At 68.7% G+C, this 225,702-nt stretch carries 211 protein-coding genes, 2 tRNA genes and 2 pseudogenes (1 of these 215 only partly in view); 102 read left to right on the top strand and 113 right to left on the bottom strand.

Annotated features, from left to right (window positions below; all coding sequences use genetic code 11):
* Positions 1 to 775 (top strand): 2-oxo acid dehydrogenase subunit E2 (locus tag CAL24_RS21445; protein ID WP_141218103.1); only part of this gene is annotated, 775 nt, incomplete at its 5' end.
* Positions 776 to 782: 7 nt separating this feature from the next.
* Positions 783 to 2,180 (top strand): dihydrolipoyl dehydrogenase, encoded by a 1,398-nt coding sequence (gene lpdA / locus CAL24_RS21450; protein WP_094807883.1) that lies wholly within the window; start codon positions 783 to 785, stop codon positions 2,178 to 2,180.
* A 33-nt stretch (positions 2,181 to 2,213) separates the two neighbouring features.
* Here the strand turns inward: lpdA and CAL24_RS21455 are convergent, their stop codons facing one another.
* Complete coding sequence (locus CAL24_RS21455; protein WP_028355310.1) at positions 2,214 to 3,095, bottom strand: LysR family transcriptional regulator; 882 nt, start codon at positions 3,093 to 3,095, stop codon at positions 2,214 to 2,216.
* Between the two features lie 109 nt (positions 3,096 to 3,204).
* Here CAL24_RS21455 and CAL24_RS21460 point away from each other — a divergent pair, with 109 nt between their 5' ends.
* The 3 genes from CAL24_RS21460 to CAL24_RS21470 all read left to right on the top strand — a co-directional run bounded on the left by CAL24_RS21460 (position 3,205) and on the right by CAL24_RS21470 (position 6,315).
* Positions 3,205 to 4,383: an MFS transporter gene (locus CAL24_RS21460; RefSeq protein WP_094807884.1), complete on the top strand. Its 1,179-nt coding sequence runs from the start codon at positions 3,205 to 3,207 to the stop codon at positions 4,381 to 4,383.
* A 218-nt stretch (positions 4,384 to 4,601) separates the two neighbouring features.
* The gene (locus CAL24_RS21465) at positions 4,602 to 5,435 is read left to right on the top strand and encodes an aldo/keto reductase (protein WP_094807885.1); all 834 of its coding nucleotides are present in this window, start codon (positions 4,602 to 4,604) and stop codon (positions 5,433 to 5,435) included.
* A gap of 70 nt (positions 5,436 to 5,505) precedes the next feature.
* On the top strand, positions 5,506 to 6,315 hold the full coding sequence (locus CAL24_RS21470; RefSeq protein ID WP_028355307.1) for an SDR family oxidoreductase: 810 nt from the start codon (positions 5,506 to 5,508) through the stop codon (positions 6,313 to 6,315).
* A 142-nt stretch (positions 6,316 to 6,457) separates the two neighbouring features.
* Here CAL24_RS21470 and ilvD read toward each other — a convergent pair whose 3' ends face one another.
* Both ilvD and CAL24_RS21480 read right to left on the bottom strand, forming a co-directional pair.
* On the bottom strand, positions 6,458 to 8,317 hold the full coding sequence (gene ilvD / locus CAL24_RS21475) for a dihydroxy-acid dehydratase (RefSeq protein ID WP_028355306.1): 1,860 nt from the start codon (positions 8,315 to 8,317) through the stop codon (positions 6,458 to 6,460).
* An 86-nt stretch (positions 8,318 to 8,403) separates the two neighbouring features.
* Entirely contained in the window at positions 8,404 to 9,297 is an 894-nt protein-coding gene (locus tag CAL24_RS21480; RefSeq protein WP_094807886.1) for a LysR family transcriptional regulator, read from the bottom strand.
* Positions 9,298 to 9,421: 124 nt separating this feature from the next.
* Between CAL24_RS21480 and CAL24_RS21485 the strand changes: the two genes are divergently transcribed.
* Together CAL24_RS21485 and CAL24_RS21490 are read left to right on the top strand one after the other, a co-directional pair.
* On the top strand, positions 9,422 to 9,970 hold the full coding sequence (locus tag CAL24_RS21485) for a GNAT family N-acetyltransferase (protein WP_028355304.1): 549 nt from the start codon (positions 9,422 to 9,424) through the stop codon (positions 9,968 to 9,970).
* 9 nt (positions 9,971 to 9,979) lie between these two features.
* The gene (locus tag CAL24_RS21490) at positions 9,980 to 11,167 is read left to right on the top strand and encodes an MFS transporter (protein ID WP_094807887.1); all 1,188 of its coding nucleotides are present in this window, start codon (positions 9,980 to 9,982) and stop codon (positions 11,165 to 11,167) included.
* A 28-nt stretch (positions 11,168 to 11,195) separates the two neighbouring features.
* Here CAL24_RS21490 and CAL24_RS24470 read toward each other — a convergent pair whose 3' ends face one another.
* On the bottom strand, positions 11,196 to 18,458 hold the full coding sequence (locus CAL24_RS24470; protein ID WP_094807888.1) for an autotransporter outer membrane beta-barrel domain-containing protein: 7,263 nt from the start codon (positions 18,456 to 18,458) through the stop codon (positions 11,196 to 11,198).
* Between the two features lie 150 nt (positions 18,459 to 18,608).
* Positions 18,609 to 19,310, bottom strand: a complete 702-nt coding sequence (gene queC, locus CAL24_RS21500; protein ID WP_028355302.1) for a 7-cyano-7-deazaguanine synthase QueC — start codon at positions 19,308 to 19,310, stop codon at positions 18,609 to 18,611.
* Between the two features lie 164 nt (positions 19,311 to 19,474).
* On the opposite strand from queC, the gene ppc reads away from it, so the two are divergent.
* The 4 genes from ppc (at position 19,475) to CAL24_RS21520 (ending at position 26,009) form a co-directional block, all read left to right on the top strand.
* Positions 19,475 to 22,330, top strand: a complete 2,856-nt coding sequence (gene ppc, locus CAL24_RS21505; protein WP_028355301.1) for a phosphoenolpyruvate carboxylase — start codon at positions 19,475 to 19,477, stop codon at positions 22,328 to 22,330.
* 554 nt (positions 22,331 to 22,884) lie between these two features.
* On the top strand, positions 22,885 to 23,817 hold the full coding sequence (locus CAL24_RS21510; protein WP_094807889.1) for a 3-hydroxyacyl-CoA dehydrogenase family protein: 933 nt from the start codon (positions 22,885 to 22,887) through the stop codon (positions 23,815 to 23,817).
* Between the two features lie 109 nt (positions 23,818 to 23,926).
* The gene (locus CAL24_RS21515; protein ID WP_028355299.1) at positions 23,927 to 25,264 is read left to right on the top strand and encodes a short-chain fatty acid transporter; all 1,338 of its coding nucleotides are present in this window, start codon (positions 23,927 to 23,929) and stop codon (positions 25,262 to 25,264) included.
* Positions 25,265 to 25,283: 19 nt separating this feature from the next.
* Complete coding sequence (locus CAL24_RS21520) at positions 25,284 to 26,009, top strand: SDR family NAD(P)-dependent oxidoreductase (protein WP_028355298.1); 726 nt, start codon at positions 25,284 to 25,286, stop codon at positions 26,007 to 26,009.
* Between the two features lie 39 nt (positions 26,010 to 26,048).
* Here the strand turns inward: CAL24_RS21520 and CAL24_RS21525 are convergent, their stop codons facing one another.
* Positions 26,049 to 26,831 (bottom strand): IclR family transcriptional regulator, encoded by a 783-nt coding sequence (locus CAL24_RS21525; protein ID WP_038853814.1) that lies wholly within the window; start codon positions 26,829 to 26,831, stop codon positions 26,049 to 26,051.
* 150 nt (positions 26,832 to 26,981) lie between these two features.
* Between CAL24_RS21525 and CAL24_RS21530 the strand changes: the two genes are divergently transcribed.
* From CAL24_RS21530 to CAL24_RS21570, 9 genes are all read left to right on the top strand, one after another.
* Positions 26,982 to 27,671 carry a 3-oxoacid CoA-transferase subunit A gene (locus CAL24_RS21530; protein WP_028355296.1) on the top strand — a complete coding sequence of 230 codons (690 nt, stop codon included), beginning with the start codon at positions 26,982 to 26,984 and terminating at the stop codon, positions 27,669 to 27,671.
* Positions 27,668 to 28,312, top strand: a complete 645-nt coding sequence (locus CAL24_RS21535) for a 3-oxoacid CoA-transferase subunit B (protein ID WP_028355295.1) — start codon at positions 27,668 to 27,670, stop codon at positions 28,310 to 28,312. Before CAL24_RS21530 ends, CAL24_RS21535 begins: the two co-directional genes overlap by 4 nt.
* Before the next feature lie 26 nt (positions 28,313 to 28,338).
* A complete protein-coding gene (gene catC, locus CAL24_RS21540; protein WP_028355294.1) occupies positions 28,339 to 28,614 on the top strand; it encodes a muconolactone Delta-isomerase in 276 nt (91 codons plus the stop codon).
* A gap of 25 nt (positions 28,615 to 28,639) precedes the next feature.
* On the top strand, positions 28,640 to 28,936 hold the full coding sequence (locus CAL24_RS21545) for a YciI family protein (protein WP_028355293.1): 297 nt from the start codon (positions 28,640 to 28,642) through the stop codon (positions 28,934 to 28,936).
* Positions 28,937 to 28,946: 10 nt separating this feature from the next.
* On the top strand, positions 28,947 to 29,726 hold the full coding sequence (gene pcaD / locus CAL24_RS21550; protein ID WP_028355292.1) for a 3-oxoadipate enol-lactonase: 780 nt from the start codon (positions 28,947 to 28,949) through the stop codon (positions 29,724 to 29,726).
* Between the two features lie 4 nt (positions 29,727 to 29,730).
* Positions 29,731 to 30,771, top strand: a complete 1,041-nt coding sequence (locus tag CAL24_RS21555) for a cyclase family protein (protein WP_028355291.1) — start codon at positions 29,731 to 29,733, stop codon at positions 30,769 to 30,771.
* 98 nt (positions 30,772 to 30,869) lie between these two features.
* Positions 30,870 to 31,820, top strand: coding sequence for an IS481 family transposase (locus CAL24_RS21560; protein ID WP_094805434.1), 951 nt, complete (start codon positions 30,870 to 30,872; stop codon positions 31,818 to 31,820).
* A 360-nt stretch (positions 31,821 to 32,180) separates the two neighbouring features.
* Positions 32,181 to 32,513: an FxLYD domain-containing protein gene (locus CAL24_RS21565; protein WP_028355290.1), complete on the top strand. Its 333-nt coding sequence runs from the start codon at positions 32,181 to 32,183 to the stop codon at positions 32,511 to 32,513.
* Between the two features lie 95 nt (positions 32,514 to 32,608).
* Entirely contained in the window at positions 32,609 to 33,256 is a 648-nt protein-coding gene (locus tag CAL24_RS21570; protein WP_028355289.1) for a carbonic anhydrase, read from the top strand.
* A 39-nt stretch (positions 33,257 to 33,295) separates the two neighbouring features.
* On the opposite strand, the gene CAL24_RS21575 is transcribed toward CAL24_RS21570, so the two are convergent.
* On the bottom strand, positions 33,296 to 34,711 hold the full coding sequence (locus CAL24_RS21575; RefSeq protein WP_028355288.1) for an amidase: 1,416 nt from the start codon (positions 34,709 to 34,711) through the stop codon (positions 33,296 to 33,298).
* Positions 34,712 to 34,729: 18 nt separating this feature from the next.
* Positions 34,730 to 35,959, bottom strand: coding sequence for an amino acid ABC transporter substrate-binding protein (locus CAL24_RS21580; RefSeq protein ID WP_028355287.1), 1,230 nt, complete (start codon positions 35,957 to 35,959; stop codon positions 34,730 to 34,732).
* A gap of 164 nt (positions 35,960 to 36,123) precedes the next feature.
* Between CAL24_RS21580 and CAL24_RS21585 the strand changes: the two genes are divergently transcribed.
* From CAL24_RS21585 to CAL24_RS21605, 5 genes are all read left to right on the top strand, one after another.
* Positions 36,124 to 37,008, top strand: coding sequence for a LysR family transcriptional regulator (locus CAL24_RS21585; RefSeq protein WP_094808107.1), 885 nt, complete (start codon positions 36,124 to 36,126; stop codon positions 37,006 to 37,008).
* Between the two features lie 89 nt (positions 37,009 to 37,097).
* A complete protein-coding gene (locus tag CAL24_RS21590) occupies positions 37,098 to 38,090 on the top strand; it encodes a branched-chain amino acid ABC transporter permease (protein ID WP_028355285.1) in 993 nt (330 codons plus the stop codon).
* Between the two features lie 28 nt (positions 38,091 to 38,118).
* Positions 38,119 to 39,000: a branched-chain amino acid ABC transporter permease gene (locus CAL24_RS21595; RefSeq protein WP_028355284.1), complete on the top strand. Its 882-nt coding sequence runs from the start codon at positions 38,119 to 38,121 to the stop codon at positions 38,998 to 39,000.
* Positions 39,001 to 39,015: 15 nt separating this feature from the next.
* Entirely contained in the window at positions 39,016 to 39,723 is a 708-nt protein-coding gene (locus tag CAL24_RS21600) for an ABC transporter ATP-binding protein (RefSeq protein ID WP_028355283.1), read from the top strand.
* 2 nt (positions 39,724 to 39,725) lie between these two features.
* The gene (locus CAL24_RS21605; protein ID WP_028355282.1) at positions 39,726 to 40,469 is read left to right on the top strand and encodes a branched-chain amino acid ABC transporter ATP-binding protein; all 744 of its coding nucleotides are present in this window, start codon (positions 39,726 to 39,728) and stop codon (positions 40,467 to 40,469) included.
* A gap of 24 nt (positions 40,470 to 40,493) precedes the next feature.
* Here the strand turns inward: CAL24_RS21605 and CAL24_RS21610 are convergent, their stop codons facing one another.
* Positions 40,494 to 41,186, bottom strand: a complete 693-nt coding sequence (locus CAL24_RS21610) for a GntR family transcriptional regulator (protein ID WP_028355281.1) — start codon at positions 41,184 to 41,186, stop codon at positions 40,494 to 40,496.
* Between the two features lie 192 nt (positions 41,187 to 41,378).
* Between CAL24_RS21610 and CAL24_RS21615 the strand changes: the two genes are divergently transcribed.
* The 12 genes from CAL24_RS21615 (at position 41,379) to CAL24_RS21670 (ending at position 53,205) form a co-directional block, all read left to right on the top strand.
* Entirely contained in the window at positions 41,379 to 42,170 is a 792-nt protein-coding gene (locus CAL24_RS21615) for an SDR family NAD(P)-dependent oxidoreductase (protein WP_094807890.1), read from the top strand.
* Between the two features lie 49 nt (positions 42,171 to 42,219).
* On the top strand, positions 42,220 to 43,434 hold the full coding sequence (locus CAL24_RS21620) for an ABC transporter substrate-binding protein (RefSeq protein ID WP_028355279.1): 1,215 nt from the start codon (positions 42,220 to 42,222) through the stop codon (positions 43,432 to 43,434).
* A 13-nt stretch (positions 43,435 to 43,447) separates the two neighbouring features.
* The gene (locus CAL24_RS21625; protein ID WP_094807891.1) at positions 43,448 to 44,350 is read left to right on the top strand and encodes a branched-chain amino acid ABC transporter permease; all 903 of its coding nucleotides are present in this window, start codon (positions 43,448 to 43,450) and stop codon (positions 44,348 to 44,350) included.
* Positions 44,347 to 45,270 (top strand): branched-chain amino acid ABC transporter permease, encoded by a 924-nt coding sequence (locus CAL24_RS21630; protein WP_094807892.1) that lies wholly within the window; start codon positions 44,347 to 44,349, stop codon positions 45,268 to 45,270. The genes CAL24_RS21625 and CAL24_RS21630 overlap by 4 nt, the downstream gene beginning before the upstream one ends.
* Positions 45,267 to 46,034, top strand: a complete 768-nt coding sequence (locus CAL24_RS21635; RefSeq protein ID WP_094807893.1) for an ABC transporter ATP-binding protein — start codon at positions 45,267 to 45,269, stop codon at positions 46,032 to 46,034. Before CAL24_RS21630 ends, CAL24_RS21635 begins: the two co-directional genes overlap by 4 nt.
* The gene (locus tag CAL24_RS21640; protein ID WP_094807894.1) at positions 46,027 to 46,746 is read left to right on the top strand and encodes an ABC transporter ATP-binding protein; all 720 of its coding nucleotides are present in this window, start codon (positions 46,027 to 46,029) and stop codon (positions 46,744 to 46,746) included. The genes CAL24_RS21635 and CAL24_RS21640 overlap by 8 nt, the downstream gene beginning before the upstream one ends.
* A 66-nt stretch (positions 46,747 to 46,812) precedes the next feature.
* A complete protein-coding gene (locus CAL24_RS21645) occupies positions 46,813 to 47,568 on the top strand; it encodes an SDR family NAD(P)-dependent oxidoreductase (RefSeq protein WP_094807895.1) in 756 nt (251 codons plus the stop codon).
* A gap of 31 nt (positions 47,569 to 47,599) precedes the next feature.
* A complete protein-coding gene (locus CAL24_RS21650) occupies positions 47,600 to 48,328 on the top strand; it encodes an SDR family NAD(P)-dependent oxidoreductase (protein WP_094807896.1) in 729 nt (242 codons plus the stop codon).
* Positions 48,329 to 48,333: 5 nt separating this feature from the next.
* Positions 48,334 to 50,067 carry an FAD-dependent oxidoreductase gene (locus CAL24_RS21655; RefSeq protein WP_094807897.1) on the top strand — a complete coding sequence of 578 codons (1,734 nt, stop codon included), beginning with the start codon at positions 48,334 to 48,336 and terminating at the stop codon, positions 50,065 to 50,067.
* A complete protein-coding gene (locus CAL24_RS21660) occupies positions 50,064 to 50,681 on the top strand; it encodes a glutathione S-transferase (RefSeq protein ID WP_028355272.1) in 618 nt (205 codons plus the stop codon). The genes CAL24_RS21655 and CAL24_RS21660 overlap by 4 nt, the downstream gene beginning before the upstream one ends.
* 231 nt (positions 50,682 to 50,912) lie before the next feature.
* On the top strand, positions 50,913 to 52,661 hold the full coding sequence (locus CAL24_RS21665) for a nitrite/sulfite reductase (protein WP_028355271.1): 1,749 nt from the start codon (positions 50,913 to 50,915) through the stop codon (positions 52,659 to 52,661).
* Entirely contained in the window at positions 52,654 to 53,205 is a 552-nt protein-coding gene (locus CAL24_RS21670) for a DUF934 domain-containing protein (RefSeq protein WP_028355270.1), read from the top strand. The genes CAL24_RS21665 and CAL24_RS21670 overlap by 8 nt, the downstream gene beginning before the upstream one ends.
* 212 nt (positions 53,206 to 53,417) lie before the next feature.
* On the opposite strand, the gene CAL24_RS21675 is transcribed toward CAL24_RS21670, so the two are convergent.
* From CAL24_RS21675 to hemA, 5 genes are all read right to left on the bottom strand, one after another.
* Positions 53,418 to 53,987 carry a UbiX family flavin prenyltransferase gene (locus CAL24_RS21675; RefSeq protein WP_028355269.1) on the bottom strand — a complete coding sequence of 190 codons (570 nt, stop codon included), beginning with the start codon at positions 53,985 to 53,987 and terminating at the stop codon, positions 53,418 to 53,420.
* Positions 53,984 to 54,313 (bottom strand): Grx4 family monothiol glutaredoxin, encoded by a 330-nt coding sequence (gene grxD / locus CAL24_RS21680; protein ID WP_028355268.1) that lies wholly within the window; start codon positions 54,311 to 54,313, stop codon positions 53,984 to 53,986. The genes CAL24_RS21675 and grxD overlap by 4 nt, the downstream gene beginning before the upstream one ends.
* Before the next feature lie 36 nt (positions 54,314 to 54,349).
* Positions 54,350 to 55,159: a peptide chain release factor N(5)-glutamine methyltransferase gene (gene prmC / locus CAL24_RS21685; RefSeq protein ID WP_038853810.1), complete on the bottom strand. Its 810-nt coding sequence runs from the start codon at positions 55,157 to 55,159 to the stop codon at positions 54,350 to 54,352.
* 13 nt (positions 55,160 to 55,172) lie between these two features.
* The gene (prfA, locus tag CAL24_RS21690; RefSeq protein WP_094807898.1) at positions 55,173 to 56,255 is read right to left on the bottom strand and encodes a peptide chain release factor 1; all 1,083 of its coding nucleotides are present in this window, start codon (positions 56,253 to 56,255) and stop codon (positions 55,173 to 55,175) included.
* 93 nt (positions 56,256 to 56,348) lie between these two features.
* Positions 56,349 to 57,623 (bottom strand): glutamyl-tRNA reductase, encoded by a 1,275-nt coding sequence (hemA, locus tag CAL24_RS21695; RefSeq protein WP_028355265.1) that lies wholly within the window; start codon positions 57,621 to 57,623, stop codon positions 56,349 to 56,351.
* Positions 57,624 to 57,788: 165 nt separating this feature from the next.
* On the opposite strand from hemA, the gene CAL24_RS21700 reads away from it, so the two are divergent.
* Positions 57,789 to 57,864: transfer RNA gene (locus tag CAL24_RS21700), tRNA-Phe, on the top strand.
* Positions 57,865 to 58,029: 165 nt separating this feature from the next.
* On the opposite strand, the gene CAL24_RS21705 is transcribed toward CAL24_RS21700, so the two are convergent.
* Genes CAL24_RS21705 through CAL24_RS21730 form a run of 6 tightly spaced genes read right to left on the bottom strand, consistent with a single transcriptional unit; the run spans position 58,030 to position 65,866 of the window.
* Positions 58,030 to 59,463 carry an amidase gene (locus CAL24_RS21705; RefSeq protein ID WP_094807899.1) on the bottom strand — a complete coding sequence of 478 codons (1,434 nt, stop codon included), beginning with the start codon at positions 59,461 to 59,463 and terminating at the stop codon, positions 58,030 to 58,032.
* Positions 59,453 to 61,087: an ABC transporter ATP-binding protein gene (locus CAL24_RS21710; protein WP_094807900.1), complete on the bottom strand. Its 1,635-nt coding sequence runs from the start codon at positions 61,085 to 61,087 to the stop codon at positions 59,453 to 59,455. Before CAL24_RS21710 ends, CAL24_RS21705 begins: the two co-directional genes overlap by 11 nt.
* Positions 61,084 to 61,926, bottom strand: a complete 843-nt coding sequence (locus tag CAL24_RS21715; RefSeq protein WP_094807901.1) for an ABC transporter permease — start codon at positions 61,924 to 61,926, stop codon at positions 61,084 to 61,086. The genes CAL24_RS21710 and CAL24_RS21715 overlap by 4 nt, the downstream gene beginning before the upstream one ends.
* Complete coding sequence (locus tag CAL24_RS21720; RefSeq protein WP_170947145.1) at positions 61,923 to 62,900, bottom strand: ABC transporter permease; 978 nt, start codon at positions 62,898 to 62,900, stop codon at positions 61,923 to 61,925. The genes CAL24_RS21715 and CAL24_RS21720 overlap by 4 nt, the downstream gene beginning before the upstream one ends.
* Complete coding sequence (locus tag CAL24_RS21725) at positions 62,897 to 64,507, bottom strand: ABC transporter substrate-binding protein (RefSeq protein WP_094807902.1); 1,611 nt, start codon at positions 64,505 to 64,507, stop codon at positions 62,897 to 62,899. Before CAL24_RS21725 ends, CAL24_RS21720 begins: the two co-directional genes overlap by 4 nt.
* A 36-nt stretch (positions 64,508 to 64,543) precedes the next feature.
* On the bottom strand, positions 64,544 to 65,866 hold the full coding sequence (locus CAL24_RS21730; RefSeq protein ID WP_094807903.1) for an ArgE/DapE family deacylase: 1,323 nt from the start codon (positions 65,864 to 65,866) through the stop codon (positions 64,544 to 64,546).
* A gap of 216 nt (positions 65,867 to 66,082) precedes the next feature.
* On the opposite strand from CAL24_RS21730, the gene CAL24_RS21735 reads away from it, so the two are divergent.
* Entirely contained in the window at positions 66,083 to 66,844 is a 762-nt protein-coding gene (locus CAL24_RS21735; protein WP_028355259.1) for an IclR family transcriptional regulator, read from the top strand.
* A 219-nt stretch (positions 66,845 to 67,063) separates the two neighbouring features.
* Here CAL24_RS21735 and CAL24_RS21740 read toward each other — a convergent pair whose 3' ends face one another.
* The 3 genes from CAL24_RS21740 to CAL24_RS24080 form a co-directional block, all read right to left on the bottom strand.
* The gene (locus CAL24_RS21740; protein ID WP_094807904.1) at positions 67,064 to 67,561 is read right to left on the bottom strand and encodes a copper chaperone PCu(A)C; all 498 of its coding nucleotides are present in this window, start codon (positions 67,559 to 67,561) and stop codon (positions 67,064 to 67,066) included.
* A 48-nt stretch (positions 67,562 to 67,609) separates the two neighbouring features.
* Positions 67,610 to 68,071, bottom strand: coding sequence for an SCO family protein (locus CAL24_RS21745; protein WP_349290571.1), 462 nt, complete (start codon positions 68,069 to 68,071; stop codon positions 67,610 to 67,612).
* 387 nt (positions 68,072 to 68,458) lie between these two features.
* Positions 68,459 to 68,830: a DUF2946 family protein gene (locus CAL24_RS24080; protein ID WP_051439511.1), complete on the bottom strand. Its 372-nt coding sequence runs from the start codon at positions 68,828 to 68,830 to the stop codon at positions 68,459 to 68,461.
* Between the two features lie 178 nt (positions 68,831 to 69,008).
* On the opposite strand from CAL24_RS24080, the gene CAL24_RS21750 reads away from it, so the two are divergent.
* Positions 69,009 to 71,414, top strand: coding sequence for a glucose/quinate/shikimate family membrane-bound PQQ-dependent dehydrogenase (locus tag CAL24_RS21750; RefSeq protein ID WP_094807906.1), 2,406 nt, complete (start codon positions 69,009 to 69,011; stop codon positions 71,412 to 71,414).
* Positions 71,415 to 71,475: 61 nt separating this feature from the next.
* Here the strand turns inward: CAL24_RS21750 and CAL24_RS21755 are convergent, their stop codons facing one another.
* Entirely contained in the window at positions 71,476 to 72,381 is a 906-nt protein-coding gene (locus tag CAL24_RS21755; protein WP_028355254.1) for a LysR family transcriptional regulator, read from the bottom strand.
* A gap of 106 nt (positions 72,382 to 72,487) precedes the next feature.
* Between CAL24_RS21755 and CAL24_RS21760 the strand changes: the two genes are divergently transcribed.
* The 10 genes from CAL24_RS21760 to CAL24_RS21805 all read left to right on the top strand — a co-directional run bounded on the left by CAL24_RS21760 (position 72,488) and on the right by CAL24_RS21805 (position 85,096).
* Positions 72,488 to 73,279 (top strand): enoyl-CoA hydratase-related protein, encoded by a 792-nt coding sequence (locus tag CAL24_RS21760; RefSeq protein WP_094807907.1) that lies wholly within the window; start codon positions 72,488 to 72,490, stop codon positions 73,277 to 73,279.
* Between the two features lie 31 nt (positions 73,280 to 73,310).
* On the top strand, positions 73,311 to 74,522 hold the full coding sequence (locus CAL24_RS21765; protein WP_094807908.1) for a thiolase family protein: 1,212 nt from the start codon (positions 73,311 to 73,313) through the stop codon (positions 74,520 to 74,522).
* Between the two features lie 11 nt (positions 74,523 to 74,533).
* Positions 74,534 to 74,956, top strand: coding sequence for a Zn-ribbon domain-containing OB-fold protein (locus CAL24_RS21770; RefSeq protein WP_028355252.1), 423 nt, complete (start codon positions 74,534 to 74,536; stop codon positions 74,954 to 74,956).
* A 4-nt stretch (positions 74,957 to 74,960) separates the two neighbouring features.
* Positions 74,961 to 76,178, top strand: a complete 1,218-nt coding sequence (locus CAL24_RS21775; RefSeq protein WP_249278612.1) for an acyl-CoA dehydrogenase — start codon at positions 74,961 to 74,963, stop codon at positions 76,176 to 76,178.
* A gap of 116 nt (positions 76,179 to 76,294) precedes the next feature.
* Complete coding sequence (locus CAL24_RS21780; RefSeq protein WP_094807910.1) at positions 76,295 to 78,409, top strand: acetate--CoA ligase family protein; 2,115 nt, start codon at positions 76,295 to 76,297, stop codon at positions 78,407 to 78,409.
* A 63-nt stretch (positions 78,410 to 78,472) separates the two neighbouring features.
* Positions 78,473 to 79,477: a Bug family tripartite tricarboxylate transporter substrate binding protein gene (locus CAL24_RS21785; protein WP_094807911.1), complete on the top strand. Its 1,005-nt coding sequence runs from the start codon at positions 78,473 to 78,475 to the stop codon at positions 79,475 to 79,477.
* A gap of 98 nt (positions 79,478 to 79,575) precedes the next feature.
* Positions 79,576 to 80,292: a hypothetical protein gene (locus tag CAL24_RS21790; RefSeq protein ID WP_141218104.1), complete on the top strand. Its 717-nt coding sequence runs from the start codon at positions 79,576 to 79,578 to the stop codon at positions 80,290 to 80,292.
* A gap of 219 nt (positions 80,293 to 80,511) precedes the next feature.
* On the top strand, positions 80,512 to 81,714 hold the full coding sequence (macA, locus tag CAL24_RS21795) for a macrolide transporter subunit MacA (RefSeq protein ID WP_094807913.1): 1,203 nt from the start codon (positions 80,512 to 80,514) through the stop codon (positions 81,712 to 81,714).
* Between the two features lie 11 nt (positions 81,715 to 81,725).
* The gene (locus CAL24_RS21800) at positions 81,726 to 83,714 is read left to right on the top strand and encodes a MacB family efflux pump subunit (RefSeq protein WP_028355246.1); all 1,989 of its coding nucleotides are present in this window, start codon (positions 81,726 to 81,728) and stop codon (positions 83,712 to 83,714) included.
* A 14-nt stretch (positions 83,715 to 83,728) separates the two neighbouring features.
* Positions 83,729 to 85,096, top strand: coding sequence for an efflux transporter outer membrane subunit (locus tag CAL24_RS21805; RefSeq protein WP_249278613.1), 1,368 nt, complete (start codon positions 83,729 to 83,731; stop codon positions 85,094 to 85,096).
* A 617-nt stretch (positions 85,097 to 85,713) separates the two neighbouring features.
* On the opposite strand, the gene CAL24_RS21810 is transcribed toward CAL24_RS21805, so the two are convergent.
* The 17 genes from CAL24_RS21810 to CAL24_RS21890 form a co-directional block, all read right to left on the bottom strand.
* Complete coding sequence (locus tag CAL24_RS21810; RefSeq protein WP_094807915.1) at positions 85,714 to 87,030, bottom strand: NAD(P)/FAD-dependent oxidoreductase; 1,317 nt, start codon at positions 87,028 to 87,030, stop codon at positions 85,714 to 85,716.
* A gap of 27 nt (positions 87,031 to 87,057) precedes the next feature.
* A complete protein-coding gene (locus CAL24_RS21815) occupies positions 87,058 to 87,849 on the bottom strand; it encodes an ABC transporter ATP-binding protein (protein WP_028355147.1) in 792 nt (263 codons plus the stop codon).
* Positions 87,837 to 88,607, bottom strand: a complete 771-nt coding sequence (locus tag CAL24_RS21820) for an ABC transporter permease (protein WP_028355148.1) — start codon at positions 88,605 to 88,607, stop codon at positions 87,837 to 87,839. The genes CAL24_RS21815 and CAL24_RS21820 overlap by 13 nt, the downstream gene beginning before the upstream one ends.
* A 57-nt stretch (positions 88,608 to 88,664) precedes the next feature.
* Entirely contained in the window at positions 88,665 to 89,666 is a 1,002-nt protein-coding gene (locus CAL24_RS21825; protein ID WP_094807916.1) for an ABC transporter substrate-binding protein, read from the bottom strand.
* A 22-nt stretch (positions 89,667 to 89,688) separates the two neighbouring features.
* Entirely contained in the window at positions 89,689 to 90,660 is a 972-nt protein-coding gene (locus CAL24_RS21830; protein WP_028355150.1) for a LysR family transcriptional regulator, read from the bottom strand.
* A gap of 140 nt (positions 90,661 to 90,800) precedes the next feature.
* Entirely contained in the window at positions 90,801 to 91,754 is a 954-nt protein-coding gene (locus CAL24_RS21835) for a tripartite tricarboxylate transporter substrate binding protein (RefSeq protein WP_028355151.1), read from the bottom strand.
* A gap of 42 nt (positions 91,755 to 91,796) precedes the next feature.
* The gene (locus CAL24_RS21840; RefSeq protein ID WP_028355152.1) at positions 91,797 to 92,438 is read right to left on the bottom strand and encodes a 3-oxoacid CoA-transferase subunit B; all 642 of its coding nucleotides are present in this window, start codon (positions 92,436 to 92,438) and stop codon (positions 91,797 to 91,799) included.
* Positions 92,431 to 93,099: a 3-oxoacid CoA-transferase subunit A gene (locus CAL24_RS21845; RefSeq protein WP_094807917.1), complete on the bottom strand. Its 669-nt coding sequence runs from the start codon at positions 93,097 to 93,099 to the stop codon at positions 92,431 to 92,433. The genes CAL24_RS21840 and CAL24_RS21845 overlap by 8 nt, the downstream gene beginning before the upstream one ends.
* 44 nt (positions 93,100 to 93,143) lie before the next feature.
* Positions 93,144 to 94,127: an acyl-CoA dehydrogenase family protein gene (locus tag CAL24_RS21850; RefSeq protein WP_094807918.1), complete on the bottom strand. Its 984-nt coding sequence runs from the start codon at positions 94,125 to 94,127 to the stop codon at positions 93,144 to 93,146.
* A gap of 19 nt (positions 94,128 to 94,146) precedes the next feature.
* On the bottom strand, positions 94,147 to 95,304 hold the full coding sequence (locus CAL24_RS21855; protein WP_170947147.1) for an acyl-CoA dehydrogenase family protein: 1,158 nt from the start codon (positions 95,302 to 95,304) through the stop codon (positions 94,147 to 94,149).
* Positions 95,305 to 95,306: 2 nt separating this feature from the next.
* On the bottom strand, positions 95,307 to 96,083 hold the full coding sequence (locus CAL24_RS21860) for an SDR family NAD(P)-dependent oxidoreductase (RefSeq protein WP_028355156.1): 777 nt from the start codon (positions 96,081 to 96,083) through the stop codon (positions 95,307 to 95,309).
* Positions 96,084 to 96,100: 17 nt separating this feature from the next.
* Complete coding sequence (locus CAL24_RS21865; protein WP_028355157.1) at positions 96,101 to 97,258, bottom strand: thiolase; 1,158 nt, start codon at positions 97,256 to 97,258, stop codon at positions 96,101 to 96,103.
* Positions 97,255 to 97,659, bottom strand: a complete 405-nt coding sequence (locus tag CAL24_RS21870) for a Zn-ribbon domain-containing OB-fold protein (protein ID WP_028355158.1) — start codon at positions 97,657 to 97,659, stop codon at positions 97,255 to 97,257. The genes CAL24_RS21865 and CAL24_RS21870 overlap by 4 nt, the downstream gene beginning before the upstream one ends.
* Positions 97,656 to 98,453 carry an enoyl-CoA hydratase/isomerase family protein gene (locus tag CAL24_RS21875; RefSeq protein WP_094807919.1) on the bottom strand — a complete coding sequence of 266 codons (798 nt, stop codon included), beginning with the start codon at positions 98,451 to 98,453 and terminating at the stop codon, positions 97,656 to 97,658. The genes CAL24_RS21870 and CAL24_RS21875 overlap by 4 nt, the downstream gene beginning before the upstream one ends.
* Before the next feature lie 436 nt (positions 98,454 to 98,889).
* Positions 98,890 to 99,354 carry a MaoC family dehydratase gene (locus CAL24_RS21880; protein WP_094807920.1) on the bottom strand — a complete coding sequence of 155 codons (465 nt, stop codon included), beginning with the start codon at positions 99,352 to 99,354 and terminating at the stop codon, positions 98,890 to 98,892.
* A gap of 5 nt (positions 99,355 to 99,359) precedes the next feature.
* Entirely contained in the window at positions 99,360 to 100,331 is a 972-nt protein-coding gene (locus CAL24_RS21885; protein WP_094807921.1) for a Bug family tripartite tricarboxylate transporter substrate binding protein, read from the bottom strand.
* Positions 100,332 to 100,392: 61 nt separating this feature from the next.
* Positions 100,393 to 101,616: a CaiB/BaiF CoA transferase family protein gene (locus CAL24_RS21890; RefSeq protein WP_094807922.1), complete on the bottom strand. Its 1,224-nt coding sequence runs from the start codon at positions 101,614 to 101,616 to the stop codon at positions 100,393 to 100,395.
* A 229-nt stretch (positions 101,617 to 101,845) separates the two neighbouring features.
* On the opposite strand from CAL24_RS21890, the gene CAL24_RS21895 reads away from it, so the two are divergent.
* Positions 101,846 to 102,640, top strand: a complete 795-nt coding sequence (locus CAL24_RS21895; protein ID WP_028355163.1) for a crotonase/enoyl-CoA hydratase family protein — start codon at positions 101,846 to 101,848, stop codon at positions 102,638 to 102,640.
* Between the two features lie 61 nt (positions 102,641 to 102,701).
* Positions 102,702 to 103,601 carry a LysR family transcriptional regulator gene (locus CAL24_RS21900; RefSeq protein WP_419670661.1) on the top strand — a complete coding sequence of 300 codons (900 nt, stop codon included), beginning with the start codon at positions 102,702 to 102,704 and terminating at the stop codon, positions 103,599 to 103,601.
* Between the two features lie 14 nt (positions 103,602 to 103,615).
* Here the strand turns inward: CAL24_RS21900 and CAL24_RS21905 are convergent, their stop codons facing one another.
* Positions 103,616 to 104,623 carry a pyridoxamine 5'-phosphate oxidase family protein gene (locus CAL24_RS21905; protein WP_094807923.1) on the bottom strand — a complete coding sequence of 336 codons (1,008 nt, stop codon included), beginning with the start codon at positions 104,621 to 104,623 and terminating at the stop codon, positions 103,616 to 103,618.
* Positions 104,624 to 104,722: 99 nt separating this feature from the next.
* On the bottom strand, positions 104,723 to 105,937 hold the full coding sequence (locus CAL24_RS21910; RefSeq protein ID WP_028355166.1) for a winged helix-turn-helix domain-containing protein: 1,215 nt from the start codon (positions 105,935 to 105,937) through the stop codon (positions 104,723 to 104,725).
* Between the two features lie 119 nt (positions 105,938 to 106,056).
* Here CAL24_RS21910 and CAL24_RS21915 point away from each other — a divergent pair, with 119 nt between their 5' ends.
* The 5 genes and pseudogenes from CAL24_RS21915 to CAL24_RS21935 all read left to right on the top strand — a co-directional run bounded on the left by CAL24_RS21915 (position 106,057) and on the right by CAL24_RS21935 (position 109,653).
* Positions 106,057 to 106,887 carry an isocitrate lyase/PEP mutase family protein gene (locus CAL24_RS21915; RefSeq protein ID WP_028355167.1) on the top strand — a complete coding sequence of 277 codons (831 nt, stop codon included), beginning with the start codon at positions 106,057 to 106,059 and terminating at the stop codon, positions 106,885 to 106,887.
* Positions 106,888 to 107,046: 159 nt separating this feature from the next.
* Positions 107,047 to 107,541, top strand: a pseudogene (locus tag CAL24_RS21920) (methylated-DNA--[protein]-cysteine S-methyltransferase); the annotation flags it as partial.
* On the top strand, positions 107,541 to 108,143 hold the full coding sequence (locus CAL24_RS21925; RefSeq protein WP_094807924.1) for a DNA-3-methyladenine glycosylase I: 603 nt from the start codon (positions 107,541 to 107,543) through the stop codon (positions 108,141 to 108,143). The pseudogene CAL24_RS21920 and the gene CAL24_RS21925, both read left to right, overlap by 1 nt.
* A 113-nt stretch (positions 108,144 to 108,256) precedes the next feature.
* A complete protein-coding gene (locus tag CAL24_RS21930; RefSeq protein WP_028355170.1) occupies positions 108,257 to 109,066 on the top strand; it encodes an META and DUF4377 domain-containing protein in 810 nt (269 codons plus the stop codon).
* Between the two features lie 146 nt (positions 109,067 to 109,212).
* Entirely contained in the window at positions 109,213 to 109,653 is a 441-nt protein-coding gene (locus CAL24_RS21935) for a CopD family copper resistance protein (RefSeq protein ID WP_028355171.1), read from the top strand.
* Between the two features lie 15 nt (positions 109,654 to 109,668).
* On the opposite strand, the gene CAL24_RS21940 is transcribed toward CAL24_RS21935, so the two are convergent.
* The 3 genes from CAL24_RS21940 to CAL24_RS21950 are packed head-to-tail and all read right to left on the bottom strand — an operon-like array spanning position 109,669 to position 112,003.
* Positions 109,669 to 110,490 (bottom strand): extracellular solute-binding protein, encoded by an 822-nt coding sequence (locus CAL24_RS21940; protein ID WP_094807925.1) that lies wholly within the window; start codon positions 110,488 to 110,490, stop codon positions 109,669 to 109,671.
* Positions 110,487 to 111,263, bottom strand: coding sequence for an ABC transporter ATP-binding protein (locus CAL24_RS21945; RefSeq protein WP_094807926.1), 777 nt, complete (start codon positions 111,261 to 111,263; stop codon positions 110,487 to 110,489). Before CAL24_RS21945 ends, CAL24_RS21940 begins: the two co-directional genes overlap by 4 nt.
* Positions 111,260 to 112,003 carry an ABC transporter permease gene (locus CAL24_RS21950; protein WP_028355174.1) on the bottom strand — a complete coding sequence of 248 codons (744 nt, stop codon included), beginning with the start codon at positions 112,001 to 112,003 and terminating at the stop codon, positions 111,260 to 111,262. The genes CAL24_RS21945 and CAL24_RS21950 overlap by 4 nt, the downstream gene beginning before the upstream one ends.
* A gap of 119 nt (positions 112,004 to 112,122) precedes the next feature.
* Here CAL24_RS21950 and CAL24_RS21955 point away from each other — a divergent pair, with 119 nt between their 5' ends.
* Positions 112,123 to 113,247 (top strand): substrate-binding domain-containing protein, encoded by a 1,125-nt coding sequence (locus CAL24_RS21955; protein ID WP_094807928.1) that lies wholly within the window; start codon positions 112,123 to 112,125, stop codon positions 113,245 to 113,247.
* Positions 113,248 to 113,340: 93 nt separating this feature from the next.
* Here CAL24_RS21955 and CAL24_RS21960 read toward each other — a convergent pair whose 3' ends face one another.
* From CAL24_RS21960 to apbC, 12 genes are all read right to left on the bottom strand, one after another.
* Complete coding sequence (locus tag CAL24_RS21960) at positions 113,341 to 114,210, bottom strand: formate dehydrogenase accessory sulfurtransferase FdhD (protein ID WP_094807929.1); 870 nt, start codon at positions 114,208 to 114,210, stop codon at positions 113,341 to 113,343.
* A complete protein-coding gene (locus CAL24_RS21965; RefSeq protein ID WP_094807930.1) occupies positions 114,207 to 114,593 on the bottom strand; it encodes a hypothetical protein in 387 nt (128 codons plus the stop codon). The genes CAL24_RS21960 and CAL24_RS21965 overlap by 4 nt, the downstream gene beginning before the upstream one ends.
* A gap of 22 nt (positions 114,594 to 114,615) precedes the next feature.
* Positions 114,616 to 115,782 carry a formate dehydrogenase subunit gamma gene (locus CAL24_RS21970; protein WP_094807931.1) on the bottom strand — a complete coding sequence of 389 codons (1,167 nt, stop codon included), beginning with the start codon at positions 115,780 to 115,782 and terminating at the stop codon, positions 114,616 to 114,618.
* Between the two features lie 12 nt (positions 115,783 to 115,794).
* On the bottom strand, positions 115,795 to 116,022 hold the full coding sequence (locus CAL24_RS21975) for a hypothetical protein (protein ID WP_028355179.1): 228 nt from the start codon (positions 116,020 to 116,022) through the stop codon (positions 115,795 to 115,797).
* A complete protein-coding gene (gene fdh3B / locus CAL24_RS21980) occupies positions 116,019 to 116,663 on the bottom strand; it encodes a formate dehydrogenase FDH3 subunit beta (RefSeq protein WP_028355180.1) in 645 nt (214 codons plus the stop codon). The genes CAL24_RS21975 and fdh3B overlap by 4 nt, the downstream gene beginning before the upstream one ends.
* A gap of 30 nt (positions 116,664 to 116,693) precedes the next feature.
* Entirely contained in the window at positions 116,694 to 119,660 is a 2,967-nt protein-coding gene (locus CAL24_RS21985) for a formate dehydrogenase subunit alpha (RefSeq protein WP_028355181.1), read from the bottom strand.
* Positions 119,661 to 119,673: 13 nt separating this feature from the next.
* A complete protein-coding gene (locus CAL24_RS21990; RefSeq protein WP_028355182.1) occupies positions 119,674 to 119,880 on the bottom strand; it encodes a hypothetical protein in 207 nt (68 codons plus the stop codon).
* Between the two features lie 127 nt (positions 119,881 to 120,007).
* A complete protein-coding gene (locus tag CAL24_RS21995) occupies positions 120,008 to 120,622 on the bottom strand; it encodes a TorD/DmsD family molecular chaperone (RefSeq protein WP_094807932.1) in 615 nt (204 codons plus the stop codon).
* Positions 120,619 to 122,715, bottom strand: a complete 2,097-nt coding sequence (locus CAL24_RS22000) for a 4Fe-4S binding protein (protein ID WP_094807933.1) — start codon at positions 122,713 to 122,715, stop codon at positions 120,619 to 120,621. The genes CAL24_RS21995 and CAL24_RS22000 overlap by 4 nt, the downstream gene beginning before the upstream one ends.
* A 20-nt stretch (positions 122,716 to 122,735) precedes the next feature.
* Positions 122,736 to 123,326, bottom strand: a complete 591-nt coding sequence (locus tag CAL24_RS22005; protein ID WP_170947148.1) for a DUF3306 domain-containing protein — start codon at positions 123,324 to 123,326, stop codon at positions 122,736 to 122,738.
* Complete coding sequence (locus tag CAL24_RS22010; protein ID WP_094807934.1) at positions 123,323 to 123,880, bottom strand: DUF3305 domain-containing protein; 558 nt, start codon at positions 123,878 to 123,880, stop codon at positions 123,323 to 123,325. The genes CAL24_RS22005 and CAL24_RS22010 overlap by 4 nt, the downstream gene beginning before the upstream one ends.
* Before the next feature lie 4 nt (positions 123,881 to 123,884).
* The gene (gene apbC, locus CAL24_RS22015; protein WP_094807935.1) at positions 123,885 to 124,973 is read right to left on the bottom strand and encodes an iron-sulfur cluster carrier protein ApbC; all 1,089 of its coding nucleotides are present in this window, start codon (positions 124,971 to 124,973) and stop codon (positions 123,885 to 123,887) included.
* 188 nt (positions 124,974 to 125,161) lie between these two features.
* On the opposite strand from apbC, the gene mobA reads away from it, so the two are divergent.
* From mobA to ampC, 6 genes are all read left to right on the top strand, one after another.
* On the top strand, positions 125,162 to 125,755 hold the full coding sequence (gene mobA, locus CAL24_RS22020) for a molybdenum cofactor guanylyltransferase MobA (RefSeq protein ID WP_028355188.1): 594 nt from the start codon (positions 125,162 to 125,164) through the stop codon (positions 125,753 to 125,755).
* Positions 125,752 to 127,044, top strand: coding sequence for a molybdopterin molybdotransferase MoeA (gene moeA / locus CAL24_RS22025; protein WP_094807936.1), 1,293 nt, complete (start codon positions 125,752 to 125,754; stop codon positions 127,042 to 127,044). The genes mobA and moeA overlap by 4 nt, the downstream gene beginning before the upstream one ends.
* A 22-nt stretch (positions 127,045 to 127,066) precedes the next feature.
* Positions 127,067 to 127,606: a molybdopterin-guanine dinucleotide biosynthesis protein B gene (gene mobB, locus CAL24_RS22030; RefSeq protein WP_028355190.1), complete on the top strand. Its 540-nt coding sequence runs from the start codon at positions 127,067 to 127,069 to the stop codon at positions 127,604 to 127,606.
* Between the two features lie 171 nt (positions 127,607 to 127,777).
* Positions 127,778 to 128,539, top strand: a complete 762-nt coding sequence (nudC, locus tag CAL24_RS22035; RefSeq protein WP_170947149.1) for an NAD(+) diphosphatase — start codon at positions 127,778 to 127,780, stop codon at positions 128,537 to 128,539.
* 45 nt (positions 128,540 to 128,584) lie between these two features.
* The gene (locus CAL24_RS22040) at positions 128,585 to 130,483 is read left to right on the top strand and encodes an LTA synthase family protein (protein ID WP_094807937.1); all 1,899 of its coding nucleotides are present in this window, start codon (positions 128,585 to 128,587) and stop codon (positions 130,481 to 130,483) included.
* 65 nt (positions 130,484 to 130,548) lie between these two features.
* Positions 130,549 to 131,706 carry a class C beta-lactamase gene (gene ampC, locus CAL24_RS22045; RefSeq protein WP_094807938.1) on the top strand — a complete coding sequence of 386 codons (1,158 nt, stop codon included), beginning with the start codon at positions 130,549 to 130,551 and terminating at the stop codon, positions 131,704 to 131,706.
* 10 nt (positions 131,707 to 131,716) lie between these two features.
* Here ampC and CAL24_RS22050 read toward each other — a convergent pair whose 3' ends face one another.
* Positions 131,717 to 132,643 carry a LysR family transcriptional regulator gene (locus CAL24_RS22050; RefSeq protein WP_094807939.1) on the bottom strand — a complete coding sequence of 309 codons (927 nt, stop codon included), beginning with the start codon at positions 132,641 to 132,643 and terminating at the stop codon, positions 131,717 to 131,719.
* 153 nt (positions 132,644 to 132,796) lie between these two features.
* On the opposite strand from CAL24_RS22050, the gene CAL24_RS22055 reads away from it, so the two are divergent.
* The gene (locus tag CAL24_RS22055; protein ID WP_081760456.1) at positions 132,797 to 133,819 is read left to right on the top strand and encodes a Bug family tripartite tricarboxylate transporter substrate binding protein; all 1,023 of its coding nucleotides are present in this window, start codon (positions 132,797 to 132,799) and stop codon (positions 133,817 to 133,819) included.
* A 58-nt stretch (positions 133,820 to 133,877) separates the two neighbouring features.
* Positions 133,878 to 135,482, top strand: coding sequence for a gamma-glutamyltransferase family protein (locus CAL24_RS22060; RefSeq protein WP_094807940.1), 1,605 nt, complete (start codon positions 133,878 to 133,880; stop codon positions 135,480 to 135,482).
* Between the two features lie 112 nt (positions 135,483 to 135,594).
* On the opposite strand, the gene CAL24_RS22065 is transcribed toward CAL24_RS22060, so the two are convergent.
* The 3 genes from CAL24_RS22065 to CAL24_RS22075 all read right to left on the bottom strand — a co-directional run bounded on the left by CAL24_RS22065 (position 135,595) and on the right by CAL24_RS22075 (position 137,929).
* Positions 135,595 to 135,671 (bottom strand) — tRNA-Pro (locus CAL24_RS22065).
* Positions 135,672 to 135,676: 5 nt separating this feature from the next.
* On the bottom strand, positions 135,677 to 136,642 hold the full coding sequence (ispB, locus tag CAL24_RS22070; protein ID WP_028355196.1) for an octaprenyl diphosphate synthase: 966 nt from the start codon (positions 136,640 to 136,642) through the stop codon (positions 135,677 to 135,679).
* Positions 136,643 to 136,771: 129 nt separating this feature from the next.
* The gene (locus tag CAL24_RS22075) at positions 136,772 to 137,929 is read right to left on the bottom strand and encodes a fumarylacetoacetate hydrolase family protein (RefSeq protein WP_094807941.1); all 1,158 of its coding nucleotides are present in this window, start codon (positions 137,927 to 137,929) and stop codon (positions 136,772 to 136,774) included.
* 115 nt (positions 137,930 to 138,044) lie between these two features.
* On the opposite strand from CAL24_RS22075, the gene CAL24_RS22080 reads away from it, so the two are divergent.
* The 5 genes from CAL24_RS22080 (at position 138,045) to proB (ending at position 142,016) form a co-directional block, all read left to right on the top strand.
* Positions 138,045 to 138,815 (top strand): IclR family transcriptional regulator, encoded by a 771-nt coding sequence (locus CAL24_RS22080; RefSeq protein ID WP_094807942.1) that lies wholly within the window; start codon positions 138,045 to 138,047, stop codon positions 138,813 to 138,815.
* 167 nt (positions 138,816 to 138,982) lie between these two features.
* Positions 138,983 to 139,294, top strand: coding sequence for a 50S ribosomal protein L21 (gene rplU / locus CAL24_RS22085; RefSeq protein ID WP_012251502.1), 312 nt, complete (start codon positions 138,983 to 138,985; stop codon positions 139,292 to 139,294).
* A 37-nt stretch (positions 139,295 to 139,331) separates the two neighbouring features.
* A complete protein-coding gene (rpmA, locus tag CAL24_RS22090) occupies positions 139,332 to 139,592 on the top strand; it encodes a 50S ribosomal protein L27 (protein ID WP_028355199.1) in 261 nt (86 codons plus the stop codon).
* Positions 139,593 to 139,670: 78 nt separating this feature from the next.
* A complete protein-coding gene (gene obgE, locus CAL24_RS22095; RefSeq protein WP_028355200.1) occupies positions 139,671 to 140,807 on the top strand; it encodes a GTPase ObgE in 1,137 nt (378 codons plus the stop codon).
* 72 nt (positions 140,808 to 140,879) lie between these two features.
* Complete coding sequence (gene proB / locus CAL24_RS22100; RefSeq protein ID WP_028355201.1) at positions 140,880 to 142,016, top strand: glutamate 5-kinase; 1,137 nt, start codon at positions 140,880 to 140,882, stop codon at positions 142,014 to 142,016.
* Here proB and CAL24_RS24185 read toward each other — a convergent pair.
* A complete protein-coding gene (locus tag CAL24_RS24185) occupies positions 142,013 to 142,756 on the bottom strand; it encodes a response regulator transcription factor (RefSeq protein ID WP_094807943.1) in 744 nt (247 codons plus the stop codon). The two genes, proB and CAL24_RS24185, sit on opposite strands and share 4 nt — an antisense overlap.
* A 76-nt stretch (positions 142,757 to 142,832) precedes the next feature.
* On the opposite strand from CAL24_RS24185, the gene CAL24_RS22110 reads away from it, so the two are divergent.
* The gene (locus CAL24_RS22110) at positions 142,833 to 143,282 is read left to right on the top strand and encodes a helix-turn-helix domain-containing protein (protein WP_170947151.1); all 450 of its coding nucleotides are present in this window, start codon (positions 142,833 to 142,835) and stop codon (positions 143,280 to 143,282) included.
* Between the two features lie 114 nt (positions 143,283 to 143,396).
* On the opposite strand, the gene CAL24_RS22115 is transcribed toward CAL24_RS22110, so the two are convergent.
* A complete protein-coding gene (locus CAL24_RS22115; protein ID WP_028355203.1) occupies positions 143,397 to 143,990 on the bottom strand; it encodes a SecDF P1 head subdomain-containing protein in 594 nt (197 codons plus the stop codon).
* 326 nt (positions 143,991 to 144,316) lie between these two features.
* On the opposite strand from CAL24_RS22115, the gene thiC reads away from it, so the two are divergent.
* Positions 144,317 to 146,230: a phosphomethylpyrimidine synthase ThiC gene (gene thiC / locus CAL24_RS22120; protein WP_094807945.1), complete on the top strand. Its 1,914-nt coding sequence runs from the start codon at positions 144,317 to 144,319 to the stop codon at positions 146,228 to 146,230.
* 753 nt (positions 146,231 to 146,983) lie between these two features.
* Here thiC and CAL24_RS22125 read toward each other — a convergent pair.
* The 8 genes from CAL24_RS22125 to gpmA form a co-directional block, all read right to left on the bottom strand.
* Positions 146,984 to 148,414 (bottom strand): aldehyde dehydrogenase family protein, encoded by a 1,431-nt coding sequence (locus CAL24_RS22125; RefSeq protein ID WP_028355205.1) that lies wholly within the window; start codon positions 148,412 to 148,414, stop codon positions 146,984 to 146,986.
* A 41-nt stretch (positions 148,415 to 148,455) separates the two neighbouring features.
* The gene (locus tag CAL24_RS22130; RefSeq protein ID WP_094807946.1) at positions 148,456 to 149,868 is read right to left on the bottom strand and encodes an FAD-binding oxidoreductase; all 1,413 of its coding nucleotides are present in this window, start codon (positions 149,866 to 149,868) and stop codon (positions 148,456 to 148,458) included.
* Positions 149,865 to 150,587 carry a FadR/GntR family transcriptional regulator gene (locus CAL24_RS22135; RefSeq protein ID WP_028355207.1) on the bottom strand — a complete coding sequence of 241 codons (723 nt, stop codon included), beginning with the start codon at positions 150,585 to 150,587 and terminating at the stop codon, positions 149,865 to 149,867. The genes CAL24_RS22130 and CAL24_RS22135 overlap by 4 nt, the downstream gene beginning before the upstream one ends.
* Before the next feature lie 99 nt (positions 150,588 to 150,686).
* On the bottom strand, positions 150,687 to 151,322 hold the full coding sequence (locus CAL24_RS22140; protein ID WP_028355208.1) for a cysteine hydrolase family protein: 636 nt from the start codon (positions 151,320 to 151,322) through the stop codon (positions 150,687 to 150,689).
* Between the two features lie 92 nt (positions 151,323 to 151,414).
* A complete protein-coding gene (locus tag CAL24_RS22145) occupies positions 151,415 to 152,185 on the bottom strand; it encodes a HesA/MoeB/ThiF family protein (protein WP_028355209.1) in 771 nt (256 codons plus the stop codon).
* Positions 152,182 to 153,624 (bottom strand): S41 family peptidase, encoded by a 1,443-nt coding sequence (locus CAL24_RS22150; RefSeq protein ID WP_028355210.1) that lies wholly within the window; start codon positions 153,622 to 153,624, stop codon positions 152,182 to 152,184. Before CAL24_RS22150 ends, CAL24_RS22145 begins: the two co-directional genes overlap by 4 nt.
* A gap of 26 nt (positions 153,625 to 153,650) precedes the next feature.
* Positions 153,651 to 155,216, bottom strand: a complete 1,566-nt coding sequence (locus tag CAL24_RS22155; protein WP_094807947.1) for a peptidoglycan DD-metalloendopeptidase family protein — start codon at positions 155,214 to 155,216, stop codon at positions 153,651 to 153,653.
* Between the two features lie 3 nt (positions 155,217 to 155,219).
* The gene (gene gpmA / locus CAL24_RS22160) at positions 155,220 to 155,972 is read right to left on the bottom strand and encodes a 2,3-diphosphoglycerate-dependent phosphoglycerate mutase (protein ID WP_028355212.1); all 753 of its coding nucleotides are present in this window, start codon (positions 155,970 to 155,972) and stop codon (positions 155,220 to 155,222) included.
* A gap of 183 nt (positions 155,973 to 156,155) precedes the next feature.
* On the opposite strand from gpmA, the gene CAL24_RS22165 reads away from it, so the two are divergent.
* The 5 genes from CAL24_RS22165 to CAL24_RS22185 all read left to right on the top strand — a co-directional run bounded on the left by CAL24_RS22165 (position 156,156) and on the right by CAL24_RS22185 (position 159,553).
* Positions 156,156 to 156,578: a rhodanese-like domain-containing protein gene (locus tag CAL24_RS22165; RefSeq protein ID WP_028355213.1), complete on the top strand. Its 423-nt coding sequence runs from the start codon at positions 156,156 to 156,158 to the stop codon at positions 156,576 to 156,578.
* 14 nt (positions 156,579 to 156,592) lie between these two features.
* Complete coding sequence (gene grxC, locus CAL24_RS22170) at positions 156,593 to 156,850, top strand: glutaredoxin 3 (RefSeq protein WP_028355214.1); 258 nt, start codon at positions 156,593 to 156,595, stop codon at positions 156,848 to 156,850.
* A 49-nt stretch (positions 156,851 to 156,899) separates the two neighbouring features.
* Positions 156,900 to 157,430, top strand: a complete 531-nt coding sequence (gene secB, locus CAL24_RS22175) for a protein-export chaperone SecB (protein ID WP_028355215.1) — start codon at positions 156,900 to 156,902, stop codon at positions 157,428 to 157,430.
* Between the two features lie 16 nt (positions 157,431 to 157,446).
* Positions 157,447 to 158,490, top strand: coding sequence for an NAD(P)H-dependent glycerol-3-phosphate dehydrogenase (locus tag CAL24_RS22180; RefSeq protein ID WP_028355216.1), 1,044 nt, complete (start codon positions 157,447 to 157,449; stop codon positions 158,488 to 158,490).
* 64 nt (positions 158,491 to 158,554) lie between these two features.
* Positions 158,555 to 159,553, top strand: coding sequence for a Bug family tripartite tricarboxylate transporter substrate binding protein (locus tag CAL24_RS22185; protein ID WP_094807948.1), 999 nt, complete (start codon positions 158,555 to 158,557; stop codon positions 159,551 to 159,553).
* Here the strand turns inward: CAL24_RS22185 and CAL24_RS22190 are convergent.
* From CAL24_RS22190 to CAL24_RS22210, 5 genes are all read right to left on the bottom strand, one after another.
* On the bottom strand, positions 159,480 to 160,217 hold the full coding sequence (locus tag CAL24_RS22190) for a DUF2242 domain-containing protein (protein WP_249278615.1): 738 nt from the start codon (positions 160,215 to 160,217) through the stop codon (positions 159,480 to 159,482). The genes CAL24_RS22185 and CAL24_RS22190 overlap by 74 nt on opposite strands.
* Positions 160,218 to 160,443: 226 nt before the next feature.
* Positions 160,444 to 161,193 (bottom strand): SDR family NAD(P)-dependent oxidoreductase, encoded by a 750-nt coding sequence (locus CAL24_RS22195; RefSeq protein WP_094807949.1) that lies wholly within the window; start codon positions 161,191 to 161,193, stop codon positions 160,444 to 160,446.
* A 44-nt stretch (positions 161,194 to 161,237) separates the two neighbouring features.
* The gene (locus tag CAL24_RS22200) at positions 161,238 to 162,155 is read right to left on the bottom strand and encodes an MBL fold metallo-hydrolase (protein WP_094807950.1); all 918 of its coding nucleotides are present in this window, start codon (positions 162,153 to 162,155) and stop codon (positions 161,238 to 161,240) included.
* Between the two features lie 71 nt (positions 162,156 to 162,226).
* Entirely contained in the window at positions 162,227 to 163,060 is an 834-nt protein-coding gene (locus CAL24_RS22205; RefSeq protein WP_094807951.1) for an alpha/beta fold hydrolase, read from the bottom strand.
* A 187-nt stretch (positions 163,061 to 163,247) separates the two neighbouring features.
* Positions 163,248 to 163,886: a helix-turn-helix domain-containing protein gene (locus CAL24_RS22210; protein WP_094807952.1), complete on the bottom strand. Its 639-nt coding sequence runs from the start codon at positions 163,884 to 163,886 to the stop codon at positions 163,248 to 163,250.
* Positions 163,887 to 164,183: 297 nt separating this feature from the next.
* Between CAL24_RS22210 and CAL24_RS22215 the strand changes: the two genes are divergently transcribed.
* Complete coding sequence (locus CAL24_RS22215) at positions 164,184 to 165,077, top strand: DMT family transporter (RefSeq protein ID WP_094807953.1); 894 nt, start codon at positions 164,184 to 164,186, stop codon at positions 165,075 to 165,077.
* 34 nt (positions 165,078 to 165,111) lie between these two features.
* Here the strand turns inward: CAL24_RS22215 and CAL24_RS22220 are convergent, their stop codons facing one another.
* The 4 genes from CAL24_RS22220 to CAL24_RS22235 all read right to left on the bottom strand — a co-directional run bounded on the left by CAL24_RS22220 (position 165,112) and on the right by CAL24_RS22235 (position 168,112).
* Complete coding sequence (locus tag CAL24_RS22220) at positions 165,112 to 166,467, bottom strand: PQQ-dependent sugar dehydrogenase (RefSeq protein ID WP_094807954.1); 1,356 nt, start codon at positions 166,465 to 166,467, stop codon at positions 165,112 to 165,114.
* Positions 166,464 to 166,892: a DUF2231 domain-containing protein gene (locus tag CAL24_RS22225; protein ID WP_094808114.1), complete on the bottom strand. Its 429-nt coding sequence runs from the start codon at positions 166,890 to 166,892 to the stop codon at positions 166,464 to 166,466. Before CAL24_RS22225 ends, CAL24_RS22220 begins: the two co-directional genes overlap by 4 nt.
* A 121-nt stretch (positions 166,893 to 167,013) precedes the next feature.
* A complete protein-coding gene (locus tag CAL24_RS22230; RefSeq protein WP_094808115.1) occupies positions 167,014 to 167,265 on the bottom strand; it encodes a hypothetical protein in 252 nt (83 codons plus the stop codon).
* Positions 167,266 to 167,323: 58 nt separating this feature from the next.
* The gene (locus tag CAL24_RS22235) at positions 167,324 to 168,112 is read right to left on the bottom strand and encodes a hypothetical protein (protein WP_094807955.1); all 789 of its coding nucleotides are present in this window, start codon (positions 168,110 to 168,112) and stop codon (positions 167,324 to 167,326) included.
* A 149-nt stretch (positions 168,113 to 168,261) separates the two neighbouring features.
* Between CAL24_RS22235 and CAL24_RS22240 the strand changes: the two genes are divergently transcribed.
* Positions 168,262 to 168,816: a GNAT family N-acetyltransferase gene (locus CAL24_RS22240; RefSeq protein WP_094807956.1), complete on the top strand. Its 555-nt coding sequence runs from the start codon at positions 168,262 to 168,264 to the stop codon at positions 168,814 to 168,816.
* A 1,017-nt stretch (positions 168,817 to 169,833) separates the two neighbouring features.
* A pseudogene (locus CAL24_RS22245) lies at positions 169,834 to 170,450 on the top strand (tyrosine-type recombinase/integrase).
* Positions 170,451 to 170,603: 153 nt separating this feature from the next.
* On the opposite strand, the gene CAL24_RS22250 reads toward CAL24_RS22245, so the two are convergent.
* Positions 170,604 to 171,050, bottom strand: a complete 447-nt coding sequence (locus tag CAL24_RS22250; protein WP_094807957.1) for a carboxymuconolactone decarboxylase family protein — start codon at positions 171,048 to 171,050, stop codon at positions 170,604 to 170,606.
* Positions 171,051 to 171,207: 157 nt separating this feature from the next.
* Between CAL24_RS22250 and CAL24_RS22255 the strand changes: the two genes are divergently transcribed.
* A complete protein-coding gene (locus CAL24_RS22255; RefSeq protein ID WP_094807958.1) occupies positions 171,208 to 172,626 on the top strand; it encodes a PLP-dependent aminotransferase family protein in 1,419 nt (472 codons plus the stop codon).
* 846 nt (positions 172,627 to 173,472) lie between these two features.
* Here the strand turns inward: CAL24_RS22255 and CAL24_RS24090 are convergent.
* The 4 genes from CAL24_RS24090 to CAL24_RS22270 form a co-directional block, all read right to left on the bottom strand.
* Entirely contained in the window at positions 173,473 to 174,033 is a 561-nt protein-coding gene (locus CAL24_RS24090) for a hypothetical protein (RefSeq protein ID WP_141218105.1), read from the bottom strand.
* A gap of 103 nt (positions 174,034 to 174,136) precedes the next feature.
* Complete coding sequence (locus CAL24_RS22260) at positions 174,137 to 175,408, bottom strand: IS256 family transposase (RefSeq protein ID WP_141218112.1); 1,272 nt, start codon at positions 175,406 to 175,408, stop codon at positions 174,137 to 174,139.
* Between the two features lie 472 nt (positions 175,409 to 175,880).
* Positions 175,881 to 177,587, bottom strand: a complete 1,707-nt coding sequence (locus CAL24_RS22265; RefSeq protein WP_141218107.1) for a mechanosensitive ion channel family protein — start codon at positions 177,585 to 177,587, stop codon at positions 175,881 to 175,883.
* Positions 177,588 to 177,645: 58 nt separating this feature from the next.
* Positions 177,646 to 178,461: a FadR/GntR family transcriptional regulator gene (locus tag CAL24_RS22270; RefSeq protein WP_028355233.1), complete on the bottom strand. Its 816-nt coding sequence runs from the start codon at positions 178,459 to 178,461 to the stop codon at positions 177,646 to 177,648.
* 224 nt (positions 178,462 to 178,685) lie between these two features.
* Between CAL24_RS22270 and CAL24_RS22275 the strand changes: the two genes are divergently transcribed.
* The 7 genes from CAL24_RS22275 (at position 178,686) to CAL24_RS22305 (ending at position 186,044) form a co-directional block, all read left to right on the top strand.
* A complete protein-coding gene (locus tag CAL24_RS22275) occupies positions 178,686 to 179,885 on the top strand; it encodes an ABC transporter substrate-binding protein (protein WP_028355234.1) in 1,200 nt (399 codons plus the stop codon).
* 62 nt (positions 179,886 to 179,947) lie between these two features.
* Positions 179,948 to 180,805, top strand: coding sequence for a branched-chain amino acid ABC transporter permease (locus CAL24_RS22280; protein WP_094807960.1), 858 nt, complete (start codon positions 179,948 to 179,950; stop codon positions 180,803 to 180,805).
* Positions 180,802 to 181,785, top strand: coding sequence for a branched-chain amino acid ABC transporter permease (locus CAL24_RS22285; RefSeq protein ID WP_051439502.1), 984 nt, complete (start codon positions 180,802 to 180,804; stop codon positions 181,783 to 181,785). The genes CAL24_RS22280 and CAL24_RS22285 overlap by 4 nt, the downstream gene beginning before the upstream one ends.
* Positions 181,782 to 182,558, top strand: a complete 777-nt coding sequence (locus tag CAL24_RS22290) for an ABC transporter ATP-binding protein (RefSeq protein ID WP_094807961.1) — start codon at positions 181,782 to 181,784, stop codon at positions 182,556 to 182,558. Before CAL24_RS22285 ends, CAL24_RS22290 begins: the two co-directional genes overlap by 4 nt.
* Positions 182,555 to 183,253: an ABC transporter ATP-binding protein gene (locus CAL24_RS22295; protein ID WP_094807962.1), complete on the top strand. Its 699-nt coding sequence runs from the start codon at positions 182,555 to 182,557 to the stop codon at positions 183,251 to 183,253. Before CAL24_RS22290 ends, CAL24_RS22295 begins: the two co-directional genes overlap by 4 nt.
* A gap of 34 nt (positions 183,254 to 183,287) precedes the next feature.
* Positions 183,288 to 184,535, top strand: a complete 1,248-nt coding sequence (locus CAL24_RS22300; RefSeq protein WP_094807963.1) for a Zn-dependent hydrolase — start codon at positions 183,288 to 183,290, stop codon at positions 184,533 to 184,535.
* Between the two features lie 21 nt (positions 184,536 to 184,556).
* Positions 184,557 to 186,044 (top strand): M81 family metallopeptidase, encoded by a 1,488-nt coding sequence (locus tag CAL24_RS22305; RefSeq protein WP_028355239.1) that lies wholly within the window; start codon positions 184,557 to 184,559, stop codon positions 186,042 to 186,044.
* Between the two features lie 12 nt (positions 186,045 to 186,056).
* On the opposite strand, the gene CAL24_RS22310 is transcribed toward CAL24_RS22305, so the two are convergent.
* Positions 186,057 to 186,527 (bottom strand): tRNA (cytidine(34)-2'-O)-methyltransferase, encoded by a 471-nt coding sequence (locus CAL24_RS22310; protein ID WP_094807964.1) that lies wholly within the window; start codon positions 186,525 to 186,527, stop codon positions 186,057 to 186,059.
* A gap of 46 nt (positions 186,528 to 186,573) precedes the next feature.
* A complete protein-coding gene (locus tag CAL24_RS22315; protein ID WP_094807965.1) occupies positions 186,574 to 187,326 on the bottom strand; it encodes a phosphoribosyltransferase family protein in 753 nt (250 codons plus the stop codon).
* 76 nt (positions 187,327 to 187,402) lie between these two features.
* On the opposite strand from CAL24_RS22315, the gene CAL24_RS22320 reads away from it, so the two are divergent.
* Positions 187,403 to 188,332 carry a methyltransferase domain-containing protein gene (locus CAL24_RS22320; RefSeq protein WP_094807966.1) on the top strand — a complete coding sequence of 310 codons (930 nt, stop codon included), beginning with the start codon at positions 187,403 to 187,405 and terminating at the stop codon, positions 188,330 to 188,332.
* A gap of 3 nt (positions 188,333 to 188,335) precedes the next feature.
* Here the strand turns inward: CAL24_RS22320 and CAL24_RS22325 are convergent, their stop codons facing one another.
* The 10 genes from CAL24_RS22325 to CAL24_RS22370 all read right to left on the bottom strand — a co-directional run bounded on the left by CAL24_RS22325 (position 188,336) and on the right by CAL24_RS22370 (position 200,575).
* On the bottom strand, positions 188,336 to 189,580 hold the full coding sequence (locus CAL24_RS22325) for a YbdK family carboxylate-amine ligase (RefSeq protein ID WP_028355243.1): 1,245 nt from the start codon (positions 189,578 to 189,580) through the stop codon (positions 188,336 to 188,338).
* Between the two features lie 359 nt (positions 189,581 to 189,939).
* On the bottom strand, positions 189,940 to 191,607 hold the full coding sequence (locus CAL24_RS22330; RefSeq protein ID WP_094808117.1) for a TRAP transporter large permease: 1,668 nt from the start codon (positions 191,605 to 191,607) through the stop codon (positions 189,940 to 189,942).
* A gap of 5 nt (positions 191,608 to 191,612) precedes the next feature.
* Complete coding sequence (locus CAL24_RS22335) at positions 191,613 to 192,236, bottom strand: TRAP transporter small permease subunit (RefSeq protein ID WP_094806985.1); 624 nt, start codon at positions 192,234 to 192,236, stop codon at positions 191,613 to 191,615.
* 173 nt (positions 192,237 to 192,409) lie between these two features.
* A complete protein-coding gene (locus CAL24_RS22340; RefSeq protein WP_028354338.1) occupies positions 192,410 to 193,183 on the bottom strand; it encodes an ABC transporter permease in 774 nt (257 codons plus the stop codon).
* Positions 193,180 to 193,968, bottom strand: a complete 789-nt coding sequence (locus CAL24_RS22345; RefSeq protein WP_028354339.1) for an ABC transporter ATP-binding protein — start codon at positions 193,966 to 193,968, stop codon at positions 193,180 to 193,182. Before CAL24_RS22345 ends, CAL24_RS22340 begins: the two co-directional genes overlap by 4 nt.
* Positions 193,965 to 194,990, bottom strand: a complete 1,026-nt coding sequence (locus tag CAL24_RS22350) for an ABC transporter substrate-binding protein (protein WP_051439405.1) — start codon at positions 194,988 to 194,990, stop codon at positions 193,965 to 193,967. Before CAL24_RS22350 ends, CAL24_RS22345 begins: the two co-directional genes overlap by 4 nt.
* Positions 194,991 to 195,031: 41 nt before the next feature.
* The gene (locus tag CAL24_RS22355) at positions 195,032 to 196,234 is read right to left on the bottom strand and encodes a xanthine dehydrogenase family Fe-S subunit (RefSeq protein WP_094807967.1); all 1,203 of its coding nucleotides are present in this window, start codon (positions 196,232 to 196,234) and stop codon (positions 195,032 to 195,034) included.
* A gap of 9 nt (positions 196,235 to 196,243) precedes the next feature.
* Positions 196,244 to 197,074 carry an FAD binding domain-containing protein gene (locus CAL24_RS22360; protein WP_094807968.1) on the bottom strand — a complete coding sequence of 277 codons (831 nt, stop codon included), beginning with the start codon at positions 197,072 to 197,074 and terminating at the stop codon, positions 196,244 to 196,246.
* Positions 197,071 to 199,449, bottom strand: coding sequence for a xanthine dehydrogenase family protein molybdopterin-binding subunit (locus CAL24_RS22365; protein ID WP_094807969.1), 2,379 nt, complete (start codon positions 199,447 to 199,449; stop codon positions 197,071 to 197,073). The genes CAL24_RS22360 and CAL24_RS22365 overlap by 4 nt, the downstream gene beginning before the upstream one ends.
* A 19-nt stretch (positions 199,450 to 199,468) precedes the next feature.
* Positions 199,469 to 200,575: a TRAP transporter substrate-binding protein gene (locus CAL24_RS22370; RefSeq protein WP_028354344.1), complete on the bottom strand. Its 1,107-nt coding sequence runs from the start codon at positions 200,573 to 200,575 to the stop codon at positions 199,469 to 199,471.
* Between the two features lie 84 nt (positions 200,576 to 200,659).
* Here CAL24_RS22370 and CAL24_RS24100 point away from each other — a divergent pair, with 84 nt between their 5' ends.
* The 5 genes from CAL24_RS24100 (at position 200,660) to CAL24_RS22390 (ending at position 204,523) form a co-directional block, all read left to right on the top strand.
* Positions 200,660 to 200,989, top strand: a complete 330-nt coding sequence (locus tag CAL24_RS24100) for a hypothetical protein (RefSeq protein ID WP_141218108.1) — start codon at positions 200,660 to 200,662, stop codon at positions 200,987 to 200,989.
* A gap of 65 nt (positions 200,990 to 201,054) precedes the next feature.
* Entirely contained in the window at positions 201,055 to 201,369 is a 315-nt protein-coding gene (locus CAL24_RS22375; RefSeq protein WP_094807970.1) for a non-heme iron oxygenase ferredoxin subunit, read from the top strand.
* 27 nt (positions 201,370 to 201,396) lie between these two features.
* Positions 201,397 to 202,665 carry an NAD(P)/FAD-dependent oxidoreductase gene (locus tag CAL24_RS22380; RefSeq protein WP_094807971.1) on the top strand — a complete coding sequence of 423 codons (1,269 nt, stop codon included), beginning with the start codon at positions 201,397 to 201,399 and terminating at the stop codon, positions 202,663 to 202,665.
* 35 nt (positions 202,666 to 202,700) lie between these two features.
* Entirely contained in the window at positions 202,701 to 204,008 is a 1,308-nt protein-coding gene (locus CAL24_RS22385) for an aromatic ring-hydroxylating dioxygenase subunit alpha (protein WP_028354347.1), read from the top strand.
* The gene (locus CAL24_RS22390) at positions 204,005 to 204,523 is read left to right on the top strand and encodes an aromatic-ring-hydroxylating dioxygenase subunit beta (RefSeq protein WP_170947152.1); all 519 of its coding nucleotides are present in this window, start codon (positions 204,005 to 204,007) and stop codon (positions 204,521 to 204,523) included. Before CAL24_RS22385 ends, CAL24_RS22390 begins: the two co-directional genes overlap by 4 nt.
* 139 nt (positions 204,524 to 204,662) lie before the next feature.
* On the opposite strand, the gene CAL24_RS22395 is transcribed toward CAL24_RS22390, so the two are convergent.
* The 12 genes from CAL24_RS22395 to rsmB all read right to left on the bottom strand — a co-directional run bounded on the left by CAL24_RS22395 (position 204,663) and on the right by rsmB (position 217,704).
* On the bottom strand, positions 204,663 to 205,286 hold the full coding sequence (locus CAL24_RS22395; RefSeq protein WP_028354349.1) for an isochorismatase family protein: 624 nt from the start codon (positions 205,284 to 205,286) through the stop codon (positions 204,663 to 204,665).
* A 2-nt stretch (positions 205,287 to 205,288) separates the two neighbouring features.
* Entirely contained in the window at positions 205,289 to 206,332 is a 1,044-nt protein-coding gene (locus tag CAL24_RS22400; RefSeq protein WP_094807972.1) for a 2,5-dihydroxypyridine 5,6-dioxygenase, read from the bottom strand.
* 13 nt (positions 206,333 to 206,345) lie between these two features.
* Entirely contained in the window at positions 206,346 to 207,158 is an 813-nt protein-coding gene (locus CAL24_RS22405) for an alpha/beta fold hydrolase (protein WP_094807973.1), read from the bottom strand.
* A gap of 25 nt (positions 207,159 to 207,183) precedes the next feature.
* Entirely contained in the window at positions 207,184 to 207,936 is a 753-nt protein-coding gene (locus tag CAL24_RS22410; protein ID WP_028354352.1) for a maleate cis-trans isomerase family protein, read from the bottom strand.
* 25 nt (positions 207,937 to 207,961) lie between these two features.
* Positions 207,962 to 208,924 carry an amidohydrolase family protein gene (locus CAL24_RS22415; protein WP_094807974.1) on the bottom strand — a complete coding sequence of 321 codons (963 nt, stop codon included), beginning with the start codon at positions 208,922 to 208,924 and terminating at the stop codon, positions 207,962 to 207,964.
* 276 nt (positions 208,925 to 209,200) lie between these two features.
* Positions 209,201 to 209,734 carry a MarR family winged helix-turn-helix transcriptional regulator gene (locus CAL24_RS22420; protein WP_028354354.1) on the bottom strand — a complete coding sequence of 178 codons (534 nt, stop codon included), beginning with the start codon at positions 209,732 to 209,734 and terminating at the stop codon, positions 209,201 to 209,203.
* 68 nt (positions 209,735 to 209,802) lie between these two features.
* On the bottom strand, positions 209,803 to 211,272 hold the full coding sequence (locus CAL24_RS22425) for a TrkH family potassium uptake protein (protein WP_094807975.1): 1,470 nt from the start codon (positions 211,270 to 211,272) through the stop codon (positions 209,803 to 209,805).
* Positions 211,273 to 211,324: 52 nt separating this feature from the next.
* Positions 211,325 to 212,704, bottom strand: a complete 1,380-nt coding sequence (trkA, locus tag CAL24_RS22430; protein ID WP_028354356.1) for a Trk system potassium transporter TrkA — start codon at positions 212,702 to 212,704, stop codon at positions 211,325 to 211,327.
* Positions 212,701 to 213,393, bottom strand: coding sequence for a response regulator (locus CAL24_RS22435; RefSeq protein ID WP_028354357.1), 693 nt, complete (start codon positions 213,391 to 213,393; stop codon positions 212,701 to 212,703). The genes trkA and CAL24_RS22435 overlap by 4 nt, the downstream gene beginning before the upstream one ends.
* An 11-nt stretch (positions 213,394 to 213,404) precedes the next feature.
* Positions 213,405 to 215,723 (bottom strand): sensor histidine kinase, encoded by a 2,319-nt coding sequence (locus tag CAL24_RS22440; RefSeq protein WP_028354358.1) that lies wholly within the window; start codon positions 215,721 to 215,723, stop codon positions 213,405 to 213,407.
* Positions 215,720 to 216,307 carry a DUF4390 domain-containing protein gene (locus CAL24_RS22445; protein ID WP_028354359.1) on the bottom strand — a complete coding sequence of 196 codons (588 nt, stop codon included), beginning with the start codon at positions 216,305 to 216,307 and terminating at the stop codon, positions 215,720 to 215,722. The genes CAL24_RS22440 and CAL24_RS22445 overlap by 4 nt, the downstream gene beginning before the upstream one ends.
* Positions 216,308 to 216,345: 38 nt before the next feature.
* Positions 216,346 to 217,704, bottom strand: a complete 1,359-nt coding sequence (rsmB, locus tag CAL24_RS22450) for a 16S rRNA (cytosine(967)-C(5))-methyltransferase RsmB (protein WP_028354360.1) — start codon at positions 217,702 to 217,704, stop codon at positions 216,346 to 216,348.
* Between the two features lie 98 nt (positions 217,705 to 217,802).
* Here rsmB and CAL24_RS22455 point away from each other — a divergent pair, with 98 nt between their 5' ends.
* Positions 217,803 to 218,429, top strand: a complete 627-nt coding sequence (locus tag CAL24_RS22455; protein ID WP_028354361.1) for a LysE family translocator — start codon at positions 217,803 to 217,805, stop codon at positions 218,427 to 218,429.
* 116 nt (positions 218,430 to 218,545) lie between these two features.
* A complete protein-coding gene (gene rimO, locus CAL24_RS22460) occupies positions 218,546 to 219,862 on the top strand; it encodes a 30S ribosomal protein S12 methylthiotransferase RimO (protein ID WP_028354362.1) in 1,317 nt (438 codons plus the stop codon).
* A gap of 105 nt (positions 219,863 to 219,967) precedes the next feature.
* On the opposite strand, the gene CAL24_RS22465 is transcribed toward rimO, so the two are convergent.
* Positions 219,968 to 220,534 carry a ferritin-like domain-containing protein gene (locus CAL24_RS22465; protein WP_094807976.1) on the bottom strand — a complete coding sequence of 189 codons (567 nt, stop codon included), beginning with the start codon at positions 220,532 to 220,534 and terminating at the stop codon, positions 219,968 to 219,970.
* A 206-nt stretch (positions 220,535 to 220,740) separates the two neighbouring features.
* Here CAL24_RS22465 and CAL24_RS22470 point away from each other — a divergent pair, with 206 nt between their 5' ends.
* The 4 genes from CAL24_RS22470 to CAL24_RS22485 are packed head-to-tail and all read left to right on the top strand — an operon-like array spanning position 220,741 to position 223,228.
* The gene (locus CAL24_RS22470; protein ID WP_094807977.1) at positions 220,741 to 221,328 is read left to right on the top strand and encodes a TIGR00730 family Rossman fold protein; all 588 of its coding nucleotides are present in this window, start codon (positions 220,741 to 220,743) and stop codon (positions 221,326 to 221,328) included.
* 40 nt (positions 221,329 to 221,368) lie between these two features.
* On the top strand, positions 221,369 to 221,959 hold the full coding sequence (locus CAL24_RS22475) for a hypothetical protein (protein ID WP_094807978.1): 591 nt from the start codon (positions 221,369 to 221,371) through the stop codon (positions 221,957 to 221,959).
* The gene (locus tag CAL24_RS22480) at positions 221,956 to 222,591 is read left to right on the top strand and encodes an HAD hydrolase-like protein (protein ID WP_094807979.1); all 636 of its coding nucleotides are present in this window, start codon (positions 221,956 to 221,958) and stop codon (positions 222,589 to 222,591) included. The genes CAL24_RS22475 and CAL24_RS22480 overlap by 4 nt, the downstream gene beginning before the upstream one ends.
* A 10-nt stretch (positions 222,592 to 222,601) precedes the next feature.
* Positions 222,602 to 223,228 carry a pyridoxamine 5'-phosphate oxidase family protein gene (locus CAL24_RS22485; protein ID WP_028354367.1) on the top strand — a complete coding sequence of 209 codons (627 nt, stop codon included), beginning with the start codon at positions 222,602 to 222,604 and terminating at the stop codon, positions 223,226 to 223,228.
* Positions 223,229 to 223,848: 620 nt separating this feature from the next.
* Here CAL24_RS22485 and fmt read toward each other — a convergent pair.
* Positions 223,849 to 224,793, bottom strand: a complete 945-nt coding sequence (fmt, locus tag CAL24_RS22490) for a methionyl-tRNA formyltransferase (protein WP_094807980.1) — start codon at positions 224,791 to 224,793, stop codon at positions 223,849 to 223,851.
* Between the two features lie 5 nt (positions 224,794 to 224,798).
* Positions 224,799 to 225,311, bottom strand: coding sequence for a peptide deformylase (gene def, locus CAL24_RS22495; RefSeq protein WP_028354369.1), 513 nt, complete (start codon positions 225,309 to 225,311; stop codon positions 224,799 to 224,801).
* Between the two features lie 208 nt (positions 225,312 to 225,519).
* Here def and dprA point away from each other — a divergent pair, with 208 nt between their 5' ends.
* On the top strand, positions 225,520 to 225,702 hold the 5' end (the start) of the coding sequence (dprA, locus tag CAL24_RS22500) for a DNA-processing protein DprA (protein WP_094807981.1). 927 nt of this gene lie beyond the right edge of the window; the window shows 183 of its 1,110 coding nt (coding positions 1-183); its start codon is at positions 225,520 to 225,522; its stop codon lies beyond the right edge, outside the window.

Consider the following 225,702-nt stretch of genomic DNA (forward strand, 5'->3'; position numbering starts at 1 on the left):
CGGCCGCGTGGTGCGGCGCGACGTCGAGGCGGCCGCCCGGCGCGCGCCGGCCTCGGCCGCGCCTCCCCCGGCCGCCGCGCCAGCCGCGCGCCCCGACGAACAGCGCGTGCCGCATACCGGCATGCGCCGCGCCATCGCGCGCCGCCTCAGCGAAAGCAAACAGACAGTGCCGCACTTCTACCTGACGGTCGATTGCCGCGCCGACGCGCTGCTGGCCTTGCGCGCACAGGCGGGACAGGACGGCGGCCCGCGCCCCACCGTCAACGACTTCATCGTGCGCGCCGCCGCGCAGGCCCTGCGCGACGAACCCGGGCTGAACGTGTCGTGGCAGGACGATGCGCTGCTGCACCATGCCGGCGCCGACATCTCGGTCGCGGTCGCCACCGACGGCGGCCTGGTCACGCCCATCGTGCGCGATGCCGACGCCAAGCCGCTGGGCGCCATCGCCGCCGAGATCGCCGAGCTGGCCGCGCGCGCGCGCGCCAACCGCCTCAGGCCCGAGGAGTTCACCGGCGGCTCGCTCACGGTCAGCAACCTGGGCATGCACGGCATCGACCAGTTCGCCGCCATCATCAACCCGCCCCAGGCCGCCATCCTGGCGGTCGGCGCGGCCCGGCGCCGGCCGGTGGTGGACGAGGACGGCGAAATCCGCGCCGCCATGCTCATGACCGTCACGCTGTCGGCAGACCACCGCGCGGTCGACGGCGCCGTGGCGGCGCGCTGGCTGGCCGCCTTCCGCGCCCGGATCGAGCATCCCGTGCGCATCCTGCTGTGAGGCCGCGATGAGCCGACACGATTACGACATCGCCGTGGTGGGCGGCGGCCCGGGCGGCTACGTGGCCGCGCTGCGCGCCGCCCAGCTCGGCCTGCGCGCCGCGCTGGTCGAACGCGCCGAACTGGGCGGCATCTGCCTGAACTGGGGCTGCATCCCCACCAAGGCGCTGCTGCACAGCGCCGCCGTGCTGCGCGCCTGCCGCGCGGCGGCGGACTACGGCGTGGCTGGCGCCGCCGCGGCCCGCCCCGACCTGGCCGCCATGGTGGCGCGCTCGCGCAAAGTAGCCGGCCAGCTGGGGCGCGGCGTCGCGCACCTGCTCAAGAAGAATGGCGTCGCCGTGCACCGGGCGCGCGCGCGCCTGGACGGTCCCGGCCGGCTGGCGCTCGACGACGGCGCGACGCTGTCGGCCGCCCACATCGTGCTGGCCACCGGCGCCCGGCCCCGCGCCCTGCCCGCGCTGCCGGCCGGCGAACGCATCTGGACCTACCGCGAGGCGCTGGCGCCGGCGGCGCTGCCGGCATCCCTGCTGGTGGTGGGCGGCGGCGCCATCGGGGTCGAGTTCGCCAGCTTCTACCGCACGCTGGGCGCCGAAGTGACGCTGGCGGAAATGGCGCCGCAGATCCTGCCCCAGGAAGACGCCGAAATCGCCGGCCTGGCGCGCCAGGCGTTCGAGAAACAGGGCATCCGCGTGCTGACGGATTGCACCGTCGCGGCCTCCTGCCCCACCGCCGCCGGGGTGCGCGTGACGCTCGATCAGGGCGGCCGCCGCCGCGAGGTCGACGTCGAGCGCGTCATCGTCGCCGCCGGCATCGTCGGCAATGTCGAGGACCTGGGCCTGGAACAGACGCGCGTGCGCGTCGAGCGCACCCACATCGTCACCGACGGCCTGGGCCGCACCGCCGAACCCGGCGTGTACGCCATCGGCGACGTGGCCGGCGCGCCGTGGCTGGCGCACAAGGCCAGCCACGAAGGCCTGCTGTGCGTGGACGCCATTGCCGGCCAGCCGGTCCAGCCGCTCGACCCGCTGTGCATCCCGGCCTGCACCTACGCCCATCCGCAGGTGGCCAGCGTGGGCCTGAGCGAAGCGCGCGCGCGCGAGCAGGCCGGGGCCGCCGGCCGGCGGATCCGCGTCGGGCGCTTTCCCTACGCCGGCAACGGCAAGGCGCTCGCCATGGGCGAGGCGGAAGGGCTGGTCAAGACAGTGTTCGACGCCGATTCGGGCGAACTGCTGGGCGCGCACATCATCCATCCGGAAGCCGCCGAGCTGATCGCCGGCTACGGCGTGGCCGCCACGCTGGAAGCCACCGAGGCGGACTTGATGCACACGGTGTTCGCGCACCCGACCCTGGCGGAGGCCCTGCACGAATCGGTGCTGGCGGCCTACGGACGCGCCCTGCACATCTGAAGGTGAACGGCCGGCCGGGCAGCGGCCGGCCGTTCAGATCCGCTCGGCGAAGAAATCCAGGAAGCAGGCGATGCGCCGCGCCAACTGGGTATTGCGGTAGTAGACGGCGTGCATGGGCTGCAGGTAATCGGTGTAGGCGTGTTCCAGCACCTTCACCAGGCGCCCGCTGGCCAGGTCGTCGCGCACCATGAACTCCGACAGGCAGGCAATGCCCACGCCGCCCAGCGCCAGTTGCCGCTGGGTCTCGCCGCTGGACGCCGCCAGGGTCGGCGCGATCGCCAGCCCGGTCCCGCCCGCGTGGCGCAGGGGCCAGACGTTCAAGGTCTCGGGCTGCGTGAAGCCCAGCAGCTCGTGCCCGGCCAGCGCCTCGGGCGTGGCCGGCGCGCCCCGCCGCGCCACATAGGCCGGACTGGCCACCAGGAAACGCGGCGCCGGCCGCAACGGCCGGGCATGCAGGCTGGAATCCGACAGCGGGCCGGCGCGCAGCGCGATATCGGTGCGGTGCTCCAGCAGATCGACGATCCGGTCGTTGCTGGTGAGCTCCAGGGAAATCTCGGGATAGCGCGCGCGGAACTCGCCGACATGGGGCACCACGCAATGCAGCATCACCGGCGCCGAGGCGTCGATGCGCAGCTTGCCGGCCGGCTGCTGCAGGCGGATGCGCATGCATTCCTCGGCATCGTCGAGCTCGGCCACGATGCGCCGCGCCCGCTGCAGGAACAACTGCCCTTCATCGGTCAGTTCCATGCGCCGCGTGGTGCGGGTCAACAGCGTGACGCCCAATTGCGTTTCCAGGCGCGACAGGCCCCGGCTGACGCCCGAAGCGGTCTGCCCCAGGAACTCGGCGGCGGCGCTCATGCTGCCGGTGTCCACCACCGCCAGGAACACCCGCAAGGCTTCGGAACTGAGCGCCATCTTTGATCTCCCGTCACAAGTGAAGTGATTGTAGGCCTATTTTTCTCATAGATGGCGCGGCGCACAATGCCAAGCCTACGGGTAAACCCGAAAACCTCAGGAGAGACTCATGCCTATCGCACTATGGGCGCTGGCCGTCGGCGCCTTCGGCATCGGCACCACGGAATTCGTCATCATGGGCTTGCTGCCCGAAGTCGGCGCCGACCTGGGCGTCTCGCTGTCCAGCGCCGGGCTGCTGGTCACCGGCTACGCCTTGGGCGTGGTGGTGGGCGCGCCGCCGGTCGCCATCCTGACCGCACGCCTGCCGCGCAAGACGCTGCTGCTCGGCCTGATGCTGATCTTCACCGCGGGCAACCTGGCCTGTGCGCTGGCGCCCGACTATGCCACCCTGATGGCCGCGCGGGTGCTGACCTCGCTGGCGCACGGCGCGTTCTTCGGCGTGGGCTCGGTGGTCGCCACCAGCCTGGTCAGGCCCGACAAGCAGGCTTCGGCCATCGCGCTGATGTTCACCGGACTGACCCTGGCCAATGTGCTGGGCGTGCCGTTCGGCACCTGGCTCGGCCAGGCCTGGGGCTGGCGTTCGACGTTCTGGGCGGTCACCGCGGTGGGCGTGGTGGCCATGCTGGCGATCGCCACCTGGGTGCCGCGCAGCCGCGGCGACCAGGGCGGCGACCTGATGGGCGAATTGCGCGCCCTGGGCCGCCCGCAGGTGCTGCTGGGCTTCGCCATGACGGTGCTGGGCTTCGGCGGCGTGTTCACCGCCTTCACCTATATCGCGCCGCTGCTGACCGAGCTTACCGGCTTCGGCCCCGGCGCCGTGTCGCCCATCCTGCTGCTGTTCGGCGTGGGCCTGGTGGCCGGCAACACCTACGGCGGCAAGCTGGCCGACCGGCGCCTGATGCCCACGCTGGTCGGCAGCCTGGCCCTGCTGGCGGTGGTGCTGGCCGTCTTCAGCCTGACGGTATACGCCAAGGTCGCGGCGGTGATCACCGTGGCGCTGCTGGGCGCGGCCGCCTTCGCCACCGTGCCGCCCCTGCAGATGCGCGTGCTGGAGAAAGCCGGCGGCGCGCCGAACCTGGCGTCGGCCTTCAACATCGCCGCCTTCAACCTGGGCAATGCCGGCGGCGCCTGGCTGGGCGGCCTGACCATCGACCACGGCCCCGGCCTGGCCGCCACCCCGCTGGTCGCCGCCGCCGTGACCGCCAGCGGCCTGGCCATCGCCTTGTACAGCTGGAACCTGGACCGCCGCGGCCGCGCCGCGCCCGCCACCGAGTGCGCGCGGGCATGACACAGCGCGTCGGGAGGTGCAGGGAGGTGTCAGATACCTGAGGGCGTCTCTTGAGGTGTCAGACACCCCTGGGTGTCTGACACCTTCCCCTACACCTCCTATCTCCCTCATTACCAGGTGTCTATTACAAGGTGTCTGACACCCAGGGGGTGTCAGACACCTGCCACCGCCGCCCCCCTTATTCCTTCTTTCCCTCTTCACTTCTGGAACCTTCCGCAATGATCCCCACCAAACCCCTGGGCCGCGACGGCGCCACCATTCCCGCCCTGGGCCTGGGCGTGTTCCGCATGGCCTCCGAAGACACCGTCCGCATGGTCCGGACGGCCCTGCAGCTGGGCTACCGCCATATCGACACCGCGCAGATCTACGGCAACGAAGCCGAGGTCGGGCGCGGCCTGGCCGAATCCGGCGTGCCGCGCGACGAGGTGTTCGTCACCACCAAAGTCTGGGTCGACCACTATCGCGGCGCCGACTTCCGCCAGTCGGTGCAGGACAGCCTGGCCCGGCTGCGCACCGACTACGTCGACCTGCTGCTGCTGCACTGGCCCAGCGGCAAGGTGCCGCTGGCCGAGCAGATCGCCGCGCTGAACGAGGCCCATGCCGGCGGCCGGGCGCGCCATATCGGCGTCAGCAACTTCACCACCGCGCTGATGCGCGAGGCGGCCGCGCTGAGCGCCGCGCCGCTGGTCAACAACCAGGTCGAGTACCACCCCTACCTGGACCAGTCGGCCGTGCGCGCCGAGGCGCAGCGCCTGGGAATGAGCATCACCGCCTACTACGGCATGGCCGACGGCAAGGTGTTGCAGGACCCGGTCATCGGCGCCATCGCCCAGCGCCTGGGCAAGACCCCGGCGCAGGTCGCGCTGCGCTGGCTGGTGCAGCAGGACAATGTCATTGCCCTGAGCAAGACGCTGCGCGCCGAGCGGGCCGCCGACAATGCCCGCATTTTCGACTTCGAGCTCGACGCCGCCGACATGCGCGCGCTGGCCGGCCTGGCGCGTCCCGACGGCCGCCTGGTGTCGCCGGACGGGCTCGCGCCGCAGTGGGACTGAAGCCGCGCTCTCGGCGGGACGCGGCGCGGATGGAGTATCGTTGACCGCCATCGTCCCCTGGGAGCGCAAGATGAACCTGAAACTGAACGGCAAGATAACGGTCGTAACGGGCGGCAGCAAGGGCATCGGCCTTGCGGTGGCCAACGCGTTCGCCGCCGAAGGCGCATACGTGGCCATCGTCGCGCGCGATCCGCAAGGCCTGGAGCAGGCGCGCGCGCAGCTGCAGGCCAGCGGCCACAACGTGGCGGTGTACGCGGCCGACCTGTCCGACCCGCAGGCCGCCGCGCAGGTCATCGAGCGCATCGAGACCGATATCGGCCCGATCGACATCCTGGTCAACAGCGCCGGCGCCGCGCGCCGCCACGAGCCCGAAGACCTGGACGCCGCCAAGTGGCGCGCCGCCATGGACGCCAAGTTCTTCTCCTACATCCACGTGCAGGACGCCGTGCTGGCGCGCATGCGGGCGCGCGCCGCCAACCGCCCGGCGGGCGCGCTCAACGGCATCGTGGTGAACATCATCGGCAACGGCGGCAAGCGCCCCACCAGCACGCACCTGGCCGGCGGGTCGGCCAACGCGGCGCTGATGCTGTCCACCGTGGGCCTGGCGGCGCACTACGCCCGCTACGGCATCCGCATCAACGGCATCAACCCCGGCCCGGTCTTCACGCAGCGCGTCGAGCAGGTGCTGGAACTGGACGCCAAGCGCCGCGGCATCACGCGCGACGAGGCGCTGGCCGAAGGGCAGTCCAGCATACCGCTGGGCCGCTACGGCAAGGCCGAGGAAGTGGCCGACGTCGCGCTGTTCCTCGCCAGCCCGCGCTCGGCCTATGTGGTGGGGGCGATCATTCCGGTCGACGGCGGGGCGTCGTCGGTGATCTGAACCGCGGGCGGTGGGCCGGCGGCCAGGTGTCAGACACCCCTTGGGTGTCTGACACCTAAATGCCAAAGAGTGTCTGGCACCTAAATCGCTTCATGAAGGTGTCTGACACCCGCGGGTGTCAGACACCTTGTATCTTGAGCGCTTACCGCTTCAGTTGCGACACGTCGCGCACGGCGCCGCGGTCGGCCGAGGTGGCCAGCGCGGCGTAGGCCTGCAGCGCCTGCGAGACCACGCGCTGGCGGTCGACCGGCTGCCAGGCCCGGGCGCCGCGCGCTTCCATGGCGGCGCGCCGCTTGGCCAGTTCCTCGTCGGACACGGCCAGGTGGATGGTGCGATTGGGGATGTCGATCTCGATGCGATCGCCGTCCTCGACCAGGCCCACGTTGCCGCCCTCGGCCGCTTCGGGCGAGGCGTGGCCGATGACCAGGCCGGACGAGCCGCCCGAGAAGCGGCCGTCGGTGAACAGCGCGCAAGTCTTGCCCAGGCCCTTGGATTTCAGGTACGAGGTGGGATACAGCATTTCCTGCATGCCGGGCCCGCCCTTGGGGCCTTCGTAGCGGATCACCACCACGTCGCCCGGCGCGACCTTGTCGCCCAGGATGCCCTCGACGGCGTCGTCCTGGCTTTCGAACACGCGCGCGCGGCCGGTGAAGACCCACTGCGACTCATCCACGCCGGCGGTCTTGACGATGCAGCCCTTGGGCGCCAGGTTGCCGTACAGCACGGCCAGGCCGCCGTCCTGCGAATAAGCGTGCTGCTTGCTGCGGATGCAGCCGCCCTGGCGGTCCAGGTCGAGCGTCAGGAAGGTGGCGTCCTGGCTGAAGGCCACCGTGGTGGGGATGCCGCCGGGCGCGGCGCGGTAGAACTTCTGCGCCGCCTCGCCCGCGCCGCCGTTGATGTCCCACTGCGCAATGGCCTGACCCAGCGTGCCGCTGTGCACGTTGCCGCAGCTCAGGTCGAGCAGGTCGGCGCGCGCCAGTTCGCCCAGGATGCCGAGGATGCCGCCGGCGCGGTGCACATCTTCGATGTGGTACTTGTCGGTGGCCGGCGCGGCCTTGCACAGGCACGGCGTCTTGCGCGAAATGCGGTCGATGTCGGACATGGTGAAATCCACGCCCGCTTCCTGCGCGGCGGCCAGCAGGTGCAGCACCGTGTTGGTCGACCCGCCCATGGCCACGTCCAGCGTCATGGCGTTCTGAAACGCGCTCTTGGTGGCGATGCTGCGCGGCAGGACCGACGCGTCGTCCTGTTCGTAGTAGCGGCGGCACAGGTCCACGACCAGGCGGCCGGCCTGCTCGAACAGGCCCTTGCGCCAAGCGTGCGTGGCCACGATGGTGCCGTTGCCCGGCAGCGCCAGGCCGATCGCCTCGGTCAGGCAGTTCATCGAGTTGGCCGTGAACATGCCGGAACACGAGCCGCAGGTGGGACAGGCGCTGCGCTCGTACTGCTCGGCCTCGGCGTCGGTGATGTTGGGGTCGGCGGCCTTGATCATGGCGTCGATCAGGTCGATCTTGGCCAGCACCTTGCCGTCGGTGGGCGACTTGATCTTGCCGGCTTCCATGGGACCGCCGGACACGAACACCACGGGGATGTTCAGCCGCATGGCGGCCATCAGCATGCCCGGGGTGATCTTGTCGCAGTTCGAGATGCACACCATGGCGTCGGCGCAGTGCGCGTTGACCATGTACTCGACCGAATCGGCGATCAGTTCGCGCGACGGCAGCGAATACAGCATGCCGCCATGGCCCATGGCGATGCCGTCGTCGACGGCGATGGTGTTGAATTCCTTGGCCACGCCGCCGGCGGCTTCGATTTCCCTGGCCACCAGCGCGCCGAGGTCGCGCAGGTGCACGTGGCCCGGCACGAACTGCGTGAACGAGTTGACCACCGCGATGATGGGCTTGCCGAAATCGCCGTCCTGCATGCCGGTGGCGCGCCACAGGGCGCGGGCGCCGGCCATGTTGCGGCCGTGGGTGGACGTGCGGGAACGGTATTGCGGCATGGTCTTTCTCGGGCGGATGGGGTTCGCAAAGTGCTAAATAATACGCCGGATCGCCAGGGGCCGCCGGGCGCGCGCACCGGGCGTCGTCAGGCCGCGCCGCCGCCCAGGGCCAGCAGCGCCGCATGCAGCTGGCCCAATCCGCGATGCAGCGGCTTGTCGCCGCGCAGCACCACCGCCAGCGTGCGCGCCAGGCGCGGGGCCAGCGGCTTGACGCGCAGCCCCGGCCGGCCGCGGCCGGCCGGCACCGCCATGCGCGGCAGCACGGCGCAGCCCAGGCCCGCCGCCACGAGCTCCTTCATGGCTTCGGTGCTGCCCAGCTCCATGACGGGCCGGGCGCGCAGGCCGGCGGCCTCGAACCAGTCGTCGACCAGGCCGCGCGTGCGCGCGCCGGGCTCGAACAACACCAGCGGCCGCTCGGCCAGCGCGTGCGGCGTGACGCGTGCCGGCAGCTTGCCGCTGGCCGGGAAGATGGCGACGAACTCGTCGTCGAGCACCGGCGTCACCTGGAACATGCGGCCCGGCGCGGGCAGCGTGACCAGGCCGATATCCAGGGTATTGGCCTCGATGCCGCGCAGCACGTCGGCGGTGTTGCCGGTGCTGGCGACGATTTCCAGCGCCGGGAAACGCCGCCGCAGGTCGGCCAGCAGCGGCGGCAGCAGGTACGTGCAGGCCGTGGCGCCGGTGCCCAGCCGCACCCGCCCCACCACCTGCGCGCTGTGCGCCTGCATGCTGCGCTCGGCCTGCTCGACCGCCGCGTCGATGGCGCGCACATGGACCAGCAAGTCGGCGCCCGCGGCGGTGGCGGCGACCCGCCGCCCTACCCGTTCGGCCAGGCGCAGACCGTAGCGGCGCTCCAGCTGGCGCACCTGCAGGCTCACCGCCGGCTGGGTCAGCCCGTGCTTGTCGGCCGCGGCCGAGAAGCTGCCCAGTTCGATCACGTCCAGGAAAATGCGCAGGTGGTCGAGGTTGAGACCGCGCATGCCAGTGCCCCGTTTTCAAAGAATTGCTTATGCATTGCATAATAAACCAAAGCTTTATTAATGCATGGGCCGGGCGCACACTGCGGGTTTATCGTCAACGCCTTCCCGGCCGCCTCCCAGCCCCATGCCCGCTTCCGCTTCCCCGCTCGTCATACGCGACAGCGCCGCCGCCGATATCCCCGCCATCGCCGCCATCTACGCCCACCACGTGCAACACGGCACGGCGTCGTTCGAACTAGAGCCGCCCTCCAGCGACGAGATGCGGGCGCGGCGCGACGCGGTGCTGGCGCAGCGGCTGCCCTACCTGGTGGCCGAGCTCGACGGCGAGCTGGTCGGCTATGCCTACGCCACGCCGTACCGGCCGCGCCCGGCCTACCGCTACACGGTGGAAGACTCGGTCTATGTGAAGCCCGGCAAGGCCGGTCACGGCATCGGCGGCAGGCTGCTGGCGGCGCTGATCGAGCGCTGCGGCGCCGGCGGCTGGCGCCAGATGCTGGCGGTGGTGGGCGACAGCCGCAACGCGGCCTCGCTGGCCCTGCACGCCAGCCAGGGCTTCCATCCGGCCGGCACGCTGCGCTCGGTGGGCTACAAGTTCGGCGAATGGCGCGATACGGTGCTGATGCAGCGCGCGCTGGGCGACGGCGACCGCGGCACGCCCGCCGAACGCGCCTGAGAACCGCGCGTGCCCGCCGCCATTCCCGCCCGCGCGGTCATCTGCCTGGGCATCACCCAGCTGGTCGGCTGGGGGGTCTCGTTCTACCTGATCAGCAATTTCGGGCCGGCCATGCAGGCCGAACTGGGCTGGAGCGCCGCGCGCATCTATGGCGGCTTCTCGCTGGCCATCGTCATCATGGCGGTCGCCTCGCCGCTGGCCGGCCACGCCATCGACCGCTGGGGCGGACACCGCGTCATGCCGGCCGGCGCGCTGCTCACCGCGCTGGGGTGCGGCTTGCTGGCGGCGGCGCACGCCGCCGTGCCGTACTACGCCGCCTGGGTCGCGCTGGGCATCGGCATGCGGCTGTCGCTGTACGACGCGGCCTTCGCCACGCTGGCGCGCATTGGCGGCCCGCAGGCGCGGCGCGCCATGTCGCAGATCACCCTGTTCGGCGGCCTGGCTTCCACCGTCATGTGGCCGGTCGGACAGATGCTGGCGCAGGCGCTCGGCTGGCGCGGCGCCGTGCTGGCCTACGCGAGCCTGGCGCTGCTGACCCTGCCCCTGTACCTGGCGCTGCCGGCGGGCCGTTATCCGGCCGAGGCGGCGCATGCCGGCCGGCAGCCGGGCCTGGCCCGCAGCCCCGCCGACCAACGGCTGGCGCAAGCGCTCTACGCGCTGATCGCGATGCTCACCAATTTCCTGGCCGCGGCCAACGCCACGCACTTGATCGCCATGCTGACCGGCCTGGGACTGGCCGCCTCGGCGGCGGTCGGCATTTCCGCACTGTGGGGCATCGGCCAGGTCAGCGCGCGGCTGCTGGAATTGCTGTTCGGCGCGCGACTGCATCCGCTGGCCCTGAACCTGCTGACCGCGGCCGTGCTGCCGCTGTGCTTCCTGGCCGGCACGCTGGGCGGCCACCCGGTCGCGGCGGCGCTCTATGCCTGCCTGTACGGGGCCTGCAACGGCCTGCTGACCATCACCCGCGGCACCCTGCCGCTCGCCCTGTTCGACTACCGCGTCTACGGCGCGCTGGTGGGCCGCCTGCTGGTGCCGGGCTTCCTGTTGACGGCTGCGGGGCCGGTGGCGTACGCCGAGCTGATCGCCTGGGGCGGACCGCGCGCCGCGATGGTGGTGTCGATGGCCCTGGCGGCCACCATCCTGGCGGCGTCGGCGTGGCTGTCGCTGCGCTTCGGCCGCCAGGCCGCCGCACGCTGAGCCGCGCGGCGCACCGGCGCCAGCGCCGCTAGAACCGGTAGATCACCTTGAGCTGCCCGGCGTGGCTGGTCGTATGGCTGGACACTTCGCCGTCATACTGCAGCCGGAAATCCAGCCCCGAACGGTTGTTGACCTGCATGCCCACGCCGAAGCGACCGATCACATCGTCGCCGGGCAACGAGGCGCGGAAGCCGTCGCTGCCGGCCGGCGCGCCCTTGAAGCGCGCCTGGGCATCCCACGAGTCGTCGCTGAGGAACGACGCGCCGGCGTAAGCGTACGGACGCATGGTCGCGCCATCGGGCAGGTCCAGGCGCCCACCGACTTCCAGCGTCGGCGACAGGCCCACCACGAACTGGTCGCTGCTGTCCACGTCCAGGCTCAGCGGCCCGCCCGACTCGGTATAGCCGGGCATGCGCGCGTAGAGCGCATCCAGGTCCACATACGGCTTCAGGTAGAACTGCTCGGTGATGCCGATGTGGCGCGATACCCGCAGGCGCAGGCCGGCGCTGTAGACATCCGGGCTGCTGCTGGCCTGGCGGTCGTAGCCGTCGATGCCGAGGCTGCGGTCCAGGTCGTACGAACCGTAGCCGCCGCCGATGGCAGCCGAATAGACCCACGGCCCGGCCTGGTGCTTCAGCACCACGCCCGCATAACCGACGTCGCCGCTGCCGCCCGCGCGGCCGTTGTCGGCGCGCAGGCTGTTGTTCTGGTAGGCCGCCGAGCCGCCGATGAACCAGCCCGGGCGGAACTCGCGCTGCCCGCCGACTTGATAGGTGTTGCTGTCGAAGGAGTAGCCCGGCGTGCCCTGTACCGCGTCCTGGTCGGCGCTGCGGCGCGACGCCTGGCCCCAGAAGCAATCCTGCTCGCGCCCGTCAGTGCCGCTGTCCGGCATGGCCGGGCACGACATCATCGCGCCGGTGAAGCCCGCCATGCCGGCCAGCATCTGCGCGGCCGGCGCCAGGCTCACGCCGGGCGACAGGTCGGTCAGCCGGTCGCGGTACACGCCCGCCCCCTGGCCCGACGCGCTATTCAATACCGCGAACAACGGCGCCAGCTCGACAGTGCCGCCCTGGTCCCAGATCTCCTGCAAGTGCCCGGCGATGGCGCGCTGGTTGCGCGCCAGGCCCTGGCTAGCGGCGGCGAAGTCGGCCCCCTTCACGCTGACGCGCTGCTGGCTGCCCACCTGCCGCAAGTCGAAGTCGAAAATCGGCGTGTCGCGGGCCTGCAGCGCGCCGGTCGACGCGCCCCGCACCTCGAGCAGCGTCAGCTCGCGCCCCGGCAACAGGCTGGCGGCGCTCAGCGCCACCTGGCCGTCCAGTTCCGCATCGCCCTGCACCGCCATGCTGGCGGCGCGCATATTGGCGAAATCCACATCGGCGATCAGCACGCCCGAGCCGGCCTGCTTGTAGTTGCCCGCCACGGTCAGGCGGCCGAAACGGTCGGCCTGCGGGCTCACCACCAGTTGGCCGGCGTTCGTCACGCTGGCCTGGTAGACCGCCGCGCCCGACATCTTGCCGGCCGGCGCATTGTCGATGCCGCACGCGCCCGGCGTGCTGCAATACACGCTGCCCGACAGCAGGCCGCTGTTCTGGATCGCGATGCCGGCCGCGCCGTCATAACGGACCGCCGTGCCCGACATGCCGGACAGTTGGCCGGCGCTGCCGATGGTCAGCGAACTGCGCTCGGTCGAGTTGCTGGCGATCCAGGCGCCGGCCCCGCGGCCGGTGCCGCCGATGACCGAGCCGTCCACCGTCACGGCCACCGGCCCGCCTTGCCGGTCCGCGCCGGCACTCTGGGCGAATACCCCCGCGCTGCCGTCGCCGCTGGCGGTGACCGTGCCGCCGATGTTCACGGCCACCCGGCCGCCCCGGTTGTCGGCATTGTCGGTGGCGGCGCTGACACTGCCGGCAAAGCCGCCTTGCGCCGAACCGGCCAGCCCGCCGCCGCCGCCGATCGACTGGGCGACCACCCCGTGCGCATTGGCGCCATTGGTGAACACCTGGTTCTGCACCGCCACCGCGACGTCGCCGCCGCTGCCGCTCACGCGGGCGCCGCTGCCGGCCCATGACGCGCCGTCGACCGAAATCGCCTGCGCCAGGTCGCCGCCGATGCCGCCGCCGCCGCCGATCGATTGCGCCACCACGCCGTGGCTGCCCATGCCGTGGGTCGCGATCTCGCCGCCCGCCAGCGACACGGATACGGCGCCGCCGTCGCCCCAGGTCCCCGCGCCGCCGCCCAGGCTGACCTGGCCCGCGTCGGAAACATGGCTCACGCTGGCGATCCCGCCGCCCCCGCCGACCGACTGGGCGATCACGCCGACCGCGCCGCGCCCATACGTCACGATGCTGGCGCCGCTCTGCAGGGCCACGGCGCCGCCGTGGCCGCCCGTCAGTTCGCCATCGGCCCCCAGCGCGAGGACGCGCTCGATGGGCGGGACCGGTCCGGTGATGGGCGCGTCGCTGTCGGCCACGCTGCCCAGCATCCCGCCGCCGCCGCCGACCGACTGGGCCACCAGCGCGTGCGAGCCGTCGCCGGCGGTCTGGATCGCGCCGTTGACCGACACGTCGACGACGCCGCTATCGCCGCCCACGCCGTCATCCAGGCTGCCCAGCGAGGCGCGCACGCCCACTCCAGGCTCGCCTTCTTCATAGGTGAAATCGAGCACGCCGATCGGGTCGTTGACGCCGGCCATGCCGCCGCCGCCACCGATCGACTGCGCCGCGATGCCGTGCGAGAAAGCGCCCGCAGTGGCGATGCTGTAAGTACCCTGGACGTTGACGGCGCCGCCGTTGCCGCCGTCCCCGCCGGAACCGCCCAGCACCAGGCCGAGGTCGAGCTGGATGGACCGGACGGGGTCGGCATCGGGATCGCCCAGCGAACCCAGGCCGCCGCCGCCGCCCACTGACTGCGCCAGCAGGCCGGTCGCCATGTCGCCGCGGGTAAACAGGTTGGTGACCGCGCAGGCGCCGCCGGTGCAGACATCCACGCTGCCACCATTCCCCCCGTCGCCGCCGGCGCCGCCGACCGACAGGGTGAAATCGAGTGAGACGCCGAACGGCGTGCCGCCCGAGCCCATGGTCAGCCCGCCGGTGCCGCCGCCGCCCCCCACCGATTGCAGGACCACCGCGTGCGCGGCATCGCCGTATGTCTGGATCCAGTTGCTGCTGCGCGAGACGAAGGTCACGTTGCCGCCGTCGCCGCCATCGCCGCCGCCACCGCCGACACCGGCGCCGATGATGATATGCCCCTTGGTCGCCGGGGTGCCGGTGCCGCCCTGGCCGCCGCCGCCGCCGATGGATTGCGCCAGCACCCCATAGGCGCCGTAGCCCTGCGTGCCGATGTCGACGCTGTCGCCCAGCGACACCAGGGCCGCCCCGCCCTGGCCGCCGCCGCCGCCGTGGCCGCCCACCGCAATGTTCACATCCAGCCAGTTTTCATAAGTCGAGGACGTGCTGCCGCCGCCGATGCCGCCGCCCCCGCCGATCGATTGCACCACCAGGCCGTCGGCATAGTCGCCGGAGGTGTAGACCGACCCGTATTGATACAGGCTGGATGGGCCGCCGTGGCCGCCCAGCCCGCCGGTGCCGCCGACTTTCACGGCCAGCGTGCCGTTGGCGGTGAGCCAGTCGCCGTCGCGGATGGCCTTGATCGCGTTGAAGGTATTGTCCAGGATGTCGCCCTCGTCGGCGCCCAGCGAGCCGCCGACCCCGCCGCCGCCGCCGATCGATTGCGCCAGCACGCCATCGCTGTCGCGGCCGTCGGTGTAGACCAGCCCGCGGTTGTCCACGATGACTTCGGCGCCGTCGCCGCCCGCGCCGCCGGTCATGCCGACGCCGACATCGACGGCCACGCCGCCGTCCACCTCGCCCGTGACCTGGCCGTCCACGCCCAGGTAGACCCCGGTGCCCTGCCCGGTGCCGCCGCCGCCGCCCACGCTCTGCGCCACGATGCCGCGCGCGCCCGAACCGTTGGTGGCGATCTGCACGCTGCTGTCGGCGGTGACGACGACGTCGCCGCCATTGCCGCCCGCGCCGCCCTGCCCGCCGACGGTGACCAGCGCGCCGACGCTGAACGCGGCGCCGGTCTCGAAATCGAACGAATAGGCGTTGGCCGAGCCGCCGTCGCCGCCGCCGCCGCCGACCGACTGCGCCAGCACGCCGTTGGAATAATCCCCGCTGGTTTGCACCACCGTCTGACCGATGCCGTCCCAGTCGCCCAGGCTGACGCTCACCACATCGCCGTCGCCGCCGGCGCAACTGTCGTCGCCGCCATCGTGGCACTGGCCGCCCACCGCGACTTCATCCTGGATGTTGATGCTTTCCAGGCCGAACACGGCGGTCACCGAAAAAGCATGCGCGGAACCGCCGTCGCCGCCGCCGCCGCCGACCGATTGCGCCAGCACGCCGTTCGAGTACTGGCCCGCGGTGCTCAGGCCGGAGTCCCATACGTTGGCCGTGACGCGGCCGCCATCGCCGCCCTTGCCGCCCTGTCCGCCCACCACGACCAGGTTGTCCCACGCCACGGCGGTGCCGACCTCGGTGAAGATAATGCCGATGACCGCGCTGTGGTCCGACACATTGCCGCCGGCTCCCCCGCCGCCGCCGATGGATTGCGCCACCACCGCGGAAGCGTCTGCCACCTTGTAGGCATCGGGGTCGCCGCTGTCCGGGCCCAGTGTGTTGATGGATGAATTGCCGATCTGGGCCGCGACGGTGCCGCCATCGCCGCCGTTGCCGCCCATTCCGCCGACGCCCGTGACGAACTCGGCCATGACGGAAACCGTGCCGGAGGTCACGCCGCCGCCTGCGCCGCCGCCGCCGCCGATGGACTGCAGCATCACGCCGCGCGCCGCGTCGCCGGCAGTGTTCACCGCCAGGTTGTCCCAGGCGAAGGCGATGTCGCCGGCGTCGCCGCCATGGTCGCCGTCGCCGCCCACGATCACCGCGGTGAAATCGAAGAAGCCCGCGTGGGGCGCGCTGCCGCCGGCGCCGCCGCCGCCGCCGATCGACTGGGCGAGGATGCCGTGCGCATTCCTGCCCGAGGTCGTGATCGACGCCGGGTCCCTGCCGTAGAAACTGACATTGCCGCCGTCGCCGCCCGATTCTCCCGAGCCGCCCACGCCCACGGCGCCGCCCACGCCGATGGTCAGCGTATCGCCGCCGTTGCCGCCGCCGCCGCCCACGGATTGCGCGATCACCCCGTAGGAGAAATCGCCGGACGTCCAGATCGACCCGAGCTGCCCGATGGTGCCCGACTCGCCCCCGTCGAAGTGCACCGCGCCGCCGTCGCCGCCAGCCTCGCCGCTACCGCCGACGCCGATGATGCCGACCGTGCCGCTGGCATTGCCGCCGCCGCCCCCGATCGACTGCGCGCTGAGGCCCGGGGCGGCATCGCCCAGGGTGATGACGGAGCCGGCGTTCGACATGTAGACGGCGCTGCCGTGCGCCTCCCCGCTGGCCTCGCCCGGACTGCCGCCGACCGAGACCAGGCCGAGCGACACGCCGGCATTGCCGCCGCCGCCGCCGATCGATTGCGCGCTCATGCCAATGGAGCCGTAGCCGGTGGTCGTGACAGCGCCGGAATTGCTCACCACCACGGTCCCCGACTGGCCGCCCACGCCGCCGTCGCCGCCCACGCTGGCGATGATGCCGGTGCTGATGCCGCCCGCGCCGCCGCCGCCCGCGTTGGACTGGGCGTCGATGCCGAAGGCCCAGTTGCCGTCGGTGCGGATTTCGCCGGCGTTGTAGACGCCCACCTCGCCGGACCGCCCGCCGTCGCCGCCCTTGCCGCCGGAACCGCCCAGAATGGCGTAGAAATCGCCGCCCGTGCCGCCGCCGCCGCCCACCGACCAGGCCACGATGCCGGTGCCGTGGTCGCCGGCCGTCGTGATCGAGGCGCCCTGGCTGACGTTGACGGTCACATTGCCGGCGTCGCCGCCGAACCCCGCGCCGCCGGGCTTGCCCGCCAGCGCGAGGTCGTCCTGGCCATCGCCGCCGAAGCCGCCTTTCGATTGCGCCTGGATGCCGACCATGCCGTCGGCCGTGGTGCTCAGCACATACGGCGCCGCGCCCGGCGCCAGCGTCACGGTTACGTCGCCGGCATCGCCGCCGCTGCCGCCGCTGTGGTCCTTGGCCGGCGCGTGGCCGCCTTTGCCGCCCTCGGACACGGCCTGGACAATGGCGCCGCCGGCCCGCGCGACACCGATGGCGATATCGCTGGCCACGCCGACATCGACCCGGCCGCCGTCGCCGCCCGAGCCGCCGTTGTTCGAGTTGTCATCCGACCCGTAGCCCTCGGCGCCTTCGGACGTGGCCCGGATGCCGTAGATCGACACGTTGTCGCCGGTGGTGCCGTCCAGCATCAGCATGCCGGCCTGGTGCTCGACGCTCACCGCGCCGCCGTCGCCGGCCTTGCCGTTGCCGACGCCGCCGTCGCCGCCCTTCGACTTGGCGCGCAGCAGCGCCACCTGGACGCCGTCGCCGATGCTCAACTGCTCGCCGACGCTGCCGGCCAGCGCTGCGCCGGAAAAATAGAACGAGCCGCGGTTGACCACCCGCACTTCGCCGCCCTGGCCGCCGGTGCCGCCATACTGGTCGTCGAGCACCGACGAATTCTGGTCGCCGCCGTCGCCGCCCTCGCTGGCGGCATAGATGCCGTACATGTGATTGCGGATCTCGCCCGCCACGCGATAGCTGCTGGCGTCGTAGGTGCGCACCTCGACCCGGCTCCCCTGGCCGCCGTCGCCGCCATAGGTATTGTTGTTGTTATTGCCGCCGTCGTCGTCGGTGTCGTGCTTCTCGCCGTCGCCATGGCCGCCCAGGCTGGCGGCGAACAGCACGGCGTCGACCTGGCCCAGGCCATTGTGGTCGCCCACCACCAGGTCGACCCGGCCGGCGCTTTCCAGCCGCACCGTATTGCCGTGTCCGCCATCGCCTTCGTCATGGCCGTTGCCGCCCTCCGAGATGACATACATGGCGCCCGGCACCCCGGACAGCGCCGTGCCGCCGGCCACCGGGTCCAGGTTGAAGTTGGCGCCGTGGTCCAGCAACTCGAGCCTGGCGCCGTTCCTGCCGGAGCGGTCGCCATCGTGCGAGCCGTCGTCGCCCCGGTAGGCCAGGCCTTCTTCTTCGTCGAGCAGCGCGCCCGGGTCCAGCTCGACGCATATCGTGTCCGGGCTGCACACCATGTCGTCGGCGCGGGCCGTCAATGGGCCGAAGACCATGCTCAGGCTCATGGTCAACAGGGTCTCGCGCATCAGTTGATGGCGCTTGCGGGCGTGAACGTGCGGCATGTCGGTTTCCGGGCAGAGTGCATCCGCCGAAAACCTAACAAGGAACTACAGAACACAGCGCTTTTTTTCGACGAAACCGCCGATTGACTCGACGAATCCGCTCGCGCGATGCGCGCCGGGCGCGCCGCCCGGCCGTCGCCCGCCGGCCGGCTACCCCTGCCAGCGCAGCCAGCCGGACTTCCGCAACTCGCACGCCGGGCACGCGCCGCACCCGTAGCCCCAGTCGTGGCGCGCCCCGCGCTCGCCCAGATAGCAGGTATGGCTGTATTCGACGATCAGGTCCACCAGTTCCCGCCCGCCCAGCCGCTGCGCCAGTTCCCAGGTCTGCGCCTTGTCGATCCACATCAGCGGGGTCTCGATGGTGACGCGCGTCCCCAGCCCCAGGCCCAGGGCCACTTGCTGGGCCTTGATGGTGTCGTCGCGGCAGTCGGGATAGCCCGAGAAATCGGTTTCGCACATGCCGCCCACCAGCACGTCGAGCTGGCGCCGGTAGCCCAGCGCCGCCGCCAGGGTCAGGAACAGCAGATTGCGCCCCGGCACGAAGGTATTGGGCAGCCCGTTGGCCTGCATTTCGATGGCGCGCTCGGAGGTCATGGCGGTGTCGCCCACCTGGCCCAGCACGCGCAAGTCCAGCAGATGATCTTCGCCCAGCCGCGCGGCCCACTGCGGAAAGCGCGCGCGCAGCTCGCGCAGCACGTCCAGGCGCGCGTCCAGTTCGATGCGATGGCGCTGCCCGTAATCGAACGCCACGGTCTCGACATGGGCATAGCGGTCCAGCGCCCAGGCCAGGCAGGTGGTGGAATCCTGGCCGCCGGAAAACAGGACCAGCGCGCGACGTTGATGATTCTGCATGAGCACACTTGAACAAATTGCGAGGCAAGACGCCATGGCGGAACTGTACCGCAAGGCGGGCCGTAAGGATGGGTGCGTAAAATGGCCGCCGTTGCTTTATCCGCTGTTTTCCGTATCGTCCCAAAGCCTCCACGCAACCCTTTGCCTGACGGATCCCTCGCCCGATGAAAGCCATCCGCCCGCAGTCCGACACTGCCGAACCCTTGCGCAACGACATCCGGCTGCTGGGCCGGTTATTGGGCCAGGTCATCCAGGCCTGCGAAGGCGAGCGGGTATTCGACACCATCGAGACGCTGCGCCGCACCGCGGTGCGCTTCCGCCGCGAAGGCAATGAGGCCGACGGCAAGCTGCTGGAGCAGCGCGTCAAGCGCCTGCGCGGCAACGACCCGAACTCGGTGGCGCGCGCCTTCAGCTACTTCCTGCACCTGTCCAACATCGCCGAGGACCGCGACCAGAACCGCGCCCAGCGCCTGCGCGCCCTGACCGACGACACGCCGCCGCGCGGCAGCCTGCGCGAGGCCGTGGCCCTGCTGAAAGAGCAAGGCGTCAGCCCCGCCCGCATCCGCCGCCTGCTGGCCGAGGCCCGCGTCGTGCCGGTGCTGACGGCCCACCCCACCGAAGTGCAGCGCAAGAGCACGCTCGACGTGCACCGCGAAATCGCCGCGGCGCTGGTGCAGCGCGAAGGCCCCCTCACCGCCGAGGAAATCGCCGAGCTCGACCTGACCCTGTTGGGCCGCGTCGCCACCCTGTGGCAGACCCGCATGCTGCGCTATACGCGCCTGACCGTGGCCGACGAGATCGAGAACGCGCTGTCGTACTACCGCAGCACCTTCCTGAACGTCATCCCGCGCGTATACGCCGAGCTGTCGCGCCTGCTGGGCCGCGACTCGGCCAAGCCCTTCGCCGCCCCGCCCGCGCCGCTGGAGCCGTTCCTGCGCATGGGCAGCTGGATCGGCGGCGACCGCGACGGCAATCCCAACGTCGATGCCGGCACGCTGGAACTGGCGCTGTTGCGCCAGGCCACGGTGCTGTTCGAGTATTACCTGCAGGAAGTGCACGCGCTGGGCGCCGAGCTGTCGATCACCACGCTGCTGATCGACGCCGATCCGGCGCTGCACGCGCTGGCCGACGCCGGCGGCGACGACTCCCCCCACCGGCGCGACGAACCCTATCGCCGCGCGCTGGTCGGCATCTATGCAAGGCTGGCCGCCACGGCCCAGCAGCTCACCGGCCGCGACCTGGCGCGCCGCGTCACCCACCCGGCGCCGGCCTACGCGGCGCCGCGCGAACTGGCCGACGACCTGGCCGTCATCGCCGCCTCGCTGTCGGCACACCATGCCGCGCCGATCGCGCGGCTGCGCCTGGCGGGCCTGCAGCAGGCGGTGGAAGTGTTCGGCTTCCACCTGGCCACGGTCGACCTGCGGCAAAGTTCCGATGTGCACGAGCGGGTGCTGGACGAACTGTTCAAGCGCGCCGGCGCGCAGCATGACGGCAAGCCGGTGGACTATGCCCAGCTCGACGAGGCGGGCCGGGTGGCGCTGCTGCGCGCCGAGCTGGCGCTGGCGCGCCCGCTGGTCTCGCCCTGGATCGCCTACAGCGAGGAAACCACGCGCGAACTGGCGGTGCTGCGCGCCGCGGCGGCGGCGCGCGCCCGCTACGGCAAGCTGGCGGTGCAGCAGACCATCGTGTCGCACACCGAAACCCTGAGCGACCTGCTCGAGGTGCTGGTGCTGCAGAAGGAAACCGGCCTCATCGTCGACCCCGAGCCGGGCAGCGACCTCGCGGCCGGCGACGGCCTGATGGTGGTGCCGCTGTTCGAGACCATCCCCGACTTGCAGCGCGGCCCGGAGATCATGGCGGCCTGGCTCGATCTTCCCGAGGTGCGCCAGCGCGTCAAGCAGGCCCAGGACGGCACCCAGGAAGTGATGCTGGGCTATTCCGACAGCAACAAGGACGGCGGTTTTCTCACGTCGAACTGGTCGCTCTACCAGGCCGAGCGCGCGCTGGTCGATGTGTTCAGCGCGCGCGGCGTGCGCCTGCGCCTGTTCCACGGCCGCGGCGGTTCGGTCGGGCGCGGCGGCGGCTCGAGCTTCGACGCCATCCTGGCGCAGCCGCCGGGCACCGTGGCCGGCCAGTTGCGGCTGACCGAGCAGGGCGAGGTCATCCAGAGCAAGTACAAGGATGCCGAGGTGGGCCGCTGGCACCTGGAACTGCTGGTGGCCGCCACGCTGGAATCGTCCCTGGCGCCGCGCGCGGCCGCCACCAGCGCGGAAGACGCGCACATGGCGCATTACGGTCCGGCCATGTCGTTCATGTCCGACGCCGCGCAGCGCAGCTATCGCGGCCTGGTCTACGACACCCCGGGCTTTGCCGAATACTTCTTCGCCGCCACGCCCATCACCGAGATCGCCGGGCTCAATATCGGCTCGCGCCCGGCTTCGCGCAAGCAGGGCCAGCGCATCGACGACCTGCGCGCCATTCCCTGGGGGTTTTCGTGGGCGCAGTGCCGGCTGATGCTGACCGGCTGGTACGGGGTGGGGTCGGCCATCGAGGCCTACCTGGAAACCGGCGCCCCGGGCGCGCCGCGCTCGCGCCGCGCGCGGCTGGCGCAGTTGCGGGAGATGGCGCGCGAGTGGCCGGCGTTCCGCACGCTGTTGTCCAACATGGAGATGGTGCTGGCCAAGTCGGACCTGGCCATCGCGGCACGCTATGCCCAGCTGGTGCCGAACCGGGGCCTGCGCAACCGCATCTTCGGCCAGATCAGCGCCGAGCACGCCCGCACCGTCGCCATGCTGCGCCTGCTGACCCAGCGCGAGTTGCTGGCCGACAATCCGGCGCTGCTGGCGTCGCTGCGGGAACGCTTCGCTTATATCGACCCGCTGAACTACCTGCAGATCGAGCTGATCCGCCGCTGGCGCGCCGCCCAACGGGACGGCTCGGCCGAACCCGACAAGCGGGTGCGCAGCGCCATCCACCTGACCATCAACGGGATCGCGGCGGGATTGCGTAATTCCGGCTGAAGATGTTTTTGCGGGGTTGGGGCGTTTGGGTTCTTGAAGCGCCCGCTCGTGCCGGGGTGCGAAACCCCATGCTGCTGGTGTCCCGTGGGGCCAGGTAGGTGTCAGGGACCTGCCTGCATGGAGGTGTCAGACACCCCGTCCACACCGTCTCCTCGAGCACGATCGTGCGCAGGGGTGTCTGACACCTGCCCGCCTGCCGCGAGGCATGCGTTCGCTGTGAGTCCTGGGCGTGCCGGGGCGCGCGGGGCGGCCAGTTGGAGCGAGGGCAGCCCCCGCAGGGGGCCGAGGGCGCCTGGTGGCGCGCCCGAGCCGAGCGACGTGGCCGGCCCGCGCGCCCCGGCACGCCCAGGACTCCCCACGAAGACCGTCCCTCCCGCATCCCCCAATTTGGCGCTCCCCGGATTTTCTTAGTACTATCCCCAGATAATTCTATATACGCACAAATGTTCGTATATAGAACACAAAGATTCCCGGCCCGCGGGAAGGCATTCCAGGATGAGACGCGCTCCGTCACGCCCGACCGCCTTGCGCGAGCATCTCGAGAGCGTATCGACATGGATCTTCCTATCCAGAGCCTGGCCGTCATCGGCGCGGGCGCCATGGGCAGCGGCATCGCCGCCCTGTTTGCCGCCAAGGGGCTAGACGTAGTTCTCATCGACCCCGTGGCAGGCGCGCTGGAGCGCGCCGCCGGCGTCATCGACCGGCAGTTGGGGGTCTACGCCCCCGATGCCGTCGCCGAGACGCGCCGCCGCATCCGCATGGAAACCGGCCTGGAAGCCGCCTGCTCCTGCGACCTGGTCATCGAGGCCGCGCCCGAAAAACTGCAGCTCAAGCGCGACATCTTCGCCCGGCTGGACACCCTCTGCCAGCCCGGCGCCATCTTCGCCACCAACACCTCCGGCCTGTCCATCAACGCCATCGCCGAAGCCGTCACGCGGCGCGACCGCTTCGTCGGCACCCACTTCTTCACCCCCGCCGACGTCATCCCGCTGGTCGAGGTCGTGCGCAACGACGACACCTCGGCCGCGACCGTCGAGCGCGTGATGGCGGTGCTGCGCGGCGTCGGCAAGCGCCCCGTGCTGGTCAAGCGCGACATCCCCGGCTTCATCGCCAACCGCATCCAGCACGCCCTGGCGCGCGAGGCCATCTCGCTGCTCGAAAAAGGCATCGCCAGCGCCGAAGACATCGACGAAGTCGTCAAATGGAGCCTCGGCATCCGCCTGGCGCTGTCGGGCCCGCTGGAACAGCGCGACATGAACGGCATCGACGTGCACCACGCCATCGCCACCTATCTTTACGCCGACCTGGAAAACCGCACCACGCCCTCGCCCCTGCTGGCGGAAAAAGTGGCCAGCGGCCAGATCGGCGCCAAGAGCGGCCAGGGCTTCTACACCTGGCCCGCCGAACGCCGCGAGCAAGTCCTGCGCGACAAGAGCGCTGCGTTGGGCGAGCTGGTGGCGTGGCTCAACAGCCGCCAGGGCGGCTGACGCATTCCCCTTTACCCGAACCGGCGGCGCGCCCGCCCCGCAGCGCGTCCGCGGCTGCCCGGCACGGCGCAGCCTTGAACAAGACCCACCGTAGCGAGCTGGAAGCAGCATGAACAAATTAGCCTCTTTCTTCACCGAGCTGATGCGCAAGTATCTGCCCGACCCCTTCGTATTCGCCATCGCGCTGACGCTGCTGACCGTGCTCATGGCCATGGGCATCGAAGGCCAGGGCATCGGCCAGATCACGCGCGAATGGGGCAAGGGCTTCTGGAGCCTGCTGGCCTTCACCACCCAGATGGCGGTGATCCTGGCCATGGGCTATGTGCTGGCGACCGCGCCGCTCACCGACCGCCTGCTCAACCGCATCGTCAGCCACGTGCACCAGCCGCGCACGGCCATCATCGTGGCCACCCTGGTGGGCGGCATCGGCAGCTACCTGAACTGGGGCTTCGGCCTGGTGATCGGCGGCATCGTGGCCAAGAAGCTGGCGCTGAAGGTCAAGGGCGTGCACTACCCGCTGATCATCGCGGCGGCCTACAGCGGCTTCACCATGTACGGCCTGGGCCTGTCGGCCAGCATCCCGGTGCTGATCGCCACCCCGGGCCATCCCATGGCCGACCAGATGGGCGTCATTCCCTTGTCGGAAACGATCTTCTCGGTGCCGATGCTGGTGACCAGCCTGGTCATCATCGTGACGCTGCCGCTGCTCAATGCCTGGCTGCACCCGCGCGCGGGCGACAAGGTGGTGGAAGTGGATCCGGCCATCGACAAATCGACCGAGCCGTCCGCCGCCGGCGACCTGCTCGAACAGAACACGATCGCCTCGAAGCTGAACAACAGCCGCCTGCTGAGCCTGGTGATCGGCCTGCTGGGCATGGCCTACGTGGCCTTCCACTTCATGGACGGCGGCTCGCTGGACCTGAACCTGATCAACTTCATCATCCTGTTCCTCGGCATCCTGCTGCTGGGCACGCCGGCCGCCTACGTGGCCAAGCTGAACGACGGCATCAAGACCATCTCGGGCATCATCCTGCAATACCCGTTCTACGCCGGCATCATGGCCATCATGGCCGGCTCGGGGCTGGTGAACACCATCTCGCATGTGTTCGTGGACGTGGCCACGCCGGGCACCCTGCCGTTCTGGGGCCTCATCAGCTCGTTCTTCATCAACTTCTTCGCGCCCTCGGGCGGCGGCCACTGGGTCATCCAGGGTCCGTTCATGATCGACGCCGCCAAGGAAATCGGCAGCTCGATCAGCCAGACCTCGATGTCGGTCATGCTGGGCAATGCCTGGAACGACCTGGTGCAGCCATTCTGGATCCTGCCCGCGCTGGCGCTGTCGAAGCTGAAGCTGCGCGACGTGATGGGCTACACCGTCATCATGATGCTGTGGGTGGGCGTGATCCACATCGCCGCCGTGCTGGCATGGGGCATCCTGACCCACTGATCCGTAGGAGGCTATCCCTATGAAACCCCAGGCTTACCTGGTCACCGGCGGCAGCGCCGGCATCGGCGCCGCCATCGTGCGGGCGCTGCTCGACGCGGGGCACCGCGTGGTCAACATCGACTATCGTCTGCCCGACGACCCGCCGGCGGGGCTGGTGTCGATCCAGGCCGACCTGACCGACGAGGCGCAGACCAAGGCGGCGGCCGCCCAGGCCACCCGCGACCACGCCATCGTCGGGCTGGTGAACAACGCCGGCGCCACCCGGCCCGGCACCGCCGACACGGCCACGCTGGCCGACCTCGACTACGTGGTGGCGCTGCACCTGCGCACCGCCCTGATCCTGGTCCAGGCCGTGCTGCCCGACATGCGCGCCGCCGGTTTCGGCCGCATCGTCAACATGTCGTCGCGCGCCGCGCTGGGCAAGCCCGACCGCGTGGTCTATTCGGCCACCAAGGCCGGCCTGGTGGGGCTGACGCGCACGCTGGCGATGGAGCTGGGCGGCGACGGCATCACCGTCAACGCGATCGGCCCCGGGCCCATCGCCACCGACCTGTTCCGCAACAGCAATCCCGACGGCGCGCCGCAGACGCAGCGCATCATCAACAGCATCGTGGTCAAGCGGCTGGGCACGCCCGAGGACGTGGCGCGCGCCGCCATGTTCTTCCTGTCGCCCGACAATGGCTTCGTGACCGGCCAGATGCTGTACGTATGCGGCGGCACCACGCTGGGCGTGGCGCCGGTCTGAATGGACGGCCGCGCCACGCCTGCCCGCGCGCGCCGCGCCTCAGCGGCGCCGCAGCGCCTGGTCGATGTGCTCGGCCGCGCGGCGCAGCGGCGGCAGGAACGCGTCCAGCATGGCCTCGCGCGAGTAACGGTTGGCATGGCCGCTGACGTTCATGGCGCCGATCACGCGCCCGGCGCGGTCGACGATGGGCACGGCCACCGACTGCAGGCCCGGCTCGAGCTCCTGCACCACGCAGGCATAGCCGTCGGCCCGCACGCCGGCCAGGATGCGCTTGAGCTCGCCCAGGTCGGTGACCGTATGCGGGGTGTGCGCGCGGATGTCGCTGGCGGCCAGCAGGCGATCCTGCTCGGCCGGCGGCAGGCCCGCCAGCAGCACCCGCCCCATGGACGTCACCCAGGCCGGCAGGCGGCTGCCGACCGACAGGTTGATGCTCATCACCTTGTGCGTCGACAGCCGCAGGATATACACGATGTCGGTGCCGTCCAGCACCGACACCGAACACGATTCGCGCGTGGTCTCGGCCACCTCTTCCATGTACGGCAGGGCCAGGTCCCACAAGGGCGTGGCCGACAGGTACGAATACCCCAGCTCAAGAATGCGCGGGGTCAGCGCGAACTTGCGGTCCTCGACCGTCACGTAGCCCAGGTGCGCCAGGGTCAGCAGGATGCGGCGCGCGCCCGCGCGCGTCAGGCCGCAGGCGGCGGCCACTTCGGACAGCGTCATTTGCGGACGCTGCGGCCCGAACGCCCGGATGACCGACAGCCCACGCGCGAACGATTGCACGTAGCTGTCGCTGGGTTGCTGGGATTCTTGCGTATCCATATCCACCAAGGCGGCGCCGGCCGGCGCCCGGAGCGGCGCTGCGCGCATCCGCCTTGACACCCCCCGGCCACCATGAAACGATGTTCTTAAAAAGAACGAAAGTTCTAATAAAGAACAAATTATGACACGCCCTTTTTATCGTAGACACCCATGATCTCCAAGCTCGTTGCAAATGCGGCGGCCGCCCTGGCGGACGTACCCGACGGCGCGACCGTCATGATCGGCGGCTTCGGCACCGCCGGCCAGCCGATGGAACTGATCGACGCCCTGCTCGAACAGGGCGCCAAGGACCTCACCATCATCAACAACAATGCCGGCAACGGCACGACCGGGCTGGCCGCCCTGCTGGGCGCGGGCCGCGTGCGCAAGATCATCTGCTCGTTCCCGCGCCAAGTGGACTCGCAGATCTTCGACGGCCTGTACCGCAGCGGCAAGATCGAACTCGAACTGGTGCCGCAGGGCAACCTGGCCGAGCGCATCCGCGCCGCCGGGGCCGGCATCGGCGCCTTCTTCACGCCCACCGGCTACGGCACGCCGCTGGCCGAAGGCAAGGAAGTGCGCGAAATCAACGGCCGCCACTACGTGCTGGAATACCCGCTGCACGCCGACTACGCGCTGATCAAGGCGGAACGCGGCGACCGCTGGGGCAACCTGGTGTACCGCAAGACGGCGCGCAACTTCGGGCCCATCATGGCCAGCGCCGCGCGCGTCGCGGTGGCGCAGGTGCGCGAGGTCGTCGAACTGGGCCAACTGGACCCCGAGACCGTCGTCACCCCCGGCATCTTCGTCAAGCGCGTCGTGCAGATCGACGCCGCCCCGGCCGCCAAGGAGCAGCAATGAGCAGCAAATTGAACCGCGACCAGATCGCCGCCCGCGTCGCGCAAGACATCCCCGAGGGCGCCTACGTCAACCTGGGCATCGGCCTGCCCACGCTGGTGGCCAACCACCTGCCGGCCGGCCGCGAAGTCATCCTGCACACCGAGAACGGCATGCTGGGCATGGGCCCGGCGCCCGCCAAGGGCCAGGAAGACTATGACCTGATCAACGCCGGCAAGCAGCCGGTCACCGAGCTGCCCGGCTGCTCGTTCTTCCACCACGCCGATTCCTTCGCCATGATGCGCGGCGGCCACCTGGACATCTGCGTGCTGGGCGCCTTCCAGGTCTCGCAGAAGGGCGACCTGGCCAACTGGCACACCGGCGCGCCCGACGCCATTCCCGCCGTGGGCGGCGCCATGGACCTGGCCATCGGCGCCAAGGACGTCTTCGTGATGATGGAGCTGCTGACCCGCGACGGCCAGAGCAAGCTGGTGGCCGAATGCAGCTACCCGCTCACCGGGGTGCAGTGTGTATCGCGCGTGTACACCGACGTGGCCGTGTTCGACATCCGTCCCGACGGCGTGACCGTCACCGACGTGTTCGGCGACACCACCGCCGACGACCTGCTGCGCCTGACCGGCCTGCCGCTGAAGTTTTCCCGCTGAATACCGAATCAAGAACGGAGATCCCCATGCTTTTCATGGTCCAGATGCAAGTGAACCTGCCGCCCGACATGCCGGCCGAGCGCGCCGACAAGCTCAAGGCCGACGAGAAGGCCCTGGCGCAGCAGTTGCAGCGCGACGGCAAGTGGCCGCACCTGTGGCGCGTGGCCGGCCGCTACGCCAACGTCAGCATCTTCGACGTGGAGAACAACGACGAACTGCACCAGCTGCTGTCGTCGCTGCCGCTGTTCCCGTACATGGACATCCAGGTCACGGCGCTGGCGCGCCACCCGTCCGCCATCTGATCCCGCCCCCCGCCCGGAGCCCGCCATGCCCTACATCATCGAGACCTTCGACAAGCCCGGCCACCAGGCCGTGCGCCAGCAGCATCGCGCCACGCACCTGGAGTACCTGGACGCCAACAAGCACCTGCTGCTGGCGTGCGGCGCCAAACTGCAGGACGACGGCACGGATGCCGGCGGCGGGCTCTATGTGGTCGACCTCGACACCCGCGAGGCGGCCGAGGCCTTCATCGCCGCTGACCCGTTCCACCAGGCCGGCCTGTTCGAGCGCGTGACGATCACCCGCTGGCGCAAGGCCTACGTGGGCGGGCAGTGCCTGCTCTAGGAATTCATCCATGCCTTACGCTGATCTCGACCAGGTACGCCTTTACTACGTCATCGACGGCCCGGCCGACGCGCCGGTGCTGGTGCTGTCCAATTCGCTCGGCACCAGCGCCGACATGTGGGCGCGCCAGGTGCCGGAACTGTCGCGGCGCTTCCGCGTGCTGCGCTACGACACGCGCGGCCACGGCAAGTCGTCGGTGCCGGCGGGCGAATACAGCTTCGCCCAGCTGGCCGGCGACGTCGCCGGGCTGCTCGACCACCTGGATATCGCCGACGCGTATTTCTGCGGCCTGTCGATGGGCGGCCCCACCGGCCTGCAACTGGCCCTGGACCACCCGCAGCGGGTGCGCAAGCTGGTGCTGTGCAATACCGCGGCGCGCATCGGCAGCGTCGAAAGCTGGTCGGCCCGCATCGCCGCGGTGGCGCAGGACGGCCTGGCGAACATGGCCCCGGCCCTGGTCGAGCGCTGGCTGTCGCCGGCCTACCGCGCCGCCGAGCCGGGCCTGACCCAGGTGCTGGTGGACATGCTGCGCCGCACCTCCGATGCCGGCTACAGCAGCAATTGCGCGGCCCTGCGCGACGCCGACCTGCGCGGCCGGCTGGCCGAGATCAAAGTGCCCACCCTGGTCATCGCCGGCACGCAGGACCCGGCCGCCACGCCGCGGGACGGCCGCGAGCTGGCGGCCGGCATCGCCGGCGCGCGCTACCTGGAGCTGGACACCTCGCATATTTCCAACTGGGAACAACCGGAAGCCTACACCCGCGCGGTGGCCGACTTCCTTTCGGAGTAAGCCTATGCAACGCTGGAAGCAACGCCCGGAAGGGTCCAACTGGGGGGATTTCGGCCCCGACGACCAGCTCGGCCGGCTCAACCTGCTGACCGAGCAGCAAGTGCTCAAGGGCGCGCGCGAGATCCGCGCCGGCAAGAGTTTCTGCCTGTCGCTGCCGCTGGACCTGCCCGGCGGCAACGTGCTGAACCCGCGCCGCCACCCGCCCCAGCTCAGCCCGACCCGGCTGCAGGACACGCCCTACCTGAACTTCCCGCTGCGCAACCTCAACCCCGATGCCGTCGACGTGCTCAGCGACGACCAGGTGCTGCTGTCCATGCAGTACTCCACCCAGTGGGACTCGCTGGCGCATGTGGGCGCATTGTTCGACGCCGACGGCGACGGCCGCGCCGAGCTTTGCTACTACAACGGCTACCGGGCCGGCGTGGACGTGGTCGGGCCGGCCGACGGCGATCATGTCGGCTGCGGCTGCAACAGCGGCGGCCCGTCCGCCGCGCTGCGGCTGGGCGTGGAAAACCTGGCGCAGCATGGCATGCAGGGCCGCGGCGTGCTGGTCGACCTGGCGCGCCACTTCGGCACCGGCCGCACCCTGGTCGGCCACGCCGAGCTGATGCAGGCGCTGCAGGCGGCCGGCATCGCCATCGAGCCGGGCGACATGCTGGTGCTGCGCACCGGCTTCGCCGAGAAAATCGTCGAGATGGCGGGCCAGCCCGATCCGGAAGTCCTGCACGCCTACGGCGCGGCGCTGGACGGCACCGACGCGGCCCTGCTGCAGTGGATCACCGACAGCGGCATCGTGGCGATCTGCGCCGACAACTACGCCGTCGAGCACTACCCGGCGCGCGAACGCCAGGGCCCGCGCGCCATGCTGCCGCTGCACCACCACTGCCTGTTCAAGCTTGGGCTGCCGCTGGCCGAACTGTGGTACCTGAAGGACCTGGCCGACTGGCTGCACGCCAACGGCCGGCACCACTTCATGCTGACCGCCCCGCCCCTGCGCATGCCGCACGCCATCGGCTCGCCGGTCACCCCCATCGCGACGGTCTAGCTGTGAAGATTCAATAGGTTGTATGCATGGTTCATCCGAACCGGATCTGAGAAACTGGAAATCGCCAAACCCCCAGTTCACTCAAGGAGTCCGGCCGGATGAACACCCATAAGCATGCCCGACTGACGTTCATACGTCGACTTGAAATGGTCCAACAACTGACCGCCAAGCAATTAAGCGCTCCCGAGGCAGCCGTGGTCTATGGGGTGACTGCGCCCACGGTACGCAAGTGGCTGGGGCGGTTCCTGGCCCAAGGCCAGGCGGGCCTGGCCGACGCGTCCTCGCGCCCGGCGGTCTCGCCCCGAGCGATTGCCCCGGCCAAGGCGCTGGCCATCGTGGAGCTGCGCCGCAAGCGGCTGACCCAGGCGCGCATCGCACAGGCCCTGGGCGTGTCCGCCAGCACCGTCAGCCGGGTCCTGGCTCGGGCCGGGCTGTCGCGCCTGGCCGATCTGGAGCCTGCCGAGCCGGTGGTGCGCTACGAACACTCGGCCCCAGGCGAGTTGTTGCATATCGACATCAAGAAGCTGGGCCGCATCCAGCGCCCCGGCCATCGCGTCACGGGCGATCGGCGCGATACCGTCGAGGGAGCTGGCTGGGACTACGTCTTCGTGGCCATCGACGACCACGCTCGCGTGGCTTTTACCGATATCCATCCCGATGAACGTAGCCCCAGCGCATGCCAGTTCCTACGGGATGCCGCGTCTTATTACGCCGCCCTGGGCGTGACCATCAAGCGGCTGCTGACCGACAACGGCTCGGCCTTCCGTAGCCATGCCTTCGCCGCCTTGTGCCGCCAATTGGGCATCAAACACCGCTTCACGCGCCCTTATCGGCCCCAGACCAATGGCAAGGCCGAGCGGTTCATCCAGTCGGCATTGCGAGAGTGGGCCTATGCCTACACCTATCAAAACTCACAGCACCGAGCCCTGGCCATGAATTCCTGGTTACACCACTACAACTGGCATCGACCTCACCAGGGCATCGGACGCGCCACACCCATCTCCAGACTCAACCTGGTTGGATACAACGTCTTGACACTTCACACCTAGCCCTCGCGGGGCCAGGTGTCTGGCACCTCCAAAACACCACGGCCCGCTCAAGCACCCAGGTGTCTGACACCCCTGGCGATGCCCCCCCTGCCAGCAAGCACCGTCCCAGGGGGGTGTCAGACACCTCGCCAAAACACCACCTCGCCCACCCAAGCACCCAGGTGTCTGACACCCCCTGGCGATGCCCCCCCCTGCCAGCAAGCACCGTCCCAGGGGGGTGTCAGACACCTCGCCAAAACACCACCTCGCCCTCGCCCCTGCCGGCCCCCGCCTGCATCCAATTTCTGTTACCAACGGTGGTTGCGCGGCGCCCGGGCCGGCTTTATGTTGAACGCTCAGCCGCGCAACGCAGGAGCCGCCATGAAAACTCGTCTCGCCGGCCTGTTGCTGGCCCTCGGCTGCGCCGTGGCGGGGGCCCAGAGCCTGCCTTACGGCGTGTCGATCAACGACCTGGCCGCGTTCCGCCAGGCCGACGGCCTGTCGGTCATCACGGGCACGGTGCGCAACTATGGCAAGCGGCCCGTGCACGGGCTGTCGGTCACCTTCGTGCTGTACGACGCCGCCGGCCGCGAAGTGGGCCGCACCTCCGACCAGCGCGAGGCCCCGCTGGCGCCGGGCGAGACCTGGCTGGTGCGCGCCACCACCCCGCATGCGTTCACCCGCTTCACCGCCCTGGACATCAAGTCGCGGTAGCGCCCGCGCCCCGGCAGCAGGCCCCCAGCGGGCTGTCAGCACAGTGTGGGAAAATAGAGACCGTTGTGAACCATAACAACAAAAGGATATCCCCCATGTTCCCAAAACGACTTTCCGACGGCTACCAGGCATTCCTGGAGGGCCGCTTCCACAACGAACGCGCCCGCTACGAGCAACTGGGCGAAACCGGGCAAAGCCCGGAGATCCTGCTCATCGGCTGTTGCGATTCGCGCGTCTCGCCAGAGGTCATCTTCGACGCCGGCCCGGGCGAAATGTTCGTGATCCGCAACGTCGCCAACCTGGTGCCCCCCTATGAAGGCGAGGCCGAAGCCTCCTCGTACCACGGCACCAGCGCGGCCATCGAATTCGCCGTCAACGCGCTCGAGGTCAAGCACATCGTGGTGCTCGGCCACGCTTCGTGCGGCGGCGTGCGCGCGGTGTTCGACGACGCCGAGCCGCTGACCAAGATCGACTTCGTCGGCAAGTGGATGTCGCAGATCACCCCGGTATCCGAGAACCTGCCGCGCACCGGCGACCGCGCCACCGACATCCAGCGCCTGGAATGGGCGGTGGTGGGGCACAGCCTGGCCAACCTGATGACCTTCCCGTCGATCCGCGCCCGGGTCCAGCAGGGCAAGCTGGAACTGCACGGCGCCTACTTCGGCGTGGCCACGGGGTTGCTGTTCCTGCGCGACCCCGCCAGCGGCGAATTCTCGCCCTGCCAGGCGCAGCCGGCGGCCTGACGCCCCGGGGCAGGCCTCGTTCGGTCTGCCCGGCGGGCCTTACAACCCGGCAGCCGCCAGGTCCGGCGTGCGCCGGTGCCAATCGGTGGCGCGCTGGAACGCCGTGCCGATGCGGCCGAGGGTCGCCTCGTCGAACGGCTTGCCCAGCAGCTGGATGCCCAGCGGCAGCCCTTGCGCGGAAAACCCGGCCGGCAGCGCCAGCCCCGCCGCGCCCAGGAAATTGCCCGGCCGGCTGAACGCGGCCAGGGGCGTCTGCGCTTCGTCGACCTCGGCCAGCGGGCAGGCGGCGAACGGCTGCGCGGGGGTCAGCAGCGCGTCGATGCCGCGCATCCAGTCGCGCCATTGCCGGCATGCCTGGGCATGCCACTGCATGGCCTCGATGTAGTCGGCCGCCGACAGCGCCTTGCCACCCAGCACCCGCGCGCGCACGAATTCGCCCAGCGGCAGGCCGGCATCCTCGATGTAGCCGCGATGCCGGGCGTAGGCCTCGGCGGCAATGATGCGGCCATTGGCCAGCATCATGGCATGGAAATCGAACGGCAGCTCGCGCTCCTGCACGTGCGCGCCCAGCGCCTGCAGGACTGCGCGCGCCTGCTGCAGGGACCGCTCCATGTCCGCGTCCACTGCCACCGGATACTGCCGCGGCGCCATCACGGCGATGTGCACGCCGGCCAGCGGCGCATCATCCTCGTCCGGCGCGGCGTAGTCCAGGCGCGGCGCCGCCAGCGTGGCCGCGTCGTGGGGGTCTGGGCCGGCCAGCGCCTGGGCCAGCAGCATGGCGTCGTGCGCATCGCGCGTCATGGGCCCGATCGAATCCAGGGTATGCGACAGCGGCACCGCGCCGTGCAGGCTGATCAGCCCGCGGGTGGTCTTCAGGCCGGTGATGCCGTTCAGCGCCGCCGGAATGCGCACCGACCCGCCCGTGTCCGACCCCAGCGCCGCCGGCGCCAGGCCGGCGGCCACCGCCACGCCCGAGCCGCTCGACGAACCGCCGGGAATGCGGTGGCAGGCCAGGTCCCACGGGTTGCGGGGCGTGCCCATGACCGGGTTGGTGCCCCAGCCGCCGAAGGCGAACTCGACCATGTGCGTCTTGCCCAGGATCACCATGCCGGCATCCAGCAGCCGCCGCACCGCCGTGGCGGTGAAGCTGCTGCGGCGCTGCCGCCAGGCCTGTGAGCCGGCCGTGGTGACCTGGCCCCGCACCTCGCACAAATCCTTGACGGCGATCGGCAGGCCGTCGAGCGGCCCCAGCACATAGCCCGCCGCGCGCCGCGCGTCGGCGGCGGCCGCCAGTTGCAGCGCGCCTTCGGCGTCCACCTGCACATAGGCGTGCAGGGCCGGGTTGGCGCGCTCGATGCGGGCCAGGTAGTGGCGCGCCAGCTCGACCGCGCTGTAGCGCCCGGCGGCCAGGCCGGCCGCCAGTTCGGACAATGTCGAAAAAGCCAGGTCAGCCATGCCGATGCGTCTCCAGGATCAGCGCTTGTCCCACGCGGGGATGGGATACACGGGTTTCTGTACGGCCACGTCCTGCGGCCAGACCGGCGCCATGCCCTTGCCCGGCAGCACCTGCACCACCGGGAACGGCATCTTGAGCTGGCGCCCGGTATCGTCGATGGCGTACGGCCCGGCCATCACGGTGACCTTGTCCGACAGGTCGAGCGAGGCCTGCTTCAGCGCGGCCGCGTCGGTGCCGCCGGCCTTCTCGATGATCTCCTCGGTCAGCGCCGCCGCGCCATAGGCCAGCGCGGTCTGGAAGTCGGGCGGGAACTCGGCCTTGGGATACAGGCGGTCGTAAGCCTTGGCGAATTCCTCGCGCGACAGGCCGGCCGTGACCTTCCAGTTGATCGCCGGATGGTAGTTGGTATGGCTGAAGATATAGTGCGCGTCGGCGCCGATGGCCTGGAACTGCGGCGTGGACGCGTACACCATGAAGATGAACGGGAAGTTGATGTCCAACTGCTTGAGCTGGCGCGTCATGCTGATCAGGTCGCCTTCATACGGCGTGGGGAACAGCGCCTCCGCGCCCGAGGCCTTGGCTTTCTGCAGCAACGTGCTGAAGTCCTTCTGCCCCTTCGGGTACTTCTCGTACATCACCACTTCGATGCCGTTCTTGGCGGCCTGGTCCTTGCCGCTCTGCGCCAGCCCGGCCGGGTACGGCTCGTCCGAATACAGGATGGCGGCCTTCTTCACGCCCAGGTTGCCGGCCAGCGCCATCGAGGCGCTGAGCATGGCCGACACCGGCATCTGGGTGCCGGACACCATGTACTTGAAGCCCTGCTTGTACAGGTCGTCGCTGGCCGCCGACCACACCATCATGTACTTGCCCAGGCGCTCGGTCACGGTGGCGGCCGCGGCCGTCAGGGTCGAGCCGAAGGGAGCGAAGACCAGATCGACTTTTTCGTCCACAATCAGGCGCTCGTAGACCCGCGTGACCATCTGCTTGTCGCTGCGGTCGTCCAGCTTGACCAGTTCCACCGGATACTTCTTGCCCTTGATCTCTATGCCGCCGCGCCGGTTGACGTCGTCGACCCACACTTCCACGCCGCGCACGCCCGACTGCGAGGCCAGCGCGAAGCTGCCGGTGGACGACACGGTCATGCCGATGCGTATTTTGTCCGACGTCTGCGCCAACCCGGCCGCCGGCACCAGGGCGGCGGCCAGCGCAAGCGCCGGCAGCCGCGACCACCACGATTTTCCGCACATGAGACTTCTCCTGTCATGGGTATGAGAGAGACAACATGGAAGCCGACCCGGCATGGCAAGCGCGCAGAAACTGAGCAATACTTGCGCAACGGGCAAGATAGCGTATAACAAATAGGCATGGAGCGCACGCCTTGAACAACAAACTGAGTTACCGGCAAACCGAAATGCTCTGGGCCATCGTCATGGCCGGCTCCATCAGCGGCGCCGCCCGGCTGCTGGCGATCAGCCAGCCGGCCGTCAGCCGCATGCTGGCCCAGACCGAAAAGCAGCTGGGCCTGACCCTGTTCGAGCGGGCGCGCGGGCGCCTGCAGCCCACCACCCAGGTGCACAGCCTGTTCGAGGAAATCGAGAAGACCCAGCGCATGATGCAGCGCGTCAACGACCTGGCCGACGCCCTGGCCGGCCACGGCGCCGGCGTGCTGCGGCTGGCGTCCATTCCCAGCCTGGCGCAGTACCTGGTGCCGCGCGCGGTGGCGCGCTTCCAGCGCCGCCACCCCGACATCCTGCTGCGCATGAACGCCGCCGCGCTGCCGCCGCTGATCGCCGACGTCCTGCAGGGCGAGGCCGAGCTCGGCCTGGTGGTGATGCAGACCGATCACCCGTTCCTGAAGGCCCACCCCCTGCACACCGGCCGCATGGTGGCCGCCATCCCGCGCGACCACCCGCTGGCGCAGCGCCCGCGGGTCGCGCTGGCCGACCTGTCGCCGCACCCCCACATCGTGGTCGGCACGCGCATGCCGTACGGCATGCTGGTGCAATCCGCCTTCGAGCAGGCCGGCCTGCCGTGCCGGATGTGCGCCGACGTGCCCTGGAGCAACCTGGCCTGCGCGCTGGTCAACGCCGGCGTGGGCATCGCCATCGTCGACGAGTTCACCGTCATGAGCAACCAGTGGCCGGGGCTGGTCATCGTGCCGCTGGCCGAGGAGATCCCCCTGCACATCAGCGCCGTCCACGCCACCAACCGGCCGCTGTCGAAACTGGGCGCGCAGTTCCTGGACGACCTGCGCACGGTGCTGCAAGAGGCCTTTTCCGACCAAAACCAGGGTTAACACTTAACCTGTAGTTATGGTTTTGTGGGCGCAAACTGTTCATAATTTCCGGCAAGCCCCCAACCGCAGCCCGGCCCGGAGGATCTCCCATGAACAGCCCCGCCGCCCCCACGGCGCAAACGGCCTCGCATCGCGCCCAGGACCGGCGCGCCGAACGCCTGCGCACCCGCATCGCGGCCGGCGTCTTCATCGCGCTGGGCGCGGCGCTGGCGGCCGTGCCGCTGGCCACCGGCAACCTGTCGCTGGCGTTCTACCTGATGCTGTGGGTGACGCTGGCCAGCGCCATGAATATCTGCGTGGGCTTCACCGGCTACCTGCCGTTCGGCTACGTGGTGTTCTACGGGGTCGGCGCCTATGCCACCGGCATCTGCTACAAGGTGCTGGGCTGGCCCATCGTGCCGGCGCTGGCGGCCGCCGGCGCCGCCGGCCTGGCGGTATCCCTGCTGTTCGCCCCCACGCTGCGGCTGCGCGGCGTGTACTTCGGCATCGTCAGCCTGGCGCTGGCCACCATCATGCGGCTCTTGATCGCCAACCTGCCCGACGACCTCACCGGCGGCAGCATGGGGCTGATCCTGTCCAGCGCCAACAGCCCTGTGCACAGCTACTACGCCATGCTGGCGGTCATGGCCGCGACCCTGGCGACGGTGACCTGGCTGTCGGCCTCGTCGCTGGGCAAGGCGCTCAAGGCCATCCGCGACGATGACGCGGCGGCGGCCTGCGTCGGCATCCACGTGCCCAACACCCGCCTGAAAGCGTGGATGCTGGCCGCGCTGTTCCCGGCGCTGGCCGGCGGCATCGAGGCCTGGTACACCAACGTGGTGGACCCCGAATACGCCTTCCACGTGCTGGTCACGGCCAAGAGCATCATCTATGCCATGGCGGGCGGTTTCGGCACCATCCTCGGGCCGGTGGTGGGCACCCTGGCCCTGGTCGGCGTCGACCACCTGATCTGGCAGCGCTTCCCGCTCCTGAACCTGCTGTTGCTGGGGCTGGTCATCGTGCTGCTGATGCTGTTCCTGCCGCGCGGCATCGTCGGCGGCCTGCTGAAACGCAAGCCGCAATGGCGCCGCTACATCGCCTGAACCACCGCCCCGACCAGGAAGCCAACGCATGACCGCACTCGTCATCCAAGGCCTCGTCAACGGCCTCATCCTTGGCACCCTCTACGGCCTGATCGGCGTGGGCCTGAACGTCATCTTCGGCGTGCTGCGCGTGGTCAATTTCGCGCACGGCGAGTTCCTGGTGCTGGGCGCGTATTTCGCCTATTACCTGCTCGAAAACGCCGGGGTCAATCCGCTCCTGGCGCTGCCGCTGGGCTTCGCCGTCTTTTTCGCGGCCGGCTACCTGCTGTACTTCGTGCTGATCCCGCGCCTGCGCGGCGCCGACGACCCGGAGATCAGCTCGCTGCTGCTGATGTTCGGCGTGTCCATCATGCTCAGCGCCCTGATGCTGCTGGCGTTCGACGCCGACGCGCGCTCGCTGCCCTACCAGATCGAGCCGGTGTTCCTGAAATTCGGCCCGGTGCTCGTCCCCACGGCGCGCCTGGTGGCCCTGGCCGTCGCGCTGGCCGTCATCGGCGCGCTGGCGTGGTTCCTGTACCGCACCACGCCGGGCAAGGCGCTGCGCGCCATCATCATGAACCGCGACGCGGTGCGCATCGTCGGCATCGACGCCGAGCGGCTGTCGGCGGTGGCCTTCGCGCTGGGCATCGGCCTAGCCGCAGTCAGCGGCGTGCTGATCGCCATGGTGTTCCCGGCCTTCTCGCCCTTCATGGGCAACGACTACACCCTGATCGGCTTCATCGTGATCGTGCTGGGCGGCCTGGGCCATCCGGTGGGCGCGCTGGTGGGCGCCCTGCTGTACGGCGTCACCGAGCAGGTCTCGGTGGTGTTCTTCAACCCGTCCATCGCCACCATCTGCGGCTTCGCGCTGATGGTCGGCATGATCTTCGCCCGCCCCACCGGCCTGTTCGGCCATCGCATGCTGCGCTGAAGCGAGGAACCCGCCGTGCTCACCGTCACCCAACTCAAGAAGCGCTTCGGCGGCCTGGTCGCGCTGCAGGGCGTGGACCTGCACGTGCCGCCGCGCTCGATCCTGGGCATCATCGGCATGAACGGCTCGGGCAAGACCACGCTGCTGAACTGCATCAACGGCATTTACCGCCCGGACGCCGGCAGCATCGCGCTGGGCGGCCAGGACATCACCGGCAAGCCCACGCACGAGGTCGCCCGCCTGGGCATCGGCCGCACCTTCCAGGTGCCGCGCGTGTTCGCCCACCTGAGCCTGCTCGACAACCTCGACGTGGCGCAGCAGCAGACCGGCCGCGGCGCCGACGAGCGCTATGCGCAGTCGGAGTACTGGCTGCGCAAGGTCGAGTTGCACCGCCTGCGCCACAACCACGCCGAGGAACTGTCGGGCGGCCAGCAGAAGCTGCTGGAGCTGGCCCGCATCATGGCGGCGCGGCCGCGCCTGGTGCTGCTGGACGAGCCGTTCGCCGGCGTCAACCCGTCGCTGGCGCAGCTGCTGATCGGCGTGATCCGCGAACTGCCTGCCGAGCACGATTGCGCGGTGGTGCTGGTGTCGCACGACCTGACCTCCATCTACCAGCTCTCGCACCACATCATCGTCATGAACGAAGGCGCCATCCTCAGCGAGGGCAATGCCGAGCACGTGCGCGCCGACCCGCGCGTGATCGAGGCCTACCTGGGAGCCTGACCATGGCCGACGCGCCCGCCCTGTCGCTGGAACACGCCACGGTCGCCTATCACGGCGACATCACCATCCTGAACGACGTCAGCGTGCAGGCGCGCGCCGGCCAGGTCACCGGCATCATCGGCCCGAACGGCGCCGGCAAATCCACGGTGCTCAAGACCCTGTTCGGCTTCCTGCCGCTGCGCGCCGGCCGCATCACGCTGCACGGCCAGGACATCAGCCGCCAGCCCTCGCACCAGCGCGCCGCCAGCGGCGTGGCCTTCGTGCCGCAGCACCGCAGCCTGTTCGGCGAATTGTCGGTCGAGGACAATCTGCTGCTGGGCTGCTGGCCGTTCCGCGGCGACAAGGCGCGCGTGCGGCGCCGCATCGACGCCGTCTACCAGCGTTTCCCGGTGCTGGCCGCCAAGCGCCGCGACCCCGCCGCCAGCATGAGCGGCGGCCAGCAACGCTTCGTGGAGTTCGGCCGCGCCCTGCTCATCGAGCCCTCGGTGATTCTGCTCGACGAGCCCACCGCCATGCTGGCGCCCAAGATATCCAAGGAAATCTACGCGCTGATCCGCGGCTTCGCCGACGAAGGCATGACGGTGGTGCTGGTGGACCAGAACGTGCGGCGCTGCGCCGAAATCGCCGACCGCATGGTCATCCTGGAACTGGGCCGCAACAAGGCCGAGGGCACGCGCGAACAGTTCGGCCACGACGGCGGGCTGCGCGACATGGTGGCGTCCTGGATGGACTACCAGATCGACTAGGGCCCGCGCGGCCCGGGCGCCGCCCTAGACCCGCTCGCCCTGCGCGCCGTAGCCGCGCGCCAGGCGTTCATAGTTGTTCTTCAGGATGATGCCGGCGTAGTAGACATGCTCGCGCATCAGGGCTTCGGCGCGCGCGCCGTCGCGCGCGATGATGGCGGTGACGATGCGGTGGTGATCATCGTGCGAGCGCAGGATGATGCCGTGGTCTTCCCACAGGATGATGCGGTCCGAGGCATACGGGATGGCCTGGGCCTGCGCCGCGAAACGCCGCAGCCACGGGTTGCCCGCCGCTTCCAGGATGGTGTTGTGCAGCGTGATGTTCACCTGCTGGTAGGGCAGGTGGTCCTCCGGCAGCAGCACGCCTTTGCCCAGGATGCGGTCGCCCTCGTCCAGGCAGTTCTTCAGCACCGCCACCGCGTCGTTGCTCAGGCCGGCATGGGCGGCGCGCCGGCACGCCAGGCCTTCCAGCGTGGCGCGCACTTCGTAGGCGGCCACGATCTCGTCCAGGTCGTAGGCGCGCACGGTATAGCCGCGCTTGGGCATGTGCTCCAGCAGGCCTTCGCTGCCCAGGGTGGCCAGCGCCGCCCGCACCGGCGTGCGCGACACGCCCAGCATCTCGGCCAGGGGGATTTCCTCCAGCCGCGCGCCGGGGCTGAACTTGCCGTGCAGGACCCAGTCGCGCAGGGTTTCGGTGACGTGTTGGGAAAGGGTATCCATGCCGTTATTGTATACACGAAGAATACATGCTCCGTCGGCTTGCCGCCGATCCGGCCAGAATCCTGGGTAAACCGCGTAGAACCAGGGTTAGTCCCTATACTCGGCAAATAGTCATGTATACATAATCGTCCAAACTTTAGCTTTCTCCATGCTGCAAAAGATGGCCTGACGGCCACTATCCGGGGGAATTCGATGGCCAATGTATCCACGTCCGCCAGCGGCGCCAGCGCGCCCCTGGCATTGGTAACGGGAGCCGGCGGGGGCATCGGGGCAGCGGTCTGCCGCGCGCTCGCCGCGGCCGGCCAGCGCGTGGTGGCGGCCGACCTGGACGCCGGGCGCGCCCGGCGCGTGGCCGACGAACTGGGCCGGCCGCACCTGGCCCACGCCTTCGATGTCAGCGACGAACAGGCGGTGGAGAGCGCCTTCGAGGACATCGAACAACAGCACGGCCCGATCGGCACCCTGGTGTGCGCCGCCGGGCTGCTGCTGTTCCAGCCCGACGGCGAACGGCCGCTGATCAAGAACACCTCGCTGGAGCTGTGGGAACGCAGCTTCGCCGTCAACGCGCGCGGCGTGTTCCTGTGCGGGCGCGCCTACCTGCGCCGGCGCGAGCAGCAGCCGGTGCGGCACGGCCGCGTCATTACCTTCAGTTCGGTGGCCGCGCAACTGGGCGGCTACCGTTCCAGCGCCTCGTACATCGCCGCCAAATCGGCGGTGCTCGGCCTGACCAAGGCCATGGCGCGCGAAGCCGCGCCGCTGGGCATTACCGTCAACGGCGTCGCACCCGGCCTGATCGACACCGACATGCTGCGCGCCACGGTCACCAGCAGCGGCGCGCTGGCGGCCGCGGCGCAGGCCATCCCGCTGGGGCGCATCGGCACGGCGGAGGAAGTGGCCGACGCCGTGCGCTACCTGGCCTCGGAAGCCGCGGGCTACATCACCGGCAGCATCATCGACGTCAACGGCGGCTATCGCATGCAGTAGGCGGGCTCGCCGCGCCGTCGCGCACCCACAAGAGCAACAGGAGACAAGCATGAAATCGCACAGTCGTCTTGCGACGGCGGCCGCCCTGGCGGCGCTGGCCGTCGCCTCATCGGCCTGGGCCCAGGCCGAGCCCGGCATCACCGACAAGAGCATCAGGATCGGGCTGTTCTCGCCGCTGTCGGGCAGTGGCATGGCCTACGGCTTCGACGTGGTCAACGCGGCGCGCATGTGGTACGACAAGGTCAACCAGGAAGGCGGCGTGCACGGCCGCAAGATCGAGCTGGTGATCGAGGACGACCGCTGCAACGCCAACGACCTGGTCGCCGCCGTGAAGAAGCTGACCGAGCAGGACCGCGTATTCATGCTCAACGGCGGTTCGTGCTCGGCGGCGGTGGTGGCCGCGCGCGAGTATGTCGAGCGCAGCAAGATCCCGCTGGTCATGCTCAACGCCTCCGGCGACGGCGCGCTATACCCGCCCTCGCCTTACATCTACGGCGCGTTCTCCATCTCGCAGCACGCGGTGGGCGGCTCCATGGTGCAGTTCGCGGCGGAACATCTCAAGGCGGCCAAGATCGGCTACATCAACCACGACGACGCCTACGGCGGCTGGAACCTGGAAGCGGCGCAGGCCCAGGCCAGGCACCTGGGCAACGTGGCGCTGCAAGTCCAGTCGGTCAACCCGTCCATCACCGACGTCACCGCGCCGATGCTGAAGATCCGCGCCGCCAATCCGGACGTGCTGCTGCTGACCACCTATGCACGGCCGGCCGCGCTCATCATCAAGAAGGCGCACCAGCTGGGCTGGACCAAGCCCATCGTGCTGGCGGTCAACGGCACGGCGGACCTGAAGCAGCTGGTCGAGAACGTCGGCGACCCGGCCGCCTTCAAGAACGTGTACATCCAGGACGTGCTGGCCGACCTGCCGGGCGGCCCCAAGGTGGCATGGGTGTACGAACTGTACAAGAAGGCCTACCCCGACCTGGCGGCCAAGCCGGGCCATCCGCAGAGCTACATGCCCTACGGCATCCCGTCGGCCATGGCGGTGGTGAATGCGCTCGAGGCGGCCGGCCCGCAGCCCACCCGCGAGAAGGTCCTGAAAGCGCTCGAAACCATGAAGTTCGATTCCGGCGTGATGGCCGGCCCCATCGCCTTCGGCCCCAATGACCGCGCCGCGCAGGAATCGGCCATCTACATCAAGTTCGACGGCAAGGCCATGACCCTGGTGCCCGGCGCCTACGCCAGCGTGTGGCAGTACCAGCCCTAGGACCCGCGCACCCATGAGCTACGGCGACATCTGGCTGTTCCTGCAACAGGGCGTGCTGTCGGGCCTGGTCACCGGCAGCGTGTACGCGCTGCTGGCGATCGCGGTGGTGATCATCTTCAAGACCACCGACGTGCCCAACTTCGCGCAGGGCGAGATCTTCATGCTGGGCGGCTACATCGCCCTGTTCCTGATGCTGGTGGCCGGCTGGCGCTACGCGGCCGCCATCGTCGTGACGCTGGCGGCGGTGGCCGCGCTGTCCGGCCTGTTCCAGCGCGTGGTGATGGAGCGCGTCATCGCCTCGAAGGGCGTCGGCGTACAGCTGGTGATCGCCACGCTGGGCCTGGCCTATGCGCTCAAGGGGCTGGTGCGGCAAAGCGGGCTGGGCGACACGCCGCGCTCGCTGCCGTCGCTGCTGCCCGGCGACCCGGTCATCATCGGCGACGCCGTGCTCACCACGCTGGACCTGGCCATCTTCGCCACGGCGGTGCTGGTCATGCTGCTGCTGTTCGCCATGTTCGCCTACACGCGCGCCGGCAAGGCCATGCGCGCGGTCGGCATGAACCCCAAGGCGGCGCGGCTGGTCGGCGTCAACCTGCCGCGCATCCGCATGATGGTGTGGGCCCTGTCCGGCCTGATCTCGGCGGTCGCGGCCCTGCTCATCACGCGCAAGATCCTCATCACGCCGGACATCGGCCACATCGCCATCCTGGCCTACGCGGCCGCCATCGTCGGCGGCATCAACAGCGTGCCGGGCGCGGTGCTGGGCGGCTTCGTGATCGGCATCGCCGAGAACCTGGTCGGCCTGTTCGTCTCCACCAACGCCATCGTGGTCGCGCCCTTCGTCGCCATCATGGTGGTGCTGCTGCTGCGCCCGCAGGGCCTGCTGGGCGGCAAACTGCAGGTGAAGAAAGTATGAGCGCCCATTTCGACCGCATCCTGCTGGCGCTGGCCGCCCTGCTGCTGGCCGCCCTGCCGTTCGTGGCGAGCGGCTACGTGCTGTACCTGGTGAACCTGCTGATGGTGTTCATGGTGCTGGCGCTGGGCCTGCACCTGGTGATCGGCGAAACCGGCCAGTTCGCCCTGTCGCACGCCGCCTTCTACGGCGTCGGCATCTACACGGCCGGGCTCATCAACAACCTGTGGCATCCGCCCTTCCCGATCTCGATCGCCGCCGGCGGCCTGCTGGCCGCCGCGCTCGGCTTCGTGATCGGCGCGCTGGCGCTGCGCATGCGCGACATCTACCTGGCGCTGTCGACCTTCGCCTTCGGCGAGGCGATGCAATGGGTGTTCCTGAACTGGCAGGCCGTGACCAATGGCTCGAACGGCCTGCGCCTGGCGCCGGCCAGCCTGTTCGGCTACGAGCTGGTGTCCGATACGCATGCCTACCCGTTCGTCGTGATCCTGGCGGCGCTGCTGTTGTGGGTCACGGTGGCGCTGTGCCGCTCGCAGCTGGGCTCGGCCTTCCGCGCCGTGCGCGAAAGCGAAGTGGCGGCGCAGGCCATGGGCGTGAACGTCAACGCCGTCAAGCGCACCGCCTTCACCCTGTCGGCCGCGTATGCCGGCGTCGCCGGCGGCATGTACACCCTGTTCGCCTCGTATATCCACCCCGAAAGCCTGGGCTTCCAGACCACCATCCTGGTGCTGACCATGGTGGTGGTCGGCGGCATCGGCTCGGTGCGCGGCGCCATCGCCGGGGCCATCGGCTTCGGGCTGATCTCGGAGCTGCTGCGGCAGGCGCTGTCGTTCCAGGAGATCTTCTACGGCCTGATCCTGATGGGCTTCATGATGTTCGCGCCGCGCGGCCTGTTCGCCGGCCGCGCCAGGAGGCCCGCATGAACGCCGCCCCCGCCTGCCTGAGCGTGGAAGGCCTGACCGTCAAGTTCGGCGGCCTGACCGCCATCAACGCCTTGTCGATGGAAGTCGAGCGCGGCCGCATCCACGCGCTGATCGGCCCGAACGGCGCCGGCAAGTCCACCACCTTCAATTGCATTTCGCGCTACTACCGCCCGTCCGCCGGCCGCATCGTCTACGAGGGCCAGGACATCACCCGCCAGCCGCCCCACCGGATGGCGGCGCTGGGCATCGCCCGCACCTTCCAGAACCTGGAGCTGTTCGGCGCCCTGAGCGCGCGCGAGAACGTGCTGCTGGGCACCTACACCCATGCCGCGGCCCACCGCGCCGCGCGGCTCTGCCCGGCCCCGGCGGCGGCGCGCGAGTTCGCCGACCACCTGCTCGAACGGGTCGGCCTGGCCGCCTATCGGGACACGCCGGCCGCCGGCCTGGATTTCGGACGGCAGAAGATGCTGGAGCTGGCCCGCGCGCTGGCCATCTGGCCGCGCCTGCTGCTGCTGGACGAACCCGCCGCCGGGCTGCGCAACCGCGAGATCGAGACGCTCGACCGCCTGCTCACCGAGCTGTGCGAACGCGACGGCATCACCGTGCTGCTGGTCGAGCACGTGATGCAGCTGGTCATGTCCATCTCGGACCGCATCACCGTCATGTCGTTCGGCCAGAAGATCGCCGAAGGCAGCCCGGCGCAAGTGCGCGACGATCCGCGCGTCATCGAGGCCTACCTGGGCAAGGGAGCGGCCCATGGCTGAAGCCTTGCTGGAACTGAGCGGCGTGTCGGCCGCCTACGGCAACATCCAGGCGCTGCACGAGGTATCGCTGCGCGTCCCGCAGGGCGCCATCGTCGCGCTGCTGGGCGCCAACGGCGCCGGCAAATCGACCACCCTCAATGTCGTCTCGCGGCTGGTCAATGCCAGCACCGGCACGGTGCGCTTCGACGGCGAGCCGATCCAGCGGCTGCCGGCCGATGCCGTCGTGCGGCGCGGCATCGTGCAGGTGCCGGAAGGACGCGAGATCTTCCGCGAAATGAGCGTGCGCGAGAACCTGGAGATGGGCGCCTACCTGCGCGCCGACCGGGCCGCCGCGCGCGCCGACATGGAGCGGATCTTCGACACCTTCGCGCGCCTGCGCGAGCGGCGCGACCAGAAAGCCGCCACGCTGTCCGGCGGCGAGCAGCAGATGCTGGCCATCGGCCGCGCCATGATGGCGCGCCCGCGCATGATCCTGCTGGACGAACCGTCGATGGGCCTGGCCCCGCTGGTGATCGAGCAGATCTTCGAGATCGTGCGGCGCCTGAACCGCGAGCAGGGCATGACCATCCTGCTGGTGGAACAGAACGTCAAGCTGGCGCTGGCCGTCTCCAGCTATGCCTACATCCTCGAGAACGGCGAGATCGCGCTGCAGGGCGAATCCGCCGCGCTGGCGCGCGACGCCAGCGTGCAGCGCGCGTACCTGGGCGGCTAGGGCCATGTCCACGACGTTCACGCCCCTGCTCCGGCGCCCGGCCGCCCGCACCACCCGGAGGCTGCCATGCCGCTCATGATGCAAGACAAGCTGGCCCTGGTCACCGGCGCGGCGCGCGGCCTGGGCGCCGCCATCGCGCAGGCGCTGGCGCGCGAAGGCGCGATCGTGCTGGCGGCCGACCGCGACGCCGCCGGCGCGGCCGCCTGCGCGCAGGCCCTCGCGCAGGCCGGCGGCCGGGCCCATGCGCTGGCCCTGGACGTGACCGACCGCGCGGCGGTGCTCGACTGCGCCTCCCAGGTGCGCGCCCGCCACGGCCCCATCGACGTGCTGGTCAACAATGCCGGCATCTCGGCGCGCGCCGCCTTCGACGACCCCGACGCGCCCGCCGTGTGGGACCGCGTGCTCGACGTCAACCTGCAAGGCGTCTTCAACGTCACCCACGCCTTCGTGCCGGCCCTCAAGGAAACCCGCGGCGCCATCGTCAACCTGAGCAGCATCGTGGCCTACGGCGCCGGCATTTCCACCGCGGGCTACGTGGTGTCCAAGGGCGGCGTGCGCTCGCTGACCCAAGTGCTGGCGCGCGACCTGGCCCCGCACGGCATCCGCGTCAATGCGGTGGCGCCCGGCCTGATGGAAACCGACATGACCGCCGGCCAGCGCGCCCAGGCCGGCGGCACCGACTGGTATATGCGGCGCGCGCCCATGGCCCGCGCCGGCCGGGCCGACGAGATCGCCGGCCCGGTGCTGTTCCTGGCCTCGGACCTGGCCAGCTACGTGACCGGCGCGGTATTGCCGGTGGATGGCGGGTTCCTGGCCGTGTAGAGCGCGGCCGCCGCCCCGACAAGGAGACGAGATGGACACAGCAATCGCGCTGGTCACCGGCGGCGCCAGCGGCATGGGGCTGGCGATCGCCGAACGCCTGGCGCGCGACGGCTTCCGCGTGGTGCTGGCCGACCGCAACGCCGAACTGGCGCCGCGCGCCGCCGAGGGCCTGCGCGCGCAGGGCCTGCGGGCCGAACACCGGGTGGTCGACCTGGCCGACGAGGACGCAGCGCGCGCCCTGGTGCGCGAGCTGCCGCCCCTGGCGGCCCTGATCAACAATGCCGGCGTGTTCGACGAGCGCGCGTTCTTCGACGTGACGGGCGCCGACTTCCGGCGCGCCTACGAGGTCAACCTGGTGGCGGCGGCCACCTTGACGCAGGAAGCGGCGCGCACCATGGCGCCCAGCGCCAAGGTCGTGAACATCGCGTCGCGCGCCTGCCTGGGCGCGCGCAACCACCCGCACTACGTGGCCTCCAAGGCGGCGCTGGTCGGCTATACGCGGGCCGCCGCCATGGAGCTCGCGCCGCGCGGCATCCTGGTCAACGCCATCGCGCCGGGCCTGATCGACACGCCGCTGCTGCGCGCCCTGACGCCGCAGCGGCTGGCCGCGCAACTGGCCCTGCAGCCCACCGGGCGCGCCGGCGCGCCGCGCGACGTGGCCAACGCCGTGTCGTTCCTGGCCGCGCCGCACATGGACTTCATCACCGGCCAGGTGCTGTTCGTGGACGGCGGCAAGTCGCTCGGCGGTTCAGGAGCCTGACGCCCATGGATACTCCGCGCTGGAACAGCGAAGTCGATGCCATCGTGGTCGGCTCGGGCGCCGCCGGCATGACCGCCGCCCTCACCGCCCATACGGAAGGCCTGCAGGTGCTGCTGGTGGAAAAGACCGGCCGCATCGGCGGCTCCACCGCCATCTCGGGCGGCGCGCTGTGGCTGCCCTTGAACGACCAGTCCGCCGCGGCCGGCCATCCCGACACCTACGAGCAAGTCTGGGCCTACCTGGAACAGACCGTGGGCGACGCGGCGCCGGCCGCGCTCAAGCGCGCCTACCTGGAAGCCGCGCCGCGCGTGCTGCGATACCTGGCCGGGCACGGCCTGCTGGAAGCGGTCGCCCGGCGCGCCTCGCCCGACTATTACCCGGACCGCCCCGGCGCCGCGCTGGGCGGGCGCTCGCTCGACCCGGCCGAGTTCGACGGCCGGCGGCTGGGCCGCCGCCGCTTCCGCGAATTGCGCGACCCGCTGCCGGAATTCCTGGTGCTGGACGGCATGATGGTGTCGGTGGCCGACGTGCGCCACCTGCTCAATGCCACGCGCAAGTTCGAGTCGTGGCGCCATGCCATGAAACTGGTCCTGCGCTACGGCGCCGACCGCCTGCGCGGCTACCATCGCGGCACGCGCCTGTTGCTGGGCAACGCGCTGGCCGGACAGCTGTTCCACGCACTGCTGCAGCGGCAGGTGCCCTATTGGCTCGACACGCCCGCCGTGGCACTGCACCGCGACGCCGACGGGCGCGCCACCGGGCTCACCGTACGGCGCGCCGGCCGGCCCTGGCACGTGCGCGCGCGACGCGGCATCGTGCTGGCCACCGGCGGCTTTCCCTGGGACCGGGCGCGCCGCGCCCAGGCCTATCCGCAGCCCACCGGCGCCTGGTCGATGGCGCCGCAAGGCAATACCGGCGACGGCATCCGCCTGGCGCTCGAGGCGGGCGCCACCCTCGGGCCGCGTCCGGCCAGCCCGGCCTTCTGGGCCCCGGTCTCCATCCTGGCCCGCCCGGACGGCAGCCAGGTGCGCTACCCGCACCTGGTATGGGACCGCGCCAAGCCGGGCCTGATCGCGGTCAACGGCGCCGGCCGCCGCTTCGTCAACGAATCGGCGTCGTACCATGAGTTCGTGCTGGCGATGTACCGCTCGCACCGCGACACGCCGTCGATCCCGGCCTTCCTCATCTGCGACCGGCAGTTCATCGATACCTGGGGCCTGGGGCTGGCGCTGCCGGGCGGACGCCCGCGCCGCCACCTGATCGAGTCCGGCTACCTGCACGAGGCCGCCACCCTGGCCGAACTGGCCGCGCGCCTGAAGCTGCCCGCCGACGCCTTGCAGGACACGGTGGCGCGCTACAACGCCCACGCCAGCCAGGGCATCGACCCGGACTTCGGCAAGGGCGGCACTGCCTACAACCGCTACCTGGGCGACCCCGACCACCGCCCCAACCCCTGCCTGGCGCCGCTGGGCGCCGGCCCCTATTACGCCGTGCAGGTGGTCGCGGGCGACATCGGCACGGCCTGGGGGCTGGCGACCGACGAGCACGCGCGCATCCTGGACCGGCACGGCGCGCCCATCGACGGCCTCTATGCGGCCGGCAACGACATGCACTCGGTCATGGGCGGCGCCTACCCCGGCCCTGGCATTACGCTGGGTCCGGCATTAACCTTCGGCTGGTTGGCCGCCCGGCACCTGGCCGGCGCGTCCCCAGCGACCCTACCCGAGGAGACCGCATGAAAATCTATTTCTCCCCCGCCTCGCCGTTCGTGCGCAAATGCATGGTGGTGGCGCACGAAACCGGCCAGGCCGGCCGGATCGAGAAACTGCCCAGCGCCGCCCACCCGGTCAACCGCGACCGCGTCATCATCGCCAGCAACCCGCTCGGCCAGGTGCCCACCCTGCTCACCGACGACGGCCAGGCGCTCTACGACAGCCGCGTCATCTGCGAATACCTGGACCACCTCGGCGGCGGCAAGCTGTTCCCGGCCGCCGGCCCGGCGCGCTGGCAGGCGCTGGCCGACCAGGCGCTGGCCGACGGCATCCTCGGCGCCGCGCTGCTGGCGCGCTACGAGACCACCGTGCGCCCCGAGCCGAACCGCTGGAGCGGCTGGATCGACGGCCAGATGGGCAAGGTGGCCGACGCGCTGGCGCAGTTCGAGCGCCGCGCCGCCGGCTTCGGCGACCGCCTCGACATCGGCACCATCACCCTGGGCTGCGCGCTCGGCTACCTGGATTTCCGCTACCCGGACTACGACTGGCGCGCCAGCCACCCCGCCTGCGCGGCCTGGTATGCCGGCTTCGGCGAGCGCCCCTCGATGCGCGCGACCGCCCCCGAGGCGCGCCCCGCATAGCGGCGTTCCGGGGCGGCCCGGGCCACCTCGGCGCACGTGCCGCGGGCTTCTATTCTTATTACCAGAATGACTTAGACAGCGCGCTCTAGCGGCTGTTACGGTTATGAGCATAGAACCCTGCGGCGCCGGGCGGCGGCGCGTTCGCGCGTCCGCCCCGCCCGTGCCGGCCTACTGCCCGCCGCAGGTTGTTCCCCAGCGCCCCACCGGGCGCCCCCACAAGGGCAACCTGCCATGTATGTGTACGATCCCGTCGATCAACAACTCGTCGAACAGCGCGTCGCGCAGTTCACCGACCAGACCCAGCGCTTCCTGAACGGCCAGCTCAGCGAAGACGATTTCCGCACCCTGCGCCTGCAGAACGGCCTGTACATCCAGCGCCACGCGCCCATGCTGCGCATCGCCATCCCCTACGGCCTGCTGGCCGCGCGGCAGCTGCGCACGCTGGCGCACATCGCGCGCACCTGGGACCGCGGCTACGGCCACTTCAGCACGCGCCAGAACATGCAGTTCAACTGGCCCAGGCTGGAAGACGTGCCGACCATCCTGGCCGAACTGGCCAAGGTGCAGATGCACTCCATCCAGACCAGCGGCAACTGCATCCGCAACACCACCTCCGACCACTTCGCCGGCATCGCGCCCGACGAACTGGTGAACCCGCTGGTGTGGTGCGAGATCATCCGCCAGTGGTCCACGCTGCACCCCGAATTCGCCTTCCTGCCGCGCAAGTTCAAGATCGCGGTCAGCGGCGCCGAAGAAGACCGCGCCGCCGTCGGCGTGCACGACATCGGCCTGCAGGCCGTCGAGCGCGACGGCGTGCTGGGCTTTCGCGTCTGGGTGGGCGGCGGCCTGGGCCGCACCCCCATGGTCGGGCACCTGATCAACCCGTTCGTCGAATGGCAGCACCTGCTCACCTACCTGCAGGCCGCGCTGCGGGTCTACAACATGCACGGCCGGCGCGACAACAAATTCAAGGCGCGCATCAAGATCCTGGTCAAGGACCTGACGCCGGAAGTCTACGCCCGGCAAGTCGACGAACAGTGGCAGCTGATCAAGGGCGGCCCGGACACGCTGACCCAGGAATACGTCGACACCATCGCCGGCCGCTTCACCTGGCCCGAATACGACGCGGCCGCCGCCGGCGAGCCCGACCCCACCGAGATGCACGCGGCGGCCCATCCCGCCTTCGCGCATTGGCTGCGCCGCAACGTGCATGCCCACAAAGTGCCCGGCTATGCCGCCGTCACCCTGTCGCTCAAGCCCACCGGCGTGCCGCCCGGCGACATCACGGCCGACCAGATGGAAGCCGTGGCCGACCTGTCCGAACGCTACGGCCATGGCGAAGTGCGCGTCTCGCACGAGCAGAACCTGGTGCTGGCCGACGTGCGCCGCGCGCAGCTGTTCGAGCTGTGGCAGGAACTGCGCGCGCTCAACATGGCCACGCCCAACATCGGCCTGCTGACCAACATCATCTCGTGCCCCGGCGGCGACTTCTGCGCCCTGGCCAACGCCGTCTCGATCCCGGTGGCCGAAGCCATCCAGCGCCGCTTCGACAACCTGGACTACCTGTTCGAAATCGGCGAGCTCGACCTCAACATCTCGGGCTGCATCAACGCCTGTGGCCACCACCACGTCGGCCATATCGGCATCCTCGGCGTCGACAAGAACGGCGAAGAGTGGTACCAGGTGACCATCGGCGGCCGCCAGAACGGCGCGGCCAAGCCGCTGCCCGACCTGCAATCGCTGCGCGGCGGCGGCGCCGCCATCGGCCGCATCATCGGCCCCTCGTTCGCGCGCGAGCAGGTGCCCGACGTGGTCGAGCAACTGGTGCGCACCTACCTGCGCCTGCGCGACAGCGATGCCGAGCGCTTCATCGACGTGGTCGACCGCGTCGGCATCGCCCCCTTCAAAGAAGACGTCTATTCCGACCCGGCGCTGGCCAAATCCGCCCCGGCGCCCGCCCGCGAGGTTGCCCATGCCTGATGCCATTGCCGCCGACGATGCCGTGCCGCACCTGATCCGCCACGGCCGCCTGCAAGACAACGACGCGCGCGTGTTCGCGCCCGAAGCCGACAGCGAACCCGGCGCGCAACTGCCGCCCGACGAACCGGGCTGGATCGTCCCCCTGCCGGTCTGGAACGCGGCGCGCGACACGCTGCGCCAGCGCCGGCATCCGGTGGCGGTGCTGCTGGCGCCGGCCACCAACCTGCAAGACCTGGTCGGCGAAGCGGGCCGGGTGCCCGAAGGCATCGCCTTCATCGCCATCGACTTCCCGCTCTACACCGACGGACGCGGCTACTCGCTGGCGCAACTGCTGCGCACGCGCCACGGCTGGCAAGGCGAGCTGCGTGCGCTGGGCGACGTCATGATCGACACCATCCACTACCAGGCGCGCGTCGGCTTCGACAGCTTCCTGGTCAAGCCGGGCCACGACCCGCACCAGGCCCTGGCGGCGTTCAAGACCTTCACGGTGCACTACCAGAAGACCTATCCCAAGCCCCGCCCGCCGGAACTGCTGGCCGCGTGACCTGTGCGGCGGACGAGGCGCGTGCGCCCGACGCAGGGCCGCACGCACCGCGATACCGAGGTGTCAGACACCCCATGGGGTGTCTGACACCTATGCAGTCGAAATAGCGGCCGCACACTCAGGTGTCTGAGAGATGTCAGGCACCCTACGGGCGCCTGGCGCCTGAAACCGTTGCGTGGAGGCCAGGAAAACCACCCGGCATGCGAACGCGCCTACATGCCTTCCCAATGCGGGCCGGGCACGTGGATATCGAACAATTCCAGCACGCGCGCGACGGTGTGGTCGACCATCTGCTCGATGGACTCGGGGCGGTGATAGAACGCCGGCAGCGGCGGGAAGATGATGCCGCCCATTTCCGTGACGGCGGTCATGTTGCGCAGGTGCGCCAGGTTGAACGGCGTTTCGCGCACCATCAGCACCAGGCGGCGCCGCTCTTTCAGGGTGACGTCGGCCGCGCGCGTGATGAGGTTGTCCGACAGCCCGTGCGCCACGGCGGCCAGCGTGCGCATCGAGCACGGCACGATCACCATGCCGGCGGTCTGGAAGGCGCCGCTGGCCAGCGTGGCCCCCACGTCGCGCACGCTGTGCACATGGTCGGCCAGGGCCTGGACTTCGTGGCGGCCGATGTCGAGCTCGTGCTTGATGTTGAGCACGCCCGAGGCGGACACCACCAGGTGCGACTCGACGTCGTCGACCCCGCGCAGCGCCTGCAGCAGGCGCACCGCGTACAGGGCGCCGGTGGCGCCCGTGATGCCGACGACCAGCCGCCGCGGGGACGTCATGCGGTCGTGGCGCCGGCGCCGTCCAGCAGCGTCTTCAGCTCGCCGCTCTCGTTCATCTCGGTCATGATGTCCGAACCGCCGATGAACTCGCCGCTGACGTACAGCTGTGGAATGGTCGGCCAGTTGGAATATTCCTTGATGCCCTGGCGCACTTCGTCGTCCTCGAGCACGTTCACGGTGACGAGTTTCTTCACGCCACAGTCTTTCAGGATCTGGATCGCGCGGCCCGAGAACCCGCATTGCGGAAACTGCGCGCTGCCCTTCATGAACAGCACGACGGGGTGCTGCGTGACGGTTTCGCGGATGAATTCTTGCACGTCGCTCATGGTGGTCTCACAAACAGGAAAAGCGGAATGAATCCATTATAGGGACCCGCCGGAAATCCGCTCGATTCCGGCCAGGTCGCGCCGGCTGGCCACCTGGCCGAAGCCGGCGGCAACCAGCAACTGCCGTACCGCGGCGGCCTGGTCCCAGCCGTGCTCCACCCACAGGGCGCCGCCGGGGCGCAGCCGGGCGGCCGCGCCGGCCACGATGGCGGCCAGGTCGCGCAGGCCGTCGGCGCCGTCGGTCAGGGCGCGGCGCGGCTCGAAGCGCAGGTCGCCGCGCCGCATGTGCTCGTCGTCGCGGGCAATGTACGGCGGGTTGGAAACGATCAGGTCGTAGCGGGCCCGCGCCGGCAGGGCGTCATACCAGCTGCCCTGCGCGAAATCGACCCGCGCGCCCAGGCGCGCGGCATTGCGCACCGCCACCTGCAGCGCCGCCGCGCTGGCGTCGGTGGCGGTCACCGACACCACTTGCGGCGCGCCCAGGGCGATCGACACGGCGATCACCCCGCTGCCCGTGCCCAGGTCGAGCACGGCGGCCTCGGGATGGCCGGCCAGCCACTGCAGCGCGGTCTCGACCAGCAGCTCGGTCTCGGGCCGCGGGATCAGCACGTCCGGCGTGACCGCGAAATCGTGTCCCATGAACTCGCGGTGGCCCACCAGGTACGCCATGGGCTCGCCGGCCAGGCGGCGCGTCACCAGGGCCTGGTACTGCTGCGCCTGCCAGGGCTCGATCGGGTCGGTGTCGTGCGCCAGCATCCAGGCGCGCGGCTTTTGCAACACATGTTCCAGCAGCATGCGCGCCTCCAGGCGCGGCAAGCGCGGGTCCTGCAGGAAGGTTTGCAGGATCGGGCGGTCCACGTCAGAGCTCGTCCCCCAGCGCCGCCAACTGCTCGGCCTGGTGTTCGGCGATCAGGGCGCCGGTCAGTTCTTCCAGATCGCCTTCCATGATCTGCTGCAGCTTGTACAGCGTCAGGTTGATGCGATGATCGGTGACGCGGCCCTGCGGGAAGTTATAGGTGCGGATGCGCTCGGACCGGTCGCCCGACCCCACCAGGCTCTTGCGCTCGGCGGCTTCCTTGTTCTGGCGCTCGCGCAGCTCGCGGTCCTTCAGGCGCGCGGCCAGCACCTGCATGGCCTTGTCCTTGTTGCGGTGCTGCGAGCGGTCGTCCTGGCATTCCACCACCAGCCCGGTCGGCAAGTGGGTGATGCGCACCGCCGAATCGGTCTTGTTGATGTGCTGGCCGCCGGCCCCGCTGGCGCGGAACGTATCGATGCGCAGGTCGGCCGGGTTGATGACGATCTCGCCCATCGCGTCGGCCTCGGGCATCACCGCCACCGTGCAGGCCGACGTATGGATGCGGCCCTGCGCCTCGGTGGCGGGCACCCGCTGCACGCGGTGCGCGCCCGACTCGAACTTCAGCCGGCCGTACGCGCCGTCGCCGTCGATGCGCGCGATCACTTCCTTGTAGCCGCCCAATTCGGACGGGCTTTCCGACATCAGCTCGACACGCCAGCCACGCTGTTCGGCGTAGCGCGAATACATGCGCAGCAGGTCGCCCGAGAACAGCGCGCTCTCGTCGCCGCCCGTGCCGGCGCGGATTTCCAGGAACAGGCTGCGCCCGTCGTTGGGATCGCGCGGCAGCAGCAGCACCTGCAGCTCCGCCTCGAGCTTTTCGAGGCGCTCGCGGCCGGACTTGAGCTCTTCCTCGGCCATCGCCTTCATGTCGGGGTCGGCCAGCATTTCCTGCGCGGTGGCCAGGTCCTCCTCGGTGCGGGCGAACTGGCCGTAGGCCTGCACCACCGGCTCCAGCTCGGCGCGCTCGCGCGACAGCTTGCGAAAGCGTTCCATATCGGCAGCGGTCTCGGGCTCGGCCAGCAGGGCATCGACCTCGATCAGGCGGTGGGACAGCTGTTCCAGCCGGCTGCGCATGGAAGATTTCATAGGGAATACCAGAAAGACGAATAGCGGATTAGCGGAAAGCGGGCGCCCGGAAAACGAACGCCCGCCAAGGCGGCGGGCATCGGGACAGCGGCGCTAACGGCGCGAATCGCGGCCGGGAAACAGGCGCGGCATCCAGGCGAGCAACTGCTTGCGCTCCTCGCCCTCGCTGCGGTTCAACGCCGCCAGCGGGCCGTGCAGGTACTTCTGGGTGAGCCCGTGGGCGAGCTGGTCCAGCACGGCCTCGGGCGACTCGCCGCGCGCCAGCAGGCGGCGGGCGCGTTCGAGCTCGGCGGCGCGCACGTCCTCGGCGGCCTGGTGCAAGTCGCGGATGACGGGCACCACCTCGCGCGATTGCATCCAGTGCATGAAGCCCTGGACGCGGGTTTCGATGATGGCCTCGGCCTGCACCACCGCCGCGCGGCGCGCGTCGGTACCGCTTTGCACCAAGCGGCCCAGGTCGTCCACCGAGTACAGGTAGACGTCGTCGAGGCGGCCGACCTCGGGCTCGATGTCGCGCGGCACGGCCAGGTCGATCATGACGATGGGCCGGTGGCGGCGCTGGCGGGTGGCGCGCTCGACCAGGCCCAGGCCCAATATGGGCAGCGAACTGGCCGTACAGGACACGATGACGTCGAATTCGGCCAGGCGCTCGGGCAGGTCGGCCAGCTTCATGGTGCCGGCCGAGAACCGCCCGGCCAGCAATTCCGCGCGTTCCGCGGTACGGTTGGCCACCACCATGCTGCGCGGGCGCTGCGCGGCGAAATGGGTGGCACAGAGCTCGATCATTTCGCCGGCGCCGATGAACAGCGTGCGGGCTTCTTCCAGGTTGCCGAACACCCGCTCGGCCAGCCGCACGGCCGCCGCCGCCATGGACACCGAATGGGCGCCGATGGCGGTCTGCGAGCGGACTTCCTTGGCCACCGAGAAAGTGCGCTGGAACAACTGGTGCAGCAGCGTGCCCAGCGAGCCGGCCTCGCCGGCGGCGCGCACCGCGTCCTTCATCTGGCCGAGGATCTGCGGCTCGCCCAGCACCATGGAGTCGAGCCCGCTGGCCACGCGGAACGCATGGCGCACGGCCTCGTCCTGCTGGTGGCGGTACAGGTGCGGGTTGAGCGCGCCGGCCTCGATGCGGTTGTGGTCGGCCAGCCAGGCCGGCAATTGCTCGGCCACCTGGGCCTCGGCGGCGCAATAGACTTCGGTGCGGTTACAGGTGGACAGGATGGCCGCTTCGCGCACCGCCCCGCCGAAAGCCGAGCGCAGGCCTTCGAGCGCCGGCCGCACCAGGTCGACCGGCATGGAAACGCGTTCGCGCACCGAGACGGGCGCGGACGTGTGATTCAGACCGAAAGCAAGAACAGCGACGGACATGGAACGCGGGACAATGGCCGCCGCCCCGGGGCGACGGCACATTTGTAACATTGGGTCGATCAAAATTATACCCCTCCGGGTTATCCCGGGGGTAACCGATCGGCCGGCCGGCGCTACCCGAGCCTGCACAGATCAAGAAAATTGTGTATAGTTGCGGACTTCGTTGGCCTGGTAGCTCAGTTGGTAGAGCAGCGGATTGAAAATCCGCGTGTCGGTGGTTCGATTCCGCCCCAGGCCACCACGAATTCGATGCCCAGCTCTTGTAGCTGGGCATTTTCTTTCTGTGTCAGGGAATTAACAGAGAGCCCCGTGACGGGGCTCATTTCAGGCAGCGCGGAGCCCCCTGTCTAAATGTGGGGAAGCTCGCGATCCTGAGCCGATATCGAAAGAATGGCATCTTCCAACATCAGAATGCCGGCTTACGTCCCCGCCAGGGCGCCGCGCGCTCGAGCTGAGCCGACACCTGCAGGATCACGTCTTCACGGCCGAAACGGCCCACCAATTGCGCGGCAACGGGAACGCCCCCGGACGTGGCAAACAAGGGCAGACTGGCGGCAGGCTGACCCGACGCATTGAAGACGGCCATGAAAGTGGCATAGCGCGATACCCGGTGGCGCAGCTCGAGAAACGCGCCACGCTGCATGGACAGTTCGCCCAGTTTCACCGGCAGCTCGGTCAGCGCCGGAGCCAGCACCAGGTCGAACTCCTGCATATAGGTTTCCATGGCACGGCCGATGGCATGCAGCCGGTTCACGCTGGCAATGTATTCGTCGGCACCGATGGTTTTGCCGAACTCGTAGCCCGATATCATCGCGGGTTCCAGATCGTCGGCCTGCAGCGACTTGCCGGCCAGCTTCAGTCGCGTATCCACCGACAGCACGATATTGCTGGCCAAGATGCACGCGTGCGCGCGCACGAATGCCTCGTAATCGATGGGCGGAGGCGCGGAATCGACGACGGTGTGCCCCAGGCCGCGCAACAATTCGGCCGCGCCCTCCACCGCCTGCAATGGCTCCGGAGCCACCGCGATGTCGTTCCAGGCCGACCGCCAGACAGCGATGCGAAATGGCTTGACGGGCGCTTCCGCGACAGCGTCCAGATACGAACCAGTCTGGGGCGGGCAGGCATAGGGAGCGCCGGGCTCATAGCCCGCGATGGCGTCCATGGCGGCGGCGGTATCGCGCACGCTCAGGCTCAGCACGCCATCGGTGGCCATGCCGCCCCAACCTTCGCCGCGCAACGGCCCCATCGGAACGCGGCCGCGCGAGGCCTTCAGGCCATACACGCCGCAGCACGCTGCCGGAATACGGATCGAACCGCCGCCATCGCTGCCATGCGCCAGCGGCACGATGCGCGCAGCCACGGCCGCCGCCGCGCCGCCGCTCGACCCTCCCGCGGAGCGGTCCAGGCCCCAGGGATTGCGGGTGGGTCCGCCGTTGCGCACCGCCTCGGTCGTGGCGCCCATGCAGAACTCCGGCACGGTAGAGCGCGCGAAAGCAATCAGGCCTGCCTGCTCGAAGCGGTTTGTCACGGTGCCGTTGCACTCGTAGGTAGTGTCATTGAGCAGGCGCGAGCCTAGGCTGGACGGAAAGCGCGTGGACGGCAGCCCCGAATCCTTCAGCAAGAACGGAATGCCGCGAAATGCGCCCCGCGGCTGCCAGTTGCGCGCCAATTCAAGCGAGGCTTCGTATTGCTCGTAGCACAGCGCATTGAGGGCGCTCCCCCTGCTGCGCCCCAGTTCCACGGCGCAGCGCATCAGGTCCTCGGTAGTGATATCGCCCGACTTGAGCAGGGCAGCCATACCCAGGCCGTCCAGGGATTCGTACTCATCATGTTGCATAAGCTATAGGTCCTTGCAAGGAGTCAGGTTGGGCGAGGTCCGGCTTGGACCATTGCCTGCCAGGAATGGAGTCGATCAGGCGTCGCGTGTACTCGTGCTGGGGGCGATAGAAAATGTCGGTCGCGCGCCCCAGCTCCACCAGTTCACCCTGGCGCATCACGGCAATGCGGTCGCAGATCTCGGCGGCGACTCGCAAATCGTGGGTAATGAACAGGACAGCCAGGTCAAACTGCCCGCTGACGGTCTTGAGCAGGTCGAGCACCTGTGCCTGAATGGACACGTCGAGCGCCGAGACGGCCTCGTCGGCCACCAGCAGACGCGGGCGCAAGGCCAGCGCGCGGGCAATACCCACGCGCTGACGCTGCCCCCCGGAAAACTGGTGCGGATAGCGATCGGCGGCATCCCCGCCCAGGCCCACGAGCTCAAGCAGCGCACGCGCATCGGCGCGGGCCTTGGTACGCGGCTCGCCGTAGGCAATAGGCCCCTGGGCTACCGCGTCAACGATGCGGTGGCGTGGATTCAGCGAGGCATAAGGGTCCTGGAACACCATCTGGATCTGGCGCCGATACTTGTGCCAATCGCGGGGCGACAGGCCCACGAGCTCGTGGCCATCCAGTTTTACGCTGCCGCCGTCGGGAGGGATCAGTCCGGTGAGCGCGCGCCCCAGGGTGGACTTGCCCGACCCCGATTCGCCCACCAGACCTACGGTTTCGCCTCGCTGAATAGCCAGCGAAATATTCTTCAACGCCTGAACTTGGCGCCCCCGATCGGTACGAAAAGTCTTGTGCAGGTTCTCGATCACCATCAGCGCCGAAGTGGGCGATGCCACCACCTTACCCTCGGGTTTGTGCGGCACGGCGGCAATCAACTGGCGCGTATAGGCCGCCTGCGGACGATTCAGGATGTCTGCCGCAGCGCCCTGCTCTACCACCTGGCCATGGCGCATTACCACGATGCGGTCGGCGATCTCGGCCACCACGCCGAAATCGTGAGTGATGAAAATCACCCCTATGCCCATGCGCGCCTGGATGTCCTTGATCATGGCCAGGATCTGGGCCTGAGTCGTGACATCGAGCGCCGTGGTAGGTTCGTCGGCAATGAGTATGTCGGGCTCCATCGCCAGCGCCATGGCAATCACCACGCGCTGGCGCTGGCCGCCCGACAGCTGGAAAGGGTAGGCGTCGATGAGCTTCTCGGGATCGGGCAGCATCACCTCTCGAAACAGCTGCAGCACCTTGGCGCGACGCGCCTCGACCGGCATATCGGTATGACGCTCGAGCACCTCGTCGACCTGGCGGCCGATGCGCATGATGGGGTTCAGGGCCGTCATCGGCTCCTGGAACACCATGCCGAACGACTTGCCGCGCAGGTCCTGCCAGTCCTTGGGCGCGAGCCCGGTCAGCTCCCGCCCGCGATAACGGATGCTGCCGCTCTTTACCCGCAGCTCGCCTGCTGGCAGCAACCCCATCAGCGCATGCGCCGTGACCGACTTGCCCGAACCCGACTCGCCGACGACGCAAAGAATTTCGTTCTGGTTGACGCTGTAGGTAACGCCTTTCACAACAGGTTGCTCATCCTGCACGACAGAAATAACCAAGTCGCGGACTTCCAGCAGTACGCTCATGAGCTTGCTCGCTTGCGCGCCAGTTTGGGGTTGAGCGCATCGTTGAGCGCTTCGCCCACCAGGTTGAGGGCCAGGACGGTCACCAGAATGGCAATGCCCGGGAACACGCTCATCCACCATGCGTCACGCAGCACGCTGCGCGATGCGCCAATGATGTATCCCCAGGTCATGGTGTTGGGATCGCCCAGCCCCAGGAAGCTCAGCGCCGACTCCAGCAAGATGGCGCTGGCCACCATAAGCGATCCTGACACAATCACCGGCGAAAGGCTGTTGGGCAGGATCTGCGTGAGTATGATGCGGGCGTTCGATTGGCCGCTCAGTATCGCGGCTTCGACAAACTCGCGGTGTTTCATGCTCATGAACTCGGCGCGCACCAGGCGCGCCAGCGGCGGCCACGAAACCAGCGCGATCGCCAGGATCACGGTGCCGATACTGGGGGTGAGAATGGCCACGAGCACCACTGCCAGAAAGAACCCCGGAATGGTCTGGAACAGCTCGATAAACCCGACGATGATCTGATCGACCTTGCCGCCGTAGAAGCCAGCGACCGACCCCACGGTAATGCCCAGCAGAATGGACACAGCAGTCGACACCAGGGCCAACACCAGGGTTACCCGCGCGCCATAGGCGATGCCGGTGGCAATATCCCGGCCCAAGGTGTCCGTGCCCAGCAGCGCATCGTCGGACAGCGGCGGCATGTAAGGCGCGTTGACGATGTCCCAAGGGCTGTCCGGAAAAATCCAATGAGCGAAAACGGCCAGCAGGGTCACGAGGACAAGAACGCTCAAGCCGATGAAACCGCCCTTGTTGTGACAGAATCCATGAAAGAAGCGCTTCATTTCAGTTCGATCCTGGGGTCGGCGATCGTATAGAGAATGTCGGTGAACAGGTTGACCACCACGACAACGACGGAGGCGACAAAGAAGACGCCGAGCAGCACGCTGTAATCGCGCTGCACCAGGGCATCGAACGCCAGCCGTCCGATCCCGGGCCAGGCGAACACCGTCTCCACCAGCAAAGACCCGCCGATGAGATGGCCAGCCTGGATGCCCGCATAGGTAATGATGGGCAGCAAGGCGTTGCGCAGTACGTGGCGCATGATCACCGTGCGTTCGGACAGCCCCTTGGCGACGGCGGTCTTGACGAAATCTAGCTGGCGGATCTCCAGCATGGAGGCGCGGGTGAGGCGCGCATAGACGGCCATATAGAACATGCCCAGCGTAAGGGCGGGTAGCATCAAATGGCGTGCAATATCAGCGAACCGCGCAAAGCCCGTGAGGTTTGCCCCCACACTTTCGTAGCCAAACGCGGGCAGCCATTGCAACTGCACCGAAAACACCAGCACCAGCATCAGCCCCACCCAGAAAATCGGCGTGGCGTAGGCGAGCATGGCCAGCGTGGTGATGATGGTGTCGCCCCATTTGCCCACCCGCAGCGCCGCCTGCACGCCCAACGCCACTCCCACGAGCAGTGCGAAGGCGAACGAGGTCAGGGTAAGCACCAGGGTGGCCGGCAATTGCTCCATGATGAGTGTCGCCACCGGCGCCTGCTGACGATGGGAATAACCCAGGTCGAAAGAAGCGATGTCTTTCAAGTAGGACACCAGTTGCACGGGCAAGGGCTTGTCCAGCCCGAAATCCTGGCGCAGCTTGGCGATGTACTCGGCGTCGGCCGCCCCCGACTGGCCCGCCAGGATCTCGGCCGGATCGCCGGGCGCCGCCCGGACCAGGAAGAAATTGAACATGGCGATCATCAAGAGCACCAAAATGCTCTTGAACACGCGCCTGCCCAGGAAGCCGGCCAGCTTGCTCATTCTTTCGACAACCAGGCGTCGCTATAGGTGTCCGCCGCGCCCAGGGCCGTGGTAATGGCGCCGTGTACGCGCTTGTTCAGGACGGTGCCGTACTTGGTGTCGATCAACCACACCAACGGCACGTCCTCGACGAGAATGCGCTGCACTTCCGAGTAATACTTCTGCCGGTCCGCATCGTCGCCCGCCTTGGCCGCCAGATCGAACAACTCGTCGACTTTCGGGTTGTTGTACTGAGAGGTGTTGCTGAACATCACCCCTTTGCGGATATTGCTTCCCATATAAGTTCGCGCCACGCCTATGGCGGGATCAGCGTACTGAAACACGCCATTGCCGGCCATATCGAAATCCCAGTTTCCCACGCGCGATACCCAACCACCCACATCGGTGCTTTCCAGATTGAGCGCGATGCCGACCTTGGACAAGTTCTGCTTGATGTACTCCGCCACGCGGCGGTGCATCTCGCCATACGGCGTCGGGATCATGCTGACCGACACGCGCACGCCGTCGGCGTTCGGCTTGAGGCCCATTTCGTCGAGCAGAGCCACCGCCTTCTCGGGGTCATAGTCGTACTTCTTGACGTTGGCGTCATAGAAGCGCGTGTTGTGGTGAATGGGCCCGCTTGCCACCACTCCCTGGCCGAACAGGATTTTGTCGGCGATGAACTGGCGATTGATCGCATACATCAGCGCCTGGCGAAAGCGCTTGTCATTGAAGGGTGGGCGCGTGTTGTTCAGTTCGATCCACTGCATTGTCGACCAGTACTCGTAGCCCTTGTTGGTGTGCTTCAAGTTGGGCAGCTTAGCCACGCGAGGCACATCCACCGGCTCGAGGTCATGCAGCCATGCCTGCATCACGGTGCCCTGCTCGATGGCCAACCGGCGCGAGGCGGCGTCGGGTATCATGCGATACGTAATGCCATCGAGGTAAGGCCGGCCCGGCTTCCAGTAGTTCTCGTTTTTCACGAGTTCTATGTAAGAGCCGCGCTCCCATTTCTTGAACTTGAACGGTCCGGTGCCGATGGGATGCGCATTGTTCGGATTCTGGGCGATGGGCGTGTCCACATCGTACAGATGCTTCGGCAAGATGGCGCCGCCGCCGATATCGAACGCATACAAAAAGGCCGCATACGGCTCTTTTAGCTTGAAGACTACGGTATCCGCGTCCGGCGCGGTGAGCGATTCGACGTTCTCCATCAGCCCACGGGTGCGCGGCGTCTTGGACAACACCTTTTCATACGAAAACACCACATCCGCCGACGAGAACGGTTTCCCGTCGTGCCAGGTCACACCAGGCTGCAGATGGAACGTGTACGTGAGCCTGTCGTCGGACACTTCCCACGACTTGGCGAGGCTGGGCAGCGGCTTGAGGTCGAACGAATAGGTCAGCAGGCTCTCGAAGATCTTGCCTCCCACCATCTGCGTGCCCGCCACTTGCTGCAGCGCCAGAATCAGGCTGGGCGGCTCGGGATGCAGAATCGCCGTGAGCACGCCGCCGTACTGCGGCGTTTCGGCAGCCTGCGCGGGCAGATTGGCGAACGTGGCGGTGGCGGCCGCCGCCGCGAGCGCGCATTTGACGATGGCCCTACGGGCCTGATTGACCAGTTGCATGATTACCCCCTCGACGATCTCGGATGTATGGCGGGCTCAGCCCAGTCTGGGCTGAACTCCGCACCAGTCGTTCAGAAACAACGCATACGTCTTGGCCACGCGCAACATGCTATGCACGCTGACACTCTCATTGAATCCGTGATAATTGCGCGACACCGGCCCATAGCAGGTGACGGGCACGTCCATCATCAAGCGGAAATGCCGCCCGTCGGTCGTGCCCGTGAGCGCCACCGGCCTGGGCGCCTCGCCGGTGACGCGCTGGTGCGCCTCGGCCAGCAGCCGCAGCGGCGGCACATCGAGGTCGTACTCGCAACCGGGAGCATGGAAGCCTTCATAGCGGATCCGGACCTGGGTATCGGGCTGGGCGAGCTCTTGCTCTACCCGGCGTATGCACGCCTCGATGCGTGCCTTGGCCGTTTCGATAGGCATGTCGGGATAACACGACAGGCGCAGGCCGAGGGTACATACGCTGGGTACCGAAGAATTCCAGTCGCCGGCATGAATCTGGCCGAGGTTGAAGTTGATGGGGTGCGCATGATCGCGGTACGCGGGATGGCGATTTTCGGGCAGGTTCCATTCATGCTCTATGCCCTTGATGGCATCGACGATGCGCAGGCCTATGTTCACCGGATTGATGCCCGTTGTCATCAGGGATGCATGGGCCGGCTTGCCGACGATCTCGACGTACAGCCAGAACACCCCCAGCTGGGCTGACATCAGGCCCTCTTGCGTAGGCTCGGGAATGAGAACTGCGTCGAATGAAGCGAGCCGCGCGGCCCCGATGGCGCTCTTGAGCGCCGACACGGTTGCCAAGGTGCCGTTGCCCGTGCTTTCTTCTTCGAGCACCCCGTTGAACCCCACCACTCCGGCTGGTTGCACGCCCAGCTCTTGCAGCGCCTTGAAAGCCGCCAACGCGCATACGATACCGGCTTTCATGTCGCCCGCGCCGCGGCCGTACAACCAGCCATCGTGCAAGCCGCCCTTGAAAGGCGATTCGCTCCAAAACTCTTCGGGCCCGGTCGGCACGACGTCCAGGTGACCATTGAACAGTACCGAACGACCGGTGACCTGTGCAGGCTCATGGCAAGCCAGCACATTGAAACGGCCGCCGTCGGGGCAGCAGGCGGGCGAATAAAGCGGCAGGTTTTCGATATCTTCGGTACGCAAGGCAATGCGTTTGCTCCGCAGACCCAGCTTGGCCAGTTCGGCCTCCAGGAACTCGGCCGCGGGAGTTTCCTGTCCCGGCAGGCTGCGGCATTGGACGAAGCGCGACAAAGTGTCGGTCAGGTAGTGCTCCAACCCGTCAACTGCGGCCTCAATGGCCTGGGCGGGTAATGTACGTGTTTGCACTTCGCTCATTTCGCACTCCGTCGGCCGTTGAGGCGGCCAGCCATGTCGCAATCTGCCAATGACTGCGTGGGTGGATTACCGGCCCAATCCCATAAGGATCAAATATTGACACTTAAAAGTCGATTAATGACATAATAGGGTCTTAGATAGATGCTGACAAGGCACGACAAGGCAGAGATTTCCCTAACATGGGGCATCCCTGCCAAACGCTATTGAGGTAAGCAAATGGTCCGTATGGACACCCGATTCAATCAATCCGTGGCCAAGGCGTTCGACATCATCGAAGCCTTCGCTGTGCGGCCCGGCCCGCTGAGCCTGAATGAACTGATGGAGATTTCCAATCTGGACCGCAACTCCACCCTGCGCATGCTGCATACGCTGACGGCGCTGGGCTATCTGGAGCGCGGCCCGAACCAGCGCGGCTATGTGCTCGGCAAGAAGTTCCTGCACCGCACCTTCGACTACCTGCGCAGCAACCCCCTGATCGAGCGCGCGAATCCGGTTCTGATCGAGCTGCAGCAAGAAGCCGAGGAAGGCGTGGACCTGAGCCTGCACGACGATCTGAACATCGTGTATGCGCTGCGCCGCCAGACACGGCGCCGCTATTATTTCGCCACCCTGGTGGGCCGCACCATGCCGGTGTACCGCACATGCTCGGGCCGGGCCATCATGGCGAGCCTGCCCGACGAACGCGTCGACGATATTCTTGCCCGATCCGACCTGGTAGCGGCCACGCCGCACACCATTGTGGAACCTAGTGAAATCCGCAAGAAAATCGCCCAGGCACGGCTCGACGGGTATGCCATGACCGTACAAGAATCCCTGCTGGGCGAGCTGGCCGTAGCCGCGGCCGTGATAGACCACACCGGGCTACCGACAGCCGCCATTCACATCTATGGCCAGCTGTCGCAATGGACGCCGGAAGATTTTGCCCAGCGCTTCGGGCCTTTGGTCATCAGTGCTGCGCAGGCGCTCAGTTCAAAATGAGCCGTCTTGGGGCCGCGTCCTGCATATTGACGCAGGTCTCGCACGGGGCAGCACACCACTCCAGGGTCATGGTGGCGGACTGCAGTAACTTGTCCGCATCGCGGATGGACCGCGATTTAAAGGATCGGTGGACGAAGCAGTTATTCGTGACCAAATAGGGGGAAGCGGCCCCCCACCATCGCCGGCTCCAGCGCGCCGCAGGAGCCGGCCTCGCACTCATCAGCTGGGTCCTTTCCCGTTTTCATGCCCAGGCATGCCATGACCAGGCTGCCCCGACGGCGCGCGGCTGGCCAGCGGCCGGACGGGCGCTTGCAGCCGCACGGTCTGGCGCTTGCCTCCGACGTCGAGAACCAGCGATATCGGGATCTGCTCGCCGACCCGGACCTGTTGCTTCAGCTCCAGCAACATCAGGTGGTAGCCGCCCGACTTGAGCTCCACATCCTGTCCGGCTGGCAGGTCCAGCCCATCGATCTGCCGCATTTTCATGACATCGCCCTGCAGGGCCATTTCGTGGATTTCGGTTGTGCCGGCGGCATCGGATTGCGCGGAAACCAGGCGTGCCGGTGTTTGCGCGCGCAGGGTCATGAAAGCGCCGGTAGCATGTTGGCCGGGCACCGTGGCGCGTACCCATGCATTTTCGACCGTAACTTGTGCGTGGGCAGCCATCGCGGCCAGCGTCAGCCCCAGGGCCATGGCGAACCTATTGGCGATTCTCATAAGAAGTTCTCCTTTCAAGGGTAAGAGTCGGGTCTGTTCCTGCAGGCATTACCCATGCAGGTCCATGATGGCCCCGATGTCATTGACGAAGTCGTCGATGGGCTGGTTATGGCGCAACGCCACCCTCAGCTTGCCTTCGGCGTCGTAGACGTAGCTCAGGGCCGTGTGATCCATGGTGTAGGACGAGCCCGTCGGGATCTTGCTGTAGTACACCTTGTATTCTTTGGCGGTCGCCCTGGTCTGGTCGGGCGACCCATACAGGCCGATGAAGCTCGGATCGAATGCCGTGACGTAGGCGGAAAGCACCTCGGGGGTGTCGCGTTCCGGGTCTACCGTGACGAACAGCACTTGCAGGTTCTTGCCTCTTTCGCCCAGCTTCTGCTTGACCTCGACCGCCCTGGTAAGTGCCGTAGGGCAGACATCGGGGCATTGGGTAAAGCCGAAGAAGACCATGACGACCTTGCCTTTGAAGTCCGCCAGGGTATGCGCCTGGCCGTCAGTGCCGTTCAAGGCAAAGCCCTTTCCCAATGCACTATCTGTAAGAGCCACGCCACGTAGATTCTCCAGTTTGTCTTCGCCGGAGCATCCAGCCAGTCCGGCGAGCGCTCCCAATGTCACTGCGGCCATGAAACCACGTCTGTTGAACATCTTTATTCCTTATCAGTCCCGCGCTCTCGCGCATATCCGCATTCGCACGCAGCCGCGTTCCGGCCGGCATTGCGACTCCTGGGTGTAGATCGATCCGGAGCAAACAGCGCCAGGTGGCCCGCCGTCAACGCGATGCGCGCAGACCGTCAACCAGCGGGCTGGCCATTACGCGGCAGCAAGTACAGGCGCAAAAAAACCTCGCGGAGCGATCCGGTGTTGGCTTGCACAGCGGCAAGCCATCCAGAACGATCAGGCGAGGTGCGAGGGCGGCGCCCTGGAGCCCAGCGGGGGGCCGAGCGGTGGCAATGGCGGCAATGCTTGCCGCACCGCGGGCGCGTCGACAGCGATGGACGTCAGAAGCGCGGGCCTGACTTCGGGGGGAAACTCGGGTATCGCGCCCTGCTTGGCAAATGCGCCAAATGGGCAATCCGGCCCAGCGGGCTCGGGCGACGAGTCTGCAGATTTGCCGGGCACTTCCAGGAACACGGACGCGACAGCCCCGGAACCCGAGCAGAATGCCAGGGCCACTTTGCCGGGCTGGTGCGCGGAGAGGCCAGGCATGTAGCCGGCCGGAATCGTGGCGCGGCAAAGCACCGCCATGATCGCCAGATAAACGATCATGCGCCAAGTAGATATTGGCAATTGGAGGAAGGAAGTCCGCCTGCGGTACATGCCGGCATTCTAGTACATGGGCGGCGCGCGGCGAGGCAGCGCCCGGCCCGATGACACTGCAAATCGTGTTCGGCGATGGTATTGTGGCAATCAGTAGGCTGCTGTACGTTGATTAAGGAGCACTTCCATGAATGCCAACGGTCAACGCAGGAGCGTGTCCCAGGTCATAGGCTGGGTGGTCCTGCTCCTCATTGCGCTCTATTCGCTGCTGGGAGGCGTCTGGCTGGCGGCGCTGGGGGGCTCGTGGTATTACGCCCTGCTGGGCATCGGGCTACTGGCCGGCGCGGCATATCTCTGGCGCCACCGCGAGCCGGGGCTGTGGCTTTACGCGCTGGCCCTGGCGGCCACGCTGGCCTGGGGGGTTTGGGAGGTCGGCGCCGATTTCTGGGCGCTGGCGCCGCGCTACGGCCTGCTGTTCCTGTTCGGCCTGTGGCTCTTGCTGCCGCCCGCCACGCGCGGCTTTGCCGCGCCGCGTCCCGCCAAGTTCGCCATGGGCGCCGCCATGGCGGGCATGCTGGCGGTGTTGGGCTACGGCATATTCAATGACCCGCAGGAAATCAATGGCACGCTGAGCCGCGCGCAGCCGGCCCAGGCGCAGCCCGTGCCCGGCGTGGCGGATGAGGACTGGCCGTCCTACGGGCGCACCGAAGGCGGCGTGCGCTATTCGCCGCTGGCGCAGATCAACGACGAGAACGTCAAGAACCTGCAGGTGGCCTGGACCTATCGCACGGGCGACTTCCGCACCGAGAACGACTCCGCCGAGACCACCAACGAGGTCACGCCCATCAAGGTCGGCGACAAGCTGTTCCTGTGCACGCCGCACCAGTTCCTCGACGCGCTCGACCCCGCCACCGGCAAGCGCCTGTGGCGCTACGATCCGCAGCTCAAGGCCGACAAGACCTTCCAGCACCTGACTTGCCGCGGCGTGTCCTATCACGACGCCGGCAACACCGCGCGGTTCCCGGCCAGCCTGGCCAAGGCGGGCGGCGCCGCGTCGACTGCGTGCCCGCGCAAGGTGCTGCTGCCCACCAACGATGGCCGCCTGGTCGCGGTGAATGCCGACAACGGCCAGAAATGCGGCGATTTTGGCGACAATGGCGAGATCGACCTGCAGAAAAGCATGCCGCACGCCTATCCCGGCGGCTACAACCCGACTTCGCCGCCAGTGGTGACGGCGACGACCATCGTCATCGGCGGCTCGGTGACGGACAATTTCTCCAACAAAGAGCCCTCCGGCGTGATTCGCGGCTACGACGTGCGCACCGGCGAACTGAAATGGGTGTTCGACACCGGGGCGGAAGATCCGAACGCCATGCCGGGCGAACACACCAAGTTCGTGCACAATTCGCCCAATGCCTGGGCGCCGCTGGCCTACGATGCGCAGGCCGACGTGGTCTATGTCCCGACCGGCGTGGGCACCCCCGACATCTGGGGCGGCGACCGCGACCCGCTGAAGGAGCGTTACGCCAACGCCATCCTGGCGCTGGACGCCACCACCGGGCGCCTGATCTGGCATTTCCAGACCACCCACCACGACCTGTGGGACATGGACGTGCCGGCGCAGCCCTCGCTGATGGACGTGAAGCTGGCGAACGGCCAGACCGTGCCGGCGATCTATGTGCTGACCAAGACCGGCAATGTGTTCGTGCTGGACCGCCGCAATGGCCAGCCCATCGTGCCGGTGACGGAGAAGGCCGTGCCGCAGAGCGTGGCGCGCGGCCCCCAGACCCGGGATGAACATTATTCCCCCACGCAGCCGTTCTCGGCGCTGAACCTGGCTCCCCAGGCGAAGCTCACCGACAAGGACATGTGGGGCGCCACGATGCTCGACCAGCTGATGTGCCGCGTGATATTCAAGCGCCTGAATTACGACGGCATCTACACGCCGCCGTCGGAGAACGGCACCCTGGTGTTCCCCGGCAACCTGGGCGTGTTCGAGTGGGGCGGCATGTCGGTGAACCGGGATCGCCAGGTGGCGCTGATGAACCCGATCGGCCTGCCGTTCGTATCCAAGCTGGTGCCCGAGGACGCCAACCGCCCCATCAAGGAAAAGGGCGCCGGCACCGAAAGCGGCGTTCAGCCCATGTACGGCACGCCATACGGCGTGGAGCTGAATCCGTTCCTGTCGCCGCTGGGTCTGCCGTGCAAGGCGCCCGCCTGGGGCTATGTCGCGGGCGTGGACCTGCAGAGCAACGAGGTGGTGTGGAAGAAGCGCATCGGCACCATCCGCGACAGCCTGCCGCACCTGTTCCAGCTGCCGCCGCTGAAGATCGGCGTGCCGGGCCTGGGCGGTCCCATCTCGACCGCCGGCAACCTGATGTTCGTGGCGGCCACGCAGGACAACTACCTGCGCGCGTTCGACGTCACCGATGGCGAGCTGCTGTGGGAGGGGCGGCTGCCAGCCGGCGGGCAGGCCACGCCGATGACCTATGCCGCCGACGGCAAGCAGTATGTGGTGGTCATGGCCGGCGGCCACGGCTCGTTCGGCACCAAGATGGGCGATTACCTGGTGGCGTATGCACTGCCGGATTGAAGGGCGGCGCGGCGAGTTTCGCTCAGCGAGCACCCAAGATATTGGCTCAAGTTAAGTTCCTCTACAACCGCTGGCAAAAATCCACCAGCCGTTCCCGGAACCACCGGTGCCCAGGGTCGCTGTCGGCGTTCCGGTGCCACGACAAGTAGACCGGGAACTGCGGCGTGCGCAGCGGCACCGCGTGCGACTTGAGCCGGAAGTGGTCGGCGTAGAGCAGGCCCATGCGGCGCGGCAGGGTGCAGACCAGGTCGCTGTTCTGCACCAGCACCGGCATCGACAGGAAATGCGGCACCGTAACGGCGATCTGGCGCGCCAGGCCGCGCTTGGCCAATGCCAGGTCGATCATCGGGCGCGAGTTGCCGTGGTGCGCCAGCACTACGTGCCGCAGCGACAGGAACACCTCCAGGCTGAGCCGCTCGGACACCTGCGGATGGTCGCGCCGCGTCAGCGTCAATAGCGATTCGGTCAGCACGCAGGTGTTGTGCACCGCCGGCTGCTGCAGCGGGAAATAGTTCAGCGCCAGGTCCACGGTGCCCTCGCGCAGTTCCCCCTGCAGCTGCAGGCCGGGCTCGGGCCGGATGGTGATGCGGATGCCCGGCGCGGCCGTGCCGAGCCAGTCGATGAAGCGCGGCAGCACCACGGTCTCGCCGTAGTCCTCCACCGCGACCACGAATTCGCGCTCGGCGTGCGCGAAATCGAAATCGTCGGCGCCGCGCAGGCCGCTTTCCAGCAGCGCCAGCGCCTGGCGCACCGGCTCGGCCAGGGCCTTGGCGCGGGCGGTCGGCGCCATGCCCTGCGCGCTGCGCTCGAACAAGGGGTCTTCCAGCCGCTCGCGCAGGCGCGCCAGCGCATTGCTGACGGTGGGCTGGGACAGGTGCAAACGGGCGGCGGCCTTGGAGATATTGCGCTCGGCAAAGATCGCATCGAAGACCAGCAGCAGGTTCAGGTCCAGCGTCCGCAGGTTCATACGCGCCCTTTATTTGGAATCTGAATTTTCAGTATTCCATATATAAAGTTGTCGAATGGCTCCCGAGCTTACAACAATGAGGCCCATCACAACACGGGAGACAAGCATGGATGGGCCGGCGCGCGATAACGACCTGGTGCTGCTGGACCGCCCGGACCAGGGCGTGGCGCGGCTTACCCTGAACCGGCCCGCGGCGCGCAATGCGCTCAACTCGGCCTTGCGCCAGGCGCTGCGCCAGGCGTTCGAGGCGCTGGAACAGGACGCCTCGGTGCGCTGCGTGGTGCTGCGCGGCAGCCACGGCTGCTTCGCGGCCGGCGCCGACCTCAAGGAAATCGCCGGCCTCGACGCCGGCGCGGTGGCGCGGCTGCCGGTGCTGGAGACTTGGCGGGTCATCGCCGGCTTCAGCAAGCCGCTGATCGCCGCCGTGGCCGGCCCCGCGCTGGGCGGGGGCTGCGAGCTGGCGCAGCATGCCGACATCATCCTGGCGGCGCGCAGCGCGCGCTTCGGCCAACCGGAGGTCAATGTGGGCATCATGCCCGGCGGCGGGGCCACGCAGCGCCTGGTGCGCGCGCTGGGATACTGGCGCGCGATGCGGCTGATGCTCGCCGGGGAGCCGATCTCGGCCGAGGAGGCGCTGGCCATCGGCCTGGCCAGCGAGGTGGTCGACGACGAACGCCTCGATGCGCGCGCCCTGGAGCTGGCGCGGCTGATCGCCTCGCGACCGCCGATCGCGGTGCGCCAGATCAAGCGGGTCGCCCTGGCCGGCGCCGACGCCAGCCTGGCCACCGGCCTGCAGCTGGAACGCCAGGCGTTCGAGCTGCTGTTCGACACGCAGGACCAGAAAGAAGGCATGCGCGCCTTCGCCGAACGCCGCCCGCCGGTTTTCGCCGGGCGCTGAAGATTCCCCCCACCACGCGAGGAAGTTCTCGATGTCCCAAGATGTAGCGATCATCGGCACCGGGCGCACGCCCTACAGCCGCGCCAAGCCGGGCGAAACCCTCTACACGGTCGACGAGTACATCGCCTGGGCGGCCGACCTGGCCCTGCAGCAGGCCGGCATGTCCAAGAATGATTTCGACGGCCAGGGGCTGGGCGTGGCGCACGCGGAGACGGCGCACACCGTCAACTGGTCGGCCGCGACGGCCGAGAACCTGGGCATCAGCCCGCAGATCCTGCTGCGCGCCGACCAGGGCGGCGCTTCCGCCACGGCCATGCTGATCCGCGCGGCGGCGTTGATCCGCGCGGGGGTGGTAGACCGCGTGCTGGTGGTCGGCGCCGACACGCCGCTGAACATTCCCTCGGCCGCGCCCGGCCTGCCCTTGTCGCCCGAGCGATCGCGCGGCGTGTACTGGGATTTCCAGGGACCGTTCGGCGTCATGGGCGCGACCGCGCAGTTCGCGCTGGTGTTGACGCGCTACATGCACCAGTTCCCGGGGCTGCGTTTCGAGACACTGGGCAAGATCGCGGCCAGCAACCGTTTCCATGCCTCGCTGCATCCCGGCGCGATCTATCGCACGCCTTTCACGGTCGAAGACTACCTGGCCTCGCGCGTGCTGTCGGACCCGATCCGGCTGCTGGACTGCGTGCCCATTGTCAACGGCGGGCTGGCCTATGTCGTGACCTCGGGCGAGACGGCGCGGCGCCTGTGCGACAAGCCGGTCTGGCTGCGCGGCTTCGGCGAAGCCAACAATTACTACCATGGCGCGCGCGCCTTGCCCGACATCACCACCACCGGCTTCGCGCAGTCCGGGCCGGCTGCGCTGAAGATGGCCGGCGTCTCGCATGCCGACATCGATTTCTTCCAGCCCTATGACGACTACCCCTTCATTTCGATGATGACCATCGAGGACTGGGGGTTCTGCAAGAAAGGCGAAGGCGGGCGCTTCATCGACGAGCACGACCTGCGCTTCGACGGCGACTTTCCCCTTTCCACCGACGGCGGCCAGCTCTCCGGCGGCCAGCCGGGCGGCGCCATCGGCGGTTTCATGCCGCTGATCGAGGCGGTGACGCAGCTGCGCGGCGAGGCCGGCGAGCGCCAGGTAAAGAACGCGCGCATCGGCGCGGCGTGCGGCTTCGGCGGCATTCCCTATGGCCGGCCGGGGCGCAGCTGCGTCGCCGTCGTGCTCGGCAACGACGATTGAGGGCCTTGACCATGACCGATTCCCCCCTGCACAAGCCGCTGCCCGCCATCACCGACCAGACGCGCCCGTTCTGGAGTGCCGCCCGCGAGGGCCGCCTGGTGCTGCAGAAATGCCAGCGCTGCGGCACGTTCAACTTCCACCCCAAGCCGTGGTGCATCGAGTGCGGCTCGCGCGAGCTGCGCTGGACCGAGGCGCGGCCGACCGGCACCGTGTATTCGCATACGGTGTCGCGCTCGGTAGCCATGAACTATCCGGGCTGGCAGCAGGACTTGCCGCTGATCCTGTGCCTGATCGACCTGGACGACGGCGCGCGCCTGTATGGCCACGTGACCGGTTGCGCTCCGGAGGACATCCGCATCGGCATGCGGGTCGGCGTGCATTTCGAGACCATCAGCGAAGACGCCGGCATTCCCAAGTTCCATCCCCTGGACTGACACCATGAGCCCGGAACCCGATCCGCAGACGCTGCGCAAGGCCGCCATGCGCGACGTGTCCTTCAATTGGGAGGATCCGCTGTGCCTGGATGAATTGCTGACCGGCGAGGAACGCATGATCCGCGACAGCGCGCGCGCCTATGCGCAGGAGCGCCTGATGCCGCGCATCCTGCTGGCGCACCGCCACGAAGACTTCGACGTCGCGGTAATGAAAGAAATGGCCGAACTCGGCCTGCTCGGCGCCACCATCGACGGCTACGGCTGCGCGGGCATCAGTTATGTGGGCTACGGCCTGATCGCGCGCGAGTTCGAGCGGGTCGACACGGCCTTCCGCTCGGCGCTGGGGGTGCAGAGCACCTTGTCGATGATGCCGATCTACCTGTTCGGCAGCCAGGCGCAGCGCGAGCGCTACCTGCCCGCGATGGCGCGCGCCGAGCTGCTGGGCTGCTTCGGCCTGACCGAGCCGGACCACGGCTCCGACCCTGGCTCCATGGCGGCGCGCGCGCGGCAGGTGGAAGGCGGCTGGCGCCTGTCGGGCACCAAGACCTGGATCACCCATGCGCCGATCGCGGACCTGATGGTGGTCTGGGCCAAGGACGATGCGGGCGAGGTGCGCGGCTTCATCCTGGAGCGCGGCATGCCGGGCCTGGAAACGGCCAAGATCGACGGCAAGTTCTCGGTGCGCGCCTCGCCGACCGGCCAGATCCTGATGGACGAGGTGTTCGTGCCCGAGTCGCAGCGCCTGCCCGCCGCCAGGGGCATCGGCGCGCCGTTCGCCTGCCTGAACAACGCCCGCTTCGGCATCTGCTGGGGCGCCATGGGCGCCGCCGAATTCTGCTGGCACGCCGCGCGCCAGTATGCCCTGGACCGCAAGCAGTTCGGCCGCCCCCTGGCCGCCAACCAGCTGATCCAGAAGAAGCTGGCCGACATGCAGACCGAGATCACCCTGGGCCTGCACGCCTGCCTGCAACTGAGCCGCCTGCGCGACGCCGGCCGGGCCAGCCCGGAAATGGTGTCGCTCATGAAACGCAATTGCGCCGGCAAGGCGCTGGAGATCGCCCGCATGGCGCGCGACATCCACGGCGGCAACGGCATTTCGGACGGCTTTCATGTCATCCGCCATGTGCTGAACCTGGAGACGGTCAACACGCTGGAGGGCACCCACGACATCCATGCGCTGGTGCTCGGCCGCGCCCAGACCGGCATTTCGGCTTTTGCATGACCCGCGCGCCGGCGGCGGCCGGCGCACGGCGGCGCCACCGCCGCGCGGCGCAGGACTGGCCACGGCAGCGGCTTTTTCGGTTTCACTTTGTGCGTTTCAGACCTCGAACCACGGATATGAACCTGACCGACTCCTCCCGCACCGACGCCATCCAGCGCATGATCCATCCCCGCGCGATCGCGGTCATCGGCGCCTCGGCCGACCTGTCCAAGGTCAATGGCCGTCCGCTCAAGCACCTGCTCGACAAGGGCTATACGGGCCGCATCCTGCCGGTCAATCCCAAGTATCGCGAGATCGCCGGGCTGGCCTGCTACCCGGACATCGCCAGCCTGCCCGACGGGGTCGACGTGGCGGTGGTGGCGGTGCCGGCCAGCGAAGTCATCGCCAGCGTCGAGGCGCTCGGCGCGCGCGGCGTGCCGGCCGCCGTGGTGTTCAGCTCCGGCTTCGGCGAGATGGGCGCCGCGGGGCGCGCGCTCGAACAGCGTCTGGCCGCCGCCGCGCAGCGCGCCGGGGTGCTGCTGTGCGGCCCGAACTGCCTGGGTTTCATCAATGCCTTCGAGAACGTCTACGCCACTTTCAGCCAGTATGCGGACGGCGAGACCGGCGCCGGCCCGATCGCCTTCGTGACCCAGTCGGGCGCGTTCGGCACGGCGATCGCCGCGCTGGTGCGCCAGCGCGGCCTGGGCCTGGGCTATTTCATCAATACCGGCAACGAGGCCGGCCTGGCGTTCACGGAGCTGATGCTGGCGGTCATCGAGGACCCGCGCATCCGCGTGGCGGCCGGCTACCTGGAAGGGCTGGCGGACGGCGACGGCCTGGTCCGGCTGGCGCGGCGCTGCCGCGAACTGGGCAAGCCGCTGGTGCTGACCAAGGTCGGGCGCATGGCCGCCGGCGCGCGCGCGGCCGCCTCGCACACGGGCGCGCTGGCGGTGCAGGACGCGGTCTTCGATGCAGTCATCCGCCAATATGGCGTGCTGCGCGCGCGCAACGAGGAGCAGATGCTGGACATGCTGGAAGCGCTGGCCCAGCCGCGCGCCTGCGCCGGTTTCGGCCTGGGCATCGCCACCCAGTCGGGCGGCGCCGGCGTCATGATGGCGGACCGCGCCGAAGAGGTCGGGCTGACGGTGCCCGCGCTGGAGGCCGCCACGCAGCGCCGGCTGGCCGAGTTCATGCCGGCCTTCGGCGCGGCCGGCAATCCGGTCGACGTGACCGGCCAGTTCGTCGCCCGCCCGGAGTTGCTGCGCGAATCCGTCATCGCCCTGCTCGACGATCCGCAAGTGCACGTGGCGATCGTCTGGCTGCAGCTGATGACGGCGCATGTGGACACGCTGGTCGCCATCTTCGCCGAGATCCAGGCGCGCACCGACAAGCCTTTCTTCGTGTGCTGGGTCGCCGCCCCGCCGGCGGCGCCGCAGCGCCTGCGCGAACTCGGCATCGCGGTCTACGGCGCCGGCGAGCGCGCGGTGGAAGCCGCCGCCGCCCTGGCCCGCTACCACGCCGGCCGTCCGGCGGCGGCGCAGCCGACCGCCGCCGCCGCGCCCTGCCCGCCGGGACTCGACCCGCGCCGGGACGGCATGGTGCCGAGCGTCCAGGCGACCGCCTGGCTGCAGGCGGCCGGCATCCCCATGGCGCCGGTCGCGCTGGCGCGCGATGGCGACGCAGCGGTCGCCGCCTGGCGCGGCTGCGGGCGCGCGGTCGCGCTCAAGATCGAATCGCCCGATATCGCGCACAAGACCGAGGTGGGCGGCGTGCTGCTCAAGCTGGACGACGCGGCGGCGGTGCGCGCGGGGGTGGCCACGCTGCTGGCCAACGCCGCGCGCCACGCTCCCGGCGCGCGCATCGCGGGCGTGCTGGTCCAGCCCATGGCCGAGGGCCATCTCGAACTGGTGGTGGGCGTCCAGCGCGACCCGGTGTTCGGCGCCATGGTCATGGTCGGCAGCGGCGGCGTGCTGGTCGAAGTGCTGAAGGACGTCGCCTTCCGGCGCGCGCCGTTCGACGTGGATACGGGCCTGGCCATGCTGGACGAGTTGCGCATGGGCGCGTTGCTGGATGGCGTGCGCGGCCAGCCGGCGGTGGATCGCCGGGCCGTGGCGCGATTGTTGTCGGACCTGTCGCGCTGGGCCGCGGCCACGCCGCGGCTTGCCGAGCTGGATCTCAATCCGGTGCGCGTCGGCCCCGCCGGGCCGGTGGCGGTCGATTGCGTGATGGTATTGCGCGACCCGCAGGCGTAGTCCCTTCCGGGCGCCGCCGTTGCGGCGGCGCCCTTCTTCCACAAGGCATGAAGGAGACACAAGATGCAGACCCATTCCCGCTTTTCCAGAGTACTGCGGCACTTGCTCGGCGCCGTCTTGCTGGGCGCCGGCCTGGGGACGGCGCAGGCCGCCTATCCCGACCGGACCATCACCTTGATCTCGCCGTTCAGCGCCGGCGGCGACGCCGACCTGGCGGCGCGCTCGTTCGCCGCCGCGGCGGCCAAGGTGCTGGGCCAACCCGTGGTCGTGCTGAACAAGACCGGCGCCAGCGGCGTGATCGGCTCGGCGCAGGCCATCGCCGCGCCGCCCGATGGCTATACCCTGCTGCTGGCCCGCACCGGCTCGCAGGCGATCATGCCGGCCATCATGCCGGGCACCACCAAGTACAAGTGGGACGACTACACGTTCATCGGCACGCTCGAACTCAACCCCTATGGCTGCGTGGTCAACGCCAAGTCGCCCTACCGGACCTTCGGCGACCTGGTGCAGGAAATCAAGAGCCGCGGCAAATCGCTGAACTACGGTACCGCGGGCGTGCTGACCACCAACGACATGGGCCCGCGGCAACTGTTCCGCCTGCTCAAGCTGACCGACCAGACGCCCACGCAGATTCCATACAAGGGCACCGGCGAAACGGTGACTTCGCTGCTGGCCGGCGAAACCGAGTTTTCCTGCGGCAGCCTGGGGCCGTTCCTGTCGCAGATCAAGGCCGGCGCGCTGCGCGCGCTGATCGTCACCACCGAACAGCGCATCGCCGAACTGCCGGACGTGCCCACCGCGCGGGAGCTGGGCTACGCCGAGATGGAAGCCGTGGTGGGCTGGAGCGCGATATTCGGGCCGCCCGGATTGCCGGAGGAGGTCACCGCCAAGCTGGTGGCGGCCATGCAGGCCATCGACAAGGACCCGAAGTGGCGCGCCATGACCGCGCAGACCGGCTCCATTCCGCATGTCATGTCGCCGCAGGAAACGCGCGAGTTCACCCGCAAGCAGTACGAGCTCTATCGGTCGCTGGGCGAGATGCTGAACATCATCGACGCGAAGAAGTAGCGCCGTCCCCTCTCTACCGGAGAGGCGGCGCGGACGGGGTCGCGGCCCTCATGGCACAATTCGCAACGACTGCGATATTCGCTGCCCCGTCCACCTACATGCTCCTGGTTCTAGCGCGCTTTCTTTTCGGCTTTGGCGTGACGCTGCTCGCCGCCGCCATCCTGCTGGCCGCCACGGCGGTTTGCCTGGCCTTCATTCGCCGCAACTTGCATGCCGAGGCCGATGCGCGCCGGCAGGATATTTCCAACGGCATCGCGGTACTCGTCACGGTCATGCTGATCCTGCTGGGCTGCTTCCTGGCGGGCCGTTTCCTGTACAGCCTGTTGGGAGGCGCGCTGGCCGGGGGCCTGCCGCACTGGCTGGCGGGCGGCGGCCGGGTCTCGGCGGCCGCCTTGCTGGGAGCGACCGCGGCGCTGGGGCTGCTGGCCTATGTGCCCCGCTTGTTGCGGCCCAGGCAGCCGCCGGATCCAGCCGCGAAACCGGCCGCCGCCGCGGCCGCCAGCCGGCCCGCCGCGAAAGCCCTCAAACCGGCCAAGGCGGCGCCGGGCGAACCCGCGTCGCGCCGCCTGGCGTGGCTGGGCTGGACCGGCCTGCTGTTGACGCTGATCGGCGCCACGCTGCTGGTATTCGCCTATATCGTGACGCCGCCCGACTTGCGGGCCCTGCTCATGCGCAGCATCGACACACTGCCCGGCCAGCAGGCCGAAATGATCGCGCACGCGCGGTTCATCTTCTATGTGGCGGGCGGCACGCTGCTGGCCGGCGCCCTGCTCTTGCTGGCCTGGCCGCTGGTGCGCCGGCCCGTGCCGGCCTGACCGAATGCGGCCGGTCCGGGCGTCCCCGCGCCGCGCCGCCGGCGCGGCCGCGCATCCGGCCAGCGTGTTTTAATGCCCCGGCCGGCTCCCATGGGCGGCATGCCATGGCGTCATGCATGATCGAGTACGATTGCGCGTTGGCATGAGCCGCCCGCGGCCCCGCCCGCCTGGCTCGGGCGCCGCCCGTCGTGCCGGCTCCAACCCTCCCCATCGCATCGCATGTCCGAACCGACCAGACAGCCCCCGGGCAAGAGCAGGAAAAAGCGCTATATCTGGATTGCCCTGGCCGTGGCGGCCATCTTGCTCCTCGGCAAGGTGCTGTTCTTCAGCGCGCCGCCCAAGCCCGATTTCGCCACCGCCGAAGCCAGGCTGGCCGACATGGAGGACAGCGTGCTCGCCTCCGGCACGCTGGAGGCGGTGCGCCAGGTCAGTGTCGGCGCCCAGGTGTCGGGCCAGCTGAAGTCGCTGAAGGTGCAACTGGGCGACGAAGTCCAGCAGGGCCAGCTGGTCGCCGAGATCGACGACATGACGCAGCAGAACGACCTGCGCAACGCCCAGGCCGCGCTGGCGACCCGCAAGGCGGAACGCCAGGCCAAGCTGGCCACGCTCAAGCAGGCCGAGCTGGCGTACGCGCGCCAGCGCCAGATGCTGTCGCGCGACGCCAGTTCGCGCGAGGACTTCGAACAGGCCGAGGCCAACCTGAAGGTGACGCGCGCCGAGATCGCCGCGCTGGACGCGCAGATCGCCCAGGCCGAGATCGAAGTCGACAAGGCGCGCGTCAATCTCGGCTACACCCGCATCTCGTCGCCGATGGACGGCAAGGTGGTGGCCATTGTCACCAAGGAAGGCCAGACGGTGAATTCGATCCAGACCGCGCCCACCATCATCAAGGTGGCGCAGGTCGACACCATGACGGTCAAGGCGCAGATCTCGGAGGCCGACGTGACGCGCGTGCGGCCAGGCCAGAAGGTGTATTTCACCATCCTGGGCGAACCCGACAAGCGCTATTACGGCACGCTGCGGGCGATCGAGCCGGCGCCCGACTCGATCCAGCGCGACGAGAGCACCAGCGCCCTGACCGGCGCCAGCTCGACCACCACCGGCACCAGCGCGGCGGTCTATTACAACGGCCTGTTCGAAGTGCCCAACCCGGACGAAACGCTGCGCATCTCCATGACCGCGCAGGTCTTCATCGTCCTCGGAGAAGCCAGGCAGACCCTGGTCATCCCGTCGTCGGCGCTCGGCAAGCGTGGCGAGGACGGCCGCTATACCGTGCGGGTGGTCGGCGCGGACAACCAGCCGGTCGAGCGCCAGATCAAGGTGGGCATGAACAACAACGTCACCGCCCAGGTCCTGGAAGGCCTGTCGGCCGGCGAGAAGGTGGTCTCCGCCGAGGCCGCCGCGCCCGCGGCGCCGCAATGACGGAGCAGGCCATGCCGGCGCCCGCGGACAGCCGACCGCTCATCAGCCTGGACGGCGTGTGGCGCGAGTTCGCCGCCGGCGACCAGACCGTGGCGGTGCTGCGCGACGTCAACCTGCGCATCGAGGCCGGCGAAATGGTGGCCATCGTGGGCGCATCGGGCTCGGGCAAGTCCACCCTGATGAATATCCTGGGCTGCCTGGACCGGCCCAGCCGGGGCGTGTACGAAGTAGACGGCCGCGCCACGGACTCGATGGACCCGGACGAGCTGGCCGAGCTGCGCCGCGAGCATTTCGGCTTCATCTTCCAGCGCTATCACCTGCTGGCCGACCTGACCGCGCAGGGCAATGTGGAAATGCCGGCGATCTATGCCGGCACCGCCCGCGGCGCGCGGCGCGCGCGGGCGCAGGCGCTGCTGCGCCGCCTGGGGCTGGACCACCGGCTGGACTACCGGCCCGGCCAGCTGTCGGGCGGCCAGCAGCAGCGCGTGAGCATTGCGCGCGCGCTGATGAACGGCGGGCGCATCATCCTGGCCGACGAGCCGACCGGCGCGCTGGACACCCAGACCGGCCAGGAGGTGCTGCGCATCCTGGAGGAGCTCAACGGCGCCGGCCATACCGTGGTGATCGTCACGCACGACATGAACGTGGCGCAGCACGCGCGCCGCATCATCGAGATCAGCGACGGCCGGATCGTGTCCGACCGCCGCCACGCCGAGGTGCCGCCGGCGCCCGCGGCGGCGCCCGGCGACCCGGTGCGCGCCGAGGCGCCGCGCGAACGCACGCGCCCGTGGCAGGCGCTGCTGGAACGGGCCAACGAATCGCTGCACATGGCGCTGCTGGCCATGAACGCGCACCGGCTGCGCACCTTCCTGACCATGCTGGGCATCGTGATCGGCATCGCCGCGGTGGTGTCGGTGGTGGCCCTGGGCGAGGGCTCGCGGCAGAAGATCCTGGCCGACATCAGCGAGATCGGCACCAATACGGTGGACATCTACCCGGGCAAGGACTTCGGCGACGAGAAAGCCGCCACCATCCGCACCCTGGTGCCGGCCGACGCGGACGCGCTGGCGCGCCAGACCTACGTCGACAGCGTCACTCCCGAAGCGTCGACCACGGCCTCGCTGCGCTATCGCAATGTGTCGGTGAACGGTTCGATCCAGGGGGTGGGCGAGCAGTTCTTCCGCGTGCGCGGGCTGAAGCTGGCGCAGGGCCAGTTCTTCGACGGCGAGGCGGTGACCCGGCGCGCCCAGGAGGTGGTGATCGACGAGAACACCCGCAAGGCGCTGTTCGGCAACCACACCGACCCGGTCGGCCAGGTGATTTTCCTGGGCACGGTGCCGGCGCGGGTCATTGGCGTGACGGTGCGCAAGGAAAGCATGTTCGGCGACGGCCAGACGCTCAATGTCTGGATCCCCTACACCACCGCGCTCAGCCGCGTGCTGGGCCAGCAGCACTTGCGCAGCATCACGGTGCGGGTCAGCGACGCCATGCCGACCAAGGCCGCCGAGCAGGCCATCACGCGCCTCATGCTGCAGCGCCACGGCACCAAGGATTTCTTCGTCTTCAACACCGACACCATCCGGCAGACCATCGAGCGCACCACCGCCACCATGACGCTACTGGTGTCGGCCATCGCCATCATTTCGCTGGTGGTGGGCGGCATCGGCGTGATGAACATCATGCTGGTGTCGGTCACCGAGCGCACCCGCGAGATCGGCGTGCGCATGGCGGTCGGCGCGCGCCGCAGCGACATCATGCAGCAGTTCCTGATCGAGGCGGTGCTGGTCTGCCTGATCGGCGGCATGCTGGGCATCCTGTTGTCGCTGGGCCTGGGCGTGCTGGTGGCGCAGGCGTCCGGCGGCAGCTTCCGCCTGATCTATTCCGGCGCCTCCATGGTGGCCGCCTTTGTCTGCTCCACGCTGATCGGCGTGGGCTTCGGTTACCTGCCGGCGCGCAATGCCGCCCGGCTCGACCCGGTCGAATCCCTGGCCAGAGAATGAACACCCCGTCCTCCATGCCCCGCCCCGTCCTCTGGTGCCTGCTGGCCGTGCCGCTGGCGCTGGCCGGCTGCGGCCTGATGCGCACTTCGTACGAACGCCCGGCGGTGCAGAGCCCGGCGGCCTGGACCTACGCCACGGCGCGCGACGCGGCGGCGGCCGGCGGCGTCTGGTGGCGCAACTTCGACGACCCCACGCTGACCCGCCTGATCGACCTGGCGCTCGAGCGCAACAATGATCTCGCCGCCGCCGCCCTGCGCGTGCGCCAGGCCCAGTTACGAGCCGGCCTGGCGCGTTCCGACCAGTTCCCCACCCTGGGCGGCAATGTAGACCTGAGCCGCCAGCGCGACATGCGCCGCGACCAGACCATCGTGCGCAGCAACAGCGCCAGCCTGTCGGTGAGCTACGAGCTGGACTTGTGGGACCGCCTGCAGGCGCAGCGCGACGCGGCGGAATGGGAGGCGGCCGCCACCGAGCAGGACCGCGCCAGCGCGGCGTTGTCGCTGGTCGGCACCACCGCCACCTTGTATTGGCGCATCGCCTTCATCAACCAGCGGCTGGCCAGCGCGACCCAGAGCATTGCCTATGCGCAGCGCACGCTCGAACTGGTGCAGGCGCAGTACGACGCGGGCGGCGCGTCGGCGCTCGAAGTGGCCGAGGCGCGCCAGAACCTGGCCAGCCAGCAGGCGGCCCGCACCGACATGGCCCAGCAGCGTGTGGAGAACCTCAATGCGCTGGCCATCCTGTTCGACGGCCCGCCCGACCGGATCATGGCCGATCCACCCCGCCTGCCGCCCACCACACTGCCCGCGGTGCCGGCCGGCGTGCCGGCCGACCTGCTGGCGCGCCGGCCCGACTTGCGCGCGGCCGAGCTGCGGCTGCGCGAGGCCCTGGCGCAGACCGATGCCACGCGCGCCAGTTTCTATCCGCCCCTGACGCTCACCGGCGCGCTGGGCGGCACCAGCACGGCGCTCGGCAACCTGCTGCAGAACCCGGTGGCGACGCTGGGGGCCGGGCTGACGCTGCCGTTCCTCAACTGGAACCAGATGCGGTTGAACATCCGCATCTCCGAAACCGAATACGCGCTGCGCGTGGTGCAGTTCCGCCAGGCGCTGTACCAGGCCATGGCCGACGTGGAAAACGCGCTGTCGGCGCGCACCCAGCTGGCCGCGCGGGCCGAACTGCTGGAGCAGTCGCTGGCCGCGGCGCGGCAGGCCGAGGACCTGTACGAGGTGCGCTACCGCAGCGGCGCGGTGTCGCTGCGCTTCTGGCTCGACGCCCAGGAAAAGCGCCGCGCCGCCGAGATCGAACTGGACCAGAACACCCTCGACCGGCTGGTCAACCAGGCGACCCTCTACCAGGCGCTGGGCGGCGACACCCGCTGAGCCGCCGCCGCTCCCTGGCCCCGTCCCCGGGGGGCCGCGCCGGATGCCGGCACAGGCGCGCCCAGCTATACCAGGCACCCAGGTGGCCGGCTGGCCAGGTGTCTGACACCCCATGCGACGCCCCAGGCACGCCACGAGCGCCGCAAGGGGTGTCAGACACCTATCGTGAAATGAAACGCGCCCTCGCAAAGCCCGACAGCCGCCCAGGTGTCTGACACCCCATGCGATGCCCCACGCACGCCACGAGCGCCGCGAGGAGTGTCAGACACCTATCATGAAATGAAACGCGCCCTCGCAAAGCCCGACAGCCGTCCAGGTGTCTGACACCCCATGCGACGACCCACGCACGCCGCGAGCGCCGCAAGGGGTGTCAGACACCTATCATGAAATGAAACGCGCCCTCGCAAAGCCCGACAGCCACCCAGGTGTCTGACACCCCATGCGACGACCCGGGCACGCCACGAACGCCGCAAGGGGTGTCAGACACCTATCATGAAATGAAACGCGCCCTCGCAAAGCCCGACAGCCACCCAGGTGTCTGACACCCCATGCGATGACCCAGGCACGCCACGAGTGCCGCGAGGGGTGTCAGACACCTCCCACGACGGCGCTCGCGCCTAGCGTTCCAGCCCCGCCTTGCGCGCCTGCAGGGCGATGGCGCCCAGCACGCCGAGGCGGCGCAGCGGGTCGGGCGGCAGCCAGTTCGGCTTCTCGAACGCGGCCAGGTCGTCCAGCATGGCGCTGCGCTGGCCGGCCACCAGTTCGCCCAGCAGCTTGCCGTAGATGGTGCCCTTGATCACGCCCGCGCCATTGCAGCCCACCGAGGCATACAGGCCCGGCCGCACCTGCCCGACGAACGAGGCGCCGTTGCGGGTCAGCGCGGTGGAACCGCTCCACACGTACTCGAAGTCGTAGGCCCCCAGGTCCGGATAGCGGCGCTCGAACGCGGCGCGCAGCATCTGCGCCACGCGCGGCATCGGCTGCTCGGCTTCGTACGAATAGGCGCTGCGCACCATGAAGCGCCCGCCGCGGATGCGCCGCAGCGTGGTGCCCAGCCGGTTGGCCGGGATGACGCCCCATTGGTCGCGCTCGCCCAGCCGCGCCTGGCGGGCCGGGTCCAGCACCGGCGTGACGCCGGCATAGGTATAGATGGTGATGAGCCGGCTGCGCAGGAAGCCGAGCCGCCGCGCGAAAGCGTTGTTGGCCAGGATGACGTTATCCGCCACGTATTCGCCGGCGCGCGTGCCGACGCGGTACGGCCCCGCGCCGGCGATCGACAGCACGGGATTATCCTCCATGAGCCAGACGTTCTCCGGCAGGGTATCGGCCAGGCCGCGGATCAGCGCGGCCGGCTGCACGAACACGTTGTTCATCGAGTGGTAGCCGAACCGGTAATAGCCGGTGCCCAGGGCAGCCCGCAGGGCGTCGCGGTCGAGCTCGGTGTAGTCGACGCCCCAGTCGCGGTATTGCGCCAGCGCCGCGCGCAGGTTGCGCTCGCCGCCCGGCGTGGCCGCCGCGTGATACTTGCCGGCGACATCCCAGCCGCAATCGAAGCCGCCCTGCTGCGACAACTGCGCCAGCCAGTCGAGGCCGGCCTGGAACATGGCGATCTGCTTGCGCGCGACCTGCAGCGGGCTGTGGTGCCCGCTCATGCGCGTGTTGTGCGGGAGGTTGATCAGAAAACCGGAATTGCGGCCGGCCGAGCCCTCGCCCGCGACGGTGGCGTCGACGACCAGCACGCGGTCCTGCGGGCGCAGCTCGGCGATGCGCCGCGCCGCCGCCAGGCCCGTATACCCGGCGCCGACGACCAGGTACTTGACGCGGCGCTCAGGCGGCGCCGCGCTGCGCGCCGCGCGCGGCGGCAGCATGGCGTTCCAGCCGGAACCGCTCTGGTAAGTGGGGTAAGTCCGCGATTGCCCTGTGGGGGAAGACATGATGGATGCGATGTGGCGTTGAACAAATCATTGGTCGGCGCGGGCTTGCAGGCTGCGCATGACTTCGCCCTGCACGGTGTCCCAGATCTGCGACTTCAGTTCGATGTAGCGCGGCGACAGCTGCACGCCGGCGTTGCGCGGATACGGCAGGTCGTTGGCCAGGTCGCAGGCCACGCGGCCTGGCCGCGCGCTCATGATGACCATGCGGGTCGACAGCAGCAGCGCCTCGTCGATGGAGTGCGTGATGAAGACGATGGTCTTGCCGCTCTGCTCGTAGATGCGGGTCAGTTCCTCCTGCAGCACCTGGCGCGTCATGGCGTCCAGCGCGGCGAAGGGCTCGTCCAGCAGGATGACGTCCGGGTCGTTGGCCAGCACGCGGGCGATCGACACGCGCTGGCGCATGCCGCCCGAAAGCGCCTTGGGATAGGCGTCCTCGAAGCCCTTCAAGCCGACCATCTCGATGAACTTCTGCGCCGTGGCGCGGCGCTCGGCGGCGCCGACGCCCTTCATCTTCAGGCCGAACGCCACGTTCTCGGCCACCGTCAGCCAGGGGAACAGCGCGTACTGCTGGAACACCATGCCGCAATGCGGATCGACGTCGCGCACCTCGCGCCCGTTGACGACGATGCGCCCGGCGCTGGGCCGCTCGAAGCCGGTAATCAGGTTGAGCAGCGTCGACTTGCCGCAGCCCGATGCGCCCAGCACCACCAGGAACTCGCCGCGCGGAATCTGCAGATCGACGCCGTCCAGCGCCTGGAAGGATCCGAAGGCCTTGGAAACGCCCTCGATGGAGATCATGGAGTCATTCATCGCGACCATGCCAGCACCCTGTTTTCAATGACCCGGAACACCACGTCGGTGACCAGCACCGTGACGCTGATCAGCGCCATGCCCAGCACGACCGTGTCGGTCTGGAAGAATTCCTTGCCGTTCATGATGAGGAAACCCAGGCCTTCCTTGGCAGCCACCAGCTCGGCCGAGATCACGCAGGTCCACGACAGCCCGAGAATCACCTTGAAGCCGCTGAAGATCTGCGGCAGGCTGGCCGGCAGGATCACCGAGCGCATGACCTGCGAACTGCTGGCGCCCAGGTTGCGGGCGGCGCGGATCAGCAGCGGATCGATGTTGCGGGTGGCCTCGATCACATACAACAGCGCCGGCGCGAAGGTGCCCATGAACACGATGCTGTACTTCTGCGTCTCGGTGATGCCGAACCACAGCAGCGACAGCGGGATCCAGCTCATGGAAGGCAGCGGCCGCAGGAAGGACAGGATCGGGTCGAAGGCCGCCCGCGCGCGCTGCGAGGTGCCCAGGAAGATGCCCAGCGGGATGGCCAGCGCGGTCGCGGCGGCGAAGCCCACCATCACGCGGCGGGCCGAGGCCAGGATGTGGCCGAACAGCGCGTCCTGGCCCCACATGGCGGCCATGCGCGCGAACACCGCCGACGGCGGCGGCAGGAACAGCGGGTCCACCCACTGCAGGCGGCAGACCATTTCCCAGAAGAGCAGCAGCACGATCACGGACACGCTGCTGATCAGCATCAGGTCCGGACGGCGCCGATGAGGTTGTGCATTCATGCTTGGATTCCAGACGAAAACACGGCGGGCGCGGGCCCGCCGTCGGTGCGGGCGGGCTTACAGGTAGGCGGGGTCGATCCACTCGCGCACGGGCGGCGCCTTGTCGATCTGGCCGTACTGCACCATCATCTCGGCCAGCTTCTGCAGCCCGTCGATGTACTTGCTGCCGGCGCCCAGCAACTGGCTCTGTTCGGCGGCGCTGTACCAGTCCGCCCCTTTCACCATCTCGAGCTGCTCGGCCGGCGTCAGCTTGGTCAACTCGACCAGCGCCGGCACGGCGCTGTCGGGCTGCGACTTGAGCTGTTCGTTGGCGCGGAAATACGCCTTCAGGAAGCGCCGGGCCGCCTCGGGATGCTCTTTCAGGAAGGCGCGGCGCGCCACCAGCACGTCCGGACCCGGCGTCACGCCGTAGGCCTTATAGAGCGCGAAGCCGGTATCGTCGGCCAGCACCTTCACGCCGGGCATGGCCTTGATGGCATTGAACTGGGGCGTCCAGGCCGCAGCGGCGTCGATCTGCCCCGACTGGAAGGCGGCCGGCATTTCCGGCGCCGGCACGTTCAGCACGGTGACGTCGCGGTCCGGCTGCAGGCCGGCCTGATCCAGCAGGTTCAGCACCAGCAGGTGCGCGCTGGAGGCGAAGGTGACGCCGATCTTCTTGCCCTTGAGGTCCGCCATCTGCTGCACGCCCTTGCGCACGATCAGGCCCTCGACCCGGCCGAAGTTCTCCGGCACGCCGATGATGGCGAAATGGCGCGAGCCGCGCGACATCACGGCCAGCGCGGCCGGCGCGGCGGTCACCGCCATGTCGATGTTGCCTGACAGCAGCGCGCTGACGCGCGCCGACGTGGTGCCGAACGACTCCCAGCCTACCTCCAGGCCCTGTTCCTTGAAGTAGCCCGCCTTGATGGCCAGCCAGGCGGGGTAATGGCCCAGCCAGGCCGAGCCGCCGTAGCGCACGGCCTGCGCGTCGGCGGCCAGGGCCCGGCCGGCCGCCGGCAGCGCCAATGCGGCGGCGCCCAGCGCCATGCCCTTGATGAGTTGTCTTCTGGTCGTGCCCATGCTCCTCTCCTTATCGTTGCTTTCAACAAAGCCGCATCTGCCGGCCCAGCCATGGCAGCCGGGCCGTCATCTGCGGGAATATCTCGGCCTGCAGGGCGCTGCGGCTGAACTGCCAGCACATCTCGGCCATTTCCTCGAATTCCTGGTGGCGCGACACCTGGTGCAGCGTGCGCGCCAGGCCGGGCCCGGGCAGCGGCAGCACCGCCACCTGGTCCAGCCACGCGCGCCCCTGCAGCAGGCACAGCGGCGTGGCCAGGGCCCAGCCCAGGTTGGCGGCGATCATCGCCATGACCACATCGCTGGTGTCGATCTCCAGGTACGGCGGCGCGCTGACGCCGCAGCGGCGCAGGTGGCGCTCGATCATGGCGCCGAAGTGCGAGCGGCCGCTGAAGCGGATCAGCGGCGCCGCCTGCGCCAGCTGGCGCAGGTCCATGGCCGCAAACGCGTCGGCGCGCGCCGCCGGCACCACCAGCACGAAGGGTTCGCTCAAGATGGGCCGGCGCGCCAGGCCGTCCACGTCTTCCAGCGCGTCGGTGGTGACGATGATGTCGACCTGACGGTTCAGCAGCGCCTGCGCATGGCCATAGGCCAGGCCGGACCACACCAGCACCTGGCTGGCGCTCTGGGTCAGCCGCTTGACGATGGCGGGCCCGGTGGTGGCGGCGAACGAATCGATCATGCCGATGCGGATCGCCGGCCGGTTCATGAGATCGGCCTCGCGCACCTGGGCGATCAGGCGGTCGACATCGTCGACGATCTGGCGGGAATGCCGCTGCAGCGCGACGCCCGCCGGCGTCAGCTTGTAGGGCCGGCAACTGCGGTCGAGCACCCGCATGCCGAGGATGTGCTCGATCTGCGTGACGGCTTGCGATACCGCCGACTGCGTCACATTCAGGGCGGTGGCGGCGGCCGACAGGCTGTCGGCCGCCGCCACCGCGGCGAATATGCGCAGCATGCGTATATCGAGGCTGGAATCGTTCTTCAGCGCGCCCATGTGGTCTCCTATCGGAAATACTAAGAAACCACGTGAATCTAGGCGAGAAATCGAGCTAAGTTAAGTGAATCTTATAGTGAATATAAATTGACGTTGGATATACGGAACGCAAGCCGGATCGCGCGCGCATGCGGCCGGAGCTACTGCACCGGCGGGATCTGCGCGTCGTGGACCACCTTTTCCCATTTGCGGATCTCGCTTTCCACGAAGCTGGAAAACTCGCGCGGCGTGCTGGACACCGATTCGACGCCCAGGGACGCCAGCCGCTCGCTGACATCCGGCAGGGCCGCGACGCGCGCGATTTCCTTGGCCCAGGCATCGGCAATGTCCCGCGGTATGCCGGCCGGCCCCATGAACCCGACCCACGAGGTCACGAAATACCCGGGGTACTTTTCGCCGATGGCGGGCACCTCCGGCAGGGATTTCAGCCGCTTGGCGCTGGCCACCGCGATGTACTTGAGCTTGCCGGCCTGCACTTGCGGGCCCATCAGGAAGACCGAATCGAATGTCAGGTCGACCTCGCCCGCCACGCCCGCCATGACCGACGGACCGCTGCCCTTGTAGGGCACGTGCACCATGTCGACGCCCGCGAGCGACTTGAACAGCTCGCCGCCCAGGTGGATGATCGTGCCGTTGCCCGACGACGAGTAGGTCAGCGAACCGGGCTGCCGCTTGAGCCGGTCGACCAGCTCGTCCAGGCTGTTCACCGGCGTGCGCGGGTTGGCCGTGATGGCGAGCGGGATCATGCCGGCCATGCTGAGATAGGTGAAATCCTTCAGCGTGTCGTACGGCAGCGACCGGTACAGCGGCGCATTGCTGGTGATGCTGGCGGTGGCCAGGACGACGGTATAGCCGTCCGGCTCGGCCTTGGCCGCCTGGTTCAGGCCGATGGTCGTGCCCGCGCCCGGGCGGTTCAGGACGACTACCGGCACACCCCAGTTCTGCGAGATCTTCTCGGCGTACAGGCGCGCGATCGGGTCGACCGCGCCGCCCGGCGGGTAGGGCACGATCAAGTTGATGGGCTTGCTGGGAAACGGCGCCGCGCTGAGCGCCGCGGAAAACAGGCACAAGGCCAGGCACAGGGTTCTGATCATGATGGTGTCTCCTTGGTTTTTATGAGGCCGCGCGGTGCGCCGCTACGGGAACCGCAGCGCGGCATCGGTCCTCTGCGCCAGCTCGTCGCGGCCGATGCCGGGCGCGCAATCGCGCACGATGAAGGCATCGCCGGCGCATTCGAATACGCCCAGCTCGGTATAGACGCGCGTCACGGTGTTGACCGCTGTCAGCGGAAACGTGCAGGACGTGACCAGCTTCGAGGCGCCGGCCTTGTCCTGGTGGCGCATCATGACCAGGACGTTGCGCGCGCCGACGGCCAGGTCCATCGCGCCCCCGACGCCGCCCCCGCCTTTCTGGCCCGGCACCTTCCAGTTGGCGATATCGCCATTGGGCGCCACTTGCAGCCCGCCCAGGATGGAGTAGTCCAGCCGCCCGCCGCGGATCAGCGCGAACGAATCCGCGTGGTGCACGATGGCGGCGCCCGGGATGAGGGTGGCGTGCTTCTTGGCGGCGTTCACCACGTCCGGATCCGCGCGTCCCGGCTCCGGCGCGGCGCCCAAGCCGATGATGCCGTTCTCGGAATGAAAGAAGACGGTCTTGTCGGCCGGAATGTGGTTCGCCACCAGCACGGGCAGGCCGATGCCCAGGTTGACCACCGACCATGGCGGCAGGTCCGCGGCCACCCGGCGCGCCAGTTCATCGTCCGACCAGCCCTTATTCATCGCCCGCCTCCACTATTCTGTCGACATACACGCCCGGCGTATGGACATCGTCGGGATCAATGGCGCCGACCGGCACCATCCGCTTGACCTGGGCAATCGTCGTGCGCGCCGCCATGGCCATGATGGGATTGAAATTGCGGCTGGCGAGCCGGTACCGCAGGTTGCCGTACGCGTCGGCCACATCCGCCTTGATGAAGGCGAAGTCCCCCGCCAGCGCTTCCTCGTACACGTAGCCCCGGCCGTTGACGATGCGGCATTCCTTGCCCCGCGCCAGCTCGGTGCCGTAGCCGGTCGGCGTGAAGAAGCCCGCCAGGCCCGCGCCCGCGGCGCGGATGCGCTCGGCCAGGGTGCCCTGCGGGACCAGCTCGACTTCTACCTGGCCGGCCTGGTGGGCGGCGAAGTAATGGTGCGAATCCGGCTGCGAAGGAAAAGACGCGATCAGCCGGGCGACCTGGCCATTCTTGAACAACCGCGACAACCCCAGCTCGCCCGTCCCCGCGTTGTTCGAGACGATGGTGAGATCCCTGGCCGCGGTGCGCGCCAGCGCGTGCAGGAGCCCGAACGGCAGCCCGATGTCTCCGAACCCGCTGACCAGGATGGTCGCGCCGCTCTTCACCACGCTCACCGCCTCGTCGGCGGATTCATAGGTCTTGTGCAACATGCTCCTCCCCCTGCTCCCAGTTGACATGGCCGGACAACCGGCGCTCACAGCGCGCGCACGAACTCGGCGGCGCCCGCGCGGCTGCCCAGCACGGCCGCGCCGACCACGCCGTGCCAATGCGCCTCGGACCCGTGTGCCAGCCGCCAGGCATGCAGGCGGCGGGTATAGAGCTGCAGGTCGTATTCCTCGGTGATGCCGATGGCGCCGTGCACCGCATGGGCGGTCGCCGCCACCAGGGCCGCGGCCTCGCTGGCGCGCGCCTTGGCGATGGCGGCCGGCAGCAGGCCGGGCTGCGCCGTGCCGGCGCGGAACGCGGCCGCCGTGGCAATGCGCGCGGCGGCGACGTGCTCGGCCATCACCGCCAACTGGTGCTGGACGGCCTGGAACTTGCCGATGGAACGCCCGAACTGGGTGCGATCGTTGCCGTACTGCAGGGTCAGTTCGAAACAGCGCGTCATTGCGCCCGCCAGCAGCGCGGCGTGCAGCGCCGCGCCCCAGGCGGCCAGCCGGCCGGCCGCGCCGAGCCGCCAGGCGGCTGGCCCGCGCGCGCCGGCGTCCCAGCGCAGGTCGGCGGTCGATTCGCCGTGCAGGCCGCAACTGCGGCGTTGCGCGGCGCCGGCGTCCAGCAGCCACAGCGCGTCGTCCAGTTCGGCTAGCACCAGGCCGGCGCGCATGCCGTATGGCACGCGCGGCGCGGCCAGCCCGCCGTCGGCGGTCTCGGCCAGGCTGGGCGCGAAAGTGGGCAGGCCGTCCGGCGCCGCCATGCCGGCCGGCAGCAAGGTGCGCAGCGCCATCGCCTGCCCCACGGGCAGCGGCACGGCATGGGCGCCCAGCGCCATGAAAAGCGGCAAGGCGTCGGCCAGGTCCGCGCCGGCGCCGCCGGCGTCTTCGGGCGCCATCAATTCCAGGAACCCGGACTGCCCGATCTCGCGCCACAGCGCATCGTGCGCGCCGCCGGCATCGATGGCGCGCACCACGGCCGGCCCGCACTGGCCTTCCAGGAGGTCTTCAAAAGCTTCGCTATACATTGCAGTCATGCTCCCGCCCTCAACGCAGGCCCAGGCCGCGGGCGATCATGCCGCGCAGGATCTCGCGCGTGCCGCCCCGCAGCGAGTAAGTGGGACACACCTGGTTCACGTAGGCGCAGGTACGCAACAGCTCGCCGTCGATATCGGCGCCCGGGTTCGCGCCCAGCGCGGCCTCGATGGCGGACGGTATCTCCTGCTCGAAGGTGGTGCCCAGGTCCTTGACCAGCGCGGCCTCGACCGCCGGGCTCTCGCCGGCGGCCAGCCGCGCCGTGACCGACAGCGACAGGTCGCGCAGCGCCGCCAGGTGGGTGGCGTAGCGGCCGATCGCCGGCGCCAGGGCGGTCTCGCCCCGGCCGCGCAGCCACTCGATCCAGCGGTCCAGCAGCACGATGCTGGAATAAATGCGCTCCGGCCCGCTGCGCTCGAAGGCCAGCTCGGCGGTGACCTGCTCCCAGCCGCTGCCTTCGCGGCCGATCAGCGCGTCGTCGGACAATTGCACATCGTCGAAGAACACTTCCGAGAAGTGCGCATCGCCGGCCAGGTCGGCGATGGGGCGCACCGTGACGCCCGGCAGCGACAGGTCGATGATGAACTGCGACAGCCCCTGGTTGCGGTCCTGCGGCGTGCCGGAAGTGCGCACCAGCGCGATCATGTACTGGCAATGCTGGGCATTGGTTGTCCAGATCTTGCGCCCCGCCAGCGTCCAGCCCCCATCGGCGCGGGGCGTGGCGCGCGTGCCCACGCTGGCCAGGTCCGAACCCGAGTTCGGTTCGCTCATGCCGATGCAGAAGAACGCCTCGCCGCGGCAGATGCGCGGCAGGTAGAAGCGGCGCTGCGCCTCGCTGCCGAACTTGCGGATCAACGGCCCGCTCTGGCGGTCGGCGATCCAGTGGGCCGAGACCGGCGCCCCGGCGCACAGCAGTTCCTCGATCAGCACGAAGCGCGAGAAAGCGTCCATCTCGGCGCCGCCGTAGGCGCGCGGCAGGGTGACGCCGACCCAGCCGCGCGCCGCCAGCTTGCGGCTGAAGCCGGCGTCGAAGCCCATCCAGGAACGGGCGCGCCGGTCGGCCGGCAGGGGCGGCATTTCGGCGTGGAGAAAAGCCCGCACGTCCTGACGGAACGCCTCCGCCGAAGGCGGCAGCGCGGCGAGCTCGAAGCGGTCGATCAAAGTAGTCACGATTACAGTCCGATGGTGTAGCCGCCATTGACCGACAGATGCTGTCCGGTCACGTAGGACGCCGCGTCCGAGAGCAGGAAGCAGACCGGGCGCGCCACCTCGTCGGCCTCGCCCCAGCGGCCCAGCGGGATCTGGCTCAGGTAGGTGTCGCGGAATTTCTCGCCGCGGATGGTCTCCGTCATGGGCGTCTCGACCACGCCGAAGCCCACGGTGTTGACCCGGATGCCGTAGCGGGCCCATTCGCGCGCCGCACACATGGTCAGGCCCAGCACGCCGGCCTTGGCCGCGCCGTAGTTGATCTGGCCGATGGTGCCGCGCCGGCCCGCGTCGGAAGAGATGTTGACGATCGAGCCCGCGCCGTCGCCGCCGGCCTTGGCGCGGCCGAGCAGGTGCCGGCCCAGCGCCTGCAGGAAGAAGAACGAGCCCGACAAATGCACGTCGATGACCTGCTGCCAGTCGGCGGCCGACATCTTGTCGATCATCGCCGTGCGGGTCACGCCGGCGTTATTGACCAGCGCGTTGACCCCGCCGAAGGCGGCCACGCCGGCGTCCACGGCCTGCTGCGCGAGGACGGGGTCGGCCACGTTGCCGGCCAGCGTCACGCAACGCTCGGCGCCCAGCGCGGCGCGCAGCCCGGCCAGCGCCTCGGCGTTCAGGTCGACCGCCACCACGCGGCCGCCCAGGTCGGCGATGGCGGTGGCCAGGGCCCGTCCGATGCCCTGCCCGGCCCCGGTCACGATGACTTGCCGGTTTTCCAGTGTGAGAAGCTTGTCCTGCATCTGCGTATGCTCCGTTGTCAGATCGTTTCTTCGGCGCCCAGCACCAGCGTGGCCTGGCTGGAGAACTCGCCGCCGTTGCCATGCGCCAGCGCGAGCCGGGCGCCCGCCACCTGCCGCTCGCCCGCCGTGCCGGCCAGCTGCTGGGCCGCTTCCACCATGGTGAACAGCCCGTACATGCCGGGATGCACGCACGACAGGCCGCCGCCGTTGGTGTTGACCGGCAGTTGCCCGCCCGGGGCGATGCGGCCGTCCTCGACGAAGGCGGCGCCTTCTCCCTTGGCGCAGAAGCCCAGGTCTTCCAGGAACAGGATGGTGTTGAGGGTGAAGGCGTCGTACAGCTCGACCACATCGAAGTCGGCTGGCCTCACGCCCGCCTGCGCCATGGCGCGCGGGCCGCTCAGCGACGCGGCGGTCACGGTCAGGTCGGGCATGTTGGTGATGTCCTTGTGCCAGGCCGCCGCCGCCCCGCCCAGCAGATAGGCCGGACGCGCCGCCAGGTCGCGGGCGCGCTCGGCGCGCACCATCACCACGGCGGCGGCGCCGTCGGTGACCAGGCAGCAGTCGCGCACCGAGAACGGGTCGCACACCAGGCGCGAGGCCAGGTAGTCGTCCATGGTCAGCGGGTCGCGCATGAAGGCGTCGGGATTCTTGCGGGCCCACTGCCGCGCCGCCAGAGCAACCGCGCCCAGCTGTTCTTTCTTCAACCCGTACTGGGCCGCGTAGCGCGAGGCCGCCAGCGCATAGGCGCCCAGCGGCCGCGCCAGCTTGTAGGGCCCTTCGTAGGGCGAGGGCCGCAACGAACTGACCAGCTTGCCGGCCGCGCTGCGCTGGTTGCTGCCGTAGGCGATCAGCGCCACATCGCACAGGCCCGCCTCGAGCGCCAGCGCCGCGTGGATGGCGTGGGTCAGGAACGACGAGCCGCCGGTGCGGTTGTTGTCGGTCAGGCGCGGCGCGATGCCCAGGTATTCGGTGAAGCTCAGGCCCGACAGATAATCGTCCGGCAGACCGATGAACAGCCCGTCGACGTCGGCCGGCGTCAGGCCCACCCCCGCCAGCGCCTGCACGCTGGCGCGCACCGCCAGGTCCAGCGAGGACAGGCCCGGCGCCTCGCCGATGCCGTAGGTGGCCGAACTGACGATCGCGGTCTTGCCGCGCGGAAAATGTTCCTGGCTCATGCCTGCTCCTGTTTGACCGGGTCGAACACCACCAGCGGCTGGCCGTCGGCGTCGCGGGCGATGCGCGCGCGCACCGCCATGCCGACGCGCACATCCTGCGGCGCGACGCCTTCCACGCGGCTCATCATGCGCGGCCCTTCTTCCAGCTCGACCAGGCAGACGTTGTACGGCTCGGCCGGCGGCCGCACGCGCATCACGGTGGTGGCATAGACGGTGCCGCGGCCCGACGCCGCCACCCATTCCAGGTCGAGCGCGCCGGTGCGCGGCGCCGCCACGCGGGGATAAAACACGTATTCGCCGCTGCTGCGCGAGCGCTGGATCATGAAGCGGCCCGCTGCCAGGTGGGCGAAGTACTCCTGCTGCGGCAGCGGGCCGGACGCGGAAGGCGGATGCTCGGTCATGGTTGCTCCTGTGGCCATTGGTACAAAGGGGGTTGCTTGTCGATGAAGCGGCGCGCCGCTTCCCGGTGGAAGGCGCTTTCGCGGCAGAGCGATTGCGCCATGGCTTCCTGCATGTAGACGGTGCGGCGATCGGACTCGAACGCGTGGTTCATCACCGACTTCATGATGCCCAGCGCCCCCGCGGGCGCCTGCTCGAAGCGCGCCGCCAGCGCAATGGCGGCGTCCAGCACCGGCTGCTGTTCGACCACTTCATGGGCAATGCCGAGCTGCAGCGCTTCGCGCGCGTCGACCACGCGGGCGGAGAAGGCCAGCGCCTTGGCGCGCGCCAGGCCCACCGCGCGCGGCAGCAAGTACATGCCGCCCAGGTCCGGCACGTAACCGATGCGGGCGAACACCGCGCAGAAAGTGGCGCGCGGCGAGGCCAGCACGAAGTCGGCCGCCAGCGCCAGCGACAGCCCGGCGCCGTAGGCCACTCCGTCCACGGCGGCGATGACGGGCTTTTCCAGGTCCACCAGCTCGTCGAACCAGCGCTGCATGCCGAGGATGCGACTGCGGCCCTCGAAGACATCGGTGCGGCCCTGCCCCGCCGCCATCGCGCGGATGTCGCCGCCGGCGCAGAAGTGCCCGCCGGCGCCGGTCAGCACCACCGCGCGCACCGATTCGTCGTCACGGATGGCCGGCAACGTCGCGGCGAATGCGCCGCGCAGCTCCAGGTCCAGCGCATTGCGCGCGGCCGGCCGGTTCATGGTCAACACCGCGCACGCGCCCACGCGGGAAAGTTCAAGTACGGACATGGGGTTTCTCAAATAGGCAGATCGGGTTCATCGGTGTCTGACACCCTGGCGAGACGGCCGGCAAATCGCCGCGCTGCCGCAAAGGGTGTCAGACACCTGGACATTGGAGGGCGCAGACACCCGTGCGTTTGCCAGGTGTCTGACACCCTGGCCAGACGGCCGGCAAATCGCCGCGCTGTCGCAAAGGGTGTCAGACACCTGAGCGATGGAGGGCGCAGACACCCGTACGTTTGCCAGGTGTCTGACACCCTGGCCAGACGGCCGGCCAATCGCCGCGCTGTCGCAAAGGGTGTCAGACACCTGAGCATTGGAGGGCGCAGACACCCGTGCGTTTGCCAGGTGTCTGACACCCTGGCCAGACGGCCGGCAAATCGCCGCGCTGCCGCAAAGGGTGTCAGACACCTGGACATTGGAGGGCGCAGACACCCCGGGGCCATCAATAACGCAGCTGCATCAGCCATTCCGCCACCATCGCGGGCCGTTCGGCCCCTTCGACGCGAACGTCCACGTGCCACATGCAGCGCGCCTCGTTGTCGCCCAGGTCGTCGACCCGGGCCAGCCGGAAGCTGCCCACCAGGGCCGAGCCGCTGGGCACCGGCGCCGGAAAACGCACCTTGTCGAAGCCGTAGTTCAGCGCCAGCTTGCGGCCCGGGAACTCGAACAACTGGTGATACCAGCCGGTGATCAGCGACAGCGTGAGCAGGCCGTGGGCAATGGTGGTGCCGAACGGCGACTCGGCCGCGGCGCGGGCGCGGTCCACGTGGATCCACTGCCGGTCATGCACCACCTCGGCGTAGGTATCGATGGCGGCCTGGTCGACCACGATGGGGCGCCCCACCACCGGCGGCCGGCCGACGAAAGCCTTGAGGGCCGCAATGGAATCGAAGCTGGTTCTTTCCATGGCCGTCAGTCCGCCTGCACGCCCAGCGACTTGGCCAGCGGCATCCATTGCTTGCGCTCGGCATCGATGAAGCCCGCGAACTCCTGTTGCGAGCCAGGCATAGGCTGGGCGCCGATGCGGCGCAGTTTCTCGACCAGCGCAGGCTGCTGCAGCGCCTGGTTGATGGCCTGGTTCATGGCCTCGATGGCCGGCTGCGGCGTGCTGGCGCGCGCCATCACGCCGAACCAGGCGGCGGCCTCCAGCCCGGGGAACCCCAGCTCGCGGGCGGTGGGTACGTCCGCCAGCTGCGGGAACCGCTGGTCGTCCAGGATGGCCAGCGGCACGATGCGCCCGGCCTGCGCCTGCGCCATGCACGAGGGCAGCGCGTCGAACATGATGTCGATGTTGCCGCCCATCAGGCTGGTGATGGCCGGCGCGCTGCCCTTGAACGGCACGTGGGTCACCTTGAAGCCCATCTGGCTGGCGGCGTGCTCGCCCGCCAGGTGGGTGATGTTGCCGCTGCTGGCCGAGCCCATGGTCAGCTTGCCGTCCTCCCGCTTGCCCAGCGCCACCAGCGCGGGCAGGTCGGCGGCGCCGAGGTCCTTGCGGGTCACCAGCAGCAGCGGCGCCTTGCCCATGCCCGCCACGGGAATGAAGTCCTTGGCCGGGTCATACGACATCTTCTTGTAGATCGCCTGGTTGATGACGATCGGCGCATTGGAGCCGACGAAGAACGTCGCGCCGTCGGGCTCGGCCTGCAGGACCGTCTCGGCCGCGATCATGCCGGCCGCGCCGCCCTTGTTCTCGATGACGATCGGCACGCCCAGGATGGCGGCGGCATCGTGGGCCACCAGGCGGGTGATCTGGTCGGCCGCGCCGCCGGCCGGGTAGGGCACGACGTAGCGGATGGAGGAAGGCTTGGCCTGCGCCAGCGCGCCGCCGCAGCAGGCGGCCAGGGCGAGCGCGGCGACACTACGGACAAATGAACGACGCGGCATGGTGTTGTCTCCTGTTGTTTTATGAAAGGAAAACGGCCCGGCGCGCGGCGGCGCCGCGCCGTCAGATCGCGCCGGCGGCGCGCAGCGCGGCGATCCGCTCCGGCGCGAGGCCAAGCTGCCCGGCCAGGACGCTGTCGGTGTGTTCGCCCAGCAGCGGGGCGGAGGCGCCGTACTGAATGGGGGTATCGGACATGCGTATAGGGTTGGCCACCGCCGGCGCCTGCACGCCCGCCCCATGCGGCAGCGCCAGGCGCATGCCGCGATGCCGCACCTGCGGATCCTCGAACACCTGCTGCATGTTGTAGATGGGCCCGCACGGCACGTTGGCGGCCTCCATCAGGGCGACCCACTCCTGCATGGTGCGCGCCAGCATCGCCTGCGCGATCTCGGGAATGAGCGTGTCGCGATTGCGGTTGCGCTGGCCGGGCGTGGCATAGCGCTCGTCCGCGGCCAGGTCGTCGCGCCCGATCACCTTGCAGAAAGCGCGGTACTGGCCGTCGTTGCCGACCGCCACGATGACGTCGCCCTCTTTGCAGCGGAAGACCTGGTACGGCACCATGTTCGAGTGCGCGTTGCCCATGCGGCGCGGCACCTTGCCCGACAGGAAATGGTTGATCGCCTGGTACGAGCTGATGCCGACCACGCAGTCGAGCAGCGACATGTCGATGTACTGCCCCTGCCCGCTCACATGGCGGTGTTCCAGCGCCGCCAGGATCGCGGTGGTGGCATACATGCCGGTCAGCAGGTCGCTGATGGCGATGCCGACCTTCATCGGCTCGTCGCCGGGCGCGCCTTCCGGCTGCCCGGTGATGCTCATCAGCCCGCCCATGCCCTGGAACACGAAGTCGTAGCCCGGCAGCGCGGCATACGGGCCGTCCTGGCCGAAGCCCGTGATCGAGCAATACACCAGGCGCGGGTTGACCGCCTTCAGGCTGGCGTAGTCCAGGCCGTAGCGCGCCAGGGTGCCGACCTTGTAGTTCTCGACCACAACGTCGGCCGTGGCGGCCAGTTCGCGGATCAGCGCCTGCCCCTCCGGGTGCGCCAGGTCGACGGTGATGGATTTCTTGCCGCGATTGGCCGCCAGGAAATAAGACGAGTCGGCGGTCTCGCGGCCGGCTTCGTCCTTCAGGAACGGCGGCCCCCAGGCGCGCGTATCGTCGCCCACGCGCGGACGCTCGACCTTGATCACCTCGGCGCCCAGGTCCGCCAGGTTCTGGGTCGCCCAGGGGCCTGCCAGGATGCGGGTCAGGTCCAGGACCTTGAGGTGTCCAAGCGCCGTGCTCATGTTTCTCGCTGCCTCCGTGATTCGTTCGGGCTCAGCTTAGGGTCGCGGCTTCCTCTGCGTCCAATATTATTTGTGTGAATTTTGATATACGTTGCGTATCAAATGGCGCGCCCCGTACACTCGCACATCGGATAGTGCGCGCTGGCCGGCGTGGCCAGGGCGTCATGCGGATATCAAGTCCGCCCAAACGATAGTCACGGCAGATACTGCCGACCCTGGAGGCTTTCCCATGAGCGATTTCCTTTCCTACACCCAGCAAGGCCACGTGGTGACGCTGACCATGAACCAGCCGGAGACGCGCAATCCGCTCACGGGCAATACGGCGGTGGACGAGTTCGTGGCCGCCATCGCCCGCATCGAGGCCGATCCCGGCGTGCGCGCCGTGATCCTCACCGGCGCCGATCCGGCCTTCTCGGCCGGCGGCGACATCCGGGCCATGCGGCGCCAGGCCGATCCGTCGGTCGGGCCCGCCCACATCCGCGAGGAATACCGCGCCGGCATCCAGCGGCTGCCGCTGGCGCTGTTCAACCTGGAAGTGCCGGTGATCGCCGCGGTCAATGGCCCGGCCATGGGCGCCGGGCTGGACCTGGCCTGCATGTGCGACCTGCGCATCGCGTCCGAGAAGGCCAAGTTCGCCGAAAGCTTCGTCAAGCTCGGCATCATTCCGGGCGATGGCGGCGCCTGGCTGTTGCCGCGCCTGCTGGGCATGGCGCGCGCCGCCGAGCTGGCCTTCACCGCCGAGGTGATCGACGCCCAGCGCGCGCTGGAATGGGGGCTGGTGTCGCGCGTGGTGCCGCACGACGAACTGATGGACGCGGCCCGCGCGCTGGCCGAGCGCATCGCCGTGCACCCGCCGCAGGCCATGCGCATGACCAAGCGGCTGATGCGCGAAGCCTTGCATACCCGGCTCGACACGCTGCTGGAGCTTTCGGCGGCCTACCAGGCGCTGGCGCACAAGACGCCCGAACACGCCGAAGCCGTGGCGGCGTTCCTGGAAAAGCGCGCGCCCCGCTTCGACCAATGAGGCCGACCTGATGGCAGAGCCGACCCAACCACCCGGCAAGGGCGACGCCGCGCCCGACCCGATGCTCGACCTGCGGCGGGTGCGCCAGTTCGTGGTGCTGGCCGAGACGCTGAATTTCCGGCGCGCCGCCGACCGGCTGCATATGACGCAGCCGCCGCTGACCGTGGCGATCCAGAAGCTGGAAGCGGATCTCGGCACGCGCCTGTTCGAGCGTGGCGGCGCGGGCGGCGTGTCCCTGACGCCCGCCGGCCAGGCGGCCCTGGCCGAAGCGCGGCGCCTGCTCTTTCACAATGTGCAGCTGCGGGCGGCCGCGCGCGCCGCCTCCACCGGCACGGGCGGCGCGCTGCGCGTGGGCTTCGTCGGCTCCACCACCAACGGCGTCCTGCAGCGCATCGTACGGCTGTTCCGGGCCGAGTATCCCGCCGTGGAACTGGTCCTGAAAGAAGGCACGTCGGTACGCATCGCCGAACGGGTCGACAGCGGCGACCTGGATGTCGGGCTGGTGCGCACGCCGCTGCTGGCGCCCTCGCGCGCGCGCCTGGCGCCGCTGCTGGCGGAGGGCTTCGTGGCGGCGCTGCCGCTGGGCAACCCGCTGGCGCACAAGCCGGAGATCAAGATGGAAGAGCTGGCGGCGGAATCGTTCGTCTTCTACTCGCGCGAAGACGCCGCCGGCCTGCACGCGACCGCCATGCTGGCCTGCCAGCGCGCCGGCTTCCTGCCGCGCGTGACCCAGGAAGCCACGCAGGTGCAGACCGTCCTGTCGCTGGTCGAAAGCGGCCTGGGCGTGGCGCTGGTGCCGGCCGTCATGCAATACAACCCCAGCCCGCGCGTGGCCTACCGGGCCATCGCCGACCTCTCGCCGGCCGCCGAGATCGGCCTGGCGCTGCTGTTGCCGGAACCGTCCAGCCCGGCGGCGCAGCGCTTTCGCGAAGTCGCGCTGCACTGCTTCGGCGACGACTGACGGCCGCGCCGGCCCTAGTACATGTTGCGCTTGTAATCCTGTTCCAGCCCCTGGCGCATCAGCCCGGGGATGGATACGGCGCCCCTGGCGAGCGCCGCCGCCAGGCCGCGCGTCTTGTTGAGCCGCACATGCGCGGCGAAGATCGCCGCCGGGTCGATGTCGGCCGGCGCCACCGGCGCGTCCCACGGCCGCGCGCGCGCCAGCGCCGCACTGTCGCGCAGTTCGATCGACGGCGAGGCCACGCGGGTCACCAGCTTCGGCACCTTGTCGTGCACCGCGAATTCCTCCCGCAGCGCCGCGTCGGCGCTGATCTGCGTCGCGCCATGCGCGAGCGCGACCCGGTTGCTGCCCGGCACCAGCAGCATGGCGGCCGCGCAGGGGCGCGCCAGCATGTTGCGCAGGCTGTCGGTGCGCCGGTTGCCCGGCCGCTCCGCGAAGCGGATGCCGCCATCGCAGGGCCGGACCAGCAGCCCGGCGGGATCGCCCTTGGGGCTCAGGTCGGTGCGCAGCGCGTCGTCCGCCGTGGCCAGCGCCATGAAGCGGCTCGCCGCCAGGAATGCGGCCGGGTCCGCTGCCGCCGCGGGCGCCGCGGCCGGCCGCCAGAAGTCCGAGCGCAGCAGGGCCTTGGCGCAATGCGCATAGCATTCGTTCACCGCGACGATGGCGTCGCCGGCCTCCACCGCCGTCACCCTGCCGTTCACGCGCAAGGTCTCGCCCAGGCCGGGAACCAGGAACAGCAGGCCGATGCCGCGGCCGGGCTGCGCGTGCGCCGGATCGTCCAGCGCCGCGCATGGCAGGCGCAGGCGCTGCGCGTCGAGCGCGGCCGCGAAGCCGGGCGGGCCGCCGGCCAGCGTGACCTCGACCAGCCGGGCATCGCTGGTGGCCACGCATGCCAGGGGCGACGCCTGCAGCCAGCGCCGGGCGTGCGCGTCCAGGTGGTCGATGACCTTCAGGTCAATGGCGGCGGGCCGCGCACCGATCCGGGCCTCCAGGGCCTCGATCGTGTGAATCGGGTTATCCAAGCACGCCTCCTCGATGCGGTTGTGGCGCGCTCAATAATAAATGAGAATTATTATTAATAATAGAGATACCGTGCCGCCCCGCCGGCGGCCGCCCGTCCCCTACAGCGCCGCGGCCAGCGCGGCCGCCAGGTCGCCGCGCTTTTCCACGCGCACCCCGCCCAGGCCCAGCCAGCCCGCCATGCGTTCGAGTTCGGCCGCCAGCTTCGCCGGGGTTGCCGCGCCCGCGCCCGGCTCGGCATGGCAGGCCTGCGCGATCAGCACCGAGCCCTTGCGGTCGGCCTTGAGGTCGACCCGCGCGGTCAGGGCGTCGCCTTCCAGGAAGGGCAGCACGTAGTAGCCATGCACGCGCTTGTGCGCCGGCGTGTAGATCTCGAGCCGGATACGCACGCCGAACAGGCGCTCGGCGCGTTCGCGGAACCAGATGAGGTTGTCGAACGGCGACAGCAGGGCCGTGGCCTCCATGCGGCGCGGCCGGCGCGCCGCCGGGTCGAGGTAGGCCGGCTCGCGCCAGCCGCGCACCGCGGCCGGCAACAGCTCGCCGGCCTCGACCAGCTCGCGCAGGCGCGCGCGGGTTTCGTCCACGCCCATGCGGAAATAATCGCGCAGGTCGCGCTCGGTGGCGATGCCCATGGCGCGGGCGGCGATGCGCAACAGCGCGCGTTGCGCGGCGGCGCGCGGCGGCGTCGGGACGTCGCGCACGGCCTTGGGCAGGACCCGGTCGGGCAAGTCGTAGACGCGCTCGAAGGTGCCGCGGCGCGTGGCGGCGGTCAGCTCGCCGGCCCAGAACAGGCACTCGAGCGCGCGCTTGGCCTCGCTCCAGCCCCACCAGCCGCCCTGCCCCTTGTGGCCCATCTCCAGTTCGGAGGCCGACAAGGGGCCGCGCCCGGCGATCTCGTCCAGGACATTATCGATAAACTCGCGCCGCTCCTGCAGAAAACGGGCGATGCCTTTCCAGGTGCCCAGGCCGGCCCGGGCATCCTGCATGCGCCAGCGCAGCAGCGGCTGGCTGGCCAGCGGCAGCAGCGAGGCCTCATGCGCCCAGTACTCGAACAGCGGCCGCTTGCGGCCCCAGGCCAGTTCTTCCAGCAGGCCTTGCGGATAGGCGCCCAGCCGCGAATAAGCCGGCAGGTAGTGGGTGCGGCAGACCACGTTGACCGAATCGATCTGGATCACGCCCAGCCGGCCCAGCAGCGCCGTCAACTGCCGGCGCCCCACCGGGCCGTCGCGCGGCCCGCCGAATCCCTGCGCCGCCAGCGCGATGCGCCGCGCCTGCCCGTCGGTCAGGGCGAGCGGTTCAGTCGCGGAGCTGCGCACGCTTGTCTCCTGGTGGTTCTTGATGGCGTCGATATTATTCGATCCGCGCCGAAGCATGCGCCCCGATGCCCCGCCGCGCAGTAGACTGTGTAGCCCCATCCTGCCCGGAGCAATGCGCCATGCCCTCGCCCACCGCCGACAAATGCGCCGCCTTCCACGCCCTGCACCAGCAAGGCTGCTTCATCCTGCCCAACCCCTGGGACACGGGCAGCGCCCGCTACCTGCAAAGCCTGGGGTTCAAGGCGCTGGCCACCACCAGTTCGGGCATGGCCTGGTCGCACGGCCTGCCCGACGGCAGCGCGCCGCTGGACCTGGTGCTCGCGCACTTGCGCGAGATCGTGGCGGCCACCGATCTGCCGGTCAACGCCGACTTCGAGAACGGCTACGCGGCCGACGCCGAAGGCGTGGGGCGCAACGTGCGCCTGGCCGTGGACACCGGCGTGGCCGGCCTGTCGATCGAGGACTCCACCGGCAACCCGGCCGAGCCGCTGTTTCCCATCGATGTCGCGGTCGCCCGCCTGAAGGCAGCGCGCGGCGCCATCGATGCCGCTGGCACGGGCACGCTGCTGGTGGGCCGCGCCGAAAACTTCATCGCCGGCCGCCCCGACCTGGACGACGCCATCGCCCGCTTGCGCGCCTATGCGCAGGCCGGCGCTGACTGCCTGTACGCGCCCGGCATCCGCACGCGCGAACAGATCGCCGCGGTAGTGGCGGCCGTGGCGCCCAAGCCGGTGAACCTGCTGGTCGGCACCACCAGCGAACTCAGCCTGGCCGACATCGCCGCCCTGGGGGTGCGCCGCATCAGCGTGGGCGGCGCGCTGGCCCGCGCAGCCTGGGCGGGATTCATCCAGACAGCCCAGGCCGTCGCGCAGGGGCGCTTCGATATCGCCTTCGCCAATGCGGCGTCCGGCGACGCGCTCAACGGGCTGTTCGGGCCGCCCCGCCAATGAGCTGGCCGGCGCGGCAATTCAGGGGCAAGAAGACGAGTGCGAAGCAGCCGGCGCAGACGTAGACTGCGCCTCATGAAGCCTCGCGCTCGACGCGGGCGCCGCGAGCGCCTGGCGATGACGGCGACAGGCACATTTGCCCTCGTGTGAAGGAGTCCGGACATGTCATACGCATACAAGACCGTGGCCACCCCGGTAGGCCAGTTGAAGCTGGTGGCCAGCGGCGCGAAGCTCGCCGCCATCCTGTGGGAAAACGACCGCCCCGACCGGGTGCGGCTCGGCCCCATGCAGGAAGAACCGCAGCGTCCCGTCCTGCTGGAAGCCGAGCGCCAGCTCGGCGAATACTTCGCGGGCACGCGCGACCGGTTCGAGCTGCCGCTGGAATTCGCCGGCACGGAATTCCAGAAGCAAGTGTGGTCGGCGCTGTTGACCATTCCCTATGGCGAGACGCGCAGCTACAGCGACATCGCGGCGCAGATCGGGCGCGCCAAGGCGGTGCGCGCGGTGGGCGCGGCCAATGGACGCAACCCGATTTCCATCGTGGCGCCCTGCCACCGCGTGGTCGGCGCCTCCGGCGACCTGACCGGCTTCGCCGGCGGGCTGCGCGCCAAGGCGCTGTTGCTGGCGCTGGAAAGCGGACAGGGGCAGCTGGCGGCATGACGGCGGACACCGGCGTCATCATCGGCGCGGACGGCCTGGCGCGGCCGCCCTGGGCCGCGCACGACCCGCTTTTGCGCCACTACTACGACACCGAATGGGGCATGCCGGTGCGCGACGAGCGCGGGTTGTTCGAACGGCTCAGCCTGGAATGTTTCCAGTCGGGGCTGTCGTGGGCCACCATCCTGCGCAAGCGCGAAGCCTTCCGCGCCGCCTTCCGGCAGTTCGACGTGGACACCGTGGCGGCATTCACCGAGCCGGATGTCCAACGGCTGCTGAGCGACCCGGGCATTGCGCGCAACCGCGCGAAAATCCTTGCCACCATCCACAACGCCGCGGCCACCATCGCGCTGCGGGCCGACGGCGGGCTGGCGCAGTTCATCTGGTCGTTCCAGCCCGCGCAGACGCCGGCGCCGCGCACCGTGCGCGACATTCCCACGGTGTCCGAGGCCTCGACCGCCCTGAGCCAGGCGTTGCGCCGGCGCGGCTTCAAGTTCGTCGGCCCGACCACCATGCACGCGCTCATGGAGGCCACCGGCATGATCGACACGCATTTGGTCGACAGCCACCGCCGCGGCAGCTCCGGGATCTGGCCGCGCTGATGCGGCGACCGGCCGTGCGCGCCACGGCCCTTTGCGTTTGTTTACATTGCGCCGGCCTGCCGGCGCGCCACAGCGGGGATAATGCAGGAGTCATCCAGCCAGGATCCGAAACCATGAAGCACTTCGTCTCCCGTCTCTTGTTGATCGGCGCGCTGGGCGCGCTGGCCGCCTGCACCATGAACGATCAATCATCCACTCACGCCGGCAAGCCGGCTACCGCCGCCGCCACCCTGTCGGCCTACCATTGGGACCTCGCCCAGGCGCAAGACGCCGGCGGCGCGGCGCAAAGCCGCTGGGTGCCGCCCCGGACGCTGCGCGGCGCGCCGCTGCGCCTGACCTTCGCCGACCAGCGCGTCTCGGTGGCGGGCCTGTGCAACCGGCTCGGCGGCAGCTACCAGACCGAGGGCGAGCGCCTGAAGATCTCCCAGATGGTGGGCACCATGATGGCCTGCGGCGACGCGGCCGTCATGCAGTACGAGCACGACGTGGCCCGCCGCCTGCCGCAGGCGACGACGTGGCGCATCGCCGACGGCGCGGACAACCCGACCCTGACGGTCGGCTTCGACGATGGCGCGCAATGGACCTTGACCGGCACGCCCACCGACGAAACCCGCTACGGCTCGGCCGGCCAGACCATGTTCCTGGAAGTGGCGCCGCAGCGGGTGGCCTGCTCGCATCCGCTGATCCCCAACATGCAGTGCCTGCAGGTGCGCGAAATCCAGTACGACGCCAACGGCATCAAGACTCGCCAGGGCGAATGGCAGGCCTTCTACAGCGAGATCGACGGCTATACCCATGAGCCCGGCGTGCGCAACGTGCTGCGCATCAAGCGCTACGAGCGCGCCAATGTGCCGGCCGACGCCTCGCGCTACGCCTACGTGCTGGACATGGTGGTCGAAAGCGAACAGACCGGCGCCCGCTGACGCCGCTGGCCGCGCCGGCCGCATGGGCGGCCGGCGCGGCGTCCCGCTTGTCCCGCCGTGCCGGGACGCGGGCCTTGATCCCTGTCAATGGCCCGCCTGCATCGTGATGCCAACATCCGAGAGAAAACAGTTCTCGTTACCGCATCATGAGCTATCCCGTTCTCCTGACCCTGCACCTGGTCGCCGCCATCGCGTTCGCCGGCACGGTGTTCTTCGAAGTCGTGATGCTGGAAGGCGTGCGCAGGCATGTGCCGCGCGAGGCGCTGCGCCTGGTGGAAAGCGCCATCGGCGCCCGCGCGCGGCGCGTCATCCCGTGGGTATTGCTGGCGCTGTACGCCGCGGGGGCCGGCCTGGCCTGGCAACACCGCGCCGCGCTGGCCCAGCCGCTGGCCAGCAGCTTCGGGCTGCTGCTCGGCGTCAAGATCCTGCTGGCGCTCAGCGTGTTCGGCCACTTTCTCACTGCCATGGCGCTGCAGCGCCGCGGGCGGCTCAACACCCGCAACTCGCGGCGCATCCATATCAGCGTGTTCTGCCACGTCGCGCTGATCGTGCTGCTGGCCAAGGCCATGCTCTACGTCGCCTGGTAGCAGGCGCGGCGCGCGCTACTGGCCCGCGTTGGGGAAGAACAGCTGCTGGCCGTTGACCTTGTAGCTGGCGATCGCGTCCTGCCCCGCCTTGGAAGTAACCCAGTCGACAAACTGCTGCGCCGGCTTGGCCTTGACATGCGGGTACTTGGCCGGGTTGACCACCATGACGCCGTACTGGTTGAACAGCCGCTTGTCGCCCTCCACCAGCACTTTCAGGCCGCCCGGGTTCTTGAAGCTGAGCCAGGTGCCGCGGTCCGACAAGACATAGGCGTCCATGGACGACGCCATGTTCAGGGCCGGCCCCATGCCGCAGCCGCAGGCCTTGTAGCCCTTGCCCTGGTCCTGGACGCCGGCCGCCTTCCAGAAGCGCAGCTCGGCCGCGTGGGTGCCGCTCTTGTCGCCGCGCGAGATGAACGGGCTGTCGGTTTCGGCCAGCTTGGCGAGCGCGCGCACGATGTCGTTGCCCTTGACGCCGGCCGGGTCGGCGGCCGGCCCGATCAGCACGAAATCGTTGTACATGACCGGATAACGCCGCGTGGCATAGCCCTCCGCCACGAACTTCTCCTCGGCCGCCTGGTCGTGCACGAACAGCACGTCGGCATCGCCGCGGCGCGCCATGTCGAGCGCCTGGCCGGTGCCCTGCGCCACCACCTTGATGTCGATGCCGCTGGCCTGCTTGAAGGCGGGCAGCAGGTGCGAGAACAGGCCCGACTGCTCGGTGGAGGTGGTCGAGGCCATGACGATGGTCTCGGCGCCCGCGGCCGGCGCGGCCAGCGCCGCCATCGCCAGCACGGCCGGCATGACGGCGCGCCGCCACAGCATGGGTAGGGTCTTCATGGTATGCGTTCTCCTTTGACGAACAGGCTCGCCGCCTCGGGCAGCGGGCCGTAGAAAAAATCGTCCACCGGCAGGTCGACCACGACGCGCCCCCGTTCCAGGTAAATGACGCGGCGCGCCAGCCGCTTGACCTGCCCCAGGTTGTGGCTGCTGAACACCATGGCGGGCGCGCGCTGCGCGCCCGGCCGGGCGAAGTCCTGCATCATCTGCTCGACCTCGCGCTTGGCGTGCGGATCCAGACTGGCGGTCGGTTCGTCCAGCAGCAGCACCTCGGGCGCCAGCGCCCAGGCCCGCGCCATGGCGAGCCGCTGCTGCTGGCCGCCCGACAACGCCTTGGCATTGCGCGCCGCCAGTCCGTCCATGTCGACCCGCGCCAGCGCCTGCAGCGCGCGGGCGCGCGCCTCGCGCCAGCGCATGCCGCGCAGCCACAATCCCAGCGCGACATTGTTCAGCACCGAGGTGCGCAGCATGTAAGGGTGCTGGAACAGCATGGCCTGGCGCCGGCGCGCCACGCAGCGGGCCTGGCCGCGCGTCGGCTGCAGCAGGCAGTGCAACACGCGCAGCAGCGTGCTCTTGCCGCTGCCGTTGGCGCCCACCAGGGCCACGCACTCGCCGGCGCGGATGGCCAGCGAGACGGCCCGCAATGCGGCCACGCCGCCATAATCGACATCGACCTCGCGCAGGTCGAACAGAATATCGGGCGCGGCGCCGGCCGCGCGACGCTCGGTCGCGCCGGCCACCACTGGCCCGCTGTCGCAGGCGGGCGCCTTCATGACACGGCTCCGGCGCCGCCATACAGGCCCGACAGCCCGGCATCGCGCCGTTCGCGCCAGCGCCGCACCAGCCCGGCCAGCGTGTTGAGCAGCAGCACCACCAGCAGCAACAGCAGGCCCAGCGCCAGGGCCAGGGGCAGGTCGCCCTTGCTGGTCTCCAGCGCGATGGCGGTAGTCATGACGCGCGTGTAGCCCTCGATATTGCCGCCCACCACCATGACGGCGCCGACTTCCGAGATGGCGCGGCCGAAGCCGGTAATGACGATGGTCAGCAGCGTGAAGCGTTCATCCCACAGCAACAGCAGGCTGCGCACCAGCGCGCGGGCGCGCAGCGAGCGCAGTTGTTCGCCATGGCGCCGGTCGGCGTCTTCGATGGTCTGGCGCACCAGCGCGGTGACCACCGGACAGACCAGCACCGCCTGGGCCAGCACCATGGCCTGGAACGAGAACAGCCAGCCCAGGAAGCCCAGCGGGCCGGAATGCGACAGCAGCAGGTAGACCGCCAGGCCCACCACCACCGAGGGCAGGGCCAGCGAAGTATTGAGCAGGGTGAGCACGATGCCGCGGCCCCGGAAACGGGCCACGGCCAGCCACGAGCCGGCCAGCATGCCGAGCGCGCAGGCCAGCGCGCAGGCGCAGGCGCTGACCGCCAGGGAACGCGCCACGATGGCAAGCAGGGCCGGGTCGGCGGTGGCGATCAGGCGCAGCGCTGTCGTCGCGCTTTCGGTCATTGTGTTCATGGCGTCTCTTCCTGGGCTGGGGGAGAGCGTAGCCCAGCAGTATCATGCAAACCATATGAACAGCATTTCATAGGCCGCGCGGCAGGCCGGGCGCGGCCATTTCGGGCATACTCGCTGGCGTGCATCGCATCGACCTTTCCTACCAGCTGGGCGGCACCGACGCCCCTCCGACCGTCATCGGCAACGCGCTGATGGACTTGCTGTTCGCCGTGCGCGAACAGGGCTCGATCTCGGCCGCCGCCAAGGCGCTCAACCTGTCGTACCGGCATGTCTGGGGCGAACTGAAGAAATGGGAGCAGGCCCTGGGCCGCACCCTGATCGTCTGGGACAAGGGCCAGCCCGCGCGCCTGAACGAGTTCGGCGAAAAGCTGCTGTGGGCCGAGCGCCACGCCCAGGCGCGGCTGGCCCCGCAGATCAACGCGCTGCGCGCCGAACTGGAGCGCGCCTTCGCGGTCGCCTTCGACGACGCCGCGCACGTGGTGTCGCTGTATGCCAGCCATGACGACGCGCTGGACGCCTTGCGCGGCCATGCGGTGGCCAGCGACAAGCTGCACCTGGACATCCGCTTCACCGGCAGCGTCGACGCGATCCGCGGGCTGAACGAAGGGCGCTGCGTGATGGCGGGCTTTCATACGCGCCGCGACCCCGTGCCGGGCTCGCTCACCGAACGCAGCTACAAGCCGCTGCTCAAGCCCGGCTTGCACAAGCTGATCGGCTTCGCGCAGCGCCAGCAGGGGCTGATCGTGGCGCGCGGCAACCCCAAGGGGCTGGCCGGCGTGCAGGACCTGCGCCGCCCCGGCGTGCGCTACGTGAACCGCGCGCTGGGTACCGGCACCCGGGTGCTGTTCGACGAACTGCTGGAGCAGGCCGGCCTGGCCGCCAGCGCCATCGACGGCTATGTCCGCACCGAACCCTCGCACGCCGCCGTGGCGCACGCCATCGCGGCCGGCAGCGCCGACGCCGGCCTGGGCATCGCCCCGGCCGCGCGCCACCATCACCTGGATTTCGTGCCGCTGGTGTCGGAAAACTACTTCCTGGTCTGCCTGAAGTCCTCGCTCGACCACCCTTCCACCCAGGCCTTGCTGGCCATCCTGCGCAGCGAGCGCTGGCAGGCCGCGCTGGCCGCCATGCCGGGCTACGCGCCGGCCCCCAACAGCGGCCAGGTGCTGTCGATGCGGCGCGTGCTGCCGTGGTGGAGCTTCCCCGCAAAAAAGCCGCGCCGCGGCCGATCCGGCTCGTCATAGCCAGGTGTCTGACACCCCATCGACTGGCTCGCGCGGGCGGCCACCGCCGCGCGGGGTGTCAGGCACCTCGCCGCATCCCCTCATTGCCGGAATTCAGGGCGCCGACGCCGGCGCCCGCGCGGCCGCCAGTTCGGGCTGCAGCACCAGCCGCTCGGGCGCGGTGTAGCACACGAAATGCCGGTTCACCGCCCGCCCGATGGCGCACAGCCCGAGGCCGCGCGCGATCTCATAGCCCATTTGCGTCATGCCGCTGCGCGACACCACGATGGGCACCCCCATCTGGGCCGACTTCATGATCATCTCGCTGGTGAGCCGCCCGGTGGTGTAGAAGATCTTGTCGGCGCCATCCTGGCCGGCCTCGGGCTGCATCCACATCCAGCCGGCCAGCGTGTCGATGGCGTTGTGGCGCCCCACGTCCTCCACGAACATCAGCATGTCCGCGCCGCGAAACAGCGCGCAGCCGTGCACCGAACCGGCCGACTTGTAGGTGGTTTCCTGCACGCGTATGGCATTCAGCAGGCCGTAGAGCTGCGCCTGCGTGACGCTGGCCTGCGGCGCCAGGCGGATGTGGTCCAGCTCTTCCATCAGGCCGCCGAACACGCTGCCCTGCCCGCAGCCGGTGGTGACCACGCGCTGGGCGGTGCGGGCCTCCAGATCGGCAATGCCGTGGCGGGTCTCGACCGCGGCGGCATTGACTTCCCAGTCGACCACGATCGACAGCACGTCGCTCACCTCGCCGATCAGGCGCTGATTGCGCAGATAGCCCAGCACCAGCAGTTCCGGCATGGCGCCCAGCGTCATCAGCGTGACCAGTTCGCGCCGGTCCACGTAGATGGTCAGCGGCCGCTCGGCCGGGATCGACACGGTCTCGGTGGCGCCGTGCTCATTGACGACGGTGACGGCGCGCGTCAGCGGCGCGCGGGCCTGGGTCAGGCGCGGCAGGGACAGGCCGGACGCGGTCACTTGGCGGGCTTGCCCTCGGCATCGGGCTGCGGCGAGCTGGGCGGCTGGCTGGCGGTTTCCGCCGGCGAGTGCGCGCCGGATCCCTCGCGCGCCTGTACCGGCGCCGGCGCATACACGAACGGACCGGGGTCCTTGCATTCGGGCGTGGCCACGGGCTGCCCGAGCGGCTTGCCCGCCATCTTGGCCTCCGCGAAATACTCGGCCGCGACCTTGTCCTGCGACTGGCACAGCTGGTAGGCCGCCACGCTGGCGCTCCAGGCCGCCTTGGCCTTGGCTTCGGCCGCCTTGGCCTGGGCTTCCGGACTGAGCGGCGGCAGGGTCGCGTAGGCGTTGGCGGCCAGGGCGGCCAGGGCGGCCAGCGACAGGGCAACGATGATCTTCATGGCGTGCTCCTTGAATGCCGGCTCAGACGCGGGCCGGCGTTGCCTTGCCGCGCCGCTTGGCGGCCCGGTCGGCGGTACGCTGGGCCGGCACCCGGCCCGCCTGGATATCCTCGTACCACACGTCGTGGTGCTCGCGCGCCCAAGTCTCGTCCACGTAGCCCGTCTTCATGGCGCGGTAGGCGCCCTGCATGCCGATGGTGCCGAGGTAGATGTGGCCCATGATCATGCACATCATCAGGATCACCGATACGGCGTGGATCATGTGCGCGATCTGCATATTGCCGCGCGTGTACAGCAGCGGGTCCGGGACCACGCGGTCCAGGAACAGGCCCGAGCCGACGGCGATCAGCCCCAGGAACAGCATCCCGACCCAGAACATCAGTTTCTCGCCGGCGTTGAAGCGGCCGGCCGGCACATGTTGGGCGCGCAACAGGCCGCCGCCCTTGCGCAGCCAGGCCAGGTCATAGCGGCGCAGCAAGTTGTCCTTGGCGAAGGTGATCAGCACAACGACCAGCGACACGGCGAAGACCGGCCCGACGAAGTTGTGCACGGTCTTCAGGACCCACGTCAGCCAGCCGAAAACCGGACCGCCCATCCAGGGCAGCAGGAAGAATTTGCCGAACGCCATCACGATGCCGGATATGGCCAGGATGACGAACGCCGTGGCATTGACCCAATGGGCGGCGCGCTCGAAGTAGGTGAAGCGCTCGATCTTGCGGCCGGTCTCCGCGCCGTGCACCTTGATGGGCCCCTTGGCCAGGTAGAACAGCGCAATGGCCACCAGCACGATCAGCAGCAGCCCCCCGCCGTACGGGATGAGCCAGTGGTTGCGCACCTGGCGCCAGGCTTCCCCGGCGGTGGTGTAGTCCGAGCCCGGATACTGCACGAAGCGCTGGATCAGCACGCCCGCCTCGGGCGCCTGGCTGGCCGGCAGGCTGCTGTAGCCCGGCTCGCCGGAATTGACCTGGCGCCACATGGGGGCATTGTTGCCGGGCTGCACCCGGGCGCGTTCGGCGTTGCTCTGCTCGGCGTAGCCAGGCAGCTCGTTGGCGTCGGGCTTGACTTCGAAGATGTTGGCGCTCTTGATGCCGCCCAGCCCGCCACCGGCCGGGGCGGCCGTATTCTGGGCCGCCGCCGGCGCCAGCAGCGCAGCGCTCATCAAGAGCATCGCGAACAATGACCGTACCATGGCAGCCTCCGGTCAGTTGACTTTGTTGTACTCGTTCTGGCCGCGCTGGGTGCGCACCTTGAGTTCGCTCAGCCAACTGTTCTTGTCGCCGGGCGTCCAGCCCGACGCGACGAAATGACTTCCCGTGCCGGCATAGGCCGGCTCGCCCGTGTAACTGCCGGTGTGAAGCTCCTGCGATTGCTCGGTACAGGCCGCCAGCCCCAGCGCCAGCGCCGCCATCAGCCAGGTGCGCGCGCTCATGATTTCCCCTTGGTGTCGGCGGCCGGCGCCTGCTGCTGCGGCGGCTGGCCGGCCTGCTGCGAGCCGTAGGCCGTGCCCCAGCCCCACACCTCGGCGCCCTTGCCGCGATGCAGGACGCGGGTCCGGAAGATGTCGGCGATCACATCGCCGTCGCCGCCCAGCAGCGCCTTGGTGGAACACATTTCCGCGCAGGCCGGCAGCTTGCCCTCGGCCAGGCGATTGCGGCCGTACTTCTCGAATTCGGCGGCGCTGCCGTGCTCTTCCGGGCCGCCGGCGCAGAAGGTGCATTTGTCCATCTTGCCGCGCACGCCGAACGTGCCTTCGGACGGGAACTGCGGCGCGCCGAAAGGACAGGCATACGAACAATAGCCGCAGCCGATACAGGTGTCCTTGTTGTGCAGCACCACGCCTTCTTCGGTGCGGTAGAAGCAGTTCACCGGGCAGACCGCCATGCACGGCGCGTCGCTGCAGTGCATACAGGCCACCGAGATGGATTTCTCGCCCGGCACGCCGTCGTTCAGCGTCACGACCCGGCGGCGGTTCACGCCCCACGGCACCTCGTGCTCGTTCTTGCAGGCGGTGACACAGCTATTGCATTCGATGCAGCGCTCTGCATCACAGACGAATTTCATTCTGGCCATGGCGCTCTCTCCTGGATCTGTTCACTCGGCCTAGGCCTTCGCGATATTGCAGATGGTGGTCTTGGTTTCCTGCATCATCGTCACCGAGTCGTAGCCGTATGTCGTGCCGGTGTTGACCGCCTCGCCGCGCACGATGGGCGCCGCGCCTTCCGGGTAGCTGGACAGCAGGTCGGCGCCCTGCCAGCGCCCCGCGAAGTGGAACGGCATGAAAGCCGTGTCGGGCCCGACCCGCTCGGTGACCAGCGCCTGCACGTTCAGCCGCGCGCCGGTGGGCGTGGACACCCACACCCGGTCGCCATTGCGGATGCCGCGGTCGGCCGCCGCCTTGGGGTTGAGCTCGACGAAGGCTTCCTGCTGCAGTTCCGCCAGCCACGGGTTGGAACGCGTTTCGTCGCCCCCGCCCTCGTATTCCACCAGCCGTCCCGACGTGAGGATGATGGGGAATTTTTCGTACAGCTTGTCCGCCACGTTTTTCTGCTGCAGCGATTTGTACAAGGTGGGCAGGCGCCAGAACGCCTTGAGATCGTCGTGCGACGGGTACTTGGCCACCAGGTCGGGACGCGTGCCGTAGATGGGCTCGCGGTGCTGCGGGATGGCATCGGGGAAGTTCCACACCACCGCGCGCGCCTTGGCGTTGCCGAACGGATAGCAGCCGTGGTTCTTCATGACCACGCGGATGATGCCGCCCGAGGAATCGGTTTTCCAGTTCTTGCCCTCGGCCGCCGCCTTCTCGGCGTCGGTCAGCTCGTTCCACCAGCCCAGCTTCTTCATCAGGACGTGATCGAACTCCGGATAGCCGGTGGTCAGGTCGGCGCCCTTCGAATGCGAACCGTCTTCGGCCAGCAGGTTGACGCCGTCGCGCTCCACGCCGAAGTTGGCACGGAAGTTGCCGCCGCCGTCCATGACGTGCAGGCTGGTGTTGTACAGATTGGCGGTGCCCGGGTGCTTCAGCTCGGGCGTGCCCCAGCAGGGCCACGGCAGGCCGAAGTAGTCGCCGGTGAGGTCATAGCCGGTCTCGGCGTCCTTGCCACCCTTGGCGCGCAGCGTCTTGACGTCGAACACATGCATGTTGCGCATGTGCGCCTTCAGGCGCTCGGGGCTCTGGCCGGTATAGCCGATGGTCCAGCAGGAACGGTTGACCTCGCGCAGCACGTCCTCGATGACGGGCTCGTCCATGCCCTTGACCTTCTGCAGCTTGTAGTTCTTGACGAACTCCTTGCCGAAGCCCAGCTTCTCGGCCAGCTGGTACATGATCATCTGGTCGCTGCGGCTTTCCCAGAGCGGCTCGATGACCTTCTCGCGCCATTGCAGCGAGCGGTTGGACGCCGTACAGGAGCCGCTCGTCTCGAACTGCGTGGCGGCCGGCAGCAGGTACACCGCGCGGTTGGGGTTGAGGTCTTCGGCCTTGCCCGGCATGGCGGCCATGGCGGCGGTGGCGGACGGGTACGGGTCGACCACCACCAGCAGGTCGAGCTTGTCCATGGCGCGCTTCATTTCCAGGCCGCGCGTCTGCGAGTTGGGCGCATGGCCCCAATAGAACACCGCCCGCAGGTTGGTGGGCTGGTCGATGACCGCGGGGTCTTCCAGCACGCCGTCGATCCAGCGCGACACCGTGATGCCGGGCTTGGTCATCAGGTCGGGCGACGCGTAGCGGCTCTTGATCCACTCGTAGTCCACGCCCCAGACCTTGGCGAAGTGCTTCCAGGAGCCTTCGGACAGGCCGTAGTAGCCCGGCAGCGAATCCGGGTTGGGGCCGATGTCGGTCGCGCCCTGCACGTTGTCGTGGCCGCGGAAAATGTTGGCCCCGCCGCCCGAGACGCCGATATTGCCCAGCGCCAGCTGCACGATGCAGGACGCGCGCACCATGGCGTTGCCGATCGAGTGCTGGGTCTGGCCCATGCACCACACCAGCGTGCCGGGCCGGTTCTCGTGCAGGGTCTTGGCGACGCCGTACATGGTGGCTTCGTCCACGCCGCAGGCTTCCTGCACCTTGTCCGGCGTCCACTTGGCCAGCACGTCGGCCTTGACCTGGTCCATGCCGTAGACGCGCGCGTCAATGTAGGCCTGGTCTTCCCAGCCGTTCTTGAAGATGTGGTACAGCAACCCGAACAGGAACGGGATGTCGGTGCCCGAACGGATGCGGATGTGCTGGTCGGCCTTGGCGGCGGTGCGGGTGAAGCGCGGGTCGACCACGATCATCTTGCAGCCGGTTTCCTTGGCATGCAGCATGTGCAGCATGGAAACCGGATGGGCCTCGGCGGCGTTCGACCCGATGTACAAGGCGACCTTGGCGTTCTGCATGTCGTTGTACGAGTTGGTCATGGCGCCGTAGCCCCACGTGTTCGCCACGCCCGCCACCGTGGTGGAATGGCAGATGCGCGCCTGGTGGTCGCAGTTGTTGCTGCCCCAGTAGCTGACGAACTTGCGCATCAGGTACGACTGCTCGTTGCCATGCTTGGACGACCCGATCCAGTAGACCGAGTCCGGCCCGCTTTCCTTGCGCAGCTTCATCAGGTGGGCGCTGATCTCGTCCAGCGCCGTGTCCCAGCTGATGCGCTGGTATTTTCCGTCGACCAGCTTCATCGGGTAGCGCAGGCGGTGCTCGCCGTGGCCGTGCTCGCGGATCGCGGCGCCCTTGGCGCAGTGCGCCCCCAGGTTGATGGGGGAGTCGAATACCGGTTCCTGCCGCACCCAGACGCCGTTCTCGACCACGGCGTCGATGGCACAGCCCACCGAACAGTGCGTACAGACGGTGCGGCGCACTTCGGTCTTGGTGTCGCCCACGGCGATCTTGCGTTCTTCGGCCGCTTCGGCGCGCTTGACCAGCGCCAGCGGCGCGGCCGCCAGGCCGGCGCCCACCCCGATGCCGGAACGGCGCAGGAAGGCGCGGCGGTCCATGGTGGGCAGCGCCTGCGTCAGGCCCCGCCGCAGGCTCTGCACGAAGTGCGACTCGGCCGCGCCGTCGCGCGCGGCGTCTGTTTTCTTGGTAAGCAGCATGGCTGGCTCCGGTTCAGACCAGCGTGGTCTTGTAGTACCGCTTGACGTGTTCGCTCAGGCGATAGCCACCGCCCTTGGCGGGCGCGGCCACCGGCGCCGCGGCTGGCTGCCCGGCCTGGCGCGCGGACGGCAGGACCGCCGCGCCGGCCGCCGCGGCAGCCGCCGTGGTAGTGCCGGCCAGGAACATCCGACGCGAAAGTTGGGGAGATTTCTGCGGCATGTGTCCGTCTCCTTGGAGGCAACCAGATATGAAATGCTTTGCATACTGTACCCCTACGCCCCGGTTCCGGCAATGTCCCCTAATTTGCCGCACTGCACCGTAGCGCGCCCGGGCGCTGCGGCGGGGCCTAAGGCAGCATGTCGAAGCCCTGCGCCTCGACACTGGCGAACGCGCGGGTGAAATCCGCGGCGCGCGCGTAGAACCGGGCGGCGGGATGGGCCGCGATGGTGTCGCACAGGGTCTCGACCCAGGGCTGGATATGCACGGCGAAGAACGTCCGCTGCGTGGCCAGGTCAGCCGGCGCGGCCCCTGCGCCGACGATCAGGCAGCGCATGACCTCGCACAGGTAGGCGATGTGGTCTTCGGTCTCCGGCATGGCCGGGTCGCGGGCCAGTCCCAGCCCGGCCAGGTCCTCGCGCAGCCGCGCCACCGGCTTTTCATTGAGGAAGCCGGCCAGGTAGTGCGAGCCGAACAGGTAGACCTCGGGCTTGCCCACCCCGCCGAACAAGGCGTCGTACTCCATCCGCACCGCCGCCGCGTCCAGCTCGCGCGCGCTGGCCGCCAGGGCGTTCCAGGCGGGCGCCAGCAAGCCGTCGGGCGCGGCGGGCGTGGCGCCCAGCTGCGCCAGCAAGTCGGCGGGCGGCGGCGCATAGAACAAGTGCGCCAGCACGCCGTACAGTTCGGCGCGCGCGGCGTCTTCGTCGAAACCAGGGGCAACTGCGGTCGGCACGGTAGCGGTCATAGGTCGGTGATGCGGACTTCGTCGGACGAGGAATAGAGGTCGATGACGCGGCAGTCGCCGCACATCTTCAGGCGTTCGAGCGCCGCGCCCTGGAACATGGCGTGGCCGCCAAGACGCTGCAGCATCGTCTGCACGCCCTTCTCGGTGCCGAACGCCTTGCCGCAGCGCACACAGTGGAAGGGCGCCGTTTCGTTCAGCACCACGGCTTCCTTGCGGCGCTCGGACAGCAGCAGGCGCGGCACCAGTTGAATGGCATCTTCCGGACAGGTTTTTTCGCACAAGCCGCACTGCACACAATTCTTTTCTATGAAGCGCAGCTGCGGAAGCGCGATGTTGTCTTGCAGCGCATTGGCCGGACAGGCGCTGACGCAGCTCATGCACAGCGTACAGGCGGCGTTGTCGACCACCACCGCGCCGAACGGCGCCCCCGCGCCGGGCGCGCCGCCCGGCAGCGCGATGGCTTCCGGCAGCGGCCCCGGCGCATGTGCGACCAGGTGGTCCAGCGCCAGCGTCAGCGTGGCGCGCTTCTCGGGCGCCGCCGCGAAACGCGCCGCCTGTCCGGGCACGCCCGGCTGCTGGGCGGCCACCTGCTGGAGCTGCGCGTCCAGGGCTTCGGCCGTGGTGGCGCGCAGCAGGTGCAAGTGGCGTCCTTCGTAGCCCAGGCCGTTCAGGATGGCCTGGGCGGTTTCCATCTGGGCCTCCAGGCCGTCCAGGTATTGCGGCGCTTCTTCGTCGGTGGCCAGCACCGCGACCTGCGCGGCGCCGAACGCCAGCGCGGCCAGCCAGAGATCCAGCCCCAGGCTGGCGGTGTGCCACAAGGCCACCGGGATCACGTTGGCGGGCACGCCGTGCGCCAGCTTGAGCTGCGCCGCGCGGCCCAGCGTCTCGACCAGCCGCTCGCCGCCCTGCTGGCTGTGCAGCAGCAGCACCGCGTCGCGCCCGCCCGCCTGGGCATAGGTGGACAGCAGGGTGCGCAGCTTCAGGGCCTGGTCGGGGTTACGCGGATAGGCGTAGCTCATCGCGCCGGTGGGACACACGGTGGTACAGGCGCCGCAGCCGGCGCACAGGTGCGGGTCCACCACGATCTGCTGGCGCCGCCGGTCGCCGCGGATGGCCTCGGCCGAGCAGATGTCGACACAGGCGTTGCACCCCACGGTTTCATTGCGGCTGTGCGCGCACAGCGACTGCTTGTAGTCGAAGAACTTGGGTTTCTCGAATTCGCCCACCAGTTCACGCAGCTTGAGCAGCGTGCCCGGATCCCGGCCGTCCCACGTGAAATAGCCCTGCGGCGGCTGGTGGTGGCGCAGTTGCGGCGTGGCGCCCAGGTCCAGCACCAGGTCGTACTGTTCGGTGAACTGGCGAGGCGGGCGCTGGAAGTCGATGGCGCCCGCCACCGTACAGGCTGTCACGCACGCGCGGTGCGACGCACAGCGCGCCAGGTCGACTTGATAATCGAAGCCGATGGCGCCCTCCGGGCAGGCGGCCACGCAGGCATTGCAGCGCGTGCAGAGGTCCAGGTCGATCGGGTTGTCCTGCGACCAGGTCAATTCGAATGCCCCCAGCCGGCCCTGCAGGCGCTCCAGCCGCCCCGCCAGCACGGGATAGCGGCGCGCCTGCGCGCCGCCGTCGCGGCCTTCGCCCTGCACCAACAGGGTGACCTGCAGCGCGTCGTCGAGCAGGCCAGCGGCCTGCTCGGCGCGGTCCAGCGGGCCGATGATCAACAGCCGGCCGGCGCTGCGGTAGGTCACGGTGGCGACCGGATCGGGCTCGGGCAGGTGCGCCGCGGCTAGCAGCGCGGCCAGCTTGGGCATGGCCCGCGCCGCATCGCGGCTCCAGCCGCCGGTCTCGCGGATGTTGACGAAGCGCACCGGCGCCACGGCGCCTTCGGTGGCCCGGCCCAGCTCGCCGAACAGGCGCTTCTCCTGGGTACAGGCGACCACCACCGGCTCGGCGCCGCGCACGGCGCGCTGGAAATCGCCCGCCTGGCCGCGGCACAACAGGGAATGCGGCGCCAAGGTCTCGCCCAGCGCACGCCCCAGTTCGTCGGGGGCCAGCGGCATGGTGCGGTTGCAGTCACAGATCAGGGTGGTCATGGGCACTCGCGTGGGCGGAATCAGTTGCGCCGGTCCGCCGGCGCGGCGGACGGCATGACGGGGTCGACAACGTCCGCCTCCGGCCCGGCCGGCCCCGCCCCGGGCAGGGGGGCCGGTCCGGCGGCGCCGGGCATGGCGGCGGGATCGCTGGCGGACGGTCCGGCCGCGCCCGGCGCGGCGGCGGCGGGCGGGTCGGCCTCGTCGTCGAACAGCGCCAGCGTCCGCGCGCTGACCAGGCGGCGCAGCAGCGGCGCGGGCAGCGGCTCGAGCTTGGAATAATCGTCTATATATGTATCCAGCCCGTCCATCACGTTGTAATGGGGGTCGGAGAACAGTTTCTTCAAGGCGGCGTTCTTGACCTCGGGGGCGACGCGCCGCGCCACGAAGGGGGCGAAATCGGATTCGGGCGTCAAGGCCCGGACGTCATCCAGGGTGGGCGGCGGCGGCTCGGCCGGCTCGGGCGCCTCGCCGGCAGGGGCCGGCACGGCGGCGTCCGCCGCCTCGGGCAAGGGCTGGTCGGGCAGCTCGTCGTCGCGCACGCCCGCTTCGCGGGCCTCGGCCTTGCGGCGCGACCAGCGTTGCAGGAACCCGGAACGCTCGTCGGCCGTCATGGCGCACCGCCGCCGAACTTCTTGAGCGTGGACACCGAGGCCGGGTTGCCGAAGCGGTCCTGCAGCGACTGGAAGCTGGCCGGACGCTTGCGCCGCTTGGGCTCGGGCACATAGTGCGCCGCGATGAAGGCATTCAGCCAATCGACCACGAACGGCGGCGCGGGCACCTGCTCGACCGTTTCCTGGGCGTCGAGCCAGCGGCCGGCGTCGTGGTAGCTGAGGGTGACGATCTCGGGGCGCGCCACCGGCTCGTCGCCGTCGTCGGGATCGTGCATGCGCCACAGCACGAACCAGCAGGGCGCCGGCGTCGTGGCGTTCAGCACGTAGCCCTCGGCGTCGTCCTTGAACAAGCGCACCACATGGCCGGGATGCAGCCAGCGCTCGTGCGAGTCGTCCTTGTAGAGCAGGCGCGGCTGCGCGCCGAAGGAGGGCTCGTCGACCACCACGTCGTCGAGCACCCAGCGCCATTCCTGCCAGCGGCTCATCGGCCCGGTGATGCGTTCCTTGCGCATCACCACGGCGACATCCAGGCTGGTGGGCGGGGCTTCCGTCATGGCTTTAGCGTTCGCGGCTGATGGCGATGGACGACAGCTTGGAGGAGTAGTCCTTGCCCATGTCCGCCACCGATATGGCGACTTGGCGCGCCACGGCCTTGTACAGGCCGGCCACTTCGCCGTCCGGGTCGGCCACCACCGAAGGCTGGCCGCTGTCGGCCTGCAGGCGGATGTTGATGTCCAGCGGCAAGGCGCCCAGGTAGGCCAGGTTGTAGTCAGCCGCCATTTTCCTGCCTCCGCCGGCGCCGAAGATATGTTCGGCGTGGCCGCACTGGCTGCAAACATGCACCGCCATGTTCTCGACCACGCCCAGGATCGGTACCCCGACCTTTTCGAACATTTTGACGCCCTTTCGCGCGTCCAGCAAGGCGATGTCCTGCGGGGTGGTGACGATGACGGCGCCGGTGACCGGCACTTTCTGGCTGAGCGTCAGGTGGATGTCGCCGGTGCCGGGCGGCATGTCGATCACCAGGTAGTCGAGGTCCTTCCAGTTGGTCTGGCGCAGCAGTTGCTCGAGCGCCTGCACGGCCGTGGGGCCACGCCAGATCATGGCCTCGTCGGCGTCGACCAGGAAGCCGATGGACATGACCTGCACGCCGTAGTTTTCGAGCGGCTCCATGGTCTTGCCGTCCTCGCTCTGCGGGCGCGCGTCGATGCCCATCATGAGCGACTGGCTGGGGCCGTAGATGTCGGCGTCCAGCAGCCCCACGCGCGCGCCTTCGGCGGCCAAGGCCAGCGCCAGGTTGACCGCGGTGGTGCTCTTGCCCACCCCGCCCTTGCCCGAGGCCACCGCGATCACGTTCTTGACGTTGGGCAGCAGCGCGATGCCGCGCTGCACCGCGTGCGCGGCGATGGCCGTGCGCAGGTTGACCGAGACGTTGCCCACGCCGGGCACGCCGCGGGCGGCGGCGATCAGGGCGTTGCGCAGCGCCGGGACCTGGCTTTTGGCCGGGTAGCCCAGTTCGACATCGAAGGCGACGTCGGCGCCGTCGATCTGGAGGTTCTTGACCGCCTTCGGGCCGGCCAGCGGCTTGCCCGTGTTGGGGTCGATGACGGCCTGCAAGGCCTGCAATAGCGTATCGGAAGCGACCATGGGGTCTTTATATTGAGAGTCGGCGAATGGAATGACGGCCGCCCGCGGCGGCCTCTTCGGATGATGTTAGCACCGCCCTTTGCGATGCCGCATGCGCCGGCGCAGGCCGGCGCGGCCGGGGCGCGGGGCTGGTCTATACTGGCCGCCGTACCGCGATGCTGGAACGCGGCCTCACACTATCGAGTCTCATGATCGATACCACCGACATCACGGGCCTGATACTCGCGGGCGGGCGCGGCAGCCGCATGGGCGGCGTCGACAAGGGCCTGCAGAACTACCTGGGCATGCCGATGGCCCTGCACGCGCTGCTGCGGCTGGCGCCGCAGGTCGGCCAGGTCATGATCAACGCCAACCGCAACCTGGGCGCCTACGAAGCCATGGGGGTGCCCGTCTGGCCCGACACCCTGCCCGACTTCGCCGGCCCGCTGGCCGGCTTCGCGGCCGGCCTGGAACGCTGCGAGACCCCTTACCTGGCCACCGTCCCCTGCGACTGCCCGCGCTTTCCGCCAGACCTGGTCGAGCGCCTGGCGCAGGGGCTCGTCGAACACGACGCCGACATCGCCATGGCCGCCACGCCGCACGGCGACGCGCTGCGCACCCAGCCGGTCTTCTGCCTGCTGAAGACCTCGCTGCTGGCCAGCCTGCTGGCCTTCCTGCACGGGGGCCAGCGCAAGATCGACGCCTGGACCGCCCAGCACCGCTGCGCCGAGGTCCGTTTCGACGATGCCCAGGCGTTCGCCGGCGCGAATACCCTGGCCGAATTGCAACAGTTGCAGCCATGACCCGACCCCTGCCTCCCAGCCTGGCCGCCATCGCCTCGTGCATCAGCGGCTACGATCCCGACGCCCTGCCGGTGGCCCAGGCCCGCGCCTTCATCGACCAGCTCGTGCCGCGCCTGCGCGCCGTCGAGATGGTCGCGCTGCGCTCGGCGCTGGGCCGCGTGCTGGCGCGCGACGTGATCTCGCACCTGAACGTGCCGGCCCACGACAACTCCGCCATGGACGGCTACGCGTTCGCCGGCCGCGACCTGGCCGCCGACGCCGATACGGTGCTGCAGGTAACGGGCAGCGGCCTGGCCGGCACGCCGTTCACCGGCCAGGCGGCCGCCGGCCAGTGCGTGCGCATCATGACCGGCGCCGTCATGCCGGCCGGGCTCGACACCGTCGTGCCGCAGGAATTCGTGCGCCAGGACGGCGACCGCATCGTCATCCCGGCCGGCGCCGTGCGCACCGGCGACAACCGGCGCCTGGCCGGCGAGGACCTCGCCGCCGGCGACAGCGCGCTGTCGGCCGGCCGCGTCCTGCGTCCGGCCGACATCGGCCTGCTGGCCTCGCTGGGCCAGGCCGAAGTGCCGGTGGTGCGGCGCCTGCGCGTGGCCTTCTTCTCCACCGGCAACGAACTGCGCTCCATCGGCGAGCCGCTCGACGAGGGCTGCGTGTACGACAGCAACCGCTACACGCTCCACAGCATGCTGCAGCGCCTGGGGGTGGATATCCTCGACCTGGGCGTGGTGCGCGACGACCCGGCCGCCCTGGCCGAGGCCTTCAGCGCGGCGGCCGCCAATGCCGACGCCGTCATCACCTCGGGCGGCGTCAGCGTGGGCGAGGCCGACCACACCAAGACCGTCATGGCGCAACTGGGCGACGTCCTGTTCTGGCGCATCGCCATGCGGCCCGGACGGCCCATGGCCATCGGCCGCATCCGCGCCGAACACGGCGACGCCATCCTGTTCGGGCTGCCCGGCAACCCGGTGGCGGTCATGGTCACCTTCTACGCCCTGGTGCGCGACGCCCTGCTGGCCATGGCCGGCGCCGCGCCGCAGACCCTGCCGCTGCTGCGCTGCACCGCCACGCGCGCCATCCGCAAGAAACCCGGCCGCACCGAATACCAGCGCGCCATCGTCACGCTGGCGCCCGACGGCGGCTGGCAGGCCACCGTCACGGGCTCGCAGGGCTCCGGCATCCTGCGCAGCATGAGCCAGGCCAACGGCCTGGTGGTGCTGCACCACGACCAGGGCGAGGTCGCGGCGGGGCAGTTGGTCGACGTGCTGCCCTTCGACGGCCTGATCTGAAGCCCCCACCCACGAGCCCCGAATGACCAGAATCATAGGATTTGCCGGCTGGAGCGGCGCGGGCAAGACATCGCTGCTCGCCAAGCTGATCCCGTCCCTGAAGGCGCGCGGCTACAGCGTCTCCACGCTCAAGCACGCGCACCACGCCTTCGACATCGACACGCCGGGCAAGGACTCCCACCGGCATCGCGAATCGGGCGCCACCGAAGTGCTGGTGGCCTCGTCCGCGCGCTGGGCCTTGATGCACGAATTGCGCGGCGCCGCCGAGCCCGAGCTGGGCGAACTCCTGTCCCGCATGAGCCCGGTCGATTTCATCCTGGTGGAAGGCTTCAAGCGCAACGCCCACATCAAGATCGAAGTCCACCGGCAGGCCAACGGCAAGCCCTGGCTGTTCCCGGACGACCCCAGCATCGGCGCCATCGCCAGCGACACCGCGCCCGTCCATGCGCCGCTGCCGCGCGTATCGCTGGACGACAGCGAAGCCGTGGCCGACCTGGTCGAGACCCTGGCCTGGCCGCTGGAGCTGGCGGTGGCGCGGCTGGCGGGGCCGGGCCGGGCCTGAAGCCATCCCTGCGAAGCAATCGCGAATCCGGCCCGGCATCCGGGCCGGCGTACCCGTGCGCCCGGCGGGCGGCCGCCCGCGGATGCGCCTGCGTCCCATTCTGGCGGTAAAGTAGCGCCTGAACTGCGACAACTGCCTTCCGTAAATAACGCCCCCTTGCAAGGAAGCCCTTTGAATTTCATCTTCCGCGGCAATGAGCTGCTGGTGCACGAGGCCAGCCTGGACCTGCCAGACGCGACTGCCTGCGCGGTACTGGGCCTGCGGCCCGACACACTGCAACTGGTCCTGCTGGGCGACCCGCGCTACCGCACCACCCATGTGCCGCCCTCGGCCGAAGCGCCGCCCGGCTATGCGTTCCGCAAGCTGCGCGCCTTGCTGGCCGAACTGGGCGACCGGACAGCGCTGGCGGGACGGGCCTTCCAGATCGCCGAATGGGCCCGCACCCACAAATACTGCGGCGTGTGCGCCACGCCGATGCAGCCGGCGACCCACGAATTCTGCATGCGCTGCCCGGCCTGCGGCCTGTCGTCCTATCCGCGCATTTCGCCCGCCATGATGGTGCTGGTGCGGCGCGGCGACAGCATCCTGCTGGCGCGCCACGCCACCTATGCGACGGCGCGCCACACCGCCCTGGCCGGCTTCGTCGAGCCGGGCGAGAGCATCGAGGACGCCGTGCACCGCGAGGTCTACGAGGAAGTGGGCCTGCGCGTGACCGACCTGCGTTATTTCGGCAGCCAGTCCTGGCCGTTCCCGCATTCGCTGATGATCGCCTTCACGGCCGAATACGCCGGCGGCGAGATCCGCCTGCAGCAAGAAGAAATCGCCGAGGCGCGCTGGTTCGGTCCCGGCGACGCGCTGCCCGACATCCCCATGCGCGAGTCCATCGCCGGCCGCCTGGTGCGGGCCAACCTGCCGCCCGGGTCCTCCCTGTAACTGCCCATCCGCCCGGACGCCAGGCGACCGGGCCGCGGACTCTCTATGCGATATTCGACCTTAGTGTTCATCATCGCGGCCTACGTGCTGCTGACCGGCAGCCGCCTGGCGCTGGCCGCCTGGCAATGGCGCCGCGTCAAGAAAGCCGGCGGGCTGGCGCCCATCCTGCTGGGCGGGCTGCGCATCGACACGCACCAGATCGCCGTGCTGGCGGCCTTGCCGGCCGTGCTGTCGCCCTGGCTGGGCCACCTGCCTGCCGCCGCGGCGGCCACCGGCATCTGGCTGCAGGTCTGCTGGATCCTGCTCGGCTTCCTGGAAGTCGCCACCCCGGCCTTCATCACCGAGTACGACACCCGGCCCAACCGCCTGTTCGTCGAATACCTGAAACACCCGCGCGAGGTCTCCGGCATGCTGTGGCGCGGCTACAAGGCGGAACTGGCCGGCGCGCTGGTGGCGCTGATCGTGCTGGCGGCCGTGGGCCATGCGCTGTTCGGCGCGCCGGCGGCCGGCGCGCGCTGGGCCTGGTGGCAGATGGTCCTGGGCAGCCTGGCGATCCTGGCGGCGGTGATTCTGGCCATTCGCGGCACACTGGGACACCGCCCCATCAACCCGTCGACGGTCGCCTATTGCAACGACGGCATGCTCAACACGCTGCCGCTGAACTCGCTGTACAACGTGTTCTACGCGGTCTACAGCATGAAGCACGAGAAATCCGCCGCCGCCGTCTATGGCCGCATGCCCGAGGCGCGCATGCACGAGGTCGTGCTGTCGTGCGCGGGCTTGCCGCAGCCCCCCGCCGTCGCGTCGCACCCCAGCGTGCACCAGCAGGCGCCGTCGCGCGCCCGGCAGCGCCCCGCCAAGGTGGTGATCATCCTGGAAGAAAGCCTGGGCGCCCAATACAGCGCCGCGCTGGGCGGCGCCAACCTGACGCCGCACCTGGACGCGCTGGCGCGCGAGGGCTGGGCCTTCACGCGCGCCTATGCGACCGGCACGCGCTCGGTGCGCGGCCTGGAAGCCGTGACCGCCGGCTTCCTGCCGACCCCCGCCCAGGCCGTGCTGAAACTGCCGGCCGCGCAACGCGGCTTCTTCACCCTGGCCGACGTGCTGGGCCGCCACGGCTACCACTCGCGCTTCATCTACGGCGGCGAGTCGCACTTCGACAACATGAAGGCGTTCTTCCTGGGCAATGGCTTCGACGAGATCGTCGACCGGCCGGACTTCACCGACCCCGCGTTCGTGGGCACCTGGGGCGCCTCGGACGAGGACATGTTCACCCAGCTGGACGCCCGCCTGCGCGCCGACGGCGACCGGCCGTCGTTCACGCTGGCCTTCAGCGTGTCGAACCACTCGCCCTGGGAATACCCGGCCGGGCGCATCACGGCGGACGGCAATCCCGCCACCGTGGAGAACACCGTGCGCTATGCCGACTGGGCGCTCGGGCAGTTCTTCGAGCGGGCCCGGCAGGCGCCCTACTGGGACGACACCGTGTTCCTGGTGGTGGCCGACCACGACTCGCGCGTGTTCGGCGACACGCTGGTGCCGGTGCGCCACTTCCACATTCCCGCGGTGATCCTGGGCGGCGGCATCGAGCCGCGCAGCGACGCGGGCCTGGTCAGCCAGATCGACCTGCCGCCCACGCTGCTGTCGCTGGCCGGAGTGGACTGCACGCACCCGATGATCGGGCGCGACCTGACGCGCGGCATCCCGGACCGGGCCATCATGCAGTACGAGAACAACTACGGCTACCTGAAAGGCGACAACCTGCTGGTGCTGCTGCCGGGCAAGGCGCCGGTGCAGTTCCGCTATGGCGTGCCGGAGACCTACGAACCCGTCGCCGTCGACCCGGCGCTGGCCGAAGAAGCGCTGGCGCATGCCTTGTGGCCAAGCTGGGCGTATCGCGAGGGCCGCTACTGCGTGCCGGCGGACGGACGCCAGGCCGCATGACCATGCCCGCCCTCGCCCAGCCGCGCAACGCGCCGTCCCTTCCTTCCGTGCGGCGCCGGCAATGCATGCTGGCGGCGCTGTGCCTGTGCATCGCCGGCCCGGGAACCGCCGCGCCGGCGGCCGCCGACAGCGCTGGCCCGGCGGCGCTCGACACGGCGGTGCGCGAGGCGGCGCGGCAATTCATGCGCGAACAGGATATTCCCGGCCTGGCCGTCGGGTTGAGCATCGACGGCCAGGCGCGGCTCTACCACTATGGCGTGGCATCGAAGGCCACGCACCAGCCGGTAACCGGCGACACCCTGTTCGAGATCGGCTCGATCAGCAAGACCTTCACCGCCACGCTGGCGGCCTACGCGCAGGCCGCCGGCAAACTGTCGCTGCGCGACCCAACCGCCCGGCACGTGCCGGAGCTGGCCGGCAGCCGCTTCGGCGAAGTGCCGTTGTTGCACCTGGCCACCCATACGGCGGGCGGTTTCCCGCTGCAGGTGCCCGACCACATCCAGGACACCGCGCAGCTATACGGCTACCTGCGGGCCTGGCAGCCGCGCTACCCGGCCGGCGCGCGCCGCACCTACGCCAATCCGAGCATCGGCATGCTGGGCGTGGCCGCGGCGCGCAGCCTGGGCCAGCCCTATCGCGATGCGGCGGCGGCGCTGTTCGGCCAGCTGGGCCTGTCCAGCACCTATATCGCCGTGCCGGCCGCGGCCATGGGCCGCTACGCCCAGGGATACAACCGGCAGGACGCGCCGGTGCGCCTGAACCCGGCGGTGCTGGCCGACGAAGCCTATGGCGTCAAGACCAGCGCGCGCGACCTGCTGCGCTTCGTCGAGCTGAATCTGGGCGTGCGCACGGCCGGGCCGACGCTCGACCGCGCCATCGCCGCCACGCACACCGGGTACTTCCGGTACGGACCCATGACCCAGGACCTGGTGTGGGAACAGTATGCGTATCCCGTCACGCTCGACGCCCTGCTGCAGGGCAACGGCCCGGACATGGTGTTCGAAGACAAGCCGGTCGTCGCGCTGGACCCGCCGCAACCGCCGGGGCAGCATGTGCTGATCAACAAGACCGGCTCGACCAACGGCTTCGGCGCCTACGCCGCGCTGGTGCCGGCGCGCCGCATCGGCATCGTGGTGCTGGCGAACAAGGGCCATCCGATCGAGGCGCGGGTCCGATTCGCGTATCGCGTGCTCGAAGCGGCACGGCGCGCCTCGGAACCATAAACACGCGCCTTCATGGGATGCGCATGACCTGCTGCCTGGCTAGGACGTCGGCGGACAACACGGCGATCAGGCGCCGCACGAAGCGCTCGGTTGCCTCGGGCAGGGCGCGGCTGGCGGTCTGGACTTGCAGGGTGCGTGCGGCGAATGCCGGCTGCTGCAACGGCACGGCCACCAGCGCACCGCGCCGCAACGGCTCTGCCAGCGTGATCTCCCCGGCCAGCGTGACCGCATGGCCGGCCTCGACGATGGCCCGAATCACCGATGACGAATTGCTCGAATACGCCACGTTGAACGGTGGGCCGTCGCCGCCGACGGCCGAATTGTCGAACAGCAGGCGCACGGTCGTGCCCGAATCGGTCAGGGCGATGGGGTAATGGCGCAAGTCGTCCAGCGACACGCTGGCCCGCGTGGCCAGCGCATGCTCGGGCACCATGATGACGCGCACGGGCGAAACGATCTCGTAGCGCACATCGATGCCGCTGCCCGGCTTGAGACTGAACGCCAGGCCCACGTCGATCAAGCCGTCGCGCAGACGCTGCGTCACCACGCCTGGCGACGCGATGTGCACCTGGAAAGCCACATCGGGATGTTCGACGCGATACGCGCCCAGGATGCCCGGCAGCACATTGCGCGCCACGGCCTCGTTCGAGCCGATGCGTACGGTGGTCAGTTCGGCCTGGCGCAGGCTGCGGATATCGCGCAGCACGTGATCGGCATCCATGGCGACGCGCCGCACGTAATCAGCCAGCATCTCGCCGGCGCGCGTCAGCACCATGCCATGCGGGCGCCGTTCGAACAACGCGGCGCCGCAGCCATGCTCGAGCTTGGCGATCTGGCGGCTGACCGCCGACGGCGCCACGTGCAGCGCCGCCGCCGCGTCCTTGATGCTGCCGGCACGCACGACTTCCAGGAAATGGCGATGCGCCGTACTGAGCATGGCATTGATTCCTAAAAAGGCAATTCGCCTGCTAATTATTGAACTTGATTGCCTAAAGAGCAATTCCTAGAATGGTCTGGCCTATCCGGCGGCCGTGACGAAGGGGCACAGACCCCGCGCCGGCCCGCCACTGACTGATCAAGGGGAAATCGCATGGCTATTCAAACTCACCAACCAGACCGGATCGTGACGCGCGCGCCTGGACGCGGCTGGCTCCTGCGCGCCGCGGCGGCGCTCGCGCTGTCGGCCGCGGCGGCCAGCGCCTGGGCCGCGGATTTTCCGCAGCGATCCATCCAGTTGATCCTGTCCTTCCCGCCTGGCGGGGCCACCGACGTGCTGGCCCGCGAACTCAGCCAGCGACTGGGCGATACCCTGGGACAATCGGTAGTGGTGCTGAACCGCCCTGGCGCCGGCGGGCTCATCGGCATGCAGGCGGCCGCGCGCTCGCAAGCCGATGGCTACACGCTGTACATCTCGTCGGTGATGTCCAATTCCATTTACGAGGCAATTAACGGCAAGCAGCAGGTCTCGCTGGACGGCGACTTCGACGCCGTGGGCGCCATCGCCAGTGCGCCGCATATCCTGGTAACTCCATCCAGCCTGGGCATCCGGGACTACGCCGGCCTGGTAGCCCTCCTGAAGGCCGCGCCCGGCAAATACAACTATGCGTCCATGGGAGCGGGCACGCTCTCAAACCTGGAAGGCGAGATCTTCAAGGAGCAGGCCGGCGTGCAGGCCCTGCAGATCCCCTACAAAGGCAGCAGCCAGGCGCTGCCCGAAGTGATCGCCGGCTCGTCGGTCTTCATGTTCGACAGCGTGACCAGCTCGCTGCCCCATAAGGAAGGCGGGCGCATCAACGTGCTGGGCGTGGCCTCGGCCAAGCGGCTGCCCGTCATGCCCGACGTGCCCACGCTCAAGGAACTGGGCGTGCAGGGTCTGGAAGCCGAGAACCTGTTCGCGCTGATGGCGCCCAAGGGTACGCCCCGCGACCGCCTGGACATCGTCGCCCGGGCACTGGACCAGGCGCAGGGCGACACGGGCTTTCGCAAGGCCATCGAGGCGCAAGGGTTCCAGGTGAGCGAGATCTCCGGCCAGGCGCTGCCGCAATTCATCCTGGACCAGCAGGCATTCTGGCGCGAGAAGGTCAAGGCGCTGGACATCCAGATCGGCAAATAGGCGCCCCCCTTTTTTCCTGGACCGCCTGCCGGCGGTCCGCCTCTACGGTCCCGTATCCATGCCCATTCCCACCGATCCCTTCTGGCAGTTGCCCTACCCGTCGCAACGCATGCCGCTGCTGGCCGACAACGTCGTCAGCACCTCGCAGCCGCTGGCCAGCGCCGCCGGCCTGCAAATGTATGCCCGCGGCGGCAACGCAATCGACGCGGCGCTGGCGACCGCTATTACGCTGGCGGTGGTCGAACCCTGTATGAATGGCATCGGCGGCGACATGTTCGCCATCGTCTGGCATGAAGGACAAATGCATGGCCTGAATGCCTCGGGCCGCGCGCCGGCCGCGTGGGAAACCGGGAAATTCGCCCATCTCGACAGCATGGACCCGATCGGCTGGGGCAGCGTGACGGTGCCCGGCGTGGTATCGGGCTGGCGCGCCATCTGGGAAAAATTCGGCTCGCTGCCCTTCGAAGACCTGTTCGAGCCGGCCATCCGCTACGCCCGCGATGGCTACCTGGTCTCTCCCACGGTACACCGCCAATGGCAAAAGCAAATCGCCAAGTTGAGCGGCCAGCCGGGCTTCGCCGAATCGTTCGCGCCGGGCGGCCGCGCCCCGCTACCCGGAGAGCGCTTCAGTTGCCCGGGACAGGCGGCCACGCTGGAAAGCATCGCCCGCAGCAAAGGCGAGAGCTTTTATCGCGGCGAACTCGCCGCCGCCATCGCCGCGCACGCGCGCGACACGGGCGGCTGCATTACCGAAGCAGACCTGGCGCGCCACCAGGCCGACTGGGTGCAGCCGATCAGCATGCGTTATCGCGACTACGAGCTGTTCGAAATCGGCCCCAACGGCCAGGGCATCGGCGCCCTCATGGCGCTGGGCATGCTGCAACATTTCGATCTGTCCGGCAATGACCGCGACACCGGGCGCACCCTGCACCTGCAGATCGAGGCCATGCGCCTGGCGTTCGCCGACCTCTATGCACACGTGGGCGATCCGGAGCACATGCAGATATCCAGCGCGCACTTGCTGGATCCCGCCTACCTGGCCGAGCGCGCCAGGCTGATCGACCCGGCGCGCGCCGGCGCGCCGCGCCCCGGCAACCCGCACAGCGGCGGCACCGTCTACCTGACGGCCGCCGACCGGCGCGGCACGATGGTGTCGTTCATCCAATCCAACTTCAAGGGCTTCGGCTCCGGCGTGGTCGTGCCCGGCACCGGCATTGCCCTGCAGAACCGCGGCTGGGGCTTCTCCACCCGCCCCGGACATCCCAACGTGGTGGCGCCCGGCAAGCGCCCGTTCCACACCATCATTCCGGGCTTCCTGATGAAAAACGGCCAGCCCTTGATGAGCTTCGGCGTCATGGGCGGCTCCATGCAGGCCCAGGGCCACGTACAGATCGCCAGCCGGGTCGCGGACTTCGGCCAGAACCCGCAAGCGGCCAGCGATGCGCCGCGCTGGCGCGTGAAAGACGACAACGTCGGCGTGGCGGTCGAATGGAACTGCCCGCCCGACACCGTGGAGCAACTGCGCGCGTACGGTCACCCCGTCGAGGTAGCGCCGCGCTTCGACCTGGAATTCGGCAGCGCTCAACTGGCCATGCGGCTGGACCACGGCGGCTATCTGGCCGCGTCGGACCACCGCAAGGACGGCTACCCCGTCGGCTATTGATTCCCGGCGGCCTCCCGGCCGCGGCCCCCACGCAAAAAAGCCGGCACCGCTTGCGCGATACCGGCTTCTTGCGGCGGCGTGGGAAACACCGCCAGGAATTCGACCAAATGAATGGTCGGGGCGAGAGGATTCGAACCTCCGACTCCTGCGTCCCGAACGCAGTACTCTACCAGGCTGAGCTACGCCCCGGTTTTTCAGCGGTCACGATTCACCGCGAAAGCGCAGAATTCTAACAGGGATTTCTGATAAACGGAAATGGGGAAGGCGGCGAGCGCCTGGCGGGCGGCATCGGCCTCGGCATCGGCCGCCTGGCGCGCGTGTTCGAGCGCATCGGTGGCCTGGATGGCCTCGGCGACGGCGGCGAAGTCGGCGTCGCCCTCCTTGATGGCATTGCGGATCAGTTCGCGCTGGGCCGGGGTGCCGGTTTCCATGACGCGGATGAGCGGCAGCGTGGGCTTGCCCTCGCGCAGGTCGTCGCCGACGTTCTTGCCCAGCGCGTGGGCGTCGCCGCTGTAGTCGAGCACGTCGTCGACCAGCTGGAAGGCGGTGCCGATGTGCCGGCCATAGGCGGCGGCGGCCTCTTCCTGGGCGGGCGTGGCGCCGGCCAGCACCGCCCCCACCTGGGCCGCGGCTTCGAACAGCTTGGCGGTCTTGTAGCGCACCACCTGCAGGTAGCGCTCCTGCGAGACGTCGGGGTCGTGCACGTTGAGCAGCTGCAGCACCTCGCCCTCGGCGATCACGGTGGTGGCCTCGGACAGGATCTGCATGATGCGCATCGAGCCGGCCTCGACCATCATCTCGAACGAGCGGGAATACAGGTAGTCGCCCACCAGCACGCTGGCGGCGTTGCCGAACATGGCGTTGGCCGTCTCGCGGCCGCGGCGCAGGTCGGATTCGTCGACGACGTCGTCGTGCAGCAGCGTGGCGGTATGGATGAATTCCACCACGGCGGCCAGCAGCCGGTGGTTCTCGCCCTGGTAGCCCAGGGCGCGCGCCATCATCAGCACCATGGCCGGCCGCATGCGCTTGCCGCCGGCGCCGATGATGTAGTCGGCGATCGTCCGGATGAGTACGACTTCCGAGTCGAGGCGTCCGCGAATAACCGCGTCGACGGCCTTCATGTCATCGGCAATGGGGGCGATCAGCTCTGGGAGATTCAAAACGTATCCGGCAGATAACAGGGGAGCCGACCCTTGGCTCTTTGGTCCGCCGGCGCGGGCGCGCCGTGCCGGACCCGGGGTCTGCCGAATTATACGGGGTATGCGTCCCCGTCCGCGCCGCGCGCGGCGCTATAGCCCGCGTTGGCGCAAATGGGCGTAAAGCGCGCGCACGCCGAAGGTCCAGGGCGCGATGCCGTCGCACAAACCGACGCGGTTGACCAGCGCGCCCAGCCGCGGCGAGGCGATCCGCACCACGTCGCCCTGCCGGTGGGTAAAGCCGCTGCCCTGTCCGGCGCGGTCCTGGGTGGGCGAGAACATGGTGCCCAGGAACAGCATGAACCCGTCCGGGTACTGGTGATACTGGCAGGCCTGGCGCACCAGGTCGAGCGGGTCGCGGCTGATCTCGCGCATGTGGCTGACGCCGTCGAGCACGAAGCCGTCCTCGCCCTCGATGCGCAAGGACACGTCGGCGCCGCGCACGTCGTCCGGGGTGAAATGCGAGTCGAACAGCCGCACGAACGGCCCGATGGCGCACGAACCGTTGTTGTCCTTGGCCTTGGTCAGCAGCAGGGCGCTGCGGCCCTCGATATCGCGCAGATTGACGTCGTTGCCCAGCGTCGCGCCGACCGCCTGGCCACGGCTGTCGACGGCCAGCACGATCTCCGGCTCCGGGTTGTTCCACTCGGACTGCGGCAGCAGGCCGATCCAGGCCCCCGAGCCGACCGACGCCATGGGCGGCGCCTTGGAGAACACCTCGGCATCGGGGCCGATGCCCACTTCCAGGTATTGCGACCACTGGCCGCGCGCCTGCAGCTCGGCCTTGAGGGCCATGGCCTGCGGCGACCCCGGACGCAGTTGCGACAGGTCGGAGCCGATCAGGCGGTGGATGCGCGCGCGCACTTCCTCGGCGCGGCTGGCGTCGCCCCCGGCCTGCTCTTCGATCAGGCGCTCCAGCAGGCTGACCGCGAAGGTCACGCCGGCCGCCTTGACGGGCTGCAGGTCGCAAGGCGCCAGCAGGGTCGGCCCCTCGCCGGCGGCGCCGGCCAGGCTGCGCCGCAGCAACTCGCTGGCCGGGCCCAGCGATTCCCCTTCGCCATCGCGGGCGATGTCGAGGCGATCGGGGCGGTCCAGCAAGTCGGCCAACGTGGGCACGATGGCCGTCAGGTCGACGACCTGGCCGTCGCGCACGGCCACCACGCTCGGGCCGTCGATGGGGGCGGGCCGCCAGACGCGGCCTACCAGCAAGGCGCGGTCGAGGTCTACGGGCAAATCATTGGACAGGGGCATGCGGGTGTCTCCGGGTCGCGGGGCGGCGGATCGCCCCGTCGTATGACGGCAAGTCTAGAAACGCCCGCAGGGAATGTCCAATATAATGACTTTTATTCCAATATATTGGACAACCATGGCAGCGACCGACTACGAAGTGCCCGCCATCCGCCGCGCGCACGACATCCTGCGGGCCCTGGCCGCCCAGCGCGGGCCGCTGCGGGCGGCCGAGCTGGCGCGCGCCTGCGCCATGCCGCGCAGCTCGCTGTACCTGCTGCTGGACTCGCTGGTGCAGCGGCGCTGGGTCGACCGCGCGGGCGACGGCTATGTCATCGGGCTCGAACTGATGGCGCTGGGAGCGGCCTACCTGCGCCACGACGGCCTGCAGGCCGCTTTCCGCGCCGCCGCCGCGGAGTTCGTCGAACGCCACAACGAAGTCATGCAGCTGGCCGTGCTGGACGGCGCCGAGGTGGTCTACCTGGCGCGCGAGGACGCGCGCCGGCCGGTACGGCTGGTGTCCGAGCTGGGGTCGCGCCTGCCGGCCCACGCCTGCGCGCTGGGCAAGGCCCTGCTGGCCAGCCTGCCGGACGACACGCTGGCCGCCGCGCTGCCGCCGCAACTGGCGGCGGTCAGCGAGCGCACCCAGACCGACCGTGCCGCCCTGCTGCGCGAACTGGCGCAGGTGCGCGCCGAAGGCCTGGCGTACGACCGCGAGGAAGTGGCGGCCGGCCTGTATTGCTATGCCGCCTGCGTGGGCGAGACGGCACTGGGCAAGCGGGTGGCCGTCAGCGCGTCGGTGCCGGCCGACCGCCTGGACCCTGCCCACGTGCAGGCGGTGACCCAGGGGCTACGGCGCGCCGCCCGGGCCATCGCCGCCCGCGTGGCGCTGGCGCCGGAAGCCCGCTAAGCGCCTGCCGTGTAAGGGGTTTTTGACTTTTCCACAGGCGCGGGCTAGAATTTATGGTTCGGTCGATACGAAAACCCCGCTCGCGGCCCGCGTTGCTTGCGTAGCTGGGCGAAGTCGGCACGAAGTTCTTAGTACGTTTTAAGTACGAAACCCTCAAGGAAAAACCCATGTACGCGGTCGTAAAAACCGGTGGCAAGCAGTATCGCGTTGCCGCTGGCGAAAAACTCAAGGTAGAACAGATACCTGCTGACATCGGGCAAGAAATCACCCTGGACCAGGTCCTGTCGGTGGGCGAAGGCGACCAACTCAAGGTTGGCACTCCTCTCGTCGCTGGCGCCGTGGTCAAGGCGACGGTTCTTGCGCATGGCCGGCACGACAAGGTCAAGATCTTCAAGATGCGCCGTCGCAAGCACTACCAGAAGCATCAGGGCCACCGTCAGAACTACACCGAGATCCGCATCGAAGCCATCACGGCCTAACGATCATCCCGGTTATTGATTAGCAGGAGCTATCAACATGGCACAGAAAAAGGGCGGCGGCTCTACGCGTAACGGTCGCGACTCGGAATCGAAGCGACTGGGCGTCAAGGTTTTTGGCGGCCAACAAATCCCGGCTGGCTCGATCATCGTGCGCCAGCGCGGCACCCGTTTCCACCCCGGCACCAACGTCGGCATCGGCAAGGACCACACCTTGTTCGCGCTGGTCGACGGCAAGGTTCAATTCGGCTTCAAGGGCGCGTTGAACAAGCAGACCGTGTCGGTCGTGGCGGCCGAGTAACGGCCTGCCGTTACCCATGACGGCAAAAGCCCTGTCGCATGCGGCAGGGCTTTTTTGCTTCAGCATTCGAGTACTTCAATGAAATTCGTAGACGAAGCCACCATCGAGGTCATCGCCGGCAAGGGCGGCAATGGCGTGGCGAGCTTTCGCCGCGAAAAATTCATTCCCAAGGGCGGCCCGGACGGCGGCGACGGCGGGCGCGGCGGCAGCATCTATGCCGTGGCCGACCGCAACATCAATACCCTGATCGACTTCCGCTATGCCCGCCTGCACCGCGCCAAGAATGGCGAGAACGGCAGGGGCTCGGACCAATACGGCGCCGCGGCGCCCGACATCACGCTGCGGGTGCCGGTGGGCACCATCGTGCACGACGCCGACAGCGGCGAATTGCTGTTCGACCTGAACCGCCACGGCCAGCGCGTCACCCTGGCCGCCGGCGGCCAGGGCGGCCTGGGCAACCTGCATTTCAAGTCCAGCACCAACCGCGCCCCGCGCCAATGGACCCCGGGCAAGGAAGGCGAGCAGCGCCGCCTGCGGCTCGAACTGAAGGTGCTGGCCGACGTCGGCCTGCTGGGCCTGCCCAATGCCGGCAAGTCCACCCTCATCAGCCGCATTTCCAATGCGCGGCCCAAGGTGGCCGACTACCCGTTCACCACCCTGCACCCCAACCTGGGGGTGGTGCGCACCTCGCCGTCGCGCAGCTTCGTGGTGGCCGATATTCCCGGCCTGATCGAAGGCGCATCCGAAGGCGCCGGCCTGGGCCACCTGTTCCTGCGCCACCTGGCGCGCACCCGGGTGCTGCTGCACCTGGTCGACATCGCCTCGCCCGACCCGGACACCGACCCCATCGGGCAGGCCGTGGCCGACGCGCGCGCCATCGTCGAGGAACTGCGCCGCTACGATCCCGAACTGGCCGCCAAGCCGCGCTGGCTGGTGCTGAACAAGCTCGACATGGTGGCCGATCCGGACGCCGCGCGGCAGCGCTTCGTCGAGCTGTTCGACTGGCAGGGCCCGGTGTTCGCCATCTCGGGCCTGAACGGCGACGGCACCCAGGACCTGATCTGGGCGCTGCAGGACTACCTGGACGCCGAGCAGCGCAAGGATCACCTGGCGCAAGACCAGGCCGACGGCACCTACGTGGCCGAAGACCCGCGCTTCGACGCCACGCGCGAAGACGGCCCGGCGCCCAATGCGCCGCGCGGCGGTGACGAATAAGCCATAATCGCACTCTCGTCCACCGCCGGCCGCGCTTCGCGGCATCCGTATATCGCAACACCGGTCATCGCCATGACTGCCGACAACACCGCCGTTTCCGTCATCGCCTCCGCCACCCGGCTGGTGGCCAAGGTGGGTTCATCCCTGGTCACCAACGAAGGCCGCGGCCTGGACCGCGCCGCCGTGGCGCACTGGGCCGCCCAGATCGCCGCGCTGCGCCAGCAGGGCAAGCAAGTCGTGCTGGTCTCCAGCGGCGCCATCGCCGAAGGCATGGCGCGGCTGGGCTGGCGCAAGCGCCCGTCGGTCATGCACGAATTGCAGGCCGCCGCCGCGGTGGGGCAGATGGGGCTGTGCCAGGCCTACGAAGCGGCCTTCGCCGAGCACGGGCTGCGCACCGCGCAGATCCTGCTCACCCATGAAGACCTGGCCGACCGGCGCCGCTACCTGAACGCGCGCAGCACCATCTTTGCCCTGCTGCGCCTGGGCGTGGTGCCCATCGTGAACGAGAACGACACGGTCGTCACCGACGAGATCCGCCTGGGCGACAACGACACGCTCGGCGCCCTGGTCACCAACCTGATCGAGGCCGATGCGCTGGTCATCCTGACCGACCAGCGCGGCCTGTACGACTCGGACCCGCGCAAGAACCCGGCCGCGGTATTCGTCGCGCACGCCCAGGCGGGCGACACGGCGCTGGAAACCATGGCGGGCGGCGCGGGCTCCGGCATCGGCACCGGCGGCATGCTGACCAAGATCCTGGCGGCCAAGCGCGCGGCCCACAGCGGCGCGCACACTGTCATTGCCTCGGGACGCGAGCGCAATGTGCTGACGCGCCTGGCGCAGGGCGAGTGCATCGGCACCGAACTGCGCGCGGTGCTGCCGGTGTGGTCGGCGCGCAAGCAGTGGCTGGCCGACCACCTGCGGCTGCGCGGGCGCGTGGTGCTGGATGACGGCGCGGTGCGCGCCTTGCTGCACGAAGGCAAGAGCCTGCTGCCGATCGGGGTGGTCGAGGTGCAGGGCGAGTTCGAGCGCGGCGACGTGGTCGCCTGCGTGGACGCCCAGGGCACCGAATGCGCGCGCGGCCTGATCAATTACTCGGCCGCCGATACGCGGCGCATCCTGCGCCAGCCGTCGTCGCGCATCGCGCAGATCCTCGGCAGCATGACCGACCCGGAACTGATGCACCGCGACAACCTGGTGGTGACCTAGCCGCGCTCGCCGGGCGCGGCGCACGGGCGGTCGGCGGCCCCGCCGCCCAGGCAGGTTTCGTCGGCCAGGAACATGTACCCCCATTGCCGCACCGCCAGCAGCGGCAGTTCGACGCCCAGCCGCTGCGCCTTGGCGCGCAGGCGCGACACCATGACATCGACGCTGCGGGGCGACTGTTCCGCGTGAGCCTCCCCGCTGGCGGTGACCAGCCGTTCGCGCGGCAGGCGATGGCCCGGCGTGGACAGCAGCCGCAGCAGGAAAACGCTTTCGGTGAGGGTCAGCGGCAAGCGCTGGCCCGCCGGCCCGGCCAGCACCCTGCCCCCGCTGATCAGCTGCCAGGCCGGCGCAGGCCCGGCCGGCCGGACGGGGCGCGCTTCGCGCCACCGGCACAAGGCCCGGCCCAGCGCGGAGAGCTCGCGGATGTCGACCTGGACGGTGCAGCAGGCATCGGCGCCGGCATCCAGGGCAAGCACCCGCGGCCCGACCGCCTCGGCATCGGCCATGGCGATGAGCACGGCGCCGGGCACCGCGAAGCGCGCCATGCCCGCGAGCGTGCACAGCGATTCAGCGGGCGTTTCCAGGACGAGCAGTTGCGGCGCGCGCTGGTCGGCCAGCGCGCCGAGCTGGGCAATGGCGTTGCAGCCGCGGACCGACCAGCCGACGGCCGACAGGGCCTCGGGCAGGTGCGGGCGACGGGACGGACCGCATTGAATGACGATGGCTTCGGACGCGATGTGCATAAGTTTCCTCGGCGAAAACTACGAAAGTAATTTCAAGTATCGCCAAAGTAATCTGAACGCACGGTTCAATCGCCTCGTGAAGACATTTTCGGACCGATTGAAATACGCCAGGACGCTGCGCCGCCACACGCAGGACAGCCTGGCGCGCGCCAGCGGCCTGTCGCAGAGCTCGATCGCGGGCTACGAAAGCGGCCAGCGGCGCTCCAGCCGGTCAAGTCGCAAGCTCGCCAGCGTGCTGCGCATCGAACTCGATTGGCTGGAAACCGGCAAAGGCCCCATGGAGAAACGGGACGCCTACAGCCTGCCGGGCACGTCCGGCCCGCACGTGCTGACGGAGCCCGCCGGCCCGGCGGGGCCGGCCGGAACGCAGGCCCCGTGGCCCTTTCCCACGGTGCCGCCCAGCCTGATCCAGGCCTTGTCGGCCAGCGACCGGAACGAAGTGGACAAATGGCTGCGGATGATCGTCGACGGTTACCTGCGCGGCTACGCCGACACCAAGGGCCGCAAGCGCCGCGGCGGCGCTTAGCCCCTGTCCATGCTGAAGACGCCCCGCGCGGGCCGGCCGCCTGAAGAATGGCCGGGCGCGGCGGCCCGCCCGGCGGCGCCGGGCGGTACTACCTGATTATTGGCCAGCTGGCTTTCAGGGCGCCTTGGAAGCCGGCGCGGTGGGCGCGGCCGGCGACGGCGGCGTGGCGCCCGTGCCGGCGCCGTTGGCGGGCGCGGGCTGGTCGCCGCGGATCTTGGCGGCGATTTCCGAGGCGGCCTGGGCCGACGGCACGCTGAAGGCCAGCACGCCGCGGTTCAGCGGCTCGGCGATGCGCGGCGCGGCGACCAGTTCGCGGTCGATGACCAGGGCCAGCATGTTGCCGATGTTCTTGCTGCTGATGTCGTTCAGCTTGCGCGCGCCTTCTTCGGTAAAGCGCAGCCCGACGAAATTCTGGCCCTGGCGGTCGACCAGCGCGGCGGCTTCGGTGAGGTCGCTGCGGGTCAGCACGGGCTGCCGCTGCATGTACAGCGCGCCGTCGGGAATCTTCACTTCCATCAGGCCGGGCGCCTGGTCCGGCTGGGCCACGTAGAACTCCACCGCGGCGGCCGTGGCCTGCTGCGACGGCTGGGGCTGGGTGGTGCCGGCGGCATCGGTGTCGGCCTTCTGGGTGGGAGCGGTCTTGCAGCCTGCCAGCACGAGCGCCAGGGCAGCGAAAGCCGGAGCCAGCTTGCGGAGGGTCAGTTGCATGATTCGATTCCTTCTTCAAATGACTGGGGACAGGCATGCCAGGCGACTTGCTCCCGGCGTTACAAAAAAGTTTACAGGGCAAGCGCGTCCCCCGATAGTCCCAAGCGTATACAGATGTAAGCCGCAATCCGGCCTATACTGCGGGTTCACGCAGGGGTACTCGTCGGCGCAACCCGCGTCCGACGTGTTGAGAGAGTCCCTTCGTACCAGTACGGATAATGCCGATGCTGGGAGCGTATTCCGTGCCCGCCCCGCCACGCGCGCGGCCCCGCCAGGCCCGGAATCCATCCCGATTCGGCTCCAGACCTTTTCTTGGAGCTTTCCACATGAACGCCAATCCGAAGTTCCTGGCAGCCACGGCCGAGGTCGATGCCGCCGCCGTCGCGCCGCTGCCCAAGTCCCGCAAAATCTACGAGACCGGCTCGCGCCCGGACATCCGGGTGCCGTTCCGCGAGATCTCGCAGGACGACACGCCCACCATGTTCGGCGGCGAACGCAACCCGCCGCTGACGGTGTACGACACCAGCGGCCCGTACACCGACCCGGACGTCAAGATCGACATCCGCCGCGGGCTGCCGGCCCTGCGCAAGGCCTGGATCGAAGAGCGCGGCGACACCGAAGTGCTGGCCGGCCCCACCAGCGACTACGGCAAGGCGCGCCTGACCGACCCGAAGCTGACGGCCATGCGCTTCGACCTGCAGCGCCCGCCGCGCCGCGCCCGCCCGGGCGCCAATGTGTCGCAGATGCACTATGCGCGCCGCGGCATCGTCACCCCGGAAATGGAGTTCGTCGCCATCCGCGAGAACCTGCGCCGCGAGCAGTATCTGGAAACACTGCGGGCCAGCGGCCCGGACGGCGAGAAGCTGGCCCGCCGCCTGCTGCGCCAGCATCCCGGGCAGTCCTTCGGCGCCGCCATCCCGGCCGCCATCACCCCGGAGTTCGTGCGCGACGAGGTGGCGCGCGGCCGCGCCATCATCCCGGCCAACATCAACCACCCGGAAGTCGAGCCGATGGCCATCGGCCGCAATTTCCTGGTCAAGATCAACGCCAACATCGGCAATTCGGCGGTCAGCTCGGGCATCGGCGAAGAAGTCGAGAAAATGACCTGGGCCATCCGCTGGGGCGGCGACACGGTGATGGACCTGTCCACCGGCAAGCACATCCACGAAACCCGCGAGTGGATCATCCGCAATTCGCCAGTGCCGATCGGCACCGTGCCCATCTACCAGGCGCTGGAAAAAGTCGACGGCAAGGCCGAAGAACTGACCTGGGAGATCTTCCGCGACACGCTGATCGAGCAGGCCGAACAGGGCGTGGACTACTTCACCATCCACGCCGGCGTGCGCCTGCCGTTCATTCCCATGACGGCCGACCGCATGACCGGCATCGTGTCGCGCGGCGGCTCGATCATGGCCAAGTGGTGCCTGGCGCACCACAAGGAAAGCTTCCTGTACGAGCGCTTCGAGGAAATCTGCGAAATCATGAAGGCCTACGACGTCAGCTTCTCGCTGGGCGACGGCCTGCGGCCGGGCTCGGGCTATGACGCCAACGACGAGGCCCAGTTCGCCGAACTCAAGACGCTGGGCGAACTGACCCAGGTGGCCTGGAAGCACGATGTGCAGGTCATGATCGAAGGCCCGGGCCATGTCCCGATGCAGATGATCAAGGAAAACATGGAGCTGCAGCTGGAACACTGCCACGAGGCGCCGTTCTATACGCTGGGGCCCCTGACCACCGATATCGCGCCGGGCTACGACCACATCACCTCGGGCATCGGCGCGGCGCTGATCGGCTGGTACGGCACGGCCATGCTCTGTTATGTGACGCCCAAGGAACACCTGGGCCTGCCCAACAAGAAGGACGTCAAGGACGGCATCATCACCTACAAGATCGCCGCCCACGCCGCCGACCTGGCCAAGGGCCACCCGGGCGCCGCCATCCGCGACAACGCGCTGTCCAAGGCGCGCTTCGAGTTCCGCTGGGACGACCAGTTCAACCTGGGCCTGGATCCGGACACCGCCAAGGAGTTCCACGACGAGACCCTGCCCAAGGACTCGATGAAAGTGGCGCACTTCTGCTCCATGTGCGGGCCGCACTTCTGCAGCATGAAAATCACCCAGGACGTGCGCGACTACGCAGCCGCGCAAGGCGTGAACGAAAAGGATGCCCTGCAGAAGGGCATGCAGGAGAAGGCGGTGGAGTTCGTCAAGAAAGGGGCGGAGATTTACCACCAGACGTAAAGCCTAGGCCTGCCTATCGGGCGGGCTGGGGTTGGGTTCTTGCGGCGTCGAGGCGCGGCGCTGGCTGGGGCGGGGCTTCCGGGGCCGTCCGGGCGCCCTGCGCGCCCGGCACCGCTTCGCTCGTCTCGTCCGGGCCGTCCGGCCCTCCCTTCGACTTCCGCTCGCTCGGCCCCGAGGCGCCCCGCCCCAGCCAGCGCCACGCCTCGACTCATTGCAACTCAATCCCACACGCCGGCGGGACGGATAGGGTTCTTCAGCTTCGTGGGAACTCCAACTAAAAGAAGAACATGGTGCGGGGCCGGCCGGACAAGCCGCCCTGCGCGGCTGGTCCGGCCATTCGGGCGGTGGTCGCGCGGCGGGATGGAAGTGGTGACAGCGCTACGCAGCCCCCCGGGGCCGTGGCACGCGACAACCGAATGCGCGGACGGGCCGCGCTGGGCGGCCTGTCCGCGCGGCCCGCTACATTGTTCCTGTTCACCCCACCGCGGCCACGAAGCAGAAGAACGCGGCTCGCCCCGGCGATGTGACGATGACGACCTATCGCAAGTCGTTGCGGGCGGGCGGGGGGTGGCGGGGCGCCTCGGGGCCGAGCGAGGGAAACCGAAGGAGCGCAGCGACGAGGTTGACGAAGCGGTCCCGGGCGCGCGGGGCGCCCGGGCGGCCCCGGAAGCCCCGCCACCCCCCGCCCGCCCGCAACGACTTCAATAGAATGGCGCTGCAACTCTCCGGAAAGCACGTCCGGAGAGTTGCCGATCAGGCCGCGGTATAAGCCGTCTTGACGGTGGTGTAGAACTCGGCCGCGTAGCGCCCCTGCTCGCGCGGCCCATAGCTGGAGCCCTTGCGGCCGCCGAACGGCACATGGTAGTCGACCCCCGCGGTCGGGCAGTTGACCATCACCATGCCGGCCTGCGCGTCGCGCTTGAACTGGGTGGCGTACTTCAGCGACGTGGTGCAAATGCCCGCCGACAGCCCGAACTCGGTGTCGTTGGCCAGTTCCAGCGCGTGCTCGAACGAGTCGGCCGGGATCACCGCGGCCACCGGGCCGAAGATTTCCTCGCGGCTGATGCGCAGGTCATTGCCGCAATCCACGAACAGCGCGGGCGTCATGTAGTAGCCCTCGGTGGCGCGCTTGACCAGCTCGCCGCCATAGGCCAGCTTGGCGCCCTCGTCGCGGCCGATGCCGATGTACTTCTGGTTCTGCGCCAGCTGGCTGTCGTCGACCACGGGGCCGATGTCGGTTCCCGGCAGCAGCGCGTCGTCGATCTTCAGGCCTTGCAGGCGTTCCTGCACGGCGGCCACGAAGCGCGGATAGATGCCCTTCTGCACGATCAGGCGGCTGGACGCCGTGCAGCGCTGGCCGGTGGAGAAATACGCGCCGTTGACGCAGCTTTCCACCGCCACCTTCAGGTCGGCGTCGTCCAGCACCACCATGGGGTTCTTGCCGCCCATTTCGAGCTGTACCTTGGCCATGCGGTTCATGGCCGCCTGGGCCACGCGGCGGCCGGTGGCGACCGAGCCGGTGAAGCTGATGGCATCGACGCGCTTGTCGTCCAGGATGGCCTGGCCGACGATGCTGCCGCGGCCCATCACCAGGTTGAACACGCCGGCCGGCAGGCCGGCGCGGCTGAGGATCTCGGCCAGCGCCCAGGCGCTGCCCGGCACCAGGTCGGCCGGCTTGAACACCACCGTGTTGCCGTAGGCCAGCGCCGGCGCGATTTTCCAGGCCGGGATCGCGATGGGGAAATTCCACGGCGCGATGATACCCACCACGCCCACCGGCTCGCGCGTCACGTCGGCCTCGATGCCGGGGCGCGCCATCGGCAGCTTCTCGCCCGGGATGCGCAGCGCCTCGCCGGCGAAGAACTTGAAAATGTAGCCCGCACGGGTGGCCTCACCGATGCCTTCCGGCAGGGTCTTGCCCTCTTCGCGCGACAGCAGCCGGCCCAGCTCTTCCTTGCGCGCCAGGATCTCGTTGCCGACCGCGTCCAGGATGTCGGCGCGGCGCTGGCCGGTAGTGCGGGCCCATTCGTAGGCGGCCGCGTGGGCGGCGGCGATGGCCTGGCCGGTCTGGGCGGCGTCGGCCTGCGCATACTCGCCGACGACGTCGGCCAGGTTGGAGGGGTTGATGTTGGCGCGGACGTCGACGCCGTCGACCCAGTTCCCGCCTATGTAGTTCGCATGCATGTGTCTCTTCCGTGAAGTGATGGTGGTGAAAAACGGGCCGGCTACAGCAGCTTGCCGGGATTCAGGATGCCCGCCGGGTCCAGCAGCCGCTTGATGTCGCGCATCAGCCGCAGTTCCAGCGGGTCTTTGCTGTGCAGGAAATGATCGCGCTTGAGCTGGCCAATGCCATGCTCGGCGCTGATGCTGCCGCCATAGCGGTTGACTTCGTCCAGCACCGCGTCGGTGATGGCCGCGCCATGTTCGGCCGCCCATTCGCGCGGCGCGCCGGCCGGGCGCGACAGGTTGTAGTGCAGGTTGCCGTCGCCGAAATGGCCGAAAATAAACGGCCGCACCTCGGCATGCAGGGCGCGCAGCCGCTGCTCGGCCGATTGCATGAACTCGGGAATGCGCTCGATCGGCAGCGAGATGTCGTGCTTCAGATGCGGCCCGTCGGCGCGCTGGGCCTCGGAGATCTCCTCGCGCAGCTTCCACAGCGCCTGCAGTTGCGCCAATGACGACGACACAGCGGCGTCCAGGCACAGCTCGCGCTCGAGCGCCGCGCCGATCACGCTCTCCAGCAGCGCATTCAGCGCGGCCTCGTCGGCGGTGTCGGCCAGCTCCATCAGCACATAGCCGGGGTAGCGCTGCGCGAACGGCTCCTGCACGCCCTGGGCGTGCGCCAGCACCAGGTCGACGCATTCGCCGGTGAAGAACTCGTAGGCCTGCAGGCGCGGCCCGCACTGCTCGTAGACCAGCTCGAACAGCTGCAGCGCCTGGGCCGGCGACCGCACGGCCGCCAGCACGACCGAGCGCACGCCGGTGCGCGGGAACAGCCGCAGCGCCACCGCGGTGATCACGCCCAGCGTGCCTTCGGCGCCGATCAGCAGCTGCTTCAGGTCGTAGCCGGTGTTGTCCTTGCGCAGGGTGCGCAGGCCGTTGAACACCTCGCCGGTCGGCAGCACCGCCTCCAGGCCCAGCACCAGCTCGCGCGTCATGCCGTAGCGCACCACGTTCACGCCGCCGGCATTGGTCGAGACATTGCCGCCGATCTGGCACGAATCCTCGGCCGCCAGGCTCAACGGCAGCAGCCGCCCCGCCTCGTCGGCGGCGCGCCGCAGGTTGCCCAGGATGCAGCCGGCCTCGGCCACCATGGTGTTGGCGATGGTGTCGATGGAACGCACCGCGTTCATGCGGTCCAGGCTCAGCACCACGTTGGCCCGGCCGGCGTCCGGCGTGGCGCCGCCGCACATGCCCGTATTGCCACCGCGCGGCACCACTGGCACGCCCGCCTGCTGGCACAGCGCCAGGCACTGGGCGACCTCTTCGGTGCGGCGCGGGCGCACCACGGCCTGCGCCTGGCCGTTGTACAGGCCGCGCCAGTCGGACAGCCAGGGCGCGATATCCGCGGGGTTGGTGACAACGGTATCAGGGCCCAGCGCCTGCACCAGGCGCTGCGAAAAATCGGTAGGGTTCATGACGAAGACGGGGTATCCAGGGAAGCGAAATCGAGCCGCAGGCGCGCCGCCGCGCGCTGCAGGTGAAACACCGCGGCCTGGCGCGCGCGCTGCGGGTCGCGCGCCGCGATGGCCTCGTACAGCGCGATGTGCTCGCGCTGTACGTCGCCGACCAGCTCGGCCTGGTGCTGCAGGGTGTTCTCGCGCGCCATGCGCACGGCGGCGCGCACCTGCAGGTTCAGGTACTGCAGCAACTGCTGGTAGTACGTATTGTGGGTCGCCACGGCGATGGCGGCGTGAAAGCCGATGTCCTGCTCGACGCCCTCTTCCGGATGCCTCAGGTGGTTTTCCAGGTCGGCCAGGCAGCGCGCCATGGTGGCCAGGTCGGCGTCGGTGCGGCGCGTGGCGGCCAGGGCGGCGGCGCCGCCCTCCAGTTCCATGCGCAGCTCATAGACGCTGGCCAACTGGGCGCGGTCCAGCGCGATGCGCCCCGGCACCTGGAAGCCCCGGCTGGCGGTGCGCGACACCACGGTGCAGCCGGCGCCCTGGCGGCTTTCCACCAGGCCCTGGGCGCGCAGCCGCTCGGTGGCCTCGCGGATGACCGCCGCGCTGACCCCGTACAACTGCGCCAGCGCCTTGCCGGTGGGCAGCTTGCCGCCCACCGGGTAGACGCCCGCGGCGATATCGCCGGCAAGCTTGCCGGCGACCTGTTCGGTGAGGGTGAGCGACTTGGTGAGCATCCGCCGATTATAGGCATTTATCAGGTTATCTGAAAACTTTCGGCGTAGGATGCTGGTGGCGGACGGGGCCGCGCCGCGCGGCCCACCCTCCCGGACGCCTCAGGCGCCCAGAGCCGCCGTGAATTCGCGCGCGGTGCGCACGTCCGCGGTGGACTGCGCCAGCACCACCAGGGTGGCCTGGTGCACCTGGCGCCAGTTCATCGCCCCCTGCCCCAGGTCGGGATGATCATAAGTGGCGCAGCAATCGGACAGCACCGTAGTGTGAAAGTCGCGGAACATGGCGTCGCGCGCCGTGGCGTGCACGCAGTCCTCGGTGGTGACTCCGGCCACGGCGACGGTGTCGATGCCGCGGCCGCGCAGGATCATCTCCAGGTCGGTCTGGTAGAACGCGCTGTAGCGGTGTTTCTTGATGAGCAGGTCGCCCGGCTGCGGCGCGCACTCGGGGTAGATATCCACGCCCGGGGTCTCGTCGATCAGCGCCTGGCCGGCGGCGATGGGCGGGTAGATGTCGCGGAAGCGCCCCATGTCGCAACCGTCGCGGCGATGCACGTGGGCGGTATAGATGATGGCCACGCCGGCCTGCCGCGCCGTCGCGACGGTGTCGCGCAGCAGGGGCACCAGCTCGCGGCCGGCCGGGGTTTCCAGCGGCGCGCCGGGGCGCAGGAAGTCGTTCTGCATGTCGATGACCAGCAAGGCCGTCTTGCGCGGGTCGAATGCGGGAATGCGGTAGCCCATGGCGCCGTCTCCATTAGTTTAGGATTCAACTATCTGGATGAATGTATAGCGTGGCGCGCGGCCAGGCAAGCGCGCGGCGGGCAGAGGGGCGGCTAGGCGGCCGCGGCGGCGTGGCCGCGCCGGGCGCAGACCGGGCATTCCGGGTCGCGCTGCACATTGACGCTGCGCCACTGCATGCTGCGCACGTCCAGCCACAGCAGGCGGCCGGACAGGCTTTCGCCGACCCCCGCCAGCAGCTTCAGGGCCTCGGCCGCCTGCATGGCGCCGATGATGCCCACCAGCGGCGCGAACACGCCCATGGTGGCGCAATTGGCGTCTTCGACTTCGTCGGCTTCGGGAAACAGGCAGTGGTAGCAGGGGGCGTCGTCGCGGCGCAGGTCGTAGACGCTGACCTGGCCGTCGAAGCGGATCGCCGCCCCCGACACCAGCGGCTTGCGATGGCGCACGCAGGCACGGTTGATGGCATGCCGCGTCGTGAAGTTGTCGGTGCAGTCCAGCACCACGTCGGCGGCCGCCACCGCGTCGTCCAGCCGCGCGCCGTCCAGGCGCTCGACGCGCGCGGTCACGTGGGCTTCGGGGTTGTAGGCGGCCAGCGTAGCGCGGCCCGATTCGGCCTTGGGACGGCCCACGCTGGCATCCTGGTGCAGGATCTGGCGCTGCAGGTTGCTCAGCTCGACCACGTCGTCGTCCGCCAGGGTGATGTCGCCCACCCCGGCGGTGGCCAGGTACAGCGCGGCCGGCGAGCCCAGCCCGCCGGCGCCGACGATCAACACCCTGCCGGCCAGGAATTTCTCCTGGCCTTCGATGCCCAGCTCATCCAGCAGGATGTGCCGGGCGTAGCGCAGCAGTTGCTGGTCGTTCATTTGCCCTTGGCGGGTTCGACTCCGGACGGCGTGATGGTCATGCGCTCGGGCGCGCCGACGCTGGGCTTGGCATTGGCCTTGGCCTGGGCACGGGCGCTGCCCTTCTCGACGGGACGGCCGGCCAGCAGGTTGAGCGCCTGCTTGAGCTGGAAGTCGTCCTTGCCGCCGAACTCGAACATCTTGGCCGGCAGCGGCGGCGCGTCGGGATCGAGCGTGGACTTGATCTCGTCGCCCTGCTGGTTGGACAGGTGGCGCTGCAGGTCGGCCTCGCGCGGCAGGCGGAACAGGTCGCCCTCGGCGGTATCGGCCACGACGTAGTCGGGCTCGATGCCGGTGGCCTGGATGGAGCGGCCGCTGGGCGTGAAGTAGCGCGAGGTGGTGAGCTTGACGCCGGTGTCCTGGCTGAGCGGCAGGATGATCTGCACCGAGCCCTTGCCGAACGTGCGGTTGCCCAGCACCTTGGCGCGCTTGTGGTCTTGCAGCGCGCCGGCCACGATCTCGGAGGCCGAGGCCGAGCCGACGTTGACCAGCACCACCATGGGCACGGTCTTGACCCAGCCCGGCAGGCCGCTCAGGTAGTTGCCTTCGCCGCGCGCGTATTCGGACGGCGTGGCGAGGTACTTGTGGCGCGAATCGGCGGTGCGGCCATCGGTGGACACGACCAGCACGTCGGGCGGCAGGAAGGCCGCCGACACGCCGATGGCGCTGGTGAGCAGGCCACCCGGGTCGTTGCGCAGGTCGAGCACCAGGCCCTTGGGCGCGCCCTTGGCGCCCAGCTCCTTGAGCTGGCGGGCCAGGTCGGCGCCGGTCTTTTCCTGGAACTGCGCGATGCGCACGTAGGCCACGCCGTCGTCCAGCATCTTGCTGCGCACGCTGCGCACCTTGATGATGTCGCGCACGATGTGCACCACGATGGGCTGCGGGTTGTCGGCGCGCATGATGGTCAGGTTGATGGGCGTCTTGGGCGCGCCGCGCATCAGCTTGACCGCTTCGTTCAGCGACATGCCCTTGGTGGGGGTGTCGTCGATCTTGATGATCAGGTCGCCCGCCATGACGCCGGCGCGCGCGGCCGGGGTGTCCTCGATGGGCGAGATGACCTTGACGAAGCCGTCTTCGGCGCCGACCTCGATGCCCAGGCCGCCGAACTCGCCCTGCGTGGTGGTCTGCATTTCACGGAAGGCGTCGGCATCCAGGTACGCGGAGTGCGGATCCAGGTTCGACACCATGCCGGAAATGGCGTTGTTGATGAGGGTCTTGTCGTCGACCGCCTCGACGTAGTTGTTCTTGATGGCGGCGAACACGTTGCTGAGCTGACGGAGCTCGTCGAGCGGCAGGGGGCTGCCGCGCTGGGCGAGCGCCGAGACGCCCACGCTGAGCAAGATGCCCGCCACCGCGCCGATAGCGACCAGACCGAAACCACGAAACTTGCGAGTGCCCATGCACACTTCCTGATTTTGATACCCGGCTACAGAGCCAGCCACTGGGCCGGATCCACCGGGGCGCCACGATGGCGAATCTCAAAGTATAGGCCCGATTCCACCTGCCCGCCCGTGGCGCCCACCGTGGCGATGGCGTCGCCCGCGGCGACCGGGTCCCCGACCTGCTTGAGCAGGCTCTGGTTATAAGCGTACACGGTCATGTACTGCTTGCCGTGGTCGACGATGATCAGGTTGCCGAACCCGCGCAGCCAGTCGGCATAGACCACCGTGCCGGGCGCCACGGCCTTGACCGCCGTGCCGGCCGGCGCGCGCAGGACAATGCCGCGCCAGACGCCGCCGTCGGGGCGGTCGACCCCGAAACGCCCCTGTACCGTACCACGCACCGGCACCGGCAGGCCCTGGCGCAAGCCGTTGCCCCCGCCCGGCGGCGGCGCCGCCGCGCGGCGCGGGGCCGGCTGGCGGGCGGGCTCGTCCTCGGCGGGCTCCTCGGCCCGCGGAGCGGGCGCGCGGCTTTGCGGCGGCGGCGCGGCGGGCCGGTCTTCCGGCCTGGCCACCCGGGCGTCGCCCGGGCTCACCGGGCGCAACCCGGCGGCGTCCGGGTCGGCCAGCGCCACCGGGCCGTCGTCGCGCCCGGTTCCACGCCCGCGCGCCGCGGCCTCGACCTGCTCGCGGGCTTGCGCGGCGTCGCGCGCCTCGGCATCGCGGCGGGCCTGGGCGGCCTGGCGCGCCGCCGCGGCCTTGCGTTCGGCCTCGGCTTTCTGGCGGGCTTCCTCGGCCAGCCGCGCCTCTTGCGCGCGCCGCACGGCCTCGGCGCGCAGGCGGGCTTCCTCGGCGCGGCGCGCCGCCTCGGCCTGCTCGGCAATGGCTTTTTCCAGGTCGCCGATCAGGTTCGACAGGCGGCTGTCATCGCGCCCCAGCTGGCGCGCCTCGGCGCGCTGCGCGGCGATCTGTCCCTCGAGCCGCGCCAGCAGGGTGGCCCGCTCTTTCTGCTGGGCGACCAGTTCGGTCTTCTGTTCGGTGGTCTCGGCCGCCACTTTCTGGATTTCGTCGCGGCGCGCGTCGGCCTGGGCCTGCAGGGCCGCCAGGCGGTCCAGGTCCTGGCGCAGCGCCGTCACGGTCTGGGCGCGGGCGCGCGATACGTAGCCCAGGTAGCCCAGGTTGCGCCCCAATTGCTGCGGATCGTCGCCCGAGAGCAGCGCCGTCCAGGGCGACAGGCCGCTGGCGTACTGGGTGCGCAATTGATCGGCCAGCTCGCCGCGGCGCTGCTGCAGCGCCCGCTGCTGGACGCCGATCTGCTGCTCCAGGCCGGCCAGCTCGGCCTCGGCGCGGCGATTGGCGTCGGCCAGCTCGTTCAGCCGGCGATTGATGCGCGAGATCGCCGATTCCGATTCTTTCAGCGCGTCGGCCGCTTCCTTGCGGGCGGCCTCGCGCGCGTCGATTTCCTTCTGGAGCGATTCGATGCGGTCGCGCAGCGCGGCCTGCTGCTTTTCAGCCTCGGACTGGCGGTCGGCCAGGTCCGAGGCGGCCGCGGCGGCCGGCCACGGCGACGCCGCCAGCATCGCCATCAACAGCACACCCGCCGCAAACCGCATGAATCAGTCCTTTTTCGCCTTGCCCTGGGCCGCGACCGCCGCCATGGCGGCCTCGATTTCCGCAGCATCGCCCAGATAATAATGGCGGATCGGGCGCAGCGCGTCATCCAGTTCGTAGACCAGCGGCTGGCCGGTGGGGATGTTCAGGCCGACGATGTCGTCATCCGAGATGTTGTCCAGGTGCTTGATCAGGGCGCGCAGGCTGTTGCCGTGGGCCGCCACCAGCACCCGGCGGCCGGCCCGGATGGCCGGGGCGATCGACTCGTTCCAGAACGGCAGCACCCGCGCCACGGTGTCCTTCAGGCATTCGGTGGCCGGCAGCTGGTCGGCCGGGATCTTGGCGTAGCGGCTGTCAAAGCGCGGATGGCGCTCGTCGTCCAGGGCCAGCGGCTCGGGCGCGATGGCATAGGCGCGACGCCAGATCAGCACCTGCTCGTCGCCGTACTTGGCGGCGGTCTCGGCCTTGTTCAGGCCCTGCAGGCTGCCGTAGTGGCGCTCGTTCAGGCGCCAGTTGATCCCCACCGGGGTGTACATCGCGTCCATGGCGTCCAGCGCGATCCAGAGGGTGCGGATGGCGCGCTTGAGCACCGAGGTGTAGGCCAGGTCGAATTCGTAGCCCTCTTTCTTGAGCAATTCGCCCGCCTTGCGGGCCTGCTCGCGGCCGGTGTCGGTCAGGTCGACGTCGGTCCAGCCGGTGAAGCGGTTTTCGAGGTTCCACTGGCTTTCGCCATGACGCATCAGTACGAGTTTGTGCATGATTCGGGGCCGCGCGGGAGCGGGATCAGGGTTGAAGAATGCGGTCATTTTATAATTGTGTGATTTTGCCCGTGTTTCCCCGGCAGACCGGCCCACCGCCCCGCGTGGGCGGGCCCGCCGGGGTTGCCGTTTCAAAGCCAGGCGCCGCGCCGCGCGCAGGCCCGCCGCATCTCAGGAACCTCCGTGGATCTTCTGCAATTCTTGCTCGACAAAGACAATATCTTCATCGTCGCCGTGGCGCTGGTGTCCGGCGTCATGCTGGCCGTGCCGGCGCTGCGCAAGGGCCGCAGCGGCGGGGGCATCAGCACCTCCGAAGCCATCCAGATGGTCAACCAGCGCCAGGCCGTATGGGTCGACGTGCGCCCGGCCGAGCAATTCCGCGCCGGCCATATCGCCCAGGCACGCAGCTTGCCGGCGGCCGAGGTCGAGCAAAAAGCCGGCTCCCTGCCCAAGAACAAGCCGCTCGTGCTGGTGTGCGAAACCGGCCGCGATTCCACCCGCATCGCCAGCCGCCTGCGCTCGCAAGGTTTTGCCGAAGTCGCCGTCATGGAAGGCGGCATGCGCGCATGGTCGTCCGCCGGCCTGCCCGTCACCCAGAAATCCTGACCCGGAGCCCCCGCATGAGCAAGGTTGTCATGTATTCCAAGGATTATTGCCCGTACTGCGCGCGCGCGCAGGCGCTGCTGAAGCAGCGCGGCGTGGCCGACCTGGAAATCATCCGCATCGACCAGGACCCGTCGCAGCGCGACGTCATGATCGAACGCACCGGCCGGCGCACCGTGCCGCAGATCTTCATCGGCGACAAGCACATCGGCGGCTGCGACGACCTGATCGCGCTGGACCGCGCCGGCGGCCTCGAGCCGCTGCTCAACGCCTGACGGCGCCGCCGCACTCTTCTTTTGTCCACCCTACTACCCGGAAATTCTCATGGCTGAACAGGACCAAAACACCCAGCAGGCAGGCGGCGACGCGCCTTCGTTCAATCTGCAGCGCGTCTACCTGAAAGACCTGTCGCTGGAAATGCCCAACGCGCCGCACGTGTTCCTGGAACAAGAGCAGCCGCAAGTCGAGGTCAGCATCAACGTGGGCGGGCAGCGCCTGGCCGAGACGGTGTTCGAGTCGACCGTCACCGCCACCGTGACCACCCGCATCAACGACAAGGTCCTGTACCTGGTCGAGGGCACCCAGGCCGGCATCTTCGAACTGGCCAACATCCCGGCCGAGCAAATGGACGCGCTGCTGGGCATCGTCTGCCCCACCATGCTGTACCCCTACCTGCGCGCCAACGTGGCCGACGCCATCACCCGCACCTCGCTGCCGGCCCTGCACCTGGCCGAAGTGAACTTCCAGGCCCTGTACGAGCAGCGCCTGGCCGAACTGGCCCAACAGCAGCAACAAGGCGGCGCCAACGGCAACGACTCCGGCATCATCCTGCCGCCGGGCGCCACCCGCCAGTAACCCGACAGGCCTGCCCATGACCTCGCCGCCCGCCCCGCTGAGCGTCGCCGTGCTGGGCGCGGGCAGCTGGGGCACGGCGCTGGCCGCCGTGGCCAGCCGTCGCCACCGCACCGTGCTGTGGGCGCGCGATGCCGCCCAGGCCGGCGCCATGGCCGACACGCGCGAGAACGCGCGCTACCTGCCGGGCGTCGCCCTGCCGGACGCCCTGGCCGTCACCAGCGACCTGTCGGCGGCGCTCGCGCCGCTGGCGGCCGATCCGGCGCGCGCCCTGATCATCCTGGGCGTGCCGGTGGCCGGCCTGGACGCCACCTGCCGCGAACTGGCGGCGCGCCTGCCCGCCCTGGGCCTGGCGCAAACACCCGTCGTCTGGACCTGCAAAGGCTTCGAGGCCGACACCGCCCGCCTGCCCCACGAAATCGTCGCCGAGGCGTTGGCCGGCACGCCCGATATCGCCGGCGGCGTGCTGTCGGGCCCGTCGTTCGCGCGCGAAGTGGCCCAGGGCCTGCCGGTGGCCCTGACCATCGCCAGCACGCTCGAACCCGTGCGCGACACCGCCACCCGCGCCCTGCACGGCGGGGCGGTGCGCGTGTACGCCAGCACCGACGTGGTCGGGGTGGAGGTCGGCGGCGCCCTGAAGAACGTCATCGCCGTGGCCTGCGGCATCGGCGACGGGCTGGCGCTGGGCACCAATGCGCGCGCCGCCCTGATCACCCGCGGCCTGGCGGAAATGACCCGCTTCGGCGTGGCGCTGGGCGCCCAGGCCGAGACCTTCGCCGGCCTGACTGGCCTGGGCGACCTGGTCCTGACGGCCACCGGCGAACTGTCGCGCAACCGCCGCGTCGGCCTGGAGATCGGCGCCGGCCGCAAGCTGGCCGACATCCTGGCCAGCGGCGTCACCGCCGAAGGCGTGCGCTGCGCGCGCGCCGCCCTGCAGCGCGCCCGCGCGCTGGGCGTTGAACTGCCCATTACCGAAGCGGTATGCGCCGTGCTGTTCGACGGCGTGGCGCCCATGACCGCCGTGTCCGCGCTGCTGGCGCGCGAGGCGCGGCTCGAAACCTGAACAACAACCAACAACAACCAACAACAACCGCGTCATTAGCGAGACAACCCAAGGAGCCCCCGTCATGCCCACTGCCCGTCCGTCCCGGGCCGGCGCGCTGCTGCGCCGCCTGTTCCTGGCCCTGGCGGCCGCCACGCTGCTGCCGGCCGCCGCCCATGCCGACTGGCCCGAGCGCGCCATCCACATGGTGGTGCCCTTCCCGCCCGGCTCGTCGCCGGACCTGCTGGCCCGCACCATTGCCGAGCCGCTGGCCCAGGCGCTGGGGCAGCCAGTGGTCATCGACAACAAGCCGGGCGCGGGCGGCAACATCGGCACGCGCATGGTGGCCAAGGGCGCGCCCGACGGCTATACGCTGCTATACACCATCAACGGCCCGCTGGTGACCGCGCCCACGCTGTACAAGAAGACGCTGGGCTATGACCCGCTGAAGGACCTGGCGCCGATCACGCTGGTGGCCACCAGCCCCAACGTGCTGACCGTGCCGGGCAACCTGCCGGTCGATGACGTGGCCGGCTTCGTCAAGCTGGCCCGCGACAAGAACGGGGCGCTGAACTACGGTTCGGTCGGCCCGGGCAGCTCGGCCCACCTGGCGATGGAGATGTTCAAGAACGACGCCGGCATCGACCTGGCGCACATTCCCTATTCGGGCTTTCCGCAGGTGATCAGCGCCATCATCGGCGGCGATGTGCAGGCGGGCTTCATGGTGCCGGCGATTGCCATGCCGCAGGTGCGCAGCGGCAAGGTCAAGGCGCTGGCGATCACCAGCCTGGAGCCCAGCGACGCGCTGCCGGGCATTCCGACCATGGCGGCGCAGGGCTACCCCGGCTTCGAGGCGATTTCCTGGAACGCCATCCTGGCTCCGGCCGGCACGCCGGCGCCCATCGTGGAGCGCCTGAACCGCGAACTGGCGCGCATCATCGACAGCGAAGCGGTGCGCAAGCAACTGGCGCAGCAATATTTCACGCCCGCGCCGTCGAGCCCGCAGGCGCTCACCGAGCGGATCCAGACGGAAAAGGCGCGCTGGGACGCGGTGATTGGCCGGCTGAACCTGTCGCTGGATTGATCGGCCGGTCCGGCTGCGCACCCGGACCGCCCGTTGCCGGCTTGGCCGTGCCGGCCTTGGGCGCCTGGGGTTGCTGGCCCGGCGTGGTGCCGGCGTCGATCGCGGCCTGGGCGGACGCCAGGTTGCGCGCCACTTGTTCGAAGAAGCCTTCGTAGAAGGCGCCGCGCGCGATGGTCTCGCTGGAAGTCTTGACGAGCGAATCGTCGCTGGCCCCCACCGGCATGGACACCGCGCCCAGCACGCTCAGCCCCACGCTGGCCGAATTGCTCGACTTCTTGATGGTGTACAGCTCGCGCAGCGCGCTGGCGTAGACGACGGCGTCGCCGTTGCCCGTAGGCGCGCAATCGACGTTGAAAACGATCTGCGCGTGCTGGTTGTCGTTTTCCTCGTCCTGGTAATTCTTGTGCCCGCTGACGCGGTTGGGCTCGGCCTTGTCGATGATGTAGCCCTGGCCCAGCAGCGAGCGTCGCCCCGCTTCGCAGGCCGCCTGGCTGGAACCGGCGAAATTGCGGGAATAGGTGTCCCGCTGGGTGAAGGAATCGCGTTCGTCGATGGTCGGGGTGGCCGTGCAGGCGGCCAGCAGCGCCAGCGCGGCCGACAGACCGGCGCGGGAGGCGAGCCGGGCGTACTGCGCGGGCATGAACGGCATAGGCGTAAAACGCATGGGCGCCCTCCGGTCAATGGTGAAAAAACCATTATTTCCGATCATCCCGCCGGGGCCTGATTCCAAGCGTATACAGGTCGCTATGTTTGTTACCGGGCGGATCCGGCCGAATGGCGGGCCAATGCCGCCAACCGGGCAGCGTGGCCGTTCAGCACTGCAAGGCCTGCCCATAGGTGTCAGGCACCCACAGGGTGCCTGACACCATACCGATCGAGCGACACGCCCTTCAACTCAACGCGATCCCTCCATCGACCCGCAGGTCCACCCCGGTGACGAAACTGCTGTCGTCCGAGGCCAGGAACAGCGCGGCGCGAGCCAATTCATCGGATCGCGCCAGCCGCCCCAGCGGAATGGCGGCGGCCATGCCCCGGTCGAATGCCGGGCGGTCGGCTTCGGCCACGCCCAGCTTGGCAAGGATGGGGGTATCGGTGGGGCCCGGGCTCAGGACATTGACACGGATGCGCCGGGCCGCGAATTCCAGCGCCCAGGCGCGCGCGAACGCGCCGATGGCCGCCTTGGAGGCCGCGTACACCGCGTGATTCTCCAGCACCTTCGCGCTGGCGATGGAGCCCGTGAGGATGATGGAGGCGCCGTCGCGCATCAGCGGCAAGGCCTTCGTGACGCCGAAGAACACGGCCCGCGTGTTGGTGTCGAACTGGGCGTCGTAGCTGGCCACGCTGACGGCCGGCGACGGCTCGACCTGGTTCATGCCGGCGTTGGCCATGTAGATGTCGATGGCGCCGCAGCGCTCGCGCACCTCGGCCACCAGGCGATCATGCGTGGACAAGTCGGCAACGTCGCCGACCACGCCGAAAGCCGCGGACCCCAGTTGCGCCACCGCGGCGTCGACGGCCTGCTGCCGCCGCCCCAGGATCGCGACTCGCGCGCCCTCTTCCACGAAAGCCCGGGCGGCGGCCAGGCCGATGCCGCTGTTGCCGCCGGTGACGACGGCGGTCTTGCCGGAAAGTCGGTTCATATGTGTTCCCATCATTGGCATGGCGGAGGATTGCGGGGCGGCGCTCAGTAATCCCAGATCACCGGCACCCAGCGAAACGCCTCGCCGTCGACGGCGACCCGGCCCACCGACGGGAACGGCAGGTGGGCGGCCACCAGCAGGCCGCGGTTCTGCGCCAGCTCTTGGAACAGGCGCATGCGCACGCGGGCCGATTCCTCGGGATCGTGCTCGAAGCCGTTGTGCCATTCGGGATGGTCGAAGCCCACCGGAAACACGGCATCGCCCGCAAAAGTCAGCCGCTCATCGCCCGAGACCAGGTCGACCACGCTGTGCCCGGGGGTATGGCCGCCGGTCATGCGCACGACCACCCCCGGCGCGACCTCGTGGCTGTCCTTGAAGATGCGCAGCCGGTCGCGGTATTCGTTGTAGAAGCTGGTGGCGGTGGCGCGCAGCACATTGGGCACCGGCTTGGGCATCACCGTCTGCGAGAAATCCGGCGAGATCCAGAACTCGACTTCGGTGGCGCAAACGTGGATGCGCACATCCGGACGCAGGCGCTCTTTCACGCCGGCGACCAGCAGGCCGCCGACGTGATCCATGTGCATATGGGTAATGATCACGTCCGTCACGGACTCCAGTGCAATGCCGGCGGCCGCCAGCCGCTGCGGGAACTGCCCGGCGCGCGGGAAGCCCGGGAACTGGCCGCCCAGGCCCGCATCGATGAGAATGGTCTGGTCGCCGCTGCGGGCCACCATCACGTTCAGCGGCCAGTCGAAGGCTTCCGGCGGCATGAACATGCGGTCCAGCCATTCGGCCAGGTCGGCCGGGTCGGCATTGGTGGCCATCGTCGCGGTGGGCAGCGGCAGCACCCCGTCGCTGATCACCAGCGCCTCGATCTCGCCGATGCTGACGGCGTAACGGGAGGGCACCAGGTCGGGCGCTGTCTGGGTGCGGGGCTGCAGAGTGTCTTCTACGGAAAGCATGGCGGAATCTCCAGATGAGCAACAAGGGGGGCCGGGCCGGTCGGCCCGGGGCACGACGGGGTGGGTTCGTCTCAGGCCGGGGCGCGGATGAAAGCGAGCAGGTCGGCGTTGATTCGGTCCTGCAGGGTGGCGGTGAGGCCATGCGGCGCACCGGGGTAATAGATTTCGCTGGCGCGCTTCACCAGGCGCGCCGCCTTCCTGGCGGAGTTCTGCACCGGCACGATCTGGTCGTCGTCGCCGTGCATGAACAAGGTCGGCACGTCGATCTTCTTCAGGTCCTCGGTGAAATCCGTCTCGGAGAACGCCTTGACGCATTCGTAGGCGTTCTTCTGGCCGCTTTGCATGCTCCACAGCCAGAACTGGTCCAGCAGGCCCTGCGACACCTTGGCGCCGGCGCGGTTGGCGCCGTAGAACGGAACGGCCAGCTCCTTGTAGAACTGCGAACGGTCGCCCGCCACGCCGGCGCGGATGCCGTCGAAGACATCCATCGGCAGGCCGTCGGAGTTGGAGGCCGACTGCACCATCACCGGCGGCACCGCGCCGATCAGCACCGCCCGGGCCACGCGCTGGCTGCCATGGCGGGCGATGTAGCGCACCACTTCGCCGCCGCCGGTGGAATGGCCGACCATCGTGATCTGCCGCAAGTCCAGCGCCTCGATCAGCTGCGCCAGGTCGTCCGCATAGCCGTTCATATCGTTGCCGGACGACGGCTGGGAGGAGCGGCCGTGGCCGCGGCGGTCGTGCGCGATGACGCGAAAGCCATGGCGCGCCAGGAAGTGCATCTGCCCGTCCCAGGCGTCCGCATTGAGTGGCCAGCCATGGGAAAAAGTGACGACCGGGCCATCGCCCCAGTCCTTGTAGTAGATCTGCGTACCGTCCTGGGTAGTGAGGGTATTGCGAGTCATGGGCGTGCTCCGGTTGGGGTGGGCGTTGCGTCGCGGGTGGAAACGATGGATGCATCGTAGGATCGACGCCGCGCAAGCGGTAGGCACGCCGGGGGAAGCACGCTGTTGTGCTGGGGGAACCAATGCTTATCGGCGGCGCCGCGACGCAGGCATCAGCGCCAGGATCCGGCACACGGCTGCGCGGGAGTCACCCGCCGCCAGACTGGACGGATGTCAGCCGCCGGTACACCGCCGGAGAGACGCCATATCTGGCCGTGAACGTCGACGTCAGGTGGGCATGACTGGAGAATCCGCATTCCAGCGCCAGGTCGGTGATCGGCGCCCGCGTGCCGCGCAGCAGCTTGCGGGCGCGGGCCAGGCGGCGGCCGACGACATACTGGTAGGGCGTCGAGCCGGCGGCACGACGGAATGCGGACGTGAAATGAAACTTGCTCAGGCGCGCCTGCTTCGCCAACTGCTCCAGCGTAATGCCCACGTGCAGGTGCTCTTCGACGAAGTCGGCGAGCCGTTTCAGCGTCGCGGAACTCAAGGTGGCCGGCTCGCGTTCACGCGGCGCGTGCACCACCATCGACCGATAGGCGCCAGCCACCTCGGCGCCCAGGGCCTGGCGCAGGAATTCCGCGTCCGCCGGGGCCGCGGCCATCAGGCCATGGACCGCGTGAACGAGGCGCGGATACTGCACATAACGCCGACCGGCATCGCACCGAAGCAACCGGCCGTTAGCCGCGCAGCCAGCGATTTCTTCCCAGTCGGCGGCATCGAACGCCACGGACAGCCAGTCGGCATCCACGCCGGTGGTGTGCGCGTGCTCCACGGCGGGCGGCATGCACTCCAACGCACCGGCAGGCCAGAATGTCTGGCGCAGCGGGCCCGCGTTGAACGCTTCCGCGCCAAACCCGCACCTCAGTCGGATTCTTATGGTGAAAGCCGTATACGCAATGGTATGCGGAGCGCCATGAGCCGCGCCCGGAACCCAGCTGAACTTCACGGAATACCCCAGTCGGTCGGCGGGCCGCGAGCCGCAATATCCTGAAAGCGCGAACCCGGCTCCGCGCCGTACGCTTTGCCCACACTCTGCCTGCCCAGCATTCTGGCAATCACTTTATAGCAAAGCAGCCATCACGTGACACCAATACACAGCGTCTCGAACCTGGCCGGGGTTCTCTGGGCGGTTGCCGGGGTCGGGTTATTCGCCCTGGTTTATGTATCCGGCAAGCTCAGCGGCACCGACGCCTCGGCGCTGCAGATCATATGGCTTCGCTATGTCGGCGGGCTGGCCACCGTGGTCGCGGTCCTGGTCGTGCAACGCGACATGGCGCGCGCGCTATCGACGCGGCAGCCTTTCCTGCACGCCTGCCGGGCAGCGGCCGGCGGCTTCGGCGGTGTAGCGGCCGTGTTCGCCGCGGCCAGCATGCCGGTCGCCTCGGCCAGTGCAATCGGCCTGCTGGACGGCCTGTTCACCGTTTTGCTGGGAACGATCTTGCTGCGCGAGCATGTATCCCTGCGCCAATGGATCGCGACGCTGATAAGCCTGGCAGGCGCGATCACGGTCGTCTGGGCGCAAGGCGCGTTCGCGGCATGGAATGCGGGATACACCGGTCCGGCGCTCATCGCGCTTGCCGGCGCCATGCTGGTCGCGCTTGAAAACGTGATGATCAAGACGCTGGCAAGAACCGAAGCCAGGGGCACCGTACTGTTCTATGTCAACCTGTTCGGGACCATCATCCTGGCGTGGCCCGGGCTTGCCAACTGGCGCGCCATCCCGCTGCAATGGCTGCTCGTCTTCCTGATGCTCGGCCCCATTGCCATACTGGCGCAGCTCTGCAATATCAACGCCTTCCGGCGCGTCGACGCCAGCGTAGTCGGCGCGATTCGCTATGCCTGGATCCTATACGGCGCTGTCTTCGGAAGCTTGTTTTTCGATGAACCGTTCACCCTGGCCATGGGGGTGGGCACCGGCCTGGTCCTGGCTGGCGGAGGATGGCTGGCCGTGCTGCGCCGGCGCCCGGCCTCGTAGTGGCATCGCACGCGGCCCGGCCAGGTGGAAGCGGCTATCGACCCTGGGCAGACGGCGAAGATTCCGGCGACTGCGCCGTCGCGACCGGCTGCGGCGACGGCGCGGCGCGCGTCGGCGTTATGCGCCAGATGGTGTTCGACAAATCGTCGGCGACGATCAGCGCGCCTTTCGGATCGACCGTCACACCCACCGGACGACCGCGGGTGGTGCCGTCGCTGTCCCGAAACCCGGTAACGAAATCCACCGGCGGGCCGGCCGGCCGCCCGTCGCGGAACGGCACGAACACCACCTTGTAGCCGACGGGCTCGCTGCGGTTCCAACTGCCGTGTTCGCCGACGAAGACCCCGCGGGCGAACTGGCCGCCCATCGCGTCGGTCGAGAAATCCACGCCCAGCGCCGCGACGTGCGAGCCCAGGCTGTAGTCGGGCTTGATCACCGCCGCGACCTTTTCCGGGTCCTGGGGGCGAACCCGCTCGTCCACGTTTTGCCCCCAATAGCTGTACGGCCAGCCATAGAAACCGCCTTCCTGCACCGCGGTCAGATAATCGGGAACCAGGTCCGGCCCGATCTCATCGCGTTCGTTCACGACCGCCCACAACTGGCCGGTATCCGGCTGGATGGTCAGCGCGGTGGGATTGCGCAGCCCGGTGGCGTAGGTCTTGTATTCGCCAGTGCGGGCATTGACCCGCCAGATGCGCGCGCGGTCGGCCTCCGCCGTCATGCCGCGTTCGGTGATATTGCTGTTGGAGCCGATGCCCACATACAGATACTGGCCGTCGGCGCTGGCGGTCATGGCCTTGGTCCAGTGGTGGTTGATTTCCGACGGCAGGAGCGTCACTGTCTCGGGCGGGCCGCTCGCCTTGGTCTGCCCCGGCTGGTAGTCGAACCGCACCAAGGCGTCCTGGTTGGCCACATAGAGCTTGTCGCCCACCAACGCGAGGCCGTACGGCGCGTTGAGGCCTTCCGCGAAGGTCGAGGCTTCATAAGTGCCGTCGCCCTCGGCGTCGCGCAGCAAGGTCAGGCGGTTGCCGCCCTTTACCGGGCTGGTGCCGCGGGCCTTGATGATGCCGGCGATCACATCCTTGGGCTTGAGCTGGGCGGCATTGCCGCCCCGGCCCTCGGCCACCAGGATATCGCCATTGGGCAACAGCAGCGTCTGGCGCGGGATCTTCAAGCCGGTGGCGATGGCGGTGACCGTATACCCGTCCGGCACTATCGGCATCTTGTCGCCCCACTCCGCCGGTTGCGCGATCACCATATCCGGCAGCAGCCCCCGCTCTGGCTTGGGCAGCTCGGGGTCGGGCCCGACCTGCGCGGGCCCGGCCTGGCCGCTGCAAACGCCCAACGCGACAGACAAGGGAAAAACGGCAAGCAGGCTACGGTATTTCATACGGCGCCCCTGATATGCGGGGTGCGGAAGCCCAGCCATATCGCCGCGCAGGCCAGCACCACGGTGACCACCGACAAGATCAGGCCGGCGGGCATGCTGCCCCATGCGTCGCGCGCATGGACCAGCGCATTGAAAATGCCCACGACCCAGACCGCCAGCAACGCCAGCACGTAGGGCACGATCCCCCGGGCACGCTGGTAAGGCCGGAACAGATCGATAATGGCGAGAACCAGCGCAATGCCGCTGAACACCAGCGCCCCCACCAGCAGCCACGAGGCGAAATTATTCCACTGGATATGGAAAGTTTTCGCATACGCCGCATCGCTGAGTGCCGCGCCGAGAAACAAGGGCAACATCCCCGCCAGAAATACCGCATGCACCGGGTGCACCGTCAGCGCGTACCGATGTTCAATGATTGGGGTCACCTTGATCGCCTCCTTGCCGGGCCGGACGCACGATTGCGGAGGGCGGCGCAGCAATTGCCGTGCCCGCGGCGGGGCACGGCAACCAAGGGCGGCCGCGCGCGGCTAGCGACCGGGGCCGGAATCAGTTGGTGTTGATCCAGTGCTGGGCATCGCGGATGAACCAGGGAAGGTTCAACCTTTCCCCCTCGCCGGACTTGATGATCAGGCGCTGGCCCGACGGGTCGGAAGCGCCACTGGCCGCCGGCGCCGTGGAAGGCGGCCGGCTGCGGTAGTCCATGTCGGCCTGCCGGGGCGGGCTATCCGCGCAGGCGGCAAGCAACGCGCACGCCATCGCGGCAAGGATTGGTCGCAGTGTTGAACGAAGGGGCGTCATGATGTCCTGGTTTCCGCTGGCGGCAACCGCCGGCCGCTGCCAAGCGGCCGCCTGCTGCTTACGCACTGGCGTCGAGATAGCTCCGGATCGCTTCCGGCATGTGTTTGACCGATTGACCCGGAGGCTCATCGGTACGAAGGTCCACGTACAGATCCACTGCCTGCATGTATGCGTTGCGCACCGATACCGCATCATACGTCGGGACCGTTTTCGCCAACTGCTCCGTGCAAGGGCCGTCCAGCATCTCGATGCGCCGCATGCCCCGCTGCGGGCGTCCGGCACGGCGGTGCAGCATGGGGCCCAGCACCTGGTCGCGAAAGAAGGCCAGCATCCCGATTGCCTCGAACAGCTCGCCGCGGGCAAGTTTGGTCGCCCCGTAATGCAACCATATCCACGCCCGCTGTTCGAACCAGTCCGGCGATGCATCTGGCCACGCGATGACGGCCGCATCGAGACAGGCTTCCAGCCGGCCCGGATCGCGCGAGAACAACACGGCGGGGCGCTCGACAAGGCGGTCCAGGCTGGACGCCGTCACGAACTTCAGGTCGACATGTATCAGCGGTGGCCCGTAAAGGCAGATCAGCAGCCTCGGTTCCCCGACGTGCTCGCCGCTGAACGCCGCCAACAAATCTCCGACCCGCGTCGCTATTTCTTTTCGCGACGCCATGACCTCGCCGTAGCTCTCTTCCTCCGCGACCACGACAAAATCGAGATCCGAATGTCGATCGAGCCCTCCGTGGATATACGAACCGCCGGCCAGCAAGGCAGTCAGCCGCCGGTCGTGCTGCACTACGCTGCGAACCCGCTCGACGAATTCCCCATGCAGGGTTGGCAGTGTGCATGACATACTCAGTCCTCCTGGCGTACCGCCCAGGTTACTAAACTCGTGCTGGCCGGACAAACGCGAGCGGTCGCTACCGGCTCGGGCCGATGCAAAGTTTCGCCCGGATGGCGGCTTCGCTATATTGCCTGAACTCGCGCAAAGGAAATCGCTACATGATAGAAGTCCGCCCGGCCCATCCCCACGACCTGGTTCCACTGGCCGCATGCGATTTCTCGTTCACGATCGAGCGCGTTGCCATGGGGCCTTTCGATGGGCCGGGCATCGCCCATACGGAACCAGTGCAGCCACCACGCGCCAAGCAATATGAGTTCGATGCGGACGAGCTGGGCGGTTATCTCAATGCCCGCGACCGGGCATTGTTCGTGGTGGAGACGAAATCCAGCCAGGCCGTCGGCTACCTCGCCATCTCACACGCCTGGAACCGGTTTGCCAGCATCGACGATATCGCGATCGACGCCGCGCATCGGCGCCTGGGCGCCGCGCGCAAGCTGATGGATGCGGCCGTCGCGTGGGCGCGGGGCGAAGGCCTGGCGGGGGTGCGGCTGGAGACGCAGTCTAATAACGTGGGTGCTTGCCTGTTTTATCAGCGGTACGGGTTCGTACTGGGAGGGCATGACCGCTATCTTTATTCTGCGCTTGATGAGGTGCGGGATGAGGTTGCTTTGTTTTGGTATTTGCGGTTTGGGGGTGGGGGGCGGCTCAGCTGAGACCTGGCACCACCATCACTGAGCTTTAGGTTCGTTGTCTCCTCATGGACACAAGCGTCCGCTTTCGGCGCGAAGCAGCCACTCGGTCATTGATTTTCTCCAAAGACTGAGATCAAGAATATTAGGCTTGTCTAAACACTGCAAAAGCTAATTTGCCTATCACACGGCAAGTTCATGCGGTATTAGTCGAACTGGACTAACCTGTTGCATGTCTTCCAAATCCAGTTAGCTTGAGAAAGGATTCGATCAATGATTGAAGTCTCCGAGAGATACTTGGTCTTCGGGCAAAAAAATTTCGTGAAAGAAGTGGCGATCCCAATCGGAGAGGTGATTGAGGAGATTGCGAAAGAGTATCCGTGTGCTGACGACGCAGCTCCAAGGCTATCTCCTCGTCCTACAGCCTGTCTTTCCGGACTAGACGCATTAATTGGAGTATCAGTGTTCTTAGGGGCTGGGCCGGAACTAAATTCCTTGATGAAATCTATGATGCGAAACTAGGGCCAAAAATTAAAGAGTATTTTTGGCCCTATATTGAAAAACACGGATCTGATAAAAAATATTCGCTTGCAATTTTGACGGAAAAGAGAGAAACCGGAGGGTCTGTCCTAATATGCTGTATTGGTTCTTCTATTGAGGAAATCGAATCATCGGAAAGACATATCCCCGCCGCCCTTACTATAGCGAAGGAGTTGCTGGATTCGTCAATAGGGAATTCCGTTTATCTTTATGTGATCGAAAGCGGAAAAATTAACTTGAAGCCGAAAGTCTTTGAGAGCCATGAAATGGCTCTGGAAGGGCTAAAGAAGATGTATCCCGCGAAATTGCCAAAATACATTAAACCAAGAAGCTAACAAGGCAATGCACTCGACAAGTGCGTGATTGCAGCTTTAGAGAATGTCTACAGTGGGTCGGATAGACGGCTCAATACCGCTGCTTTCGCTGACCGGCTGCACAGGGTCGGATAGCGCCCCTCCGTAGGAGCACACTGAATATCCCTTTACTTGAAAGGAGATTGCCATGGAATCCAACAATGCCGCCGTCGACCGTCGTGTGCCCTGGAACAAGGGAAAACTCACTGGACAGAAGCCACCCCTAAAGCTCCGAGAAATTTGGGCAATCCGAACGAGACTTCAGACGGCATCGAACATCCGGGAACTCGCGATGTTCAATCTTGCAATCGATGGCAAACTTCGAGCTTGCGATCTCACGCGATTGCAAGTGCAGGACGTCCGTCACGGAAGCCACCTGGCCGCGAGAGCCACCATCATGCAACAAAAGACCCAGCGTCCGCTCCAATTCGAGATCACGGAGCAAACTCGTGAGAGCCTTGAAGCGTGGATTGATGTGCGAGGCCTAAAGGCGGCGGACTTTCTGTTTCCCAGCCGGTTGCATGCATCGCCGCATCTGTCGACGCGGCAGTACGCCCGGATTGTGCATCGCTGGGTCGCATCGATTGGACTCGACGATACCGCAACACTATGCGCCGTACAAAAGCCTCGCTGATCTACCGTCGGACGAAGAATCTTCGAGCAGTACAGCTGCTACTCGGGCATACGAAGCTGGAAAGCACTGTTCGCTATCTCGGCATCGAGGTCGGCGATGCTCTTGAGATGGCGGAGCAAACGGAAGTTTGATGCATCCCGGCCAGAAGCAGACGCTCTCAGGCGGTTTCCGATCCACTGTTGCGCTTCGCGCGGCTCAGCCTCGATTGCATCATCCACGCGTAGGGCTCCGCAATCTTCGGGTCGCCGTGAAGCATCACTTCCAATCTGCGTGCGGAGAACAGATCACGACTGGGCAGCGACAGGAAGCCGAAATGGCGCTCCCAGTCGATTGAACGCGTTCATTGCCGCGATCGTGATCGTGAGGTCAACCAAATCCTTTGGCGTGAATTGTGCCGAGGCAGCGGCATACGCCTCATCAGAGGCGTGCGTCTCGCTGACACGGGTCACCTCCTCAGCCCAGGCCAGCGCGGCGCACTCCTGCTCAGAGAATAGATGGTGCACCTCGTCCCATACTGGTACCAAGTTGATCTTGTCAATCGACATGGTTTTTCTGAGATCGCGACTGTGCATGTCGATGCAGTGTGCGCAGCCGTTGATTTGCGAAACGCGGAGGAACACGAGGTGCACGAGTTCCTCAGGGAGGTTTGTCTTCTTCGTGACGTAGTGGTGGATACCGAAAAGTGCCTTCGCGCCTTCAGGTGCGATCTCTTGCCAGTTCAAGCGGGTCATCACAGTCCTTTCCTGTCGTTGATGATGCGTAGGATCGCGGCCGGCGCGCCCCGGGGGTCGCCTATCGACTTCGGCCGCGATCCATGTCATAACCAAACGTTACTCCACCGGGTATTGGAAAAATAGGCCCAAAAACTGCCGAAACGACTGGCCCAAGATGACTGACCCAAACACGTTAAATGTGCTATCCATCCAGGTGGACCGAGCCGCCGTCGCGCCAATCGGCGACCAGATCCATGCGAGCCTCCGACAGGCCATCCTCGACGGCCGGCTTGCGCCGGGACAGCGTTTGCCTTCCGGTCGGGACCTCGCCGCGCAGCTTGGCGTCGCGCGCGGCACCATCCGCGTGGCTTACGATCGCCTAATCGCCGAGAACCTGGTATTCGGTGCCGGACCCGCAGGAACGCGCGTATGTGCTCGACCGCCCACCATCGAAGCGGTCGACGACGTGCCAATCGACCGGCCTCTGGCGGCTTTCACCCGTCCATTTTCGAGCTCCCCACTGCCGTTCCAAATGGGCGTACCAGCTCACGACGCGTTTCCGGCCAAGCTCTGGGCCCGTATGCGAGCGCGAGCCGTACGCGACGACGCCATCACTGACACGGCCTACCCTGACCCGCGAGGCGAACCTATGCTGCGGGCCCAGATCGCGAGCCACCTTGCCATTAGCCGACAAATGCAATGCCAGCCTGATCAAATCATCGTCACCGGTGGATACCGTCAGGGCCTGCTTCTTGCCCTGACTGCGCTACGTGCTCACGGACGCCAGGTGTGGATCGAAGATCCGGGTTATCCGCTGGGAAGACGCGGGCTCGAGCTGATCGGCGCCGCGCTCGAACCCGTGCCCGTTGACGCCGAGGGGTTGCGCGTGGAAGATGGCATTGCCCGAGCGCCAGACGCCATGCTGGCACTGGTCACCCCAGGCCAACACGCGCCGCTAGGTGTGACCCTGTCGCGCGCACGAAGAAGCGCTTTGCTCGATTGGGCGGCGTCAAATGACGCCTGGATCATTGAAGATGACTATCTCGGCGAACTCCAGCTCGACGGTCGGGCGGCACCAGCCCTTGCCTCAGGCGCAGGCGCCGAGCGCGTGATTCACATCGGGTCGTTCAGCAAAACGCTCAGCCCGGCGCTTGGCCTCGGCTTCGTCGTCGCGCCGCGTTCGTTGGCGGAACGTCTGGTCGAGGTCGCCGCCGTGTTGGCCCCGGCTCCGAACCGGACTACGCAGTTGGCTGTTACGGAGTTTCTATCCAATGGGCACTTCCTGCGACACCTGCGGCAGATGAAGGCTCTCTATACCGAGCGCCGCAACCTCGCGCTAATGCACGTGAGCAGGTTTTTGCCGGACACGCGGACGGCTGGCCTAGGCGTGATCGCACCGCTGCAACAGACTGCGGACGACATGGCCGTGGTGCGAATCGCCCGCGCACATGGCCTCGCGCCTTCGGCGCTCTCCGCTTGGCACCTTCGCCGCGCTCACGCGCAACGTGGCTTGCTACTCAGCGTGACGAACCTACACCGCGACAACATAGACACCGCATGCGCGACGCTTGCAAGAATCGTCGCATCTCATTAAACCGTAGACCGCATATTCCTGTGCATCACGCACGCGGCGTCGGAGTCTGGTTCTCGCCGATACTGATGTCATCGGTCAGCGGCGAACTTCCGCCGACGGCCAATTTCGGTCGTTCATTCAGGGTACCGATCAGATGCCCTAAGCGAATTTTTCGGCAACCATCTCGCTATTTGAATGCAGGGGCGACATTCTTTCGTTGACGCCGAGGGGCTAATCCCTCCTCGTCAGCAATTTACTAAGCAATCGCATTGCGGAAGAAACGAAGGTTCAATAAGCCATACGAAACAGATCGCCGCTTTCGCTGCACCGGCTTTGAACCATATGCGAGGGGATTATAAAAACATGTGCAAACAGCCTGCTTTTTATTATGTTTTCCACGCAACTTGCATCCGCTCAAATTGCGTTCATACCTTCATGGTATGACGATGAATTGGTTGCATCATTCATCCATTATTTTTTTATACAGGTCGCGGAGTGATGTTCCCGATTCATCGGACAGTGGCGCTGCATTTCGCACGATGATTATGTTACCAGAGATTTCAGGTGCCTTCCTATTCCTGTCGCCACCGCGTGAGTAGCTCTGACGCATACGACCCTTCGCGCACTGTAGCCGTTACGGAGTACCCTTCTGTAAGCGAGCCCGAAGCCACGGTGTTATGCCATGAGCTCGCGTCGCATAGATGCGTCGCTGTATGAGTGACTCCTATGGGTCGAAAGCCGTCATTTGTGGGCGGCCGCTTTCGACCCAAAGCAGCCAGTCGCGAGGTGCGCTAAGGTGATGCATCGCAATGTTAACGCCTGAATTAAGTCGAACCATGAAGTGGCGACAACTTGATAATTGAATTTTTAGGCATTTGTCTGTGCACGCTTGAATGTGGCAATGTACGTTTCCTCAGGAACCGCGGGAATTTCCGCTACGATCTCTTCCAAGCGTGAATTGACTGCGAATAGTTCGTCATGTGCCTGATCGATCTCTGCGATGGTGATCTCAATGTCAGCGCGAGATCCCCGTTTGCCATAAGGGCTTGCTCCTGAGAGAGGAGTTCCATACATTCCATCATCGGTATTCCGCATCCAGTAGTAATGTGCGAACTTGTTCCGAAGCGATCTAAGCTTGTCGATCCTTCGGCTGAGCCCGGCCACTTCCTTTGCCAGTGCCTCTTGAATGAGACGGTCGCCATAGCGATGATGATGAATTTCTAATGCTTGGGCTATCGCTCGCTGTATCTGGACGGCTCCGAGGAAATCTGTGTACGTTCTTGCGAGATACTCAGGTGTGCCAAGCAACCTCCCAAGCAATATACCCAGGTAGAACTCGGCATTTGCCCATTCCGTGACGAACCGACCGATGCAGGCTTGCTGCTGAGGAGTGAGCTGCGCATACGGAGATGAGTGGCTGAATGGCATTGATGTTCAACTATAAATGGGACGTAGAGCGCGAGCATTGGTCGTCTATAAACATAGAAACGAGCCTGTCCGGATTTTTGTGGGCGAGGCGTTTTAAAAGTTGTTATCCACGCGCAGCAGTAAAGCGATCTCCGAAGAGGATAGCAAACTGGTTCATGGCGGCTTTCCAGTCGAAGGTCGCTCTCACGGACTTGGACAGCACGTTGCGCAGCGCCAGCCACAACAGCTTGATGGCCGCCTCGTCGGTCGGGAAGTGACCTCGCGTCTTGATGATCTTGCGTAGCTGCATGTTCAAGCTCTCGATGGCATTGGTCGTGTAAATCACGCGCCTGATGTCAGGCGGGAAGACGAAGGATGGCGTGACGTTCTCCCAGGCCCGCTGCCAGGCGGCGACGATCATCGGGTACTTTGCCCCCCATGGCCCGTCGGCAAACGCTTGTAGCGCCTGCTCGGCAGCCTGCGCGCTGGCGGCTGCGTAGATCGGACGCAGCGCGGCAGCCACGGCCTTGCGATCCTTCCATCCCGCGTAATCCAAGCTATTGCGGATCAGATGCACGATGCAGGTCTGCACCGTCGTGCGCGGAAACGCGGTGCCGATGGCCTCGGCCAGGCCCTTCAGGCCGTCGACGACCGCGATCAGGATGTCCTGGCACCCTCGGGTCTTGAGTTCGTTGAAGACCTTGAGCCAGAACTTGGCCCCCTCGGTCTGCTCGATCCACAGGCCCAGCACGTCGCGCTGGCCGTCGGCCTGCACGCCCAGCGCCAGGTACACCGCCTTGTTGCTGACCCCGCCGTCGTCGCGGATCTTGACCCGCAACGCGTCGAAGAACACCACCGGGTACATCGCCTCCAGCGGCCGGTTCTGCCAGGCAATCGTCTCGGCCATGACCTCGTCGGTAACCGAGCTGATGAAGTCTGGCGAAACCTCGGTGCCATAGCTCTCGGCCAGGAATGCCTGGATCTCGCGCACGCTCATGCCTCGGGCGTACATGGCGATGATCCGGTCATCAAACCCCGTAAAACGCCGTTCGTGCTTGGGGATCAGGATCGGAGCGAAGGAGCCATCTCGGTCACGGGGCAGCTCGACGCGCACTGGGCCGCGCTCGGTCAGCAGGGTCTTACCGCTGGAGCCATTGCGCTCGTTGGCCTGGCCTTCGGGCTTGTCCTCGCCTGGCCGATAGCCCAGATGCAGGTTCATCTCCGCGGCCATCGTCCGCTCGATCACTGCCTTCTGGAAGGATAGGAACAGGTCTTGAACTTCGCTGGGCGTCATCGGTCCCTTGACCAGATGATCCAGCAACTCGGCCGGGACTTCAGGCAGCGGCCCACGGGCCGCCGCCTGTGCGGCCGCTGTACGTTTCTTCTTCATCGGCATATCCATGATCTTCAATCCTCATGATATGCCCCGCACACAAAATCCCGGATAGGCCCATAGAAACCGGTCACGGTCATTGGATATTCCCTGCTTTCGCATATTGACGCAAACCCAAAAATTCTCAGAGCGGCTAATATCCACTTCTGGCCGAAAGCAGACAACAAGCCTACAGTCTTCTTGTCCCGCCGACATCAATCTCGATAGCCGCGCATAAATAGTAGAAGCCTCTTATAGGCTACCGACTCCACGAACGTACAACGCGCTCCCGAACCTCCGCATCCTCCACGCACGCCATCCTCAAAATATCCGGCAACCGCCGGCCAGTATCGAGCGACGAAACGGTTACGACTGCGGCTGCCGGGCCATATTCAAGACACTGGGCAATAAGCCGCGCCAAAGCCGACGCCTCGTGCCCGGCACTCAGGCCGTCCGGCAATAACCGCGCCGCAGCGCCGCTCAGCGCAGGTAAACCTCAACTGGAAACCAAGGGCTTCGCGTCAGGCATGGCGGTGAGAACCGGCGGCGCATAGCGGATGTCCATTTCCTCGACCAGTTCGAATACGCCGAGCAGCAGTTTCTCTTGTATCGCCAGGAACTTCGTATAGTCCGTCGTCAACACATAGGCACGCAGTTCCACCTCGATGCGCCCGATGGCGACGCCGACGCAACGGACGCGCGGCCAGCCGTCTGATTTCTCGACCATCTCCTCGGCGGCCACCAGGTCGCGCATGCGCTGCAGCAGCAAGCGGATCCGGTCGGCCGGGGTATCCACGTGCAAAGCCAGCGTGTGCACGAACAGGCATTTATTGCGCCTGGTGAAGTTCACGATCTTCATCTTGGCAAGGTCGCTGTTCGGCACGGTGACAAGCGTCCCATCGAGGGCGCGGATGCGGCTGGAGCGGGTGCCGACCATTTCCACTGACCCGCGCTCGCCGCCGAAGCTGATGACGTCGCCGATGCGGAACGGCCTGTCCGCGAACAGCGCCACGCCGCCGAACAGGTTCTCGATGGTCGACTGGGCAGCCAATGCCAGCGCGAAACCGCCGACACCGATGCCGGCGATGAGGCCGAAGGCGGGTATGCCCACCTCATTGGCGCCGTAGATCAGCATGCCCCCCGCCGAACCGATGGCGGCGATGCGCGCGGCGAGCCGGACCAGGTGCGTATCCAGGCTGTTTCCGGCAATGCGCGGGGTATTGATGACGGCTTCGGCCACCAGGAAGCAGCCGATCCATACCGCCCAGGCGGCCACCCCGTAGAACGCCGCCGTCGAAAGCAGGCTCTCGCCGGTCGCGAAGTGACCGGCCGGATTGATGTGGGCGATGACGAACCAGTCGCTGAAGAAGTAGATCGCCAGCAGCAGGGCCGGCAGCGTGAAACGCCAGGCCAGTTTCCGTACCTCGCTGCCGCGCCGCGACTGGACCCGGACCACCCGGGCCCAGATATAAGCCACCGCCAGCATCAGGACCACCACGCAGCCGATGGCGATGATCTTCCAGACCGGCGTATTGAGGTAGACCACCTTCAGGGATTCCGGGATCGCGCTGGTAAGCCAGTCCGGAATGAGCGGCCCCGTAGCATTGATGTGCTCCCGGTGGAACCAGGTATAGTGCCGCGGCTGAAGCACCGGCAGGTCCCGCACCCGCCGGTAATACTCGGCGAGATTCGCGATGCTCTCGGCGGTGAAGAGATATTCGCCCGCATTCGGGCCGCTCTCGACACGGGCGATCTGGATATCGGTGCCGGGAATGGTCCAGCGGGCGGGCAGCGGTTTTTCGCTGGCGGCGGCGCCGGGGATCGAGCCTGGGTCGATGGGCGGCAGCCGGACGAGAATGTCGGAAAGGTAGGTAAGCGCCGCGTTGCCGACCTTGACCCGGTTGGCCGATGGCACGGCGCTCAAGTCCAGGAGGCCGCGCAGGCGGTTGAACTGATACCGGATCTCGTGAAGCTTGGCGAAGCTCTTGTCGGCCGTATAGCCCGTGTACAGATCTTCAAGGCGCTTCGCGCCGGCGACCAGGGACTGATACGTTTCGCTGGGGCTGGCCCGGTTGACAGGGGCGAGCGGGTTTGCGTCTTCCGCCAGCGCGGACGAAACCGCCGCCAACTGTACGCACAGCAAGATACACACAGCCGACAATGCGCCCGCCATTGCCTCGCGGCACCTCTTCAGACTGATCACCCTGGCTCCCCTCTTTTATCGGCCGCGCTGGTCGTTGGCGCACATTCTACCGGCCGGCTTATTTCGGCCGTCGCGCCGGCGCGCGCCGCGACATTTCCGAATCCAGTATCAGCCGCCCCTGCAGCTTGCCATTGAGCTGCTTGACGAAGCCCGACGCCTCCTGCATGTGCTCGGCCATCAGCTTGCGCACCTGCTCCGCGTCGCGCGCCCGCGCGGCGGCCACGATGGCCTTGTGGACGCGGGCGTTCGCGTCGCCGAAGCGCCGCTGGGTGCGGGTGGGCGTGTCGTTCTCGAACACCGTCAGCTGCCGCAGCATTTCGTTGATCATCTGGCAGGTGAAGCGCAGGAAGGAATTGGGGTTGGCGGCCGCCAGGATGTCGTGGAAATTCAGGTCTTCGGTGCGCTGCGCGACCACGTCGCGGGTCTTGCCGGACGACGGGTCGCAACAATCGATGCTGTGTTCCAGCGCCTCGAAGTCGGCTTCGGTCAGGTGCGGCACAGCGCCCGCCGCCAGCTCCGGTTCGAGCAGCTTGCGCGCGGTGTAGATGTCGTCGATGGTCACTTCCTTGAAGAACAGGTAGTTCTGCATCAGCTGGAAGGTGCGGTTCAGCGGCACCTCGACGATCTGCCCGCCGCCCGACGGGCCGGTGCTGATCTTGATCAGGCCCTGCACTTCCAGCGACTTCAGCGCTTCGCGGATGGTGCTCTTGCTGACCGAGAACAGCTGCTGCAGCTCGCCTTCGCGCGGCAGGCGGTCGCCCGGCTTGAGGTCGCGCTCGGTGATCAGGCGCTTGATCTCCTCGGCGACCAGGTCGCCGCGCTTGGGCTTGCCGATCGCGAGGCCCAGGCCCGAGATGTCCGGTTGGCGCGTCATGTTGTCTCCTGTGGTCGATGCGGCCCGGCTGCGCGGGCAGCCAAGGGTTATACCTGATGCCCCTCGTATTGACGCGCAAATTTGCCTGCCGATATGATCGATTTCATCCTATTTATCATGATAAATAGACTCGTGTCTCGCCCCGGCGAGCGGCGGCCGCGCCGGCCGTGCTGATCCACCGCTGTTCCATGCGCGCCCCACGGGCGCGCCGCAAGGAGAATGCCTTGAAGCGTCGTGATCTCTTGAAGCTGGCCGCCGCGTCGGCCCTGCCCGGGTCGCTGGCCGGCCGCAGCGTTTTCGCGCAGGATGCCGGGCCGATCCAGTTCGGCTGTCCGGTGCCGATGTCGGGCCCGTTCGCGGCCAACGGCAAGTACGCCGACCTGGGCATGAAGCTCGCCATCGAACAGTACGGCAAGGCGCTGGGGCGGCCGCTGGCCTATACGCTGCTGGACACGGAAGGCAAGCCGGCCACGGCGGTGCGCAAGGTGCAGGAACTGGCGCAGCAGAAAGGCGCGCGGTTCTTCGCCGGCGGCATCCTCTCGTCCGAGTCGCTGGGCATGGGCAAGCAGGTGGAAAAAACCGGCGGGGTCTTCATCACCACCGCCGGCGCCGACGAGATCACCGGCAAGGACTGCAACCGCGCCACGTTCCGCTGGTCGGTGCCGACCTATGGCGCCATCGAGCGCACGGTGCGCCCGCTGATCGAGTCCCTGCCCCAGGCCAAGCGCTGGTACACCATCACGCCCCAGTATGTGTTCGGCGACGGCCTGCTGTCGGCCGCCAAGCGCATTTTCGAGGAAAAGGGCATCGAGCACGTCGGCAACAGCTACCACTCGCTGACCGAGAAAGAGTTCAGCGGCTACCTGACCAACGCCATGGCGGCCCGGCCGGACGTGCTGCTGCTGCTGAACTTCGGCTCGCAGTCGTCCGACGCGCTGCGGCAGGCGGCCAATTTCGGCATGAAGCAGAACACCACCATCCTGATGGCCTGGGCCTCTGGCCTGGAGCAGTTCGAGTCGCTCGGCGCCGACCTGTGCGAGGGGGTGTATTTTGGCGCGCAGTACTGGCATGCCATCGACGCGCCGCTCAACCATGAGCTGGTCAAGCGCTGCGCCGACAAGTTCAAGGCCAACCCCAACTACAGCCTGGCCGGCTCGTACATCTGCACCAAGATCCTGATCGACGCCATCATCAAGGCCGGCACCGACGACCCGGCCAAGGTGGTCGCCGTGATGGAAGGCATGCAGTACGACGGCCTGACCGGGCCGGAGGAGATCCGCCAGGGGGATCACCAGGTGCTGAAGAACTATTACTTGCTCAAGGGCAAGGCCAAGGCGGCCATGAAGGCGGCCGACGACTATGCCGACATCCTGAGCTTCGGCAAGTCGTTCCTGCCGGTCGAGCAGACGGGCTGCAAGCTCTGATCCCGCCCGCGGCGGCCGCCGGCCGCCGCGCCTTTCCTCGACCGGGAGCGCCCGCCTCGCCCATGAATGTCTACCTGCTGCAGATCATCAACGGCCTCGGCATCGGGATGCTGTACTTCCTGCTGGCCGTGGGGCTGTCCATTGTTTTCGGGCTGCTGCGCTTCGTCAATTTCGCGCACGGCGCGTTCTACCTGCTGGGCGCCTACTTCTGCTTCCAGGCGCTGGCCTGGGGCCTGAATTTCTGGGTCGCGCTGGCGGTCGTGCCGGTGATCGTCGGCCTGCTGGGCTGGCTGGCCGAGCGCATCCTGCTGCGGCACGTGTACGACCAGCCGCACGAGTTCCACATTCTCATCACGGTCGGACTGGCGCTGGTGTTGCAAGAGGCGGTCATCCTGGTGTGGGGGCCGCTGGGCGACAACGTCGCCACCCCCGCCGGCCTGCAGGGCGTGGTGATGTGGGGCGGCTTCATCTATCCCAAGTACCGGCTGTTCCTGATCGGTTTCACGGCGGTGTTCGCGCTGCTGTTGTGGTGGGTGCTGGAAGGCACGCGCCTGGGCAGCGCGGTGCGCGCCGGCAGCGAGTCGACCGAGATGGTGTCGCTGCTGGGCATCAATGTGTTCCGCGTGTTCAGCCTGGTGTTCGCGCTGGGCGCGGCCACCGCGGCGCTGGCCGGAGTGCTGGCCGCGCCGGTGCGCGGCGTCGACCCGTTCATGGCGCTGGAGGCACTGGGCATCGCGTTCGTCATCGTGGTGGTGGGCGGCATGGGCAGTTTCGGCGGTGCGCTGATCGGCGGCCTGCTGATCGGCGTGGTGCAGAGCGTGATGAGCACGCTGTGGCCGGAAGGCGCGCGCCTGATGATCTACATCGCCATGGCCGCCGTGCTGCTGCTGCGTCCGCATGGCCTGCTGGGGAGAGGATGATGGACTGGCTCGCGCGACACCTCACCCTGCTGCTGGCGGCGGCCGTGACGCTGGCCCTGCCGCTGGTCATGACGTCCGGCTCGCTGGCCACCGAAGTGCTGATCTACGCCCTGGCGGTGCTGGGCTGCAACCTGCTGCTGGGCTATACCGGCCTGCTGTCCTTCGGCCAGGGGATTTTCTTCGGCATTGGCAGCTACGCCGCCGGCATCCTGCTGACGCGCACCGGCCTGCCGCTGCTGCCCACCCTGCTGCTGACGATTGTGGCCGGCGCGCTGGTGGCCGCCGCGGTGGGCTGGTTCGCGATCCGCCAGCGCGGCGCGTATTTCGTGATGCTGACGCTGGCCTTCGCGCAGATGTTCTACTTCCTGGCGTACAGCCTGCCCGACTGGACCGGCGGCGACAACGGTCTGCTCGATATTCCCCGGCCGGCGCCGTCGCTGCTGGGCCTGACGCTGATGCCGCTGGATTCGCCCTGGCAGTTCTACGGTTTCGTGGCGATCTGCTTCCTGCTGGTGTTCTGGCTGCTGCAGCGGGTGACCGATTCGGTGTTCGGCCGCACGCTGCTGGCCATCCGCGAGAACGAGGCGCGCGCCATGGCGGTGGGCTACAACACGCGCCTGTTCAAGCTGGCGGTGTTCGCGCTGTCGGGCGCGGTGACCGCGCTGGCCGGCGCCTTCCATGCCCTGATGACGGGCATCGCGCCACTGTCGAATATCGAATACCACGCCAGCGAGATGATCCTGGTCATGACGGTCATCGGCGGCACCGGCAACCTGTTCGCCTCGCTGCTGGGCGCGGCGTTCTACGTGCTGATGGCCGACTGGCTGTCGGCGCTGTGGCCGCGCTGGCTGTTGCTGCTGGGCATGCTGCTGATCGCGGTGAGCCTGTTCATGCACAAGGGGCTGTGGGGCCTGGGCGTGCGCCTGTGGCAGGCGTTGCGGCGCGACGGCGCCGCGCGGGCCGAGGGGGCCGAATCGTGAGCCGCGCCGTCCCGCCCATTCTGCAAGCCACCGGCGTGGTCAAGCGCTACGGCAAGTTCACCGCGCTGGCGGGCGTGGATCTGGCCGTGCTGCCGCGCACCGTGCATTCGGTGATCGGCCCCAACGGCGCCGGCAAGACCACGCTGTTCCACATGCTGACCGGCACCGTGCCGGTCAGCGAGGGCCGCATCGTCTTCAACGGCCGCGACGTCACCCATGCGCCGGACCACGTGCGAGTGCGCCACGGCATCGCCCGCTCGTTCCAGGTGACCAGCCTGTTCAATAACCTGAGCGTGCGCGAGAACCTGCGGCTGGCCGTGCAGGGCGCGCACCCGTCCGGCGCCTTCGACGCCTGGCGCCGCCCGGACGGCCCGCGCGCGCATGCCGAACTGGTCGACGGCATCCTGGAAAAGCTGGGCCTGCAGCGGCGCGCCGACAGCGCCGCGGCGGCGCTGTCGCACGGCCAGCAGCGCCGGCTGGAGGTCGGCATGGCGCTGGCGGCGCGGCCCCAGGCGATCTTCCTGGACGAGCCCACCTCCGGCATGGGCATCGACGACCTGGACGACATGAAGCAGTTGATCCGCGCGCTGGCGGCCGACTACACGGTGGTGCTGATCGAGCACAACATGAACATCGTGATGGATATCTCCGACACGGTGACGGTGATGCAGCAGGGCCGCGTGCTGGTCGAGGGCAAGCCCGGCGAGATCCGCAACGATCCCCGGGTGCGGGCCGCGTACCTGGGCAACATGATCACCGGAGGCGGCCAATGACGCTGCGACTGGAACAGGTGCACAGCTGCTACGGCAAGAGCCACATCCTGCAGGGCGTGACGATGTCGGTGGGCGAAGGCGAGCTGGTGACGCTGCTGGGCCGCAATGGCGCGGGCAAATCCACCACGCTCAAGACCATCGCCGGCCTGCTGGCGCCGACCCAGGGCGCCATCACCTTCCGCGACCGGGCCATCGGCGGCCTGCCGGCCCACAAGGTGGCGGCGGGCGGCGTGTGCCTGGTGCCCGAGCATCGCGGCATTTTCAAGCTGCTGACGGTGGAAGAGAACCTGAAGCTGGCCGCGCGCCGCGACTCGCCGTGGCAGCTGGACGACATCTACCGCATCTTCCCGCGCCTGAAAGAGCGGCGCCGCAACGGCGGCGGGCAATTGTCGGGCGGCGAACAGCAGATGCTGTCGATCGGCCGCGCCCTGATGAACCACCCGCGCCTGCTGATGCTGGACGAACCGGTGGAAGGCCTGGCGCCGGTCATCGTCGAGGAGATCGTCGCGCAGCTCAAGCTGATCCGCCAGCAGGGCATCGCCATTCTGCTGGTGGAGCAGAACCTGGAGGTCTGCACGCAATTGGCCGACCGGCACTACATTATTGAGCAGGGCACCATCGTGTTCGAAGGCGACAACGAAGCCTTCCGGCGCGACGACGCCATCAAGGACCGCTATCTGAGCGTGGGCGTCTAGGGCCTGCGGGCCCGTCACATTATTAGGAGCAATCATGGACACGCGCCAAACTTCCGCCACCGCCGCGCTGCGCATCGACGGCCGGCGCCTGTGGGATTCCCTGATGGAGCTGGCCCGCATCGGCGCCACCGACAAAGGCGGCGTGTGCCGGCTGGCGCTGACCGACCTGGACCGCCAGGGCCGCGACCTGGTCGTGTCCTGGGCCCGCGAACTGGGCTGCGCGGTGCGGGTGGACGCCATCGGCAACATATTCATGCGCCGCCCCGGCCGCCGCGACGACCTGCCGCCGGTGATGACCGGCAGCCACCTGGACACGCAGCCGACCGGCGGCAAGTTCGACGGCAACTTCGGCGTGCTGGCCGGCATCGAGGTGCTGCGCACCCTGCACGACCACGGCATCGTCACCGAGGCGCCGCTGGAGGTGGCGGTCTGGACCAACGAAGAAGGCTCGCGTTTCGTGCCGGTGATGATGGGCTCCGGCGTGTTCGCCGGCGCGTTCACGCTGGAACACGCGCTGGCCCAGCGCGACCGCGACGGCACCTCGGTGGGCGACGCGCTGCGCGCCATCGGCTACGCCGGCAGCGAGCCGGCCGGGCAGACCGCGGTGGGCGCCTACTTCGAGGCGCACATCGAGCAGGGCCCGGTGCTGGAAGCCCACGACACGGTCATCGGCGTGGTCCAGGGCGCGCTGGGCCAGCGCTGGTACGACATCACGGTCACCGGCATGGAGGCCCACGCCGGCCCCACGCCCATGGAGCTGCGCCGCGATGCGCTGCTGGGGGCCGCCGAGCTGGTCCGCCTGGTCAACCGCATTGCGCTCGACCACGCGCCGCACGGGCGCGGCACCGTGGGCTGGGTCGAGAACTACCCCAACTCGCGCAACGTGATCCCCGGCCGCGTGCGCCTGACCGTGGATATGCGCGCGGCCGACGACGCCACCCTGTCGGCCATGGACCGCGCGCTGCGCGACGGCTGCGCGGCGGCGGCCCAAGGGCTCGACGTGCAGGTCGAACAAGTGGTGTACTTCCCGCCGCAGCCGTTCGACCCGGCCCTGGTCGGCGCGGTGCGCGACGGCGCCGCGGCGCTGGGCCTGTCGGCCATGGACGTCATCAGCGGCGCCGGCCACGACGCCGTCTACATGGCGCGCGTGGCGCCCACCGCCATGATCTTCGTGCCCTGCAAGGACGGCATCAGCCACAACGAGATCGAGGACGCCCGCCCCGACCACCTGGAGGCAGGCTGCAATGTCCTGCTGCACGCCATGCTGCGCCGCGCCGCGTAGCGCCCACTGGAAGCATCCCGCATGAAAGTCCTGATCGCCCGCCTGAACCACGAGACCAATACTTTTTCGCCGGTGCCCACGCCCTTGTCGTCGTTCGGCGACGGCGGCCCCCAGTACGACGAGGCGGCCTACCGCGCCAACAAGGGCCAGCGCACCGCCATGTCGGCCTTCATCGACCTGGCCGAGGCGCGCGGCGCGACGCTGGCCACGCCGGTGTCGGGCTGGGCCTACCCCAGCGGCCCGGTGGCAGCCGCGGCCTACGACGAAATGTGCGACCGCATCGTGGCGGCCGCGCCGGGCTGCGACGCGATCCTGCTGGACCTGCACGGCGCCATGGTGGCGGAACACCGCGACGACGGCGAAGGCAGCCTGTTGGCGCGCGTGCGCGCCGCCGCGCCGGGCGTGCCTATCGGCGTGGCGCTGGACCTGCACGGCAACGTCACGCAGGCCATGATCGACAATGCCGACGTGATCGTCGCCTTCAAGACCTATCCCCACGTGGACATGTACGAGACCGGCGAGCACGCCGGACGGCTGCTGTTCGGCATGCTGGAAGGCGGCTGCAGGCCGGTCATGGCATGGCGGCGCCTGCCGCTGATCACGCACACGCTGCGCTCGGCGACCGACCAGGGCGCCATGCAGGCGGCGGTCGAGGCGGCGCGCCGCCTCGAACAGCAAGGCCTGCTGGCGGTATCGGTGCTGGCGGGCTTCGGCCTGGCCGACATTGCCCACCCTTGCATCAGCGTGATCGCGGTGGCCGACGGCGACGCGGCGGCGGCCGACCGCGCCGCGGCCGACGTGGCGGCGCAGATCTGGCGCGACCGCGACGGCTTCGTGTACCGCAGCGAGCCGCTGGCGGATTCGCTGGCGCGCGCCCGCGAGCTGGCCGCCGGCCAGGACCGCCCGGTGCTGCTGCTGGATCACGGCGACAACTGCAACTCCGGCGGCACCTGCGACACCACCGCGGTGCTGGAGGCGGCCCTGGCGGCGGGCATGGACGACATCCTGGCCGGCCCGCTGTGCGACCCCGAGGCCGTGGCGCGGCTGATCGCCGCCGGCGTCGGCGCGCGCGTGACGGTGGAAGTCGGCAACAAGCGCTCGCTGGCCCACCTGGGCATCCACGCGCGCCCGGTCGCGCTGACCGGCGTGGTGCGCGCCATCACCGACGGCCAGTACCGCATCAGCGGCCCGACCTACACCGGCATGCTGTGCCAGATGGGCCGCAGCGTGGTGCTGGACACCGGCGCGGTGCGCCTGGTGCTCAACGAGCACCCGCACGAGCCCTGGGACCTGGGCGTGTTCGAGAGCGTCGGCCAGGACCCGCGCCGCGCCCGCTACCTGCTGCTGAAGTCGCGCATGTACTGCCGCCCGGTGTTCGTGCCGATCTCGGCCGGCCTGGTGGAATGCGACAGCCCGGGCCCGACCACGTCGGACTACGACGTTTATCCGTATCGCAAGCGCGCGCGGCCGCTGTACCCGCTGGAAGCGGCCGAGTATGACGGCCGCTAGCGCCGCCCCGGACTACGCCGCGCCGGCGTAGCCGTTCTGGCGCCATGCCTCGAACACGGTGACCGCCACCGCGTTCGACAGGTTCAGGCTGCGCTGGCCCTCGCGCATGGGCAGGCGCAGCCGCTGCTGGGGCGCGAACAGGGCCATGTGTTCGTCGGACAGCCCGGCCGTTTCGCGGCCGAACACGAACACGTCGCCGGGCTGGAACGCCACGTCGCCGACATGGCGCTGCGCGCGCGTGGTCAGCGCGTAGATGTGGCCGGCCGGCGCCGCCGTGGCGGCCAGCGCCGCCTCGAGCGTGTCGTGCACCTGCACCGGCTGCCATTCGTGATAGTCGAGCCCGGCGCGGCGCAGGCGCGCGTCGTCGAGCTCGAAACCGAGCGGACGCACCAGGTGCAGTTGCGCGCCTGTATTGGCGCACAGGCGGATGGCATTGCCCGTATTGGGCGGGATCTCGGGACAGACGAGCACGACGTGGAACATGGCGTTTTCCTGGCGCGCCGGGGCCAGGCCGGCGCAATGACGACCGCTATTGTGCCAGGGGCGTGCGCGCCGCCACCAGGACGATCACCTCGGCGGCGCCGGCCCGCAGCAGGGCGCGGGCGGCGGCGTCGACGGTGCTGCCGGTGGTCATGACGTCGTCGACCAGCCCGACGGGCAGCCCGGCCAGCGGCGCGACACATTCGAACAGGCCCTGCGCGCCGCGGCGGCGCGCCTGGCGGGTGCCGGCGGCCTGGCGCGGGCCCTCACGCAGGCGCCGCAAGGCGCCGCGCCGCAGCGGCAGGCCGAGCCGGTCGGCCAGGCCGGCGGCCAACTCGGCGGCGGGGTTGATGCCGCGGCGCAGCAAGGAGGCGCGGCTGGCCGGAATCGGCACCAGCACCGTGCCCGCCGCCAGCGGCGCGGCGCGCGCCGCCGCGTCGGCCAGCAGGCAGGCCAGCGCGGTGCTCAGGCCATGGCGCCGCTCACCCTTGTAGCGTCCGATCAGGCTGTCGAACGGCGGTTCGTAGTCGAACGCGGCGATGGTGCGCGCAAACGCCGGCGCGGCCGGCGCGCAATCGGGGCACGGGCCGCCGCGCGGCGCCAGCCGCAGGGCGCAGCGGCCGCAGCGGCGGCCGCCGGCGCGCATGGTATGGACGATATCGGCGGCGCAGCCATGGCACAGCAGGCCGCCGGCCGCGGCCCCGCCGCACAGCGGGCAATCGGACGGCAGGTGCGCCACCACCCGCCGGACGGCGGCGCGCAGCGGGAAGAGAAAACGCGGATCGGCAATAATGGACGGCATGGCGGCCCGTGCAAGATGGCGCGGGCCGATATCACAGCACGCTTTTGCAGCGCCGCCGCCCGGCGGCGCGACCTTCATGTCCCAGTCCGCTCCCGCCACGCCCCCCACCCTGCCCCTGGTTCCCGCTCACGTCGTACAGCAGTTCGCGCGGCGCGGCGACCTGGCCGAGGCGCAGTTCCTCTATGGCGAAGTCGCCCGCCGCATGCTGGGCCGCCTGCAGTACATCCGCCTGCGCCCGGCGGCCATGCTGGACGCGGGCTGCGGCGCCGGCGACAACCTGCCGCTGCTGCGGGAACGCTACCCGGAAGCCGCCTACCTGGGGCTGGATGCCTGCGAGCCGCTGCTGGCGCATGCCCGCAAGCGCCATGCGGAGGGCGGCGTGGCGCAATGGCTGGGCAAGCTGGTGGGGCGCGGCGGCGACGGCCCGCGCTTCGTGCGGGGCGACCTGGCCGACACGGGGCTGGCGGCGGAATCGCTCGACCTGGTGTGGTCCAACCTGGCCCTGCACTGGCACCCCGAGCCGCATGCAGCGCTGGCAGAATGGCGCCGCGTGCTCAAGGTCGGCGGGCTGGCGATGTTCTCCTGTCTGGGGCCGGGCACCCTGCGCGAACTGCGCCAGGCGGTGGACGATGCCGGCCTGCGCACCGCCACGCCCTCGTTCGTGGACATGCACGATTTCGGCGACCTGCTGGTCGAAAACGGCTTTGCCGACCCGGTGATGGACCAGGAAACCCTGACCCTGACGTACCGCAGCCCGCAACGGCTGCTGGAAGACGTGCGCGCCCTGGGCGGCAACCCGGCCCGCGACCGGCGCCGGGGGCTGGCCGGCCGCGCCTGGCGCGACCGCCTGTGCGCCGCGCTGGAAGCGCAGCGCAATGCCGACGGAGTGATTCCGCTGAGTATCGAGGTGGCCTACGGCCATGCCTGGCGCGCCGCCGCCCGCCGCGCCGCGCCGGGCGAAACGCGCCTGTCGGTCAGCGCCATCGGCGGCCGCCGCGCGGGCTAGGCGTCAGTGCAGGCGGTCGGGCCGCCAGCCCGGCACCCCGACTTCGGGCGTGGCCAGGGCCTGCACCCCGCCGTGCACCGGCTCGGAGGTGGCGCGGATGCGGCGGCGCGGCACTTCGGCCGGCGGCGCAACCTCGCCTTCGCCGCGCCAGGCGCGGGTCATGGAATCCACCACCAGCGGCAGGTCGCGCACCCGGTGGAACTGGCTGCGCAGCCAGCGCGCGTCGTTGCCGTTGCGGATCGACTCGTCGCGCAGGGCCGCCAGCATGTCGCCGGTACCCAGTTCGTCGGCGATCGGCAGCAGGCGCTGGAACAGGCCGCGCAGGTGGTCGATGAGCCGCAGGCGCTGGCCGTCGGGCGTGACGTAGCTGCCCTGCAGGCCGAACCGGCACGCCTGGAAATGGTTGCTGCGATAGGCCAGCCAGGCCGTCTGCGGCGGCTCGGGCTCGCGCGACACCAGCACCGCCAGCGCCTGGGCGAACGCCGCCAGCTGGCAGGCGCGCTCGACCGTCAGGGGCGTGTCGCAGACGCGGATCTCGACCGTGCCGAATTCGGGCTTGGGCCGGATGTCCCAGTACAGGTCCTTGATGCTCTCGGCCAGGCCGCTGGCGCGCAATTGCGCCATGTGGGCCTCGAAGCGGTACCAGTCGGTGACCTCGGCCGGCAGGTGGCCGGCCAGCGGGAAGCTGCTGACGGCGTTCAGGCGGCAGCACGAGAACAGCGTGTCGACCCCTTCGTAATAGGGCGAGGACGCGGACAGGGCGATGAAATGCGGCACATAGGGCGACAGGCCGCGCACCATGCGCACGGCGGCGTCGCCGGACGGCACGCCCAGGTGGATGTGCTGGCCGAACACGGTGAACTGGCGCGCCAGGTAGCCGTACATTTCGGCCAGGTACTGGAAGCGCGGGGAATCCGAGATGGCGCGCTCCTGCCAGCGCATGAAGGGGTGCGCCCCGCCGCCGGCCACCGCCACGCCGACCGCGTCGGCCGCTTCGCACAGCGCGTCGCGCATTTCGCGCATTTCGGCCAGCAGGCCCATGGGGTGCTCGTGCACCGAGGAATTCAGTTCGATCATGGACCGGGTGATTTCTGGCTTGACCCGGTCTGCGATGGGGTGGTTCGCCATCTGGGCGAGCAGTTCGTCGGCGGCTGCGGCCAAGTCGAAACTGCGCGGATTGATGAGCTGCAGTTCGAGCTCGATGCCTAGCGTGTTGGGGGCGGACGAATTGAACGGGATCTGTTCCATCTCCGACTCCTTCCATGTATGTTGGTAGGGGCGCACCGTTCGGCCTTGAAGCCCGGCAGCTTCCCGGGGGGCACTCGATGGTGTCTTATGTCTGCATGATAGCCGCAACTTTATGTCGGGAAGAATCAAAATCGTGACATTTGTGCGCAACTTCAAGAATCAATGAGTTTTTGTCTGTGACGACAAAGTGAGTAAACGCTCACAGCCTAGCAATGGCGCGGGTCGTGGGCGGACGCCCGGCGCAAGGCCCCGGAAAATGGGCCATTGGCGAGGGCAAGGGATTACCCTAAATAGGGTAATCCCTTATATTTTGCCGGCGCCGGCTGACCGAATCGTGACAGAATCCGGCGCCGTTCGGGCTACTTGAACGCCGCGGCCGGGTCGCCGCCGGCGCCGCCGTAGATGCCGCCGCCATACGAGCCCTCGATCTCGATCTTGACCGTGCTGGGATCGACGGTGGACTGGCCAGCCTTGTAGTGCATGACCAGGCCGGGGAACAGCATGACCGCGGCCACCATCAGCAGCTGGATCACGATGAACGGCACCGAGCCCCAGTAGATCTGGCCGGTGGTCACCGGCTCGATGCGCTGGCCGGTGACCTTGTCGCGGTAGGCGTCCTTGGGCGCGACCGAGCGCAGGTAGAACAGCGCGAAGCCGAACGGCGGGTGCATGAACGAGGTCTGCATGTTCACCGCCAGCAGCACCCCGAACCAGATCAGGTCGATGCCCATCTTGTCGGCCACCGGCCCCAGCAGCGGCACGATGATGAACGCCAGCTCGAAGAAGTCCAGGAAGAACGCCAGCACGAAGGTCAGCACGCTGACCACGATCAGGAACCCCCACTCCCCGCCCGGCACGCTGGTCAGCAGGTGCTCGACCCACAGGTCGCCGCTCACGCCCCGGAAGGTCAGCCCGAACACCGTCGAGCCCACCAGGATGAACACCACGAAGCACGACAGCTTGGTGGTCGTGTCCATCGCCTGGCGCAGCAGGTCCAGCGTCAGCCGCCGGCGGATCAGCGCCATCACGATCGCGCCCACCGCCCCCATCGCCCCACCCTCGGTCGGCGTGGCGATGCCGATGAAGATCGTGCCCAGCACCAGGAAGATCAGAAACAGCGGCGGGATCATCACGAAGGTCACCCGCTCGGCCAGCGCCGACAGCATGTTCAACCGGAACAGCTTGTTGACGATGGCGATCACGAAGGCCGTCAGCCCCCACAGCAGCAGGCTGAGCACCACCTTCTCGTCGACCGGCGCGTCGGCCTTCTCGATCCACTGCGTGATCAGGTAGGCCGACAGCGCCGAGACCAGCATCAGCACCAGCAGCGAGCGCCCCCCGCGCGAGCCGTTCGGCTCGCGGAAGGCCCGCGCCTCCTCGGGCAGCGCCGGCGCCGACGACGGCTTGAGCACCGACATCACCACGATGTACAGGATGTACGCCCCGGCCAGCAGGAACCCCGGCAGCATCGCCCCGCGGTACATGTCGCCGATCGAGCGGCCCAGCTGGTCGGCCAGGATGATCAGCACCAGCGACGGCGGGATGATCTGCGACAGCGTGCCCGAGGCGGCGATCACCCCCGTGGCCAGCCGCCGGTCGTAGCCGTAGCGCAGCATGATCGGCAGCGAGATCAGCCCCATGGAGATCACCGAGGCCGACACCACCCCGGTCGTCGCCGCCAGCATCGCGCCCACCACCACCACCGCGATGGCCAGGCCCCCGCGCAGCGGCCCGAACACCTGCCCGATCGTCTCGAGCAGGTCCTCGGCCATGCCCGAGCGCTCCAGCACCAGCCCCATCAGCGTGAAGAACGGCACCGCCAGCAGCGTGTCGTTGGCCACGATCCCGAACACCCGCTGCGGCAGCGCCTGGAACAGCGAGGCGTTGAACAGCCCCAGCTCCATGCCCACCAGCCCGTACAGGATCCCGTTGGCCGCCAGCGCGAACGCCACCGGAAAGCCCAGCAGCAGGAACACCACCAGCGTGCCGAACATGATCGGCGCCAGGTTGGCTAGAAAGAATTCCATCATGATCAGCGGCCCTTGTCCTGTTGTTGTTGCAGGGCCGCTTCGCGCGCCTGCGCTTCACGGGCGATCTCCTCGGCCAGTTGCTCCTCGGCGCTCTTGCCCTCGGCGCGCGCCAGCGGGTCCGGCGCCTGCCCGCGCAGGTACCCCACGCACTTGATCAGCCGCGACACGCCCGCCAGCACCAGCAGCGCGAACCCCACCGGGATCAGCAGCTTGACCGGCCAGCGCACCAGCCCGCCCGAGTTCGACGACTGCTCGTTGGACACGTACGAGTCCATGAACATCGGCCACGACAAGTACATGATCAGGATCGCCATGGGCAACAGGAAAAACACCACGCCGAAGATCTCGATGTAGATCTGCGTACGCTTGGACAGGCGCGAGGACAGGATGTCCACCCGCACGTGTTCGTTCTTGAGCAGGGTGTAGCCGGCCGTGAGCAGGAACATGGCACCGAACATGTACCACTGCAGTTCCAGCCACGCGTTCGAGCTCGTCTCGAACACCTTGCGGACCAGGGCGTTGCCGGCGCTCACCAGCACCACCAGCAGCGTGATCCACGTCACGGCTCGCCCCACCCGCAGGTTCAGCGCGTCTATGGCGCGCGAGATAGCGAGTAATGCTTTCATGAAGATTCCCTTGGGGGTGTCATTGGAGGTTTTCTCGGTAGTGGTTGATGCGTTGGTGTCAGGCACGCAAGGTGTCTGACGCATGCTGCAAGGGGTGTCAGACACCTTGCGTGCCTGACACCTGGCGGCGCATGATGGCTGACTGGCACCGCCGCCGGCGCGCCGTGCCGCCGTCAATGCCCGCCATCGCGGCGGCGCCAGGGCGTGGCCTTGCGCTCCAGCCAGGCCAGCAGCCCGAACAGCGCCATGCCCATCAGCGCCAGCACGAACAGGGCGGCGAACACCCGCACGGTGTCGAAGGTGCCCTGCGCGCTCATGATGACGTAGCCCAGGCCGCGCTGCGACGAGACGAACTCGCCGACGATGGCGCCCACCAGCGCCAGCGAGATCGCCACCTTCATGCCGGTCACGATGGAAGGCAGGGCGGCCGGCAGCCGCACCTTGAAAAAGAAATCGCGCCGCGAGCCCTTCAGCACCCGGCCCAGGTCCAGCACGTCCTGCGGCACCGACTTCAGTCCGTGCACGGTGTCCACCACGATGGCGAACACCGCGATCAGGAACGCGATGGCGATCTTGGGCTCGGCGCCCGTGCCGAGCCAGATGACGAACAGCGGCGCCACCGCCACCTTGGGCACGCTGTTGAGCGCCACGATCAGGGGATAGCACACACTCTCGAACCAGCGCGATCCGACCAGCAGCACGGCCGTCAGTACGCCACCCACCACCGCCGCCAGGAAGCCGCCCACGGTGGTCAGCAGGGTGTACCAGGCATGGCCCGCGTACCAGCGCCAGTCGGTCGCCAGTTCGGCGGCGATCTGCGTCGGCAGGGGCAGCATGATGGGACGCACGTGCAGCGCGCGGGCCAGCGCCTCCCACAGCGCCAGGAACAGCAGCAGCGAAGCCAGGCCGGCGGCGCCGTGCAGCAGTTGTCGCGAAATGCCGGTCATGAGGCGCGCCCTCCTTCGTCGATCAGGCCCATCTGCTGGAACAGGCCGCGGATATGGCTTACATAGCGGCCGAATTCGGGGGTTTCGCGGATAGCCAGCGGCCGCGGCCGCGGCAGGTCGATGGCGATGGTCTCGACGACGCGGCCGGGACGCGGCGAGAACACCATGACGGTGTCGCCCAGGAAGACCGCCTCGGCGATGCCGTGCGTGACGAACAGCACGGTATTGCGGGTTTCCATCCAGATGCGCTGCAGTTCGACATTCATCTGGTCGCGCGTCAGCGCGTCCAGGGCGCCGAACGGCTCGTCCATCAGCAGCAGCCGCGGATCGTCGACCAGCGCCCGGCAGATGGCGGCGCGCTGGCGCATGCCGCCCGACAGCTCATGCGGATAGCACTCGGCGAAATCCTGCAGCCCCGTCAGCGCCAGCAAGGCGCGCACCTTGTCGGCATAGGCGCCCGCCGGCTTGTGGGCGAACTCGACCGGCAGCAGCACGTTGCGGCGGATGCTGCGCCAGTCCAGCAGCGCATCGCGCTGGAACACCATGCCGATGCCGTCGGGCGGGCCTTGCACCGGCCGGCCTTCGACCGCCAGTTCGCCCTGGCTGATGGTTTCCAGCCCGGCCACGCAGCGCAGGAAGGTGCTCTTGCCGCAGCCGCTGGGGCCCAGGATGCTGAGAAAGCGCCCGGCCGGCAGCTCCAGCGATACCGAATCGAGCGCGCGCACCCCACGCGCGCCGGGATATTGCTTGCCGACCCCGCGCGCCGCCACCGCCCATTGCGTCATGGCCGCACCATGGCGTCGTAGCGTTCCGGCTGCACCAGGCCGGGCGCGTAGAACGCCGCCGGGTCGGCATCGGCGCGCACCAGCCCCACCGAGGACAGCGTCTTGACCGCCTGCACCCAGTCCGCCGGCACCGGCGCGCCCACCCGCTGGCCGGCCGCCGGCGTGCCGAAGTAGTCGCGCAGCGCATCGATCTGGCCACGCAGTACGCGGGCATCCAGGCGCGCCTGCGGCCGCTGGGCCAGGATGGCCTGCACCGCCTCGTCCTGGTGGCCGGCATAGATGTATTCCCAGGCGCGCGCGCTGACGCTGGCGAAGCGCGCGATGGCGTCGCGCCGCTCGGCCAGCTTCTGTTCGCTGGCGAACAGGCCGAAGCTGGGCATGTCCAGGCCGAAATCGGCGAAGCGCACCGCCTTGGACGGCCGGTTCTGCGACACCACCGGCAAGAAGAACGGAATGGTGGAGAACGCCGCGTCGGCGCGGCCCACGGCGTAGGTCGACGCCTTGCCGGCGGCATCCACGTTGACCAGCTCCAGGTCGCCCTTGGCCAGCTTGCCGCGCGCCAGGAAGGCGTCGATGAACGGCGCCTCCAGCGATCCGGCGGTGTAGGCGACCTTCTTGCCCTTCAATTGCGCCGGGCCCTCGATGCCGGAGTCGGCCGGCACCAGCAGGCCGATGTCGCTGTGGCGCGCGAACACCGCCACCGCCTTGACCGGCAGGCCCTTGTCGCGCGCGATCATCATGGACGCCAGCGCGGCGTGGCCCACATCGAAGCTGTCGCCGCCGCCGACGATCTGCACCGTGGTGACCGAGCCGTTGCCATCCTCCAGGGCGACATCCAGGCCCGCCTGGCGGTACCAGCCCTTGTGCTGCGCCAGGTGGAAGGCGGCCTGCACGCCCCAGGGCGTCCAGTCGAGCCGCACCTTGAGCGGCTCCAGCGGCGGCGCCGCGAGCGCCTGGCCGCAGCACGCGACAGCCAGGGCCAGCACGAGCCGCCGCCCTATTCTTTCCATGACCGAGTGCATCGTTTTTTCCCCTTGACGATTGCTCCGCGGCGCGCCGGCAGTCAGCCCGCGCGCCCGAACCAGCGCTTGACGCGCATCCACAGCACGCTGAAGAACATCCCCACTGCATTGAACTCGGCTTGCGCCGGCGCTTCGCCGTCGGCGCCGGCGCCCAGGCGGGCGCCGACGTTCTTGCCGAAGTCGGCGATCATGCGGCGCACGAAGTCCTGCACCAGGCCGGAACGCGAGAACTGGGCCAGCGGCCCTTGCAGCGTGTATTGCAGGTCGACATCGACCCGGGTCTGCCCGCCCTCCAGCGCGCGCACCTGGTAGGCGATGTCGCCGGTGGCGCGCGACTGGCTCAAGGTGTCCTGGCCCGCGCCGCGCAGCACGGCGCGCCGGTTGGCGTCGTCGCGCTCGAGCCGCGCCGCGCCATTGAAGGCGGCGGCCATCGGACCGAACTTGATGGCAATGCGGCCCTTGACGCGGTCGCCGTCATGCTCCTGGATCGCGGCGCCCGGCAGACAGGCCGCCACCGCCGGCAGGTCGACCATGAAGGTCCATACCTGGTCCGCCGGGAACGGCACCTGGAAGCCGCCTTCGATATGGTTGCCCTTGCCGGCCGCGCGGGCCGGCGCCGGCTCGGCCGTGGCGGCGCGCGGCGTGGCCGGCGCGGCCGGGACCGGGTCCGCCGGGGCGAACGCCTGGAAGCCCGTCGGCGCGGGCGTGGCCGCGGCCGGGGCGGCGCCGCGCCCTTGCGCCAGTGCTTCGCGCAACGCGGTCACCGCCGCGTCGGGCTGCTCGCGCAGCTCGGCCAGCACCGACATCACGGCCGCGACGATCCCCATATAGCCAGTGCAGCGGCACAGGTTGCCGGACAGCTCCACGCGCACCCGGGCCTCGTCGGCCTCGGGCAGGCGCAGCACGATGTCGCGCGCCGTGGCCAGCATGCCGGGCGTGCAATAACCGCACTGCAGCGCATGATGGCGGGTGAAGGCCTGGCGCAGGCGGGCCATGACCGGATCGCCGTCGTAGCCCTCGATGGTGGTCACCCGGCGGCCCTCGCAGGCGGCGGCGAAGGCGATGCACGAACGCACCGGCTGTCCGTCCAGCAGCACCGTGCACGCGCCGCACACGCCGTGTTCGCAGCCCAGGTGGGTGCCGGTCAGGCGCGCCTGGTCGCGCAGAAAGTCGCCCAGGTGCATGCGCGCGGGCGCCTCGTGCGATACCCGCTTGCCGTTGATTTCCAATGAAACTTGAACCATGGTGTCTTCCTATGCGGCCAGGGCCTGCCCGAGGCAGCGCGCCACGGCGGTGGCATGCAGCTTGCGATGCAGCGGGTCTTTGTCGGGCATGACGGCGGCCAGCTCGTCCAGGATGCGGCCATTGGCGGCCGGCGCGGCGCCGGTGCGCGCCACCTCGGCGGCCAGGCCGGGCAGCAGCGCCGGCGGGCCGTCCAGGGCGCCGACCGCGACGCGGGCCACCTTGCCCGCCGGGTCGAACCAGGCCGCACAGGCGGCCTCGGCGAACTCGCCGGTCTTGCGGCAGAACTTGTAATAGCCCCAGCGCGCCTGGGCCTCCCGGCGCGGCACGTGGACCGCGACGATCAGTTCGTCCTCGCCCACCGCCGTCGTATAGGCGCCGTGCATGAAGTCACTGGCGGCGACCAGGCGCGTGCCGGCCGGCCCGGCGATCTCGATGTCGGCGCCGAGCGCCACCATGGTCAATACCCAGTCGGCCGCCGGGTCGGCATGCGCCAGACTGCCGCCCAGGGTGCCGCGATTGCGGATGGCGCGGTAGGCGATGCCGCCCGCCACCTGCTGCAGCACCGAGCCGCGCAGCGGCGGAAACACGCCATCCTCGATCTCGGCGTGGGTGACGCCGGCGCCGACCCGCAAGCGGCCGTCCTGTTCGGCAACGCCGCGCAACTCGTCCATGCCGGCGATATCCACCACCACGGCCGGCCGCGCCAGACGCAAGTTGAGCATCGGCCCCAGCGACTGGCCGCCGGCCATGAGCTTGGCGCGGCCCTCGTGCTCGCGCAGCAGGCCGAGCGCCTGCGCCACCGACGCGGCGCGCACATAATCGAAGCGGGCGGCTTTCACGCGACCTCCTTTGCGCCGGCGGCAATGGCGCTCAGCACGCGCATGGGCGTCAACGGGGTATGCGACAGCTCGGCGGCACCGATGCGCGCCAGCGCGTCGTTGACCGCGCCGAACAGCACCGCCGGCGGCGCGATGGCGCCGCCCTCGCCCATGCCCTTGGCGCCGAACTCGGTATGCGGCGAGGGGGTTTCGAAATGGTGCAGGCGCAGGTTGGGCACCTCGGTGGCCCCCGGCAGCATGTAATCGGCCAGGGTCGAAGCCAGCGGCTGGCCGTTGCCGTCGTACGGCACTTCCTCCAGGAATGCCGTGCCGATGCCCTGCGCGATGCCGCCGATGGTCTGGCCCTCGACCACCATCGGGTTGATCATGGTGCCGCAGTCCTCGACCACCGCGTAGTCAAGGATCTCGACCGCGCCGGTGTCCGGGTCGACGGCCACCACGGCCGCCTGGCTGGCATAGGTGAAACAGCCGGTGTCCACTTTCGGCTTGTAGCCCACGTGCACCTCCAGGCCGGCCGGATCCACATCGGCGGGCAGGAGGTGCGGCCGCAGGTACCAGGCATCGGCCACCTCGGCGGTCGGCACCGATTTGCCGCCGGCGCGGTAGCAGCCGTCCTGCAGTACCACCTGGGCCGCCTCGGCGCCCAGCAGGTGCGCGGCGATGTGGGTCAGGCGCGGCAGCAGGCGCTTGCATGCCTGCGACACCGCGCCGCCCGACATCACCAGCGAGCGCGATGCATAGGTACCGGTAGAAAACGGCGTCTGGCCGGTGTCGCCATGCAGCACCTTGATGCGGTGCACGTCGATGCCGAGGATCTCGTGGGCGATCTGGGCAAAGGTGGTTTCCATGCCCTGGCCATGCGAATGCACGCCGACGCGCACCTCCAGCCCGCCATCGGGCGTGACGCGCACGGTGGCCTGGTCATAGCCCGGGATGACCGGCGTGCCCCAGGCGGCGAACACCGACGTGCCGTGCGCGGCCTGTTCGGTATAAGTAGCCACGCCCAGGCCGATCAGGCGCCCGTCGGGCTCGCCGGCCGCCTGGCGCGCCCGCACCGCCGGCGCATCGACCATATCGAGCGCCTTGCGCAGGCTGGCGGGGTAATCGCCGCTGTCCAGGTGCTTGTTGGTCACGTTCACATAGGGCATCTGTTCGGCCTGGACCAGGTTCTCCAGCCGCACTTCCCACGGCTCGCGGCCCACTTCGCGCGCAATCGCGTTCATGGTCAGCTCCATGGCGAAGCACACGCCGGTGCGGGCCACGCCGCGATAGGGCACGAAGCCCGGCTTGTTGGTGGCGACGCAGCGCGTCACGCAGCGATAGCCCTTGAAGCCATACGGGCCGGGCAGGTTGCCGATGGCCTGGCCGGGCTCCAGGCCGATGGTGAACGGCCAGACCGAATACGCCCCGCCGTCGATGGTGATCTGGGCGTCCAGCGCCAGCAGCTTGCCGCGCCGGTCCACATAGGCGGCCATCTCGTAGTAATGCTCGCGCGAGTTGGCGCCGGCGGTCAGGTGCTCGCGGCGGTCCTCGATGAAGCGGAAGGGCCGCCGGTGGGTCTTGGCCAGCCACGCCACGCACAGCTCTTCCTGCTGCAGCACGCACTTGTAGCCGAACGCGCCGCCCACATCGGGCGAGATGACGCGCACGCGCCCCTGGTCCAGCCCCAGGCACTGGGCCAGGATGCTGCGGATCATGTGCGGCACCTGGGTGGCGCTGACCACCACCAACTGGTCGGCCTGGTGGTCCCAGTACGCCAGCACCGCCTTGCCTTCCATGGGCACCATGCACTGGCGGGCCAGGTCGATCTTGCGCCGCACCACCAGGTCGGCCTGCGCGGCGTACGCCTCGAAATCCTTGTCGGCGTTGAGCGTGACGAACACGTTGTCGCGCCAGTGCTCGTGCACCAGGTCCGTGGTGGCGGCCTGGGCGCTGGCGACATCGGCGTATACGGGCAGGTCGTCGTAGTCGACTTCGACCAGCTCGGCGTAGTCCTCGGCCTCGGCGCGCGTGGGCGCGAACGTCATGGCCACCGGCTCGCCCACGAAGCGCACCTTGCCAGAGGCCAGCGGCGGCTGGCTGGACGACTGGTAGGTGGGCAGCGTGGAGTCGGCCACGATGTCCAGCGCGTCCGCCATCATGTCGCGCAGCACCACGCTGCCCGCCACGCTGTCGGGCACGCGCACCGCCGTGATGCGCGCATGAGCCAGCGGGCTGCGCAGGAACGCCACCTCGCACAGGCCGGGCATTGCCATGTCGGCCACGAAGTTGCCCTTGCCGTGCAGGTGGCGCGCGTCTTCTTTGCGCGGCACGCGCGCGCCCACCCCCTGGCGCGCGCCGGCCGGTGCCGCATGGCCGGCGGTTTGTGTATTCATCGCTATCCTCTATGTTGCGTCAGGCTTTGGACTGATTGCGCGCCACCGCCGCGAACGTGTAGTTATCCAGAGCATTCTCGGCCACGCGGAACCAGCTGGCCTCGTCGGCCTGGAACTTCTTCCAGTCCGGGTAGATCGCCTTGAAATCCGGGTTCTTGTCGGACAGTTCGTCCCACAGTTCTTGCGAGGCCTTGTATACCGCGTCCATCACTTCCTTGGGGAAGAAACGCAGCTTGGCGCCGCCGGCGATGAGCTTGCGCAGCGCCAGCGGGTTGCGGGCGTCGTAGTTGGCCAGCATTTTCATGGTCTGCTCGCCGCAGGCGCACTCGAAGGCCGCCTGGTAGGCCGGCGGCAGCGCCTCCCAGGCCTTGTCGTTGACCATGGTGGTGATCGACGCGCTGCCCTCGAACCAGCCGGGCGAGTAATAGAACGGCGCCACCTTGTTGAAGCCGAGCTTTTCGTCGTCGTACGGGCCGATCCACTCGGCGGCGTCGATGGTGCCCTTCTCCAGCGCGGGATAGATGTCGCTGGGCGGAATCTGCTGGGGCACCGCGCCCAGCTTGGACAGCACCATGCCGCCGATGCCGCCGATGCGCATGTTGAGCCCCTGCAGGTCGGCGACCGAATTGATTTCCTTGCGGTACCAGCCGCCCATCTGGACGCCGACGTTGCCACAGACGTGGTTGACGATGTTGTACTTCTTATAGAGCTTGCGCAGCTGTTCCAGGCCGCCGCCATAGTGGATCCAGGCATTGTGCTGGCGGGCGTTCAGGCCGAACGACAGCCCGGTGTCGAATGTCAGCGCGGTGTTCTTGCCTATATACATGGTGCTGAGCACGTGGTTGCATTCCACCGTGCCGTTGCTGACCGCGTCCATGTTCTGCGCCGAGGGCACCAGCTCGCCGCCGGGAAATGCGCGGATCTCGAACTTGCCGTCGGTCAGCTGGCCGACGCGCTTGCACAGCTCGTCAGCCGAACCATAGATGGTGTCGAGGCTCTTGGGCCAGCTGGTGGACATGCGCCAGCGCACGGTAGGACTGCCTTGCGCCAGTGCGGGCAGGCTGGCGGCGGCCAGTCCGGCGCCGGCGGCGCCGGCGGCTTGAGCGAGAAAACGGCGTCGTTGCATGAATAGCTCCTGGTTTTCCGAAAATCGTTCCGCGGAACGGTCTGTCACGGCATCCGGGGGACGTCGCAGCCGGTCCGCCGGTTTATGAAGAAAGCTGTACAAAGACTGATTGCCGCATCTGCCAAGGTCTTGCCGGAGCGCGCGCGTGAAGCGCGGTTTGCTGCTGCGCAAAGTTCTGCCAAAAAAATGCAGTATGCTGACGTTTTATTCAGCATACTGATAGATTTTTCGGGTGTCAACGAGGTTTTCCCCGCACCACAGGCGGGCTTTCGCAAGGCCCGCACGCGCTTCCCCCGCCATTCGCTGATCGCGCGCATCTCCTTGCCTGGCGCGGCTTCCGGTGCAACGCCGGAGATCGGCGAAGAACCGACGCGGCATCCCCCGCCGGCCGTGCGCGCCTCGGGAAATCCCTAAGCCCGGTTCACGATTTATAGGCAGTACACTGTGCACATTTACTCAGCACACTGAATATATAAATCATGCCCTGGACCAAGATCGCCACGACCGACCAACTGGAAGACGACGACGAAATCCTGCCGGTTTCGATCGGCCAGACACAGCTTGCGCTGTATCGCAGCGAGGGCCAGTTCTTCGCCTCCGACAATGTCTGTACGCACGCTTATGCGCTGCTGTCGGACGGCTTCCTGGAGGACGGCTGCATTGAATGCCCGCTGCACCAGGCCAAGTTCGACATCCGCACCGGCCGTGCCCTGTGCGCGCCGGCCACGCGCGACATCCGCGTCTATCCGGTCAGGGTCGACAACAACGACATCCTGGTCGACCTGGAAGGCTAGGCCTGTCGAGGCCGCAAGGAGCCCCGCATGGAACCCTTATCGTCCATTGTGATTGTCGGCGCCGGGCAGGCCGGGGCAGTGGCGGCGGCCACGCTGCGCGAGCTGGGCTACGCGGGCGCGCTCACGCTGGTGGGCCAGGAACCGCACCCGCCCTACGAGCGCCCGCCGCTGTCCAAGGCGGTGCTGCAGGACGAAGCCGCCGCCGCGGCGGCCGCCGTGCACCCCGCCGATTTCTATAGCGCGCGCGATGTGCGGCTGGTCACCGGCGCCGCAGTGCGGACGCTGGACCGCGCGGCCCGCACGGTGGTGCTGGCCGATGGGCGCGAGCTGCGCTACGACCGCTGCCTGCTGGCCACCGGCGGCCAGGCCCGCGAGCTGCCGGGCTTGCCGCGCGGCGCGGCCGGCGTGCATTACATCCGCACCCTGGATGACGCGGCCGCGTTGCGCCAGGCCTTGCGGCCGGGCGCCTCTGTCGTGGTGGTGGGCGGCGGCTTCCTGGGACTGGAGGTGGCTTCCACCGCGCTGGCGCTGGGGGCCCGCGTCACCGTGCTGGAAGCCGCGCCGCGCTTGCTGCCGCGCGCCCTGCCCCCGGTCTTTTCCGACTGGCTCGCCGACCGGGCGCGCCAGGCCGGCGTGGCGCTGCGGCTGGACTGCGGCCTGCGCGCGAGCGCGCCCGGCCAGCCGGCCCGCGTGCAATTGCAGGACGGCGCCGAACTGCAGGCCGACGTGCTGGTGGTGGCGGTGGGGCTGGCCCCGTCGGTGGAGCTGGCGCGCGACGCCGGCCTGGCCATCGACGCAGCCACCGGCGGCATAAGGGTGGATGCGGCCTGCCGCAGCAGCGACCCGCATATCTACGCGGCCGGCGACTGCGCCAGCCAGCAGCGCGCGCCCCAGGATGCCTGCCTGCGCCTGGAATCCTGGCAGAACGCCAACGAGCAGGCCCGCACCGCCGCCGCCGGCCTGCTGGGCATGCCGCTGCCGGCGCCCGCATACCCGTGGTTCTGGACCGACCAGTACGGCTGCAATATCCAGATGCTGGGCCTGCCGCAGCCCGGGCTGGCCTATGTGCGCCGCGGCGCGGCCGACGCTGCGGCCGCGGCGCCGCGCTTCCTGTGGCTCGGCCTGCGCGACGGCGTGCCAGTGCACGGCATTGCCGTCAATGCCGGCGGCGAGCTGCGGCAGCTGCGCGCGCTGTTCGAACGCGGGCTGCCGATCGACCCGCTGCTCTTCGCCGACCCGGACACGCCGCTCAAGCCACTGGTCAAGGCCTGGCAAAGCGCGGCCGCCGGCGCCTGACTGTTGTTTCTTCCCTCCGGACTGGAGCTTGTTCCATGTATCAATCACAAACCGTCATCGGCCGCACCCTGGCGGCCAAGGATGCGGCGCTCGAGGACTGCATATGGCCCGAGGACGCGCTGCACGCCATTCCCGACTGGGTCTACACCAGCGCGGCCGTGTATGAGAAAGAGATAGAGGTCATCTTCCATGGCAAGACCTGGAACTATGTGGCCCTGGAAGCCGAAGTCCCCAACCCGGGGGACTACAAGCGCTCTTATGTCGGCCCCACGCCGGTGGTGGTGTCGCGCGCCGAGGACGGCTCGATCAACGTGTTCGAGAACCGCTGCGCCCATCGCGGCGCGGAGTTCTGCCGGCACAGCCAGGGCAACGCGAAGGAGTTCGTGTGCCCGTATCACCAGTGGTCCTACGACCTGAAGGGCAACTTGCAGGGCATACCCTTCAAGCGCGGCGTGAACCGCATCGGCGGCATGCCCAAGGACTTCCGCAACGAGCAGCACGGCTTGCGCAAGCTGCGCGTGACCACGCGCCACGGCGTGGTGTTCGCATCGTATTCGGAAGAGACCGAGCCGCTGGAGGAATACCTGACGCCGGAGATCCTGGCCGACTTCGACACGGTATTCCCGGGCAAGCCGCTCAAGGTGCTGGGCTACTACCGCAACGAACTGCCCTGCAACTGGAAGATGTACCACGAGAACCTCAAGGACCCCTACCACGCCACATTGCTGCATTCGTTCCTGGTGGTGTTCGGGCTGCTGGTGGCGGGCAACAAGTCGGCCATGCTGGTCGATACCGTGCACGGCCGCCACGGCACCATGGCGTCGGCCAAGAGCGAAGACAAGTACGCCAAGGTCAGCGACGAGAACAAGAAGGAAATGCGCTCGTTCCACGACGGCCTGTCGCTGCGCGATGATCGCTTCCTGGAGTTCGTCAAGGAATTCGATTCGCCCTGGTCGGTCACCATGCAGACCATCTGGCCGAACCTGATCGTGCAGCGCGAGATGAACACCCTGGGCGTGCGCCAGATCGTGCCCAACGGACCGGACAGCATGATCATGCAGTGGACCATGTTCGGCTATGAAGACGACACACCGGAAATGCAGCGGCACCGCCTGCGCCAGGGCAACCTGATGGGACCGGCCGGTTTCCTGGGGCTGGAAGACAACGAGGCGATGAAATTCGTGCAGGAAGGCGTGCGGCGCGCCAGCACCGGCGTCAATGTGCTGAAACTGGAGTCCGGCAAGCTGGGCACCTCGGACAGCCTGATCTCCGAGGCGGCCATCCGCTCCATGTATGCCTATTACCGCCAGGTCATGGGCATCCCCGTGGGAGGCGCGCAATGAGCATGCAACTCGCCTATGCCGAGCGCCGGATCGATCCCGCCCGCGCCATTGCGCTGAAACTGGAGATCGAGGAGTTCAACGCCGACTACTGCGCGGCACTGGATGGCGGCCAGGTCGAGCGCTGGCCCGAGTTCTTCACGCGGGACGCGCTATACCGGGTCACGGCGCGCGAGAACGCCGAGCTCGGCCTGCCGGTCGGCCTGGTGTACGCCGAGGGCCGCGACATGATGCACGACCGCGCCGTCGCCATCGCCCGCACCCAGATGTTCGCGCCGCGCCACATGCTGCACCTGTTGAGCAATACGCGCGTCACGCACGAGTCGGCCGACGGCGAGATCGCGGCGACGGCCAGCTTCCTGCTGCTGCAGACACTGGTGGAAGGCCCCACCACCCTGCACCTGGCGGGGGTGTACTACGACCGCTACGCGCGGGAAGACGGCGTGCTGAAGCTGCGCGAACGGCAGGTGGTGTATGACACCACCATCCTGGCCAACGACCTGGTGTACCCCGTCTGAGCGCCTGCCGCCCTGCCCGGGGGCAGGCGTCGCGGGAGGTGTCTGACACCCTGCGGGTGTCAGACACCGAGATGCGGCCAGGCCGCCCTCACGCAGCGGTGTCGGGCGCCCCGTGGCCTGACACCTGTCCCGCCGCTTTCTACAGCCGCTCCAGCGCGGCCAGCGCTTCATCGCGGGGCATTACGGCGGCGTACTTCTGCTCCATGTCGAACAGGCTCGCCTCGTGCGGCGCCAGGGCGCGGTCGCCCACGCAGTCGGCCACCACCAGCGGGCGAAAGCCGTGCGACATGGCGTCGACCACGCTGGCGCGCACGCAGCCGCTGGTGACGGCGCCGGCCACCGCCAGGGTCTGCACCCCGCGCTGGGCCAGCCAGGCCGCCAGGCCGGTGCCGAAGAAGGCCGACGGCACGGTCTTGCGCACCACCAGCTCGCCGGCCTGCGGCGCCAGTTCGGGCACGATGGCGCTGTTGTGCGCCGCCTCCTTCAAGGTCAGCATGCCCGGCACCTTGAGGCTGAAGATATTGTGGTCGGCGTCGTCGTCGGCATAGACGATGCGGCTGTGCGCCACTGCCCAGCCGCGTTCGCGGGCGCGCCGCAGCAGCGGCACGGTACGCTCGATGGCCTGCGGGATATTGCCGCCGCCGAACACCGCCGGGTCGGCAAAGCCGTTGACGAAATCGACGATCAGCAGGCCCACGGGCGCCTTCAGCTCGAGGCTGGCGCCGAAACCCTGGCGGCGATAGGTGCCGACTTCCCTGTCCACGCTCATGCCGCTTCTCCGTCCAGGACCTTGCCGTTGGCCACCACGTCCACGCCGTCCAGCCTCACCGTGCAGCGGCGCAGCGGAATGTCGATGTGGCAGGTGGTGGTGCGCGAGCCGCCCGCCTCGTTGTTGGGGCCCAGCGAGAACAGGAAGTTGCCCTCGTAGGCGCGCGCATCCATGCCGATGGTGGCCTCGCGGTCGTACAGGCCCAGCGTGGTCCAGTGGGCGCGCGGCTGCAGGCCCCAGCCGATATGCGATATGGCATAGGCCTCCGGGTCCTTGAACGAGGCCACGTACTCGCGCAGCAGCTCGGCATCCACGCCGCCCTCGATGCGGGTGGCATAGCCGTTTTCCACGGTCAGGCGCACCGGCTCGGCCACATAGCACTTCTGCGGCAGCAGGATGTCGCCGCGGTCCAGCACGATGGTGCCGTTGGCGCCGCCCTCGTTCGGCCAGGTCAGCACGAAGCCGCTGGGCCAGTGGTCCCAGCGGCCCGGCTCATCGACGAAACCGTACTCGCTGATGGCCGGGAACTCGCCCAGCGGGCAGCGCAGGTCGGTGCCGGCCGCCGACACCACGGTCATCTCGCGCGCCTGCGACAGACGCGCGGCGGCGCGCTTGACGCGCGCGCGATCCGCCTCGGTGGGCACCAGCCGGGCCAGCACCTCGGGCGGCTCGACCGCCAGCAGGATCTTGGTGCCGGTCTGCAGGATCTCGTGCTGCTCGGGCGAGAACAGCAGCGTCATCAGGTCCAGCACCAGGTCGCTTTCCTTCAGCGCGGCGATGGCCGCCCGATTGCCGGTCAGCGGGGTGGTGCCCAGGTAGGCCAGCGAATCGCGGCTCAGCGCCTTTGCGCCATTGACCGGCGGCAGGTCCAGCCGGTTGACCACCGCGCCCATCGACTGGGCGGCGATCAGGGCCGTGGACAGGTTCTGCGGGTGGGTGGCGGCGCTGGTCAGGATGGTGACCGTCTGGCCGGCCTGCAAGTTGGACAATGTCAGCACCTGCTTCCAGGCGCTGATCATTTCATGATCGCTCACGGGCATGATGGGCTCCTTGTCAAAGCGGGGCGCCGAGGAAGTCGCCGAAGGCGGCGTAGAAACCCGCCTCGTTGTCCCAGGGGATCATGTGGCCGGCGCCGGCCACCCGCACATGGGCCACGCCGGGCGCCAGCTGCTGGATCTCGCGCACGTCCTCGTCGCGCACCACGTCGCCGCGCTCGGCCGTCACCAGCAGGCCGGGCACGCGCAGCGCGGGCAGGTCGGCATGAATATCGTCGCGCTGGAAGCCGTCGAAGCTCGCCAGAATGGCCCGCTCGTCGCAGGTATGCAGCCACTGGGCGCGCAGCCGCAGCTGCTCTTCGGTCCAGGTCGGGCAATAGACCCGCATGTCCTCGGCGCTCATGCCGGCGCGCGCTTCGGCCATGGAGCCCACGTACCACGGCAGTTTGGCGGGGTACGGCCGGCGGCCGGGGCCCGAGACGGGCGGGTCCACCATGACCAGCCGCGCCAGGCCCGGCGGCTGGGCGCGCGCGGCGCGAATGCCGATGCGCGCGCCCATCGAATGTCCCACCAGGCTGTAGCGCGCCAGGCCCAGCGCCTGGGCGAAGGCGACGACATCGGCGGCCTGCGCGTCCAGGCTGTAGTCCAGGCTGTCCGAAGCCTCCGACAAGCCGCGGCCGCGCACATCCAGAACGTAGGTATCGAACACGGCGCCGAAGCGCTCGCCGACGAACCCCCAGGTCACCGCCGGGCTGGTGATGCCCGGCACGATGATCACCGGGTCCGCGCCCTCGCGCGCGCCGCCGTAGCGCAGGTAGTGCTGGCGGATGCCGTTGGCGCGCACGTGGGCGCCATAGAGATAGGTGCTCATGGTTGCTCCCCTTGTCCGCGCCCGCTCAGTACGCGCCCGACAGCAGCGCGCCGGCGCCGGGCACCACCGGCTCCAGGTCCAGCGCCTTGAGCATGGCGTAGGTCGTGGCCACCGCGGCGGTGACCACCGGCTTGCCGGTCAGCGCCTCGACCTTGGCGATGGCCGGCAGCGACGGCATCTGCACGCAGGCCGACAACACGATCGCATCGACCCCGCGCGTGTCCATCTGCGCCACGATCCCGGGCAGGCGCGCCGGATCGTGCCGCCCCACCTCCAGGTTGTCGGGGATCTCCAGCGCGCGGTAGTCGGCCACCTCGTAGCCTTCGTTGCGGATGTAGTCCACCACCAGCTCGGTCAGCGGCTTCATATAGGGCGCCACCACGGCGATGCGCCGCGCGCCGATGACTTGCAGCCCGTTGACCAGCGCGCCGGCGCTGGTGATCACCGGCGCGTCGGCGCCGTTGGCGGCGGTATGCGCCTGCAGCCGCTGTTCCGAGACCCGGTGGTAACCGTGCCCCATCGCCATGATGGCCACCAGGCAGGCATAGCCCAGCACGTCGACCCGCGCGTCGCTCAGCTCCACCGCGCAGCGGTCGGATTCGGCGTCCATGGCGGCCAGTTCCTCCTTGACCACCTTCTTCATGCGCATGCGGCTGGAATGAAAAGTGAAGCGCTCCGGCCGGATCTGCTGGCGCGCCATCAGCATGGCCGGAATCTCGGTTTCCATCGTGGTGTTGGAACTCGGCACGATCTGGCCGATGCGGTAGGTCTTCTGCATGTCGTCCTCCGTGGGCGTCGGATGGTCAGAGTTTGAACAGGCGCTGGGCGTTGCCGCGACAGACCAGCTCGCGGGTGGCTTCGTCCAGCGGCGCGGTCTCGATGAATTCCACCGCCAGCTCGGTGGACTCGTACGGATAATCGATGGAGAACATCACCGCTTCGGCGCCCATCTCGGCAATGGCGCCCACCAGCGTGGCGTGCGAACACACGCCGGAAGTGGTGATCAGGACGTTGGCGCCGATGTACTCGGATGGCTTGCGCTGCAGCTTGACGCCGTAGGGATAGGCGGCGAAGCGGCTGTCGAACCGCCAGCGCTGGAACGGCAGGCCCTCGCCCATGTGCCCCAGGATGAGCTTCACCCCGGGATAGCGGTCGAACACGCCGCCGAAGATCAGGCGCAGCGTGTGGGTGGCGGTCTCGACCCCCCAGCCCCAGGTGGCGCCGGCCAGTTCCGGGTGCCCGCGGTAGGCGTGCGGCTCGACATACGCGTAGAACGGATGCAGGTACAGGGGCACGTCGAGGTCCTGCAGGCGTTGCCAGAATACGTCGTAGGCAGGGTCGTCGTAGTACACGCCGTTGGTGTGGCCGTTGACCAGCGCGCCCTTGAAGCCCAGCTCGGTGACGGCGCGCTCCAGTTCGGCGGCGGCGGTGGCCGGGTCATGCATGGGCAGCGTGGCAAACGCGCCGTAGCGATCGGGGCGCTGCGCGACCTGCCCGGCCAGGAAATCGTTGTTCTCGCGCGCCCGCTTGAGGGCGATGGCGGGGTCGCGCTCGCCCTGCACGCCGGGGCCGGTCTGCGACAAGATGACATAGTCGATCCCGGCGCGGTCCATCAGGTCCAGCCGGTCCTGGCCGAAATCCGTCAGCCGGGCGCCCAGCTCGGCCGCGGTGGCCGGGTCCAGGTGCTGGACGAAGGCCCGTGAATAGTCCCCGAATCCGACCGCCGTGTAGTGCTCCTCGAAGGCAATCTTGCGCACTCTCGTCATTCCTCTACTCCCCTGGGGATGCGGCCGTCGTTGCCGTGGCCATCCGGTCAGTTAATCAGCATACTGAATATATGCGACGGTTGCCGCCGCCACCATCGTGCCGCCGCCACGCCGGCAGCGGCCTCGATTTATTTCAGTATACTGATTTTATACTCAGCATACTGACAAATAAAAGGGATTTTTGGGGATCGTGCACAGGGTTATCCCGCCCCTCTCCCCGGGTCCAGGGAAGGGGCCTGGACGAAAACCGCCGGCGGGAAAAGACGCGGGACGGCCTCAGAAGGTCTTGAGGGCCGTCCGGCTGTACTGGTTATTGGCCTCGACCAGCGTCGACAGCAGCTTCATGAAGATCTCGCGGTTGCGCGGCGTCAGCGGCTCGAGCAGGCGCTGCTGGGCGCGCGCCATGCCGCCCTGCAGCAGGCCCATGATGCGCAGGCCTTCCTGGGTGATCACCGCCTGCCGCGACCGCTTGTCGTTGGGATTGACGCGGCGCTCGACCAGGCCGCGCTCCTGCAGGCGCTTGATCACGTCCGCCGTGGTGGTGCGGTCCAGGCCGAGCTCCATGCCGATGGCGGTCTGGTCCAGCCAGGGGCTGAGCGACAGCGCGGTCAGCACCCCGTACTGCACCGGGGTGACGTTCTGGGTCTTGCACTCTTCGTAGAACAGCGCGTAGTGGATCTGGTTGAGCCGGCGCACCAGGTAGCCGGGGCGCGACCAGAGCACCTGCTTGGCCGGGTCGAAGACCGTGCTTTCGGAAGGCCGGGAAGCGCCGCGCGCCTTTTTGCTTGCCTGGTTGTCTCGTTCCGGCATGGAAAACGTAGCCTTATATTGTTAGTACACTGAATATTACACCACCACCATGAAGTGGCCTTTACAGGCTATTTTCGCCAGAACATCGGCGTGAACAACACCATTACGGTCAATAATTCGAGCCGGCCGATCAGCATCGCGAAGGTGCAGACCCAGGTCTGGAAGTCGGTCAGTACCGAGAAATTGCCCATCGGGCCCACGGGTCCCAGGCCCGGGCCGGTATTGTTGATGCTGGCGATGACCGCCGAGAAGGCCGTGACGGGCTCCAGGCCCGACACCAGCAGCAGGCTGGTGAGCACCCCGATCGACAGGCCGTAGGCCACCATGAAGGCCAGCACCGAGGCCATGACGCGCGGGTTCACCAGCCGCCCGCCCACGCGGATGGGGCTGACCGCCTGCGGATGCAGCATGGTGACCAGCTCGTTGCGGGCCTGCTTGACCAGCAGCACGGCGCGGATCATCTTGATGCCGCCGCCGGTCGAGCCGGCCGAGGTCACGAAGCCCGACAGCAGCAGCATGGTGAGCGGCGCGATCAGCGGCCAGGCGGCGTAGTCCACATTGGCGAAGCCGGTGGTGGTGGCCACCGAGATGGTATTGAACATGCCGTAGCGCAGGGCCTCCAGCGGCTCGTCGTAGATGCCGCGGAAATACAGGTACGCCGAGATCACCGCCCCGGCGCCCAGCATGATGACCAGGTAGGGAATGGTCTGCGGGCAGACCAGGTAGGCGCGGATGCGTCCCTGGCGCAGCGCGCTGAAATGGGTGGCGAAGTTGATGCCGGCCAGCGTCATGAAGACCATGGCGACCAGTTCGACCGGCACCGAGTCGAAATGCGCGAAGCCATCGTCGCGATTGGAAAACCCACCCAGGCCCATGGTGGTGGCGGTATGGCACCAGGCGTCGAACCACGACAGCCCGACGCCGCGGTAAGCGACCAGGCACAGCAGCGACATGCCGAAATAGACGCCGTACAAGGCCTTGGCGGTGCTGGCGATGCGCGGCGTCAGGCGCTCGTCTTTCATGGGGCCGGGGGTCTCGGCGCGCACCACCTGGTGCCCGCCCACGCCCAGCAGCGGCATGATGGCCACCGCCAGCACCAGGATGCCCAGGCCGCCGATCCACACCAGCGTGACGCGCCACAGGTTGATGGACGGCGGCAGCTTGTCCAGGCCGGTCAGCACGGTGGCGCCGGTGGTGGTCAGGCCGGACATGGCCTCGAAATACGCGTCGGTGAACGACAGCGGCAGGCCGGCGCGGTCGAAATAGATCAGCAGCGGAATGGCCGCCAGCAGCGGCAGCGCGGCCCATACCACCGACACCAGCAGGAAGCCGTCGCGCGCGTGCAGCTCGCTGCGGCAGCGGCGCGTCACCGCCCAGACCGCCGCCCCGCCGCCGAAGGCCAGCAGGAAGCCGTCGAGGAACGCGGTAAAGCCGCCGTCGTCGCCGATGTAGGCCATCAGCAGCGGCAGCAGCATGGTGAGCGAGAACACGACCATGGTCAGGCCGGCCACGTAGAAGGTCGCCAGCAAGCGCTTCATGCGATCCGCTCAACGTGCGTGGCCGTATGGCGCATGGATGGTCCGTCCGCGGTCAGAAGAAAGACGCCGACACCTGGAACAGCTTTTCCACGCGCGGCATCATCTGGCGCGACGGCACGAACACGATGACGTGGTCGTCGGTCTGGATGACGGTGTCGTCGTCCGGCATGATGATCTCGTCGCCGCGCGCCAGCGCGCCGATGCTGGCGCCCCTGGGCAGGCGGATGTCGCCGACCGCGCGGCCCACCACCTTGGAATTGCTGCGGTCGCCGTGCGCGACGGCCTCGATGGCCTCGGCCACGCCCTGCCGCAGGCGATGCACGGCGGCGATGTCGCCGCGGCGCACGTGGCGCAGCAGTTCGCTCAGGGTGGCCTGCGACGGCGACACGGCGATGTCGATGTGGCTGCCCTGCATCAGTTCGCCGTAGGCCTGCCGGTTGATCAGCGCGATCACCTTGCGGGCGCCCAGCCGCTTGGCCAGCAGCGACGACATGATGTTGTCCTCGTCGTCGCTGGTCAGGGCCAGCCAGGTGTCCATGTCCTCGATGTTCTCGCGCTCGAGCAGCTCTTCGTCGGTGCCGTTGCCGTTCAGGACCAGCACATTGCTGGGCAGTTCGGCGACCAGGTACTCGCAGCGCTTGGGGTCGCGCTCGATGATGCGCACGCTGTAGCCTTCGTCGGCCAGCTGGCGGGCCAGGCGCAGGCCGATGTTGCCGCCGCCGGCGATCATGACGCGGCGCACGGACTTCTCGGCCTCGCGCAGCTGGCGCACGGCGCGGCGCGCATGGCGGGTGTCGACCACCAGCACCACTTCGTCGCCCGGCGCGATGACGGTGCCGCGGTCGGCCTGCAGGGGCCGGCCGTCGCGCACCACGTCGACCACGCGCGCCGACACGTCGGGCCACACTTCGCGCAGCTGCGCCACCGGGTGGTGGGCCATGGGGCTGCCGTGGCCCACGCGCACCGTGAGCACGCTGATGCGCCCGTCGGCGAATTCGACCACCTGCAGGGCCTCGGGGAACTCGATCAGGCTGTGCAGGTAGGTGGTGACGCTGCGCTCGGGGCTGATCAGGGCGTCGATGCAGAAGCCCTCCTCGCCCATGAGCTCGGGATGCTCGGCGAAATCGGGCATGCGGATGCGGGCGATGCGCCGCGGCACATTGAACAGCTGCCGCGCGATCTTGCAGCCCACCATGTTGGCCGCGTCGGAGGCCGAACAGGCGATGAACAGGTCGGCGTCGGCCGCCCCGGCCGATTCCAGCACGGCCACCTGGGTGCCGTCGCCATGCACCACGCGCAGGTCGAAGCGGTCTTGCAGGTAGCGCAGGTGGTCGACGTTCGTGTCGATGACGGTAATGTCGTTCTGCTCGGACACCAGGTTTTCGGCCAGGCTGGTGCCGACACGACCGGCCCCCATGATGAGGATCTTCATGTGCCTCGCTTGCGCGCGGATTCGATGCCCAGCTGCTTGAGCTTGCGGTACAGGTGGGTGCGTTCCAGCCCGGTGCGCTCGGATACGCGGGTCATGCTGTGGTTCTCGCGCGCCAGGTGGTATTCGAAATAGATGCGTTCGAATTCGTCGCGCGCCTCGCGCAGGGGCTGGTCGAGGGCGATGGAGCCGAGCCGGCCGCTGGCCAGCGGGGCGGCCTCGGCCATGGGCGCGGCGGGCATGGCCACGGGCGCGTCGAGCTCGTCTTCGAGCGCCACGACCGGCGCCGCGGCCAGCGGCGCGGCGGCGGGCAGCGGATGCGGGGCCCGCCCGCGCGCCAGGCCAGCGGCGATGGTCTTGAGCAGGCGCTGCAGGGTGATGGGTTTCTCGAGGAAGTCCATGGCGCCGATGCGCGTGGCCTCGACGGCGGTATCGATGGTGGCGTGGCCGCTCATCATGATGACCGGCATGTCGAGCAGCCCTTGCGAGCCCCATTCCTTGAGCAGGCTGACGCCGTCGGTGTCCGGCATCCAGATGTCCAGCAGCACCAGGTCGGGGCGCGTGCGCAGGCGCGCGGCGCGTGCCTGCGCGGCATTTTCGGCCAGCTCGACCGTGTGTCCTTCATCGTAAAGAATCTCGGACAGGAGTTCGCGAATGCCGACTTCGTCGTCAACCACCAGAATTCTGGCCATAAACCATCCACCTATTGCGTAGCCGCATTATCCTTTTCTTGCGCAGTCGCGTCCATAGCGCCGGCTTTCGGCGCCAGGCGGGTCAGCAGTATCGAGACCCGCGCCCCACCTTCCTTGCGATTGGCAAGATCGATCCTGCCGCCATGTTCTTCGATGATTTTGCGCACAATTGCCAATCCTAACCCAGTCCCATGGGCCTTGGTGGTCACGTAGGGCTCGAAGGCCCGCTGCATGACCTTCTGCGAGAAGCCCTGGCCGGTGTCGGCGACGGTGAAGCGCAGCGCGGGCTGCGCGGCCGCTTCGTCTTCGGGCCCGCGCATCAGCTGCGTGGTGACGCGCACGCGCCCCTGGCCGCCCTGCTCCGCGATCGCGTCGCGGGCGTTCGACAGCAGGTTGTGGATGACCTGCCGCAGCTGGGTGGGATCGCCCTCGATCCAGGGCAGGCCGGGCTCGAGCTCGACGTCGAGATTCAGCGCCGGCGCGCCGGCGCGGCCCGCGCCGCCGCCTTCGCCCGGCTCCCAGCCGTACAGGGCCAGGACGTCGGCCACCAGGGCGTTGAAGTCGATCGACTGCATCACGGCCGGCGGGGTCCGGGCGTATTCGCGGAAGTCGTCGACCATCTGCTTGAGCGACCCCACCTGGTTGACGATGGTGTTGGTGGCGCGCTCGAGCATCTGCCGGTCGGCCGGCGCCAGGCGGTCGGCGAGCTTCATGGCCAGGCGCTCGGCCGACAGCTGGATGGGCGTGAGCGGGTTCTTGATCTCGTGCGCCAGCCGGCGCGCCACCTCGCCCCAGGCCACCGTGCGGTTGGCCGAGATGACTTCGGAGATATCGTCGAACACCACCAGGTAGCCGTTGCCGCGCCCGTCGACACGCAGGTGGGTGCCGCGCGCCAGCAGGGTCAGCGGCTGCGGCGGCTCGTCGCCGGAGCCGGCCAGGGCGATCTCGAACTGCTGCTGCCAGTGCAGGCGCTCGGACCCCACCGCGGCGTGCTGAGCGAAGGCCTGGCGCACGATCTGGGTGAATTCCAGCAAGCCGTCGACGGTTTCCAGCGGCCGCCCGATGACCGAGCGCAGGTCGGCCTGCAGAATGGATTGCGCCCCCTGGTTCACCATGGTGACGCGGAACCCTTCGTCGAACACCAGCACGCCGGACGACAGGTTCGACAGCACGCTTTCCAGGTATACGTTGGAACGCTCCAGCTGGCGGCGGTTGCTTTCCACCATGTGGCGGGCTTCGTCGAGCTGGCGCGTCATGGCGTTGAACGAGCGCGTCAACTGCCCGACCTCGTCGCGCTCGGGCGGTTCGGGCAGCGGCCGGTAGTCGCCCACCCCCACCGCCTGCGTCCCGGCCGCCAGGCGCAGCAGGGGCCGCACCAGCCGCTTGGACAGCGACAGGGCCACGGCGATGGCGGCGAACACCGCCAGCAGCAGCGCCAGCGTCAGGGTGATGCCGTACAGCTTGCGCAGGCCCAGGCGCGACAGGGCCAGTTCCTGGTAGTCGCGGAAGCCCTGCTGTACCTGGTTGGCGTTGTCGGCGATCTGCTCGGGCACCGGCTGCACCAGTTGCAGCCAGCGCGGCTCGGACGGCGAGGACAGCAGGCTGTCGAAGCGCGCCGGCGCGCCCAGCGGGATGACCACGCGCAGCAGCAGGCGGTCCTTGCCGCCCTGCGGGCCGGCCTCTTCGGCTTCGGCGGCCGAGTAGCCCCGGCCCAGGCGCAGCTGGTTGAGCACGGCGGGCGGCGGCATCTCGGGCAGCAACTGGCCGTACTGGTCGGTGGAGAACGCCACCAGCCGGCCGCTGCCCGTGAATACCATGACCTCCTGGACGCCGCTGGACTCGCGCAGCCGCGTGAGCGCCAGGGGGATGTCGCGGTCGGCGGCGTTGTTGAGCTCGGAGGCCATGGCGCGCGCCTTGGCGTCCATGTCGGCCAGCAGCGAGTCGAGCGCGGCGCGGCCGAGATTCAGGCCCGATTCGAGCGCGCTGTCGACCCGCACGTTGAACCAGGACTCGATCGAGCGCGACATGAACTGCACCGACACGGTGTAGATCAGCGCTCCCGGCACCACCCCGATGAGGGCGAACGCCAGCGCGAAGCGGGCCGTCATGCGGGCGCCGAACTGGCGGCGGCGGATCTGCCGCACCAGCCGGGTGGTCAATGCCACCACCCAGACGAACAGGGCCAGCGCGAAGACGCCGTTGAGGATCAGCAGGGTGTCGTAATAGCGGGCGAAGCGCGAGGCATTGCCGGTGGACCAGGCCAGCAGGCCCAGCAGCGCCAGCCCGCTGACCGCCCCGATGATCAGGGCCAGGCGTAGCAGGAGTCTCATGATGGATCCCGGGGCTCGGCCAGCGAGAACGAGAAATCGGTCCAGGGAGTGGCCAGCGACCATGAACTGCTGTTGAGCGCGTTGACCTGGAACGGCCGCGCCAGTTGCGAGGTATCGAGCCGCAGGCGCAGCTGGCCGCTATAGGACACGCCGTAGTCGAGCTCGTCCGCGCCGACCAGCGGCCAGTTGCGGATGTGGCGCACCATGTCCATGGCCTCGTCCAGCGACGACACCGGCAGCGAGAGTTCGCCGGTGCCGGCGCGCCACTGGCGGGTCAGGGCGTTGTAGACCACGCGCCAGGTCATGCTGGTGTCGACCACGGTTTCGTCGAACCACCACCAGCGGGCGCGGGTGATGGTGATGTCGGCGGTGAAGTACAGCGGCAGGCCGCGTTCGGCGGCATCGCGCAGCTGGTCGTTGAGCGGGAAATCGATGTCGGCGCTGATCTCGAGGCTGCCGTTGCGGATGCCCGGCTCGATGCGCGTGACGCGCGCCTCGTCGGCGTGCGCCAGCCCGCCCGGCCCGAGCGGGAACAGGGCAAATACCAGCAATAGCGCGCAACATAGGCGAGAGATCATCGACATTCGGCACCCAACGACATCATCCGGGTATTCTTGGCGATTCAGGACTGCTTGGCAAACAGCGCATAGAAAAATCCGTCGTGCTGGTCCTGCGGTGTTGCGTCGATGGCAACAGGCAGCAGCTGGCCGGGGGCGTCCAGGCGCCGGGCATCCGGATGACGCCGCAGGAAGCCGGCGGCCTGGTCGGCGCCCTCGGCGGGAAAAATCGAACACGTCACATATAGCAGGCGGCCGCCCGGCGCGACCGTGCGCCACAGCGCATCGACGATGCGCGCCTGCAGCGCGGCGGTGCGGGCCACGTCCGGCGCGCGCCGCAGCCAGCGGATATCGGGATGACGGCGCACGATGCCCGATGCGGTGCAGGGCACGTCGGCCAGCACCGCGTCGAAAGGCCGGCCGTCCCACCAGGCGTCCGGGTCGGCGGCATCGGCGGCGGCCAGCGCGACACGCTCCGAGCGCAGCCCCAGCCGGTCGAGGTTCTGCTCTACGCGCTGCAGCCGGCCGGCGTCGGCGTCCAGCGCCAGCAGGTCGATGTCGGCCAGTTCCAGCAGGTGCGCCGTCTTGCCGCCGGGCGCCGCGCACGCGTCGAGCACGCGTTCGCCGTCGCGCACGCCGAGCAGCGGCGCGGCCAGTTGCGCGCCGGCGTCCTGCACCGACCACCAGCCTTCGGCGAAGCCGGGCAGTTGCGTGACCGGCCGGGCCTGCGCCAGCACCAGCCCGGCGGGGCCGGTGGGCGTGGCGTCGATGCCGGCCGCGCGCAGGGCGTCGCGCACCTGGTCGCGGCCGGCGCGGCGCCGGTTCACCCGCAGGGTCAGGGGCGCCGGCAGGTTGGCCGCGGCCACGATGTCGCGCCACCGCGCCGGGTAGGCCTGTTCCAGTTCCCGCACCCACCAGCCGGGGTGATGCCAGCGCGCCTCCGGACGATCGGCCACGGCCGCCTCGAGGGCGGCGCGCTCGCGCAGGAAGCGGCGCAGGCTGGCATTGAGCAGGCCCTTGTAGGCCGACAGGCCGCGCTGGCCGGCGGCGGCCGTGACGGCCTGGTTCACTACGGTGTGCGGCGCGTAGACGGGCATGCCGGGAACCGGGTCGGCCGGCGCGGGCGCGTCGGCCGCCGGCGCCTTCAGGAGGCTCAGCGCCACCCGCAGCAGGGCGTCGAACATGGCGCCGGGCGAACGCTGCACCAGGCTGGCCGCGATGGCGTCGGCCCAGCCCAGGTAGCGCATGGCATGGAACGACACCGCCTGCACGGCCGGCCGCAAGCGCGGGGGCACGCCGGCCAGTGCGTCGGTCAGCGAGCGGCCGTCGCGCACGGCGCGGACGGCGCCGGCGGTGGCCAGCAAGACGGCTGCCAGGGCCGGGCCCGGCGATGGCGGATCAGGGGAATCGGAACGCGCAGACATGGACGACACACGAGAAGCAACCCCGCTATGGTAGCCGCTGGCTGGACGGATCCGGCCTGGCGGTCCACACTTGGCCTTCTTCACGCTCCGCCGCCGCCATGACTCTCGCCACCCTGCTGCTGTTCGCCCTGGCCTCCGGCATCACCATCGCCACGCCGGGCCCGACCGTGCTGCTCGCCATGAGCAACGGCTCGCGCCATGGCGTGCGCGCCGCCGCCTGGGGCATGGCGGGAGCCGTGCTGGCCGACATGATCCTGGTCGCCATCGTGGCCTCGGGGCTGGGAGTGCTGCTGGCGGCCTCGGAAGTCGCCTTCCAGGCGCTCAAATGGGCCGGCGCGGCCTACCTGGCCTACCTGGGCTGGCGCCTGCTGCGCACCGACGCGCCGGCCGTGCTGGCGGCCGAGCCCCCCGACGCGCCCGGCGCGCGGCAGCTGTTCCTGCGCAGCTTCCTGGTCGCCATCACCAACCCCAAGGCGCTGCTGTTCATGTCGGCCTTCCTGCCGCAGTTCATCGACCCGGCCGCGCCGCTGCTGCCCCAATACCTGGCGCTGGCGGCGGTGCTGGCCGTGCTCAACCTGGCCGCCATGCTGGCCTATGCGCTGCTGGGCGCCCGCCTGATGCGGGCGCTGAAACACGGCGGGCTGCGCTGGCTCAACCGCCTGTGCGGCGGCGCGCTGATCGCCATGGCGGCCACGCTGGCGCTGTACCGGCGCGGCGGCGCGTGAGCGGCGCGCGCCCGGCGCCGCGAAGCGGCTAGAATCGCCTGTTTGCCCCGTCCCGTGGGCTAAAATTGCGCAATTTTCGACCGCCTGCGCGCGCCGCGCGCTCCCCGAGGTATTCCATGTCTTCCCCCAAAGTCGGCTTCGTCAGCCTGGGCTGCCCGAAAGCCCTGGTCGATTCCGAACGCATCCTGACCCAACTGCGCACCGAGGGCTACCAGGTCACGCCCGAATACGATGACGCCGACGTGGTCGTGGTCAACACCTGCGGCTTCATCGACAGCGCCAAGGCCGAATCGCTGGAGGCCATCGGCGAAGCCATCGCCGAGAACGGCAAGGTGATCGTCACCGGCTGCATGGGCGTCGAGGAATCGGTCATCCGCGAGGTCCATCCCAGCGTGCTGGCAGTGACCGGCCCGCAGCAATATGAAGAAGTGGTGCGCGCGGTGCACCAGGCCGCGCCGCCGAAGGCGGACCACAACCCGTATGTCGACCTGGTGCCGCCGCAGGGCATCAAGCTCACGCCGCGCCACTACGCCTACCTGAAGATTTCCGAAGGCTGCAACCACCGCTGCAGCTTCTGCATCATCCCGTCCATGCGCGGCGACCTGGTCAGCCGGCCGGTGGGCGAGGTCCTGAACGAGGCCGAGCGCCTGGTGAAGGCCGGCGTCAAGGAGCTGCTGGTCATTTCGCAGGACACCAGCGCCTACGGCGTGGACATCAAGTACCGCAGCGGCTTCTGGAACGGCCGGCCGGTCAGGACGCGCATGACCGAGCTCTGTACGGCCTTGTCCGAACTCGGCGTCTGGACGCGCCTGCACTATGTATACCCCTACCCGCACGTGGACGAGGTGATTCCGCTGATGGCGCAGGGCAAGGTGCTGCCGTACCTGGACATCCCGTTCCAGCACGCCAGCCCGCGCATCCTGAAGGCCATGAAGCGGCCGGCCTTCGAGGACAAGACGCTGGCGCGCATCAAGCGCTGGCGCGAAGAATGCCCCGACCTGACCCTGCGCTCCACCTTCATCGTCGGCTTTCCCGGCGAAACCGAGGAAGACTTCCAGTACCTGCTGGACTGGATGAGCGAGGCGCAACTCGACCGCGTCGGCTGTTTCCAGTATTCGCCGGTGGACGGGGCGCCCGCCAATGCCCTGCCGGACGCCGTGCCCGACGAGGTCAAGCAGGAACGCTGGGACCGCTTCATGGCGCACCAGCAGGCCATTTCGGCCGCGCGCCTGCAGACGCGCGTGGGCCGCGACATCGACGTGCTGATCGACAGCGTCGACGCCGACGGCGCGGTCGGGCGCTCCAGCGCCGATGCGCCGGAAATCGACGGCAACGTCTACGTCAGCAGCGCGCGCACCCTGCGGCCGGGCGACCTGGTGCGCGTGCGCGTCACCGGGGCGGACGAGTACGACCTGTACGGCGACGCGGCCTGACGGTCCGGCGGCGCGGCGCCAGCCACCCTGCGGGAGCCTGGCACCTGAAATTGCGCGGCCTTGCTTTGGTGTCAGGCCCCCGCGGGGTGCCTGGCACCAGCGACATCAGTTCTTGTCCAGGAAATCCGACAAATCGTCGGCGTGCTCCTCCTCGACCGCCAGGATTTCCTCCAGCAGGCGGCGCGTGGTGGGGTCCTTGTCGCCCACGTAGTCGACCATCTGCCGGTAACTGTCGATGGCGATGCGCTCGGCGATCAGGTTTTCCTTGATCATGTCCTGCAGGTTGCTGGCCTCGACGTATTCCGAATGACTGCGCTCCAGCAGGCCGACCGGCGACAGGTTGGGCTCGCCGCCCAGCTGCACGATACGCTCGGCGATGCGGTCGGCGTGGCTGAGCTCCTCGGCCGCGTGCTCGGCGAACTCGGCGGCCACCGGCTCGGCGTTGAGGCCGCGCGCCATGAAATAGTGGCGCTTGTAGCGCAGCACACAGACCACTTCCGTGGCCAGGGCCTCGTTCAGCAGCTTGAGCACCGCTTCGCGGTCGGCGCGGTAGCCTTCGGTGACGGCGCCGGACTCGATGTCCTGGCGGGCCTTGGCGCGGATGCCGGCCACGTCCACTTCGAACGCGCCGCCGCTGCGGGATGACGATTGGGCTTGGGTAGTTTGTTGCATATCGCTGGCTCCTTGTTCTGATGAGGGCAAGACGATGGTGGCGCCCATGGGACGCCGACAACCCAGTGTATCGGCCGTGCCGTGCCCACGCTGTGTCCAAACATTGCTTGAAGCGCGCCGGACAGGATCTGCAACTTGCGTAAACTACTTACTGATCGCCGCTATGGCGGACGATGTAATTTGTAACGGGTGTACGCTCTCCAACCATGAAATTACAGAACATCTGCGTTTATTGCGGCTCCAACGGCGGCAGCCGTCCCGACTATGCCGACGGCGCGCGCGAACTGGCGCGCGAGCTGGTGCGACGCGACATCGGCCTGGTCTACGGCGGCGCGAGCGTCGGCATCATGGGCATCGTGGCCGACGCCGTGCTGGCCGAGGGCGGCCGCGTCATCGGCGTCATCCCCGAGCCGCTGATGCGCAAGGAACTGGCGCATCGCGGCCTGACCGAGCTGCACGTGGTGCAGACCATGCACGAGCGCAAGACCATGATGGCGGCGCGGGCCGACGGCTTCGTGGCCCTGCCCGGCGGCGCCGGCACCCTGGAAGAGATCTTCGAGACCTGGACCTGGGCCCAGCTGGGGATGCACGAGAAGCCCTGCGGCCTGCTCAACATTGCCGGTTATTACGATCAACTGGCCGGGTTCCCGGACCACGCGGTGCAGGAATCGTTCATGCGCGCCGAACACCGCGCCATGCTGGCCGTGGAAAGCCGGCCGGGCGCCCTGCTGGACCGCTTTGCCTCCTACCAGCCCCCCACCGTATCCAAATGGATCGATCCGGGCGAACACTGAACCGCACTGAACTGAACCCCTGTCCATCGCGTATTCCGCCATGCCCACAGCCACGGTCATTCCAGCCAGTACGTCGTCCTTGATGCGGAACTACCTCCGCGCCAAGGACGAAAACCGCCCCCTCTTCATGGCGCGCGCCTTCGCGCCGGACGCCGTCCTCAAGATGACGCTGCGCACCCAGGCCATCGCCTTCCCGCCCGAAGCGCGCGGCCTGGACGCGATCACCGAGGCGCTGGTCCGCACCTTCGGCCAGACCTACGAAAACGTCTTCACCTTCTATCTCGCCCATCCGGGCGACGACGCGGTCCTGTCCGAGTACACCTGCGACTGGTTCGTGGGCATGACCGAGAAGAGCACCCGCCAGGTGCGGGTGGGCTGCGGCACTTATGACTGGGCGTTCCAGCAGGCGCCGCACCTGGCCACGCGCCTGGAGATCACCATCGAGACCATGCTGAGCCTGCCGGCCGACACCGCGCCGGCGGTGTTCGCCTGGTTGACCACGCTGCCCTACCCCTGGACGGACTCGCAGCGCGTGGTCAACAGCGCCCCGCCCATCGAGGCGCTGGCGCCGGTCATGCACTGGATCCGCCGGGTCGAGCGCACGGCCTACCCGGCGGACGGCACGGCTTGAAATACGACCTGGCGGCATTCGATTTCGACGGCACGCTGGCCGACACCATGCCCTGGTTCGAGTCGGTGCTGGACGGGGTGGCGGACCGCTATGGCTTTCGCAAGGTGGATGCCGCCGAGCGGGCGCAACTGCGCCACCGCAACGCCCACGAGATCCTCAAGTACCTGGGCATCCCGGCATGGAAAATGCCGGCCATCATGGCGCACGTGCGCCAGCTCATGCGCGACGGCGCGCCCGGCCTGCAGCTGTTCGACGGCATCGCGCCGGCGCTGGGGCGCGTGCGCGAGGCCGGGCTGCGGCTGGCGGTGGTCAGCTCGAACTCGCCCGACAACGTGCGCCGCGCGCTGGGCCCGCAGACCAGCCAGCTGTTCGACGATTACGAATGCGGCATCGACATGTTCGGCAAGGCCGCCAAGCTGAAGCGGCTGCTGGCGCGCCACCGGGTGGCGCCGCAGCGCTGCATCCTGGTGGGCGACGAAATGCGCGACATCGACGCGGCGCGCAAGGCCGGCGTGCGCGTGGCTGCCGTGGCCTGGGGCTATAACCACGTGGACGCGCTGCGCGGCCATGGCCCCGACGAGATCATCATGCACGTGGCCGACCTGCCGGCCGTCCTGACACGCACTGACTAGAGCCTGGACCATGGATATCGACGACTCCCATCGCATTGCCGACCTCGACGCCTTGCTGGCCCTGTACGGCCAGCCCAGCGAGGCCTCGATCATGAAGGAAGTGGACCATGTGCACCCGCACTACCGCGCCTTCATCGAGGCCGCGCCGTTCGCGGTGCTGGCCACCAGCGGGCCGGACGGCCTGGACGCCTCGCCGCGCGGCGACCCGGCCGGCTTCGTGACCGTGGCCGATGACAAGACCCTGCTCATTCCGGACCGGCGCGGCAACAACCGCATCGATACGCTGCGCAATATCCTGGCGGATCCGCGCGTGGCGCTGCTGTTCCTGGTGCCGGGCGTGGGCGAGACGCTGCGCGTCAACGGCCGCGCCAGCATCAGCACCGACCCGGCCCTGCTGGCGCGCTTCGCCATGCAGGACAAGCCGCCCCGCTCGGTGCTGGTGGTGCACGTGGAGACCGTGTTCTTCCAGTGCTCGCGCGCCATCGTGCGCTCGGCGCTGTGGGACCCGGCCACGCAGATCGAACGGTCGCGGCTGCCCAGCACGGGGCGGATCCTGGCCGACATCAGCGCCGGCACCATCGACGGCGAAGCCTATGACCGGGCGCTGCCGGGGAGAGTGCGAGATACGTTGTATTGATTGCCTGCGGTTGTATTGATTGCATGCGTGCCGGCGGTGATGTTCCGGGGCGGGGGATTGGGTTCTATAGGCGTCGTTGTGGGGGGCCGGGCTGATCAGGTTCTTGCACTTCGTGGGCGCGCAAGGGAAGGGGGGAACATTTTGCGGAGCCGCGCCGGACAGGCGCCCTGCGCGCCTGTCCGGCGCATTCAGGCTGGGCATGCGGCGGGTGTCATTGCATGGCAAACGCCTGGCTGGGTCACCTTGAGCCAGGCACTTCAACTTAAAGATGGCCCACTCTCACGACGGCTGCCATGCGAAGGGTCATTCAAGCCGCGCAGGGCGGCTTGAATGACCGGCCCGGCAAGACTTTCTTCCCTTCGCTCCCTGTCGCCGACGAAGCATCAGAACCCCGACCGCCCCGGCGATGTGTCGATTCGAGTTGTCGCGAGCCGGGGCGCGGGGCTGGGCGCGGCGGGGCGCCTCGGGGCCGAGCGAGGGAAACCGAAGGAACGCAGCGACGAGGTTGACGACGCGGTGCCGGGCGCGCTGGGCGCCCGGCCGGCCCCGTGAAGCCCCGCCGCGCCCAGCCCCGCGTCCCGGCGCCGGAAGAACGCAAACATCTCCCGGCCGCGCCGCGATCAACCGGCCGGCTGCCATCCCCGCACGAAGACATCCACGGGCTGCCGCTTCCCACCGGCCTTTTGCAATTCGAGCAGGCGCAGCACCCCTTCCCCGGTAGCCAGGTCGATGCCATCGGCCGCAGCGCGCAATACGGTACCCGCCGGCTCGGCGACGGCCTGGTCAAGCGCCTGGGCGCGCCACACCTTGACCGGGTCGGCCAGGCCGGGCAGGCGCACGGTGGCGCCGGGCACCGGATTGAAGGCGCGCACGCGGCGGGCCAGCAGCGCGGCGGGCTGTGAGCAATCGAGCGCCGCCTCGGCCTTGTCCAGCTTGGCGGCATAGGTCACGCCGTCAGCGGGCTGCGGGCGCGGCGCCAGGCCGCCGGCCTGCAGCGCCTGCAAGGCGGCGACAATGGCCTCGCCGCCAGCGGCGGCCAGCGCGTCGTGCAACTGGGCGGCGGTGTCGTCCGGGCCGATGGGCACTTCGCGTTCCAGCAGCATGTCGCCGGTATCCAGGCCCTCGTCCATCTGCATGATAGTCACGCCGGTGCGGGCGTCGCCCGCTTCGATGGCCCGCTGGATCGGCGCCGCGCCGCGCCAGCGCGGCAGCAGGCTGGCGTGGATGTTCAGGCAGCCGCGCGGCGGCAGCGCCAGGGTCCAGGCCGGCAGGATCAGGCCGTAGGCGGCCACCACCATCACGTCGGGCACGGCTTGCCGCAGTTGGTCGCGGGCCTGCGCGGCCTCGTCCGGGTAGCGGCCGTCGAGCCGCAGGCTGCGCGGCTGGGCCACGGCGATGCCGGCGGCCAGGGCGGCCTGCTTGACGGGGCTGGGCGTGAGTTTCAGGCCGCGGCCGGCGGGCCGGTCGGGCTGGGTCAGCACCAGGGGGATATCGTGGCCGGCGGCCAGCAGCGCGTCCAGCGCGACGCGCGCGAATTCCGGCGTTCCGGCAAAGACCAGGCGCATGGGGCTCAGGCGCGCAGCGCTTCGCGCTCGGCCTTCTTGAGCTTGGTCTTGATGCGGCTTTGCTTCAGGTTGGACAGGTACTCGACGAACACCTTGCCGTCGAGATGATCGAGCTCGTGCTGCACGCACACCGCCAGCAGGCCGTCGGCCTCGGCCTCGTACGGCTTGCCGTCGATATCCAGCGCCTTGTAGCGGATGCGCGCCGCGCGCTCGACCTCGTCGTAGATGCCCGGCACCGACAGGCAGCCTTCCTCGTAGGTCTGGCGCTCGTCGCTCTTCCAGGTGATCTCGGGGTTGATCAGCACGCGCAGCTCGTTGCCGCCCTCGGAGACGTCGATGACCACCACGCGCTCGTGCACGTCGACCTGGGTGGCGGCCAGGCCGACGCCCGGCGCCTCGTACATGGTGTCGGCCATGTCGCGCACCAGTTGCCGGATGCGGTCGTCCACCACCGCAACCGGCGCGGCCTTCTTGTGCAGGCGCGGGTCGGGATAATGAAGAATGGGAAGCAAAGCCATGGCAAACACGAAATCGTCGGAGCTGATTATGCAGCGATGGTTTAATAATAATTCATTAGAGGCTTGATTTCTAATAGATTCCGGCTAATCGCGCCATTGCCGGCCGGCCGCCGGGACGCTTTTGGCGCGGCGCGCGCGGCGTCGGCCGCGAGCCGTGCGACACTAGCGCACCCCGGCCTCCTGGCCGCCGGCCGCCCCCTCACGAACCATGCCGCTTTCGCACTCCGAAGCCGAACTGTCCGCCTGGCTGCGCTTGTCGCTCGAGCCCGGCCTGGGCCCGGCCGACGCCTACCCGCTGCTGTCGGCGCTCGGGCTGCCGGAACAGATCTACGCGCTGGGCGCGGCCGCCCTGGCCCGCCACGTCCCGCACGAACTGGCGCGCCAACTGGCG

The sequence above is a fragment of the Bordetella genomosp. 2 genome (genome assembly GCF_002261345.1).
Lineage (GTDB): Bacteria > Pseudomonadota > Gammaproteobacteria > Burkholderiales > Burkholderiaceae_B > Bordetella_A.

Coding starts and splice junctions, on each gene's coding strand:
- CAL24_RS22010 (WP_094807934.1), bottom strand. CDS start 123,880: ATGACGGAAGCCCCGCCCACCAGCCTGGATGTCGCCGTGGTGATGCGC.
- CAL24_RS22375 (WP_094807970.1), top strand. CDS start 201,055: ATGCCCTGGACCAAGATCGCCACGACCGACCAACTGGAAGACGACGAC.
- CAL24_RS21790 (WP_141218104.1), top strand. CDS start 79,576: ATGCTCCTGGTTCTAGCGCGCTTTCTTTTCGGCTTTGGCGTGACGCTG.
- CAL24_RS21580 (WP_028355287.1), bottom strand. CDS start 35,959: ATGTGCGGAAAATCGTGGTGGTCGCGGCTGCCGGCGCTTGCGCTGGCC.
- CAL24_RS22410 (WP_028354352.1), bottom strand. CDS start 207,936: ATGCAGAAGACCTACCGCATCGGCCAGATCGTGCCGAGTTCCAACACC.
- CAL24_RS21655 (WP_094807897.1), top strand. CDS start 48,334: ATGGATACTCCGCGCTGGAACAGCGAAGTCGATGCCATCGTGGTCGGC.
- CAL24_RS21850 (WP_094807918.1), bottom strand. CDS start 94,127: ATGTATAGCGAAGCTTTTGAAGACCTCCTGGAAGGCCAGTGCGGGCCG.
- grxC (WP_028355214.1), top strand. CDS start 156,593: ATGAGCAAGGTTGTCATGTATTCCAAGGATTATTGCCCGTACTGCGCG.
- CAL24_RS22385 (WP_028354347.1), top strand. CDS start 202,701: ATGTATCAATCACAAACCGTCATCGGCCGCACCCTGGCGGCCAAGGAT.
- CAL24_RS21645 (WP_094807895.1), top strand. CDS start 46,813: ATGCCGCTCATGATGCAAGACAAGCTGGCCCTGGTCACCGGCGCGGCG.
- CAL24_RS21880 (WP_094807920.1), bottom strand. CDS start 99,354: ATGGAAAGAACCAGCTTCGATTCCATTGCGGCCCTCAAGGCTTTCGTC.
- CAL24_RS22370 (WP_028354344.1), bottom strand. CDS start 200,575: ATGCAACGACGCCGTTTTCTCGCTCAAGCCGCCGGCGCCGCCGGCGCC.
- fdh3B (WP_028355180.1), bottom strand. CDS start 116,663: ATGGCCAGAATGAAATTCGTCTGTGATGCAGAGCGCTGCATCGAATGC.
- mobA (WP_028355188.1), top strand. CDS start 125,162: ATGATCGATACCACCGACATCACGGGCCTGATACTCGCGGGCGGGCGC.
- CAL24_RS22115 (WP_028355203.1), bottom strand. CDS start 143,990: ATGCAACTGACCCTCCGCAAGCTGGCTCCGGCTTTCGCTGCCCTGGCG.
- CAL24_RS21670 (WP_028355270.1), top strand. CDS start 52,654: ATGCCTGATGCCATTGCCGCCGACGATGCCGTGCCGCACCTGATCCGC.
- CAL24_RS21965 (WP_094807930.1), bottom strand. CDS start 114,593: ATGAAGATCATCGTTGCCCTGTCGCTGGCCGCCCTGGCCGCCCTGGCC.
- CAL24_RS21820 (WP_028355148.1), bottom strand. CDS start 88,607: ATGAATGCACAACCTCATCGGCGCCGTCCGGACCTGATGCTGATCAGC.
- CAL24_RS21705 (WP_094807899.1), bottom strand. CDS start 59,463: ATGCAACATGATGAGTACGAATCCCTGGACGGCCTGGGTATGGCTGCC.
- CAL24_RS22400 (WP_094807972.1), bottom strand. CDS start 206,332: ATGCCCGTGAGCGATCATGAAATGATCAGCGCCTGGAAGCAGGTGCTG.
- CAL24_RS22315 (WP_094807965.1), bottom strand. CDS start 187,326: ATGCCGTCCATTATTGCCGATCCGCGTTTTCTCTTCCCGCTGCGCGCC.
- CAL24_RS22295 (WP_094807962.1), top strand. CDS start 182,555: ATGACGCTGCGACTGGAACAGGTGCACAGCTGCTACGGCAAGAGCCAC.
- CAL24_RS21720 (WP_170947145.1), bottom strand. CDS start 62,900: ATGAGCAAGCTGGCCGGCTTCCTGGGCAGGCGCGTGTTCAAGAGCATT.
- CAL24_RS22350 (WP_051439405.1), bottom strand. CDS start 194,990: ATGCACTCGGTCATGGAAAGAATAGGGCGGCGGCTCGTGCTGGCCCTG.
- CAL24_RS21930 (WP_028355170.1), top strand. CDS start 108,257: ATGAAGCACTTCGTCTCCCGTCTCTTGTTGATCGGCGCGCTGGGCGCG.
- CAL24_RS21530 (WP_028355296.1), top strand. CDS start 26,982: ATGATCTCCAAGCTCGTTGCAAATGCGGCGGCCGCCCTGGCGGACGTA.
- CAL24_RS24100 (WP_141218108.1), top strand. CDS start 200,660: ATGAAGAAAGCTGTACAAAGACTGATTGCCGCATCTGCCAAGGTCTTG.
- CAL24_RS21970 (WP_094807931.1), bottom strand. CDS start 115,782: ATGGTACGGTCATTGTTCGCGATGCTCTTGATGAGCGCTGCGCTGCTG.
- CAL24_RS21675 (WP_028355269.1), bottom strand. CDS start 53,987: ATGACGTCCCCGCGGCGGCTGGTCGTCGGCATCACGGGCGCCACCGGC.
- CAL24_RS21845 (WP_094807917.1), bottom strand. CDS start 93,099: ATGTTGCACAAGACCTATGAATCCGCCGACGAGGCGGTGAGCGTGGTG.
- CAL24_RS21865 (WP_028355157.1), bottom strand. CDS start 97,258: ATGAGCCAGGAACATTTTCCGCGCGGCAAGACCGCGATCGTCAGTTCG.
- CAL24_RS21565 (WP_028355290.1), top strand. CDS start 32,181: ATGAAAACTCGTCTCGCCGGCCTGTTGCTGGCCCTCGGCTGCGCCGTG.
- rsmB (WP_028354360.1), bottom strand. CDS start 217,704: ATGTCTGCGCGTTCCGATTCCCCTGATCCGCCATCGCCGGGCCCGGCC.
- CAL24_RS21610 (WP_028355281.1), bottom strand. CDS start 41,186: ATGGATACCCTTTCCCAACACGTCACCGAAACCCTGCGCGACTGGGTC.
- CAL24_RS21630 (WP_094807892.1), top strand. CDS start 44,347: ATGAGCGCCCATTTCGACCGCATCCTGCTGGCGCTGGCCGCCCTGCTG.
- CAL24_RS21525 (WP_038853814.1), bottom strand. CDS start 26,831: ATGGATACGCAAGAATCCCAGCAACCCAGCGACAGCTACGTGCAATCG.
- CAL24_RS21805 (WP_249278613.1), top strand. CDS start 83,729: ATGCCCCGCCCCGTCCTCTGGTGCCTGCTGGCCGTGCCGCTGGCGCTG.
- CAL24_RS21775 (WP_249278612.1), top strand. CDS start 74,961: ATGAGCCCGGAACCCGATCCGCAGACGCTGCGCAAGGCCGCCATGCGC.
- CAL24_RS21715 (WP_094807901.1), bottom strand. CDS start 61,926: ATGAAGCGCTTCTTTCATGGATTCTGTCACAACAAGGGCGGTTTCATC.
- CAL24_RS22195 (WP_094807949.1), bottom strand. CDS start 161,193: ATGAACCGACTTTCCGGCAAGACCGCCGTCGTCACCGGCGGCAACAGC.
- CAL24_RS21945 (WP_094807926.1), bottom strand. CDS start 111,263: ATGAAGGCGCCCGCCTGCGACAGCGGGCCAGTGGTGGCCGGCGCGACC.
- CAL24_RS22325 (WP_028355243.1), bottom strand. CDS start 189,580: ATGGAACAGATCCCGTTCAATTCGTCCGCCCCCAACACGCTAGGCATC.
- CAL24_RS21510 (WP_094807889.1), top strand. CDS start 22,885: ATGGATCTTCCTATCCAGAGCCTGGCCGTCATCGGCGCGGGCGCCATG.
- CAL24_RS21950 (WP_028355174.1), bottom strand. CDS start 112,003: ATGAACACAATGACCGAAAGCGCGACGACAGCGCTGCGCCTGATCGCC.
- obgE (WP_028355200.1), top strand. CDS start 139,671: ATGAAATTCGTAGACGAAGCCACCATCGAGGTCATCGCCGGCAAGGGC.
- CAL24_RS21870 (WP_028355158.1), bottom strand. CDS start 97,659: ATGACCGAGCATCCGCCTTCCGCGTCCGGCCCGCTGCCGCAGCAGGAG.
- CAL24_RS21605 (WP_028355282.1), top strand. CDS start 39,726: ATGGCCGACGCGCCCGCCCTGTCGCTGGAACACGCCACGGTCGCCTAT.
- CAL24_RS22150 (WP_028355210.1), bottom strand. CDS start 153,624: ATGGGCACTCGCAAGTTTCGTGGTTTCGGTCTGGTCGCTATCGGCGCG.
- CAL24_RS21875 (WP_094807919.1), bottom strand. CDS start 98,453: ATGTCCGTACTTGAACTTTCCCGCGTGGGCGCGTGCGCGGTGTTGACC.
- CAL24_RS21895 (WP_028355163.1), top strand. CDS start 101,846: ATGAGCGATTTCCTTTCCTACACCCAGCAAGGCCACGTGGTGACGCTG.
- CAL24_RS21650 (WP_094807896.1), top strand. CDS start 47,600: ATGGACACAGCAATCGCGCTGGTCACCGGCGGCGCCAGCGGCATGGGG.
- CAL24_RS21710 (WP_094807900.1), bottom strand. CDS start 61,087: ATGAGCGTACTGCTGGAAGTCCGCGACTTGGTTATTTCTGTCGTGCAG.
- CAL24_RS21725 (WP_094807902.1), bottom strand. CDS start 64,507: ATGCAACTGGTCAATCAGGCCCGTAGGGCCATCGTCAAATGCGCGCTC.
- CAL24_RS22220 (WP_094807954.1), bottom strand. CDS start 166,467: ATGAAATACCGTAGCCTGCTTGCCGTTTTTCCCTTGTCTGTCGCGTTG.
- CAL24_RS22415 (WP_094807974.1), bottom strand. CDS start 208,924: ATGACGAGAGTGCGCAAGATTGCCTTCGAGGAGCACTACACGGCGGTC.
- CAL24_RS21460 (WP_094807884.1), top strand. CDS start 3,205: ATGCCTATCGCACTATGGGCGCTGGCCGTCGGCGCCTTCGGCATCGGC.
- secB (WP_028355215.1), top strand. CDS start 156,900: ATGGCTGAACAGGACCAAAACACCCAGCAGGCAGGCGGCGACGCGCCT.
- CAL24_RS24470 (WP_094807888.1), bottom strand. CDS start 18,458: ATGCCGCACGTTCACGCCCGCAAGCGCCATCAACTGATGCGCGAGACC.
- CAL24_RS21520 (WP_028355298.1), top strand. CDS start 25,284: ATGAAACCCCAGGCTTACCTGGTCACCGGCGGCAGCGCCGGCATCGGC.
- CAL24_RS21830 (WP_028355150.1), bottom strand. CDS start 90,660: ATGGGCGCGCTGAAGAACGATTCCAGCCTCGATATACGCATGCTGCGC.
- CAL24_RS22180 (WP_028355216.1), top strand. CDS start 157,447: ATGACCTCGCCGCCCGCCCCGCTGAGCGTCGCCGTGCTGGGCGCGGGC.
- CAL24_RS22380 (WP_094807971.1), top strand. CDS start 201,397: ATGGAACCCTTATCGTCCATTGTGATTGTCGGCGCCGGGCAGGCCGGG.
- rimO (WP_028354362.1), top strand. CDS start 218,546: ATGTCTTCCCCCAAAGTCGGCTTCGTCAGCCTGGGCTGCCCGAAAGCC.
- CAL24_RS22435 (WP_028354357.1), bottom strand. CDS start 213,393: ATGGCCAGAATTCTGGTGGTTGACGACGAAGTCGGCATTCGCGAACTC.
- CAL24_RS22270 (WP_028355233.1), bottom strand. CDS start 178,461: ATGACGCGCCAACCGGACATCTCGGGCCTGGGCCTCGCGATCGGCAAG.
- CAL24_RS21835 (WP_028355151.1), bottom strand. CDS start 91,754: ATGATCAGAACCCTGTGCCTGGCCTTGTGCCTGTTTTCCGCGGCGCTC.
- CAL24_RS22345 (WP_028354339.1), bottom strand. CDS start 193,968: ATGACGCAATGGGCGGTGGCGGCGCGCGGGGTCGGCAAGCAATATCCC.
- CAL24_RS22060 (WP_094807940.1), top strand. CDS start 133,878: ATGCCCATTCCCACCGATCCCTTCTGGCAGTTGCCCTACCCGTCGCAA.
- CAL24_RS22130 (WP_094807946.1), bottom strand. CDS start 149,868: ATGAACCCTACCGATTTTTCGCAGCGCCTGGTGCAGGCGCTGGGCCCT.
- CAL24_RS21780 (WP_094807910.1), top strand. CDS start 76,295: ATGAACCTGACCGACTCCTCCCGCACCGACGCCATCCAGCGCATGATC.
- CAL24_RS21810 (WP_094807915.1), bottom strand. CDS start 87,030: ATGTCTTCCCCCACAGGGCAATCGCGGACTTACCCCACTTACCAGAGC.
- apbC (WP_094807935.1), bottom strand. CDS start 124,973: ATGGTCGCTTCCGATACGCTATTGCAGGCCTTGCAGGCCGTCATCGAC.
- CAL24_RS21840 (WP_028355152.1), bottom strand. CDS start 92,438: ATGAATAAGGGCTGGTCGGACGATGAACTGGCGCGCCGGGTGGCCGCG.
- CAL24_RS21730 (WP_094807903.1), bottom strand. CDS start 65,866: ATGAGCGAAGTGCAAACACGTACATTACCCGCCCAGGCCATTGAGGCC.
- ppc (WP_028355301.1), top strand. CDS start 19,475: ATGAAAGCCATCCGCCCGCAGTCCGACACTGCCGAACCCTTGCGCAAC.
- trkA (WP_028354356.1), bottom strand. CDS start 212,704: ATGAAGATCCTCATCATGGGGGCCGGTCGTGTCGGCACCAGCCTGGCC.
- CAL24_RS21555 (WP_028355291.1), top strand. CDS start 29,731: ATGCAACGCTGGAAGCAACGCCCGGAAGGGTCCAACTGGGGGGATTTC.
- CAL24_RS21755 (WP_028355254.1), bottom strand. CDS start 72,381: ATGAACCTGCGGACGCTGGACCTGAACCTGCTGCTGGTCTTCGATGCG.
- CAL24_RS21620 (WP_028355279.1), top strand. CDS start 42,220: ATGAAATCGCACAGTCGTCTTGCGACGGCGGCCGCCCTGGCGGCGCTG.
- CAL24_RS21465 (WP_094807885.1), top strand. CDS start 4,602: ATGATCCCCACCAAACCCCTGGGCCGCGACGGCGCCACCATTCCCGCC.
- CAL24_RS22005 (WP_170947148.1), bottom strand. CDS start 123,326: ATGACGGCCGACGAGCGTTCCGGGTTCCTGCAACGCTGGTCGCGCCGC.
- CAL24_RS22140 (WP_028355208.1), bottom strand. CDS start 151,322: ATGGGCTACCGCATTCCCGCATTCGACCCGCGCAAGACGGCCTTGCTG.
- CAL24_RS22190 (WP_249278615.1), bottom strand. CDS start 160,217: ATGCGTTTTACGCCTATGCCGTTCATGCCCGCGCAGTACGCCCGGCTC.
- CAL24_RS21665 (WP_028355271.1), top strand. CDS start 50,913: ATGTATGTGTACGATCCCGTCGATCAACAACTCGTCGAACAGCGCGTC.
- CAL24_RS22255 (WP_094807958.1), top strand. CDS start 171,208: ATGACTGACCCAAACACGTTAAATGTGCTATCCATCCAGGTGGACCGA.
- CAL24_RS21915 (WP_028355167.1), top strand. CDS start 106,057: ATGCCCTCGCCCACCGCCGACAAATGCGCCGCCTTCCACGCCCTGCAC.
- CAL24_RS22080 (WP_094807942.1), top strand. CDS start 138,045: ATGGCAGCGACCGACTACGAAGTGCCCGCCATCCGCCGCGCGCACGAC.
- lpdA (WP_094807883.1), top strand. CDS start 783: ATGAGCCGACACGATTACGACATCGCCGTGGTGGGCGGCGGCCCGGGC.
- CAL24_RS21985 (WP_028355181.1), bottom strand. CDS start 119,660: ATGCTGCTTACCAAGAAAACAGACGCCGCGCGCGACGGCGCGGCCGAG.
- CAL24_RS21560 (WP_094805434.1), top strand. CDS start 30,870: ATGAACACCCATAAGCATGCCCGACTGACGTTCATACGTCGACTTGAA.
- CAL24_RS22485 (WP_028354367.1), top strand. CDS start 222,602: ATGGATATCGACGACTCCCATCGCATTGCCGACCTCGACGCCTTGCTG.
- CAL24_RS21800 (WP_028355246.1), top strand. CDS start 81,726: ATGCCGGCGCCCGCGGACAGCCGACCGCTCATCAGCCTGGACGGCGTG.
- catC (WP_028355294.1), top strand. CDS start 28,339: ATGCTTTTCATGGTCCAGATGCAAGTGAACCTGCCGCCCGACATGCCG.
- mobB (WP_028355190.1), top strand. CDS start 127,067: ATGACCAGAATCATAGGATTTGCCGGCTGGAGCGGCGCGGGCAAGACA.
- CAL24_RS24090 (WP_141218105.1), bottom strand. CDS start 174,033: ATGCCATTCAGCCACTCATCTCCGTATGCGCAGCTCACTCCTCAGCAG.
- CAL24_RS22470 (WP_094807977.1), top strand. CDS start 220,741: ATGAAATTACAGAACATCTGCGTTTATTGCGGCTCCAACGGCGGCAGC.
- moeA (WP_094807936.1), top strand. CDS start 125,752: ATGACCCGACCCCTGCCTCCCAGCCTGGCCGCCATCGCCTCGTGCATC.
- CAL24_RS21995 (WP_094807932.1), bottom strand. CDS start 120,622: ATGACCGCTACCGTGCCGACCGCAGTTGCCCCTGGTTTCGACGAAGAC.
- CAL24_RS22390 (WP_170947152.1), top strand. CDS start 204,005: ATGAGCATGCAACTCGCCTATGCCGAGCGCCGGATCGATCCCGCCCGC.
- CAL24_RS21815 (WP_028355147.1), bottom strand. CDS start 87,849: ATGGTCGCGATGAATGACTCCATGATCTCCATCGAGGGCGTTTCCAAG.
- CAL24_RS21885 (WP_094807921.1), bottom strand. CDS start 100,331: ATGCCGCGTCGTTCATTTGTCCGTAGTGTCGCCGCGCTCGCCCTGGCC.
- grxD (WP_028355268.1), bottom strand. CDS start 54,313: ATGAGCGACGTGCAAGAATTCATCCGCGAAACCGTCACGCAGCACCCC.
- pcaD (WP_028355292.1), top strand. CDS start 28,947: ATGCCTTACGCTGATCTCGACCAGGTACGCCTTTACTACGTCATCGAC.
- CAL24_RS21735 (WP_028355259.1), top strand. CDS start 66,083: ATGGTCCGTATGGACACCCGATTCAATCAATCCGTGGCCAAGGCGTTC.
- CAL24_RS22200 (WP_094807950.1), bottom strand. CDS start 162,155: ATGCTTTCCGTAGAAGACACTCTGCAGCCCCGCACCCAGACAGCGCCC.
- CAL24_RS21470 (WP_028355307.1), top strand. CDS start 5,506: ATGAACCTGAAACTGAACGGCAAGATAACGGTCGTAACGGGCGGCAGC.
- CAL24_RS21535 (WP_028355295.1), top strand. CDS start 27,668: ATGAGCAGCAAATTGAACCGCGACCAGATCGCCGCCCGCGTCGCGCAA.
- CAL24_RS22075 (WP_094807941.1), bottom strand. CDS start 137,929: ATGCCCCTGTCCAATGATTTGCCCGTAGACCTCGACCGCGCCTTGCTG.
- CAL24_RS22475 (WP_094807978.1), top strand. CDS start 221,369: ATGCCCACAGCCACGGTCATTCCAGCCAGTACGTCGTCCTTGATGCGG.
- CAL24_RS22425 (WP_094807975.1), bottom strand. CDS start 211,272: ATGAAGCGCTTGCTGGCGACCTTCTACGTGGCCGGCCTGACCATGGTC.
- CAL24_RS22310 (WP_094807964.1), bottom strand. CDS start 186,527: ATGTTCCACGTCGTGCTCGTCTGTCCCGAGATCCCGCCCAATACGGGC.
- CAL24_RS22055 (WP_081760456.1), top strand. CDS start 132,797: ATGGCTATTCAAACTCACCAACCAGACCGGATCGTGACGCGCGCGCCT.
- CAL24_RS21515 (WP_028355299.1), top strand. CDS start 23,927: ATGAACAAATTAGCCTCTTTCTTCACCGAGCTGATGCGCAAGTATCTG.
- CAL24_RS22440 (WP_028354358.1), bottom strand. CDS start 215,723: ATGAGACTCCTGCTACGCCTGGCCCTGATCATCGGGGCGGTCAGCGGG.
- CAL24_RS22420 (WP_028354354.1), bottom strand. CDS start 209,734: ATGCCGGAACGAGACAACCAGGCAAGCAAAAAGGCGCGCGGCGCTTCC.
- rplU (WP_012251502.1), top strand. CDS start 138,983: ATGTACGCGGTCGTAAAAACCGGTGGCAAGCAGTATCGCGTTGCCGCT.
- CAL24_RS21635 (WP_094807893.1), top strand. CDS start 45,267: ATGAACGCCGCCCCCGCCTGCCTGAGCGTGGAAGGCCTGACCGTCAAG.
- CAL24_RS21485 (WP_028355304.1), top strand. CDS start 9,422: ATGCCCGCTTCCGCTTCCCCGCTCGTCATACGCGACAGCGCCGCCGCC.
- CAL24_RS21740 (WP_094807904.1), bottom strand. CDS start 67,561: ATGAGAATCGCCAATAGGTTCGCCATGGCCCTGGGGCTGACGCTGGCC.
- CAL24_RS21770 (WP_028355252.1), top strand. CDS start 74,534: ATGACCGATTCCCCCCTGCACAAGCCGCTGCCCGCCATCACCGACCAG.
- CAL24_RS21545 (WP_028355293.1), top strand. CDS start 28,640: ATGCCCTACATCATCGAGACCTTCGACAAGCCCGGCCACCAGGCCGTG.
- CAL24_RS22205 (WP_094807951.1), bottom strand. CDS start 163,060: ATGACTCGCAATACCCTCACTACCCAGGACGGTACGCAGATCTACTAC.
- CAL24_RS21660 (WP_028355272.1), top strand. CDS start 50,064: ATGAAAATCTATTTCTCCCCCGCCTCGCCGTTCGTGCGCAAATGCATG.
- CAL24_RS22330 (WP_094808117.1), bottom strand. CDS start 191,607: ATGGAATTCTTTCTAGCCAACCTGGCGCCGATCATGTTCGGCACGCTG.
- CAL24_RS21975 (WP_028355179.1), bottom strand. CDS start 116,022: ATGAGCGCGCGCACCTGGCTGATGGCGGCGCTGGCGCTGGGGCTGGCG.
- prfA (WP_094807898.1), bottom strand. CDS start 56,255: ATGAAATCTTCCATGCGCAGCCGGCTGGAACAGCTGTCCCACCGCCTG.
- CAL24_RS21590 (WP_028355285.1), top strand. CDS start 37,098: ATGAACAGCCCCGCCGCCCCCACGGCGCAAACGGCCTCGCATCGCGCC.
- CAL24_RS21585 (WP_094808107.1), top strand. CDS start 36,124: ATGCTCTGGGCCATCGTCATGGCCGGCTCCATCAGCGGCGCCGCCCGG.
- CAL24_RS22125 (WP_028355205.1), bottom strand. CDS start 148,414: ATGCATGCGAACTACATAGGCGGGAACTGGGTCGACGGCGTCGACGTC.
- CAL24_RS22455 (WP_028354361.1), top strand. CDS start 217,803: ATGACTCTCGCCACCCTGCTGCTGTTCGCCCTGGCCTCCGGCATCACC.
- CAL24_RS21595 (WP_028355284.1), top strand. CDS start 38,119: ATGACCGCACTCGTCATCCAAGGCCTCGTCAACGGCCTCATCCTTGGC.
- CAL24_RS22280 (WP_094807960.1), top strand. CDS start 179,948: ATGAATGTCTACCTGCTGCAGATCATCAACGGCCTCGGCATCGGGATG.
- CAL24_RS22305 (WP_028355239.1), top strand. CDS start 184,557: ATGAAAGTCCTGATCGCCCGCCTGAACCACGAGACCAATACTTTTTCG.
- hemA (WP_028355265.1), bottom strand. CDS start 57,623: ATGTCCGTCGCTGTTCTTGCTTTCGGTCTGAATCACACGTCCGCGCCC.
- CAL24_RS22340 (WP_028354338.1), bottom strand. CDS start 193,183: ATGACCGGCATTTCGCGACAACTGCTGCACGGCGCCGCCGGCCTGGCT.
- CAL24_RS22185 (WP_094807948.1), top strand. CDS start 158,555: ATGCCCACTGCCCGTCCGTCCCGGGCCGGCGCGCTGCTGCGCCGCCTG.
- proB (WP_028355201.1), top strand. CDS start 140,880: ATGACTGCCGACAACACCGCCGTTTCCGTCATCGCCTCCGCCACCCGG.
- CAL24_RS22355 (WP_094807967.1), bottom strand. CDS start 196,234: ATGGTTCAAGTTTCATTGGAAATCAACGGCAAGCGGGTATCGCACGAG.
- CAL24_RS22230 (WP_094808115.1), bottom strand. CDS start 167,265: ATGACGCCCCTTCGTTCAACACTGCGACCAATCCTTGCCGCGATGGCG.
- CAL24_RS21925 (WP_094807924.1), top strand. CDS start 107,541: ATGACGGCGGACACCGGCGTCATCATCGGCGCGGACGGCCTGGCGCGG.
- CAL24_RS21625 (WP_094807891.1), top strand. CDS start 43,448: ATGAGCTACGGCGACATCTGGCTGTTCCTGCAACAGGGCGTGCTGTCG.
- CAL24_RS22155 (WP_094807947.1), bottom strand. CDS start 155,216: ATGCGGTTTGCGGCGGGTGTGCTGTTGATGGCGATGCTGGCGGCGTCG.
- fmt (WP_094807980.1), bottom strand. CDS start 224,793: ATGCGCCTGGTCTTTGCCGGAACGCCGGAATTCGCGCGCGTCGCGCTG.
- CAL24_RS22300 (WP_094807963.1), top strand. CDS start 183,288: ATGGACACGCGCCAAACTTCCGCCACCGCCGCGCTGCGCATCGACGGC.
- macA (WP_094807913.1), top strand. CDS start 80,512: ATGTCCGAACCGACCAGACAGCCCCCGGGCAAGAGCAGGAAAAAGCGC.
- CAL24_RS21615 (WP_094807890.1), top strand. CDS start 41,379: ATGGCCAATGTATCCACGTCCGCCAGCGGCGCCAGCGCGCCCCTGGCA.
- CAL24_RS24185 (WP_094807943.1), bottom strand. CDS start 142,756: ATGCACATCGCGTCCGAAGCCATCGTCATTCAATGCGGTCCGTCCCGT.
- CAL24_RS22210 (WP_094807952.1), bottom strand. CDS start 163,886: ATGCCGCCCGCCGTGGAGCACGCGCACACCACCGGCGTGGATGCCGAC.
- CAL24_RS21785 (WP_094807911.1), top strand. CDS start 78,473: ATGCAGACCCATTCCCGCTTTTCCAGAGTACTGCGGCACTTGCTCGGC.
- CAL24_RS24080 (WP_051439511.1), bottom strand. CDS start 68,830: ATGATCGTTTATCTGGCGATCATGGCGGTGCTTTGCCGCGCCACGATT.
- CAL24_RS22285 (WP_051439502.1), top strand. CDS start 180,802: ATGATGGACTGGCTCGCGCGACACCTCACCCTGCTGCTGGCGGCGGCC.
- CAL24_RS22260 (WP_141218112.1), bottom strand. CDS start 175,408: ATGCCGATGAAGAAGAAACGTACAGCGGCCGCACAGGCGGCGGCCCGT.
- CAL24_RS21480 (WP_094807886.1), bottom strand. CDS start 9,297: ATGCGCGGTCTCAACCTCGACCACCTGCGCATTTTCCTGGACGTGATC.
- CAL24_RS21940 (WP_094807925.1), bottom strand. CDS start 110,490: ATGAAGACCCTACCCATGCTGTGGCGGCGCGCCGTCATGCCGGCCGTG.
- CAL24_RS21990 (WP_028355182.1), bottom strand. CDS start 119,880: ATGCCGCAGAAATCTCCCCAACTTTCGCGTCGGATGTTCCTGGCCGGC.
- thiC (WP_094807945.1), top strand. CDS start 144,317: ATGAACGCCAATCCGAAGTTCCTGGCAGCCACGGCCGAGGTCGATGCC.
- CAL24_RS22240 (WP_094807956.1), top strand. CDS start 168,262: ATGATAGAAGTCCGCCCGGCCCATCCCCACGACCTGGTTCCACTGGCC.
- ampC (WP_094807938.1), top strand. CDS start 130,549: ATGCTGGCGGCGCTGTGCCTGTGCATCGCCGGCCCGGGAACCGCCGCG.
- ilvD (WP_028355306.1), bottom strand. CDS start 8,317: ATGCCGCAATACCGTTCCCGCACGTCCACCCACGGCCGCAACATGGCC.
- CAL24_RS22250 (WP_094807957.1), bottom strand. CDS start 171,050: ATGACCCGCTTGAACTGGCAAGAGATCGCACCTGAAGGCGCGAAGGCA.
- rpmA (WP_028355199.1), top strand. CDS start 139,332: ATGGCACAGAAAAAGGGCGGCGGCTCTACGCGTAACGGTCGCGACTCG.
- CAL24_RS21750 (WP_094807906.1), top strand. CDS start 69,009: ATGAATGCCAACGGTCAACGCAGGAGCGTGTCCCAGGTCATAGGCTGG.
- CAL24_RS21640 (WP_094807894.1), top strand. CDS start 46,027: ATGGCTGAAGCCTTGCTGGAACTGAGCGGCGTGTCGGCCGCCTACGGC.
- CAL24_RS22365 (WP_094807969.1), bottom strand. CDS start 199,449: ATGAATACACAAACCGCCGGCCATGCGGCACCGGCCGGCGCGCGCCAG.
- CAL24_RS21760 (WP_094807907.1), top strand. CDS start 72,488: ATGGATGGGCCGGCGCGCGATAACGACCTGGTGCTGCTGGACCGCCCG.
- CAL24_RS21900 (WP_419670661.1), top strand. CDS start 102,702: ATGCTCGACCTGCGGCGGGTGCGCCAGTTCGTGGTGCTGGCCGAGACG.
- CAL24_RS21765 (WP_094807908.1), top strand. CDS start 73,311: ATGTCCCAAGATGTAGCGATCATCGGCACCGGGCGCACGCCCTACAGC.
- CAL24_RS21570 (WP_028355289.1), top strand. CDS start 32,609: ATGTTCCCAAAACGACTTTCCGACGGCTACCAGGCATTCCTGGAGGGC.
- CAL24_RS22445 (WP_028354359.1), bottom strand. CDS start 216,307: ATGTCGATGATCTCTCGCCTATGTTGCGCGCTATTGCTGGTATTTGCC.
- CAL24_RS21575 (WP_028355288.1), bottom strand. CDS start 34,711: ATGGCTGACCTGGCTTTTTCGACATTGTCCGAACTGGCGGCCGGCCTG.
- CAL24_RS22465 (WP_094807976.1), bottom strand. CDS start 220,534: ATGCAACAAACTACCCAAGCCCAATCGTCATCCCGCAGCGGCGGCGCG.
- CAL24_RS22335 (WP_094806985.1), bottom strand. CDS start 192,236: ATGAAAGCATTACTCGCTATCTCGCGCGCCATAGACGCGCTGAACCTG.
- CAL24_RS21890 (WP_094807922.1), bottom strand. CDS start 101,616: ATGAGCACGGCGCTTGGACACCTCAAGGTCCTGGACCTGACCCGCATC.
- CAL24_RS21860 (WP_028355156.1), bottom strand. CDS start 96,083: ATGCAGGACAAGCTTCTCACACTGGAAAACCGGCAAGTCATCGTGACC.
- def (WP_028354369.1), bottom strand. CDS start 225,311: ATGGCTTTGCTTCCCATTCTTCATTATCCCGACCCGCGCCTGCACAAG.
- CAL24_RS22320 (WP_094807966.1), top strand. CDS start 187,403: ATGTCCCAGTCCGCTCCCGCCACGCCCCCCACCCTGCCCCTGGTTCCC.
- CAL24_RS22235 (WP_094807955.1), bottom strand. CDS start 168,112: ATGTCATGCACACTGCCAACCCTGCATGGGGAATTCGTCGAGCGGGTT.
- CAL24_RS21455 (WP_028355310.1), bottom strand. CDS start 3,095: ATGGCGCTCAGTTCCGAAGCCTTGCGGGTGTTCCTGGCGGTGGTGGAC.
- CAL24_RS22145 (WP_028355209.1), bottom strand. CDS start 152,185: ATGAACGACCAGCAACTGCTGCGCTACGCCCGGCACATCCTGCTGGAT.
- CAL24_RS22050 (WP_094807939.1), bottom strand. CDS start 132,643: ATGCTCAGTACGGCGCATCGCCATTTCCTGGAAGTCGTGCGTGCCGGC.
- gpmA (WP_028355212.1), bottom strand. CDS start 155,972: ATGCACAAACTCGTACTGATGCGTCATGGCGAAAGCCAGTGGAACCTC.
- CAL24_RS22040 (WP_094807937.1), top strand. CDS start 128,585: ATGCGATATTCGACCTTAGTGTTCATCATCGCGGCCTACGTGCTGCTG.
- queC (WP_028355302.1), bottom strand. CDS start 19,310: ATGCAGAATCATCAACGTCGCGCGCTGGTCCTGTTTTCCGGCGGCCAG.
- CAL24_RS21935 (WP_028355171.1), top strand. CDS start 109,213: ATGAGCTATCCCGTTCTCCTGACCCTGCACCTGGTCGCCGCCATCGCG.
- CAL24_RS22405 (WP_094807973.1), bottom strand. CDS start 207,158: ATGAGCACCTATCTCTATGGCGCCCACGTGCGCGCCAACGGCATCCGC.
- CAL24_RS22135 (WP_028355207.1), bottom strand. CDS start 150,587: ATGCTCACCAAGTCGCTCACCCTCACCGAACAGGTCGCCGGCAAGCTT.
- CAL24_RS21825 (WP_094807916.1), bottom strand. CDS start 89,666: ATGGGCACGACCAGAAGACAACTCATCAAGGGCATGGCGCTGGGCGCC.
- CAL24_RS22000 (WP_094807933.1), bottom strand. CDS start 122,715: ATGACCACCCTGATCTGTGACTGCAACCGCACCATGCCGCTGGCCCCC.